Annotated in this window: 191 protein-coding genes, 3 tRNA genes, 1 pseudogene and 1 riboswitch (2 of these 196 running past the window's edge); of the genes and pseudogenes, 79 read left to right on the top strand and 116 right to left on the bottom strand. The window is 58.4% G+C overall.

All coding sequences use genetic code 11. The features are described from left to right. The 6 genes from flgC to RBB75_RS17470 form a co-directional block, all read right to left on the bottom strand. A protein-coding gene (gene flgC, locus RBB75_RS17495) for a flagellar basal body rod protein FlgC (RefSeq protein ID WP_353068802.1) crosses the window boundary here: on the bottom strand, window positions 1-424 show its 5' portion. It extends 104 nt beyond the left edge of the window; the window shows 424 of its 528 coding nt (coding positions 1-424); it begins with the start codon at window positions 422-424; its stop codon lies beyond the left edge, outside the window. Between the two features lie 3 nt (window positions 425-427). Next, window positions 428-796 carry a flagellar basal body rod protein FlgB gene (flgB, locus tag RBB75_RS17490; RefSeq protein ID WP_353068800.1) on the bottom strand — a complete coding sequence of 123 codons (369 nt, stop codon included), beginning with the start codon at window positions 794-796 and terminating at the stop codon, window positions 428-430. Window positions 797-1,321: 525 nt separating this feature from the next. Then, window positions 1,322-2,707: a sigma-54 dependent transcriptional regulator gene (locus RBB75_RS17485; RefSeq protein ID WP_353068799.1), complete on the bottom strand. Its 1,386-nt coding sequence runs from the start codon at window positions 2,705-2,707 to the stop codon at window positions 1,322-1,324. Window positions 2,708-2,736: 29 nt separating this feature from the next. Continuing rightward, a complete protein-coding gene (locus tag RBB75_RS17480; RefSeq protein WP_353068798.1) occupies window positions 2,737-3,000 on the bottom strand; it encodes a hypothetical protein in 264 nt (87 codons plus the stop codon). Then, window positions 2,987-3,730 (bottom strand): response regulator transcription factor, encoded by a 744-nt coding sequence (locus tag RBB75_RS17475; protein WP_353068797.1) that lies wholly within the window; start codon window positions 3,728-3,730, stop codon window positions 2,987-2,989. Before RBB75_RS17475 ends, RBB75_RS17480 begins: the two co-directional genes overlap by 14 nt. A gap of 161 nt (window positions 3,731-3,891) precedes the next feature. Beyond that, window positions 3,892-4,938, bottom strand: a complete 1,047-nt coding sequence (locus tag RBB75_RS17470; RefSeq protein ID WP_353068796.1) for an alpha/beta fold hydrolase — start codon at window positions 4,936-4,938, stop codon at window positions 3,892-3,894. Window positions 4,939-5,078: 140 nt separating this feature from the next. Between RBB75_RS17470 and lexA the strand changes: the two genes are divergently transcribed. From lexA to RBB75_RS17455, 3 genes are all read left to right on the top strand, one after another. Beyond that, window positions 5,079-5,684 carry a transcriptional repressor LexA gene (gene lexA, locus RBB75_RS17465; RefSeq protein WP_179637937.1) on the top strand — a complete coding sequence of 202 codons (606 nt, stop codon included), beginning with the start codon at window positions 5,079-5,081 and terminating at the stop codon, window positions 5,682-5,684. A gap of 181 nt (window positions 5,685-5,865) precedes the next feature. Next, window positions 5,866-7,074, top strand: a complete 1,209-nt coding sequence (locus tag RBB75_RS17460) for an efflux RND transporter periplasmic adaptor subunit (RefSeq protein WP_179637936.1) — start codon at window positions 5,866-5,868, stop codon at window positions 7,072-7,074. 118 nt (window positions 7,075-7,192) lie between these two features. Next, entirely contained in the window at window positions 7,193-8,053 is an 861-nt protein-coding gene (locus tag RBB75_RS17455) for a DUF4097 family beta strand repeat-containing protein (protein WP_179637935.1), read from the top strand. A gap of 75 nt (window positions 8,054-8,128) precedes the next feature. Here the strand turns inward: RBB75_RS17455 and RBB75_RS17450 are convergent, their stop codons facing one another. Then, complete coding sequence (locus RBB75_RS17450) at window positions 8,129-8,806, bottom strand: carbonic anhydrase (RefSeq protein WP_179637934.1); 678 nt, start codon at window positions 8,804-8,806, stop codon at window positions 8,129-8,131. 59 nt (window positions 8,807-8,865) lie between these two features. On the opposite strand from RBB75_RS17450, the gene RBB75_RS17445 reads away from it, so the two are divergent. Both RBB75_RS17445 and RBB75_RS17440 read left to right on the top strand, forming a co-directional pair. Beyond that, window positions 8,866-9,579, top strand: a complete 714-nt coding sequence (locus RBB75_RS17445) for an HAD family hydrolase (RefSeq protein ID WP_179637933.1) — start codon at window positions 8,866-8,868, stop codon at window positions 9,577-9,579. A gap of 36 nt (window positions 9,580-9,615) precedes the next feature. Beyond that, a complete protein-coding gene (locus tag RBB75_RS17440; protein WP_353068795.1) occupies window positions 9,616-10,833 on the top strand; it encodes an FAD-dependent oxidoreductase in 1,218 nt (405 codons plus the stop codon). Between the two features lie 3 nt (window positions 10,834-10,836). Here the strand turns inward: RBB75_RS17440 and RBB75_RS17435 are convergent, their stop codons facing one another. Next, complete coding sequence (locus RBB75_RS17435) at window positions 10,837-11,424, bottom strand: histidine phosphatase family protein (RefSeq protein ID WP_179637931.1); 588 nt, start codon at window positions 11,422-11,424, stop codon at window positions 10,837-10,839. A 35-nt stretch (window positions 11,425-11,459) separates the two neighbouring features. Between RBB75_RS17435 and uvrB the strand changes: the two genes are divergently transcribed. Continuing rightward, on the top strand, window positions 11,460-13,448 hold the full coding sequence (uvrB, locus tag RBB75_RS17430; RefSeq protein WP_353068794.1) for an excinuclease ABC subunit UvrB: 1,989 nt from the start codon (window positions 11,460-11,462) through the stop codon (window positions 13,446-13,448). Between the two features lie 25 nt (window positions 13,449-13,473). Here uvrB and RBB75_RS17425 read toward each other — a convergent pair whose 3' ends face one another. Together RBB75_RS17425 and RBB75_RS17420 are read right to left on the bottom strand one after the other, a co-directional pair. After that, entirely contained in the window at window positions 13,474-14,235 is a 762-nt protein-coding gene (locus RBB75_RS17425; RefSeq protein WP_353068793.1) for a hypothetical protein, read from the bottom strand. Next, window positions 14,210-14,431 carry a helix-turn-helix domain-containing protein gene (locus RBB75_RS17420; RefSeq protein WP_353068792.1) on the bottom strand — a complete coding sequence of 74 codons (222 nt, stop codon included), beginning with the start codon at window positions 14,429-14,431 and terminating at the stop codon, window positions 14,210-14,212. Before RBB75_RS17420 ends, RBB75_RS17425 begins: the two co-directional genes overlap by 26 nt. 77 nt (window positions 14,432-14,508) lie before the next feature. On the opposite strand from RBB75_RS17420, the gene RBB75_RS17415 reads away from it, so the two are divergent. After that, a complete protein-coding gene (locus tag RBB75_RS17415) occupies window positions 14,509-15,519 on the top strand; it encodes a DNA-methyltransferase (RefSeq protein WP_353068791.1) in 1,011 nt (336 codons plus the stop codon). Window positions 15,520-15,572: 53 nt separating this feature from the next. Then, window positions 15,573-16,279: pseudogene (locus tag RBB75_RS17410) on the top strand (DNA-3-methyladenine glycosylase). A 92-nt stretch (window positions 16,280-16,371) separates the two neighbouring features. On the opposite strand, the gene RBB75_RS17405 reads toward RBB75_RS17410, so the two are convergent. Beyond that, window positions 16,372-17,004 carry an FMN-binding negative transcriptional regulator gene (locus RBB75_RS17405; RefSeq protein WP_353068790.1) on the bottom strand — a complete coding sequence of 211 codons (633 nt, stop codon included), beginning with the start codon at window positions 17,002-17,004 and terminating at the stop codon, window positions 16,372-16,374. Between the two features lie 109 nt (window positions 17,005-17,113). On the opposite strand from RBB75_RS17405, the gene RBB75_RS17400 reads away from it, so the two are divergent. Beyond that, window positions 17,114-17,878 (top strand): dienelactone hydrolase family protein, encoded by a 765-nt coding sequence (locus RBB75_RS17400; protein ID WP_353068789.1) that lies wholly within the window; start codon window positions 17,114-17,116, stop codon window positions 17,876-17,878. Between the two features lie 138 nt (window positions 17,879-18,016). Here RBB75_RS17400 and cobF read toward each other — a convergent pair whose 3' ends face one another. The 9 genes from cobF to RBB75_RS17355 all read right to left on the bottom strand — a co-directional run bounded on the left by cobF (window position 18,017) and on the right by RBB75_RS17355 (window position 26,045). Continuing rightward, window positions 18,017-18,793, bottom strand: a complete 777-nt coding sequence (gene cobF / locus RBB75_RS17395; protein ID WP_353068788.1) for a precorrin-6A synthase (deacetylating) — start codon at window positions 18,791-18,793, stop codon at window positions 18,017-18,019. A gap of 61 nt (window positions 18,794-18,854) precedes the next feature. Beyond that, entirely contained in the window at window positions 18,855-19,670 is an 816-nt protein-coding gene (locus RBB75_RS17390; RefSeq protein WP_353068787.1) for a cobalt-precorrin-6A reductase, read from the bottom strand. 30 nt (window positions 19,671-19,700) lie between these two features. Further along, complete coding sequence (gene cobM / locus RBB75_RS17385) at window positions 19,701-20,489, bottom strand: precorrin-4 C(11)-methyltransferase (protein ID WP_353068786.1); 789 nt, start codon at window positions 20,487-20,489, stop codon at window positions 19,701-19,703. Beyond that, window positions 20,486-20,851: a cobalamin biosynthesis protein gene (locus RBB75_RS17380; RefSeq protein ID WP_257031066.1), complete on the bottom strand. Its 366-nt coding sequence runs from the start codon at window positions 20,849-20,851 to the stop codon at window positions 20,486-20,488. Before RBB75_RS17380 ends, cobM begins: the two co-directional genes overlap by 4 nt. After that, the gene (cbiE, locus tag RBB75_RS17375; protein ID WP_353068785.1) at window positions 20,848-22,098 is read right to left on the bottom strand and encodes a precorrin-6y C5,15-methyltransferase (decarboxylating) subunit CbiE; all 1,251 of its coding nucleotides are present in this window, start codon (window positions 22,096-22,098) and stop codon (window positions 20,848-20,850) included. Before cbiE ends, RBB75_RS17380 begins: the two co-directional genes overlap by 4 nt. 2 nt (window positions 22,099-22,100) lie before the next feature. Further along, window positions 22,101-23,612: a precorrin-2 C(20)-methyltransferase gene (locus RBB75_RS17370; RefSeq protein WP_353068784.1), complete on the bottom strand. Its 1,512-nt coding sequence runs from the start codon at window positions 23,610-23,612 to the stop codon at window positions 22,101-22,103. Beyond that, window positions 23,609-24,232, bottom strand: a complete 624-nt coding sequence (locus tag RBB75_RS17365; RefSeq protein WP_353070408.1) for a precorrin-8X methylmutase — start codon at window positions 24,230-24,232, stop codon at window positions 23,609-23,611. Before RBB75_RS17365 ends, RBB75_RS17370 begins: the two co-directional genes overlap by 4 nt. Window positions 24,233-24,234: 2 nt before the next feature. Beyond that, window positions 24,235-25,518, bottom strand: coding sequence for a precorrin-3B synthase (gene cobG / locus RBB75_RS17360; protein ID WP_353070406.1), 1,284 nt, complete (start codon window positions 25,516-25,518; stop codon window positions 24,235-24,237). A 109-nt stretch (window positions 25,519-25,627) separates the two neighbouring features. Continuing rightward, window positions 25,628-25,821, bottom strand: a riboswitch (cobalamin riboswitch). A 147-nt stretch (window positions 25,822-25,968) separates the two neighbouring features. Beyond that, a tRNA-Arg gene (locus RBB75_RS17355) sits at window positions 25,969-26,045 on the bottom strand. 65 nt (window positions 26,046-26,110) lie between these two features. On the opposite strand from RBB75_RS17355, the gene ispG reads away from it, so the two are divergent. Then, the gene (ispG, locus tag RBB75_RS17350; RefSeq protein ID WP_179637919.1) at window positions 26,111-27,343 is read left to right on the top strand and encodes a flavodoxin-dependent (E)-4-hydroxy-3-methylbut-2-enyl-diphosphate synthase; all 1,233 of its coding nucleotides are present in this window, start codon (window positions 26,111-26,113) and stop codon (window positions 27,341-27,343) included. A gap of 396 nt (window positions 27,344-27,739) precedes the next feature. Here the strand turns inward: ispG and RBB75_RS17345 are convergent, their stop codons facing one another. The 5 genes from RBB75_RS17345 to RBB75_RS17325 all read right to left on the bottom strand — a co-directional run bounded on the left by RBB75_RS17345 (window position 27,740) and on the right by RBB75_RS17325 (window position 33,342). Beyond that, window positions 27,740-28,291, bottom strand: a complete 552-nt coding sequence (locus RBB75_RS17345) for a PEP-CTERM sorting domain-containing protein (RefSeq protein ID WP_179637918.1) — start codon at window positions 28,289-28,291, stop codon at window positions 27,740-27,742. A 368-nt stretch (window positions 28,292-28,659) separates the two neighbouring features. Continuing rightward, a complete protein-coding gene (locus RBB75_RS17340; protein WP_179638868.1) occupies window positions 28,660-29,847 on the bottom strand; it encodes a glycosyltransferase in 1,188 nt (395 codons plus the stop codon). 692 nt (window positions 29,848-30,539) lie between these two features. Next, window positions 30,540-31,847 (bottom strand): spinster family MFS transporter, encoded by a 1,308-nt coding sequence (locus RBB75_RS17335; protein ID WP_179637917.1) that lies wholly within the window; start codon window positions 31,845-31,847, stop codon window positions 30,540-30,542. 196 nt (window positions 31,848-32,043) lie between these two features. Continuing rightward, complete coding sequence (gene queF, locus RBB75_RS17330; protein ID WP_353068783.1) at window positions 32,044-32,475, bottom strand: preQ(1) synthase; 432 nt, start codon at window positions 32,473-32,475, stop codon at window positions 32,044-32,046. Window positions 32,476-32,736: 261 nt separating this feature from the next. Continuing rightward, window positions 32,737-33,342 carry a histidine phosphatase family protein gene (locus RBB75_RS17325; protein ID WP_179637915.1) on the bottom strand — a complete coding sequence of 202 codons (606 nt, stop codon included), beginning with the start codon at window positions 33,340-33,342 and terminating at the stop codon, window positions 32,737-32,739. A gap of 232 nt (window positions 33,343-33,574) precedes the next feature. Between RBB75_RS17325 and RBB75_RS17320 the strand changes: the two genes are divergently transcribed. From RBB75_RS17320 to RBB75_RS17305, 4 genes are all read left to right on the top strand, one after another. Next, complete coding sequence (locus RBB75_RS17320) at window positions 33,575-33,802, top strand: CbtB domain-containing protein (protein WP_179637914.1); 228 nt, start codon at window positions 33,575-33,577, stop codon at window positions 33,800-33,802. Between the two features lie 242 nt (window positions 33,803-34,044). Beyond that, window positions 34,045-34,755, top strand: a complete 711-nt coding sequence (locus RBB75_RS17315; RefSeq protein WP_179637913.1) for a CbtA family protein — start codon at window positions 34,045-34,047, stop codon at window positions 34,753-34,755. A gap of 206 nt (window positions 34,756-34,961) precedes the next feature. Then, a complete protein-coding gene (locus RBB75_RS17310) occupies window positions 34,962-36,098 on the top strand; it encodes a type IV pilus twitching motility protein PilT (RefSeq protein ID WP_179637912.1) in 1,137 nt (378 codons plus the stop codon). A 127-nt stretch (window positions 36,099-36,225) separates the two neighbouring features. Further along, window positions 36,226-37,203, top strand: a complete 978-nt coding sequence (locus RBB75_RS17305; protein WP_179637911.1) for an NAD(P)-dependent alcohol dehydrogenase — start codon at window positions 36,226-36,228, stop codon at window positions 37,201-37,203. 20 nt (window positions 37,204-37,223) lie between these two features. Here RBB75_RS17305 and RBB75_RS17300 read toward each other — a convergent pair whose 3' ends face one another. The 8 genes from RBB75_RS17300 to RBB75_RS17265 all read right to left on the bottom strand — a co-directional run bounded on the left by RBB75_RS17300 (window position 37,224) and on the right by RBB75_RS17265 (window position 45,148). Continuing rightward, complete coding sequence (locus RBB75_RS17300) at window positions 37,224-38,132, bottom strand: hypothetical protein (RefSeq protein ID WP_353068782.1); 909 nt, start codon at window positions 38,130-38,132, stop codon at window positions 37,224-37,226. A 55-nt stretch (window positions 38,133-38,187) separates the two neighbouring features. Beyond that, window positions 38,188-38,748 carry a carbonic anhydrase gene (locus tag RBB75_RS17295; RefSeq protein WP_179637909.1) on the bottom strand — a complete coding sequence of 187 codons (561 nt, stop codon included), beginning with the start codon at window positions 38,746-38,748 and terminating at the stop codon, window positions 38,188-38,190. A 200-nt stretch (window positions 38,749-38,948) separates the two neighbouring features. After that, window positions 38,949-40,193 (bottom strand): M48 family metallopeptidase, encoded by a 1,245-nt coding sequence (locus RBB75_RS17290; RefSeq protein ID WP_353068781.1) that lies wholly within the window; start codon window positions 40,191-40,193, stop codon window positions 38,949-38,951. 128 nt (window positions 40,194-40,321) lie between these two features. Then, window positions 40,322-40,660: an ArsR/SmtB family transcription factor gene (locus tag RBB75_RS17285; protein ID WP_179637907.1), complete on the bottom strand. Its 339-nt coding sequence runs from the start codon at window positions 40,658-40,660 to the stop codon at window positions 40,322-40,324. Continuing rightward, a complete protein-coding gene (locus RBB75_RS17280; RefSeq protein ID WP_179637906.1) occupies window positions 40,641-41,096 on the bottom strand; it encodes an SRPBCC family protein in 456 nt (151 codons plus the stop codon). The genes RBB75_RS17285 and RBB75_RS17280 overlap by 20 nt, the downstream gene beginning before the upstream one ends. 236 nt (window positions 41,097-41,332) lie before the next feature. Then, window positions 41,333-41,941, bottom strand: coding sequence for a type II secretion system protein (locus RBB75_RS17275; RefSeq protein WP_353068780.1), 609 nt, complete (start codon window positions 41,939-41,941; stop codon window positions 41,333-41,335). Further along, a complete protein-coding gene (locus RBB75_RS17270) occupies window positions 41,935-42,411 on the bottom strand; it encodes a type II secretion system protein (RefSeq protein WP_353070405.1) in 477 nt (158 codons plus the stop codon). Before RBB75_RS17270 ends, RBB75_RS17275 begins: the two co-directional genes overlap by 7 nt. A gap of 112 nt (window positions 42,412-42,523) precedes the next feature. Next, a complete protein-coding gene (locus RBB75_RS17265) occupies window positions 42,524-45,148 on the bottom strand; it encodes a cohesin domain-containing protein (RefSeq protein ID WP_353068779.1) in 2,625 nt (874 codons plus the stop codon). Between the two features lie 210 nt (window positions 45,149-45,358). Between RBB75_RS17265 and smpB the strand changes: the two genes are divergently transcribed. Both smpB and RBB75_RS17255 read left to right on the top strand, forming a co-directional pair. After that, window positions 45,359-45,898 carry an SsrA-binding protein SmpB gene (gene smpB / locus RBB75_RS17260; RefSeq protein WP_179637903.1) on the top strand — a complete coding sequence of 180 codons (540 nt, stop codon included), beginning with the start codon at window positions 45,359-45,361 and terminating at the stop codon, window positions 45,896-45,898. Window positions 45,899-45,960: 62 nt separating this feature from the next. Continuing rightward, a complete protein-coding gene (locus RBB75_RS17255) occupies window positions 45,961-47,517 on the top strand; it encodes a leucyl aminopeptidase (RefSeq protein WP_353068778.1) in 1,557 nt (518 codons plus the stop codon). Between the two features lie 470 nt (window positions 47,518-47,987). Here RBB75_RS17255 and RBB75_RS17250 read toward each other — a convergent pair whose 3' ends face one another. The 3 genes from RBB75_RS17250 to RBB75_RS17240 all read right to left on the bottom strand — a co-directional run bounded on the left by RBB75_RS17250 (window position 47,988) and on the right by RBB75_RS17240 (window position 51,686). Then, window positions 47,988-50,039, bottom strand: coding sequence for an arginine--tRNA ligase (locus tag RBB75_RS17250; protein ID WP_353068777.1), 2,052 nt, complete (start codon window positions 50,037-50,039; stop codon window positions 47,988-47,990). Between the two features lie 229 nt (window positions 50,040-50,268). Further along, on the bottom strand, window positions 50,269-51,288 hold the full coding sequence (locus tag RBB75_RS17245) for a lysylphosphatidylglycerol synthase transmembrane domain-containing protein (RefSeq protein ID WP_353068776.1): 1,020 nt from the start codon (window positions 51,286-51,288) through the stop codon (window positions 50,269-50,271). A 152-nt stretch (window positions 51,289-51,440) separates the two neighbouring features. Continuing rightward, window positions 51,441-51,686 carry a hypothetical protein gene (locus RBB75_RS17240; RefSeq protein WP_179637899.1) on the bottom strand — a complete coding sequence of 82 codons (246 nt, stop codon included), beginning with the start codon at window positions 51,684-51,686 and terminating at the stop codon, window positions 51,441-51,443. 353 nt (window positions 51,687-52,039) lie between these two features. Between RBB75_RS17240 and RBB75_RS17235 the strand changes: the two genes are divergently transcribed. Further along, on the top strand, window positions 52,040-53,647 hold the full coding sequence (locus RBB75_RS17235) for a DUF6798 domain-containing protein (protein WP_353068775.1): 1,608 nt from the start codon (window positions 52,040-52,042) through the stop codon (window positions 53,645-53,647). Between the two features lie 21 nt (window positions 53,648-53,668). Here the strand turns inward: RBB75_RS17235 and RBB75_RS17230 are convergent, their stop codons facing one another. The 4 genes from RBB75_RS17230 to RBB75_RS17215 form a co-directional block, all read right to left on the bottom strand. Then, window positions 53,669-55,702 carry a DUF3857 domain-containing protein gene (locus RBB75_RS17230; protein ID WP_353068774.1) on the bottom strand — a complete coding sequence of 678 codons (2,034 nt, stop codon included), beginning with the start codon at window positions 55,700-55,702 and terminating at the stop codon, window positions 53,669-53,671. Window positions 55,703-55,785: 83 nt separating this feature from the next. Then, window positions 55,786-57,792, bottom strand: coding sequence for a DUF3857 domain-containing transglutaminase family protein (locus RBB75_RS17225; RefSeq protein WP_353068773.1), 2,007 nt, complete (start codon window positions 57,790-57,792; stop codon window positions 55,786-55,788). A gap of 365 nt (window positions 57,793-58,157) precedes the next feature. Continuing rightward, on the bottom strand, window positions 58,158-62,846 hold the full coding sequence (bcsA, locus tag RBB75_RS17220) for a UDP-forming cellulose synthase catalytic subunit (RefSeq protein ID WP_353068772.1): 4,689 nt from the start codon (window positions 62,844-62,846) through the stop codon (window positions 58,158-58,160). Continuing rightward, window positions 62,843-65,179, bottom strand: a complete 2,337-nt coding sequence (locus RBB75_RS17215) for a cellulose synthase operon protein YhjQ/BcsQ (RefSeq protein ID WP_179637894.1) — start codon at window positions 65,177-65,179, stop codon at window positions 62,843-62,845. Before RBB75_RS17215 ends, bcsA begins: the two co-directional genes overlap by 4 nt. 437 nt (window positions 65,180-65,616) lie before the next feature. Between RBB75_RS17215 and RBB75_RS17210 the strand changes: the two genes are divergently transcribed. Together RBB75_RS17210 and RBB75_RS17205 are read left to right on the top strand one after the other, a co-directional pair. After that, window positions 65,617-65,692, top strand: a tRNA-Lys gene (locus RBB75_RS17210). A gap of 208 nt (window positions 65,693-65,900) precedes the next feature. Further along, window positions 65,901-67,478 carry a sulfatase-like hydrolase/transferase gene (locus RBB75_RS17205; RefSeq protein ID WP_179637893.1) on the top strand — a complete coding sequence of 526 codons (1,578 nt, stop codon included), beginning with the start codon at window positions 65,901-65,903 and terminating at the stop codon, window positions 67,476-67,478. A gap of 77 nt (window positions 67,479-67,555) precedes the next feature. Here RBB75_RS17205 and RBB75_RS17200 read toward each other — a convergent pair whose 3' ends face one another. The 4 genes from RBB75_RS17200 to RBB75_RS17185 all read right to left on the bottom strand — a co-directional run bounded on the left by RBB75_RS17200 (window position 67,556) and on the right by RBB75_RS17185 (window position 72,475). Further along, a complete protein-coding gene (locus RBB75_RS17200) occupies window positions 67,556-68,767 on the bottom strand; it encodes an ATP-grasp domain-containing protein (RefSeq protein ID WP_353068771.1) in 1,212 nt (403 codons plus the stop codon). 92 nt (window positions 68,768-68,859) lie between these two features. After that, a complete protein-coding gene (rfaD, locus tag RBB75_RS17195; RefSeq protein ID WP_179637892.1) occupies window positions 68,860-69,840 on the bottom strand; it encodes an ADP-glyceromanno-heptose 6-epimerase in 981 nt (326 codons plus the stop codon). Next, the gene (gene hldE / locus RBB75_RS17190) at window positions 69,837-71,345 is read right to left on the bottom strand and encodes a bifunctional D-glycero-beta-D-manno-heptose-7-phosphate kinase/D-glycero-beta-D-manno-heptose 1-phosphate adenylyltransferase HldE (protein WP_353068770.1); all 1,509 of its coding nucleotides are present in this window, start codon (window positions 71,343-71,345) and stop codon (window positions 69,837-69,839) included. The genes rfaD and hldE overlap by 4 nt, the downstream gene beginning before the upstream one ends. Before the next feature lie 62 nt (window positions 71,346-71,407). Next, a complete protein-coding gene (locus RBB75_RS17185; RefSeq protein WP_353068769.1) occupies window positions 71,408-72,475 on the bottom strand; it encodes a glycosyltransferase family 9 protein in 1,068 nt (355 codons plus the stop codon). A gap of 90 nt (window positions 72,476-72,565) precedes the next feature. Between RBB75_RS17185 and RBB75_RS17180 the strand changes: the two genes are divergently transcribed. From RBB75_RS17180 to RBB75_RS17165, 4 genes are all read left to right on the top strand, one after another. Continuing rightward, on the top strand, window positions 72,566-73,858 hold the full coding sequence (locus RBB75_RS17180) for a GlcNAc-transferase family protein (protein WP_353068768.1): 1,293 nt from the start codon (window positions 72,566-72,568) through the stop codon (window positions 73,856-73,858). An 87-nt stretch (window positions 73,859-73,945) separates the two neighbouring features. After that, entirely contained in the window at window positions 73,946-74,533 is a 588-nt protein-coding gene (locus tag RBB75_RS17175) for a DUF4254 domain-containing protein (protein ID WP_353068767.1), read from the top strand. A 173-nt stretch (window positions 74,534-74,706) separates the two neighbouring features. Then, the gene (locus RBB75_RS17170; RefSeq protein WP_179637888.1) at window positions 74,707-75,270 is read left to right on the top strand and encodes a tetratricopeptide repeat protein; all 564 of its coding nucleotides are present in this window, start codon (window positions 74,707-74,709) and stop codon (window positions 75,268-75,270) included. A gap of 60 nt (window positions 75,271-75,330) precedes the next feature. Further along, entirely contained in the window at window positions 75,331-76,458 is a 1,128-nt protein-coding gene (locus tag RBB75_RS17165; protein WP_353068766.1) for a gluconeogenesis factor YvcK family protein, read from the top strand. A gap of 217 nt (window positions 76,459-76,675) precedes the next feature. Here the strand turns inward: RBB75_RS17165 and rlmN are convergent, their stop codons facing one another. After that, on the bottom strand, window positions 76,676-77,848 hold the full coding sequence (gene rlmN / locus RBB75_RS17160) for a 23S rRNA (adenine(2503)-C(2))-methyltransferase RlmN (RefSeq protein WP_353068765.1): 1,173 nt from the start codon (window positions 77,846-77,848) through the stop codon (window positions 76,676-76,678). A 146-nt stretch (window positions 77,849-77,994) separates the two neighbouring features. On the opposite strand from rlmN, the gene RBB75_RS17155 reads away from it, so the two are divergent. The 5 genes from RBB75_RS17155 (at window position 77,995) to RBB75_RS17135 (ending at window position 81,975) form a co-directional block, all read left to right on the top strand. Further along, window positions 77,995-79,311 (top strand): M16 family metallopeptidase, encoded by a 1,317-nt coding sequence (locus RBB75_RS17155; RefSeq protein ID WP_353068764.1) that lies wholly within the window; start codon window positions 77,995-77,997, stop codon window positions 79,309-79,311. A gap of 64 nt (window positions 79,312-79,375) precedes the next feature. Further along, window positions 79,376-79,903 (top strand): prepilin-type N-terminal cleavage/methylation domain-containing protein, encoded by a 528-nt coding sequence (locus RBB75_RS17150; RefSeq protein ID WP_179637884.1) that lies wholly within the window; start codon window positions 79,376-79,378, stop codon window positions 79,901-79,903. Between the two features lie 74 nt (window positions 79,904-79,977). Then, window positions 79,978-80,538, top strand: coding sequence for a LolA family protein (locus RBB75_RS17145; protein ID WP_353068763.1), 561 nt, complete (start codon window positions 79,978-79,980; stop codon window positions 80,536-80,538). Between the two features lie 188 nt (window positions 80,539-80,726). Next, the gene (locus tag RBB75_RS17140; RefSeq protein ID WP_179637882.1) at window positions 80,727-81,449 is read left to right on the top strand and encodes an HAD family hydrolase; all 723 of its coding nucleotides are present in this window, start codon (window positions 80,727-80,729) and stop codon (window positions 81,447-81,449) included. Between the two features lie 52 nt (window positions 81,450-81,501). After that, window positions 81,502-81,975, top strand: a complete 474-nt coding sequence (locus tag RBB75_RS17135; protein WP_179637881.1) for a (deoxy)nucleoside triphosphate pyrophosphohydrolase — start codon at window positions 81,502-81,504, stop codon at window positions 81,973-81,975. A 157-nt stretch (window positions 81,976-82,132) separates the two neighbouring features. Here the strand turns inward: RBB75_RS17135 and RBB75_RS17130 are convergent, their stop codons facing one another. From RBB75_RS17130 to RBB75_RS17105, 6 genes are all read right to left on the bottom strand, one after another. Beyond that, entirely contained in the window at window positions 82,133-83,383 is a 1,251-nt protein-coding gene (locus RBB75_RS17130; protein WP_179637880.1) for an Nramp family divalent metal transporter, read from the bottom strand. Between the two features lie 175 nt (window positions 83,384-83,558). Continuing rightward, a complete protein-coding gene (locus RBB75_RS17125; RefSeq protein WP_353068762.1) occupies window positions 83,559-84,584 on the bottom strand; it encodes an aldo/keto reductase in 1,026 nt (341 codons plus the stop codon). A gap of 83 nt (window positions 84,585-84,667) precedes the next feature. Beyond that, window positions 84,668-86,221, bottom strand: a complete 1,554-nt coding sequence (locus RBB75_RS17120; RefSeq protein ID WP_353068761.1) for a VWA domain-containing protein — start codon at window positions 86,219-86,221, stop codon at window positions 84,668-84,670. A gap of 65 nt (window positions 86,222-86,286) precedes the next feature. After that, on the bottom strand, window positions 86,287-87,840 hold the full coding sequence (locus RBB75_RS17115; protein ID WP_353068760.1) for a GMC oxidoreductase: 1,554 nt from the start codon (window positions 87,838-87,840) through the stop codon (window positions 86,287-86,289). Then, on the bottom strand, window positions 87,837-88,913 hold the full coding sequence (locus RBB75_RS17110; protein ID WP_353068759.1) for a CgeB family protein: 1,077 nt from the start codon (window positions 88,911-88,913) through the stop codon (window positions 87,837-87,839). Before RBB75_RS17110 ends, RBB75_RS17115 begins: the two co-directional genes overlap by 4 nt. Before the next feature lie 34 nt (window positions 88,914-88,947). Continuing rightward, window positions 88,948-90,225 (bottom strand): magnesium transporter MgtE N-terminal domain-containing protein, encoded by a 1,278-nt coding sequence (locus RBB75_RS17105; RefSeq protein WP_353068758.1) that lies wholly within the window; start codon window positions 90,223-90,225, stop codon window positions 88,948-88,950. A gap of 226 nt (window positions 90,226-90,451) precedes the next feature. Here RBB75_RS17105 and RBB75_RS17100 point away from each other — a divergent pair, with 226 nt between their 5' ends. Together RBB75_RS17100 and RBB75_RS17095 are read left to right on the top strand one after the other, a co-directional pair. Further along, a complete protein-coding gene (locus RBB75_RS17100) occupies window positions 90,452-90,892 on the top strand; it encodes an ATP-binding protein (protein ID WP_353068757.1) in 441 nt (146 codons plus the stop codon). A 14-nt stretch (window positions 90,893-90,906) separates the two neighbouring features. Then, window positions 90,907-91,254, top strand: coding sequence for an STAS domain-containing protein (locus RBB75_RS17095; protein WP_179637874.1), 348 nt, complete (start codon window positions 90,907-90,909; stop codon window positions 91,252-91,254). A 73-nt stretch (window positions 91,255-91,327) separates the two neighbouring features. On the opposite strand, the gene RBB75_RS17090 is transcribed toward RBB75_RS17095, so the two are convergent. The 3 genes from RBB75_RS17090 to RBB75_RS17080 form a co-directional block, all read right to left on the bottom strand. Further along, window positions 91,328-91,912 (bottom strand): LemA family protein, encoded by a 585-nt coding sequence (locus RBB75_RS17090; protein WP_179637873.1) that lies wholly within the window; start codon window positions 91,910-91,912, stop codon window positions 91,328-91,330. Between the two features lie 123 nt (window positions 91,913-92,035). Beyond that, the gene (locus tag RBB75_RS17085; RefSeq protein WP_353068756.1) at window positions 92,036-92,827 is read right to left on the bottom strand and encodes a TPM domain-containing protein; all 792 of its coding nucleotides are present in this window, start codon (window positions 92,825-92,827) and stop codon (window positions 92,036-92,038) included. Between the two features lie 123 nt (window positions 92,828-92,950). Further along, window positions 92,951-93,628, bottom strand: coding sequence for a DUF4142 domain-containing protein (locus tag RBB75_RS17080; RefSeq protein WP_353068755.1), 678 nt, complete (start codon window positions 93,626-93,628; stop codon window positions 92,951-92,953). A gap of 135 nt (window positions 93,629-93,763) precedes the next feature. Here RBB75_RS17080 and RBB75_RS17075 point away from each other — a divergent pair, with 135 nt between their 5' ends. Further along, on the top strand, window positions 93,764-95,848 hold the full coding sequence (locus RBB75_RS17075) for a S9 family peptidase (protein WP_353068754.1): 2,085 nt from the start codon (window positions 93,764-93,766) through the stop codon (window positions 95,846-95,848). Here the strand turns inward: RBB75_RS17075 and RBB75_RS17070 are convergent. Beyond that, the gene (locus RBB75_RS17070; RefSeq protein WP_353068753.1) at window positions 95,845-96,495 is read right to left on the bottom strand and encodes a class I SAM-dependent methyltransferase; all 651 of its coding nucleotides are present in this window, start codon (window positions 96,493-96,495) and stop codon (window positions 95,845-95,847) included. The two genes, RBB75_RS17075 and RBB75_RS17070, sit on opposite strands and share 4 nt — an antisense overlap. Window positions 96,496-96,679: 184 nt before the next feature. Here RBB75_RS17070 and RBB75_RS17065 point away from each other — a divergent pair, with 184 nt between their 5' ends. Further along, window positions 96,680-97,354 carry a hypothetical protein gene (locus tag RBB75_RS17065; RefSeq protein ID WP_353068752.1) on the top strand — a complete coding sequence of 225 codons (675 nt, stop codon included), beginning with the start codon at window positions 96,680-96,682 and terminating at the stop codon, window positions 97,352-97,354. Here RBB75_RS17065 and RBB75_RS17060 read toward each other — a convergent pair. Further along, window positions 97,351-99,222, bottom strand: coding sequence for an ABC transporter ATP-binding protein (locus RBB75_RS17060; RefSeq protein ID WP_373563133.1), 1,872 nt, complete (start codon window positions 99,220-99,222; stop codon window positions 97,351-97,353). The genes RBB75_RS17065 and RBB75_RS17060 overlap by 4 nt on opposite strands. Before the next feature lie 69 nt (window positions 99,223-99,291). Further along, a complete protein-coding gene (locus RBB75_RS17055) occupies window positions 99,292-99,669 on the bottom strand; it encodes a hypothetical protein (protein WP_353068751.1) in 378 nt (125 codons plus the stop codon). 262 nt (window positions 99,670-99,931) lie between these two features. Between RBB75_RS17055 and RBB75_RS17050 the strand changes: the two genes are divergently transcribed. Beyond that, a complete protein-coding gene (locus tag RBB75_RS17050; RefSeq protein ID WP_179637866.1) occupies window positions 99,932-100,084 on the top strand; it encodes a hypothetical protein in 153 nt (50 codons plus the stop codon). A gap of 167 nt (window positions 100,085-100,251) precedes the next feature. Here the strand turns inward: RBB75_RS17050 and RBB75_RS17045 are convergent, their stop codons facing one another. Further along, on the bottom strand, window positions 100,252-101,142 hold the full coding sequence (locus RBB75_RS17045) for an SCO family protein (RefSeq protein WP_179637865.1): 891 nt from the start codon (window positions 101,140-101,142) through the stop codon (window positions 100,252-100,254). Between the two features lie 61 nt (window positions 101,143-101,203). Here RBB75_RS17045 and RBB75_RS17040 point away from each other — a divergent pair, with 61 nt between their 5' ends. The 3 genes from RBB75_RS17040 to RBB75_RS17030 are packed head-to-tail and all read left to right on the top strand — an operon-like array spanning window position 101,204 to window position 108,761. Next, window positions 101,204-102,361, top strand: a complete 1,158-nt coding sequence (locus RBB75_RS17040) for an MFS transporter (RefSeq protein WP_353068750.1) — start codon at window positions 101,204-101,206, stop codon at window positions 102,359-102,361. A 45-nt stretch (window positions 102,362-102,406) separates the two neighbouring features. After that, entirely contained in the window at window positions 102,407-105,145 is a 2,739-nt protein-coding gene (locus RBB75_RS17035; protein ID WP_353068749.1) for a PD-(D/E)XK nuclease family protein, read from the top strand. After that, window positions 105,138-108,761 (top strand): UvrD-helicase domain-containing protein, encoded by a 3,624-nt coding sequence (locus RBB75_RS17030; RefSeq protein ID WP_353068748.1) that lies wholly within the window; start codon window positions 105,138-105,140, stop codon window positions 108,759-108,761. Before RBB75_RS17035 ends, RBB75_RS17030 begins: the two co-directional genes overlap by 8 nt. A 42-nt stretch (window positions 108,762-108,803) precedes the next feature. Here RBB75_RS17030 and phoU read toward each other — a convergent pair whose 3' ends face one another. The 7 genes from phoU to RBB75_RS16995 form a co-directional block, all read right to left on the bottom strand. Next, on the bottom strand, window positions 108,804-109,466 hold the full coding sequence (gene phoU / locus RBB75_RS17025) for a phosphate signaling complex protein PhoU (RefSeq protein ID WP_179637862.1): 663 nt from the start codon (window positions 109,464-109,466) through the stop codon (window positions 108,804-108,806). Then, window positions 109,466-110,224 carry a phosphate ABC transporter ATP-binding protein PstB gene (gene pstB / locus RBB75_RS17020; protein ID WP_179637861.1) on the bottom strand — a complete coding sequence of 253 codons (759 nt, stop codon included), beginning with the start codon at window positions 110,222-110,224 and terminating at the stop codon, window positions 109,466-109,468. The genes phoU and pstB overlap by 1 nt, the downstream gene beginning before the upstream one ends. Continuing rightward, window positions 110,224-111,135 carry a phosphate ABC transporter permease PstA gene (pstA, locus tag RBB75_RS17015; protein WP_353068747.1) on the bottom strand — a complete coding sequence of 304 codons (912 nt, stop codon included), beginning with the start codon at window positions 111,133-111,135 and terminating at the stop codon, window positions 110,224-110,226. The genes pstB and pstA overlap by 1 nt, the downstream gene beginning before the upstream one ends. A gap of 1 nt (window position 111,136) precedes the next feature. Continuing rightward, the gene (gene pstC, locus RBB75_RS17010; protein ID WP_434557141.1) at window positions 111,137-112,216 is read right to left on the bottom strand and encodes a phosphate ABC transporter permease subunit PstC; all 1,080 of its coding nucleotides are present in this window, start codon (window positions 112,214-112,216) and stop codon (window positions 111,137-111,139) included. Between the two features lie 117 nt (window positions 112,217-112,333). Next, entirely contained in the window at window positions 112,334-113,341 is a 1,008-nt protein-coding gene (pstS, locus tag RBB75_RS17005) for a phosphate ABC transporter substrate-binding protein PstS (RefSeq protein ID WP_179637860.1), read from the bottom strand. Between the two features lie 110 nt (window positions 113,342-113,451). Then, window positions 113,452-114,822 carry a sensor histidine kinase gene (locus tag RBB75_RS17000; RefSeq protein ID WP_353068746.1) on the bottom strand — a complete coding sequence of 457 codons (1,371 nt, stop codon included), beginning with the start codon at window positions 114,820-114,822 and terminating at the stop codon, window positions 113,452-113,454. A gap of 15 nt (window positions 114,823-114,837) precedes the next feature. Next, window positions 114,838-115,542 carry a winged helix-turn-helix domain-containing protein gene (locus RBB75_RS16995; protein WP_179584361.1) on the bottom strand — a complete coding sequence of 235 codons (705 nt, stop codon included), beginning with the start codon at window positions 115,540-115,542 and terminating at the stop codon, window positions 114,838-114,840. Between the two features lie 159 nt (window positions 115,543-115,701). Between RBB75_RS16995 and RBB75_RS16990 the strand changes: the two genes are divergently transcribed. Together RBB75_RS16990 and RBB75_RS16985 are read left to right on the top strand one after the other, a co-directional pair. Then, window positions 115,702-116,070, top strand: coding sequence for a response regulator (locus RBB75_RS16990; RefSeq protein WP_179637858.1), 369 nt, complete (start codon window positions 115,702-115,704; stop codon window positions 116,068-116,070). A gap of 73 nt (window positions 116,071-116,143) precedes the next feature. After that, window positions 116,144-117,907: an ATP-binding protein gene (locus tag RBB75_RS16985; protein ID WP_353068745.1), complete on the top strand. Its 1,764-nt coding sequence runs from the start codon at window positions 116,144-116,146 to the stop codon at window positions 117,905-117,907. A 27-nt stretch (window positions 117,908-117,934) separates the two neighbouring features. On the opposite strand, the gene RBB75_RS16980 is transcribed toward RBB75_RS16985, so the two are convergent. Together RBB75_RS16980 and hemW are read right to left on the bottom strand one after the other, a co-directional pair. Then, the gene (locus RBB75_RS16980) at window positions 117,935-118,981 is read right to left on the bottom strand and encodes a threonine aldolase family protein (protein WP_353068744.1); all 1,047 of its coding nucleotides are present in this window, start codon (window positions 118,979-118,981) and stop codon (window positions 117,935-117,937) included. A gap of 34 nt (window positions 118,982-119,015) precedes the next feature. Further along, complete coding sequence (gene hemW / locus RBB75_RS16975; protein WP_353068743.1) at window positions 119,016-120,242, bottom strand: radical SAM family heme chaperone HemW; 1,227 nt, start codon at window positions 120,240-120,242, stop codon at window positions 119,016-119,018. 99 nt (window positions 120,243-120,341) lie between these two features. Here hemW and RBB75_RS16970 point away from each other — a divergent pair, with 99 nt between their 5' ends. Both RBB75_RS16970 and RBB75_RS16965 read left to right on the top strand, forming a co-directional pair. Continuing rightward, window positions 120,342-121,124 (top strand): DUF1223 domain-containing protein, encoded by a 783-nt coding sequence (locus RBB75_RS16970; protein WP_353068742.1) that lies wholly within the window; start codon window positions 120,342-120,344, stop codon window positions 121,122-121,124. Between the two features lie 57 nt (window positions 121,125-121,181). Further along, complete coding sequence (locus RBB75_RS16965) at window positions 121,182-123,218, top strand: ABC transporter ATP-binding protein (protein WP_353068741.1); 2,037 nt, start codon at window positions 121,182-121,184, stop codon at window positions 123,216-123,218. On the opposite strand, the gene RBB75_RS16960 is transcribed toward RBB75_RS16965, so the two are convergent. Both RBB75_RS16960 and RBB75_RS16955 read right to left on the bottom strand, forming a co-directional pair. Further along, a complete protein-coding gene (locus RBB75_RS16960; RefSeq protein ID WP_353068740.1) occupies window positions 123,205-124,023 on the bottom strand; it encodes an alpha/beta hydrolase in 819 nt (272 codons plus the stop codon). The two genes, RBB75_RS16965 and RBB75_RS16960, sit on opposite strands and share 14 nt — an antisense overlap. Next, window positions 124,020-124,688: a YdeI/OmpD-associated family protein gene (locus tag RBB75_RS16955; protein ID WP_353068739.1), complete on the bottom strand. Its 669-nt coding sequence runs from the start codon at window positions 124,686-124,688 to the stop codon at window positions 124,020-124,022. Before RBB75_RS16955 ends, RBB75_RS16960 begins: the two co-directional genes overlap by 4 nt. A gap of 34 nt (window positions 124,689-124,722) precedes the next feature. On the opposite strand from RBB75_RS16955, the gene lpxB reads away from it, so the two are divergent. Both lpxB and RBB75_RS16945 read left to right on the top strand, forming a co-directional pair. Continuing rightward, complete coding sequence (gene lpxB / locus RBB75_RS16950) at window positions 124,723-125,991, top strand: lipid-A-disaccharide synthase (protein WP_353068738.1); 1,269 nt, start codon at window positions 124,723-124,725, stop codon at window positions 125,989-125,991. A 45-nt stretch (window positions 125,992-126,036) separates the two neighbouring features. Further along, window positions 126,037-128,019, top strand: coding sequence for a M1 family aminopeptidase (locus tag RBB75_RS16945; RefSeq protein WP_353068737.1), 1,983 nt, complete (start codon window positions 126,037-126,039; stop codon window positions 128,017-128,019). A 6-nt stretch (window positions 128,020-128,025) separates the two neighbouring features. Here the strand turns inward: RBB75_RS16945 and RBB75_RS16940 are convergent, their stop codons facing one another. The 7 genes from RBB75_RS16940 to RBB75_RS16910 all read right to left on the bottom strand — a co-directional run bounded on the left by RBB75_RS16940 (window position 128,026) and on the right by RBB75_RS16910 (window position 136,167). After that, window positions 128,026-128,586 carry a pentapeptide repeat-containing protein gene (locus tag RBB75_RS16940; protein WP_353068736.1) on the bottom strand — a complete coding sequence of 187 codons (561 nt, stop codon included), beginning with the start codon at window positions 128,584-128,586 and terminating at the stop codon, window positions 128,026-128,028. A gap of 256 nt (window positions 128,587-128,842) precedes the next feature. Then, window positions 128,843-130,084 (bottom strand): ABC transporter permease, encoded by a 1,242-nt coding sequence (locus RBB75_RS16935; protein WP_179637847.1) that lies wholly within the window; start codon window positions 130,082-130,084, stop codon window positions 128,843-128,845. A gap of 4 nt (window positions 130,085-130,088) precedes the next feature. Beyond that, complete coding sequence (locus tag RBB75_RS16930) at window positions 130,089-131,345, bottom strand: ABC transporter permease (RefSeq protein ID WP_353068735.1); 1,257 nt, start codon at window positions 131,343-131,345, stop codon at window positions 130,089-130,091. Between the two features lie 129 nt (window positions 131,346-131,474). After that, window positions 131,475-132,071, bottom strand: coding sequence for a 3-hydroxyacyl-CoA dehydrogenase NAD-binding domain-containing protein (locus RBB75_RS16925; protein WP_179637845.1), 597 nt, complete (start codon window positions 132,069-132,071; stop codon window positions 131,475-131,477). Further along, window positions 132,071-132,256, bottom strand: coding sequence for a hypothetical protein (locus tag RBB75_RS16920; protein WP_179637844.1), 186 nt, complete (start codon window positions 132,254-132,256; stop codon window positions 132,071-132,073). Before RBB75_RS16920 ends, RBB75_RS16925 begins: the two co-directional genes overlap by 1 nt. Before the next feature lie 39 nt (window positions 132,257-132,295). Then, entirely contained in the window at window positions 132,296-133,891 is a 1,596-nt protein-coding gene (gene malQ / locus RBB75_RS16915; protein WP_179637843.1) for a 4-alpha-glucanotransferase, read from the bottom strand. 302 nt (window positions 133,892-134,193) lie between these two features. Beyond that, window positions 134,194-136,167, bottom strand: a complete 1,974-nt coding sequence (locus RBB75_RS16910) for a peptidylprolyl isomerase (protein ID WP_179637842.1) — start codon at window positions 136,165-136,167, stop codon at window positions 134,194-134,196. Window positions 136,168-136,517: 350 nt separating this feature from the next. On the opposite strand from RBB75_RS16910, the gene RBB75_RS16905 reads away from it, so the two are divergent. Beyond that, window positions 136,518-139,013 (top strand): ABC transporter permease, encoded by a 2,496-nt coding sequence (locus RBB75_RS16905; protein WP_179637841.1) that lies wholly within the window; start codon window positions 136,518-136,520, stop codon window positions 139,011-139,013. A gap of 105 nt (window positions 139,014-139,118) precedes the next feature. Here the strand turns inward: RBB75_RS16905 and RBB75_RS16900 are convergent, their stop codons facing one another. After that, complete coding sequence (locus tag RBB75_RS16900) at window positions 139,119-139,508, bottom strand: FtsB family cell division protein (protein ID WP_257030907.1); 390 nt, start codon at window positions 139,506-139,508, stop codon at window positions 139,119-139,121. 265 nt (window positions 139,509-139,773) lie between these two features. On the opposite strand from RBB75_RS16900, the gene RBB75_RS16895 reads away from it, so the two are divergent. From RBB75_RS16895 to RBB75_RS16885, 3 genes are all read left to right on the top strand, one after another. Beyond that, the gene (locus tag RBB75_RS16895; protein ID WP_179637840.1) at window positions 139,774-140,370 is read left to right on the top strand and encodes a biotin transporter BioY; all 597 of its coding nucleotides are present in this window, start codon (window positions 139,774-139,776) and stop codon (window positions 140,368-140,370) included. Window positions 140,371-140,462: 92 nt separating this feature from the next. Continuing rightward, the gene (locus RBB75_RS16890; protein ID WP_179637839.1) at window positions 140,463-141,317 is read left to right on the top strand and encodes a menaquinone biosynthesis family protein; all 855 of its coding nucleotides are present in this window, start codon (window positions 140,463-140,465) and stop codon (window positions 141,315-141,317) included. A 186-nt stretch (window positions 141,318-141,503) separates the two neighbouring features. Next, window positions 141,504-141,579, top strand: a tRNA-Lys gene (locus RBB75_RS16885). A 311-nt stretch (window positions 141,580-141,890) separates the two neighbouring features. Here RBB75_RS16885 and RBB75_RS16880 read toward each other — a convergent pair. From RBB75_RS16880 to RBB75_RS16870, 3 genes are all read right to left on the bottom strand, one after another. Continuing rightward, window positions 141,891-142,979 carry an oxidoreductase gene (locus tag RBB75_RS16880; protein ID WP_179637838.1) on the bottom strand — a complete coding sequence of 363 codons (1,089 nt, stop codon included), beginning with the start codon at window positions 142,977-142,979 and terminating at the stop codon, window positions 141,891-141,893. A gap of 96 nt (window positions 142,980-143,075) precedes the next feature. Continuing rightward, the gene (glgA, locus tag RBB75_RS16875) at window positions 143,076-144,290 is read right to left on the bottom strand and encodes a glycogen synthase (protein WP_353068734.1); all 1,215 of its coding nucleotides are present in this window, start codon (window positions 144,288-144,290) and stop codon (window positions 143,076-143,078) included. Window positions 144,291-144,410: 120 nt separating this feature from the next. Then, the gene (locus RBB75_RS16870) at window positions 144,411-145,721 is read right to left on the bottom strand and encodes a winged helix-turn-helix domain-containing protein (RefSeq protein WP_257031061.1); all 1,311 of its coding nucleotides are present in this window, start codon (window positions 145,719-145,721) and stop codon (window positions 144,411-144,413) included. A gap of 41 nt (window positions 145,722-145,762) precedes the next feature. Here RBB75_RS16870 and RBB75_RS16865 point away from each other — a divergent pair, with 41 nt between their 5' ends. Beyond that, window positions 145,763-146,965, top strand: a complete 1,203-nt coding sequence (locus RBB75_RS16865) for a DUF1579 family protein (RefSeq protein WP_179637836.1) — start codon at window positions 145,763-145,765, stop codon at window positions 146,963-146,965. Window positions 146,966-147,180: 215 nt separating this feature from the next. On the opposite strand, the gene RBB75_RS16860 is transcribed toward RBB75_RS16865, so the two are convergent. Together RBB75_RS16860 and RBB75_RS16855 are read right to left on the bottom strand one after the other, a co-directional pair. Beyond that, a complete protein-coding gene (locus tag RBB75_RS16860; RefSeq protein ID WP_353068733.1) occupies window positions 147,181-148,905 on the bottom strand; it encodes a carboxypeptidase-like regulatory domain-containing protein in 1,725 nt (574 codons plus the stop codon). Window positions 148,906-149,042: 137 nt separating this feature from the next. Further along, a complete protein-coding gene (locus tag RBB75_RS16855; protein ID WP_179637834.1) occupies window positions 149,043-150,782 on the bottom strand; it encodes a GWxTD domain-containing protein in 1,740 nt (579 codons plus the stop codon). A gap of 287 nt (window positions 150,783-151,069) precedes the next feature. Between RBB75_RS16855 and RBB75_RS16850 the strand changes: the two genes are divergently transcribed. The 3 genes from RBB75_RS16850 to RBB75_RS16840 all read left to right on the top strand — a co-directional run bounded on the left by RBB75_RS16850 (window position 151,070) and on the right by RBB75_RS16840 (window position 156,060). Further along, window positions 151,070-152,470, top strand: a complete 1,401-nt coding sequence (locus tag RBB75_RS16850) for an efflux RND transporter periplasmic adaptor subunit (RefSeq protein ID WP_179637833.1) — start codon at window positions 151,070-151,072, stop codon at window positions 152,468-152,470. Window positions 152,471-152,599: 129 nt separating this feature from the next. Then, window positions 152,600-153,358, top strand: a complete 759-nt coding sequence (locus RBB75_RS16845; RefSeq protein WP_306459670.1) for an ABC transporter ATP-binding protein — start codon at window positions 152,600-152,602, stop codon at window positions 153,356-153,358. A gap of 62 nt (window positions 153,359-153,420) precedes the next feature. Beyond that, on the top strand, window positions 153,421-156,060 hold the full coding sequence (locus RBB75_RS16840) for a hypothetical protein (protein WP_373563175.1): 2,640 nt from the start codon (window positions 153,421-153,423) through the stop codon (window positions 156,058-156,060). A gap of 82 nt (window positions 156,061-156,142) precedes the next feature. Here the strand turns inward: RBB75_RS16840 and RBB75_RS16835 are convergent, their stop codons facing one another. From RBB75_RS16835 to RBB75_RS16810, 6 genes are all read right to left on the bottom strand, one after another. Beyond that, a complete protein-coding gene (locus RBB75_RS16835; protein WP_353068732.1) occupies window positions 156,143-157,753 on the bottom strand; it encodes an amino acid permease in 1,611 nt (536 codons plus the stop codon). A gap of 24 nt (window positions 157,754-157,777) precedes the next feature. Continuing rightward, on the bottom strand, window positions 157,778-159,268 hold the full coding sequence (locus tag RBB75_RS16830) for an APC family permease (RefSeq protein ID WP_353070403.1): 1,491 nt from the start codon (window positions 159,266-159,268) through the stop codon (window positions 157,778-157,780). A gap of 128 nt (window positions 159,269-159,396) precedes the next feature. Next, entirely contained in the window at window positions 159,397-160,029 is a 633-nt protein-coding gene (gene thiE / locus RBB75_RS16825) for a thiamine phosphate synthase (protein ID WP_353068731.1), read from the bottom strand. After that, on the bottom strand, window positions 160,030-161,385 hold the full coding sequence (accC, locus tag RBB75_RS16820; RefSeq protein WP_353068730.1) for an acetyl-CoA carboxylase biotin carboxylase subunit: 1,356 nt from the start codon (window positions 161,383-161,385) through the stop codon (window positions 160,030-160,032). Window positions 161,386-161,462: 77 nt separating this feature from the next. After that, entirely contained in the window at window positions 161,463-161,960 is a 498-nt protein-coding gene (accB, locus tag RBB75_RS16815; RefSeq protein ID WP_179638854.1) for an acetyl-CoA carboxylase biotin carboxyl carrier protein, read from the bottom strand. A 39-nt stretch (window positions 161,961-161,999) separates the two neighbouring features. After that, window positions 162,000-163,073 (bottom strand): M24 family metallopeptidase, encoded by a 1,074-nt coding sequence (locus tag RBB75_RS16810; RefSeq protein ID WP_257030906.1) that lies wholly within the window; start codon window positions 163,071-163,073, stop codon window positions 162,000-162,002. An 88-nt stretch (window positions 163,074-163,161) separates the two neighbouring features. On the opposite strand from RBB75_RS16810, the gene RBB75_RS16805 reads away from it, so the two are divergent. Further along, window positions 163,162-164,037: a metallophosphoesterase gene (locus RBB75_RS16805; protein ID WP_179637828.1), complete on the top strand. Its 876-nt coding sequence runs from the start codon at window positions 163,162-163,164 to the stop codon at window positions 164,035-164,037. Window positions 164,038-164,090: 53 nt separating this feature from the next. Here RBB75_RS16805 and RBB75_RS16800 read toward each other — a convergent pair whose 3' ends face one another. The 3 genes from RBB75_RS16800 to RBB75_RS16790 form a co-directional block, all read right to left on the bottom strand. Further along, entirely contained in the window at window positions 164,091-164,297 is a 207-nt protein-coding gene (locus tag RBB75_RS16800) for a hypothetical protein (protein ID WP_179637827.1), read from the bottom strand. Between the two features lie 5 nt (window positions 164,298-164,302). Further along, a complete protein-coding gene (locus tag RBB75_RS16795) occupies window positions 164,303-164,557 on the bottom strand; it encodes a helix-turn-helix domain-containing protein (RefSeq protein ID WP_179637826.1) in 255 nt (84 codons plus the stop codon). Between the two features lie 116 nt (window positions 164,558-164,673). Next, window positions 164,674-165,714 carry a 6-phosphofructokinase gene (locus RBB75_RS16790; RefSeq protein WP_179637825.1) on the bottom strand — a complete coding sequence of 347 codons (1,041 nt, stop codon included), beginning with the start codon at window positions 165,712-165,714 and terminating at the stop codon, window positions 164,674-164,676. 180 nt (window positions 165,715-165,894) lie between these two features. On the opposite strand from RBB75_RS16790, the gene RBB75_RS16785 reads away from it, so the two are divergent. Continuing rightward, complete coding sequence (locus RBB75_RS16785) at window positions 165,895-167,622, top strand: energy transducer TonB (RefSeq protein WP_353068729.1); 1,728 nt, start codon at window positions 165,895-165,897, stop codon at window positions 167,620-167,622. Between the two features lie 7 nt (window positions 167,623-167,629). Here RBB75_RS16785 and RBB75_RS16780 read toward each other — a convergent pair whose 3' ends face one another. The 5 genes from RBB75_RS16780 to RBB75_RS16760 all read right to left on the bottom strand — a co-directional run bounded on the left by RBB75_RS16780 (window position 167,630) and on the right by RBB75_RS16760 (window position 176,855). Next, on the bottom strand, window positions 167,630-168,661 hold the full coding sequence (locus tag RBB75_RS16780; RefSeq protein ID WP_257030905.1) for an MBL fold metallo-hydrolase: 1,032 nt from the start codon (window positions 168,659-168,661) through the stop codon (window positions 167,630-167,632). Between the two features lie 20 nt (window positions 168,662-168,681). Then, window positions 168,682-169,539, bottom strand: coding sequence for an HAD family acid phosphatase (locus RBB75_RS16775; RefSeq protein ID WP_257030904.1), 858 nt, complete (start codon window positions 169,537-169,539; stop codon window positions 168,682-168,684). Then, complete coding sequence (locus RBB75_RS16770) at window positions 169,508-171,298, bottom strand: AMP-dependent synthetase/ligase (RefSeq protein ID WP_353068728.1); 1,791 nt, start codon at window positions 171,296-171,298, stop codon at window positions 169,508-169,510. The genes RBB75_RS16775 and RBB75_RS16770 overlap by 32 nt, the downstream gene beginning before the upstream one ends. Before the next feature lie 146 nt (window positions 171,299-171,444). Then, entirely contained in the window at window positions 171,445-172,098 is a 654-nt protein-coding gene (locus tag RBB75_RS16765; protein WP_179637822.1) for a TetR/AcrR family transcriptional regulator, read from the bottom strand. 212 nt (window positions 172,099-172,310) lie between these two features. Continuing rightward, window positions 172,311-176,855 (bottom strand): glutamate synthase-related protein, encoded by a 4,545-nt coding sequence (locus tag RBB75_RS16760; RefSeq protein WP_353068727.1) that lies wholly within the window; start codon window positions 176,853-176,855, stop codon window positions 172,311-172,313. A gap of 223 nt (window positions 176,856-177,078) precedes the next feature. On the opposite strand from RBB75_RS16760, the gene RBB75_RS16755 reads away from it, so the two are divergent. The 10 genes from RBB75_RS16755 to RBB75_RS16710 all read left to right on the top strand — a co-directional run bounded on the left by RBB75_RS16755 (window position 177,079) and on the right by RBB75_RS16710 (window position 186,608). Further along, window positions 177,079-177,519 carry an arginine repressor gene (locus tag RBB75_RS16755; RefSeq protein ID WP_179637820.1) on the top strand — a complete coding sequence of 147 codons (441 nt, stop codon included), beginning with the start codon at window positions 177,079-177,081 and terminating at the stop codon, window positions 177,517-177,519. Beyond that, window positions 177,512-178,630 carry an N-acetyl-gamma-glutamyl-phosphate reductase gene (argC, locus tag RBB75_RS16750; protein ID WP_353068726.1) on the top strand — a complete coding sequence of 373 codons (1,119 nt, stop codon included), beginning with the start codon at window positions 177,512-177,514 and terminating at the stop codon, window positions 178,628-178,630. The genes RBB75_RS16755 and argC overlap by 8 nt, the downstream gene beginning before the upstream one ends. Continuing rightward, window positions 178,627-179,409, top strand: coding sequence for an acetylglutamate kinase (argB, locus tag RBB75_RS16745; protein WP_179637819.1), 783 nt, complete (start codon window positions 178,627-178,629; stop codon window positions 179,407-179,409). Before argC ends, argB begins: the two co-directional genes overlap by 4 nt. Then, window positions 179,406-180,686, top strand: a complete 1,281-nt coding sequence (locus RBB75_RS16740; RefSeq protein WP_353068725.1) for an aspartate aminotransferase family protein — start codon at window positions 179,406-179,408, stop codon at window positions 180,684-180,686. The genes argB and RBB75_RS16740 overlap by 4 nt, the downstream gene beginning before the upstream one ends. Beyond that, window positions 180,679-181,767, top strand: coding sequence for an ornithine carbamoyltransferase (argF, locus tag RBB75_RS16735; RefSeq protein ID WP_353068724.1), 1,089 nt, complete (start codon window positions 180,679-180,681; stop codon window positions 181,765-181,767). Before RBB75_RS16740 ends, argF begins: the two co-directional genes overlap by 8 nt. Window positions 181,768-182,015: 248 nt before the next feature. Continuing rightward, window positions 182,016-183,356 (top strand): argininosuccinate synthase, encoded by a 1,341-nt coding sequence (gene argG / locus RBB75_RS16730; RefSeq protein WP_353068723.1) that lies wholly within the window; start codon window positions 182,016-182,018, stop codon window positions 183,354-183,356. Window positions 183,357-183,388: 32 nt separating this feature from the next. Continuing rightward, window positions 183,389-183,988, top strand: a complete 600-nt coding sequence (locus tag RBB75_RS16725; RefSeq protein WP_353068722.1) for a hypothetical protein — start codon at window positions 183,389-183,391, stop codon at window positions 183,986-183,988. A 353-nt stretch (window positions 183,989-184,341) separates the two neighbouring features. Beyond that, window positions 184,342-185,754, top strand: coding sequence for an argininosuccinate lyase (gene argH / locus RBB75_RS16720; RefSeq protein ID WP_353068721.1), 1,413 nt, complete (start codon window positions 184,342-184,344; stop codon window positions 185,752-185,754). 8 nt (window positions 185,755-185,762) lie between these two features. Further along, window positions 185,763-185,984: a hypothetical protein gene (locus RBB75_RS16715; RefSeq protein WP_179637813.1), complete on the top strand. Its 222-nt coding sequence runs from the start codon at window positions 185,763-185,765 to the stop codon at window positions 185,982-185,984. Between the two features lie 18 nt (window positions 185,985-186,002). Further along, window positions 186,003-186,608, top strand: coding sequence for a GNAT family N-acetyltransferase (locus tag RBB75_RS16710; protein WP_179638849.1), 606 nt, complete (start codon window positions 186,003-186,005; stop codon window positions 186,606-186,608). A 117-nt stretch (window positions 186,609-186,725) separates the two neighbouring features. Here the strand turns inward: RBB75_RS16710 and RBB75_RS16705 are convergent, their stop codons facing one another. Beyond that, window positions 186,726-187,517, bottom strand: a complete 792-nt coding sequence (locus tag RBB75_RS16705; protein ID WP_353068720.1) for an ABC transporter ATP-binding protein — start codon at window positions 187,515-187,517, stop codon at window positions 186,726-186,728. Between the two features lie 149 nt (window positions 187,518-187,666). Between RBB75_RS16705 and RBB75_RS16700 the strand changes: the two genes are divergently transcribed. Further along, complete coding sequence (locus RBB75_RS16700; RefSeq protein WP_353068719.1) at window positions 187,667-188,089, top strand: DoxX family membrane protein; 423 nt, start codon at window positions 187,667-187,669, stop codon at window positions 188,087-188,089. Here RBB75_RS16700 and RBB75_RS16695 read toward each other — a convergent pair. Further along, the gene (locus tag RBB75_RS16695; protein WP_353068718.1) at window positions 188,086-189,480 is read right to left on the bottom strand and encodes a cytochrome P450; all 1,395 of its coding nucleotides are present in this window, start codon (window positions 189,478-189,480) and stop codon (window positions 188,086-188,088) included. The genes RBB75_RS16700 and RBB75_RS16695 overlap by 4 nt on opposite strands. Before the next feature lie 261 nt (window positions 189,481-189,741). Between RBB75_RS16695 and RBB75_RS16690 the strand changes: the two genes are divergently transcribed. Beyond that, entirely contained in the window at window positions 189,742-190,059 is a 318-nt protein-coding gene (locus RBB75_RS16690) for a hypothetical protein (RefSeq protein WP_179637809.1), read from the top strand. A gap of 80 nt (window positions 190,060-190,139) precedes the next feature. Here the strand turns inward: RBB75_RS16690 and RBB75_RS16685 are convergent, their stop codons facing one another. From RBB75_RS16685 to tdh, 3 genes are all read right to left on the bottom strand, one after another. Beyond that, a complete protein-coding gene (locus RBB75_RS16685; RefSeq protein WP_179637808.1) occupies window positions 190,140-190,895 on the bottom strand; it encodes a TIGR00266 family protein in 756 nt (251 codons plus the stop codon). A 215-nt stretch (window positions 190,896-191,110) separates the two neighbouring features. After that, window positions 191,111-191,587: a GyrI-like domain-containing protein gene (locus tag RBB75_RS16680; RefSeq protein WP_179637807.1), complete on the bottom strand. Its 477-nt coding sequence runs from the start codon at window positions 191,585-191,587 to the stop codon at window positions 191,111-191,113. A 181-nt stretch (window positions 191,588-191,768) separates the two neighbouring features. Further along, window positions 191,769-192,803: an L-threonine 3-dehydrogenase gene (gene tdh, locus RBB75_RS16675; RefSeq protein ID WP_179637806.1), complete on the bottom strand. Its 1,035-nt coding sequence runs from the start codon at window positions 192,801-192,803 to the stop codon at window positions 191,769-191,771. Between the two features lie 198 nt (window positions 192,804-193,001). Here tdh and RBB75_RS16670 point away from each other — a divergent pair, with 198 nt between their 5' ends. Both RBB75_RS16670 and RBB75_RS16665 read left to right on the top strand, forming a co-directional pair. Next, window positions 193,002-194,069: a 3-deoxy-7-phosphoheptulonate synthase gene (locus RBB75_RS16670; protein ID WP_179637805.1), complete on the top strand. Its 1,068-nt coding sequence runs from the start codon at window positions 193,002-193,004 to the stop codon at window positions 194,067-194,069. A gap of 164 nt (window positions 194,070-194,233) precedes the next feature. Continuing rightward, a complete protein-coding gene (locus RBB75_RS16665) occupies window positions 194,234-195,022 on the top strand; it encodes a 3-keto-disaccharide hydrolase (RefSeq protein WP_353068717.1) in 789 nt (262 codons plus the stop codon). A 273-nt stretch (window positions 195,023-195,295) separates the two neighbouring features. Here RBB75_RS16665 and RBB75_RS16660 read toward each other — a convergent pair whose 3' ends face one another. Next, entirely contained in the window at window positions 195,296-196,204 is a 909-nt protein-coding gene (locus tag RBB75_RS16660) for a LysR family transcriptional regulator (protein ID WP_179637803.1), read from the bottom strand. A 275-nt stretch (window positions 196,205-196,479) separates the two neighbouring features. Here RBB75_RS16660 and RBB75_RS16655 point away from each other — a divergent pair, with 275 nt between their 5' ends. The 3 genes from RBB75_RS16655 (at window position 196,480) to gltX (ending at window position 199,698) form a co-directional block, all read left to right on the top strand. Beyond that, entirely contained in the window at window positions 196,480-197,220 is a 741-nt protein-coding gene (locus tag RBB75_RS16655) for an SDR family NAD(P)-dependent oxidoreductase (protein ID WP_179637802.1), read from the top strand. 135 nt (window positions 197,221-197,355) lie between these two features. Next, on the top strand, window positions 197,356-198,123 hold the full coding sequence (locus tag RBB75_RS16650; RefSeq protein ID WP_353068716.1) for an SDR family NAD(P)-dependent oxidoreductase: 768 nt from the start codon (window positions 197,356-197,358) through the stop codon (window positions 198,121-198,123). A gap of 45 nt (window positions 198,124-198,168) precedes the next feature. Then, a complete protein-coding gene (gltX, locus tag RBB75_RS16645; RefSeq protein WP_179637800.1) occupies window positions 198,169-199,698 on the top strand; it encodes a glutamate--tRNA ligase in 1,530 nt (509 codons plus the stop codon). 109 nt (window positions 199,699-199,807) lie between these two features. Here the strand turns inward: gltX and RBB75_RS16640 are convergent, their stop codons facing one another. Then, the gene (locus RBB75_RS16640; RefSeq protein ID WP_179637799.1) at window positions 199,808-200,260 is read right to left on the bottom strand and encodes a DUF1569 domain-containing protein; all 453 of its coding nucleotides are present in this window, start codon (window positions 200,258-200,260) and stop codon (window positions 199,808-199,810) included. A gap of 209 nt (window positions 200,261-200,469) precedes the next feature. Here RBB75_RS16640 and RBB75_RS16635 point away from each other — a divergent pair, with 209 nt between their 5' ends. Together RBB75_RS16635 and RBB75_RS16630 are read left to right on the top strand one after the other, a co-directional pair. Then, the gene (locus RBB75_RS16635; RefSeq protein WP_179637798.1) at window positions 200,470-203,334 is read left to right on the top strand and encodes a S53 family peptidase; all 2,865 of its coding nucleotides are present in this window, start codon (window positions 200,470-200,472) and stop codon (window positions 203,332-203,334) included. A 108-nt stretch (window positions 203,335-203,442) separates the two neighbouring features. Continuing rightward, a complete protein-coding gene (locus RBB75_RS16630) occupies window positions 203,443-203,859 on the top strand; it encodes a nuclear transport factor 2 family protein (protein WP_353068715.1) in 417 nt (138 codons plus the stop codon). A gap of 199 nt (window positions 203,860-204,058) precedes the next feature. On the opposite strand, the gene alaC is transcribed toward RBB75_RS16630, so the two are convergent. From alaC to RBB75_RS16610, 4 genes are all read right to left on the bottom strand, one after another. Continuing rightward, window positions 204,059-205,240 (bottom strand): alanine transaminase, encoded by a 1,182-nt coding sequence (gene alaC / locus RBB75_RS16625; protein ID WP_179637796.1) that lies wholly within the window; start codon window positions 205,238-205,240, stop codon window positions 204,059-204,061. A gap of 129 nt (window positions 205,241-205,369) precedes the next feature. Continuing rightward, window positions 205,370-205,861, bottom strand: a complete 492-nt coding sequence (locus tag RBB75_RS16620) for a protein-disulfide reductase DsbD N-terminal domain-containing protein (protein ID WP_257030902.1) — start codon at window positions 205,859-205,861, stop codon at window positions 205,370-205,372. Further along, window positions 205,861-206,511 (bottom strand): TlpA family protein disulfide reductase, encoded by a 651-nt coding sequence (locus RBB75_RS16615; protein ID WP_353068714.1) that lies wholly within the window; start codon window positions 206,509-206,511, stop codon window positions 205,861-205,863. Before RBB75_RS16615 ends, RBB75_RS16620 begins: the two co-directional genes overlap by 1 nt. A 45-nt stretch (window positions 206,512-206,556) precedes the next feature. Next, window positions 206,557-206,685: a hypothetical protein gene (locus RBB75_RS16610; RefSeq protein ID WP_257030901.1), complete on the bottom strand. Its 129-nt coding sequence runs from the start codon at window positions 206,683-206,685 to the stop codon at window positions 206,557-206,559. Between the two features lie 12 nt (window positions 206,686-206,697). On the opposite strand from RBB75_RS16610, the gene RBB75_RS16605 reads away from it, so the two are divergent. Beyond that, window positions 206,698-207,699, top strand: coding sequence for a KpsF/GutQ family sugar-phosphate isomerase (locus RBB75_RS16605; protein WP_179637794.1), 1,002 nt, complete (start codon window positions 206,698-206,700; stop codon window positions 207,697-207,699). Between the two features lie 16 nt (window positions 207,700-207,715). On the opposite strand, the gene RBB75_RS16600 is transcribed toward RBB75_RS16605, so the two are convergent. Beyond that, window positions 207,716-208,381, bottom strand: a complete 666-nt coding sequence (locus RBB75_RS16600) for a Crp/Fnr family transcriptional regulator (protein ID WP_353068713.1) — start codon at window positions 208,379-208,381, stop codon at window positions 207,716-207,718. 382 nt (window positions 208,382-208,763) lie between these two features. Here RBB75_RS16600 and RBB75_RS16595 point away from each other — a divergent pair, with 382 nt between their 5' ends. From RBB75_RS16595 to RBB75_RS16585, 3 genes are read left to right on the top strand one after another with little or no spacing between them, the layout of a single operon-like run. Beyond that, complete coding sequence (locus RBB75_RS16595; RefSeq protein WP_179638847.1) at window positions 208,764-210,563, top strand: proline--tRNA ligase; 1,800 nt, start codon at window positions 208,764-208,766, stop codon at window positions 210,561-210,563. Between the two features lie 11 nt (window positions 210,564-210,574). Continuing rightward, window positions 210,575-213,184, top strand: a complete 2,610-nt coding sequence (locus RBB75_RS16590) for a transglycosylase domain-containing protein (protein WP_353068712.1) — start codon at window positions 210,575-210,577, stop codon at window positions 213,182-213,184. Between the two features lie 19 nt (window positions 213,185-213,203). Beyond that, window positions 213,204-213,635, top strand: a complete 432-nt coding sequence (locus tag RBB75_RS16585) for a hypothetical protein (protein ID WP_179637791.1) — start codon at window positions 213,204-213,206, stop codon at window positions 213,633-213,635. On the opposite strand, the gene RBB75_RS16580 is transcribed toward RBB75_RS16585, so the two are convergent. The 7 genes from RBB75_RS16580 to RBB75_RS16550 form a co-directional block, all read right to left on the bottom strand. Then, entirely contained in the window at window positions 213,632-214,660 is a 1,029-nt protein-coding gene (locus RBB75_RS16580) for a DNA-formamidopyrimidine glycosylase family protein (protein ID WP_257030900.1), read from the bottom strand. The genes RBB75_RS16585 and RBB75_RS16580 overlap by 4 nt on opposite strands. Beyond that, the gene (locus tag RBB75_RS16575; protein WP_353068711.1) at window positions 214,653-219,554 is read right to left on the bottom strand and encodes an Lhr family helicase; all 4,902 of its coding nucleotides are present in this window, start codon (window positions 219,552-219,554) and stop codon (window positions 214,653-214,655) included. The genes RBB75_RS16580 and RBB75_RS16575 overlap by 8 nt, the downstream gene beginning before the upstream one ends. Before the next feature lie 96 nt (window positions 219,555-219,650). Continuing rightward, window positions 219,651-220,478, bottom strand: a complete 828-nt coding sequence (locus tag RBB75_RS16570) for a CheR family methyltransferase (RefSeq protein ID WP_353068710.1) — start codon at window positions 220,476-220,478, stop codon at window positions 219,651-219,653. Beyond that, window positions 220,465-221,694 carry a protein-glutamate methylesterase/protein-glutamine glutaminase gene (locus RBB75_RS16565; RefSeq protein WP_353068709.1) on the bottom strand — a complete coding sequence of 410 codons (1,230 nt, stop codon included), beginning with the start codon at window positions 221,692-221,694 and terminating at the stop codon, window positions 220,465-220,467. Before RBB75_RS16565 ends, RBB75_RS16570 begins: the two co-directional genes overlap by 14 nt. A 37-nt stretch (window positions 221,695-221,731) precedes the next feature. Further along, a complete protein-coding gene (locus RBB75_RS16560; protein WP_179584514.1) occupies window positions 221,732-222,103 on the bottom strand; it encodes a response regulator in 372 nt (123 codons plus the stop codon). After that, the gene (locus RBB75_RS16555) at window positions 222,084-222,617 is read right to left on the bottom strand and encodes a chemotaxis protein CheW (RefSeq protein ID WP_353068708.1); all 534 of its coding nucleotides are present in this window, start codon (window positions 222,615-222,617) and stop codon (window positions 222,084-222,086) included. Before RBB75_RS16555 ends, RBB75_RS16560 begins: the two co-directional genes overlap by 20 nt. Continuing rightward, window positions 222,614-224,818, bottom strand: a complete 2,205-nt coding sequence (locus RBB75_RS16550) for a chemotaxis protein CheA (RefSeq protein ID WP_353068707.1) — start codon at window positions 224,816-224,818, stop codon at window positions 222,614-222,616. Before RBB75_RS16550 ends, RBB75_RS16555 begins: the two co-directional genes overlap by 4 nt. A 46-nt stretch (window positions 224,819-224,864) precedes the next feature. Between RBB75_RS16550 and cdd the strand changes: the two genes are divergently transcribed. Both cdd and RBB75_RS16540 read left to right on the top strand, forming a co-directional pair. Then, window positions 224,865-225,338 carry a cytidine deaminase gene (gene cdd / locus RBB75_RS16545; RefSeq protein WP_434557140.1) on the top strand — a complete coding sequence of 158 codons (474 nt, stop codon included), beginning with the start codon at window positions 224,865-224,867 and terminating at the stop codon, window positions 225,336-225,338. A gap of 14 nt (window positions 225,339-225,352) precedes the next feature. Next, on the top strand, window positions 225,353-226,747 hold the full coding sequence (locus tag RBB75_RS16540) for a thymidine phosphorylase (RefSeq protein ID WP_353068706.1): 1,395 nt from the start codon (window positions 225,353-225,355) through the stop codon (window positions 226,745-226,747). A gap of 67 nt (window positions 226,748-226,814) precedes the next feature. Here RBB75_RS16540 and RBB75_RS16535 read toward each other — a convergent pair whose 3' ends face one another. Continuing rightward, window positions 226,815-227,243, bottom strand: a complete 429-nt coding sequence (locus RBB75_RS16535) for a hypothetical protein (protein WP_353068705.1) — start codon at window positions 227,241-227,243, stop codon at window positions 226,815-226,817. Window positions 227,244-227,578: 335 nt separating this feature from the next. Here RBB75_RS16535 and RBB75_RS16530 point away from each other — a divergent pair, with 335 nt between their 5' ends. Beyond that, window positions 227,579-229,468, top strand: coding sequence for a sigma 54-interacting transcriptional regulator (locus RBB75_RS16530; protein ID WP_353068704.1), 1,890 nt, complete (start codon window positions 227,579-227,581; stop codon window positions 229,466-229,468). A gap of 355 nt (window positions 229,469-229,823) precedes the next feature. Continuing rightward, window positions 229,824-230,686 carry the 5' portion of a NupC/NupG family nucleoside CNT transporter gene (locus RBB75_RS16525; protein WP_353068703.1) on the top strand. It continues 376 nt past the right edge of the window, so the window shows 863 of its 1,239 coding nt (coding positions 1-863); it begins with the start codon at window positions 229,824-229,826; its stop codon lies off the right edge, out of view.

Here is a 230,686-nt window from a genome sequence, read left to right as displayed (position 1 = left end):
CCGTCAGAGGATTGATATCGGGATACGCTACAAATCCATCCGGGCCCGCATCCGGATGCGAGGGGTCATAGCGCTGCAGCGGCTTACTTGCATCCGCGATCACGCCAGTCACTTCAACTCCGCCCGGTGTCGGATTGGCAGCCGTCAAGTCACCGCTCAAACCACCACTGATCCCACCGGTGTAGATATTTTTGAAGCCGTTCCCAGCACCAACGCTCGAGCCACCTCCCAACTGGTTCGCCATCGACTCCTGAAACGTCCCGCCATTCTGAGCTTCAAACACCACATGGTGCCGCTGATACGGCCCGCCATCAGGCGTCCGTGTCGTCTCGGCGTTGGCCATATTCGAAGCCACCACCTCAGCCCGTACCCGCTCGGCCTTCAAGGCCGAACCGCTCACATCCATTACTCCGAAGATATTCATGGCTTATTTCGAATCCATATGAATTGCACTCATCACCGTTGAAAACTCGCTCTTCAAAAGCTGCGTCCCCAGCTTGAACTGCATCTGCGCCTTGGCCAATTGCAGGCCCTCGCGATCCATGGACACGTTATTTCCATCCGGCCGCGCCACCAGGCCATCCACATCCTGCATCGGAGCCTGCATACCCTCAAGACCCGCCGCGCCCGCGCCATCGTTCAACTGCTGCGCAAACACCCCTTCGAAATCGAACCCCTGCGTCTTGAACCCAGGCGTATCCACATTCGCCATATTCCTGGCGGTCACCTGCATCTGCTGACTGGTCAGATCCAGATACCGTCCCAAAGCGTCGCCCATCGCTGTCGTCGTCTGCATAGGTCCTTCCCCTCCACGCCATGATCTATGCAGTCCTACGACCAAACAAAAGCGCCCTCAAATGAGAGCGCTCTTATCAACTTCCGATCCCGAACTGTCCATCACCCACAGATTGCCTGAAAATTCGGAATCATGATCGTTTAAAAAATCAGAGATCGGGGTTCGAAGTTTGGGGGATTGTATGAAGTTTTTTTCGTCTGGTATTTAGATGGATTTTGCAGGGGTTTTCCGAGAAAACATGGTTTTGGCTGTGGTGTTTTGGTGGTGAAGACGTGGTGAGATGTGTGGTGAAGGTGGTGTTTTAGCATCCACTCTTTGCCTGACTAAAAATACGCCACGATTTTCAACTATTTTTTAGGCGAGCTCGACTTCGTCTCATCTTAGATGATCTCAATCCGTGATTTTTAGACGAGCACGGCCAGCAGCCTCGACTTAAAGCCAGCCAACCTGGCTTCGGCCAACAGCCCTCGACTCCAAACGACATCCTGGCTCCAGTCCACCCTCCCTACTCCCAGGCCACTCGTCTTAACTCCGAGTGGCCCGCCGGAAACGAATCTCTTCCTCCCCAATCTCCATCTTCTCTGCTGCCAGAATTGCGCCACGCTCCAGCACGTGCATCAGCTCCCGCACATTGCCTGGCCAGCTGTGTTCGTAGAGCTTCGCCTCTGCCTTAACGGTCAATCGCTTGCGCGGCATCTCCTGCCCCATCTGCTCCAGGATGTGCTCCGCCAGCAGTCCAAGATCGTCCATCCGATCCCGCAACGCCGGCACCTCCACCGGAAAGACAGCTAGCCGGTGATAGAGATCCAACCGGAACGTCCTCTCCGCGCCAGTGCTCGTGGCCAGCTTCTCCAACGGTTGATGCGTCGCCGCGATTACCCGCACATCCACGCGCATCGTCTCGTTATCGCCTACCCGCTGCAACTCGCCGCACTCCAGAAACCGCAACATCTTCGCCTGCAACGCCATCGGCATCTCCCCAATCTCATCCAGGAAGAGCGTTCCCCCATGCGCGGCTTCGATCCGCCCGGTTCGTGACTGCACCGCGCCAGTAAAGGCTCCGCGCGTATGTCCAAACAGTTCAGCCTCCAGCAGAGCCTCAGGAATCGCCGCGCAGTTCAACACCGCAAACGGCTTCCCCGCCCGCTCACTCAAGCGATGCAAAGCTCGCGCCGCGACCTCTTTTCCGGTTCCCGTCTCCCCTTCGATCAGCACCGTCGTTGACCGAGGAGCCACCAGCCGGATCAACCGCGTCAGTTCGCGCATCGGCTCGCTCGTGCCAATCATCTCAGGCAACATCGCCTCGGTCTTTGCTGCAGGCCGCGTTGTCTCCTCCCGCCCCAGCAGAACCGCAAGCGCCTGCCGCGTCGACTCCAGCCGAACCTGCTCTTCTCTCTCCCGAGCCTCGCTCTGGTCCACATCTTTTCGTACTGGAGAAGGCATCCGAATCGGCCCCCTCGCTCCTGCAGCAGAAGCGGTGGTGGCCGCAGGCACTGGCACCGAAACCGGAGCCGCAGCCCACGCCGCGGTATCGTTCACCGGAGCGTGCACCGGAGTATTCTGGGCCTCGCGCAGCGCGTGCAGCAACTCATTACGCCGCGGACTTCGCGCTCCACCATCTGCGCCGCCATCCACCCGAAGCAGTTCCATGGCCGGATACATCATCCGGATCACGCTCGCAAACTCACCCACCTCAAGATCCGGCAGCCAGCTATCCACCAGCAGCGCCTCCGACCGTGCGTCCTCAAGCTGCGCCATCGCCTCCGCCCCACCACTGGCCTCGCGAACCTGCCACCGCAGCCCCGTAAGAGAGGCACGCAGACGCTGCCTCAACCCCGCATCCGCACTGGCCAATACCACCGTCCGCACAGCAGCCACCTCGGCTGCGTCCATGTTTGACACTGAGTTCATCACCGACTCCCGTCCCATGCCCATCTCCGTCACCCTATCCTCTCGTCGTTCGTATCTTCCTTTACCTGCTGCAACATCGTTCGCATCGTTCCAACCGTCTGGTTCAACCGCACACACTCTTTCAAAGCTTCTCGAATCGCCTCCAGCATTGCATCCGGCTCTCCGATCATCTCGCCCATCGCCAGCCTGCACTGCAACACCGTCAGCGGCTGACAAAGGTCGTGCAGCGCGACGTCAAGGCGCTCCACGAAATCTGCAGGACCTGCCTGTGGTGCCAGCTCACGCACCGGCATACGCCGCACTCGCCGGAAGCAGGTCAACCCGGCCCGCACTCTTACGCCCGCTGCTCATCCGGTAACCTTCTCCTCGCACTGTCTCGATGACCGAGTACCCCAGGTCGCCATCTATACTCGCCACCGCCAGCTTCCGTCGCAGATAGTTGATGTACACATCCACCACATTGGTCCCGGCATCGGGAGACATCTGCCACACATCTCGCAGCAACTCACTCCGGCTGGAGCACTGCCCGCCCCGCTTCAGCAAAAACTCCAGCAGGCTAAACTCCTTTACCGTCAGGTCCACCAGCTGACCGTTCCGCATTACCTTGCGCTCCATCCGGTTCAGCTCGACGTCGCCATGCCGGAGCACCGGGTCGGCGAACTGCTCCCGCCGCCGCAGTAATGCCCGGCAACGCGCAGTCAGTTCATGAAAACTGAAAGGTTTCAGCAGACAGTCATCCGCGCCCAGGTTCAAACATTTGATCCGCTCTTCCACCGAGCTGCGGCCAGTCAGCACAAGCACCGAGGTCTCATCGAAGCGCCCGCTCATCTCCGCCAGCACTTCGGTTCCATCTTTTCGCGGAAGACTCAGGTCCAGGACGATCAGGTCCGGACGATGTTCCTCCGCATGCCGCAACCCAGCCTCGCCATCGCACACCCAATCCACTTGGTGTCCCTCCAGCTTTAAACCCTTCTGGAGAAACAACCCTAAAGCTGCATCATCTTCCACAATCAGAACTCGCATTTCGTCTCCCAAGGCACAATCAAGTTGTTCAGGTCACACCGTCCAACCGAAATTGCGTTACCGTTTCGGTGGCGTGTTATTACCTTGGTGCATCCTGCTCATCCTGACAAGAGTTCTTCACAGTCTTTTTTGGGGACAATTTCAAAACGGGAATTTTCGCATTACCTCGCCAAAAACCGCTCCACGCGCGACGACACAGCTTCAGCGTCGCAGTTCATGATCAGATGCGCGCAGCTTCCCGCCGAAATGTACGTCTCTGCCCCCACAGCTTTCGCCCACTGCAGCGCAGGCTGCGGAGTCACCATGCGATCCTCCGCCGCCACAATTACCAGGAACTTCACAGGCACTTCCCGCGCAACCTCGCCGATCGTTCTTCCATGCAGCACATCGTGATGCATGATCGCCTTCGCCTGCCACACCCTGTCATTCGCGTCCTGTCGTTGCGGGGACTCGACCGTCTTCAACCATTGTGCAAACTGCGCTTTGGGAACCTCAGCATTCCGATACTGTGGCGCGCTCACAATCATCGTCCCGATCGCATTGGCAAGCTTCAACTGCGGCTCCGTCACATACCGCCCATCCTTGTAGTCGGGGTCCGACTCGATCGCATCGATCACGATCTGTTTCGACAGCAGATCAAAGCTCGTTACCTGTGGGGTCCCCACAATCGGCACCGCAAGATCGACGAACTTCGGATACAGGACCGCCCACGCAAACACCTGCTCTGCGCCCATCGACAGCCCTACCACCGCGTGCGCATGCCGCACATGCAGCACCTCGGTCAACACGCGATACTGCGCACGCACCATGTCCTCCATCGTGAACACCGGAAACTCCGGCCCATGCTGCTTTTTGCTATTCGATGGCGACGAAGAAACCCCATCCCCGAACGCATCGAAGGCCACCCCGAAGAACCGCGACGTATCCACCAGCCGGTGCCCGGTCTCGTCATTCCCGAAGAGAGGCACCAGATCCTCACTCCGTCCATTCAGCCAGGAAGGCATCACCACGACATTCGACCCATCCGCGTTTAAGGTGCCAAAGGTGCGATACCCAACCCTGCAATCCAACACCACGTTACCGTTTTCCAAAGTGCAGCTTCCCAACTCGGCAATCTTCTGTGCCTCCTCCGCCCACCCCGCGGGCACAAAGAGCACCAAGGCCATCACTAACCCGAAGAGGCGAACCAGCTTCTTAGAAGTTTTCATGGAATCAGCATATCCATATCCTCATCATCTCCATCTCCATCTCCGCTCTCTCTATCGCGAGTGCTCCTCGAATCCCCCTCGATAAAATTAACTCGAAAGATCTCCTTGCAATTCGCTTTTTATTCGCTACAATCATCCGCATGGCAATTACACGGCGACAAAAAGAGGTCATTGACTTTCTTTCCGGCTTCACCCAGAAGAATGGCTACTCGCCCTCCTACGAGGAGATCGCCAGCGGTCTGGGCCTCAGCTCCCTCGCCACCGTCCATAAACACATCACCAACCTCCAGAATAAGGGCCTCCTCCAGCGCGCGCACAATCGCAGCCGTTCGATCGACGTCCTTCCCGCGCGCAGCAGTAAAAAGGGCTCCGACCGCCTCCCGTTGCTGGGCCGCATCGCCGCTGGCAAGCCTGTAGAAGCGATCGAGAGCGCTGAGAGCATCTCCCTCTCAGACATCATCGGCAACCGCGAGGTCTTTGCTCTCGAAGTCCGAGGCGACTCCATGCGCGACGAACACATCGTCTCCGGCGACTACGTTCTGGTCGAGCGCACCCGTACCGCTCGCGAGGGCGAGATCATCGTCGCTCTGATCGACGGCTCCGACGCAACCCTCAAGCGCTTCTACCGCGAGGGCAGCATGATCCGCCTCCAACCCTCCAATACCGAGATGTCTCCCATCTACGCTCCAGCCGCCAATGTCAGCATCCAGGGCAAGGTCCTTGGGGTTCTTCGAAAGTACGCATAAATTCGCAGCCGTCCGCCTGTCCCACTGCTTCCTCCCTCCCAACTCCCTCGTCTAAACGTCGACTCTGCAACATCGGCACGCCGCCACGTAAACTTTTTCGTAGTCGACGGAACCGCGGAGCGCATTCCTGCGTAACCACACTCCGAAGACTCATATCACCAGCACCAACGGGAGCAAGCCATTGGCCACGCAGCGTAAAAACAAACGGAAGACATGGCTTTGGGTCGGCCTCAGCGTCCTGGTCTTAGCCGTCGTTCTCGGCGTGGTCGCAGCCGCCCGCGGCAACACCACAAAGTTTGAGCCCTCGCAGCTAGCCAAGGTAGAGCGTGGAGACATCGCCCGCTCCGTCGTCGCCACCGGCAAGGTTCAGCCCATCACTAAGGTAGAGGTCAAATCCAAAGCCTCAGGAATCGTCACTCGCCTCGACACCGACATCAATGCCCACGTCCATCAGGGCCAGGTTCTCGCCCAACTCGACCAGCAGGAGATCCTCGATCAGGTCGCCGCACAGAAGGCCCAACTCGCCGCAGCCGAATCAAACGCTCGCGCCGCCGAAGCCTCCATCCAGTACGACAAGGTTAACGCTGAAGCGCCCGATCTGCCGATGTACAAACACACGTACGATCGCAACCTCCAGATGTCCAAAGAGGGTGTGGTCTCCCAGCAGGCGCTCGACGACGCTCAGCAGAAGTACCTCTCTGCCGCCAACACCCGTGATAAGGCCGTCTCGCAAATCTCGGTCGACTCCTCGAAACTTCGCCAGGCAGAGGCCCAGGTAGCCCAGAACAAGGCGTCTCTGAAGCAACTCGAAGAGCAGCTCGGCTACACCACCGTCATCTCCCCTATGGACGGCACCATCCTCTCCCGCGACGTGGAGATCGGCGACGCTGTCAGCTCCATCCTCGTCCTCGGCTCAACAGCCACCCTCGTCATGACTATCGGCGATACCAACCAGGTCTACGTCCAGGGTAAGGTCGACGAGTCCGACATCGGCAAGGTCTACATGGGTCAGGCCGCCCGCATCAAAGTCGAGTCGTTCAAGGACAAGACCTTTCTCGGCAAAGTCACCAAGATCGCACCCCTCGGCGTAGAAAAGGATAACGTCACGACCTTCGAGGTCCGCGTCTCCATCGACAATCCAGGCGGCGAACTCAAAGCCAACATGACCGCCAACGCCGAGATCCTCCTCGAAGAGCACAAAAACGTCCTCACTGTACCCGAGCAGGCCGTTCTCTACGACAAAGACCGCAACGCCTCCGTCGAAGTCCCGGACCCCAAACAAAAGACCGGCCGCAAAAAGATCGACATTAAGGCCGGCATCTCCAACGGCACCAAAACCGAGATCCTTGCCGGCCTCAACCCCGGCGACACCGTCATCCTTCAGCAATAACCTGTAAGACCAGTGATATGAACCAAAGTCTGCCAGTTGAGCAGACACTGATCGCAATCTCCACCCGACGAGCTAACATCCAAATCGCAGTTACCCAGAGTCGAAAAAAGGAACGCCCATGAAGATGACAGTCTTCGCCTCCACCGCCGCAATGCTCACACTAGCTGCAGCCACAGCCTTCGCTGCCGACGGCAACTTTGAGCGCACCCTCAGCGCCGGCAGCTCCCCCAATGTCTCTGTCTCTACCGGCTCCGGCCAGATTCGTCTCCATCCCGGCTCCGTAGATCAGGTCCACATCGTCGCACACCTCCACTCCAGCCACGGTTGGATGAGTGGAGGCTCCGACACCGACAGCCGCATCCAGCAGATTATCAGCAATCCGCCCATCGTCCAGAGCGGCAATGACATCACCATCGGCGAACGCCACAACAACGACCTCTTCCGCAACATCTCCATCGACTACGACATTACCCTCCCACGCGCCTCCACCATCAACTCCACCACCGGTTCAGGCGACGTCGATATTCAGGACGTTGGAGCCTCTGTCAAAGCGCAGAGCGGCTCTGGCAACGTCCACGTTCGCGGCGTCCAGGGCATGACCACCCTTGGCACAGGCTCCGGCGATATCGAACTTCAGCAGACCGGTCCAGGCGATGTTAAGGCCGAAACGGGCTCTGGCAATATCCAGCTTCACGGCCTCAACGGAGCCCTCAAAGCCAGCACTGGCTCCGGCGACATCACTGCTGAAGGCCAGCCCGCCAGCGACTGGAAGCTCTCGACCGGCAGCGGCAACGTTCATCTCACGGTTGGCAGCGCCCACTTCAACCTCGACGCCGACACCGGTTCCGGAAACATCAGTGTCGCGCAGCCCATGACCATGCAGGGTAGCCTCAACCGTCACCACGTCAGCGCGGTCGTAGGCGGCGGCGGACCCACGCTCCGCATCGGCACTGGCTCCGGCGACATCTCCATCCAGTAGTCCTCCCCTAAACAAGAGAGACGGTGGCCGCGGGAACCAACCGCAGCCACCGTTTTTTATTTAAGTCATCCGATGCTAAGCGATGATGTTCACGCGCCCATTCTCCAGGTCATAAACTCCACCGGCCACCTTCACTCCGCTTTCTTTCATGGCTTTGGCAATCAAGGTAGAACTCTCCCGCACCAGTCTCGTCTGAAACACAACATTTGCCTTCACCGCCTGCACCACATCTCCATGCGCATCCTGCACTGCCGGCATCAGGTGCTGGTAGAGTACGCTGATCTGCCCCGGAACCTCTTTGCCCTGTACCGCTGCAGCGATCGCTCCGCAGTTCGTATGTCCAAGAATTAGAACCGCCTTCAACCCTAACACCCCCACGCCATACTCCAGGCTTGCCATCACCTCGGGTGTCACAATATTTCCTGCCACCCTTGTCACGAACACATGCCCGATGCTCTGATCAAACAATATCTCCACCGGCACGCGCGAGTCGGCGCACGAAAGTACCGCAGCAAAAGGCTCCTGCTTCAAAACCGTCTTTTCCTGCAAGATCTTTAGATCCTCAGGAAACGAAGTAATCTTTCCTGCAATGTATCGCTCATTTCCCGCCATCAGCTCTTTCATTGCCGTCTCGCCCGTCATTCCGGTCTGCGCCAGCGCTAATCGACCAAAACCCGCAACCTCCGCCGTGGCGCCAGCTGCTATCGTTCCCGCGACAAACCGCCTCCGTGTCCACTTTCCTTCAGCACTCATCGCATAGTCTCCCTTGTTGCCACAAAGCTTATACCAGCCCCGTCGTTTACCCTTAAACCATGCCTCTCGCCTCCCCACCCCGCCTCATCGTCTTCGATCTCGACGGCACCCTCATCGACTCCCGCGTCGATCTCTGCAACTCCGTCAACGCCACCTTGGCCCAGCTCGGCAAACCCACCCTCCCCGAGGCTGTCATCTCCGGCTACATCGGCGATGGAGCTTCCATGCTCGTTCGCCGCGCCATCGGCGACCCGGAAGGCGACATCACAGACGAGCAATATGTAACCCAAGCACTCACATTCTTCCTCGACTACTACCGTATTCACAAACTCGACTACACCTACGTCTACCCCGGCGTCCTCGAAGCCCTCCAAGCTATTCGCTATACACACCCCCAAACTCTCATGGCGGTACTCACCAACAAACCTGTCCATCCCTCCCGCGACATCTGCGATCACTTCGGCCTATCGCCCTTCTTCTTTCAGAACTACGGCGGCAACAGCTTTCACACCAAAAAACCCGACCCCCACGGTCTAGAAGCCCTGATCGCCGAAGCCTCCACCCTCGCTGGCCACGCCATCACTCCCGCCGAAACCATCATGGTAGGCGACACCGACATCGACGTTCTTACCGCCCGCAACTGCGGCGCCCACAGCATCGGCTGCACTTTCGGCCTCAAGCCCCACTCCCTCGAAGACGCTCCGCCTGACCACCTCGCCCACACCCCCGCCGACTGGCTTGCCTTCCTCGTCAATCCCCAACAAACCTTTTGACGCCTCCCTGACGTCCGACTATCCTCATCGGCAACTATGACTGCCACCTCAAACCCGCTCGCAACCACCTGCTGCGTAATTGGAGGTGGTCCGGCAGGCATCATGCTGGGCTTTCTCCTCGCCCGTGCCGGCGTAAAAGTTACAGTCCTCGAAAAGCACAAAGACTTCTTCCGCGACTTCCGCGGAGACACCATCCACCCCTCCACTCTTGACCTTCTCTATGAACTCGGCCTGCTCGAAAAGTTCCTCGAAGTCCCCCACTCCCAGGTTGCCGCGCTCTCCGCCATTGTTGGTGGTCATCGCTTTCCAATAGCCGACTTCTCGCACGTCCCCACCCACTGCAAGTTCATCGCCCTCATGCCCCAGTGGGACTTCCTTGACTTCCTCTCAAACGAAGCCAGCCGTTTGCCCGCCTTCACCTTGCGAATGGGCTGGGAGGCTACCGGCCTCATCCGTCAAAACGACGTCACCACCGGTGTCCGCGCTAATACACCAGAAGGTCCTGTCGAAATCCCAGCCACTCTCACCATTGGCTGCGACGGCCGCCACGCCATCTCCCGCGATGCGGGCCACCTACAACTGCAAGACGTCGGGGTTCCCGTCGATGTTCTCTGGCTCAAGATCGCCCGCCAGCCCTCCGATCCCGAAAACGCTCTCGGCTACATCAACTACGGCCGCCTCATCATCCTTATCAACCGCAACGACTACTTTCAGATCGGCTACATTATCGCCAAAGGCACCTTTCCCGCCATCCAGCAGGAAGGCATCCCCGCCTTTCAACAAAGTATCGAGCGCATCGTGCCCTTTCTCGCTGGCCGCACCTCCGAGATAGACTCCTGGGACAAGGTGAAGCTGCTCACCATCCAGGTCAACCGCCTCATCGAGTGGTCGTCGCCCGGCCTTCTCTGCATCGGCGATGCGGCCCACGCCATGTCGCCTGTCGGAGGCATCGGCATCAACATTGCGATTCAGGACGCCGTAGCCACCGCTAACATTCTCACCGAAGCGCTGCTCTCGAACACCCTCAGCCCGCACAATCTCGCTCAGGTACAGCACTACCGCGAAGGCGCCGTCCGCAACACCCAGCGCGTACAAGTCTTCGCCCATCGCATTCTCAATCGAGTCCTCCACAATCCCGGCCCCATCCACCCGCCCCTCGCACTACGCATCCTCACAAGCATCCCGGGGTTCCAGAACTTGCCCGCCCGCTTCGTAGGAGTAGGACTCCAGCCCCAGCACATCAAAGACTTCTAGCCTCTACTCAAACCCGCGATTCCAGCTCGAGATCACGCGCGTCTCCCGCTCCCACCCCATCACACTCACGCTTCCCGTCCCCAGCGCCAGCAAACTCCCGCCGGTCGCCGGCAAACCGATCCACCGCGCCGCCAGAATCCGCAAAATATGCGCATGCGCAAACAGCGCCACCTTCCCACCCTGCGGAGCAGCCGCCAGCGCTCGGGCGATCACTCCATCCGCGCGCTCCCCCACATGCTCCACCGTCTCGCCGCCGACAATCTCGTTCTTCCACACCGACCACCCCGGAATCTCCGCCTGGATCTCCTTAGTCGTCTTGCCTTCATACACGCCATAGTTCCACTCCTTCAACCCGTTCTCCACCACAGCCTGGTCGCCAAATCCCGCAATCGCGCAGGTCTCCCGCGCCCGCTGCATCGGACTCTCAAACACCGCATCGAACTTCGTCCCCTTCAAATAATCCCGCAACTCCTCCGCCCGCTTCCGTCCATGGTCGGTCAGCGGAATATCCGTCCGGCTCGTATGCGCTCCACTCAAACTCCACTCCGTCTCCCCATGCCGCACCAGCCACAACTCAGTTCCAACACTCATCGCATCCTCCGTTCTAAATAAACTATCCTATAGAGATGGACTTCCAGCTCTCGACCACCTACAAGCCTCAGGGCGATCAGCCTCGCGCCATCGCTGAGCTCATCTCCGGCATCCACGCCGGCGAAAAAGATCAAGTCCTCCTCGGCGTCACCGGCTCCGGAAAAACCTTCACCATGGCCAAGGTCATCGAAGAGCTGCAACGCCCCGCCCTCATCCTCGCGCACAACAAAACCCTCGCCGCCCAGCTCTACCACGAGTTCAAAACCTTCTTCCCCTCGAACGCCGTCGAGTACTTCGTCTCCTACTACGACTACTACCAACCCGAAGCCTACATCCCCGCCGGCGATCTCTTTATTGAAAAGGAGTCAACCATCAATGAAGAATTAGATAAACTCCGCCTCGCCGCCACCCGCAGCCTCTTCGAGCGGCGCGACGCCATCATCGTCTCCTCCGTCTCCTGCATCTACGGCCTCGGCTCGCCCGAAGCCTACTACGGCATGTTGATGCTCCTTGAAAAAGGTCAGAAGATCAAGCGCGAAGACATCACCCGCCGCCTCGTCGAGATCCTCTACGAGCGCAACGATGTAGACTTCCGCCGCGGCACCTTCCGCGTCCGCGGCGACATCATCGAGGTCTACCCCACCTACGACGAAAACGCCTACCGTATAGAGCTCTTCGGCGACGAGATCGACAGCCTGTCGCAAATAGACCCTCTCTTCGGCACCGTCAGGCAAAAATACTCCCGCCTCCCCATCTATCCCAAGTCCCACTACGTCGTCCAACCCGAACGCAAGACCACCGCCGTCAACTCTATCCTCGAAGAGATGGAGTGGTGGGAGAAAGAACTCGAAAACCAGGGCCGCTTAGTCGAGTCCCAACGCATCCACCAGCGCACCCGCTTCGACCTCGAGATGATCAAGTCCGTTGGCTTCTGCCACGGCATCGAAAACTACTCCCGCCACTTCTCCTCGCGTCTCCCCGGCGAACCGCCGCCCACGCTCCTCGACTACTTCCCCCAGGACTACCTCCTCTTCATCGACGAGTCCCACGTCACCGTCCCGCAACTCCACGGCATGTGGCACGGCGATCGCAGCCGCAAACAAAACCTCGTCGACTATGGCTTCCGACTCCCCTCCGCAATGGACAACCGCCCCCTCCGCTTTGAAGAGTTCGAGTCCCGCACCGGCCAGATCATCTACGTCTCCGCCACCCCCGGCGCCTACGAGCTGACAAAATCCGCAGGCGTAGTCGTTGAACAGATCATTCGTCCCACGGGCCTGATCGATCCTCAAGTCGAGATTCGCCCCATCAAAGGCCAGATCGACGACCTACTCGCCGAGATCCGCGACCGCACCGCGAAGAACCAACGCGTCCTCGTCACCACCCTCACCAAGCGCATGTCCGAAGACCTCGCCAGCTACTACACCGAAGTCGGCGTCCGCTGCCGCTACATGCACTCCGAGATCGAAACCCTCGAACGCATCAAGCTCCTCCGCGACCTCCGCAAAGGCGAGTACGACGTCCTCATCGGCATCAACCTACTCCGCGAAGGACTCGACCTACCGGAGGTCTCGTTGGTAGCAATCCTGGACGCCGACAAGGAAGGCTTCCTCCGCTCCCAGGGATCACTCATCCAGACCATCGGCCGCGCTGCCCGTCACGTCGAAGGCCGGGCAATTCTTTATGCGGATAAGATGACCGACTCCATGCAGCGCGCCATCAACGAGACCGACCGCCGCCGCGAAAAACAAGTCGCCTACAACGAAGAAAACGGCATCACTCCCGCTAGCATCATCCGCCCCATCGAGATGGGCCTAGCCGGCATCCTCAAAGCCGACTACGCCGACCTCACCGACGAAGCCGAAGGCATGCCCGACTTCTCCACCCAGCAGGAACTAGACGTCTACATCGGCAAACTAGAATCCGACATGCGCGAAGCCGCCAAAAAATTCGAATTCGAAAAAGCCGCCAAACTCCGCGACACGGTAAAAGAACTCCGCACCAAAGAATTCCTCTTCAGCTAACGCTTAGTTACTTAATCTTTGTAATCTACCTTGAAAGGTGGAGCAGATCAGTCAATACTCTATGTTTCTCACCGGACTCGAACCAGCCAAGACAGGTAGCAAGATCATCAGTCCAAACATCGTTTGGAACAGCGGCGACTGGTTGAAAGATTTCAATCAGGTTCTCATCTTTAAGGCGAGGCAGAAGCCAGGATGCGACGGTGTAGCGGAAGTTCTTCCAATCTCCAGATGATGGATGCATGTTCACAGCGAGAATATCGAAATCGCCGAACCGATAGGGCCGCGTTTGCAATGTAATCGAATCAGGGGTTTCAAGAGTCGTGTCGCTCCCTTGCAGGATCTGTTTTGTAGTCTTTTCACCGCTTCGCGTTTTCTGCACCTCAACTACGTAGAGCGAGCCTTCATCGTAGTGCCTCGGGTAGTAGAGTTTGGGCATGCCCTTCTCAAGCCGCTGGAGTTTGATTTGTATTCGAGCTGACGTAACGCCCTTTTTCAGCTGAGCATCATACGACAGATCACCTACGAGTACGGTTGGCCTCCATCCGTATTGCTCTACAGACGGACTAACAGAGTTTTCAAAAACGGCCTCCGCGATAATCCCTCGGACACCACGCTTGGTGAGGTCAGAAGATCGTCTGATCGCAGTGAGGATCGTCTCCGCGTCTATGCCCCATTCTTTTTCTAAGGGATGAGGAACGAGAGTACTAAGGCGTTGCTTCAAGACTTTTTGCTCATCAGTACTGCATTCAGCTATGAGCTTTTCAATCTCTTCTATCTGCTCGGTCATTCGGTCTCCTGCCTGCTGGCTCGGGTTCAAAGGTCTCAATCTCAACTCTGCGCACAAGTGTGCGTCCTCCGACCGGCCATACGTGGAGCCTTCCTTTCTTTACTAATCGAGCGATCGCTTGCCTAGACACTCCGCGTATGCGGGCTGCTTCGGCTTGAGAGACCCAATCATCCGGATTAAATAAATTGGTTGACAAAGTAAACCCATTCCATTACGTTCAACACTGAGGGGTCGCGTACTATGACTACATCAGTGTCTGTGAAGCTCCAATCCGTGCCAGTTGAAGATCGCAATTCGGTTGAACAACCGATTGGGGACTTGGCGATAGAGAATCCCGCCAAACTTATTGCGAAAGAACCTTATTTTTCGTCACGTTACGGGGCCGCATACCTCGGTGATTCTTTAGAAGTACTGCGTACACTACCAAGTGGTTGCGTAAATCTAGTGGTAACCTCTCCTCCTTATGCTCTTCACTTTAAAAAAGAATACGGCAACGAGACAAAAGAGCAATACGTTGAGTGGTTCCTGCCATTCGCGCGGGAGATTTTCCGAGTGTTGGCGCAAGACGGCAGTTTTGTACTTAATATTGGGGGAAGCTATAACAAGGGGACACCTACAAGATCCCTCTACCACTTTAGACTCTTGCTCGCTCTGGTCGACGAGATTGGTTTTTTCTTAGCGCAGGAATGCTTTTGGCATAATCCAGCCAAAATGCCCGTCCCTGCTGAATGGGTGACTGTGCGACGCATTCGCGTTCGTGACTCCGTGGAATATGTTTGGTGGTTCTCCAAGACACCCCATCCCAAAGCGTCGAATCTCAAGGTTCTCAGGGATTACAGCGCGGATATGATCCGGTTGAACAAACGAAACCTAAGAGAAACGACTCGGCCATCTGGTCATGTGATTCGCGAGTCTTTCACCAAACTTCACCCCGGTGGGGCTATACCTTCGAATGTTGTGGAGAGCGGTTGGGACCTTGAAAGTCCCGAGAGCATGATGAAAATGGGCAACAATTCAGCCAACGACCAATATACCCTTCGCTGCAAAGCGGAGGGCATAAAGATCCATCCTGCTCGGTTTCCTTCCGCGTTACCCAAATTCTTTATCAAGATGCTTACAGAGCCAAACGACCTGGTGTTCGATCCCTTTGGGGGCTCACTTACAACCGGGGCAGTCGCCGAAAAATTAGAGCGAAGGTGGATCGCCGGTGAAGCTGTCGAGGAATACCTGAAAGCGGGAACATTTCGATTTGAAATATCCGAAGAAAATCCAAAACTTTTCTGACCTATTTGGATGGGTGGACGCACGCGTACAAATCTTCCTCTTGCAACTCGGAAATGTATGAACGTACCGCGCATTTGCACACCCATGAGGGGATAGGCTGTAAGTACAAAAATTCACAAAAGAATATGAGCACACTCCGACAAAGTGGCCACACCGCGAAACTCCTCCCAAGGCGGTTCTACTCCCCCTCCCCCAACATCGTAGCCCGAGCGCTCCTCGGCAAGCTTCTCATCCGCGACCTGCAAGGCAAACGCCTCACCGCCCGCATCACCGAAGTCGAAGCCTACCTCGGCCTCATCGACCGGCATCTCACGCAGCCCGCGGACTCACTCCCAGCAACGCAATCCTCTTCGGCCCATCCGGACACGCCTACGTCTACTTCATCTACGGCATGTACTACTGTCTCAACGTCGCCTCGCATCTTCCCGGCGAAGCCGGAGGAGTCCTCATCCGAGCCCTCGATCCAATCGACGGCCTCGAAACCATGGCCGCTCTCCGCGGTCTTCCCCACAACGCCAAACCCAAGCTCCTCACCGGAGGCCCCGGCCGTCTCTGTCAGGCTCTCGACATCACCCGCAACAACTCCAACGGCCTCGACGTAACCTCACCCACCTCCGCAATCCAAATCGCCGACGACGGCCACCGTCCCACCGAAATCCAAACCACCCCACGCATCGGCATCAGCAAAGCCGCCGACCGCCCCCTCCGCTTCCTCGTCGGCGAAATCGCCAAAGCCAAGCACTCCGCATCTCCGTCCTGAGATCTGGTTTCTCCTGACACCCACGCAATCCACGAGAATCACGCGAAACCGCCTGGCATCCTCACCACTTCATCCAATCCCCCAGCCGACATTTACATAGCGTCTTCAACCAGCCTCTTCATCATCAGGCTCTCCGGCGTACCCTCTTTGCTTAGCCCCTCCAGCACTCCCTCTCGATCCCGCACCGTACGGTTTTGACTGACCTTCCACTTCCCCTCCAGGCGGCTGATCGGCAGCTCCAGCCCCACAATCCCTTTCATCATTGTGTCGATAAACTCCTCGGGTGCATCGCTCACCTTCCACGGCATCGCTGTCTCGGCTTCGTTCTCATTCGTCACTCTCTCAAGGTGTGCTCTCATCCAGCCCTTATCGTCCATCACCTTCAGCGATCCGTACGCATGAACCACAACATAATTCCACGTCGGAACCTCTCTCCCATGCTCCACCTTCCCCGGATACCAGGTCGGCGAGATGTAGTGCTGCGGGCCGGAGAAGATGGCCAGGGCTTCCACCGAAGCCTCCAGATCGCGCCACTGCGAATTCGCCCGCGAGACGTGGCCCCGCAGCACCCCCAGCGGCGAACCGTCCTCCTCAAGCACCATCGGAATATGAGAAGCCACCAGCCCCGACGAACTCAACGTCACCAACGCCGCCAGCGGCTCCGCCCTCATCAGCGAGTGCAGCACCGGCACCCGCCGCTCTTCATTCGCCCGTGGAATATACATCCCTCACCTCGTACCTGCAGCCTAAACCCCAAACCACTCTCAACCAGAATAAGATAGACACCGCGCGTTCCCGCAAGTGAGCCATCCACAATCTGAGATTCGAGGAAACATGATCATCATCAACGACGAGTACGTCACACTCGACACCCCCAAAGGCCCCATGCGGACCCACATCGTCCGCCCCGCCGCCCCCGGCCGCTACCCCGGCATCGTCTTCTACTCCGAGATCTTCCAGATCACCGCCCCCATCCGCCGCACCGCCGCCATGCTCGCCGGCCACGGCTACATCGTCGCCATGCCCGAGATCTACCACGAGTTTGAACCTGCCGGCACCGTCTTCGCCTACGACCAGGCCGGCTCCGACCGCGGCAACGTCCTCAAGACCACCAAAGAACTCAGCAGCTACGACGCCGACGCCCGAGCCGTCCTCGACCACCTTGCCACCCGCCCCGACTGCACCGGCCATCTAGGTGCGATGGGCATCTGCATCGGCGGCCACCTCGCCTTCCGCGCCGCCATGAACCCCGACGTCCTCGCCACCGCCTGCTTCTACGCCACCGACATCCACAAAGGCTCCCTCGTCAAAGGCGGAGACGACTCTCTCAAACGCGCAAAAAACATCCGGGGTGAGCTCCTGATGATCTGGGGACGCCAGGACCCGCACATCCCTCTCGAAGGCCGCATGGCCGTCCTCGCCCGGCTTAACGAACTCCAGAAGAAGTTCAGCTGGCACGAGGTCAACGGAGCCCACGCCTTCATGCGCGACGAGGGCATACGCTACGACCCCGAACTCGCCTACAACCTCTACGGCCTTGTCTTTGACTTCTTCCACCGCAAACTAGGCGAAGGAAATATTGATAGATCCAGAAACTAGTTGGCAAACTTTGATACTACCGTCCTAATTTCTCTTAAAAATTATAGACATCCACCGCTTCGAAAATGGTCGAAATGCAACATTAGTTTTTTGACGACGCCTACTTGACCCCTACAGTAGATCGCACATGTCACAGAGCTACTTGTCAAGACGGCGTGCAGATAGATTCCGAAGCAGATAAGTATCCATCACCCACCCATTTTTCTCCCGAGCCGCGCTTCGAGCCGCCTCGATACTCTCAAGCATTTCGGCAAGTGTTCCAGACAAGAGGATCTCTTTATCACTACCCACGTAAGCCCCCCAGTAGATCTCCACCTCTTTGTTTAGTACATCTTTGAATGAGCACGTTCCATCGAGCATGACGACAACATTCTCTGTGCTGGAAACTAGATCAGTCGATAGCTGACGACCCGTTGTGATGCAAATCGACTCCCCGATACCATTCAAGGTTATTTTGTGGCGTGCCGCGAGAGCTTGAATGCTGGTAATTCCAGGGATGACTTCGTAATCGAAATGAATTTGACCTCGACTAACAATCTGATCAATCACTCGCAGAGTGCTGTCATAAAGTGACGGATCTCCCCAGATGAGAAACGCGCCACACTCATCCTCCTGCAACTCGTTCTTAATCAGATCTTCGTAGATTAGTGCCCGCTGCTGGTGCCATGCCTCAACTCGAGAGGTATAAGAATCTATGGTCGGGTCGCGCCCTGGATCGATGATCTCGATAGTTCTGTAGGATGGCTCGTCGATGTATCGTTCACATATCTCTTTTCTAAACTGCGTGAGATCGCTTTTTGTTTCTCCTTTGTTAGTAACAAAGAACACGTCAACCTGGTTTATAGCCTTAATCGCTTGAATTGTGACTTGCTCTGGATTACCCGGACCGATTCCAATGATGTATAGCTTCCTCATATTGACATCCCTTTTAAATGATAGATAAAGCCATCAACACCTGCGCCCAGGTTGACAAGCGTTATCGTGTTGTTCGATTGAACTGGATCAAGCGATCAACTTCCATGAGTACTTCTTCGAGTGTTTCGACTGTTGAAGCCGTGTGTTTGACAGGCCGCTTCACCATGACTACCGGTATCTTGAGTAGCTGTGCGGCTTGAATTTTGGTATATGTTGCCGGCCCACCACTATTTTTGGAGACAACGTAATTGATTGAGTGATTCTCTAGTAACCGCAACTCTTCGCTAAGATCGAATGGGCCGCGTTGCAATAGAATTTGATGAAAACGCGGTAGCGGTCCGTTTGGTTCTTCTATGGCGCGGATCAGAAACCAGGCATTGTGACAAGCAGCGAACGAATTTAGCTCTTGTCTACCAATCGACAGGAGTACACGTCTTTTCTGAAAATCAACAAGACTGGCTGCTTCTTTAAAATCTTTGACTTCATGCCAAATATCCGCTTTTGTCTTAGTCCAGGGTGGCCTTATGAAAGCAATAAGTGACAATCCCAATCTGGCGCACGCAAGCTCTGCGTTATGACTGATTCGGACGGCAAAGGGATGGGTGACATCAACGACCATCCCGATGCGCTCTTTCACGAGGAAAGAGACTAGCCCGTCAACACCACCAAATCCTCCGACCCTGACGATGCCTTCGGGACGCTTAGGCTCGCTTACGCGACCAGCCAACGAAGAGATGATGTATAGGTCCGGTCTATGTGCAAGACGTAAAGCAAGCTCAGTCCCCTCTCCGGTCCCACCAAGAATCAGTATTCGTTGTGAGTTTTGAGGACCGCGTGCGCTTCTTATCTCACCCGATGTTGGATCGAGGTCGGCCAAGTTAACATCCTAGTTTTGAATTCCATACAATCAATCTGCGTCCGGGAATACTGGTTTAAAATCACCCTGTGCCTCCGGCTCGCGCTCTCTAGAAACAGAGTAGAGATAGCTCTCACCAAAATTGGAACGGCTAAGGGTTCGTCCAACCAAAATCAGAGCGTTCCTGTCTATCCCTGACTGAGCCACGATCTCTTGGATTGTCGATAGCGTCCCGCGCAAAATAATTTCGTCCGGCCAACTCGCACGGAACACGACGACTACAGGACAGTCTGCACCATAAAGTGGCAACAGCTGTGAAGCTACCATCTCAAGATTCATGATGGAGAGATGAATCGCCATTGTCGCGCCCGATTGACCTAGCGTTACGAGATCTTCACCTTCTGGCATTGCGGTTGACCGAGTGGAAGTTCTTGTCAGAATCAAGGTCTGGGCTACCTCAGGAAGAGTTAGTTCTTGACTAAGTGCTGCTGCGGCGGCGGCGAATGATGGGACACCGGGGGTTACGTCGTAAGGAATTCCGAGAGCGGTGAGCCGGCGGATCTGCTCTGCCATCGTGCTCCAGATTGAAAGATCCCCAGAATGGATTCGAGCTACGTCGAGTCCGTTCTCATGAGCTGACGAGATCTCTGCAATGATCTCATCAAGATTCATCTCGGCTGAATCAACGATACGAGCTCCCGACGGAGCATGTGCGATCACTTCTTTCGGTACTAATGAGCCTGCATACAGACACACGGGGGAGCGGCTAATCAGATCTCTTCCCCGCAGTGTGAGCAAGTCGGGAGCGCCAGGACCTGCGCCAATGAAATGAACAGTCATGGCAGCACCGCCACAGCACATGTGCAGAAACGTCCCGTCTGGCGCGGTAAAATAAGACGGGCCGCGGGTCCGAGGGAAGCCAAAGCCGATGCTTCGGCGACGCTGGGAGTTCCAAGCTTCGATGCAGCCAACAATGACTGAATTTTGATTCCGCTAACCTGCGCAAGAACACTGGCAGGAAACAGTACCAACTGCAGTCTGAGGGCGGTCGCGACTGCTTCCCCGATATTTGAGCACCGATCCAGCGTTGCGAGGAAGCCGCCGGGAGTGATTTCACTCATACACTTTTGAATAAGCTGAATAACATCCGAAGCTGTCGCACGAGAGGAGCAGCCAATGCCGATCGAACAAGGGGTACTCATGACTTCACCACCGACCATTGGGTTATTGGCATCAGATGCCGCCATCCAAGGACGCCGCCGACGGGCTCTGCACGAGCAACGAGGATTCGCACAAGTTCGCCACCGTACAATCTCTGCCAGGTTGCGACAGCTATCTCGCTTTCAATGGTAACTGCGTTCGCAACGATTCGACCACCTTTGGTAAGTTTGTTCCAGCAAGCTTGGAATAAGCCGTCCCCGCTAATTCCCCCTCCGATGAAAATTGCATCTGGCGGCTGCAACCCGTCGAGAGTCGACGGTACACTTCCCTTGATTACCTTTAGGGTTGGGACGCCAAGTCTCTTTGCGTTGACTAAAATTCTTGCGGCCCTATCTTCGCGTTCTTCAAAGGCAATGCACGAGCATGAAGGATGAGAACGCATCCATTCGATACCTACCGTTCCTGTACCCGCCCCAATATCCCATAACTGTTCGCCCGGCAACGGTGCTAAACGCGATAGAGTTGCGGCGCGAACTTCACGTTTTGTCAGTTGCCCGTCTGTTACATAGAAATCGTCCGGAAGTCCCGGAACAACCGACAAACGTTTCGCTTCAGGATCAGCAACGCATACAACCGCAATCAGATTCAAGTCTCCACATTGGTTTACCGACCAGATATTTGCCCGGTCGTCCCGGCGTCTCTCCGCAGAGCCACCTAGATATTCAAAAACGGTGAATTGACTCGATCCATACCCGCTGTCGGTTAGAAATTTCGCGACTGTCGCAGGAGTTGTGCCGTCTTCAGAGAAAAGTATCAGCTGCTGGCCTGGATGTAGATATCTCTGTATTTGCTCAATTGGGCGATTGACCAGTGATAACAGGACTGTCTCAGAAATTGCCCAACCGAGACGCGCACACGCGAGCGAGAATGCTGAGACCTGCGGTATAACAACAAATTCGGCGGGAGCCAACTCGCGAGTAAGCGTTGCACCAACGCCAAAAAGCATCGGATCACCGCTGGCTAAAACTGAAACTCTGCTCCGCCTTCGATGGTGCGTCAGAATCTCGTGCACCGCTATGGCCATGGGAGAGGGCCACGCTATCTGGACAGCACGCACCTTAGGGATATAGGCGAGATGGCGAACGCCACCGTAAATAAACTCAGCAGACTCTACAGCTTGTTTCGCTGCCGAACTAAGTCCCTCCCAGCCATCTTCGCCGATGCCTATGATCGACAACCAGCGTTCCTTAACATCCGATCTCGCTGCTCCAATTTCAGGAAACGGCATTGTTAAACTCCATAGGTTCGCGGAGTGTAAATCATCTCCCGATGATCCGACAGCAGAAGGCTGCGAGTGGTTGAAGACCCAACAAGAATGAGCGTCTGCATATCGGCCAATGAGGGATCGAATCGCGCAAGATCTGTGAGCACAATCTTTTCGTCTGATCTGCCGACAGCGCGAGCTAGTACTACCGGGGTATCGGGGGTTCGGTAACCTGCAAGAATCGCCTGTGCCTCCACGAGCTGCCACTTCCGCTCAGAAGAGATGGGGTTATAAATCGCGAGGGCGAAGTCAGCAGAAGCAACAGCGTGCAACCGCTTCACGATGACCTCCCATGGCTTTAGACGATCCGATAGCGAGAGAACACAAAAATCGTGCCCCAGAGGCGCACCTATTCTAGCTGCTACGGCCTGCATAGCCGATACCCCAGGAACAATCCGGATATCGAGAGAACGCCATGCTTCTGGCCCCTGATCAACCGACTCCAACACGGCGGAGGCCATTGCAAAAATACCAGGATCTCCAGATGAAACGACACATACGCGCCTTCCGGACTCCGCGAGAGAGAGAGCATGCCGTGCGCGTTCTGCCTCTACCTTGTTATCAGAACCAAAACGACGCTGACCGGATCGAAGTGGGACTCGATCCAGATATCGCTGATATCCAACCAGATCGGTCGCCTCAGCCAAGGCTTGCTGGGCCTCCGGCGTAATCCACTCGGCAGACCCTGGTCCCAGTCCGACAACTGTTATTTGTCCTGGACTACTGACGATATCGCCTTGCTGACTTTGCCTGGAATCGGGGACAAGTATGAGCGAGAAATAAGGAACGCTTGACGAATCCACTTCGCTTAGTGGAACTATCCGTTCCTGGCTCATAGTCGCACGCTCGATGTAGAGAGCCTTGTTCAAAACTCCGGCTCGCGACAATGCGTTTTTCACCTTCGTGAAGTTGCGACCAAGTTTTATAACCGCAAATGCATCACGAGGATTTAGCCGGGCCGTCAAGGCATCTTCCGACAGAGTTGCAGGAAGTATGGTTAGCTCTGAGTCCCTTCTGACGAGCGGGGTGCCGAGCCTTGCTGCCGCGGCCATCACAGATGGAATTCCAGGAACCACCGACGTGAAAAAACGGTGAGCCAGCCTGTCGTGAAGGTACATAAACGACCCGTAAAAAAAAGGGTCGCCCTCGCAAAGAACCGCAACGTCGAGACCTTCCAGGAGATATGCTGCGACTTGCTCCGCCATCTGATCATAAAACTGAGCAATGATCGCCTCGTACCCGCCGGGGTGATCTGTCGACTCTGTCGTGAGTGGGTAGATCATCGGCATCTCGATTTGTTCGCGTGTCAACTCTGAGCGCACAATGCAGCGCGCGTTACTCTGGCCGTGCTTGGCTGTCGGATAAGCAACAACGTGAGCCTGCTTGATGATACGCAAAGCCTTAAGAGTTATAAGCTCGGGATCGCCAGGTCCTAGCCCAACGCCGAAAAGTCTTCCTGGCATATTGCCTTCGATCATTCTTCCTCACTTGCGAGAGCGTTGACGGCAGCCGCGGCGATGGCACTTCCACCACGGCGCCCTCGAACGGTCAAATAAGGAAGATTAAGGTGGTTAGTCTCAAGAGCTACTTTTGACTCCGCGGCCCCGACGAAACCAACAGGAATGCCGATGATGAGGGCCGGAGCCGCTGCGCCTGTTTCGAGCATCTCGAGCAGGTGAAACAAAGCCGTCGGTGCGTTCCCGATCACAACAATAGAATCGCCAAGTCTATCGCGCCAAAGCTCCAGCGCCGCAGCACTGCGGGTCGTCTCGAACCTTCTCGCTAGTTCCGCGGTACGTGGATCACTCAGCGTGCAGATCACTTCGTTGTTCTTCGGAAGTCTGGACCGGGTGATCCCATTTGCCACCATATTTGCATCACAAAGTATGGGCATCCCAGCTAGAAGCGCCTGCTTGCCGACTTCAGTAGCGGTCGGTGATGCAGAAACATATTGCGGCAGATCTGTCATCCCGCAGGCATGAATCATCCGCACCACTACGCGCGCCAGGACAGGCGAGAACGAGGATAGATCTGATTCCGCCCTAATGATCTCAAAAGATTCGCGGTAAATATCCTGAGCGTCTTTCTTATAAATCATCTTCACAAATGAACCTCAAAGGGCTCCTCTGCCTGACATGCAGCCACCACCTTATCTATGGCAGAATCGAGCGAACAGTTTGACGCAATCAATTGTCCATTGATCCGCAAACCGTAACCCGAAGAACTTGCTATCAACTCTGCAGTCGCACCATTCCGCATCGCACATTGTTTTTCACATCCTGAAATGTTGACCGTCCAACCAGGCTTTGCATTGCGGCCGGCCACGCGACGTACCAACGAAGACGCATCGCGTCTCACATCAGCCAAAGAAGCATCGCAGCCGGAGCTTCCCGCACACGCGGCGATTCCGCGATACCCATCTTTAGCATCGAACGACAAACTCGCGGCCTCAAGGCGCTCAGTAATTTGACTAATCGAACGTTTAGGAACAGCTGCGAGCACGACACCCCGCCATGGGGCCAACCGAATATCTCCATCGCACTCTTTCGCGACTACGGCTATACGCTGCACTTGTTCCGCGGTTAGTCGTCCAAGAGGGACTAAGGGGACTAAGCTTGCGAAATCAGATTGGTGAGTTGCATAGACTCCTACCGGCATATGGGCAACGAGGGTTGAACTGTCGGGAGAAGGACAAGCCACAAGGAAACTCGACAACCCATCTAATAATCGATCCAGCGCCTGAGGTACTGACGCAATTTTCTTTCCTCTTGCCGGTATTTGGAATTCCTTTGAAATCTTGAGACATATCTTTGCGGCCTCGAGTACACAGTCCAAAGCCTCATCTATCCTCACGCAAAAGCCGGATAAGGTGTCTCCTATGACGAATTGAAACGAATGCGTTTTATCTAAACTCACTACTCGCAAAGTTAGATCATCGCTATCGCGAGCAAACCAGTCTCCACCTCCATCTATGGAAAAACTAAACTTGGGTGGTAGGGCCGCCAGTACCTGATCCGCGATGAGGCGGCGATCTAATTTCTGAACGAATGGCCGTGTATCTATAATCTCGCCCAAGCCTAAACCAGCGAATGGGCTTGTCACGATATTGCGTACGCGGTCGTGCTCCGGAGAAGGAAGAAAGCCGGCGAAGTCCAACCCTTGGATCACGGAATTCAGATCTTGCTGTTGAATGGCTCGCAGTTGCAAGTTGGAACGTGAAGTAATTTCGACTTGCCCGTCAGCGAACGAGGCTGAGAGTTCGGCTACAGCAACGAGTTGGCTGGGAGTGATCATCCCACCCGGCACTCTTACCCGCGTGAGTAGACCGTCTTTCGCCTGGACCGCGTGAAGGATGCCAGGGCAGAAACTCTCTCCAACTCTCATCATGCGACTTTCTCTCTTGACCTGTCACCGCAAGATGGTCGGGAACGCAGCGACGGAATAGGCTGCGGCCACCCGGCCTTCCCCTCGGAGGCGTGTGTCATTGTGTCCGCTATGGACACTGTTTGCGGCAGGTCTTCGGACTTACAGGCTACCTAATCGCTCCAGCTTCCCAGTCCACTAATAGACCAGTGCTCTTGTTGGAGCTTTCGTTCCTGATTACCGCTGCGGGGCAGTTCCGGACTCTCACCGGATTCCCTTTTGGTTGGCTTCTCTGAAGCAACCACCGGAAACAGTTTCGAGTATAGATCAGATAAATATTCCGGACAAACGAGATGAATTTCCGTGAGAAGCAGATGTCAACGCTTTGTCGGAGTTATGTTTGGATTTGGTTTGGAAGTAACGCCTGGGGCAGGAGTCCTGACGCGAAGCGCGATTCGGACATTTGTGGCGTGGTGGCCCGGGGCAGAGTCCAACTGCCGACCTTCGCGTTAGGAGTGCGCTGCTCTATGCAACTGAGCTACCGGGCCACGTCTCGGTAGTGTATCGCGTAGGTTGTTGGTGGTGCGGTGGTAAACTTGGGGGTGGAGAGTTTATGCCTGAGATACAGCGTCGACGTGCGGTAACGGTGAATATTGGTGGGGTTCGGGTTGGGTCGGATTCGCCGGTCGTGGTGCAGTCGATGACCAATACAGATACGGCTGATGTCGAGAGTTCGGTGCAGCAGATTGCGGCGCTGGCTCGCGCCGGCTCGGAGATGGTGCGGGTGACGGTCAACAACGACGAGTCGGCGAAGGCTGTGCCGGCGATTGTCGAGGAACTGGCGAAGAAGGGCTGGTCGACTCCGATCATCGGCGACTTTCACTACAACGGTCACCTGTTGCTGAAGAAGTATCCCGAGACGGCCAAAGCGCTGGCGAAGTACAGGATCAATCCGGGTAATGTGTCGATCGGTCGGAAGGATGATGACAACTTCCGGACGATGGTTGAGGTTGCGGTGGAGCATCAGAAGCCAGTTCGAATCGGCGTGAACTGGGGTTCGCTCGACCAGGCGCTGCTGACGAAGATGATGGACGAAAATTCGAAGTCAGCCAATCCCCTGCCCGCTCGCGACGTGATGATGGAGGCGATGGTTGTGTCGGCTCTGGATAACGCGACAGCTGCCGAGCGGTATGGGCTGCGGCGAGATCAGATTATTTTGAGTGCGAAGGTCTCGGGGGTGCGGGATCTGATTGATGTTTATACCGAGTTGGCGAAGCGTTGCGACTATGCGCTGCATCTTGGGCTGACCGAGGCCGGCATGGGGATGAAGGGCGTTGTGGCTTCGGCTGCCGGTCTGGCTCCTTTGCTGCTCTCTGGGATTGGGGATACGATCCGGGTTAGTTTGACTCCTACTCCCGGTGGGGACCGGTCGGAGGAGGTGCGTTGCGGACAGCAGATTCTGCAGTCGCTTGGGATTCGCAGCTTTATGCCGCAGGTGACCAGCTGCCCAGGTTGCGGTCGGACGACTTCGACCTACTTCCAGGAGCTGGCGGAGCGGATTCAGGGCTACCTTGTGGCGTCGATGCCGGAGTGGAAGAAGCGGTATCCGGGGGTCGAGGAGTTGAAGCTGGCGGTGATGGGCTGCATCGTCAACGGGCCCGGGGAATCGAAGCATGCCAACATCGGGATCTCGCTGCCGGGTACGTTTGAGGAGCCTAAGGCTCCGGTTTATGTTGATGGCAAGCTGTTCACCACGTTGAAGGGTGATCGGATCGTCGAGGAGTTTCAGGTGATTCTCGATGAATATGTCGAGAAGCGGTATGGCCGGGTGCTGGTGGAGGCTTAGACCCTCCCGACTCATGGCCTTGACCGATTCTTTTTGTGGCTTCTTTTCGCCAAGGTACCCCCCTCCCCCCTCCGGGGTATTTTGGACATAAGATGCTTATTTTCAATAACCTGCAGGTGGGTATTGTCCGCAAGCTATTCATTTCAATTGGGTTATTGCTAAAATACTTATTATCAATGAATCAGCCCCGGAGTGTCTCCGGGGCTGATGTTTTTCTAATCTTGTTACAAGTATAGCTGTTGGAGTGGAACTAATACGCCAGACGGAAGTGATTGCCGGGCAATAACTTGCGTCTATTCGACACTTGACACAGTTTTAGCCACCGTTGAATGGAATAGAAAAGCTGCGCATACAGAGCAGCTTTCCATAAAGTCAATCGGGATTCGACGATCAGTGTCAGGCGATGATTCTACGGCGGAGTCCACCGATCATTCCCAGAAGACCGGTGCCCAAAAGTGCGAACGTGGCTGGCTCCGGAACTGCAGAGACCAGCGGAGTGATGCTCACGTTCGCGGTTTGATCTTCGCTGACAAGACTGCCTGGAAATCCGAAGAGGCTTTGCTGATACTGCGAAGGAATGCCCAGGAAGAGATTGGCGTCAACGCCGTTCGCCAGTTGGTAGGAGACGCCCGCGTTGTCGAGCGAAGCGGAGGTGTTTCCGCTGGAGAAGAACAGAAGGTTGTCATTGAAGCCGAAGCTGCCCGGGGCAAGAATGCTGGAGATTGCTTCGCCGTCGGTCGTGCCGGTTACGCCGACGATCCTGTATGTGCCGGCGGTGGTTGTGGCCTTGGCGTCGAACTGGCCAGAGCCGGAGAAGGGTGTACCGGGAAGTCCGGTAACGCTACTGTTTCCTGTGAAGCTGAAGTTGAAGAACGTATCGGCGAATGCCGAGGCAGAGGATAGCATCGCGAGTGCGAGGCCACAGACGATCATCGCTGGCTTTTTCATGTTGCTCCTGGAAAGTTTATTTCTAGTGGTACATCACGCATACGTGCACCGATGTTGAGCAGATTCCCAATGACCGGGAATGTTTAGCTGTAATTCATAAAACAATTCAGGAGGATGCACTTCGTTGCAGAATTGTGGAATTCGATTTCCCGTTAGTGCGAAAGGCGGACGAGACAACGGTGAAACGTCCTGCCGGACGGGCCTCCTGCGCGGAGGGCGGTCACTTCGTGACGTGTCTACCGGTCTTGATGAGGGGACCGGCCTGGTCCTCCCGTTGGTCGGAAAGAGTTGACTGCTCGATACATTTGTTGAAATTAAGATACGGCTGGAACCGTGCCCCTGAGCAAAAGCAGAATTCCAATACGCACCTAGCGGGGCGATGATTTCTTGCGGAGTTCGGAGAGGGGGTAGAAGGTGCCACGCCAGGTGACGCCGCCTTGCTTGAGGGTGGTGAGCATGGAACGGAGGATGGAGGATACGATGAGCGCGGCGCTAACCGGAAAGAGAACGGCGTACCAGGGGGACACTCTGCTCTTGCGGCTGGATAGAACGTAGAGGAGTGCTACAGAGGCGAGAGTAATAATCGCCGCGATGCGGGTGTTTGGGAGGGCGACGAAGAAGACGGGAGCTATGCAGAAGACTGTGATCGAGAGGCAGGAGAGAAGGACGAGGGCGGGGTTGTAGTGGAAGATGGCGAAGAAGTTTTTTGTCATGCCGTTGAGGATGCCAGAGACGCCGCTGGCCCAGTGCACGTTGACTAATCCGGGGCCGGTGGCGATGCGCTGACGGAAGCCCTGGCGTTTGATTCGGGTGCCGAGGGCGAGGTCTTCGACGATCTCCATGCGGAGGGCTTCGAAGCCGCCTAGTTGCTGATAGACAGTAGTACGGAGGAGGTTGAAGGCTCCTACACCGACGGCGTCGCGGAGGGCTTTGGGGTCGGAGATGCGCCAGGTGCGAACGGCCCAGAGGCTCATGACCTGCAGGTAGCTGAGGAGCATGCCCTCGCCTGCGGATTTGATGGTAGCGGTGGGGAGGAGGACGAAGTGGTCCGCCTGAGTGGTGACGGTTTGGGCGAGCGCGAGGCGGAGGGTCTCGGGGCGGAAGAAGATGTCGGCGTCGGTGAAGAGGAGATAGTCGGGGTGGTGGAGGGAGATGGCGTGGCGGGCGGCGAAGGCCATGGCGTGGGTTTTGCCGAGCCAGCCGGTGGGGAGTTCGGTGATGCGGAGGGCGGTGAGCTTAGCTGGATGTTGGGTGGCAAGGGCGTTGATGATTGCGCCGGTGGAGTCGGTGGAGCGGTCGTCGACGGCGATGAGGTGGAGGGCGGCGTAGTCCTGCTGGAGAAGAGAGGTTAGGCATGCGGCGATGCTTTTTTCTTCGTTGCAGGCGGGGATGATGACGGCGATGGAGGGACGATCAGGTGGGGTTCGATTGTGAGCTGGTGTGGTGAGGTCGGGGACGCGGCGGAGGCCGACGGCGGAGGTGAGGGCCTTCCATATCCACAGGAGTGCGATGAACCAGGCGGAGAGTTTGAGAATTACATCGAGCCGACCATTCAACAATTTGACCCGATCTTTTCCAGCCAATTTTTCAACTCGTTATAACCCTCCAGAGGGAGAAGAACTGTTCCATCCTGAAGGTGAATGACTGGAACATTCTTCTTGCCTAGGTTCAAATAGACCCATAGACAACCGGAATTCCTTACGCTGTAAATGAGTCGTTCTTTCCGTACAGGACCAATACCCTCGATAGGCAAAAAGAGGTCGTCGTACTCGACGTTGCCACGAGCGTCTGTCACTACGCATCGATTATTTTGACTCTCAACACTGCATCCAACCCAGTTGCCCCGTCTAGTGAAATCGAATACTACCGTAGGAGGCCGTAACCAGACTGCGTTGGTTGGCAAGTTCTTGGGGTGTGACGGCGTGGATCGACCCCACCAGATGAGACATTGCAACCCGCCGCCCAGGACGGCGATCACAGTCAAGAATCCGAATATTGTTTTTGAGAAACGCTTCATGGAATCGTCCTGTTTCTTCTAGGCGATGGTACTAGTGTAGTGAGTCCAAAGTTCGCCGCCTAACAACGCAGGTCCTTCGACTGCATTTGGCGCAAAGAACGCGCCAAACTTCGCTCAGGATGACACTTCATTTACTAATGAACTTTGAACTGAACACACTAAAGCGAACTGAGAGTAGTTTCGGGTTTTGTCCCTTAACGAAAGGTTGTCATTGCGTCGCGTGCGTGTGACTTATGTCTTTGCAGCGGCGAGGATCTCGTCATGCAAAGGTGGGGCGTAGCGGGAGCCGAGGAAGAAGATGACCGAGGCGAGGAGCAGGGTGATGAGGGTGGAGCCGAGGCCGAGGTTGAGGGTGGAGCGGTCGCTGACGGCGCCGATGATGCGGGGGGAGATGGCGTCGCCCAAGGCGTGGATGATGAAGAGTTGGCCAGCCATGGCGGTGGCGCGGATCTCTGGACGGACAGCGTTGAGGGTGGCGGCGTTGACGGGGCCGGTGCCGAGGAAGATGAGGAAGATGGCTGCGCCGAGGCCGTAGAGCGTGAGGTTGTGGGGGCCGAAGAAGCAGAGGAGCGCGGGCGGGACGGCGATGGCGGCGCTGATAGCGGGGACGAGATAGAGGGCTTTGGGATTGGTGCGCGACCATTTTTGCGCGATGGTGCCGCCGGTGATGGTGCCGCCGAGGCCGGCGACTACGGTGATGGCTCCCATGATGTAAGCGGCGGAGGATTGGCTGCGGCCGTCGATGCGCTGGAGGAAGGAGGGCATCCACCAGGAGATGCCTCCGAGGGAGAAGGTGACGGCAGCGTAGCCGAGGATGGAGCAGAGGTAGGCGGGGTTTTTGATGAGGGAGAGGATGGCTCCCTTTTCGAGTTTCGCCTTGCCGTGTTCGCCGGCGGTTGCGTCTCCACTGGCGGCTGGATCTCCGCTGGCTCCGCGGGCTGGCTCCTTGAGGAAGATGGCGATGAGGATGGCGAGGATGGCGGCGGGAATGGCGGAGACGATGAAAGACATACGCCAGCCGTAGTGTTCGCCTACGGTGCCACCGACGAGGTAGCCGAGGGCTGCACCTACGGGGATGGCTACGTTGAAGATGGTGAGGACGCGGTTGCGCTGGTCGGGCTCGTAGTAGTCGGCGAGGAGAGAGGGGGCGAAGATGCCGAAGCTGGCTTCGCCTACGCCGAGGGCTGCGTGGCGGAGGTTGAGCGAGTCGTAGGAGTGGACGGTGGCGGTGAGGAAGTTGATCGCGGCCCAGAAGAGGGCGGCGGTGACGATCATGGGCTTGCGGGGGAAGCGGTCGCCTAGCCATCCGGTGATGGGCGAGGTGAACATGTAGGCGATCATGAACCAGAAGGTGAGGCGGCCGATGTGCTCGTCGGAGAGGTGGAACTCGTGCTTGACCTGCTCCTGTACGCCGGGGAGGATGTAGCGGTCGATGTAGTTGACGAAGTTTAGGGCGGTGAGGAGGACGAGGGCGGTGGTGGCTCCGGCGACGGAGGGTGCGTGTGTGGGTTTGGGCTTTTCTGTAGTCGAGGAGGCCATCTCGCTGGAAGGATAGCAGGTGTCTTGCGAGGATTTTTTTGGGGCGTGGGCGGAGGGTGGTTTTGTTCGGGGATATTGAGATTTAAGGTGTTTTGTTGTGGTGAATTGGTGGTGAGAACGTGGTGGTTTGTGTGGTGGATGTGGTGTTTTGGCTGGCGCTTTTTCGGAGACGAAAAGTGCGCCAGCTTTTTGAGATTTATTTTTGCGGGGGCGTTTCTGTGCGGGGGTAGGTGGCGGTGACTACGGTGGAGATGCCGCCGCGAGGGCGGAAGTCGCCTACGATTACGGCCCAGACGGGATTGCAGGCTTTGACGACGTCGTCGAGGATTTGGTTGACGATGTTTTCCTGGAAGATGCCGAGGTTGCGGTAGGTGAAGAGATATTCCTTGAGGGATTTCAGTTCGAGGCAGCTCTCGCGGGGCATGTAGCGGATGCTGATGCGTCCGAAGTCGGGGAGGCTGGTCTTGGGGCAGACGGAGGTGAACTCGGGGTCGTCGACGAGGATCTCGTAGGCCTTGAACTGGTTCTGCCAGGTTTCGATGGCGGGGAAGATGGCGTCGAGGCCGGACTTGGCGTGGTCGTCGGTGTAGCCAGTGGTGTGCGGGTTGGGAAGGATGGCGGTGCTCATGCTTCTATTTTAGCTTGTTTGGCGTGGGTTTTTGTTGGGTTTGGGTCTCGCAATGGCGGCCAATGGCTTGCCATTCACTAAGACGTTTTTGTTGCAGGCTGCAGCAGATCCCTTTGGAGATGACAACAAGTGAAACAAATGCAAGCGCAAAAGCAAAGATGCGGGGGTCTCTCCGCTGCGCTGTTCACGCTGAGGCTGTAAACAGCTTCGGTCGAGATGACGATTTATCGATGTGAGAAAGAAGCTAAAGCAAGATGACTGCTAATCCAGGATTGATTGGCTGTTGTCGCCGATGGTGATTAGTGGGATGGCGGCGGAGCGGAGGGTCCAGGTGCGGCCGTTGTGGCGGAGGTCGGTGAGGGTGAGGGGGGCTATGTCGATGCGCCAGAAGGATTGGGGTGGGGCGTCGAGGGTGTGGAGGATGGCGGCGCGGATGACTGCGGGGTGGGTGATGGCTATGGTGTGGCTCGTGTCTTCGCCGGTGAGTGTTGTGAGCCAGTCTCCGACTCGCGTGATGAGAGCGGTGATGGATTCGCCTTGGTGGGGGGCTGCGGTTGGGTCGGTGAGCCATTGGGTAATGGAGGCGGAGTCTTCGGCGTGTAGGTCGGCGAGGGTGCGGCCTTGCCAGATGCCGTAGTTCAGGTCTCGGAGTTCGTTGGCTGGTGTTGCGGTGAGGTTTAGGGCCCGGGCGGTTTGTTGGGTGCGGAGTTCGGGGGCGGTGAGGATGTGGTGGGCGCGAGGTGGTTGCCAGTTGATGGTGGTGAGTTTGGCGATAGAGGGTTCTTCGATGGGCTCGTCGGAGGGAAAGGCAGAGAGCCGCGTGGCGGAGGTGGGGGCGTGGCTTATGAGTGAAAGGCGGGCTGGCACGCGCTGGTCTCCGTGATGCTTCGCAAGGGGATGTGTAAAAGTGTTCGCGAGCTTGACTTTGATGATTGTGGCACATAGGGTTGAGATAGATTTTGATGAGGATGGAAGAAGCCGGTGAAAGTCCGGTGCGGTCGCGCCACTGTGATTGACCTGTAGTTCGGGTTGAGAGCCAGACGTTTCTTCCTCGTTCGAATGAGCAATGCGTGGGACGCACGATCCCTGGAGGTTACAAATGGCTCAATCCGTATTTGGTTCCGTTGCACAGCCGGTTTCCCTTCCCGCTCTACCCGTTGTTCCGCTGCGCGAGATTCTGCCGTATGCGGTGTTCGGTGGGCTGCTGTTGCTGCTGGCGATTTACTTTGTCGGCGCGGAGCAGGGCGCTACCTCGATGTTTCGCGGGACGATGGTGCATGAGTTTTTGCATGACGGTCGCCACCTTCTTGGCTTTCCCTGCCACTAGGGCGGGTTTTGCGTTGAAGTAAAGCGCAGGCAATCGCAGATACAAAGACGAAATTCGGGTATCTTGACGGATACCGCAGCATGAATCGGTTCGCGGCAACTGAGTGTTTTGGCCGCAATCGACTGTGTGGCTCACAAAGTGCCGTGAGCCACTTCGCTCAGGATGACGAGTCATAGGGGTTAGTCGATGTTCCAAATCCACACCTATAACTGCGAGCGACGCGCTCCGGGCAGAAGATTTTGATGACTCGAACTCTGCTCCTTCGCGGGATGCTGGTGGGCGTTGTTGCGGGCCTGCTCGTCTTTGCGTTTGCACGATGGATTGGCGAGCCGCAGGTTGAGCGCGCGATTGCGTTTGAGACGGCTGCGGATCAGGCCAAGGGCGAGGCTCCTGAGCCTGAGATGGTGAGCCGCCGTGTGCAGAAGAGTGCCGGGCTGCTTACCGGTGCGGTGGTTTATGGTGCGGCGGTGGGTGGGTTGTTTGGGCTGGTGTTCGCGTTTGCTTATGGGCGGATTGGGGGGCTGGGGCCGCGGGCGCTCGCGGCTGTGCTGGCTGGGCTTGGGTTTGTGGCGATTGTGCTGGTGCCTCAGTTGAAGTATCCGGCGAATCCTCCGGCGGTGGGGAGTGCGGAGACGATTGGGGTGAGAACCGGGGCTTACTTTTTGCTAATTGCTGTTTCGATATCGGCGATGGTGTTCTCGTTGCAGATGCGGAGGCGGCTGGCGCGGCGGTTTGGGGAGTGGAATGGTTCCCTGCTGGCGGCTGGTTTGTTTGTGGTGGTGGTGAGTGGAGTGGCGCACTTTTTGCCGGAGGTGGATGAGGTCCCGGCGGGGTTTCCGGTGACGCTGATGTGGAAGTTTCGCGTGGCGGCGGTGGAGATTCAGGCGGTGCTTTGGGGGGCGCTCGGTTTGGGATTTGGGTGGCTGACGGAGCGGGAGTTGCCGCGTCGGTAATGCTAAATGCTATGTCCTGCCGGACGAGCCCGCTGCGCGCGGCGCAGTCACTTCGTGACTTGTATACCTTGTTTGGTGAGGATTAACTGCTTGGGTCCTCCCTTTGGTCGGTGTGATGACTTGCTTCCAGATGCTAGCTGCGCGATAAAAAAATGTGATTTGTTTTTTGTTTGAACTACGTCTAAGTGCCATGAGGACAGCGCTGAATGGGTGAGTACGAGAACGAACTGTCGAAGCTGGTCGACCAACTAAACCGTTCAGCGATAAATCCGAGATCCAGTGAGAGACGAACCCTTGATCATTTTCTAACCAACGCTCTTCAGCGAAGTGCGTCCGATATGGTCTTCATAGCCGGGTCGCCGGTGATGCTGAGAGTGAACGGAGGTCTGACTCCGGACGTGGGGCTGCCCCTCTCCGGTGAGAATATTAGGGATATTTTGCTGCCACTGCTTACGTCCGCTCAATTGAACGAACTGCAGAAAGAGAAGTGCCTGGACTTCTGCTTTGTGCGTAGTTCGATTGGAAGATTCAGGGCCAATTTTCACTACCAACGGGGCACACTTGCGGCAGCGCTGCGTGTTTTGCCTGAGCAGATTCCTTCGCTTGAGTCGCTTCATCTGCCGGCCGCACTGGCGATGCTGGCGGAGCGGCGTCAGGGGCTGGTGCTTCTGACCGGACCGACTGGCTGCGGTAAGACCTCCACGCTTGCGGCGTTGGTTGATCGCATTAATGCGCAACGGCACGACCACATTATTACGATTGAAGATCCGATTGAGTATCAGCATGTGAATCGCAATTCTCTGGTGGAGCAGATTGAACTTGGTCACGACACGCTGAGCTTTGGCCAGGCTGTGCGTTCGGTGCTTCGACAGGATCCGGATGTGATTATGATCGGCGAGATGCGGGATAGCGAAACGATTGCTGCCGCCTTGACAGCCGCCGAAACGGGACACCTGGTGCTCTCGTCGCTGCATACCAATGATGCGGCGCAGACAGTTTCGCGCATTCTGGATACGTTTCCGACAGGTTACCAGTCGCAGATAAGACAACAACTGTCGCTGGCGCTGCTGGCGGTGATCTCACAACAACTGCTGTCGGCGGAGAATGGGGGCGGACGCTATCCGGCAGTGGAGATACTTGTGGCTACGGGAGCGACGCGGAATTTAATTCGACGTGGAGACGACCATCAACTGCGGGCCAGCATTGAGACTGGGCGCGCCGATGGGATGCTGACGATGGAACAGTCGCTGACGGAACTTGTGAGGGCTGGGCGTATCTCGAGAGAGACGGCGTTTGCACACTGCTATCACCCGGAGGATCTGCGGCGTCATCTGGTCGGCTGAGCGGGGTAAGTGCGCGCAGAGGGGGAGCTCGCTAGTTGGGACTTAACTTTGAGTTCGTCCTATACTTCCGGTCAACGGCTTGTCGCTTGTTGCGATCCATCTTGGCGGAAGCGATTGGAAGAGCGCGATGAAGGCTATCTTACGCACACAATACGGGCCACCAGACCTGTTGCAGTACGCGGAGGTCGCAACACCTGTGCCTGGGGATCGTGAGGTCCTGATCAAGCTTTGCGCGGCAGCGGTGAATCCGCTGGACCTGTACCTGATGAAAGGTGCGCCGTGGGATCGGTTGCCGGGACTGCGGAGGCGAAGACCGATGATCCTGGGTTGCGATGTGGCAGGCCGCGTGGAAGCGGTGGGCAAAGAGGTAAAAGGGTTTCAGGTTGGGGATGAGGTATTCGGGGTCACAGGTTTCAAAGGAGAAGGATTTGCCGAGTATGTATGTGTCGCCGAGGAGAATTTGGGGCCGAAGCCAGACAACCTGACGTTTGAAGAAGCGGCGGCGGTACCGGTGGCGGCTATTACTGCGCTGCAGGGTCTGCGCGATAAGGGGAGAGTTCGGCCAGGGTCTAAGGTTCTGGTGGAAGGGGCGTCTGGTGGTGTGGGCACCTTTGCGGTGCAGATCGCCAAAGCGTTTGGGGCTGACGTGACCGCGGTGTGCAGCACGAGAAATGTGGAGATAGCGCGTTCGATTGGCGCAGACCGTGTGATCGATTACAGCAAAGAGGATTTCACGCGGAACGCACAGCGGTACGATCTGATCCTGGGGGCGAATGCTCATCATTCGATCTTCGCCTACAGGAGGTTGCTGGCCGACGATGGAGTTTATGTCGCAGCGGGAGGCGGTCTGCCTCAGATCTTCGAGGCGTTTGTCCTGGCGCCGGTGCTATCGCGGATGGGGCGGAAGAAGATGGGTTTCTTTTTGACGAAGGTAACCCGGAAGGATCTGGATTTTATGAAGTATCTTCTGGAGAGCGGCAAAGTTGTGCCGGTTATTGACAGACGTTATCGGTTGAGCGAGGCGGCAGAAGCGCTTCGCTACCTGGCAGAAGGACATGCTCAGGGGAAGATTGTGTTGACTGTTTCGCACCGTCTCGATATCTGAGTGGGTCGATTCTTCGCACCTCAGTCGATGATGCTTTTCGCATACGAGGCACACTTCTCTACTTCTTTGGGCGAACGACCGGTTCCGGCATAGTCGCAATCTACGTAGGCTGTGATGGGAGCTTGCTTCTCCTTTAGGAACTGGAGGACTTCTTTCATGTGCGCTGCGCCTTCTCCAAATGGAACACTGGAACCTCCGGGCACCGCATCCTTGAGATCGAACGAGTACATGGACAGATAGTTGGTTTGGACGAACTGCAATGCATCGATCTTTGCTTTGGTCAGGTCGCCTATGTCGGGGTCCATGCGGAAGTACTGTGAGGCGGCGAGCTGTTTGTGTAGTTCGTTCAGATCGGAGAACTGAAGGCAGACGATCATTTGATGTTTTTCCGCTGCGGCCGCGACCGTATTTGTCAATGTTGCCGGGAGACGGTTAACGATTGAGTCTGCTCCGAGAGCTTTTGCCATCAGGAACAGGCGGTCGATCTCTGCCTCAGAGCTGCCGAATCTGAGCGAATAGGATTTTATTCTGAGGCCCTGTTTTTCAAAGGTGGACCGGATGTCTTCGAAGTAACTCATTGGAACTGAGAGTCGCCAGTTCGTCAGTGCGGCCTCGGTCGCCTTTTGTTGTTCTATCTGCTGGGGTGTTGGAGATGATTTTGGCGGATTGAAGACGCCGACAGGAAACACAGGGTTGAACTTTGCAGGCTCTACGTGGGTGAACAGGATCTGACAATCCTGCAGTCTCGCCTGCTTCATCGTTTGGATGATGATGGGAATCGCTTCCTGTTGGGAGAGAGCGCGCAGACTCCATGTGTTCAGTCCAAGGCGGAGTCTGTTTTCCGCAAAGCCGAGGCTCTGGCGCGAACAGACAGCTATGGCTGCAAGCGCACCTATTCGCTGGTTGAATTGCCTTCGTGAGAGGTTCATTGATTGCCTCGCCAATTCTAACTGGTCCCGACCAGGGATATTGGCGGGGATGGAGTTAACTTGTTCGAATCGGCGCAGGCGGTACGACGGTGTTGACCAGGCCGGTCGCTACGTCATAGACAAGGCCGGAGAGGAGCCATTTGGCGGGCAGTGCGGGAACTGCACGGAGTAGAGCTACGTCGGCAGCGACCGCGGCGTATGGGTCAGTGACGGCTTTTGCTTTGACTTCACTCTCGGGTATTTGAAAATAATGCGCGAGCTTGTCGGGGTCGCCTGCGAGGCGGGTGATGCCGCAGTCGGTGTGGTGAAGAACGATGAGGTGAAACTCTCCGCCTCCGGCGGGAGCTCCGCCGAGGACCTGGCCGATTCGTCCGAGTAGACCGAGTTCCTCGAGCAAGACTGGCGTGATTCGGCCACCGATGTTACGGATGACGAGGGCTTCCCCCAGTTTGATTCCCAGGATATGAGCCGGGTCGACGCGCATATCGGCGCAACCGATGATCGTGGCTTTCAGGTTTCCGCTTGCGGCAAGAAGGGAGGGCATCGTTGTGCCTTCGGCAGACTGTTGAGCAGCGATGGCTTTGTTGCGTTCTAACAAGGTATCTAGATTACTCATGTTAATTCTCCATGAGAGCGGTTGTGCGATCGCTTGGTCGATTGATTGCAGATGGTTCGAGCTAGGGCTTAGAGTCGCCGTCGAGCGCGGGGGATTCATGCTCTTTGTATAAGAGAAGGAGGAACCTGCCGGACGGGCCCGCTGCGCGCGAGGCGGCCACTTCGTGGCGGGTATACCCTTTTGCTCCCGTTGGTCGCGTTCTAGTTGCGGCGGCCCAGGGTTGGGCGGTCGTCGGTGCTGGTAGAGGGGTTGTTCGGGTTGTTGGGGTCGTTGTTGCCGTTGCCGCTGGCGGTGCGACGGAGCGTGGGCTTGTTGCCGCCCTTGCCGTCGTTGATCTTGCGTTTGTTCTCGAGACGGGCGAGGCGGCTCTTGACGTCGTCAAACTCCGAGGTGGTGACCATGTAGTCGGGACGCGCGGGGAGGATGGTGGCGATCTCTTCCTCAGAGTGCATGATGCGGTCGGGGGTCTGGGGGTGGTCGGCGAAGACCTTGGCGAGGGTGCCGGGTTTATGCTTCTCGAGGGCGTCGAGTTTCTCGAAGAACTGGACGAAGGCCTGGGGGTCGTAGCCGGACTTGTACATGTACTGGACGCCGAGCCAGTCGGCTTCGGCCTCGTCCATGCGTGAGAATTGCAGGAAACTTAGTGGGATGGCGAGTTGGGTGGCCTCATAGATGCCGTAGCCGGTCCAGCTGCCCTGGGTGAAGATGATGAGCGGGATGGAGCCGATCTGCGCGTAGTTCATCTTGGTCATCTGGCGGGCGGCGTGGTGGGCGCAGACGTGGGCGATCTCGTGGGCCATGACACCGCCGAGTTCGGCTTCTTCGTCGGCGGCGAGGATGAGGCCGGAGTTGACGTAGAAGAAGCCGCCGGGAAGAGCCATGGCGTTGATCTCGTCGGAGTCGATGACCTTGATGGTGAAGGGGACTTTGCAGTCGGAGTTTTTGACGATGTTCTGGCCGACGCGGTTGACGTACTCGACGATAACGGGGTCGTTGACCATGTGAGCGGACTTCTCGATCTCCATGGAGTATTGCTTGCCGGTGCGGATCTCCCAGTCAGTGGAGTACCAGTTGCCGATGCCGCGGCCGCCGATGTTGCGGGTGCCTACGGAGTTGACGTCATCTTCGCTACCGGCCTTGATGTTGGTCTTCATGTCCTCGCCGGGAGATGGGAGGCGGTCGGTTTTGTTCTCGGCTTTGACGGTTGCGGCGGCGTCCTTGCTCTCTTTAGGCGTGGCGGTGGGGTGGCCGGGGATGGGCTTCTCGGCGGGGACGTCGGATGGGATGGTGGCCGTGGGGGTGCTTGTCGGGGTTGGGGTGGGCGACTGTGCGGGTGGCGGGCTGCCGGCCGGGGCTTGGGATGGAGTCGGGATTTGAGTTTGGGACCACGCGGCGACGGATAGGGTGAGGAGGGCGGTCAAGCCAAGGTGCGTGACGGATCGCATGTGGGGTCTCCTGATGGGCCGCTTCCCTGCTGGCCGGACGCAGCTCGACGTGTCTTAGACCATAGTATGCGCCTTTTGGTGAGCGGAGGGATACTGCCTGGGTCTGCTCTGGTGGCTTTGCGAGCAGGCTACCTCTCGACGAAGGATTTTAGCCTGCCCAGCGCCTGATCCCACTGCTGGGAGACTTGGTCCAAATACCGCTTCATCTCTTCCAGAGGCTGGGGGTCGAACTCGAAGAGGCTTTCGCGGCCACTGCGGACGGCATGAACGATGCCGACGCTTTCGAGCACCCGCAGATGCTTGGTGATGGCCTGGCGGGTGAGGGGGGAGCCTTCGGTCAACTGGGCGATCGATTGCGGCGGGCCGGTGGAGAGTGTGATGACCAGCGACAGCCGCGTTCGATCTCCTAGGGCGGCGAAGACGGGGGCGTAGGATCTTTGGCGTCTGCTAGGGGTTCTGGGTGACATGGGCTTCGATATTGCCGAGCTGTTGCGCCCAGCCGTTGTCGTTCATGCGGAAGGCCTCGAGACGGCGGTGCTCGGGGATCTTGTCGAAGCCTGATTCGGTGACCTGGAGGAAGGTGCCGCCGGGGATACTCTTCAAACGAAATTCGACGAGGGTCGGAGGTTCGTTCGAGTAGTCGGCTTTGGGATCGACGGCGTAGGGGTGCCAGGTGTAGGAGAAGAGGTTCTCAGGCTCGATCTTCTGGGTGGTGACTTCCATGATGAGGTGCTCGTAGCCGGGATGAGTGATTTGGCCGCGGATGATGGAGCCGGGAAGGAAGGGGCCTTCGAGCTTGACGTGGAACCATTCGCCGAACTCGCGGTGGTCGGTGAGGGCTCGCCAGACGCGGGAGATGGGGGCTTTGAGTTCGATTGTTTTTTCGATGCGGTTGGTGGACATGGGCAACCTCTTGGTTGCATGTTAGAGGATGCGGGTGGAAAGTGCAACTTTTCGGTTGCTTTTACGTTTTTGATGTACTGGGTCTGCACAGGGTCTTGTGAGGGAGAGAAACAACAGCCGACTGCTGGGGGGTGAAAGCGACGAACGGTTGGGACTGGTAGGGTCCTTCGGGATCCTTCGCTGCGCTCAGGATGACAGCAAAAGCTGAGGGTGATATAGCTTCGCTTGGGCAGGTGTTACCAGGTGTTGTAAGAGGTGCCGTCGGAGGCGGTTTGCTGGGCTCCGCTGTGGACGTCGTCGATGCCGGTTTCGGTCTGGTCGAGGCTCATGTTGGTGTCCTCCTGGACGGGGAGCCAGGTGTCGGAGCGGTGGGTGAAGGGGTCGACGGGCATCGACTTGAGGTAGCCCGCCTGGACGAGGTCGTCGAGGGATTGGGGGGCCTTGGCTTTGTCGACGGTGTAGGAGTCGATGGCCTGGCGCATGGTGTGGAGATCTTCCTTAAGGACAGCCTCTTTGGCGTTGCGGATGTTGCTGGTGTAGGCGGGGATGGCGATGGCGGCAAGGAGGCCGATGACGACCATGACGATCATCAGCTCGAGGAGGGTAAAGCCTGAGGTGGGACAGGGTTCAGTGAAAAGGGGTTCAGGGAAACGGGGTGCAGGGTTTAGGGTGCAGGGCTCAGGGTTTGGGGCTGGTGTTGGGATGGCTGGGGTCTGTAAGAGTCGTGGCGCTCCGAACAAAATGCGGGGATCCTTCCCCTTCGACAGGCTCAGGGTCAGGATGACAGCGAAGTATTGGCGGATTACTGCGACGGTATCTTGCCGAATTGGGGGAGTGGCTACCATGTGGAGTACTTCGTTCCGTCGAGTGCGGTTCCGGTGCTCTTGCTGTGGACGTCAAAGACGTTTTGGCCGCCGAAGGAGTCGGAGTCCGTGTCGTCCTGGTTGGAGCGCATGCCCCAGTCGGTGTTGTTGGTCATGGGGTCGGTGGGGATGCGACGAAGAAATTTTACCTTTTTCCCCTGGGCTGCGGTGACCTCGACTCCATCGACGAGGGTTTGCAGGTCCGGGGGGTATCCGAGGGAGTCTGCTTTGATCTGGAAGGCTCCCTTGTCGGCGGCGTCTTTGTAGTGGTCGATGGCGTCGCGCATCTCCCAGAGGTCGCGGCGAAGCTCGCGCTCTTTGGTGCGTTTGACCTGGAAGCGGGCGATGGGAATGGCCGCGGAGGCGAGCAGGGCTACAATGGCGACGCAGATGATGAGTTCGACGAGGGTGAGACCTGATTGTGGGGTTAGGGTGAAGGGCTTAGGGTACAGGGCGGAGGGTTCAGGGCTGGGTGTGTGGCGTGCTCTACGCCCTGATCCCTGCACCCTACACCCTGCTTTAGTGCGTACTCGACGCCCTGATCCCTGCACCCTGATCCCTGCCTTACTTGACATGCACCGTGGCCTGCGAACCGACGGCCGGAAGATTGGCCTGCGCGCTGTTGAGAGCGCCGACTTTGACGAGAGTCAGGGTTGAATCTCCGGGAGCGACTGCCTTGAAGGTGAGGGTGCAGAGGCTGCCGGTTCCGCTGACTCCGGCCGTGTTGGGCGGACGGATGGAGGAGATGGCGACGAGGCCGTTGTCTTCGCGGTGGACGAGGGAGACGGCCTGGCCATCTTTGCCGAGGAAGTCTCCGGCGTCAACGTTAACGAGCTGGAGGAGCGCCGGGTTGAACTGGAGCTGGAGAGGCACGGAGAAGACGTCGTGTCCGTTGCCGAGCATGACGGCGACCTGGAAGGTGCTACCGACGGGCTGGTTGGAGTCTGGCGGGACGACGGTGAAGCTGACGGGTGGTCCGCCGACGGTTGGGGTCGCTGGTGCCTGGACTGCGGGGGTCTGGGTTGCCGGTTGAGGCGTGGCAGCGGGCTGGGTCGCGGGAGTTTGTGCTCCTGGAATGTAGTTGGCAGGTGGAGCGACTGGAGCGGCTTGCTGGCTTAGCTGCTGGACCATGGTGCTGGCAGCATTGGCTGCGCTGGTCGGTGAGGCAGGAGTGTGCGGTTTGTTGGGGTAGATGGGCTCGGAGTCGCTGTCGTTGGTGGACGCGTCGCGGCGTAGCTCGATCGACTGACCGGTGCCAGTGTCGATGGGGCGGACGTTGGCGCGGGTGAGAACAGACTCGCGGACGATGTGCGGTATGATGATGAAGACGATCTCTTGCTTGTCGTTGATCTTGTCGCGGGAGGTAAAGAAGTACTTGAAGAAGGGCAGCTCGCCGATGCCTGGGGTGCCGGCGATGTTCAGGGCGTCGTTCTTGGTGATGATGCCGGCGAGAAGACTGGGCTCGCCGTCCTTGAGGGTGATGACCTGCTCAGAGGTACGCTGACCGATGACGGGCTCGTTGACCCCGCTGATGTTGACGGTAGTGACCTGGGAGAGCACCTCGATCTTCATTTTGAGGGTGACTTCGCGGTCATAGTGGACGGTGGGGGTCATGTCGATGTTGACGCCGATATCGAGGTAGGTGAACTGGGTCTGGACGCCGATGCTGGCTACGCCGGTGGATACGCCTGCGTTGTAAGATCCGGTTGCTACGGGGATCTTCTCACCGATCTTCATGGTTGCGCGCTGACCATCGGTGGCGCGGATGCTGGGGTTCTGAAGGACGCGGGTGTCGGCGTCGGTGAGCAGCGCGTTAAGAGTGCCACCGGTGATGCCTACGGCGAAGTTGTTGGCGTTGAGGTGGGCGAGGGTGTTGAGGGTAAAGTTGGAGGTGGTTCCTGTGCCTGTGCCGGTACCGGTGCCGCTACTACTACTGCTACTGGATGAAGTGGTGTTGGGATTGGCCTGTGGGGTGAGGGTGATGGATTGCGGCAGCGTGATGCCGAGGTTGTGTTCGACGTTCTTGTTGACTTCGAGGACGGCGACATCTACGACCACTTCGGGGCGAGCACGATCAAGGTCGTTCAAAAGCTTTTGCGCGAGGAGGAGCTGGTCGGGCGTGGCGCGCATGACGATGGCGTTCTGGCTGGGAACGAGATAGATCTTTACGCTTGGATCGAGCAGGTTGCGAATGGCAATGACGACTTCGTTGGCGTCGTTCTGCTGGCTGGCGTTGGTGAGATAAAAGGTCTGGACGGCTTGCTCGTCGAGGTCGGTGCGCTTGGTGCGCGAGTTGGTGGCAATGAAGATGGTGTTGGGTGTGATGGCCTTGTAGAAGGTGCCGGAGATGGTGCCGACGATGCGGAGGGCGTCCGAGAGGGTGACGTTGGTGAGGTCGACAGGGATGCGCTTGGAGCTGTAGTCGGGGTCGAAGAGGACGTTGAGGCCAGCCGCCTTGCCGATGGCTTCGTAGATGACCTTTACGTCCTCGACCATGTGGAGGGTGATGGGATCGTTAGAGACGGGCTTGAGTTCGACCGGGCCGGCGATGGAGCCGAGCGTGCTAAGGGTCTCGTTCTGCCGCGACATCTGCTCCTTCGCCTGGGGAGTATTATCACGCTCTACCTGTTGCTCTCTCTGGATCTGATTGATCTCCTGCTCGGCGGCCTGGTTGCCGGAGTCGATCTGGAGGGCGCGATTGAACTGGGCCATGGCACCCTGGATGTCGCCGTTCTGGCGAAGGACGCGGCCGCGATCGACGTGGGCGACTGCGGCCTGATAGCGCATCTTCTGGAAGTGCTCCAAGAAGCGGAGGTCCTTCGGCTTTTTGAGGACGGCGTTGTGATAGTCCTCATAAGCTGCGTCGAAGTCCTGACGCGCTTCTGCGTCCTGGCCGTGCTTGTCCCACTTGGCGGCTGACTGGGCGTGTGCGGTTGTGGCGCAGAGGCTCGCGATGCCGCAGAGGAGCAAAGCAGGGAGCGCGCGGCCTTGATACACACGACGGGGAGAGATTGATAGACGGCTGATTGTTTTGTACACGCGACCCATGCTGCTTCCGTTTTCGTCCTTTACACCGTGAAGAGTATGGCGTTTGCCGGAGATAACGCCTGCCGGGAAGATCTTTCCGGCGTGGGCGCTGCCTGTGGGGTCCGTGCCTGCCAGGCTGCTGCGCTCGGGTGAGTATAGCATTCGCTCCAAAGTGACCTCGTCAAAAAGTGGGTAGGTGCTGGGGATGGTCCGCGGTCGTTGTGGGGCACGGCTCGCGGCTGGAGGATTGGGCAGATCTCATGACGTCAAGGTAGGACTGACGGACGAGATTGTGATTAGACGCGCGGGAGCCGCTCGGGTGAGGGCTGCGTGTGAATCGAAAGTTGCAGGCGTGTTAAAGTAAGAGATTGCATGGCACGTTCTATGTCCAACACGATAGCCGCCCACCAGCCCAAACCGGTGGTGAAGGAGAAGGACCGCGATCCGGTGGCGGCGGGCAAGCGGGATGCCGCGTTCAACCGGTCGGCTAGTTTTAACTATTTTTTGACAGACAAGTTCGAGGCCGGGGTGGCGCTGCGTGGGACCGAGGTGAAGTCGATCCGTGAGGGCAAGGCGAATCTGAAGGACGCTTATGGGCTGCTGAAGGACGGCGAGTGTTTTCTGCTGAATGCGCACATTGGACCGTTCTCTCATGGGAATGCGATGAATCATGATTCGCTGCGTACGAGGAAGCTGCTGCTGCATAAGAGCGAGGTGCGGAAGCTCGAGGGTATGACGAAGCAGAAGGGATTTACGCTGATCCCGACACGACTTTATTTTCGCAATGGGCGGGTGAAGTGCGAGATTGCTCTGGCGAAGGGCAAGCAGGAGTGGGACAAACGCGCCACGGAACGCAAGCGCGAGGCCGATAACGAGGCCAAGGCCGCGGTGGCCCGGAGTCAACGAGGGTAGTTCTACTTTCGTTGTAGTTTTACTTCAAAGATGATCGACAGGCTGTCGGGTTACGATAGGGCATGGACACGAAGTTACTCTTTCAGGATGCTGCCGGGTTTCAAACGCCGCTGCTGGCTGTATTTGCCGTGGATATCGCTGTGGGCAAAGATGCTGAGCCGCTGGTGGCTTTGTTGACGACGTCGGATTCGGTGGCGGATTCGGCGGCGAAGGTTCTGGCGTCGGGCGAGTTCAAAGCTACGGTGGGCGAGACGTTGTTGCTGCATGGTCCGAATGGGTTGAAGACGGAGCGGTTGCTGGTGGTGGGGCTGGGCAAGGCGAAGGGCCTGTCGGTGGATGAGGTTCGCAAGGGTGCGGGGACTGCGGTGCGTGCGGCCAAGCCGCTGGGAGTCCGGGAGATGGCGATTGCGTTTCCTGAGGACCATGCGCTGGACGATGAACACCTGGAGACGCTGCCCTGTGCGTTGCTGTCGCGCGTGCTGGTGGAAGGTGCGGAGGTTGCGGAGAAGGATTGGGATACGTATCGGAGTGAACGGAAGGACCGGTCGGTGCGGTCGCTTTCGGTGATTGCGAAGGAGGCAGAGAAGTCAACCCGGGCGGAGATCCAGGAAGGCTTTGACGCTGGAGTGATTGTGGCGTCGGCGCAGAACTTTGCGCGGTCACTGGTGAATGAGCCCGGCAATGTGCTGACGCCAACGGAGCTTGGTAAGCGTGCGGCGGCGATGTGCTCGGAGATGGGATTGAAGTGCGAGGTGCATTCGACGGTGAAGCTGCTGGAGTTGAAGATGGGGGCGTTTGCCGCAGTAGCGCAGGGTTCGGAGCAGCCGCCAGCGCTGATTGTGATGACGTATGAGCCGAAGCTCGGGAAGGGTGAGGCGCCGACGAAGGATGCTCCAGTGCTGGGGCTGGTGGGGAAAGGGATTACGTTCGACACGGGCGGGATCTCGATCAAGCCGGGCGATGGCATGGAGAAGATGAAGTACGACATGGCCGGGGCGGCGGCTATGATCGGCGCGATGCGTGCGATTGCGCAGTTGAAGCCGAGGGTGAAGGTGATTGGGATTGTGTGCTCGGCGGAGAATATGCCGGATGGGAAGGCTTATCGGCCGGGCGATGTCGTGACGGCGATGTCGGGCAAGACGATTGAGGTGATCAACACAGACGCGGAGGGACGGCTGGTGCTGGCGGATGGTTTGCACTATGCGAAGACGCTGGGTTGCACGCATTTGATCGATGCGGCGACGCTGACGGGGGCTTGCGTGGTGGCGTTGGGGATTGTGAATGTGGGTTTGTTCTCGAACGATGAGCCGACTTGGCAGAAGTTTACGGACGCGACGAAGATCTCAGGGGAAAAGTTCTGGCGGCTTCCCTGCACCGATGATTACAAGGATCAGATCAAGAGCCATATTGCGGATATGAGGAATACGGGGGCGAATCGGTGGGGTGGGGCTATTTCGGCGGCGATGTTCTTGAAGGAGTTTGTGGGGGAGACGCCCTGGTTGCATCTGGATATCGCTGGGTGTGCCTGGCACGATGAGAATAAGCCTTGGATTGCGAATGGGCCTAGTGGCGTGGCGGTGAGGTCGATTCTGGAGTGGGTGCGGGGGTACTCAGACTAGTAAGCGGTTCTGCCTTGCCGTACCACCCGAGAATGGTATGGTCCGCGCTCGAGCTACCAATGCACCCGAGAGGATATACATGATCTTAAAACCTATCTTTACGCTTGGGCATCGTGAGCCCGTGACCGTTCCTGCACCAATCCCAGAAAGCATTCAGTGCCTGATTTGTCTGCAAATGGTTCCCTCGAGGAACTGCACTCCTTCATCAGGCATGGCGTTTTTGAAGTTTGAGTTTGAAAAGACAAATGCGGGGGTCTTTCCACTGCGCTGGTCACGATAAAACCGTGAGCAGCTTAGGTCGAGATGACGATTTTTTGAGTTTGTGCGAATGAAACAGGCAAAGGCGAACGGGCGCCAACGTTGTTGAAGCAGGCGTTAGCGATGAAGCAGGCGGCGGCAAAATGCGGGGATTCTTCGCTCTGCTCAGAATGACGGACTCTTTATAAATCCTAAGTATGTGTCTTTTAGAGTTACATAACGGGTGGGGCTTCGATGCCTAGATAGGCAAGGGCGCGGGTCATCTCGCGTTGGGCTACTGCGGCGGTGGCTAGCAGGAGGGCTTTTCGGGTGGGGTCGGCTTCGTTGAGGACGTGGTGGCGGTGGTAGAAGTTGTTGAACTGCTGGGCTAGCTGGAAGGCGTACTTGGCGAGGTAGGCCGGCTCGGCGGTGGCTATGCATTGCTCGATCAACAGCGTTAGTTTTGAGGCGAGGAGCCATGTCTCCCAGAGGCTGCTTCCCTCTTCGGTGTCGAGGATATTCGACAGGTCAAGTGTTGCGATTGCGGCCAGGGATGCGGCTGCGGTGGTGTTGGCCTTGCGAAAGATGTTTGCGGCGCGGACGATGGCGTACTGGACATAGGGGCCGGTCTCGCCTTCGAAGCTGAGGGCGTCTTTGAAGTCGAAGGCGATGATGGTGTTGCGGGTGAAGCGGAGCATGAAGTAGCGGAGGGCTCCTACTGCGATTTGCGTAGCGATGGTGAGGCGCTGGGCGGATTCGATCTCGGGGTGGCGGGTGTCTACTTCGGATTTGGCGGCGGCGATGAGGCGATCGAGGAGGTCGTCGGCTTTGACGCCGAAGCCCTTGCGTCCGCTGACTTCGATGAAGGGCTTCTTCTGATCTTCTTCGCTGATGGTGTAGCCAAGTTCGACGGCGCAGCGCGGGGTGAGGGCGACCATCTCGTAGCTGAAGTGGGTGTAGCGGTCGGCGGCTTCGGTGTAGCCCATGCCGCGAAGGGCGGCGATGACGTTGTTCTGTGGGTCGTTCTGGCGGGAGTCGATGACGTTGTAGATGGCGTCGGCTTTGCCGAAGGTGGGGTGTGGGGTTTCTCCGTGGGTCGTGGAGATCCAGCAACAGTGCGAGGGGTACTCGTGAAATTTTGCGTAGCCGAAGTCCTTGCCGGGGAGGAGGCCGAACTTCCAGAGGTGGTAGGCGATGTCCTTGCCGACGTAGGTGACGGTGCCGTTGGAGCGGACTATGACCTTGGCGTCTTCGTCGGGCAGGCTGGAGTCTGCGGTTGCTATTTCTTCTGATGTGCCTGCGCGTTCCTCTAACGTGCCGGCGCGACGCATGACGTAGCAGCCTTTGTTCTTGCCTGCGGTCTCGAGGTAGAGGACACCTTTTTCGAGCATGAGTTCGCGGGCTGCGTCCCAGAAGTGCAGGCTTAAAATCTCGCTTTCGCGGGGGAGGAAGTCGTACTCGATGTTGAGGCGCTGCATGGTGTCGAGGTGGCGGCGCAGGACGGCGGTGGAGATGAGGTCGGCGATGTCTGCGGTGTCGTTGTGGCCGATCTCGAGGGCGTGAAGAGTGTCGAGGCGGATCTGTTTTCGGGCTGCGATGTGTTCAGAATCTGCGGTGTACCACTGGGAGACGCGGGCGTAGAGATCCCAGCAGTAGAAGTCAATGCGCTGGTTGGTCTCGAGGAGCTCGGTGAGGAGTTCGCGGGTGCTGGTGAGGGTCTTGCCTTCGAGGTAGACGAGGCCTACGACTACGTCTGCGACCTGGACGCCGGTGTTGTCGATGTAGTTTTGCACGCCTACTTCGTAGCCGGTTTTGAAGGTGTCGGGGCGGAGGAGGCGCTGGAAGGTGTCGCCGAGGATGGCGTTGCGGAGGTGGCCGATGTGGGCGGCCTTGTTGGGGTTGATGCTGGTGTGCTCGACGAGGGCGAAGCGGGGGCCGCCGATGTCGGCGTGCTGGTCGGCGGCGATGCGGCGGACGGCGGCGGCGCGGTCGAGGCGGATATTGAGGTAGCCTGCGCCCGCTACTTCTACGCTGGCGACGCCTTCTAGTGTGGGGAGGGCTGCGGTGAGTTCGGCTGCTAGTTCCGTTGCGATGGCACGGGGGGCTTTGCGGAGGCGCTTAGCCAGCTCGAAGGCGACGGGGAGGGCTAGTTCGCCGAGGGTAATGCTGGGGGGCTGCTCTATAACAAGTTGCGGGGCGCCCGGGTTCGTAAGGGTGACGTCGTACTTTGCGAGGAGGATGGCTTGGATGCGGGCCAATAGAGACTGCTGGATTGTGCGATACATGCTTTGGGCGTCACCACTTGGAAGATGGGTTCAGTTTACTAGAGGCTTGTCCTGCCGGACGGGCCCACTGCGCGTGGGGCGGGCGTTCGCACGCCTTTTTAGAGCTTCGCGTGGTCCTCCCGTTGATCGGAATGATCTCCCTAGCGACCAACGGGGAGCGCCAACCGAAGGGGTATATACACGAAGTGACCGCTCTCCGCGCAGGAGGCTCCTCCGGCAGGATCATTCTTTATGGCAGCGTGGCCGGCAGATCTTCAATTTCTTCGAGGAGGGGCTTGTGATTGTGGATGCGGATGCGATGAAGGAGGAAGATGATGCCACCTGCTCCGGTGACCGAGAGGAGCATCCAGACGTGAATCGCGAGGCCGAAGACCGCGGATTGCGACATCGACGCGCCGTGATTGACGAGGGAAGTTTTGACGGCGAGTTCGAAGGGGCCGATGGCTCCGGGGGAGCTGGGAATGAGATAGGAGAGGTTGGCGAAGGAGACGGCTAGCCAGGCAGCGATGCGGTCTACCGAAAGGCCGAGGAGACGGATGGCCGAGAGGAAGATCATGCCTTCGCAGGTCCAGATGACAACCGATTGAAAGAGCAGAAGAAGAGAACCGACGACGCCAAGGCGGCCGGTTGCGTCAAGGGCGAGGGTGATCCAGTGTTCGATTTTCTTCAGCAGTGGGGAGTCGGGAAGACGGGTGAAGAGCCGCTGCACGGGAGCCTGCAGGCTGCGCGCCGCTACGAGGAGGATGAGCAGGCCGATGGCTGAGACGGCGAGGGAGATGTTGGCGATGAGGCGGAGGCGCGGCGTGGCGATGCTGCCTACGGTCGAGACAAAGAGAAGGACGAGGACGAAGATGTCGAGGAGCTTTTCGAGGATGACGGTGCTGAGGATGACGGAGGGCGCGGTGCCGAGGTCGTCGGAATAGGTGAAGATACGCATGATGTCGCCGATGCGCAGGGGGAGGATGTTGTTGGCGGCGAGCGAGGTCATGAGGACGCGGGCGCAGACGGCGAAGTGGGCGCGGAGGGAGCGGCCGTTGCGCGGCATCATCTGGCTCCAGCGAACGCAACGCAGGGTGTAGCTGGCGGCAGTGAAGGCGAGGACGCCAAGGATCCACACGGGGTGCGCGAGGCGGAGGGAGCGAAACTCGTTGAGCGGGATGTTGTGAAAGGTGTACCAGAGAAAAAAGGCGCTGATGAGAAGGCCGGGGATGGTCTTCAGCAGGTTGCGGCTGTTGGCGACGGCGCTCATGCGAGCAGCCAGAAGAACGCCGTGCGATGGGTGGTTTCGCGGGGAACCGGAGGGGACAAAGGACAATCAAGCATGCAGCTCCGATTGTATCGTCTGTGTGTGACCGATCTTCTTACATTTTGGGTTGCGAGGCTATATGCGGCCCGGTGTGATTAGACGGAGAGGGAGAAGAAGACACTGCGGAAGGCCTCTTCGTCCTGTTGCGGATTCTTTCTGCGCTGGGGATCAGGTTCGGCGTGGGCCTCGACGCGGGAGATGAGGTCGCCATCCTCGCTGGCTGCAACGCTGCTGAGTCTTCGGCGCACGGTGGCGGCGGCTTTTCTGGCTTCCTGGGCCTGCAGAGTAGATTGGATAGAACCCAGTGCGAGCTGGCTGACGGGGTTGCTGTGAATGTGCACGATGTGGCTTCTCCTGATGTTCTTCCCTTCGTGTTATTGCCCTTGTGTTGTTCCTCTTCGTTCGGATTGATGAACTTGCTCCTTAGAGAGCAATTGGAGGGCCGCGTTGCGGGAGGAAGAGATGAGAGTTTTATAAGAAATAGTGAGTGGCGATTTTTTCGTTTTGATCTGGGAGAGACGTAAGCTGAATCGATGTTTTGACGTCTAAGGGTGAAAAGAGTTTGTCTTCATCTTCTTCGAGAAGATCGGGAGTTTAGCTTCGGGAGCAGTCGCATTGTTTTCGGTTAGCGATTTCGCAGAGCGTAAGCCGATGTCATGCGGTAGCAATAAGACCACGGCAGGAGCAGATTTATTTGGCTACATCGATCGCATCACAGCTCTCTTCGGTAGAGCTCGAACTGGAGCGGTACCGGCGGGAACGAAGTTTTGCCGCTTGGTTGGTGACTGTGCTGACGTTTTCTGCGTTGCTGATCCACGGCTATCACCCCTATGCCGAGGATGGGGGCATCTACCTGCCTGAGATTAAACGGCTGCTGGATCCGGAGCTTTATCCGTATGGTGCGGAGTTTGTGGTGGGGCATCTGCGGTACTCGGTGTTTGCGCCGCTGATGGCTGGGCTGGTGCGTGAGTCGCGCCTGAGCCTGGAGATGGTGTTGCTGGTGGTACATCTGGCGAGTGTCTGGATGACGTTGTTTGCGGTGTGGCTGCTGGCGGCTCGCTGCTATGGGTCGCGTGAGGCGAGGAGCGGAGCGGTAGCGCTGCTGGCGATGTGGCTGACGATTCCGATTGCGGGGACGTCGCTGATGCTGATGGATCCGTATGTGACGGCGCGAAGTCTTTCGACACCCTGTGCGTTGCTGGCACTGGTTGGCGCGCTGCAGTTTTTCTCGCCACAGTTTGAGATGGAAGGAGAGCGGCGGCGCGGGCTGGCGCTTTGTTGTGGGGCGCTGATGGGCGCGGCGATGATGCATCCGCTGATGGGGGCTTATGCGCTGGGATCGGTGCTGGTGCTGGGTGCTGAGATGTCGGCTAGCCGGCTGGTGCGGGTGTGGGGGACGGTGGGGTTATGTTTGACGGCGGTGATGGTGGCGGCGGGAGTGCAGTTGTCGGCGCCGGCGGAGAGCGCGGCTTACCAGAGGGTTATGCTGACGCGGGAGTACTGGTTTCTTAGCCAATGGCATTGGTATGAGTGGATTGGGCTGGCGGCTCCGCTGATTATTCTTGCGATCGTTGCCTTGAAGTGTGGCCGCGATGTGGAGGTGGTGCGGGTGGGTTTGGCGCGTGCTGCGATGGTGTCCGGTGGGACGGCGATTGCGGTTGCGTTACTGTTTGCGCGAGAGGGCGCAGCGGTGCATCAGGTGGCAAGACTGCAACCTCTGCGGGTCTTCCAACTGGTGTATGTGGTGATGATTCTGGTGGTGGGAGCGACGCTTGGGGGGCGGGTGTTGCGGCGACGGGTGTGGGGATGGGTTGCTGCGTTCTCTGTGCTGGCGGTGGTTATGTTGCGGGTCGGCTGTGAGATCTTCCCGGCTTCAAGGCACGTTGAACTTCCGAGCGCAATGGGATTGGTTGGCGGGGGTTTGGGAAATCGATGGGAGCAGGCGTTTGTCTGGATCAGAGAGAACACGCCGAAGGATGCGGTGTTTGCGTTGGATGCTCACTACACGGTGAGGGAGGGGGAGGATGCTCAGGGCTTTCGCGCGATTGCGGAGCGGAGTTCGCTGCCGGACTCCAAAGATGGTGGGACGGCCTCGAACAGGCCGGAGCTTACGGAGGAGTGGTCGCAGGGGATGGCGCTGCAGACTGGGCTTGGTGGAGGGTTTCGCGGGGACTCGGAACGTGGCCGGGTTGCTGCGCTGAAGGCGGTTGGCGCGACGTGGGTGATTCTGGAGCGAGACGCTCCGACGGGGTTTGGGTGTGCTTACGAGAATGATTCGGTGAAGGTGTGCCGCCTGCCGTGAGGGGAGCAGGCGGCAACGGCTTCAGTTCCCTGCCGGGGTTGGTTTGGCGGGAGCCGGTGTGGTGGTGAGGACGACCGTCTCCTGATCTTTGTTCTCGATCTTGGAGTAAAAGCTACGGAGGTCGGCGTACTCTTCGGTTTTGAAGAAGATCTCTGCCAGAAAGTAGTCTCTGCGGACGGTAAAGCTATTCGGGGTGGACTCTGAATTCAAGCTGTATAGAGCAAATTTCTGAAAGTTCTCCTTGTTGCTGGCGGGGAGAGATTCTACTTTAAAGGACGGCGGGAACTTGATGCGGACAGCGTCTTGATTGGTGCGGGAGTATGGGAAATATACGGGGATGTCTCGTTTCTCGTGGGGGAATGCAGGCTTTGCGTTGACCTCGAAGATGTCAGCGGGGATGAGGAGGCGTTTGCCGGTGGCGGAGCCGAGGTTTCCTTTGAAGGAGAGGTTGACGACGAGGGGTTGTTCGTAGTCTTCGAGCTTCTCGATGGTGGTGACCTCGATGTCGGCTCCAGCAGGCATGAGACGTTCGACGTTCGTGCGAAGTTCGCGTTTGAGGCTTTCGTCGTCGCCGGTGAGGGCACGCTGCCTCCAATGAAGAGCGGGAGATCCGGTGTAGGTCAGCTTCATGATGCCGGAGACTTCGCCGTGCTCGTCCATGGTCAGGTCGGCGATTCGTGTGGTCTTCGAGTAGAGATAAGTCTCACCCGGAGTTTCTACCGTTCCTGCGCCCCCATCCATCTGCCGGAGACCGCCCACCTGGGTGTGCTTCCACGCAAGATGCTGGTAGGGACAGTAGCGCGAGCCTGGATCGAAGAACTGGTCCTTGCCGTCGACGTTGACGATGGCTATGTCGTCATCGAGTTGCGACATGCTGAGATACGCGGGAAAGAAGAGGCTGCGATCACGGCTGGTGACCACGGCGAGATAGGCTTTCATGCCGGCGGCGCGCGCCATGGCTACGAAGAGTGCCGCGATCTGATCGTTGTTGCCGCGCTTCCGGGTCCAGATGTCGTCGGTGGTGTGAACTTCTTTGAGGCCCTGAGACTTTTCTTCAGCGCTGGAGTGCTCGCGGGTGTAGCTGGCGTTTTCGAGCTTCATGACGGCGGCGTAGATCTTGTGCAGCTTTTGATCCGGCGTGTCGGTTGGAAGGACGAGGTCGTGCACGGCTGCGGTGACGACGGGGCCGGGTCCGATGAACTTGTCACGACTCTTTGCCCAGTGCTTGCCTTCGTTCTTCCAGTACTCGTCGCCGTTGCGATAGGGAGAGTAGTAGAAGAGGACGCGATAGGTAAAGCTGGAGATGGGCGGCATGTAATCCTCCTCGGGAGCGGGAGGAACATCGTGAACGTTGAGATCGAAGATGTACTGGCCCGCGGCATAGGCGCTGCTGGGAAGCTGGGTTTGTTTTAGATCGGCGCCCGCAGGAAGGATTTTGGTCCAGGAGATTGTGTTGGTGAGTTGGCCGCCGTCTTCGCTCGAGAGGAGTTGTTTGTCGGTGGGCCGCCAGGAATAGTGGGCTTTGCGGGTGTAGAGAGCGGACTGGATGTACCACTGCGGCGCCCTGAACCAGTTATCGTCGAGCCGCAGCTTGTAACGGTATTCGATGATGCTGCCCACTTCGACGTCCGGCAGGGTAAAGACCTTGGCCATGAAGCGAATGCCCTGTGTCTTTTCGACGAGCTTCTCGTAGGGTTTGCCGGTGAAGGGGATGATGGTGCCATCGGGGTGAATGGTTCTGCCCTGAATGTCGTCTATGTCCGTGGAGCCGTTTTCGCTGGAGTGCGAGTATCCGAGCTCGACGTTGGCGTACTCCTTACCGCGCTCGGTGAGGACTTTGAGCCGGACGTAGGTGCTGAACATGTGGAGCTTGTCTTCGGTGGTCTCTTCGCGGAAGAGGTAGACGGCGGCGGCTCCGGGGACCTCGGGCTGTGAGGTCATGGAGAGTTCTTCCGCGGTGGGGACGGTCCACTGCGCGCGGGCGAAGGGTGCGGCGAGGAGAGTCAAGGCAGAGAGCAGAGTGAGGCAGAGGGTGCGGCGTGAGGTGTGGTTCATGTTGTCGTCCTTGTTCGCTTGTTTCGTTCGATTACTTCGTGATGCGGGGGCTGCTTCGTGATTGATTTTTTGTTTAAAGATTTTTACTGCTTTTTGAGGACGGCTTTACTTTGCTCGTCGGCCGCTATGACACCGGAGAGCTTTTGAACATCGGGATATCTGTCGGCGGGGAGAGTGACCTCGCGAACGGTGTAGGTGCGGGTGTAGTGAAGGGTATTGTCCTTGACGACACTCGAGCTCTCGTAGGAGGCGAAGTCGAGGTCGAGCTTGACGGGGTCGGGAATCTCGTCGACTGCGTAGCCGGAGGGTAGCTCGATGGTGTAGTCGTCCTGCACCTGCATGGTTTCGCTTAGATTGATCGGGATGTTGTGGCGCTCTTTGCGGTCGGCGTAGAGATCTTCGCTGCCGAGGACGCGGGGACGAACCATGAGCAGAGGGCCCATGGGCTTGCCGAAGTGGTCGGCGGTGAGGGAGTAGGAGGTGGTGAGGTCCTTGTTGAGAGCCTCGGCGTTCTGCACCTTGAAGTCAGAGACGGAGAAGGTGGTGAAGTCCTGGCCTAGAAGGCGATCGAGAAACTTGGTCTGCTCTTTGGCGTCGCCGCTGATGTAGAGATCGCGGCGGTGTTCGGAGAGGTCGCCAAAGCGCTTCTCGATGACGCTGCCTTTGAGGGAGCCGTCGGGTTGCAGTTGAAAGGTGGCGGTGCGATGGATGGTGTTGAGATCGGGAGAGAGTAGCGGAAATTGAATGATCTGGCTGTCGGAGCCTTCTACGAGGACGCCGTAGCCGCCCTGGAGGTTGTGCGCGAGCTGACCGAAGGCGGTCTTGTCCCAGGTGGGGTCGAAGATGAGATAGCGGCGACCGGACTTAGCGGTGACGACGCTGCGGAGCTTGGGGGAGTTGTAGCCTTTGGGGATTTCGATGGCTGCGATCATGTGGTCGCCGACGATCGAGGGTGCGTCGGGGTCTACGACTCCACGGCGATGGTCGACCATGACAAGAGCGCCGTGGACCCCTACGGTGGAGAGCATGGAGACGAGCAGGGTGGCTTTGTCTTTGCAGTCGCCGTAGCGGTTGTGGAAGATGTCGGCGGCGTAGTGAGGCTGGTAGCCGCCGATGCCCATCTCGATGACGAAGTAGCGGACCTGTTTTTGAACGAACTCGGCGATGGCTTCGGTCTTATCGTAGAAGTCGGTCTTGCCGCCGGCTAGTTCGCTGGCTTTGGCGGCGATCTCGGGTGTGGCGGCGAGGCGGTCCTTCGAGAGGGACTGGTACCACTGGCCGATGCTCTGCCAGGTGCCGTCGGTGGGCGCGGGGAGGGTGGGGCTAGCGTAGTGGACGGTCATGCGCCCCTCGAGGGAGAACTCGGACGGGCGGAGCTCAACCTGATCGAGGTCGATGGCAGGGACGTCCTTCATCTCCCAGCGCCAGCGCTGGTGCTCGAGGTCGATAGCGGGGAGTTCCCTGCTGTGCGCCCAGACGGTGCCGTGGGTGAATCCGGGCGGGAGCTCGAGGGTGAAGGTTTGGTTGAGGCGGGGAAGGCCGCTTTGGAAGAACCAGGTCTTCTCGGTGAGGTAGGGGTGGGTGTGCTGCTCGTACTCGTAGGCGACGACGCCGCCGGGGTCGCGGCCGGGAGCCTCTACGGCCTTGATCTTGAGATCCATGAAGAGGCTGCCCTGGCCGGGGTAGCCAAACTCTAGCTGCTCGTTGTCTTTGACGGCGTACTCGTGACCGTCGGGGCCGATACTCCAGACGTGCAGGGAGAGAATTTTGGTGTCCTTGTCGAAGGGAACGGCGATTCTGCCTTCGTCGCGGCCTTGGGGGCGAAGGATTTTAACGACGCTGCGGAAGTGTTCGGTGGCGCTGCCGTCGGGCGCAACGGTGTAGGTGGTGTCTTCGAGAAGGACTACGGCGTTGGTTTGAGGGGAGTATTGGGGAAGCTTCTGCTGCGCGGCGGTACGGACCCAGTCGGGAACGCTGTCGGGCCGAGAGGCCAGCGCTGGGATCGCGCTGAGGAGGATGAGACTAATTGTTGAGATAGATAGATGGAGGTTGCGCAAATGCTCTGCTCGCGGGTTCGTTCGTTGGGTCATTGGGTCTTCGATACACTGGCGGCCCCGCCGTCGATGACAAACGTCCGGCTGGGTGACAGGGTTGCGTACGTTTGAGAGTTATACGTGGGCCGCGGGCGCAGTTCAAGCAAATTCAGGCGGCGGAGGGTACGTCAAATGGGTAATCTTCCCGGCTTGGCGTTGGTTTTCCGACTCGGCCAGAGAGGAAGGATCAGCAGATTTGTCTCTTCGTTCAACTCCACTTGGGTGGGAATGACGCCAAAGGGCAAGAGCAAAGGCGAAATGCGGGGATTCTTCGCTCCGCTCAGAATGACAGCGTAGTCAGAACCACAGTGGCGACAAACAGGCAGATGCGAAACAAACAACTAAGTGCGGCGGTTGTTCCGTCAGGCTGGGTGGGTGTAGCTGTTTCCCTGGAGGCGGGCGCGGGCTCGGCGGCGCAGGGCAGAGCGCAGGATGACGGCGAGGAGGAAGCAGACGACCAGGGTGGATATGACCATGAGCCACTGGTAGTCGGCGAAGAGCATGTTGAGCTGGAGCCAAAGCGAGAGGGAGCCTACGCGGTAGACGTCGTTGCCGATGCGGTAGGAGATGAAGTGCGAGTCGCGCAGCACGCTTACGGATTGGGAGATGTCGGAGGACTGAGAGGTTTGAAGGAAGGCTGAGAGAAAGTTGGGGATGACGGTTTTGTCGCGCAGGGCGATGACGACTACGGACTGCTTCGATCCGCTGGGCCACTCGACGCCTTCAAGGAGCGCGTCGGGGATGCTGCCGGCGGTTTCAAGCTGCCCGGACTGGATGTGGTCGGAGCTGCGTACCTTCCACCAGGCGTGTTGGAGTTGGGCGAAGAAGTCCTGGGTGTCCTGAATGTGTAAGCCGCTGCCGTCGACGCTGACTGGGAGTGAGGGATTGAGGCGGCTGATGGCGGGCTGGTCGTCGACGGTGCCGAGGACAAGGTAGTCCTTGCGGGCGTCGGGGCGCATGCCTTCGGCGTTGGTGACGGTAACGTTTAGGACGGGGTAGCCGGTCTGGGCGCCGAAGTGAGCCATGAGGGTGAGATAGAGCTCAATCTCTTCGGGGCTGGGGTTGTCGGGCAGGACGACAGCGGTGTCGGATAGGTCGGCTTTGCGGGTGAAGGGGTAGCCGGCGTTGGCGAAGATCTCAAGATTCGGCAGGACGGCCAGGTGGGGAATGTCCTTGAGGTCGAGGTAGGAGTCTTTGAGGATGGAGCCCTGGAGGTTCGGGGAGGCTGGGTCGGGACAGTCAGGTTTTTTGGCGAGTTGGAAGAAGAAGCGCAGCAGGATGGAGTTCGAGAAGGGTCGCATATCCGAGACGGGGATTGGGACGATGCGCGCGGGGGAGGCTTTGTCGTTGTGCGATAGCGGGGTGGAGTTGATGTAGGCGTCGTTGAGATAGACCTGGAGAGAACTGTCGTCTGAGAGGGGGACGCCGTTGTAGCGATAGGCAAGATGGAATCCGAGATTCTGACGCGTGCCGTAGAAGAGATTGGGCGGGAGGCGCATGTTGATGGCGACCGGGTTGGTGCCGTCGGTCTGGAGGCTGTTGGTTTGGAGGAGGTCGCCTATCGGCGTGTTCTTTTGGGTGCTGAGCCAGCGGGGTGCGTCGTCGGCTTCGCGTGGCGCAGGCATTTTGATGGCGGGGATGCGAACACGGTCACCGCTCAGGAAGTCACGCTGGAGGGTTAGCGCAAGGGCCGCGCTGAGAAGGTCGGCATCGGTTTCGCCGGTGAGGATCAGGAGCTTTGAGTAGGGGTCTGAGGGGTTGGACCGCATGACGACGGTGGGGCCGGCGATGGAGTTGATCTGAAGGGCTGCAGGAAACGATGGGCCGTTCTGGCCGATGACGATTGCGTTGCCGGTGGGGATAGTTCCGACTGTGACCGGGAAGCGGATGGGGTGGGAGTCGGCGAGGAGTCCGAACCACGAGGCGATGATGCCTGCGGCTTGAAGGGCCTTCGGAGACGGCTGGCCGAGGAAGACGATGGGGATGACGGGACGAGGATTGACGAGAGGATCGTAGAAGGGCGCGGGGAGGAGCTTGAGGTCATCGTGAAGCTGGGTGAGGGTTCCGGTGAACTCGATGGTGGAGGTGCTGTCGATGTGCGCCCAGAGGGTGGAGTGGGTTGGGTCTTCGCATTGGGAGGCGTAGTGGCCTACGAACTCGAAGGTGAGCTGGTTGTCTCGCGTCAGGGTGTCGGCTGGAAGCGTGACGGTTGATTCGAGCAGGTCAGCGCTTTGGGTTGGAACCGAATTTGTAACTGTTTGGGTGGCTTGAGTCGAGCTGGCGGAGTGTGGGTCGATGACGGGAAGGGCCGCGAAGAGAGTTCCGTTGAGGCTCACCTTGATATGGCTGAGAGATGGAATGAGGCCGGGCGAGACGTGGTAGCGAAGATGCATTGTCGCGGTCTTGACGACCTGCGTCTGCGGCAGTGCGAAGTGGATCGTGTTGAAGGCGTCCAGGCCCTGCATGACGATGGTTCGCGGGACACCCAAGTCGGTAAGGCTGACGACTTTGTCGAAGGTATCGGGCGGCGCGGCGGCAGATTGTGCAGCGGCCAGTCGTGCGGCGTATGCCTTGTAGGAAAGGAATGGTTTGACCGCAGGCGAGTTTTGAGGTGGTTGCTGGGTTTCGGTCGAAGACGGGATCTGGGCTGCAGGGGCGCTGGGAGCTGGCGCAGCGGGGGCTGGTGGCTGAGTTTGGGCTGAAGGCGCGGTTTGAGCCGGCGGTGGGGTGCTGGAATTATTTTGTAGCAAAAAATGTGTGGAGTGAAGCGGTTGAACCTGAGCGGAGAGAGCGGAAGAGCTTAGCAGAAGAGCCAGGATGACGAGTGGCACGATGCTGGGAGCTAACTCTCCGTTGGATGATGCTTCTTTTGCTTTTGCCCCGCTGCGAAAGGTGCGGGCGAAGCCATGGCCGGCGAGTTGAACGATGCGGCGCAGGCTGGTGAGTGGCCGGTCGGCTTCGCGCGATTCTCCCCAGCCTAGCCATGTGTCGGCGCGAGAGTAGAGGACAAGGGTGAGTGCCTCTTCTTCGAGGAGGGTGAGCGGGTCGAACTGGGCGCGGAAGGTGTTGCCTTCGATTCCAACGACGGTGGCGGGCAGGGTGGCTCTGCCGTCCAGAACCGGCAAGGTGAGTTTGACGGCATCGCCGATGCGGGCGGTGAAGGCGCGCTCAATGCGGACCATGAGGCCGCCGCTGGACATATCGCTGGTGACTCCGCGGACGATGGTTCCATTGCCGAGTTGTACGTCGGCGGGGACGGACATGGGGAGGCGGACGGACTGGCGGCGCTGGCGGCTCTCCCAGGCGACGGAGGTGGCGACGCCGAGGATGACCATGTTGAAGCAGGCCCAGAGAAGATTCATCAGAATGGTTCCGGGGTGGCCTCCGTCGTACATGTCCGCGATGAAGTGGAGGGGCGAGGGTGTTCCGGTGCCGGGAAACTGAATGAACCTGGGGATGGCGCAGAGGATGCCGATAGCGTTCAGCGCTGAGAGGAAGAGAAAGGGCTGGGCGATACGCGAGTCGAAGAATCGGCGCGTGACGACGCCTCCTTTAGCGGTCACGTCGAAGTTGCCGAACCTAGGGTTGAGTAAGGCGAAGAGTGTGGGAAGAAAGATGTATGGTGCGAGGACGGTCTCGTAGATTTGATTCCAGAAGGAGTGGCGATGCTGGCCCTGGATGCGGGAGTTGGCGATGTTCGCAAGGACGAGGTGCGGGAGGGCGTAGGCGAAGATGAGCAGCCAGTAGCCGGGGAGATTAACGTGTCCAAAGATGAGATAGACAAGCGGTGCGGTGAGGAAGATGAGTCTCGGGAGAGCGTAGAGGAAGTGCGTCATCGCGTTGAAGTAGCAGAGCCGCTGGGCCAAGCTGAGGCCGCCGGCGAAGAGTGGGTTTTCTGTGCGGAGGATCTGGACCATACCGCGAGCCCAGCGGATGCGCTGGCGGATGTGGCCGCTGAGACGTTCGGTGGCAAGGCCTGCTGCCTGCGGGATGTTGATGTAGGCCGTGTTCCACCCGTTCCTCTGCATGCGGAGTGAGGTGTGGGCGTCCTCGGTAACGGTTTCGACGGCGATGCCGCCTATCTGATCGAGGGCGGAGCGACGAATGACCGCGCAGGAGCCGCAGAAGAAGGTTGCGTTCCAGAAGTCGTTGCCGTCCTGAACGATTCCGTTGAAGAGCTCCCCTTCGTTGGGGATGGTGCGGAACTGGTCTAGATTGCGCTCGAAGGGATCGGGCGAATAGAAGTGATGCGGGGTCTGGAGCATTCCCAGCTTCTGGTCGCGCAGGAACCAGCCCATGGTGATTTGCAGGAAGCTTCGCGTGGGGACGTGGTCGCAGTCGAAGATGACGACGTATGGAGAGTTGAGCTGGACGAGGGCGTGGTTGATGTTGCCGGCCTTCGCATGCTGGTTGTCGTCGCGCGTCATGTAGCCGATGCCAGCGTCTGCGGCGAACTGGCGGAACTCTTCGCGCTTGCCGTCGTCGAGGAGATAGACGTTGAGTCTGTCGGAGGGCCAGTCGATGTTAAGTGCGGCGAGGGCGGTGTACTTTACGACGTTGAGCGGCTCATTATAGGTGGGGATGAGGAGATCGACGGCAGGCCACTCGGTTATCTCGTCGGGCAAAGAGACGGGCGTGCGGCGTAGCGGCCAGAGCGTCTGGAAGAAGCCGAGAAAGAGGACGACGAAGGCATAGATTTCAGCGAAGAGGAGTAGGCAGATGAAGAAGCCGTCGAGGATGCTCCAGGTCGAGCCGGGGTCGCGGAAAAATTTGAGGGTGGTGGAGACTCTCCAGAAGCCGTAGCGGAAGGTGGAGAACATCGAGGCCAGCATGAGCGTCAGGGTGACGAGGTAGGAGCCGGAGCTGCGATCCATCCAGATGACCAGGGCTACGGTGAGGATACCGAGGACGATCTGCTGGGGCCAGGTGAGTTCGAGAATGCCGGTGAATGCTAGAAGAAATACTCCGCTGAGAAGGATGAGAAGGCGTATGGCTTTGTAGAAGAGAGCGTCACCTGATTGAATTTGATCAAAGAGAGGACCCTCCCTCATCGTTCGCTCCAACGAACGTTGCGGAAGCCCGCGGTTGCCGGTGCGGCAACTGTGCGGAGCCAGGTGGCGAGGTTCAGATAGTCTTCGGCGACGGGTGCATCGGGGGCGTAGTCGACTACGGTCATGCCCTCGGCTAGAGCTTCGCTGACAGACTGGGCACGGCGGATGACGAAGGGGAGGAGGCGATCTCCTAACTGCCGACGCATCACCTCACGGACGTCGAGGTGCAGCGGCAGCGAGGTGTCGAACTGATTGAGCACGTAGTAGGGCTGTAGGGGGCGGCCGTCGCCGTCGTTGACGCCGCTGAAGAACTTTTCGACGGTCTGGAGACTGATGACGGAGTTCATGTCGGGCGCGACGGGAACGAGAATGGTCGGGCTCATGCGGGACATGCGGCGGACGATCCAGCTGGAGCCTACGGTGAGGTCGAGGAGGATACGGTGGGCGCCGCGGCCGTTGCTGATGATCTCTTCGGCGAGAAGCTCCTGTGCCTCTTCGTTGGTCTGCTTTTGGTCTACGTCGTAGCTGACGAGATAGATGGGAGCGTCGGTGCTGCCGCTGGGTGGGGAGAAGGTGCGGACGGTTCCGTGGCGAAGCTCGCTGGCGCCGAAGTAGAACGGCAGCAGACCGTGCGAGGTGGTGTCGGTGAGCAGGACTTTCTCTCCCATGGAGGAGAGCGCGCGCCCAACGGTGGCGACGAGGCTGGTCTTGCCAACTCCTCCGGCGAGGGAGAAGACGGCAAGGACTGGTGTTCGGGTCTCCTTTTGGCGTACAGGTGCTGCTTCAGGCTGATCCTGACCGGGCTGCTCGAAGACTCCCTTGAGAGCGTACCAGCGCGCAGCGACGCGTTCCCTGGAGTGCTGGAGGGTGTCGGCTACGGAGGATTGAGAAGGAGGTTGCTGCGCGGCAAGTGGCTTGGGCGCGACGGGCTGCGCGGGCGAGGCATAGAGCCATGCCGGGCCGGCGGGATCTGACTGAAAGGCAGGCCGCGCGGAGGCTAGCGGCGCAGGCTCAGGGGATGGGTCTGCGGAGTTGCGACGCTGCGGTTCGGATGGATTGTGCGGCTGCTGATAGTCGAAGTCATCCTGGGCTCGGCGGCCGCGGGTGGAGTCAGAGGGGACGAGGGCCTGAGAGAACGGCGAGACGGGCCTTGGGGGTGTGGGGGAGATCGGCGGCGCAGACCGAAAGGCTCCCGATAGCCTGGGGCGAGTGGGTGTGGCGGGAGAGAGATTTGACGAAGAGTCTCGCGTGGAATCAAGCGGAGCATCGGCCGGTGTTCTTGAGTAATCCTTGACGGACGGAGACCTCTGATCCGGGATGGCTGCGGGTGACGCGATGGCTGGTTCGCTTTGAGATGCGGATTCGTCGGCGCGCGGCTGAGGATCGGTGCGACGTTGACCCGAAAGCGGGGCCGCGCCTTCGTTTGACGGCGATGGCGGCGGTGGAGCGGACTGTTCGGTGGTCGGCTTCATATCCTGGGATGAAAGAGGTGCAGGCACGGCTCGGTTTTGCGTAGGAATCAAATGTCTGATTGGATCAGGAGTAGTGTACTCGGCTTGAGAGTCGTCTGGGCCGCGATAAATCTGGCGGACACCGGAGGCTTCATCCGGGCGGTAACCCTGGGGGCGGCGTGGGGTCATATTCTGCTTAACATAGACACGCGGCTCCGGCTGGATTGGATCGCTGCTCAAGGGCGATTCCTGTGGAGAAATTTCCGGTTGGCGGAGTGGGGCTTCGGTAGCTGGGTGATGGTTTGGCTCCGGGTACGCCGGAGGTGGGGTTTGAGCATAGGGATCTGAGATTCGCCCGGGAAGCTCAGGGCCATCGTCGCCGGCTCTGCGGCGAATCTCCGAGTCGGCGTAGCGAGCAGCCTGCCGCTGGGCGGAGGCGTGGGCCTCTGCAATCTCGCGTTCTTCTCGGCGAGCGGCAGCTTCGGCGACAGCAGCAACTTCGGCCCGGCGAGCGGCTTCCAGGCGTTCTGCTGCGGCGGTACGAGCGGCTTCTTCGGCCTCGCGCAACGCACGCCGCCGGTGGGAGTCGGAGTCTTCTGAGTAGGGATCGAGTGCGACCTTCGAGGCGTTGCGTGCTGCGGCATCTGCGGTTGCTGCGGCGTCTTCGGCTTCGGCCTGAGCCAGTAGGGCCTGCTCCCGCACCTGCTCGGCGGCTCGATGTCTGAGCTGCGCACGATACTCTCGCCGCGATGCCGAGAAGTCGCGATACTTGGCTCCGTGAAGATTTGCCCAAGAATAAAGTACAGCAACATCTTCAGGTGTTTCCGTTAATGCGAGATCTTCGACCTTGTCGGTGGTCTTGTCTGTGCCGCGCGAGTCCATAGCTCTTGGTCCTGTAGTTCGGTGAAGCGGTTTGTTCGATTTGAACTGCGCCGGTTCGCTGCCAGCTCAAATTGGTGGTTGCACCTGTTCCAATGCAATAGCCTGAGGCTACTGTGGGTAGTACCCCAAGTCAATGAATCCGTTGTGCGACTTAAGTGTGAGAATTCAATAGGGGCGCGGGTTTTCTGCGTCAATCCAGGCGGAATCGGGGGTTAAAATCAGTCTTCCCGAAATGGACCTTTTGGGGAAGACTCCGAAAAGATCGTGATGGAGTGGACGCAGTGGGCTTGATCAGGATTTGTGGCGGTCCAAGGCGTCGCCTTGACGGGAGTCTCCGATCTCCCTCGGGCGCAAGAGAGTGAGGATAAAAGCTTGCGATGGCGCTGGTTGGAGGCACGATCCACCTGCCTAAATGTGCTAACTTGGTAGTGTGGTTTGAGAGCGTAGCTCAGTTGGTAGAGCATCGCCCTTTTAAGGCGTTGGTCCTGGGTTCGAGCCCCAGCGCTCTCACCATAACTATCCCATAATCAGGCACCTATACCACTTTTACAATGGTCGAGATCAAGAAATCGTTTCGGCCTGGCAAGGGAGATCTTCTACGGGTGACGATCATGTCGCCTAGTCGCGGGATTGTACGTCGAACAGCAGGATATCCAGCAACAGAGGTCAAGGTGCAACAGCGGGCGATCTCGTCTCTTGACGATACAAGAGGCCACGTAAGTTGTTGAGACATCCGGCTATAACTGCGTTAGGCGCAAGCACAATCGTCCTGCTGGTCGTGCTTGTGTCTTTAGCCTCGCCTTTGCACAGCGAGTTTTACCATCTGATCGGGCCGGTTCGTGCGGTGGCCGTGCCTGTATTTCTGAACTTCGCGGCTGTGTGGCTGGTGTTATCTCTCCTGCTTGCCTGGGGACGGAGTCATCCGCGATTCAACTCCTGGTTGTGGAGCGGTCTAGGGGTTGGATTGAGTTGGAAGATCATAACGAACTGGTATGTGCTTCACGAATCTCCCGTGCCAGTTGTTGTCAAAACAATCTTTCTGGGTGTGGTTTGCCTGATCTTCTTTACCTGGGTGGCGTGGCGCTCCCGCATTCGACCGATTCTTTATCGTGCTCAGCAGTTGGCTGTGCCGATCCTTGGATTCGTTGCCCTGAGCGGAATGGCGATGATTGTTCAGTCAGTCTTCTTTACGTGGCAGGCTAGGCACCTGAATGCGCCGCGTCCGCTGCATCAGCGAAGAGGAGACAGCGCTTCCTCTCCTCGTCGCGGGCGAATCATCTGGATTCTCTTTGATGAACTCTCTTACCGGCAAGTCTACGAGCATCGTTATCAGGGGCTTGAGTTGCCGGCTTTTACGCAGTTGGCTCGAACGGCAACGGTGTTCACCCATACCGTTCCGAGCGGCGTGTACACAGAACAGGTTCTTCCTTCCCTAATGACGGGAGATCGATACGATGGCGTGCGTCCTGCTGCTGCCGGGTGGCCTCTTGAGGTGCACAACCGGTCTGCGGGAATGTGGGAGACTTTCAATCCTCGCAAAACGGTCTTTCAAGATGCGCTTGATGCAGGCTATAGCACTGCGATCGCGGGGTGGTACAACCCGTATTGCCGCATTCTGCCTGAGGTTCTCGACCGATGTTTCTGGACGAATCACACCGTCGTGCCGGGTGACATGTATCCAGAGCAGAGCATCCTCTGGAACAGTGAGCAGCCGGTCATAGGTCACCTTGTAAACCTGGCGCGGTCGTTCCATCTGTTTCCACGACAGAATGGTCCTTCTAATCCGATCAGATTTCATCAACAGGATTACCGAGAACTTGCTGGAGCAGGAGACGAGCTTCTCAGAGACCCCTCGGCCGACTTCATTCTTCTCCATATGCCGATCCCGCATCCAGGAGGAATCTACAACCGACGTACGGGTAATTTCGAGGTATCTCACCCCAACTACATTGACAACCTTGCGCTGTGCGACGTTTACCTGGCGCATGTTCGCCATGAACTGGAAGAAAATGGAACTTGGGATAACTCCACGCTGGTAATTATGGGCGATCACTCGTGGCGAGTGAAACTGTTCTGGGCGAAGAGTCCGGACTGGACAGAAGAGGAGCGGATTGCTTCGAACAATGTCACATTTGACGACAGGCCTGGCTACATTGTGAAGCTTCCCGGTCAGACAACGCCTTCACAAATCGACGAGCCGTTTGAATCGATGAGGACGCGGGAGCTCTTCGACAAGCTGCTGAAGGGGCAGATCAAAACACCGGAGCAGCTACGCACGTGGGTTACGCAGAGGCCATGATTACGGGCTGTTCAGGAGTGCATCCTGTTTCGAACCCTCCTTTTTTGCGGAGACGTTCCGAATGGGATTCGCCAGACTTATGCCGTCGGCTTGTCTGGTGGGGGCACGACGGCGCAGAAGTCTTCGAGAAAGCGACTGGTGTATTGGCCGATCAGTTCTTCGACGCGTTCGGCAGAGTCGGCGCGGAGGATGAGACCGGCGTGATGATGACGATTGAGACGGTGAACGATCTCGGGTGCATCGTAGCTGCTGGTGTCGGGATGATCCTGCCGTGCGAGGCAGATGACGCTGCCAGCATATTGGTGATTTAGATTCGGCAAGGTGTAGTCCATGTTGAGGAGCGTGGCTACTTCGATTCTTGCCCACTCGACCCAAGGGTTGATGCCTGAGGCGAACTCGACGACGTCTGCGATGTGGGCGCCCCCGACGCGGGCTGCGGTTTCGAGGAAGTAGAAGCTGCCGTCAGCTTGTGATTTGATGAACTCGGTGTGGGTGACGCCGGAGACGAGGCCGAGGGATTCGATCACCTGTTTGTGGATTGTGCCGAGGGCGATGGCGTCGCTCGATTCCCTGTCGATGGCTCGTGTGCTGAAGATGCCTCCCTGGTGCATCGTCTGCATTGGCGGCTTGCCGTACTTGTAGGGGGCGCCGAAGAGTACCTTGCCGTTCCAGGTGACGCCTTCCATGTGAAAGATCTCGCCGGGGACGAAGCGCTCGAGGACGTAGTGTGACTGCAGATCGCCTAGCTCGTCGAGGATGGGCCATAGGGCGTCCGGCGACTCGATCTTGCGGATGCCTATAGCGGAGGCGTTGGTGCGGGGTTTTAGCAACCATGGTCCAGGGACGTTGTGGAGAAAGGTGCGGAGATCATCGTGGTGGAAGACTCCGGTGAACTCTGGGACGGGGATGCCTTTTTGTTTGGCGCTGACGCGCATGGCGAGCTTGTCGCGAAAGTTTCGGGTGAGAGATTCGCCCATTCCGGGGAGGCGCATGTGTTCGCGGAGGAGGGCGGCTACTTCGAGGTCAAACTCATCCAGAGCGACGATGCGGTCGATGGGGTTGGTGCGTGCGAGAAAGGTAACTGTGTTTAAGACCTGCTCGGGGGTTAGCTTCTCCGGCATGGTGATGAGCTTGGTGAGGGACTCGCGGGGCCAGTCGGCGTGTTCGAGTTTTTCAACGGTGAGCAGGAGAACGCTGGCGCCGAGACGTGCGGCCTCTTTCAGAAAAGGCTGACCCTTCTCGTAGGTGCTGATGCAGAGAATCGTGGGCATTCGTTGCGTATCAGTCACACTGGCTCCTGTGGTTGGCTGGCACAGATTGATTGCCTGTCGAGAATCTCAGGCTCGGTTAGAGTATCTGTTTTTGCGAAGGAGCAGAACTGCTAGGACGCGGGCTCCTCTGCGAAGGTTTGCTTTACGCCATCCTCGAGGGTGGTGAAGGGCGCGGTATATCCGGCGGCGCGGAGACCTGAGATATCGGCCTGGGTGTAGTGCTGGTAACGGTTTTTGAGGTCGCCGGGGAATGGAATGTATTCGATGTTGCCCTGGCCGTGTACCTGCATGAGCGATTCGGCTACGGCTTTGAAGGTGCGGGCTTCGCCGGTGCCTGCGTTGACGACGGCGTGGATGGGCTTTTTAGGGCTTTCGGGTAGGAGGCCGGCGAAGAACATGTTGATGCGGGCGAGGTCTTTGACGAAGACGAAGTCGCGACGCTGTTCGCCGTCGGCGTAGCCGCCTGAGCCCTCGAACATGCGGATGGCGCCGGTGTCTTTGAGCTGACGGGTGAAGTGGTGTATGACGCTGGCCATGCGGCCTTTGTGCTGCTCGCGTGGGCCGTAGACGTTGAAGTAGCGGAGGCCGACGACGGTGCACTTCATATCGTGAAGATGGCGGCGGACATAGTTGTCGAAGACAAGCTTCGAGTAGCCGTAGACGTTGAGAGGACGCTCGTTGGCGGGGAGTTCGGTGAAGCTCGTGCTGGCTCCGTAGACGGCGGCGGTGGAGGCGTAGACGAGGGGAACCTTACGTTCAAGGGCGAAGTGCAACAACTCTTTGGAGTAGGTGAAGTTGTTGTCCATCATGTATCGGCCGTCGTCTTCGAGGGTGTTGGAACAGGCGCCCTGATGGAGGATGGCTCGGATTCGCGTGTTCTCGAAGTCACCGGCTTTGAGTGCGGCGCGGAACTCGCGCTTGTCCATGTAGTCGGCGTATTCGGCTCCGGCGAGATTGAGGAACTTGGGGCCGGTGAGGTTGGGGGCGGGAGCGAGGTTGTCCACCAGCAGGATGTTGCGTTCGCCTGCGCGGTTGAGCTGCTGGATGAGGTTGCTGCCGATGAAGCCTGCTCCGCCGGTGACGATGATCACTTCTTAATCTCCTCGCTCGGGGTTGGATTTGCCGTTAGCTTTTTTACGATGTTGGTGGTCGAGAAGCCTTCTACGGTGGGGACGATCTCGACTCGTCCTCCGTAGGCGAGAACATCTTCATGGCCGACCACAGTTTCGACGGTGTAGTCGCCGCCTTTGACGAGGACGTTGGGCCGTAACGCGCGGATGAGTTCGAGGGGGGTGTCCTCTTCAAAGAGGACCACGGCGTCTACCGCGGCCAGGGCGGCCATTACGCGGGCGCGTTCCCGTTCGGAGACGATGGGGCGGGTTGGGCCTTTGAGACGGCAGACGGAGGCGTCTGCGTTGAGGCCCAGAACGAGCTTTGAACCGAAGCGGCGGCAGTCTTCGAGCAGGGTGATGTGGCCGACGTGGAGGAGATCGAAGCAGCCGTTGGTAAAGACGATGGTCTCGCCGGAGGAGCGCCACTCGGCTACGCGGAGTTTGAGACGGTCGAGGTCAAGGATCTTTTCTCCGGCGGTGAGTCCGGAGCTGGGAGTGAGGGCTGCTACCAACTCATGCGCTGCGATGGGAACGGTGCCTACTTTGCTAACTACGATTCCGGCGGCGAGGTTGGCGAGTTCGACTGCGGTTTCGATCTGCAGCCCACCCGCGACGCCGGCGGCGAGGGTGGCGATGACAGTGTCGCCTGCTCCTGAGACATCGAAGACCTCACGGGCGCGGGCGGGTGAGTGGTAGATACCTGGGTTGCCTGTCGACGGTGGCCTAAGGACTGTGATTCCCTTCTCGCTCATAGTGACGGTGAGGAATTTGAAGTCATGTTCGGTGGCTAAGGCCTGGGCTGCGGCGAGGAGTTCGTCGGTGTGGTGAGAGGGTACGCCGGTAGCTGCTGAGAGTTCGCCGAGATTGGGACAGACGGTGGTGGCGCCGGAGTATTTGCTGAAGTCGGGGGTCTTGGGGTCTGCGAAGACAGGGATGCCTGCGGTGCGTGCGGCGCGGATGACGGCTTCGCTGAGGGAGCGGGTCAGGGCACCTTTGGCGTAGTCGGAGAGGACTACTGCGTGAACCTTTGCGATGAGTTCGACGGCGCGCTCCTGAAGGTGCTGGCCTTCGACTGCGGGGACGGGATCGCGGCTTTCGATGTCGAGGCGCAGGAGTTGCTGCATGCGGCCGACGATGCGGGTCTTGGAGATGGTGGGGAGGGAGCTTGAGACGACTCCGGCGGTGTTGATGCCGGCGCGATCAAGGATGGCGGCTAGTTCGGCCTGCTCGGAGTCCGCTCCCCAGAGGCCGGCGAGGAAGGTCTGACAGCCGAGGCCGGCGAGGTTCATGGCTACGTTGGCAGCTCCGCCGGCGCGCTCGTATCGCTGGGCGTGGCGGATGACTGGGACGGGGGCCTCGGGGGAGATGCGCTCGACCTCGCCGTGGATGTAGCGGTCGAGCATGATGTCGCCGATGACGAGCACTTTGAGTTGGCTGAAGCCGCCCTCAAGCAGATTCAGGATCGAATGAAGTTCGGGCAGCATGTACGAAAAAGATCTCCTGCCGATCATCATCGCATCTTTGAGTAAAGGTGCGTTTCTCTCCGCTAGCCGAGGATGGCGCGAACCTCGGTAATCACCTCGTCGACGGTGATTGAGGTGAGGCACTTCTTTTTTTCGACGATGCAGGTTTCGAGGCCGCAGCCCCAGCAGTCGGTTTGGTGATAGACGACGCGATGTTGCTTGCCGTAAGGAAACCAGACGCGAGGCTTGTTGCGGGCGGCGAAGATGGCGACGCAGGGGGTTTGGACGGCTGCGGCGAGGTGCATAGGGCCGCTGTCGTGGCCGATGAAGATTTGGGACTGAGCGAAGACTGCGGCGCTCTCGCGCGGAGTGAGGACGCCGCAGAGATTGATGACGCGCTTCGTGGAGTTTTGCTTCCAACCTTCCGCAGCGAAGTTGCTGGCTTCGGCCTCTTCGGAGGCTCCGCATAGGGCTAACGCGTGGTTGGGATAGAGGGCGGCGATGTGTTCGAGGAGTGTGCGCCAGTTTTCCCGGCCCCAGTCTTTCGACTGGACTTTGGTTCCTACGCTAACTGCAATGACAGGCAGGCCGGCGGCTGGGGTGAGAGCTTCTTGGGCGCGGGTGTGCTCGGCGGAAGTGAGGCGGAGATCCCAGCTTGCAGGGTCGTCGAGTTGCGCGTCTCCCAATTCGGCGAGATTGCGGGTAAGGCGCGCTCCTTCTGGTTCGAGAGCCTGGGTCAGCTGCTCCAAGCGGTTCTGCTGCATGTCTTCGGTGAGGGGGACGCCGATGAGTCGCTTTATTCCACAAAGACGGAAGAATTTCTCGTCGCGGCGTGCCGACTCCACTCCTCGCGCAGACCCCATGTAGACCAGGACCTCTGGGCGCCAGCGCAGGAGCTGCCACCAGAGGGAGATTAGTTCTCGTGGGCTGCGCATGCCGACGACGTAGCGGAAGTAGCCTTGGACGAGGCCGCTGTTTTCGAGGATGGCGTCAGCGGGCGGGGCTTTGACGTTGACGGGAAAGTTGGTGAGGATGCGGCGTTCGGCCTGTGGGAAGGCACGGGCTACGAGGTGGAGGGCGGGAAGTGCGATGAGGGTGTCGCCGAGGCTGCCCAGGCGGTAGATCAGGACCCGTTTTGGGGAGGTTGCCATTGTCTCTGTCTAGTCTGCTTGGTTCCGGGAGTTAGGGCAAATAGGACGAAAGGGGTAGGAGGAGCCTGTTAGCCTGATCGGGCGAGGACCGTGGCTTTGAATGAAGCGAATCATCTGATCTTTGTCTCGATCGCAGCGTATCGCGATCCGCAGCTGGTTCCTACGATTGAGGACTGCATCGTAAAGGCTCGCTATCCCGAACGGCTGCGCTTTGGGATCTGCTGGCAACACGATCCGAAGGAAGATACGCTTCCCTTTCGCAATGACGACTGCTTCAGAGTACTTGCCGTTGACTGGCGGGAGAGTAAAGGAGCCTGCTGGGCGCGGTCCGAGGTGATGAAGCTGTGGCGGGGCGAGGACTGGTTTTTGCAGGTGGACTCGCACTGCCGGTTTGCCTGGGATTGGGATGTGAAGCTGCTCGACGAGATAGGGCAGACAGGAAGCGCAAAGCCTATCTTGAGCACATATGCTTCGCCTTTTACTCCGGGTGGCAACGAGGTGTTGCTGGATGGACCGTTGCAGATGGCCTTTCAGGGATTCACCGAGGACGGTATTCCGCATATGAAGCCGCTGGCGATTGCGGACTGGCAGAACCTGACGAAGCCACGACGGGCACGGTTTCTTTCGGCGGGATTTTTGTTTGCTCCGGGGAAGTTTGTTGATGAGATTGGATACGATCCCGACTTGTATTTTCTGGGGGAGGAGACGGCGATGACGCTGCGCGCCTTCACCAGTGGATATGACCTGTTTCATCCGCAGGAGACGATTGTCTGGCACGACTACGGCAGGCCGAGTGCGCCTAAGCATTGGGGCGATCACACCGAAGATAACGCGGACAAGGCTGGCCGTGTGTGGCATGAATTGGACTCGCGCAGTAAGGAGAAGGTTCGACGGCTGCTTGCAGGACACCCGGTGGAGAGCTATGGATTGGGGTCGACGCGAAGCCTTGAGGAGTATGAGGCTTATGCGGGACTTTCGTTCAAGCTGCGAAAGGCTCAGGATTACACCGTGCGGGGTGGGGAACCGCCTAACCCTCAGGCTGCTGAGGACTGGACGGGGCAGATCTTTCGCTGGATGGTGCGGATCACATTTGATCGCTCTGCACTGCCTGCTGCGGCTTTTGACGATGCCGAGTTCTGGTACGTCGGGGTTAAAGATGAGAGCGGCGCTGAGATCTATCGTCAGGACATTCCGCAGTCGCAGCTGGTTGCGCTTCCGAGTGGCGAATTGAAGATCGTACTGATTTGCGAGTTCGAGTCGGGGGCGATTCCGGCAGCCTGGGCGGTGTGGCCGGTGAGCCGTTCGCTGGGATGGCTGAGCAAGATTGAAGGAACTCTTGGCGATGAGGATTATGCAATCGTGCTTGACGACGACACTGAATAAACTTCTGACTTAACTTTCACGATTGCCTTCGAGTGGTTACAACAATGCTCTCTGCAACTGGTAAAGTCTTTGGTTGTGAGGAGGCCTATGCTCGATGCACTTTTGATAACCCGGATGCAGGACGAGATGACGGCGGCCCTGCATGAGACAGAGAACGAAGTTGCGTTCGAGACGGGGGCTGATGGATTGATGGCGCTGGCGATGGCGCAGCACCGGGCTAACTTCGAGCTCTGGCATGAGGAGGATAAGGCGCGGGTTCCCGGAGTGCCGGATGCGGAGATCGTGCGGGTGAAGCATGCGATCGACACATTGAATCAACAACGAAACGATCTGGTCGAGAAGATGGATCTGTGGCTGACAGAGCGGCTGGAGCAGGATCCGGTGGCTCCCCTGCACTCGGAGACGCCTGGGCTCATGATCGATAGACTCTCCATTCTGGCGTTGAAGATTTACCACACGCGGGTGGAGGCGCAGCGGGCGAGTGCGTCCGAGGAGCATCGCTCGCGCAATGTGGGGCGTCTGGCTCTGCTGGTGGAGCAGCGGGACGATCTGGCGGGGTGCCTAGATGTGCTGTGGAGCGAGGTGCTTGGAGGCAGGCGACGGTTTAAGCTGTATCGACAGATGAAGATGTATAACGACCCTGAGTTGAACCCGGCGGTCTACGGGCGGGTGTAGCCGTTCGGGGCGTGAGAGACTTTGAGCGATAGCGAGGGTTTTGGTTGCGCTACACCGGAGTGGGGTTGACCTTACGGCCAGGTCTGCGTATAAAACCGACACGAGAACAAACCAAATTGAGTACCCGTTAGAATGGGGATGCTCAGAAACCGCCTCAGGCGACAGGAATGACGATGGCTCAGACAAAGACTGCAACTGTACCTGCAACAAAGCGTGCTCCACGTACCCTCGCTGGAACCATTCCTCAGACGAACGACACCGCACGTGCGCAAGTGGTGGCTCACTACGAAGCTGCGCTGCGACTGATGCAGGATGGAAAGTACGACAAAGCCCATGCCGCGTTCGACAAGATGCTGGCTGCAGGCGCAGGCGAACTGAGCGACCGGGTCCGCATGTACTCGACGGCGTGTGCGCAGCAGATGACCAAGGGAAAGAATGCCTTCTCCAACTGCGAAGAACAATATGACTACGCCATCTCTCTGCTGAACGATGGACAGTACGAAGATGCCCGGGAGCACTTCAACCTGATCCTGAAGGAGAATGACAAGGCGGACTATGCCTTCTATGGTCTGGCGGTGCTGGCGAGTATGACGGGTGATTCGCATCACTGTTTGGAGCATCTGACCGAGGCGATCCGGCAGAATCCACGGAACAGAATCCAGGCGCGGGCAGACTCGGACTTCCAGGATATGGCAGACGATCCGCGCTTTACCGAGTTGCTGTATCCCGAAGCATAGCTACGACTGCAATCCAATCCAACGAGCGCTTCGTTTAGGCTGGTGTGGGAGAGTCTGCGCATGTCGTTGCGGAAGCTGACCGAATCGAAAGAGAAAGACCTGCGCGTGGTTGCCATTGGCGGCGGCACAGGATTGTCGACGCTGCTGCGGGGGCTGAAGCGGTACGTGGTGACTCCGGACCGGAGGAGAGGGATTCGTCTGGGAGAGTCTGCGCGGGTCGAGCGGGCTCCTACGCCACCCTGCCCTGAAGAGCACTGCATCATTAGGGAGCTTTCGGCGGTGGTGACGGTGACCGACGATGGAGGCTCGTCCGGGCGGCTGCGCGAGGACTTCAAGATGCTTCCGCCGGGGGACATCCGGAATTGCATGGTCGCGCTTTCGGAGGATGAGCACCTGCTGTCGAAGCTGTTTCAGTATCGCTTCGAGCATGGCGAGCTGGAGGGGCATAGCTTCGGCAATCTCTTTGTGGCTGCGCTTTCGCACATCACGGGGGACTTCGCCCAGGCGGTGCAGATGTCCTCGCAGATCCTCGCCGCGCGGGGGAAGATCTTCCCTTCTACAAATACCAATGTGACCCTGGCGGCGGATATGGACGATGGCTCGCTGGTGCGTGGGGAGACCAACATTACGGCGAGTAAACGCAGCATCGTGGAACTGCGACTGGAGCCTGAGACTGCTGACCCTCTGCCTGAGACGCTGGAGGCGATTGCGAACGCCGACCTGATCACGCTGGGGCCGGGGTCGCTTTATACTTCGCTGATTACGAACATGCTGGTCCGTGGCATTCCGGAGGCGCTGGCTGAGTCGCGCGCTACCAAGGTGTTTGTGTGCAACCTGATGACGCAGGCCAACGAATCGCTGGGGCTAACGGCCTCTCAGCATATCGAGAAGATCAGGCAGCATGCGGGTGGGGTTAAGATTCCTATCTTCGACTATGCGCTGATCAATACGGGGCATATCTCGGCGGGGCAGCTGGAGCAGTATGCGCGTGAGGGGCAGCAGCCGATCGTGGCGGACGTGGAGAGAGTGCGAGCGCTGGGGGTGGAGCCGGTGACGGGCAACTTTGTCCATGAGGGCGATGTGCTGCGGCATGACTATGACCTTCTGGCGGAGCGGCTGCTGGAGCTGGGGATGGGGCGTTCGTTGACGGTTACGGGTGTGGGGCAGGTACCCTCTCCCCGTACTTAGTATGCAAAGTCTTCGAAGATAAGGGTTTTTTCTAAAGGCTATGTCCTGCCGGACGGGCCAACTGCGCGTGGGGCGGTCACTTCGTGACCTGTATACCGCTTTCGCCGGGCGCTCCCGATGGTCGTGAATCACCATCATTCAGGACTACGCGAAGCTCTAAAAAGGCGTGCGAACGTCTGTCCTCCGCGCAGGAGGCCTGTTCGGCAGGACAGCTTTTTTAGAGGGTGGCGATCTCGACGAGGGGTGGCTGCTCGAGGGTGCGTTTTAGCTGGCCGCAGGCGGCGTAAATGTCGCGGCCGCGGGGCTTACGGATGAAGGCAGGGATGCCTGCGTCGCGGAGTCGCCTTTGAAAGATGCCCACATCTTGCGGGGTGGGTTCGTGGAAGGGCATATCGGGGCCCGAATTCCAGACGATGAGGTTGATTTTGGCTCTAAGATTTTTCAGGAGGGCGATGAGTTCGTCGGCGTGCTCGCGCCGGTCGTTGATGCCTCCCAGGAGGACATACTCGAAGGTGACGCGCTCGCGGGGTCGTAGTGGAACGGCGGAGATGGCCTCGAGGAGGGCGGCGATGTTCCATTTGCGGGTAATGGGCATGATGGACTCGCGGACGACGTCGTTGGAGGCGTTGAGGCTGACGGCCAGCTTGGGACGGATGGTCTCGCCGGCGAACTGTTCTATGCCGGGGAGGATGCCGGAGGTGCTGACAGTCATGCGGGATTCGGGGATGCTCATGGGGCCGGCGAGGAGGCGGACGGCGTCCATAAAGCTGGAGTAGTTGAGGAAGGGTTCGCCCATGCCCATGAAGACCAGATTGATGCGGTCGCGGCCGACTTCAACCTTGTGGCGGTTGAGGACGGCGGCTACCTGACCGGCTATCTCGCCTGGGGTGAGGTTGCGACGGATGCCCAGCTTGGCGGTGAGGCAGAACTGGCAGTTGACGGCGCAGCCTACCTGGCTGGAGATACAGATGGTGGCGCGCTTGTAGTCCTCGTCATCGTGGGTGGGGTGCTCCTCCTCCTCGGCAGCCTGGGTTCCGTCGCCGCGCTCGCCTCCGTCGCCTCCTGGCATCCAGACGGTCTCGACGGTCTCGCCATCGGCCATACAGACGAGGTAGCGCTCGGTGCCGTCGATAGAGCGTGCGGTCTGGAGAAGCTCTGGCAGGCCGACGATGTAGCCTGCGGTATGGAGCGTGGCTCGGAGGGTGGTGGGGAGGGTGGTGATCTGGTCGAGCGAGGAGGTGCGCTGGCCATACAGAGCGTCGTAGAGCTGACGCGCCCGGTAGGCGGGCTGAGCGAGGTTTTCCATCAGACCGGTCAGTTCCTGGAAAGAGGCGCCGAAGAGCGGTTTTGCATCAACCCTCGGATCAAAAAAAACTTTTAAATCATTCATTTATAGGCACTTGTATGTTTTGTGCTTTTCCGCCCACAGCCGTCTAGAAGCGTGGTGACAGGCCCGAGCATCATATAAGTCTACTCCGATAGATACAAAAGATGGCGCAGGTGGCGCTGTGAAACAATGGAGTCTGAAGGAGTCTCATGTCTGTAACGCTAGTAGATGACGCCGCAATTACGAAGAGTGCCACTCGCAACATCAGGAAGACGGTGTTGTCGAATGGTCTATTGGTGCTGACCGAGAGCATGCCGCATGTAAGAAGTGTCTCGATGGGGGCCTGGGTGGGCTCTGGCTCGCGGGACGAAACGAAGGAGGTCAACGGGATCTCGCACTTCGTGGAGCATATGGTGTTCAAGGGTACGACCTCGCGGTCGGCGCAGCAGATTGCCCGGGAGGTGGATACGATCGGGGGAAATCTGGACGCGTTTACGGGGAAGGAGACGGTCTGCTTCAACATCAAGGTGCTGGATGAGAATGTGGCTCCTGCGCTGGATGTGCTGTCGGACCTGGTGCTGCACCCGACGTTTGCGCCTGAGGATGTGGAGCGCGAGAAGGGCGTAATTCTGGAAGAGATCAAGATGGACGAAGATAACCCCGACTATCTGGTGCACGAGGTGTGGACGCAGAACTTCTGGAAGGGCGATGCGCTGGGAAGGCCGATTCTGGGGACAGCGAAGACGGTCTCAGGCTTTGATCAACAGACGCTGCTGAACTTTTATGCGGGGCAGTTTGCGCCGCGCAATATGGTCTTTTCGGCTGCGGGAAACCTGGAGCATGATGCGTTTGTGGCCCAGGTGGAACGGGAGTTCGGCTCGCTGGCGGCTAGTGGGGCCGGCGTTCCGGAGAAAGTGGCGGCACCGAGGGCTACGCCGCACATTACGCTGAAGCGGAAGAAGTCGCTGGAGCAGGTGCAGCTTTGTTTGGGGATGCCGGCGCCTCCCGTGAACGATTCGCGGCGGTACGTGGTGTATCTGATGAATACGATGCTGGGCGGCGGGATGAGCTCGCGGCTGTTCCAAACGATTCGCGAGGACCGGGGGTTGGCTTACTCGATCTACTCGGAGATGAACCCGTTCCGGGATACGGGCTCGCTGTGCGTATACGCGGGGACCTCGGTGGACAAGACGCAGGAGGTGTTGCGGCTTACCCTGCAGGAGTTGCGGCGTCTCAAGGAAGAGACGGTCAGCGAGGTGGAGTTGAAGCGGGCCAAGGATCAGCTGAAGAGCAATATGGTGATTGGGCTGGAGAGCTCGGGCAGCAGGATGGCGAATCTGGCGCGGCAGCAGATGTACTTTGGACGATTTTCCGGCGTGGATGAGATTATGCACGAGATCGAAGCGGTATCGACGGCCGATGTGCAGGAGCTGGCGCAGGAGTTGTTCAAGCCGGAGACGATGGCGTTGACGCTGCTTGGAAATCTTGGCGGGATGAAGATTGAGCGGGAAGATTTGGCCTGCTAGGTCCTTCTGCTGATAGAGTTTGTTCGGTGGTAGAGATACAGAATTGCCGAGGATTGATAAGACAATGAATGTACGGGACCGGTTGCGCGCAGGGCTGCAGGTACGACCAAACGAAGATGGATTTACGCTGATCGAACTGTTGATCGTAATGTCGGTGATGTTGATTTTGATGACGCTTGCAGTGCCGCAGCTGTTGAAGCTGAGGAAGCAGGCGCAGGAGACGTCGGCAGTGCAGTCTTTGAGGACGATCGGGCAAGCAGAACTGCAGTACAACTCGGCTTATCCGGCGAATGGATTTTCGTGTTCGCTGCCGACGCTGGGTGGTGATCCGAAGTCGGGTGCGCCGACCGCGCAGGCGGCACAGCTGATTACTCCGGATCTGGCGAGTGGACAGAAGGCCGGGTATACATTCGCCATCACCAACTGCACTAAAGTGACGGTGAACAATCAGGATATGTATACCTCGTTTGAGATCACGGCGGTTCCGAACTCGATTGGAAAGACCGGGGACCGCGGCTTTTGCACGGATGAGAACAATACGATCCGCTATGACCCGGCGGGTGGAACCAACTGCACACAGCCCATTCAGTAATGCTGGTTAAGGCTTTGCTGTTCGCGTCGTTTTGCTGCGCTCCGCTGCTGGTTGCGCAGGAGAACGACGCGTTGGTGCGTAAGGTAGATGACCACTACAACCATCTCAGTTCCCTGCGCGCTCATTACACGGAGAGCTACGCGGGGATGGGGATGAATCGCACGGAAGAGGGCACGCTGCTGCTGAAGAAGCCAGGGCGGATGCTGTGGAGCTACGCTGCGCCGGTGGGCAAGGTGTTTGTGCTGGATGGGAAGTTTGCGTGGTTCTACACACCGGGCGATGCGCAGGCTACGCGGGTGCCGGCGAGGCAGTTGGATGATCTGCGGTCGCCGCTGCGGTTTCTGCTGGGGCATACGCAGTTGAAGAAAGAACTCGATAGCTTAACCGTGGTTGCGGACGGGAGTGGGTTCCGGATTTCGGGTGTGCCGAAGGGAATGGCGCAGAGGGTGAAGCTGCTGTCTCTGTGGGTGACTGCGACGGGGGCGATTGAGCGGATGAAGCTGGAAGAGGTGGACGGGGCGGTAACGGAGTTCGCATTCACCGGGATGCAGGAGAATGTTCCAGTCAAGGATGCGGACTTTGCGTTTGTTCCACCCGATGGAGTGAGTGTGGTGGAGGGGTTGCCTCCGATCTAGCAAAAAAAGCTGCGGATCAATACTCGATTAATTTTTGAGGGACCGGGTATGGGAAGGCTGTCTTGGCGGGATTTGACGGGTGTTTGCGGAGTCGTTGGCGGAAAACCGGTAGTAAAATCATGACAATCTTCAAGTCGAATTTGTCGTTGAACGCGCATGCGAGATGCGCAGAAAAGTAGAGATAGATTGTGAGCCATGTTGTTTCAGTGAGTCGCCTGAGTACCTCGGAGTTTCATTCGGCTGTTGCTTCGCTCTCCCCTGCGGTTGCGGTCTTTGATTGCGACGGGACCCTGTGGTCGGGGGATGCCGGGTCTTCGTTTATGAAGTGGACGATCGAGACGGGGCTGGTCTCGCGTGAGATGACCGACTGGATCGACTCGCGATACCGCGGATACCTGAAGGGTGAGGTGTCTGAGGTGGCCATCTGCGGGGAGATGGTGCAGATGTACCAGCGCCTGCGCGAGGACGAAATGCAGCGTGCGGCGAAGAACTTCTTTGCCAGTCAGATTGAGACGAATATCTTTCCTGAGATGAAGGAGCTGGTTGGTGAACTTTGTGCGAAGGGTGTGGAGATCTGGGCGGTCAGTTCGACCAATAACTGGGTGATTGAAGAGGGGGTCAAGCGGTTCGGGATTCCGGCGGAACGGGTGCTGGCGGCGCGGGTACAGGTTAAGGACGGCGTGGTAACCGACGTGATTCTCGATGTCCCCACGGATGAGGGGAAGGTTGCGTCGCTGAAGCGGGCCGGGGTAACGGTGCCGGATGCTGTGTTTGGGAACTCGGTCCATGACGCGGCGATGCTGGCGATTGCGAAGCGGGCATTTCCGGTGAATCCGAGTGCGGCTTTGGTGGAGCGGAGCGCGCAGGAGAGCTGGCCGGTTTACTATCCGGCGACGGTTCGACCGGCCTAAGTAAGGTGAATAGAAGCTTTTAAGCTGCGGATATCGTCTAATCTGTAGTCAGGTGAGAGAGCCGATTCGCAAACTCGAGGAGCATGTTGAGGCCGCAGTGCAAAAACCACTCCGCTTGGTGGTGGCGGCGTTGATTTTACGAGGGGATGCGGGTGAAGGTGGGCGAGGGCTGGAGGTGCTGATCTGCCAACGCAAGCCGGACCAGCCGATGAGTTTGAAGTGGGAGTTTCCCGGAGGGAAGATCGAAGCCGGTGAGACGTCGGAGGACGCCTTGGCTCGAGAGTTGAATGAGGAGTTGGGGATTACGGCTATCATTGGCCGGCGGGTGGCGCGGGTGAGGCATAAGTATCGCAATGGCGGAGCGATCGACCTTCAATTCTTTGTGGTGCGGGAGTTTGATGGCGCACTGGAGAATCGAATCTTCAATGACATGCGCTGGACGCCTTTGACGGAGCTGCCGGGATATGACTTTCTGGCCGCTGACCTTGGGTTGATTCGAGATCTGTCTGAGGGGAAGTTGTTATAGGTGGTCAGTTCTCAATTGGTGTCCAACGCGGAAGAGATACTACGAGAACAAGCAACACCAGAGCCAAGAGCAAAAGCAAAATGCGGGGCGGCAAAGCGCCGCCTCCAGTCGAGATGATGTAGTTTCAGGGCTGGATAAGAAAAACAAAACCAGCGTCCTAGCCGTGGAGGGTATTCCACACGAGAATGAGTGAGAGCGAGGTGACGATGATGACGGTCGTCCACGCGATGATGTTGAACCAGCGCTTGTTGGTGTATTTGCCCATGAGGTCGTGCTTGTTGATGAGATTGAGCATGAAGACTAGAACGAGGGGCAAGAGAACGCCGTTGAGCACCTGGGAGAGGATGCTGAATTTGACCAGCGGGAAGTTTGGGATCAGGACGATGGCGGCGCCAGCGAAGAGCAGCACGCTGTAGAGCCAGTAGAAGAACTTCGCTTCAGTGAAGCTCTTGTCCAGACCACTCTCGAAGCCGAGACCTTCGCAGACGGTGTAGGCGGTCGAGAGGGGCAGGATGGAGGCAGCGAAGAGGGACGCATTGAAGAGGCCGGCTGCGAAGAGGATGAACGCGTACTGACCGGCTAGGGGTTTCATGGCTCCGGCGGCGTCTGAGGGGTCGGCGATGTGGCGGATGCCGTGGGTGTAGAGGGTTGCGGCGCAGGCGACGACGATGAACCAGGCGACGATGTCGGTGAAGATGGAGCCTACGATGACGTCCAGCCGTGAGGTTTTGTACTGGCGAACGCTGACCCCTTTTTCGACGATAGAGGATTGCAGGTAGAACTGCATCCAGGGGGTGATGGTGGTGCCGATGACGGCGACGGTAGTGTAGACGTAGTCTTTATCAGACCAGACGTTGCGCGGGGGCAGCTTGACGGTTTCGACGAGGGCCAGGTGCCAGTCCGGGCCGCTGAGGACTCCGGTGATGATGTAGGCGATGTAGAAGACACTGGCGATGAGGAAGATTTTTTCGACGCTCTTGTAGTCGCCTTTGACGACCAGGATCCAGACGATAAAGGCGCAGACGGGGACGCTGGCGTATTTGGAGATGTGGAAGAGCTGCATGCTGCCGGCGATGCCGGAGAACTCGGTGATGACGTTGGTGAAGTTCACCACGATGAGCAGGATCATGATGACGAAGGTGATGCGGAGGCCGAACTCTTCGCGGATGAGGTCGCTGAGGCCTTTGCCGGTGACGACTCCCATGCGGGCGCACATCTCCTGCACGACGATGAGGGCGAGGGTGATGGGGATCATCGTCCAGAGAAGCGTATAGCCGAACTGCGCGCCTGCTGCGGAGTAGGTGAGGATGCCGCCGGCGTCGTTGTCTACGTTGGCTGTGATAAAGCCGGGGCCGAGCACGGCAAAGATGAGAATGAGTCGGGTTCTCCAGGTGCGCCAGGGGCTCATTACTGATCCTTGTGTGGACTAGTGTGGTGGAAGTTTGTGCTGTTTTGAGGAACCTATAGGCTCGCCTTTATCAGGCTAACTCATCTTGATGCCTGGGGGTTGGGGGGAGGGGCGATCCTTTTTGAAGCGGCATCCAGCTTGCACCTGCTGGGCCTGTTTGTCCTGCAGATGGTGGCTATAGCCGGTTGCGTTCGGTTTGTGCGAGGCGATGGAGTTCTCTTGCGGGGGCTTCGAGGGTGCGGTCTTCGGCTGTCTTCGCGTTGGCTTGAATGTGGAGGGGATTTTTTGAGGAGAAGAGGATGATGCTCCTGGGATTCATGACGAGGGCGGCTTTGAGCATGAGGTGGGCGAGATGTTCGGGGTTGCTGAGGTCGATGTTCGTGGATGCGGACCAACGCTGGCAGAGCTGTTTATCTACGGACAGAGTGCGATGCAGAGAGCGGAAGTTTTCCGTGAGGGCGCGGTGATGGATGCGGAAGGGTGACGGCGGGAGGACAGCGGGTTTCTCCTCTACGCTGCGCTCCGGTCGAAATAGCGGGTTTGCTGCAGGGTCTGCTTCTGGGTCGAGGACGGACCACTCGTACTGGAGGGCGCGGCAGTAGGCGGGATGCTGGACGAGGAGGGAAGGGATTTTATCGGCGCTGCTGCCTATGCCGAAGGAGCCTATGGTTCCTTGCTGCACCTCTTCTTCGAGAAGGCTTAGGAGGGCTTCATCGCGCAGGTCGGCGGCTGTTGCCTCGTGAAGCAGCCATAGGTCTATGCGGTCGGTGCGAAGGGCGGCGAGGCTGCATTCGAGCGAGGCTTTGGCTTGCTGCGGCGTGAAGGTGGCCTTCTCGGTGGTTCGCATGGCTGCATTTGCGGCTTGGGCGAGACGGTGCTTCGCGCTTGGGACGGCTTTTAAGATGGGTCCGGCTACGCGGCGGGCGAGCGAGATCAGCGGCCTTTTTTTTGCAGGGGGTATTCCGTATTTTGTGGTGACGGTGACCTGGTCCCGATGGCGCTGGAGGAATTCGCCAAGGCAGCCCTCGGCTTCGCCGTAGCCGTACATGGGAGCGACGTCAAAGTGGCGAATGCCTGCGTCGAAGGCGGATTCGAGGATGGCGAGGGAGGCGCGGCGGCCAAGGGCGCCCATGAGGCTGGAGCTACCGAAGCCGAGGCGGGTGGTGGTGCGTCCAGTATCGGCTAGTTCGATGAGTTGCATTCCAGATGATTTTGGCTCAGACGGACGGAGATGGGAAGTGCTTGTTGTGGTGGCGGGTCAGGGTTGGGATTGGGTTGGGCACTTTAATTGTGTGGAGGTTCCATTCGTTTTGCGACGCTCACAGGAACCTGAATGGTGCCGAGGCGGCCGGTGGCGGTGTCCCATACAGCGACGATGAGGTAGTCGTCTCCCTTTGGAAGATTGAACTGCTGGTCGAAGGTGAGGCTGGCGTTCGGAGTTTTGCTCAGTTTGTCGCCTTTGAAGCTGAGTGTGAACTTCTGACCGAGGCGGCTGATGGAGCGGCCATATTGATTGAAGGCGAAGACGCCGGCTCCAATCTCGACACGCTGGCCGCCGGGGATGTTCTGCTGGACGAAGTCTGCCGCGGGCACGGTGTAGTGGATGGTGTAGACCGTCTGGTTTTTCTTCTCGGGGAGGGTTGGGGCGTCTCCTGAGACGGCTGTTGATGATGAGGGCCGCACGTCTGCGTAAAAGATGATCGGTTCGCTGTGATTCTCGGGAAGCTGGATCTTCTCGCCATTAGAGGTAAGTACGGTTCTCATGGTCTTTGAGTCTGACGGAGAGTTTCTCGGGTCGGAGATATTGGCGCCGTCGCCGTAGTAGCCGGTACGGTAGCTGAGGGTGTAGGGTCCGCCGTCGATGGTTACTTTAACGTTGTGCCACTTATTGTCTTGCTGGAAGTTGCGGGGGGAGTAGGAGAAGGAGTAGAAGTCGGCGTCGGTGGCGATGATCTTCGAGGAGATCTCGGCGAGTCCGTTGTTGTCGTAGAAGGCGCGTCCGCCGGTGGCTTTGGCTTCGTCGTCCATCTGCATGTGTTCCCAGACCGGGGGAGGGTCTATTGTGAGACCGCGAGCGTCGATGGGATAGAGTGCGATGCGGCTGGCCTCGAGTTCATCGTAGATGACGCGGAGGGCGTGATAGTCGATGGAAGGCGGAATATTGGATGCGTCTGACCTAAGAAGCAGGTTGGAGCCTGCGCTGAACCAGAGCACGTTTTTGCGTCCAGGAAGCTGGCCGAGATAGATGGCGATCTGCTGCATGGCCTGGAGGGAGTTGTAGCTCCACGCTCCTGGTAAGGGGAGGACGGGAACAGCTTTGCGGATGGCGGTGTGCAGGAGAGCGTGGTCCGTGGTGAAGTCCTGAAGCAATAGTGTGTACTCGCCGTTGTGAGCGAAGATGGCAAGCGAGTTTTGCGGAGGTAGAGCGTCGATGAAGTCGGTTAGCTGTTTGTAGAGGTACATCTGATCGACGATGTTGATGGTGACGGTGTCGAGGACGATGACGTTGAAGACCGGGGGCGGGTGGAGGAGGAAGGCGTTGCTGAAGGTGTGCGGGGCGGAGGGTGCCGCGGTCGGGGTGACTGCGGGCTGCGCGCCGGTGTGCTCCTCGAAGGAAGCGATCTCCTGCGGCTTCTTGTTGTCGAAGATGTGGAAGGCGGAGCGGCTCAGGTTATGAACTGGGTTGCCGTTCGCGTCGGTTACGGTGACGTCGGTGAGGACGACGCGGGCCTGGGTGTGCAGGGTGAAGCCGGATGGATCGGGAGACTGGGCTTGTATAGAGACTGCCATTGCCGAGAGTAAAACAGCCAACGCAGCGTGAGCGAAGCGAATGGACATGGCCTGTCTCTACTGAAGAACGCCTTCCCAGCGGTTTGACGGTGGAGAATGAGCGAAAGTTGCACTCAGGCGTTGTGCGTGCCTGAGAGATGGTCGCTGAGGCGCAGGGCCAGGGCGAGGACGGTGTGGGTGGGGTTGGAGAAGCCGGAGCTGGGGAACACGGCAGAGCTGCAGATGTAGGTGTTGGTGAGGCCGTAGAGGCGAAGGTCGGTGTCGACGATGCCGGTGGCGTCGGAGGTGGACATGCGCATACCGCCCATGTGGTGGTTGCTGTCGTCGCAGCGGGCGAGGAAGTTTGGACTGCCGGAGAGGAGGTCTTCGTTGGGGAGGATGCGGGCTACGCCGGCGAGGGCTCGCTGGGCGATGCGGACATACTGGCGGATGGTGTCCAGTTCCCTTTCGGAGATCTGCCAGTCGAAGCGGATTCGCAGAAGGCCGAGGGGGTCGCGCTGATCGGTGAGGGTGATACTGCTGTGGGAGGTTGGCTCCTGCTCGCAGTGGACGCGGAGGAAGATGCGGACCTCGGGTGGGCTGTAGGCGCGGCGTTTTACTTTATACCGCCAGCCCTGGTGGACGAGCATGGGGAGATGATTTGCTGTATGTCGCAGGTTGTCGCGGGTTACCTCACTGAAACGGCCGCGCATGAGGTTGCGGATGGTTGATTTGGCCTGACCGCGAGCTTTGCCGGTGTCCTCGAAGGACATGGTGGAGCCGATGTTGAGGGTGCCGTGGGCGGCCTGTGCTTGCGGTATGAGGCGTAGCTTGGGGAGGTATTTGAAGCCGTGGGCGAAGATGGGATCGAAGGTATCGTGGAAGCGCTTTGGGTCGAGCGGCTCGACGGCGGCGGCGTTGCAGTCGATGTGATCCTGGAAGTGCTGGCCAAGGAGGCCGGAGCGGTTCCAGGGCAGACCGCTGGGGCGAGGCTGGAGGAAGAAGCGCGAGTTTTCGATTCCGCCGAGGGCGAAGATGTAGTTGGGCGCACGGAAGATGGCTTCCTTGCCGGTGAGGGTACGTGCGCGAAGGCCGGTGGCGGCGGTGCCCTCGGTCATCAACTCGATCGCGCTGGCGTGAAGCCAGAGGTGGAGGTTGGGGTGCTCCCTAAGCGTCTTGTGATGGAGGCGGGCGAAGTTTGGCTCAGGACACCAGCGCGAGAGATAGGCTTCGAGATCTTCGAACTGGGTGAAGGGCAGGTTGAGGTCTTTCCAGACCTCCGCGTCGTTACGTTCGACTTTGGCCAGCCCCTCGAGGACGAGGGCGCGCTCGTAGAAGGAGGTCAACTTGGACTTTGGAAATGGCCAGCCGCTTTCTGGGACGCCTTGACGGGGGGTGAAGTCGAGGGCGTCGAGTTCGAGGATCTGGCCTCCCCAGCGGACCGTGGTTCCACCTTTCACACGTATGCGGCCGGTGTGGATGCCACGGTGCGGAAGGCCAGCGATCTCGCTGTCGTAGAGGGCCTGGGAAGAGTCTTCGCGGGTTGCGCCGCCGCCTTCGAGGAGGAGGATTTTCTTGCCCCTAAGCGCAGACTCTACGGCGAGGGTGATGCCTGCGGCTCCGGCGCCGACGATGCAGAGGTCCGCGTCGAGGACGGCAGGCTTCTCGTGGAGGAGATCGTAAATCACCGACTGCCCGCGTGCGTTGTTTTGGCAGAAGGCTTCAATCTTTCGATTATTGATTGGGCGCGCTCGACGATTAGTTCGACCTGTCGGTCGTTGTAGTAGCCGTCGCGTGCGGCGCGGATGCAGCCGGCTGCTGCGATGCGGTTCCGCGCTTCCTCGTCGGGCAGGTAGCGGCTGATCTTTGCGGCTAACTCTTCGAAGCCGGTGAAGAAGACCGCCTCTTCATCTTCTTTGAAGCGCTGCATGTGGCCATCGGAGCGCTCGGCGAGCAGGAAGCCTCCGCATCCGGCGATCTCGAAGCTCTTGTGCACGAACTCGTCGCAGTTGGAGTGGGTGATGAAGCTTAGGTTTATTTTTGATTTCCAAATGCCTTCGCGGTACTCATCGCGGAACAGCTCGCCTCCGTTAAAGAGGGCTTTGTAGGCGCTTACCTCCATGGCGCGGCCCCACTGGTGGGGGTTGCCGGAGATGACGACGGGAAAGCCGCAGTCGCGCCAGAGTCGCGTGAGGGTTTGGGCACGGTCGTCGTAGGGCGTCCCTATGAAGGAGACCTCGCGGTTTCGATCGGCGTCGGACCAGCCCTCCGGCGGCGGGAATTGTAGCGTGGGTTCGTAGGCGGTTTGAATCTTGATGACATCGCGCGCGCCACGCGATTTGTAGTCGAGGATGTTCTTGTCGCGCTGGACGACGTGGAGGTCGTAGTGGGGGATGTCCTTCATGTACATTCGCCAGCCTGGATCCTGGCGGGTTCCGAAGGGGTTGTCGATCATGTAGCTGACCGTTGCGATGTTCAAGGCGCGCATTCGGTCCAGCGTTCGAGGCCGGATGTAGAGGAGCTTGTCTGTCCAGAGGATGTCGGGTTTTTCGGCTTCTGCGATTTTGATCAGATCCGAGTTGAGCCGGGTTACGGAAGGTCCCAGGACGAGGCGCTGGTTTACCTTGCGCAGAACGGGATTTCTGGATTCGTAGTCGAAGACGTTGAAGGGAATGACCTGATGTCCGAGGCGCTCCAATGCCCAGAGGCGATAGAGGGAGGTGTCGTTGGGTGAGAGCCCGGTAGCGTACAGAATCTTCATGCGATGCTGCGTTTCCTTTTACACGATGTCTGTTTTAGCGGCTCGCCCGCAAGAGGGCAATCACCTGTTCGGCGTGAATGACGCCGGTGAGATGCTTTTCGTTATCGATTACCGGAAGTGAGCGCAGGTTGTACTTGTCGAACAGCTCGGCTACCTTGCGGCCGTTGGCATCTACGTTGCACGTGACGAGATGACTGTGCGGCATATTGGTCAGGGGCGTGCCGGGCGCCGCGAGCAAGAGCTGGACCAGCGGAACCAGTGCGATGATCTTCTCGTCTTCGTCGAGCAGATAGATGTCGGTGATCATGTCGATATCGCCTTCGTAGTCGCGCAGTGCGCCGATTGCGTGATCGACGAGTGCTGCGGAGGGCAAGGCAATGTACTCGGTCGTCATTCGGCCAGCAGCGGAGTTGCCGGCGAACTCGAGGAGGTCTTCGACCTCCTGGCGCTCCTCTGGGTCCATCTCCTCGAGGATGGCTTCGGAGCGCTCGTCGGTGAGCTCGGAGAGAAGGTCGGCGGCGGCGCCGGGGTCCATCTCTTCGACGATTCCTGCGATTTGCTCCGAGTCGAGCGACTCTATCAACGCCTGCTGCATCTTGGGCTTGACCTCCTCGAGGGCCTCGGCTGCAACCTCCTCGTCGAGGGAGACAAAGAGAGCGTGGCGCTCGGCGGGGGCCAGCTCTTCTAGGATGTCCGCGATGTCAGACGGATGCATCTTCGAGAGGCGATCCTGCTCGATCTTGAGGCGGACGCGGCGGGCGGGGTCGCGGTCGATGAGGTCGACGAAGTCCCATGGGATGACGCTGGCGCCAAAGCGGGAGGAGATGCGGTCGACCGAGGTTGAAGGCAGACCTTTGAGGAGGCGCCGGACGGCTCCGCGCATGCCGACTTCGACCTCGGCGATACGCAGCGAGAGGTCGGGAAGGTCTTCCTGGCAGTTCTCCCACACCAGATCGACGTCGTTGACGCGGACGACCTTGTGGCCATGCACGTCGATGATCTGCTGATCGAGCAGATCGCGCTCGAGGAGGAGAAAGCTCTCATCTTCAGGCAGTGGAGTGGGTTGCGCGGACTCGCGGAGCTGCATGGTGCCATCGGGGCTGAGTTCGAGTTGGGAGATCAGGACCAGGGAGGGCTTATCGGTTCGCTTGGAGGAGGCCAATTTGAGGACGACCCCGTGGATATGAGCCGCATCGACCGAAGGCGCCACGGCCAGCTCTCGCACGTGGCCCAAGGTGGCTCCCTGGGCGTCGGCGACGGCCGATCCCATGAGGGCTGAGACGCTGGTCCTTTGATTGGCGTGCCTGGTCATAACGGGTCTGCGTTCTCCAACATAACCTGTAATCGCATGTTAGCCCACCTTGAGCACGACAAGTTGCAGGAAAGAGCCGGTCTGGTCAACCCCTGGGGCCAAAAAAGAGTCTGAAATTGCAGAAGAAGGACGGGTAACCTTGACATTCAAGAAATCCACAAGCAAACTGCCATCATCGCTGTTGTCTGACGTTGACGACTGGCATACCAGCACTGCAAGGACTGCTTTGGCCGATTCAACGACTATGCGCGCCAGCTACACATTGGACTCGTCTCTCGACAGCGTTAATAAGATCGAGCAGATCGGAGAGCAGTTCGCCGAAAAGGCGGGGTTCGATGAAGACACGGTTCCCCACATCGCCATGGCGGTGCGCGAGGCCGCAGTGAATGCGGTGCTGCACGGGAACTCGTACGACACCAACAAACACGTGGTTGCTTCGTTCGAGACGACGTCCGACTCGCTGATTATCAGGATTTCTGACCAGGGCCCTGGGCTTGATCCAGACAAGATTCCCGACCCGCTGGCGCCGGAAAATATCCTCCGCGGCTCTGGTCGCGGTATCTTTCTCATCAAGGCTTTCATGGATGAGGTAAACTTTCGGCAGTTACATCCGGGCACGGAACTGACACTTATCAAGCATCGAACACCCGCGCAGTCGGGGACCTAAGGAGAACACTAGACATGAGCATGAAAGTAAAAACTCGCCAGGTGGATGGAATCACCATTCTGGATCTTAGCGGCCGCATCACTCTTGGCGAAGGCAGTGTGACGATCCGCGACGCCGTGCGCGATGTTCTGGCGAAGGGTTCCAATAAGATTCTGCTCAACCTTGGCGACATCAGCTACATCGATAGCTCGGGCATCGGCGAGCTGGTCAGCGCCTTTACCACCGTCAAGAACAGTGGTGGCGAGCTGAAGCTGCTGAACCTGACGAAGAAGGTTCACGATCTGCTGCAGATCACCAAGCTTTACACCGTCTTCGACGTCAAGGACGATGAGGCGACCGCGATCTCTTCGTTCATCAAATAAAAAAAACAGGGCAATAAAAAAGCCGCCGCTAAATGCGACGGCTTTTTTATTGGGCCAGGTCAGTTCGCTTCGTCTACTTTGAGAAGTCGACCTTCGGCGCCACACCGTTCTCTGGGTTGCCCTTGAAGTACTCGTCGCGGTAATGAAAGCCAGCGATGTTGGCCCAGATGCTTTGAGGAAACTGCCGGACGTAAACATTGTAATCCTCAAGGGTCTTGTTGTACCGCTGACGTTCGACGGCGATACGATTCTCCGTTCCAGACAGTTCGTCAGTGAGTCGGGTGAACTGCTCGTTCCCCTTGAGGTTGGGATACTGCTCCTGCAGACGGAAGAACGGGCCAAGGGCCACGTCCAGCTTGGCGTTGGCGTTAATGTTGGCGGAGTGGTCGCTGCCTGCTGCGAGGACACCGGCGCGGGCGTTGGCAATGTTGGTCAAAATTGTTGATTCTTCGGCGACATACCCCTTCACCGAGGCGACTAGATTAGGAATAAGGTCAAGACGTCGCTGCTGTACGACGTTGACCTGTGAGAACGCCTGGTTGACGGATTCATTCTTCTGCACCAGCGTGTTCTTGGCGCCGATGTAGCTGCCTCCTACAAAAAGGAGAACGACGATGAGAAGAGCTACAACACCCAGCACAACCCATAAAGATTTCATGTTTCCTCAATTCCCTTCGTCTGAAGTTTCGATGTCCCGACAGGTGGTGTCTCCGGCTGTACTGTATCACTGTAACCGTATTTCTTTGTTTACCTTTGCAGCAACCTGATGATTTTCAGGTCTTCAAAAGTCTCCGCTGGCACCGCCGCCTCCTGAACTTCCGCCTCCGAAGCCGCCAAAACCGCCTCCACGGTCGTCATCGCGCCCACGTCCGCCCCCGCCGAAACCACCTCCCCCGCCTCCCATCAGATTTCCCAGGAGAAAAAAGATAAGGCCGGTGTTCCCAGTTTTGACAAGGAAGAAGAGGATCAGCAGGATCACTCCTCCACCGATCACGACCTCTGTGAGGCTCAGTTGAACGGGCTCCTGCTGGCGGTGGTATTGATGAACCGGCTGGTCGAGGTTGAGGGTGACTCCTGCATCGGTCGCGATGATTCGGGCGATCTGCGTTACGCCGAGTGGGATGGCTGTATTAAAGTCGCCCTGACTGGCCGCGGGAACCATCGAACGGCCAATGTCGCCCACTTTGGCGTCGTTGAGAATGCCCTCCAAACCGTAGCCGACCTCTATGCGGTAGCGCCTTGGGGTGTTGGTTGAGAAGAGCACCAGGACACCCCGGTCAGTTCCCTTTGCGCCAACCTTCCATTTATCTTCAAGCGACGTGGCAAACTCTTCGATCGACTGGTCGCCGTCGAGGGTTTTGACGGTAACGACCGCGATCTGCGCATGGGCCTGGCGGTCAACCTGGGTGCAGAGGTTTTCGAGGCTGGATTTGGTCGAGGGAGAGAGGACGCCGGCGAAGTCGCTGACATAGCCGGTGGGCGCCGGGAGCGTAGCCACCGACTCCGCTGTCACCACAAGCGAGGGCGCGAAGATCAGGAGGACGACGGCCAGCCATCGCGAAAGATAGTTCATCGATGGCCATTCTACCCCCTGATGGTTTCTGCCGTTGATGAGTGTGGAATAACAATTGAGTTACTTGCGCGAAAAAAGAGGGTGCACATGGCACCCTCGACCACCAGAACCGAAGAACAGACGTTACATGGTAGGACTAGCTGATTTGGCGCCGTGTTGCGGCATGGTAACGCCTTTGTCGCGAGCGAGCTTATCGACCATCATGCTGTGTTCATGAATAACCTTCGTTGCGTTGTTGACCGCGGTCTGAAGGGTCGGATCGGTTGTGCTGGCTGCCTCCTGGCGGAACTCGTGCAGGTCCTTGTGATGGTCCTTCACCATAAAGGACAAGTACTCCGTATTGAAGTCGTTGCCTGAGAGTCCGTTGAGTTTGTCGTACTCGGCCTGATCTTCCTTGTTGAGATTTGTTGGCAGGCGCACGCCCATGGAGTCCGCGATTGGGGCCATGTCGTTGTTGAGTTTGGTGTGGTCGTCGACCATCTTCTGGCCAAAGGCTTTGACCTCGTCGCTGCTTCCCTTTTGAGCCGCGAGTTGGCCAAGTTTCACTTCAGCCATGCCTCCTTGCGCGGCTTTACGAAGGAACATTTTATCTTTCATGTTCTGAGCGGTGTCTCCGGAGTTGGCGGCGGAATCCTGCATGGAGGTGGCAGAGGCGGGGACTTGCTGCGCTCGATTGGGCTGCGTCTGCGAGGCTGGGGGAGACATAGGGTCAGACTGAGCCAGAACAGATGCGGGGACGAGAATTGCTGTACAGAGGATCAGGATTTGAGGGATTTGGCTGCAAGCTGAACTTAGTTTCATGATTATGCTCCAGTTGCGGACGACTTGTTTCGGTCATGCCGCAGATGACCATGCTTGTTGGGTGTATTCGGCCAACTTATGGTTGCCTCTCGAAGCGCGAAGGACGCTGTATCCTGTGCAGGGAGCTTCAAACTAATGACGCAAAGCATCATCCTGCCACCCCAGGCTCGCCAGGAACCTACGCCCACAACGCTGCATGGACAGACACTTGAAGATAACTACCGGTGGATGAGGGATAAGTCTTCGCCCGAGGTGCTGGCTCATCTTAAGGCGGAGAACGCTTATACACTCTCCGTGATGGCGGGAACCGAGGGTCTGCAGAAGAAGCTGTACGACGAGATGCTGTCGCATATCAAAGAGACGGATGTTTCCGTTCCCTATCGAAATCGGGGCTGGTTCTACTATGTCCGTACTGTGGAGGGGAAACAGTACCCGATTCACTGCCGACGACTGGCTGTGGGAGCAGCGTATGACGAGTCGCAGCCGGAAGAGATTCTGCTGGATGTGAACCAACTTGCAGAGGGCCAGTCGTTTATGGCATTGGGCGCGCTGTCAGTAAGCATCGACGATACGAAACTTGCCTACTCCACCGATAACACGGGCTTTCGACAGTACACGCTGCATGTACGCGATCTGAAGACCGGCCTGGACTTACCGGACAGTGCAGAACGGGTGGGCTCGATCGCGTGGGCCGCAGACTCGCACACACTCTTCTACACGACTGAGGATGAGGTGACGAAGCGGCATGATCATCTCTTTCGGCATCGTCTGGGCGACTCCTCAGAGAGCGATGTTTTGATCTACGAAGAGAAAGATGAACGCTTCAACGTGGGAGTGGGCAAGACTCGTGACAACGAGTACCTGCTGATGGAGGCGGGGAGCCATACAACTAGCGAGTGCCGTTTTCTCTCTGCGAAGACTCCTGAAGGCGAGTTTCAGATGATTGCGCCACGCGTCGATGAGCAGGAGTACGCGGTCGATCATCGCAAGGGCTTGTTCTACATTCGAACGAACGATGTGGGTAAAAGCTTTCGTGTGGTGACGACCAGAGTGGAGACGCCAGAACGAGATTTCTGGGAGGAGTTGATTCCGTTACAAGCAGACGCGCCGCTTGAAGACTTCGATGTCTTCGATTCGTTTTGCGTTTGTTCGCGGCGCAGACTTGGTCTTCCTACCCTTACGGTCATCGAATTCGGCATGGCAAAGGGAGTCGGCCTATCGCGAGAGATCGCATTTCCAGAGCCGGTTTATGCTGCCGCGACGAATATGAATCCGGAGTTTGCAACAGAGAAGCTTCGGTATAGCTATACATCGCTGGTGTCGCCTGCTTCAATTTACGAGTATGACCTGCGGTTGGGGACGTCGCAGCTTTTGAAGCAGCAGGAGGTTCCGGGCGGCTTCGATTCGTCTCGTTATGCTTCGGAGCGAGTCTGGGTTGAGACTTCTGACGGGGTGAAGATTCCGGTTTCTGTTGTTTATCGACGTGATTCTTTTACGCGAAACTCTACTAACCCTGTTTATGTTTATGGGTATGGCTCATATGGATATCCGCTTCCCATCGGGTTCAGCTCGTCGCGGTTGTCGCTGCTGGATCGAGGTGTGGTGATCGCTTATGCGCACATTCGTGGTGGTGGCGAGATGGGAGATTTGTGGCACGATGCCGGCAAGATGATGGTGAAACGCAATACGTTCAGCGACTTCATCGCGGTGACTGAGCAGTTGGTCGCGAAGGGGTACGGGGCCAGGGATCGGGTTGCAATTGAGGGTGGGAGTGCGGGTGGGTTGTTGATGGGTGCGGTGGTCAATGAGCGGCCAGAGTTGTTTCGGGTGGTTCTGTCGCACGTTCCGTTTGTGGATGTGCTGAACACGATGCTTGACGCGAGTTTGCCACTGACTGTGGCGGAGTATGAGGAGTGGGGGAATCCGAACGAGGCGGAGGCTTTTGAGTACATGCGGTCTTACTCGCCGTATGACAACCTCAAGGCCGGAGAGTATCCGGCCTTGCTGGTGAAGACGAGCCTGAACGACTCCCAGGTGATGTACTGGGAGCCGGCGAAGTATGTGGCTAAACTGCGCACGCTGAAGACGAACGATGCTCCACTACTGCTGCACATCAATATGGATGCCGGACATGGTGGTGCTTCGGGGCGGTACGACTATCTGAAAGAGATTGCGTTCGACTATGCGTTTTTGCTGACCGAACTTGGAGCGGCGGACTAGGGTCCGCCTCTTCCGTCAGACCGATTGGAACGCTTGCGCAGCACCCAGGTTGTCATGCATCGATAGTCCTGCACGATTGTTGTCTTCAGCTGGTCCACCATGACGGCATCCAACTGCTGGGTCAACTGCATCAGCATGGCCTCGTCGACCAGGAACCACTCCGATCCGTCGTTGATGCGATAGATGTTGGGTCGCACCTGTTCGAAGTCCATGCCGATGCGCGAACCCAGACGGCAGAAGAGCATACCTCCTGGGCGCAGAACTCGCCATAGCTCTTCGAGCATTGCGAGGAAATGAGATTCGTCGTGCGCGAAGTGCAGCACTGAGCTGCAGATCACCACGTCTGCAAAGTTATGTGGCAGGTTTATTTGTTCGAGGTTTCCCACTTGAAAGTTGGTTGACGGCAGGGTTGGGGCTAGTTCTGCTGCAAGCGCTCGGACGTGCGCTACTCCTTCTGTGTTTGCGTCTATCGCGAAGATCTCGCAACCCTCTCGTAGAAGGTGCACGAGATTTCTGCCGTAGCCACAGCCGGCGTCAAGGACGCGCATATCGGGAGTGATGTTCCCTCGCAGAATCTGGTCGAAGACGTAGATATCAATCTGGCCGAACTGCTCCTGCACGTTCATTGCTGTTTCAGCAATCGACATCGATACTCCAATGTTTCCAATTTGGCTATTCGCGTTCGATCGCGATTTGCAATGTGCACCATCTCATCAGTGTACAGATCGCGTTCGCATGGAACGTGAGCGATGACTATTTGAAGAACATTGGAATTGCAATCTGCTTCTTGACTAGCGAACATGAGGTAACTTATTTTAGCCGTTAAAAATAATGGACAAACGTATAAACATCCATTTAAATCGTCGGATGCAAACACTTGGGCTTTCGTCTCAACCACAACCAACGGACAATCTCTTTAAGCGTCTTTTCTGGCCTGCGATCGAGAGCCAATACGATGTTGATTTGATTGGACAACAGGGATTTTGGGTCTGCACTGTAGTTGCGGTGTTATCGCTTGGCATGATGACCCTTCTTCACATGCCTCTTACCGGCCTGTTTACTGCAGTTGTGTTTTTTCTAGGCGGATGCGGTGTTCGACAACAAAGTGTTGCCGCTGCTGGTCTGGTTTTCGCTCTTTATTTAACCAACCTAGTCGGAGGCCTGGTGCTTGGCAGTTTCGGTAATCCGCTGATCCAGCTTATTGTTTTGATGCTTTTGTTCGCCAATGTTCGGGCTACTGTTCTATCGCGGCGCTGGATGGCTCAACCAGTCGATACCATCGACCAGGAGCTTCCAGAGAGATCCATGGAAACCGTAACAGACAAATTTGCAAATGGCTTGCCAGCATTGCTTTGGGCTAAGAGCCGATACGCTTTCTTTCCGCTCGCCGGCGTGCTTCTGCTGCTTTCAATTGCTGGCGTCGTTCTGATGAAGAAGCAAGCCCTAATCAGAACTGCGACGCCAGTAGGTGCCACTACAACTTTAGATGTCGGCCCATCGAACTAAACCTTAACAGTCGCCGAGTCTTCGATCTTGTCGCCTTCTCCTGGCGCAAGAAAGAGATTTGTTTCGAGGCCGTGCTGGCGGGTGTAGAGGTCGTAGTAGCGGCCTTGCAGTTTATAGAGCGAGTCGTGGGTACCGCGTTCGACGATCCTTCCCTGCTCGATGACGAGAATCTGGTCGGCGCGGCGGATGGTGGAGAGGCGGTGCGCGATGACGAAGGTGGTGCGGCCCTGCATAAGGAAGTTGAGGCCACTCTGGATGAGAGCTTCGGACTCTGAGTCGAGCGAACTGGTGGCTTCGTCGAGGATGAGGATGCGCGGATCGGCGAGGATGGCGCGGGCGATGGAGATACGCTGGCGCTGGCCGCCGGAGAGCTTGACGCCGCGTTCGCCGACGATGGTGTCGTACTGCTCGGGAAAGCGTTCGGCGAACTCGTCAACCCGGGCTATGCGGCTGGCCTCCATCAGTTGCTCTTCGGTGGCCTGCGGGCGGCTGAAGAGAATGTTCTCGCGGATGGTGCCGTCGAAGAGGAAGGTCTCTTGCAGGACGACTCCGAGTTGCTGGCGGTAGCTGCTGAGCCGGATGGTCGCGAGATCGATGCCGTCGATGAGTACGTGGCCGCCGACGGCGTTGTGGAAGCCGCAGATGAGGGAGATGATGGTGGACTTGCCGGAGCCTGAAGAACCTACAAGTGCGGTGACGGTGCCGGGTTTGGATTCGAAGCTGATGCCGTGGAGGACTGGCTTGTCGGTCTCGTAGGCGAAGGTTACGTCTTGAAAGGCTACGTCGCCGTGGATGGGATTGATGGCGACAGTGCGATTGGGCTCGCTGTCTTCTTCGCGTTCGTTCAGAATCTCGGTGGTACGGTCGAGGCCTGCGAGGGCTTCGGTAAGCTGGGTCCCGATGGAGACAAGTTGCACGATAGGGGCCACCATGAAGGCGAGCAGCATGGTGTACTCCACATAACCGCCTACATCGAGGCGGTGGGCTGCGATCTCTTTCGCGCCGAGATACATGATGAGACCACCGACAACTCCGAGCACCATCGTGGAGGAGAGGGTCATCAGCGACTGGGCGGTGATGGAGCTAATTACGTTTTTGAGGAGCCGCTCTACGCCGCGGGCAAAGACACGGGCTTCACTCTCTTCGGCGTGATAGCCCTTGACGACGCGGACACCGCCGAGCGATTCAGTGAGACGGCCAGTGACCTCGGCGTTGATTTTGGAGCGTTCGCGGAAGATGGGACGGATGGTTTTGAAGGCCTTCTGCAAGATGAGGCCAAAGACGAGCAGGATGCAGACGGTGAGCAGAGTCATGCGGCCGCTGATGCGAATCAGAATGCAGAAGGCGATGATTGCGGTGATAATTCCGCCGACGAACTCGAGCAACCCTGTGCCGACCAGATTGCGGACGCCTTCGACGTCGGTCATGATGCGGGCGACCAGGGTGCCGGTTCGATTCTCGTCATAGAAGGCTACAGGCAAGCGGCCGATGTGTTGTTGAACGCGGGTGCGAAGCTCGGAGATGAGCCGCTGGCCAGCGGTGGAGAGGAGCTGGGTGAGGGTGTAAGAGGTGACTCCCTGCAGGAAGGTGGCGGTGGCGACGGTTCCGATGATCCACGGCAGCAGGTTTAACTGATGCTTGTACATCACATTGTTGATGAGGTAGCGCGAGGAGACCGGCAGAGCGAAGCTGCAGAGACGGTTGATGATCATCAGCAGGAAACTGCCGCCGAGCAGCCACCGGCGGGGCTTGACGAGCTTCCATACCTCCGGCATGACCTTGGTGAGTTTGGGCTTGGGGCGTGAGGCAGTGAGGTCGGCCGCTGTGGCTCTGCCGGTGCCGCGAGAGGGACGGTCTGCGGCTTTCATACCGCCGCCAAAACTGGATGGACCGAAGGAAGAGGACATGGCTAAGTTGAGTTTACGCTGGAGCCGAAGCTAGGCGAGTCGAGCGCGGCGGGCAGAGATGAAAGAACGGACGCAAAACAGCACATAGATCAAGCAGAATAAGCAGAGCGCGCCCTTCTCTTCGACGGCGATGGGGTGAGGAAATATGGCGCCGCGGGCGAGCTTGAGCGTGTCGATGGCCGAGGGAATCATTCCTAGAAAGACCAGCAAGGCTACGGTGACGGAGATGTGCATCCAGAGCATGCGTTTTTTGGAATCATCGGTATTCGCCATGACGCCAAAGAGGACGAAGAAGATGCCGATTCCGCTAGGGATGAGGGCAGTAGGGTGAGAGCTACCCGTCGTGACGTATCCGGTGATGCCAAGCAAGATGAGCAGAATGCCAAAGGCGATGGTGAGCTTTGCCATAAGGGTGGAACTCCTTGATAGAACCACAATCAGGATACTTGAATGGCTTGGGCGTCCGCCTGCAGAGGGCAGGAAAGGGGCATAATCGCAAAAATACCCAGTCCGAAAGCTGGGTATTATCGCGAAGAGACATTGTCCTTTTTTATCCTAAAAATCGGCTCACGAATTATCTTGGACCGCTCGACATGTGCGACATTGCAGTCTCATAGCCGCGACGGAAACCCTCGCGATAGTCACCTCGCGCACTGGAGGGTACGTGGGGATGACGGTACTCATCGCGGTTATTTACGTCGGGGCGACGGTGATTGTCAAAGTCCTTGCGCGCTCCCTCGATGCCGTCATGAAAGCCCTGACGTTGAATATCGCGGAACTCCTGCGGTGGAGCGTCCCAGCCACCTGGTCCCTGTCCGTATGACTGAGGTGATGGAGCGTATGGCTGAGCTAACACAATACCTGGCGTTACAAGGGCAATAGCGAGTGCTGGAATAGCAAGTCGATTCATTTTCATTTTGATCGTAACCTCCGTGCGTGTTCTGCACAGGTGATCAGATGACAGATTCTGCTTCTTCCGTTGTCTGAAGGTTAGGCGGCGCTCTTTTTGATTGCGGCTAATACATCTTCTGGCTTCCACTCGTTGGTGGGATACCAGTCGACGATCTTGCCGTCTTTATTGATGAGGACTGTAGAAAGAGAGTGGGTAAGGGATTTGCTGTCGCCTGGGGTGACACCTACGTTGAAAAATTGTGTCATTGCAGGCAACTCTTTCTCTGGAGGTGCGGCGAAGTCCCAGTGAAGAAACTTTTCGTTAGTGTAGTTGCCGGTGTAGGCGCCGCCGTAGCTCCGAAGAACCTTTGGCGTGTCGTAGGTGGGGTCGAAGCTGACGCTGATGAGGTGGGTTTGTTTGTAGAGGGCTGGGTTGGCTGCAAGAGCTTTGTCGATGCTGGCGAAGTTGTGGCTCATGCGGGGGCAGAAATCTGCGAGCTGACAACGAGTGTAGATGAAGGTCATCAACACGACCTTACCCTTGAACTGGTCGAGGTGAATTGTTTGGCCGCTCTGGTTGAGGAGTTTGAAGTTGGGTACGAGATCGCCTGTGGTGGGAACGTGATAGGAGACGGGAGGCTTGTAGTCAGGGCGGGCCTGCGCGATGACGACGATGTCTTTGAGGCGAACATTTTCGAAGCTGTCGCCCTGCTTGTCGGCGAGGACCTTGGCGGTGATGCGGTCGCCGGGGTGGAGCTCGCTTACCACACTTGGGTCAGCGAGTTTATAGTCCATGGTCATCGCCTCCATGAAGCCGGGAACCTGTTCGCCGTCGAGGGTGATGCGCGTGGTATCGGTGGAGACGACCTGGCCGCGAATTGTGAATGTATTTGCGGCTGAGGCTGACCTGGATGGGATTGGTGATGCGTTTTGGTGACAGCCAGCGAGAAGAACAAAAGAGGCGAGGAGAAATAAAGGCTTGCGGGGCACGGGCAGACTCCTGAGTCAATGATAATGGCTGAACGGTGAGATTACGCAAGGGGGGCCATTGATGGAGCGAAGTAAGAACGGGGTGCCTTCTCTGGGGCTGATGCATTTTGGGCTGATGCTTACCGGGCTTGGAACCGCACTGCTGGGGCCGATTCTTCCTTTGCTGGCCAAGCAGTGGGAGATGGTGGACTCGCAGAGCGGTCTTTTGATGATGGCGACGTTTTGTGGCGCTTTTCTTGGTGGAGTGACGGTGTCACCGAGGCTGAGATGGAGTCTGCTGGTGGGACTGGCAGCCGGCGCGGTGGGGTTCGGAGGCTTTGCGCTGTCTCCGTCGATGGCATTGGGTTGCGTAGGTTTGTTTGTGGGCGGATTTGGGCTTGGACAGATCATTACTTCGATCAACATCCTGGCTGGCCGCAGGTTTACGGCGCATCGCGGCTCTGCTCTGTCACTGTTGAATTTTTCGTTCAGCCTAGGAGCCATGCTGTCTGCGCTGCTGGCGGCGTGGTTGTTACCGCACTTTGCTTTGAAGAGAGTGCTTGAAGGATTCGCTGGACTGTTTGTGATTGGGCTGTTGGTGCTGTGGAGGCAGATGGGCGGAGAGGTCCCGGATGTTGACCGCTTCGACGCTGCACGGGTAGAAGCTGGTTTGCAGGTTGGTTTGAGGGGGCGAGTCTATCTGTACTTCGCTGGGTTGCTTGTGCTTTACGGTGGACTGGAGACGTGCTTAAGCGGATGGCTGACGACGTTTGCGCTGCGTTATGGGGATAAGACGCTGGCGGTGAGCGAGTATACGACGCTGCTGTTTTGGATGGCGTTGACCTTTGGGCGGCTGGGCGCTTCGGCGATACTGATGCATGTGGGAGAGAAGACTATGCAGCGATGGAGCCTGACACTGGCTGCTGGATTCACAGCGGCCCTGGCGATGGCACATTCCGCGGGGACGATTGCGATCTTTGCTGTGCTTCTCGGGTTTAGTCTTGCGCCATTCTTTCCAGCTACCTTCGCACTGCTGATGGCAGAGCGGCCTAAGGCGCGGCAAGCGGGGATTGTGGTTGCAGTTTCGGGGCTGGGGGCAGCGGCACTGCCGTGGATGATGGGAGTAGTTTCTACGAGGAATGGATCGCTGCAACTGGCGCTTGCATTGCCCTTTGCGGCCGCGCTGGGACTGCTCGCGATGAGTTTGTTTACACCTCGGAGGCTGCTGGTCGGGGACTGAATTCGGAGTCTGCTTTTCCTGCGGCGTTGGGCGTATAACCAAAGGATGGATGGTCGCGGGCTGCTGCCGGGTGGGATTGCTGAGGCGTTGAAGCAGGGTTCAGTTGTCGTAACAAGCAATCAACGGGCAGCGCGGGCCATTCGACTGGAGTGGGATCGGCGCAACCGGGCGTTGGGTCTGGCGAGCTGGTCACCCGCAGCCGTGATGTCGTGGGATACGTGGCTTGCCGACATGTGGCAGCGGCTGTTGGTGGAGGGCCGCGTCACTGCGATGAGGTTGAATCGGTCGCAGGAACTGGTGGTTTGGCGAACCATTCTCGAAGCTGACGAGGAACTCGCAAGTTTGCGGACTGTGGATGCGCTGGCGGCTATGGCGGCGGACGCTTGGCGACTGATATGCAGTTACGATGGGCGATTGAGCCTGCAAGCGGCGATCGGCAACTCAGATACACGATCGTTCCAACGATGGTCACGCACGTTTGAACGGCTTTGTTTGGCTGAGGAATTTATAACAGGGGCCCAGTTGGAAGACGCGCTCCGGGTACAAGTCGAACGGGGGGGTACGAGAAGCGTATTCTTGGGGCTCGTAGCGGACAGGATCGCGCTGGTGGGATTCGATCAGATGACTCCATCGCAAAGCCGATTGGTGGAGGCTTTCCGTTCGACGGGAGTACAAGTGGAGGAACTGCGGCTGAAGCTCCCCGCACAGAGACGTCTGCTGGTGGAAGCGGTGGATGGTCAGGAGGAGCTGTTTCTCGCGGCGCGCTGGGTGCGGAGGTTTCTCGAAGAGAACACAGGAACAACCGTTGCTGTGATTGTGCCGGCACTTGAGAGTGAGCGCAGAGAGATTGACCGCGTATTTCGTGAGGTGCTGGCACCAGAGCTTGAAGACATTCGTGCGGACGATCACGTCGGACCTTATGAGTTTTCCCTTGGTTCTACGTTGGGGGAGGCGCCCCTGGTTGCTGCAGCGTTTGATCTGCTGCGATGGTCAAGCGAGCCGTTGCCGCTGGAGAGAGTGAGTGCGTTGCTGCTGTCGCCTTACTTCGCGATGAGCCGAGGAGAGCGGAATGCACGTGCGGAGTTCGATGCCTTTGAGCTGCGTAAGGCCCGGATGCTGCGGCCGGAGATCTCGCTGCGTGAATTGGTCGAGATGATGGATCGATCAAAGCGGAGGGTGAAGTTTCCGCAAGTGCTCGCCACATTGCGCGCGATGCAGCGGGTTGCGGGTCGATTGCAAGGGCTCGATGAACGCTCTCATGCAGAGTGGGCGGAGAAGATGCGGGAGCTTCTGGAAACGGCGGCGTGGGGCTCAGAGCGCGGGGAGTCCAGCGTCGAATTTCAGATGAGGCTCAAGTGGGAGAGTGCTCTGGATGAACTAGCGACGCTGGACTTTGACGGCGTGCCCGTGGACTATGCACAGGCACTAGAGGCTCTCGAAGGGGTTGCGCGGCTGACGTTGTTTGCCCCGGAGTCACGAGGGGCGCCGGTACAGGTGATGGCCCCGCTGGAGGCTGCGGGAAGCACGGTTGATGCAGTATGGTTCTTGCGCGCGGGCGATCTCGACTGGCCGATGCGGGCGGTTGGCAGTTCCCTGCTGCCCTGGCATCTGCAGCGTGAATTGAAGATGCCAGGAACTGATCCTGCGCTCGACAGTGAACGCGCACAGAGGATCACGGAACGGATCGCGGCAAGTGCCGGTAGTGTTGTTTTCAGCTATGCCAAGGAATCTCCTGACGGAGAGCAGAGGCCATCCCCACTGTTGACAGGACTCAATCTGGAGGCGGCTAGGGCTGATGAGCTTGTGGGGGAGGAATCACAGCGGACCATCGTTGAGTTAGCAGATTTTGCGGACGCTGCTCAAGTTCAGGCTCCGCCAGACAGGGTGATTCGCGGTGGCGCCAAGGTTTTAGAGCTGCAGGCGGCGTGTAGCTTTCGTGCATTTGCGGAGAAGCGTCTGTGGTCGGCAGAGATTGAGTCGATTGAACCAGGCATGGACGCGAGAGAGAGCGGCACAGCACTACACAAGGCGCTCGAGCTTTTTTGGGACGGGGTAAAGACACAGGATAATCTGCGTTCGATGACGATGGAGGAACGTGAGGAGGCGCTGGCGTGGTGTGTCATCCAGGCGTTGAGGAAGGCAACAGAGTCGAGTGCGACCGGTTGGGACAAGACTTATGTAGAGGTGCAGAACGAGAGGTTGCGCAGACTTCTATCCGGTTGGCTTGAGCTGGAGCTGGAGCGAGGACTGCCGTTTGAGGTGAAGCTCAGCGAGAAGGAGTTCGAGGATGTTCGCGTCGGGCCGCTGCGTCTGAGTGTGCGTATGGACCGGGTTGACGTCGTGGAAGGCGGCGAGGTACTGATCGACTACAAGACAGGCTCTGCTTCGCCGAATGATTGGCTGACGCAGAGGCCTAACGCTCCACAGCTTCCGCTCTATGCGATTCTTTCTCAGGCGGATCAGCTGCAAGGTGTCGCATTTGGTCTCGTCAAGGCTGGTAAAGACCGTGGCCTGCAGGGGTACGCAGCGAGTGACGGAGTGCTACCCAAGCCAACCAGGCTAAAAGAAGCTGCAACACTTGAAGCTCAGGTGGAGCGATGGAGAGAGGTGCTGGCGGAGCTGGCTGAGGAGTTTCACTCAGGTGAGGCGCGCGTGAGTCCGAAGACGTTTCCGGGGACCTGCGCACACTGCGGACAGAGGATCTTGTGCAGGCTTAACGTTTCGCTGCTGGAGGAGGAGGAAGAGCAGGAGGACGGCTTTGCTGCAGAGGTGGGTCGTGGCTGATCTTTTTATTGTGCCACAGAGCGACACCCCTCCACTAGATACGTCCGGTACACGGCCGCCGGACTGGCAGGAGCGTGAACGAGCGCTTGATATTCGACGGTCGTGGATCGTCGAGGCGCCTGCGGGGTCTGGCAAGACCGGGCTGCTAATTCAACGCTATCTAAAGCTGCTGGCTGACGAGAGTGTCGAAGATCCCAGCCAGGTCCTGGCCATTACGTTCACAGTAAAGGCCACGGCGGAGATGCGGGAGCGCGTGATTGGTCAGCTGGAGAACGCTGCCCGAGGCGAGCCTCTGAAGAGTAACTCGGACTTTGATCGTGAGACTCGTGCTTTGGCGGAGAGCGTGCTCCGGCGCGATGGCATTTTGGGATGGGAGTTGCTGCAACATCCACGAAGATTGAATATTCGCACGATCGATTCGGTTTGCGGTGAAGTGGCGCGATTGTTGCCGGTTCTCTCAGGCGCTGGAGGCCGACAGACACCGGTTGAAGATGGGATGTTGATGTATCGCGAAGCGGCGAGAGAGACTTTGATGCAACTTGGTGGAGACGATGTGGAGCTGGATGCTGCGCTGCGCATCGTGTTGTTGCATCGAGATGGTAGCCTTCGCGACTGCGAGCGGCTGTTGATGGAGATGCTGCCGTTGCGCAATCAGTGGGGCGAACTTGTTCCGCTGGGGACGCAACAACTGGATGACACTTTTCTGGATGAAACGGTGTTGCCTAAGCTTGAGCTAGCGCTGGAGCAGGCTGTCTGTGAAGGGCTGACGCGACTGTCTCTTAGCGTTCCGGCGGATATTTTGCAGGAACTAGCCTCCCTTGCGAGCGAGATGGGGCATGCGGAAGGTTATCGAGGAAGTCCATCACCGATTGCTATGTGCGCCGGTCTGCACAATACGCCGCAGGAGATCGCTGAAGACCTTGAACACTGGCGAGCTTTGATTCATCTCCTCACGACTCAGGAGTCGAAGTGGAGGGCGACGGCGGCTCGTAATCATCTCGGCTTCAAGATTGAAAGGCATCATGCTGAGCGGTTGAGGCTTCTGGTGGAACAGCTGCGGGATCGCGACGATGTGTTGGAGGCAATCAAGAGAGTGAGGAGTTTGCCGCCTATTGAGTACCCGCAGGAGCAGTGGGTCGTGGCCAAGGCGTTGTTTCGAGTTTTGAACAGGGCGCTGGCTGAGTTGCAGCTGGTGTTTGCGCGACGCGAAGAGTGCGATTTTGCCGAGCTTGGACTGCTGGCGCGGGTCGCATTACAGCGGGAGGGCGCAGTCGCGGATTTGAACAGGGCATTGGGAATGAGCCTTCAGCATCTGCTAGTTGATGAGATGCAGGACACGTCTACGGGCCAATACGAACTGATTCAACTGCTCACCCAGAGATGGGACGGACATGGCCAGACGGTATTTCTCGTCGGCGATCCGAAGCAGTCGATCTACCTGTTCCGGCAGGCGCGAGTGGAGCGGTTTGTGAAGACGATGCAGACGGAGTTTCTGGGGGATCTTCCCGTTGGCAGACTACAGTTGACGGCAAACTTCCGTTCGCAGAAGACTCTAGTTGACGCGTTCAACGATGATTTTTCTCTTCTGTTTCCTCGGACGATCAGCGCAACGAACCCTGAGGACGTGCCGTATGTTGAGGCTCAGGCTGTACGTGGCTCTTCGCGTAGTGGCTCACTGAATCTTATGTGGCATGCCCGAGTGCTGCCTTGGCAGACTTCGACTGAAGCGATGAAACGAGCGAAATGTCGGCAAGCCAAATTGGAGGCGGAGCAGGTGCGGGCTATCGTTGAACATTGGCGTCGCAGGCCGCTGCCTCCAGGACGAAGCGAGCCGTGGAAGCTGGCAGTGTTGGTGCGGAGCCGCAACTTGCTAACGGATATCGTTGCGGAGCTGAAGAACAAATCGAAGGGGGCGATTCCGTTTCGCGCGGTGGATATAGAGGCACTGGGTGAGAGGCAGGAGGTTCTCGATCTCTTTGCGCTGACCAGAGCTTTGATGCACCCGGCAGATCGTGTGGCTTGGCTCGCAGTGTTGCGTGCTCCGTGGTGCGGCCTGGGTCGTGCCGATCTTCACGTGCTCACTGGAGCGGATGATCCCGACTGGGCAGAACGATGCATGGGAGATGTGATTGCAGAGAGGCTGGAACTGCTGGAGGAAGAGAGTCGCGCAATAGTGCTGCGCGTGTGGCCAGTGCTGCAGGCGGCAGAAGAGAAACGGTCGGGTTTAAGCGCGGCCCAGTGGGTAGAGAGGACGTGGCGATCGTTGGGCGGGGATGCGTCTTTAACGCCGGAGGAGTTGGGCAATGCACGAAGGTATCTGCAGCTTCTAGATGAGATGGAAGGAGACAGCGGCACGATCGATATGAGTCTGCTGAAACGTCGACTCGATAAATTGTTTGCTCAGCCGGCGAGCGGAGGTTGGGCTGTTGATTTGATGACTATCCATAAGTCAAAGGGCCTGGAATGGGATGTTGTGATGGTACCGGGGCTTCAGAAGAAGGATCCTGCAGATCGCGAAAGGTTGCTGACGTGGAGCGAAATCGATTTCACCGATGCGGAAGCGGCACATATTATGCTCGCGCCGATCGCGGGTCGCGGCGAAGGTTCAAGGGCGCTGAATCTCTGGTTGAGGGGTATTGATAGAGCGAAGAAGGCTGCGGAGAGAAAGCGCGTCTTCTATGTTGCGTGCACGCGAGCGCGGGAGGAGCTGCATCTGTTCGCATCTCCTGAAGCAACGGCGAGGGGAGAGGTTATGCGGCCATATGGGAGTCTGCTAGCTACGGCATGGCCCGCAGTGGGGCGGCACTTTACGGCTGGTGTTCCGGCTTCGCAGAGGCTCATTCAATTGCCCATGATGTTTCCCAAGTCTGAAGAAGAGAGCTTTGTCGGCGAGATCGCGGCGGGCGCCGACGAAGCGACACGCCCCACGATGCTTAAGCGCCTTCCGATGGAATTCAGGCCGGAGTCGCGATTTTCGATGAAGCGACAGCTCTCCCAAGGAGAGGATGCGATTGCAGCAGGAGCTAAACTCTTTAAAAGACCTGAGGGTTCCTTCGAGGCTCGTGCCATTGGCAATGCCGTCCATGCTTTCCTCGAGGTTCTAGCCAAAAGGCTGGCAGAGGGAGTGGGGGTTGCAGCCGTACTGTACGAAGTGGCGGGATGGACTCCTAGAATTGCGTCGGTGCTGCGGGGAGATGGGCTATCTCTGGTCGTGGTCGAGCGGCTGGTCCCACGAGTGACGACTGCGCTGACCAACATGCTGCAGGACGAAGAAGGACGATGGGTGCTGAGCCAGCATAAACAAGCGTCGAACGAACTCTCTCTGAGCGCGTGGCATGATGTGCGCAGCAGTGTGCGGCTGGATCGAGTGTTTTATAGCGGGCCACAACCGATGCAGGCAGGAGCCAGTTATCTTTGGATCATCGACTACAAAACTGCAACCCACGGACGTGAAGGACTGGAGGGGTTTCTTGCTGAAGAGCGAACGAAGTACGGGGAGCAGATGGAAGCTTATGCTCAGATGATGAGGGACCGCGTTGAGAACGGAAGGCTGCGGGTTGGCTTGTACTACCCGATGTTGCCAAAACTCGTCTGGTGGGAACCTGGGACGGACTGATGGTATAGAAGTTTATGAAACTTGGTGTCCCTTCACTGAAACCTACGGTGCGGTGCTGTTATGACGAACATCCGCACCTCGAACCCAGAAGATGACATCTTCTGCGATATTTGTGGCGTGATCTCCGACGCGTTCCAGGTTGCGGGAGATGATCAGAGCGTTGAGCGATTGCGGTGTAAGTTCGGGCTTCTCCTTGATGAGTGAGCTGAGCGCGTAAAAGGCCGCATCATTCATCTCGTCGACCTGATCGTCGAGTCGCAGAACTGATTCGGCCAGTTCGGCGTCGCCTTCGATAAAGGCCTGGAGGGACTTGCGAACCATCGCAGAAGAGAGCGAGGCAAGCTTAGGAATATCTACAGGGAGATCGATGTTGGCGAAGGCTCCCATCTCTCGTACGCGCACGGCGATGTTGACCGCCTGGTCGCCTACGCGCTCGAGATCGGCGTTGATCCTGATCACGGAGAGGATGAAGCGAAGGTCGATGGCCATTGGCTGTTCCATAGCCAGCAGATCGAGCGCCATCTGATCGATCTCACGTTCGAGGCGATTGATGGAGGGTTCGGCCCGGAAGACCAGTTCGCAGATCGAAAGGTCGCGCGTGCGGTAGGCTTCGATAGAGCGCTGAATTGCCTGCTCCGCCATGCCCGCCATGACAAGCAGCTTTTCTTTCAAGTCGTCGAGACTCTGATGAAATTTGACGCGCATCAGCCGAATCTCCCGGTGATGTAATCTTCCGTTCGCTTGTCGCGCGGATTGGTGAAGATCTTATGGGTGGAATCGAACTCGACCATCTTGCCATTGAGGAAGAAGCCGGTGTTCTCCGCAACTCGGGCGGCTTGCTGCATGTTGTGCGTCACGATGACGATGGTGTACTGGCTCTTAAGCTGGAAGATGAGATCTTCGATCTTGGAGGTAGAGACGGGGTCCAGCGCGGAGGCGGGCTCGTCCATTAGCAGAACCTCGGGATCGACGGCGAGCGCACGGGCGATACACATGCGCTGTTGCTGACCTCCGGAGAGCGAAGCTCCTGATTTCTTCTTGAGGTCATCCTTGACCTCTTCCCAGAGCGCGGCCTGTTTGAGTGAACGCTCGACCGTCTCGTCAAGGATGCGGCGGTTGCGGAAACCGTTGAGCTTGAGTCCGCTGACGACATTGTCGTAGATGGACATGGTCGGGAAGGGGTTGGGGCGCTGAAAGACCATTCCCACGCGGCGGCGGATCTCTACCGGCGAGGCATCGTTGTAGATGTCGATGTCGCCCATTTTGACGATGCCGGTGGCGCGGGCGATGGGGTTAGTCTCGTGCATGCGGTTGAGGCAGCGAACGAAGGTGGATTTGCCACAGCCCGAAGGGCCGATGAGCGCGGTGGCGTGGTTCGCCGGGATGTGCAGGTTGATGTCCTGCAGGGTGTGGGTTGTTCCATACCACGCGTTCAAATCCTCAACTAAAATGCCGACTCCCACTAGCTTCCTCCCTTGAGTACGCCGCGGTTGGCAAAGATGCGGACGAGCGTGACTGAGACCATAATTAAGATGATGAGAACGAGCGAGCCGGCCCAGGCCAGACGATGCCACTCGTCATACGGCGAGATGGCGTATACGTAAATCTGCAGCGGCAGGGCGGCGATGGGCTCGCTAAGCTTGAAGTTCCAGAACTGATTTCCGAAGGCGGTGAAGAGCAGCGGAGCGGTCTCTCCGGCAACGCGGGCGAATGCCAGCATACAGCCGGTGATGATGCCGGGCGAAGCCGTGCGCAGGCTGACCGAGATCGCTGTCCTCCATTTGGGGACACCGAGACCAAGAGCTGCTTCGCGAATAGCGTGCGGCACCGTGGCCAGCATCTCTTCGGTGGTGCGTGTGATGGTTGGGACCATCATGATCGCGAGAGCTACTCCGCCAGCCAGAGCGGAGAAGTGTTTTTGCTGGACGACGATCAACGAATAGATCGAGATGCCCATGACGATCGATGGAACGCCATTGAGCACGTCGGCGGTGAAGCGAACCGCAGTGGCGAGGGTTTTGCCGCGACCAAACTCCGCCAGGTAGACACCGGCGGCGATGCCGATCGGGATACCCATCAGACTGGCAAGCAGGAGGACGATGCCTGAACCGACGATGGAGTTCGCCATACCTCCGCCCGCCTCACCCACCGGGGCGGGAATATGGGTAAAGAACGCGAGATTCAGCGAGCTGGCGCCCTTGTAGATGAGGTAGAAGAGGATTGCGATCAGGGGGAGGATTACCAGAACGGTCGCGAGGATGCAAAGACCACTGACGAAGTAGTTGGTGGCGGTGCGCCGTGTCGTATTCCTGCGCATGGACGGCGATTCGAAGTCCATGGGGCGTGGCTGGTTGCTCAGGGGTTGACTACTCATGTCAGTTCACCCGCGCCGGTGCGTTGCGTGTGACTGCCCAAACCATCAGGCGTGCGATGGCGTTAACGACGATGGTAACCAGGAAGAGGGCGAGACCAATCTCGATGAGCGCGCTTAGGTAGAGGTCGCCGGTGGCCTCCGAGAACTCATTCGCGATGACACTGGCCAGCGTGTAGCCGGGAGCGAAGAGGGACTTGCTGATATCGGGATGATTGCCGATGACCATCGTGACGGCCATCGTCTCTCCGAGTGCGCGCCCGAGGCCCAGCATGATTGCTCCGACGATGCCGATGCGGGAGTTGCGCAGCACGCCGATGCGAATCATCTCCCACCGAGTGGCTCCCAGCGCAAGGACAGCTTCGCGCTGGCTATTGGGGACTGCGTTCATGATGTCGCGGGTTAGTGAGGAGATGATCGGAAGGATCATGATGGCGAGGATCATGCTGGCGGTTAGGAGACCAACGCCGAAGTTAGTGCCTTCGAAGAAGCCTGTCCAGCCCAGAATCTTATAGAGAAAGGGGCCGATGAGGTCGCGCATGAGCGGGACAAGTACAAAGACTGCCCAAAGACCGTAGACGACGCTGGGGATGGCCGCCAGTAGCTCGGTCAGGAAGGAGATCGGAGCGCGAAGCACGCGCGGGCACAGTTCTGTAAGAAAGATTGCTACGCCAAGCGCCAGAGGGACCGCCATGCACAGAGCCAGCAGCGAAGTGGCGAGTGTGCCATAGATGAAGGGCAGCGCGCCGAAGTCGCCCGAGACCGGATCCCATGCCTGACGCGTGAAGAACTTCCAGCCGAACTGGATGAGACTCAAGCGGGAGTGAACTACAAGTATGACGAAGATGAAGAGGACAATCGCGAAGATGCTGCAGGCGCATAGAAGCATGACCGCAGCGAAGCTGTTATCAGCAAAGGTGCCGCTTCCCCGCTTACTGAGGAAATCTCGAATTGGAGACGGAGCAACACCAACCGGAGCCGGCGTCGCGTTCGGAGCAGATGCCACAGGAGGCTGTGGCAGAGGCGATGGCACAGGCAACGGAGAACTGGATTCTCGTTCGGGAGTCATACGGGTAGAAGACACAATCCTATTTTCCTGACGGTTGACTCTACGGATCGATTGTATCGAGCTTACTGCCCTGGAGCTGCGAAGAAAAAGATGCCGCACGGACTTCAATGTGAAACCCGTGCGGCAGAGTAGCTACTTTACGTTCGCGATGCTCTTGCGAACCATATCCTGCACTTGCTTGGGCAACGGAGCATAGGTCAGCGCAGCGGCTTCGGTTTCGCCATGATCCAGCATCCAGCCTAAAAAGTCAGCCAGCGCCTTTGCCTTGTTCGGATCGGTGGAGTGAGTCGGGATCAACAGCCAGGTAAAGCTGGAGATCGGGTAGGCGTCCGCTCCAGGTGCGTTGGTGATGGAGACGCGGTAGTCTGCGGGCATCGTCTTAGCGGCACCGGCGGCGGCAGCGGTGACTCCGCCGGTGGAGGCCTTAAGGAACTTGCCCGAGGCATTCCGTACCGCACCGAAGCTCATCTTGTTCGTCTCGGCGTAGATCAGCTCGACATATCCGAAGGAGAACGGCGACTGACGAACCATGCCGGCGACGCCTTCGTTGCCCTTTTGCCCGATTCCCGTAGGCCACTTGATCGAGGCTCCCTTTCCAGGACCGGAGTTCCAGCCAGACGAAACTTTAGAGAGGTAGTCGGTAAAGATGAAGGTCGTTCCGCTTCCGTCCGAACGGTAAACGGGAAGGATGGCCTTATCCGGCAGGTTGGCGCCAGGGTTGTCTTTCGCGATGCGGGAATCGTTCCACTTCGTGATCTTGCCGAGGTAGATATCGGCAATTACATCACCTGAGAAGTTCAGATCCTTGTTGATGCCTGGAATGTTGTACACCGGAACAACGGCCCCCAGAACGGTAGGAATGTGCATGACCTTGACCTTGGCCGCGCTAAGCTGATCGTTGGTCATAGGGCTATCGCTGGCGCCGAAGTCCACTGTGCCTTCGGAGACCTGGCGGATACCGCCACCGGAGCCGATGGACTGGTAGTTGATCTTCACTTCCGGGTGCAGCGCGCTGTACTCGCTAAACCACTTGGAGTAGATCGGATAGGGGAAGGTCGCCCCGGCTCCGTTGATGTTCTGTGCGTTGGCTCCGGCAGTTACAAGCGCCAATACGGCTGCTGCGATGACTTTCAGTTTCACTCGTCCCCCTAGGATTAAATGCATCGATCCAAATCAATCAGTCAATACATCTCAATATTGAGTGTGAGGCGGAATTGTTACGGAGAGGTTACATCGTAGTGAAAACGGCATTATTCCACCAAGTTCTGAGCCTTGGGGAGTGTGAAGATAAAGTTGCTGCCGGCGTTTAGCTCGCTTTCTGCACGAATCGATCCGCCGTGCGTCTGCACCATATGTCGTGCGATCGCGAGTCCCAGCCCGGTGCCTCCCGACTCCCGTGAGCGCGCTTTATCGACCCGGTAGAAGCGCTCGAAGATGCGGCCGAGATGTTCTGAAGCAATTCCGGGGCCAAAATCGCGAACACTGAACTCGACGGCTTCAATCGGATCCCACACATCCCGGGACGAGACGACCACCTTGGAGACGGGCGCGTTCCTGGCCTGCCCGTACTTGATGCCATTCTCAATGAGATTGCTGAGCACCTGGAGGATGGCGTCAGTGTCAGCGAAGACCTCGGCAGTGGAAATGTCACCGATTTCGAGGATGGATTCGGTGTCCTGTACGAGGCCGCTCATCGCCTGCACGGCGTCGCGTACCAGAATGTCGGCTGGGATGGGAGCCGGGTGCAACTCCTGTTCGGACGATTCGACTCGCGCCATGACCAGGAGATCTTCGGTCAGGCGGTTCATGCGAGTTGCGTTCTTCAGGATGATACTCAGAAATTCTCGCGCAGATTGACTGAGCGATGCCTCATGGTCGAGCAGAGTTTCAACGTAACCGGTGATCGAGGTAAGCGGAGTACGCAGCTCATGCGAGACGTTGGCTACGAAGTCGCGCTGGGTTCGTTCAACTTGTTCGATGCGTGTGATGTCGTGGAGAACGGCCACGGCTCCGCCACCGGGCATCGGAGAGACGTTGACTTCAAAGATACGCCCAGGCAGAAGTGAGGTCGATCGGCCATCGCTCACGACTCTCTGTTCGAGTGCGGTCCGAACACAGTCCAGAATCTCCGGGTCTCGGATAGTCTGGACTAGCGCATGGCCGACGCGGATGGCACTACTGAACGAGGCGCCTGGAATCAGCTTCTGCATCCGCTGATTGGTCCACTGAATGCGGCCTGCGGGATCGACGGCCACAACGGCATCTTGCATACTGTCGATCATCGCTTCAAGCTCGTGGCGACTCTCCGAGGCGTCGCTCAGCGAGCGGTTGACGTGATCGGAGGCTACGGAGATGGCACGTGCCAGTCCATCGAAGTCGGTGAAGGTGGGATTGATCTCCCCGACCTGGCGCTCAGGAACGGCCGCGGCCGAGTTTTGCAGAAGTGTGACGTCCTGCCGAACTAAACGCGCGAGAAAGAACGCGCTGATGCCGGCCCATGCGATGACGAGCAGGCCAGCGATGATCCATCGGTACGGGAGCGAGGAGAGCCCGACCAGCGCACAGAGTACCGATGCGATCGCGATGCGGAAGAATACCGAAAGAAAGAAGCTGCGCCTCACGAGTTGCCCCCTCGCCTAGGCCTGTGCCGCCTTCGGAATCTCGAACCGATAGCCTGCACCGCGCATGGTCTTAAGATAGCGCGGCGTCTCGGCGTCAGCCTCGATCTTTTCGCGAATACGCCGGACATACACGTCGACGGAGCGCGGCGTGACAAAGCGGGCATCGCCCCAAACTGCATCCAAGAGATGATCGCGGCTGAAGACGCGTCCAGGATGCCGGGCAAGATAGTCCAGAAGCCGGAACTCTGTCGCCGTCGTCGTGACAAGTTCGCCGTTCACGCGAAGCTGCATGGCGCTGGCGTCAATCTCTACGTTCTCGAACTTCAGCACCGAGGGCGAGCTTGGCCGCTCGAAGCGCCTTAGTACTGCCTTAACTCTGGCTACGAGCTCACGGGTGGCGAAGGGCTTGGTGATGTAGTCATCGGCACCCATCTCCAAGCCGTGGACGCGGTCGTTCTCAGCTGCACGGGCGGTGAGGAAGATGATCGGAACCACGCTGAGGGTAGGATTCTGACGAAGCCGCCGGCACAGGTCGAGGCCGTCGCCGCCAGGCACCATAATATCCAGGAGGAAAAGCGCGGGCGGCTGCCGTTCAGCATCGGCAAGTATCTGATTGATAGCGAGATATGGGCGAACTGTAAAACCTGCGCTCTCCAGGTGGTACTGCACCAAGCGGGAGATATCCGCATCGTCTTCCAAAACAAAAATCGTCTGACTCACTTCGTAAACCCCTGTCAAATCGCGACTTGATTAACGTCAGGTTAGCGCACCCCGGACGGGGGATTGCTAACGTACGATGAATCATCCACAGTAAACCGTATGAAGAGTACGTTCGTATACTCTAGAGTAACTCTACAAGTTGTAGATGATCTGAACTCCATGAAACGGAACTCCAATCTCGTCCTTTGCGTGGATGACGAACGAATCGGGCTCGAGGTTCGGAAGATTTTGCTGGAACGGGCTGGATATCGAGTGCTGACCGCCTCTGATGGACCGACTGGGCTCGCTATCTTCTCTGCTGAGCCAGTGGAGGCGGTTGTGCTGGACTATTCGATGCCGGGCATGCACGGGGGCGAGATCGCTCTCCAAATGCGTCGGGTCAAGCCCCAGGTCCCTATCCTTCTGCTCTCGGCTTATATTGGGCTGGCTCCCGAGGTGACTGCTGTTGTTGATCTGTATATGACCAAGGGAGAGGGCGCGCCGGTTCTTCTGGAAAAACTAGGCAGCCTGCTGCAACCAGTCAGTTGACCCACCACTCAAAGCAAAGTACGAGATTGAGAGGACAGTGAATCTAAGTCAGTTCAATAACATTTTAAGGCAGGTGTTCGTATTGCCTGTGGTGGCGTTGCTGTTGGTCGCCGGTGCGCTCTACGTTCAGATCAGGGGATCGAATGTCACCGTGAATTTGATCCAGGAATCTGATGCCAGAATCTCCCAGGCCACCCTTCTCTCGAAGCTGGTTGTCGATGAGGAATCGGGTCTGCGCGGATATGAAACTACCGGCGACACAAGATTTTTGCAGCCGTTTTACGAGGCTGAGTCCCACCTGCAGACCGAGATTCAGACCCTCGACAACATGGCAGGCGCGGACGCGGACCAGAAGCACGACATTGCGGATCTCCGAGACGAACACCAGACGTGGCAGGATGCGTTTGCCCTTCCCGTTATTGCGACCGTTCGCGGAGGGGGACAGACGAACGACGTGGATCTGAACCTTCACGGCAAGGTGTTGATGGATAACGTTCGCCACGACCTGACCGATATTATCGAGAAGGCTGAGGCCAGCCGCGCCCGGCGCATCGCCCTCTGGCATCGCCAGGTTCATAGCCTGCTGCTAGTGTTGCTCGCGCTGGCCCTTGGCATGGGGGTGTTTATTGGCCTGTTTACGCGAAGCCGTCTCCATGCCGTCTCCGCGGCCTATCGAGGGTCGCTCGATATTCTTAGCCGCCGCGCGGAAGAGCTCTACCAATCGGAGCAACAACTTCGGACAACGCTCGAATCGATCGGCGATGGCGTCATCACGTGCGACGCCGGAGGCCGCATCCAGATGATGAATCCCGTGGCCAGGGAGTTGACGGGCTGGAGCCAGTCTGAAGCCAATGGACGACAACTTGAAGAGATCTTCCGCATCGTCGACGAGACTACGCGTGAACCGGTGGAGACGCCAGTCGCAAAGGTGAGGCGGCTGGACAAGATCGTGGGCATGGCAAACCATCACACTATTCTTCTGCGCAAGGATGGCACTGAACTCGATATCTCCGACAGCGGCGCGCCGATCCACGATAAGGTCGGAAACACGATCGGTATCGTTCTTGTCTTTCGCGACATCACGAAGGAACGCAAGACACAAGAGGCTTTGATCGCGAATGAGAAGTTGGCGGTTGCAGGTCGTCTTGCTGCCACTATCGCGCACGAAATTCATAATCCGCTAGATTCTGTGTCGAATCTGCTTTACCTAATGCGCAATGGAGCGTCTCCGGAAGAGTCTGTCCACTTCATGGACATGGCCGAACAGGAGTTAACGCGAGTCACGCAGATCAGCCGCGCCATGCTTGGGCTGTATCGCGAATCGAAGGCTCCCGTGATCGTCGATCTCAAAGAGATGCTCGAGGAGATTCTTCTCCTGATGGAAAGGCGGCTGAGTGATCTCGGTGTCACGACTACAACCGAGATGCCTGAACCGATCAAAGTCTGTGCCTTTCCTGCAGAACTGCGCCAAGTCTTCACGAACCTCATCACCAATGCAGCCGAAGCAGCGGGCGTTGGCGGTAAGGTGAAGGTCAGCGTCGCGCCACGGAGCGCAAGCGTCGAAGCAAACGGCCAGAAGCAGCAGGCAGGAGCAACGGTAACGATCGCCGATAATGGCGAGGGCATTCCAGACGATGTGCAGCCACACCTGTTTCAACCCTTTTTCACGACCAAAGGAGAGCATGGCACTGGCCTCGGCCTTTGGGTGAGCCGTGGAATCATCAATAAACACGGGGGGATTATTTCGGTTACCAGCGACACAAGCGATGCATCGCACGGCACCCAGGTGAGCGTCTTCCTCGCGACCAATCCCACCATCAATGCCGGCGGAGACTAAAGCTGCGAAGCAAAGCCGGGTTCGCCGCTAGAGCGCCCGCAACTCCTCAGAGATAATCACTGCGGCGTTGGTGCAGGCGGCGCGATCAACATCGTAGTGCGTCACGAATCGTACAGAGTGCGGACCAATGGCGCTGGCCAACACTCCTTTCTGCTTTAAGGCCGCAACGAAGCCTACGGCATCCCCACCGTTTGCGTGGTCTTTGCCGCGCAGCTTGAAGATCACAATGTTGGTCTGCACGCTATCCAGGTCGGTCTCTGCCTTACTGGGCTCCGCTGCAACCGCGTCTGCCAAAAGACGAGCGTTTGAGTGATCTTCCTGCAACCGCTTTGGCATGTCATGCAAGGCGATGAGCCCTGCAGCAGCGAGGACCCCCGCCTGTCGCATCCCTCCGCCCAAAGCTTTACGATAAACTCGCGCAGATTCAATCGCTTTTTTGCTGCCGAGCAGCATGGAGCCGACGGGAGCGCCCAAACCCTTTGACAGACAGAACATCACGGTGTCGAATCCGCTCGTCAACTTCGCAACGCTGAGTCCCAGCGCAGTTGCAGCGTTGAATACTCTCGCTCCATCTAGATGTACTGGTAAGCCAATTTCGCGTGCGCCTGCCCATACCTCTTCGAGAATTTTCAACGGGGTCACTGTACCGCCGGCCATGTTGTGTGTGTTCTCGAGAGTGATAAGGCCAGTCTGTGCCCTGTAGTAGATCTTCGCTCCGATCGCAGGCTTGATGTGGTCCCACGTAAGAATGCCTCGCTCTGCCGCGACCGTCCGCGCCTGGCAGCCGGAGAATGCGGACATCATCGCCATCTCCCAGTCCAGCACATGCGATCGCGCCTCACAAATGACTTCCTGCCCGTGTTGCGTGTGCAGTCGAATTGCAATCTGATTTCCCATCGTCCCCGTTGGCACGAAGATGGAGGCCTCGCGACCGAAGACCTCTGCGGCCTCCTTCTCCAAGCGGTTGACGGTCGGGTCTTCACTGTAGACATCGTCACCTACCTCCGCGGAGGCCATCGCTTCGCGCATGGCTGCAGTGGGACGGGTCACGGTGTCGCTGCGCAGATCGATCATGGGCTTCGTTCTCTCCTGTGGCAGTTGTTCTTTGTTATGCGGCGGTAGGAATCAACAGACGGCTGAAGACTTCGTTCGACGCTAATCGCCCCTGTGGGGTCAACCGAATATTGTCGGAATAGAGTTCGAGGAGACCTGCATCGCGGACCTCCATCAGTGCAGGCATCGTTTCTTCCAGTAAGTCCTCGCCAAACTGTCTCCGCAACTGGTCGAGATCGACCCCTTCATTCAAACGCAAGCCGAGAAAGAGTGACTCCTCAAAGGCCTGGCCGCGCCCGACAGCATTTGCCTCGGCATGCGTCGTGTGGTCTCCCGAGCCAAATATCTGAAACGAATTTGGTTCGGATATTTGTCCAAGATATTGATCAAGATCGCTCGTGTTGGCAAATCTCACCGCATCCCGACCAGCACGGAGCATCGAGTGAGCATCGAGTCCAAAGCCGATGTAGGGCTGACGCTGCCAATACTTCAGATTGTGACGGGAGTGGTGTCCTGGTCGCGCGAAGTTCGAGATCTCATACTGCTGCACACCTGCCTCGTGCAGCATGTCGCACGCCTGCTGATACCACTCCGCAGCCTGATCCTCACTAGGTACAGCCGCCGCACTGTAGCGGCTTCCCTGCTTCAGCATCTCTCGCCCCAACCGCGAGTCGTCATCCACTTCAAGTAGATACACGCTGATATGTGGCGCACCACTTGCAACCGCTCTCTCTACCGAATACTGCCAACTCTGCGCTGTCTGGTGCGGCAGCCCGACGATTAGGTCAACGTTGATCTCGCGAACGCCAGCCGCTGTCACCCTCGCAATCTCTTTGTCGCACTGCTGACGGGTATGCAGCCTCCCCACGGCCGTCGTCTCCTGGTCAACAAACGACTGAACTCCAAAGCTGATCCGGTTCATTCCCTGCTGCAGCAGTTCGTCCAAGGTTTCATCCGCGAGCTGGCCGGGAGCGCACTCCAGAGTGATCTCCGCATCGGGGTTAAGGTCGAACTCGCTGCGCAGATGCTGAAATATCTTCTTAAACTGTTGAGCCGAAAGCAGGCTAGGCGTCCCTCCGCCGAAGTAGATCGTGTCCACGGCCCTGGGGAGCGAGCCTTCGATTCTTTCTGCAGCCGTGTGCGCTCCGCGAATCTCCCTACACAGGCGATTGATATAGTGCTGCATTCGTTCTGCGCCGAATACATCGGAAGCAAAGTTGCAGAAGGTGCACTTCGCCTTGCAGAACGGAACCGAGATGTAGACACCGACAGGTCCAGCCATTCGTCCAAAATACCCCTCCCTCAATTGTTTCACGCCCTGTCGTTTCTCGACGTAACTAAACCAACTACGGCGACTCTAACAAAAAAGAGGTTCCGTCCTATGTTGCAGATTCGTTCCTTCTTCACTTATTTCCTTTCGCTCTTCTTCCTTGCCCTGCCGATCTCCGCACTCTCGCAATCTGCTTCGTCTAACCGCACGCCGGTGCTGGTGGAACTCTTCACTTCGGAGGGTTGCTCCAGTTGCCCTCCCGCAGATGCGCTGCTGGCCAAGCTTGACCAGGATCAGCCCATTCAGAACGTAGAGATCATCGTTCTCGGGGAGCACGTCGACTACTGGGATAACCTCGGCTGGCACGACCGGTTCTCCTCGCACCAGTACACGGAGCGACAAAACCAGTACAGTGCCCGCCTCGGCGTCGATGGCGTCTACACACCGCAGATGATCGTCGACGGAGCCGACCAGTTCGTGGGCAACGACTCCACCCACGCACGCCGGTCGATCACGAGCGCTGCGCAGAAGGCCAAGCTGAACCTGTCGCTGTCCCGTCCCGCGGTGGACGCCCGAAAGATTTCAGCTTCTGTCTCGTTGCCAGCGTCTTCGGCGTCTTTGTCGCACGGCGAACTCTACGCTGCTCTTGTCGACCCGGCCGACTTCACCGACGTTCGCAACGGTGAAAATGGCGGCCGCCGGCTAAAGCACGTCGGTGTTGTGCGGAATCTGCAACGCATCGGCTCATTGAAAGACCTGAGCGCCGGCCCACTTAATTTCAGCCTCAACGCGCCAGAAGATGCGAATCTGGTCAACATCCGCGTGGTAGTCTTCGCCCAGCAGAATAACCAGGGCAACGTTCTGGGCGCGGTGGTAACCGACGTAAAACATTAGTGGAACTGCACTTCCGAATCTCCGGCCAGCCTTAAGCATCTAGAATAAAGACTGCAAATGGCCGACGACCAGAAACCGAAGGATCCGAAGGAACAGCCCTCGAAAAAACCGTCGCAGGACGATGAGGTCGCGGGCAAAGCCTACGATGCGCGCCTCATGCGCCGCCTTCTAACTTATCTGAGGCCCTACAAGCTGCAGACTGGCCTGTCCGCACTCACCATCTTCTTCAAAGCTTCGACAGATGTCATGGGGCCGTATCTGGTCAAGGTCGCGGTCGACACCTACATGACCGACACGCCGCCGGCAAAGCTCTCTTGGCTTGCGCGTCATCTCAGCTCGCGGCCCATGACCGGCATCACTCAGATCGGTTGTCTCTATCTCGGTGCGCTGCTTCTCACTTATGTGCTGGAGTTTGCGCAGACTTACATGATGCAGTGGACTGGCCAAAAGATCATGTTCGACCTTCGCAGTCAGATCTTCCGTCACTTGCAACGCATGCAGCCCTCCTTCTTCGATCACAACCCTGTCGGCAAGCTTGTCACCCGCGTGACTTCGGATGTAGATGCGCTCAACGAGATGTTTACCTCCGGCGTGCTCGCCATCTTCGAGGACATCTTCGTACTTCTCTTCATCGTTCTCATTATGCTGCGGATGAGCTGGCCTCTGGCTCTCCTGGCGCTTTCGGTCATCCCGGCGATTCTTTACGTCACCAAGATCTTTCGGCGCCACGTTCGCGACAGCTACAGGCGTCAGCGCGCCGCTACCGCGCGTATCAACTCCTTCACGCAGGAGTATGTCTCGGGCATGTCTATCGTGCAGCTCTTCAACCGCGAGCGCCGCGCCTTTAACGACTACTCCTCAGTTAATGCCGAGAATAAGCAAGCTTGGACCGACGCCATCTTCGCCTACGCTGTTTACTACCCAGTCGTTGAGTTCCTCAGCGCTACGGCGATCGCGCTTGTGATCTGGCGCGGCGGCATTTCGGCGCTTCATTATCTTCAGGCGATGCAACTGCACGAACTCCAGCCGCTTTTACATGCTCTGCCGAAAGCCGGCAACGTCGTGACCGTTGGCATTCTCATCGCTTTCATCCAGTATGCGCAGCGCTTCTTTCGGCCCATTCAGGATCTCAGCGAGAAGTACAACATTCTGCAAGCTGCCATGGCCGCCAGCGAACGAGTGTTCAACCTGCTGGATACGCAGCCGACCATCGTCTCGCCAGCCGCTCCGATCGCTGATGATAACTCTGGACGCGTCGAATTCCACAACGTCTGGTTTACCTATCAGAAGCTCGATGACGCACAACACGTGCGTATAGCCTCGGCAACCGAAGAAGAACTCAACACCTTTGCGGATATCGAATGGATTCTTCGCGGCGTCAGCTTCACCGTCGAACCCGACGAAACTGCCGCAATCGTCGGCCACACCGGCGCCGGGAAGACTACCATCACCGGCCTGATGATGCGCTTTTATGACATCCAGCGCGGCAGCATTCTGGTCGACGGCATCGATGTCCGCGAGCAGGATCTAAAGAAATTGCGCCAGCGCTTCGGCGTTGTTCTACAGGACCCCTTCCTCTTCACCGGCACCATCGCCGACAACATTCGCCTTGGCTCCAAATGGATCACCGACAAACGGCTCCAACTAGCAGCTGACGAGGTCAACGTTGGGGACTTCATCCGTTCGCTTCCGCTGCAATTTGCTGAACCAGTCCGCGAACGTGGTGCTACGCTCTCCACCGGTCAGAAACAGCTCATCAGCTTCGCCCGCGCGCTCGCCCACGATCCCGGTATTCTGATCCTTGATGAAGCCACCTCCTCGGTCGACACCGACACCGAGCTTCGCGTCCGCCTCGCACTCTCCCGCATGATCACCGGACGCACCTCGATCCTTATCGCTCACCGTCTCTCGACGATTCAACGCGCCGACACCATCCTCGTGATGCACAAAGGTCAGTTGCGCGAACGCGGTACCCACCAGCAGCTTCTCACCGAACGCGGGCTCTACTGGAAGCTTTACCAACTCCAGTACCGCGATCAGGAACTCAGCGCGGGGAGCGATTCTGTCCCGCTGGAGCCTCTCAACGCCGACTGATCTCCGTCGGCAACTGCTCCGCAACCACCCTGGAAGACATTCGCGCAGCCCACTCAACAATCGGACGCCAGTATACCTCTGCCGGAAAGTAGACTGGCCCGTCGTGAGCAAATCCAGAGACGATGATTAGCTCCCCTCTCGACCCAGAAGCCTCGTGGACGCGCTTCGCCATTGCTACAGGGAATAGTTGATCCCCATCACTATGTACGACTAGAACCGGAGTTGTTATTTCATTCAGCCGACGAAGGTTGTGCCAGACATCAGGCATAGCATGGGTCATCCAACGTCGAAACCCCATTGCAAGCGCCGCTTCGCGAAGTGTGGAATACCCCTGGCAAAGAATCACACCTTCAACCTCGATTGTCGGTGTGACAGCTAAGACCACCCCTGAGCCAAGAGAAAAGCCGAGCAGAAAAATGTGCCGGTGCCCGTGATCCTTCAACAACCGATAGGCCGCAATCGCATCTTCTTCGCAATGGGGTACGCTCACTCTTCCGGAACTCGCGCCATATCCTGAGTAGTTGAATACGAGCGATGAAACGCCCATTGCCTTCAAAAGCTCCTGAACGCCACTCCAATATTCAACCTGCTCACCGATCCCATGGCAGATTAGAAACACAGGCGCATCATCGCTCGCTCGAACGTATACCGCAGATAGTTTCCTGTCACCGCTGTGAATAATCAGACGCTGCTGGGCGAAGGCGAACGCATCGAGCAGACGTTTCATCGAGCCATTCAGGCGGTCTCTTCGAAGAAACACCCGGCCGACGATATCCAGCCCAAAAGAAAGAATTTGGTCTCTCATCTTTTCGCCGCCTTCAGGCAATCCTCCACCAACTTCTTCACCCGCTTCTCCCGTGCTTCAGGGCTTTGATAATAAAAGATCGCGAGCAGGCTGCTCCTCCTCTGCGTCACCGTCAATTGCTTCCAGCCTCTCCGAGCCGCCGGCGCCCTATTAAACGCGACCTCAAGCACCGGGGGCAGCACCCTCTCTCCTTCCATGGTTAGCAACATCCGTTCGGCCATCTGCTCCGCCCGTCTCTGCCGCGCCTGAGGACCTTCCACCGCGGCCAGCCACTTCCCTACCTCGCGCTGCATCGACCCGCTTTGCTCTCCGTACCACCTGGCGAGCTTCTTCTCCCGTTTAAGGAGCCTTTCAAACTCGAGCGTCACGACCGCCTCGCGTTCGGCAAGGTCAGGCTCAATCCGGAGGTCGACTACTGTCCCGACTTTCGCCGCGGCTGCTCGCTGCATCTTCTTGTTCACCAGAACGAAGTGGCCGCCCCGTACTGCATCGCCAAACAGCGAAGTGCGGAAGACCTCGCCCCCGATTTCAACCTTCACCCGCAGACGAACCATCTTCTTCCAGGCCTCCTCCACCTCGAACGGAAGCCGTACGATGACCCAACCCAGCCCGTTATTGGCCGGCTCGAGTACTGCGCGAACCTTTTTAGCTGCACTTAAATCCATGCAATCTCCACGATAAAAATCTACACTGGATCCATTGCCAACTAGTCCCAATCCGCGCATCTTCCTCTCGGCAGGCGAAGCCAGCGGCGACCACTACGGCGCCCAGGTCCTCTCTGAACTTCGCAGCCGCCGGGCAGGCCTCACCAGCTTCGGGCTGGGAGGGAGGGAGTCGGAAGAGGCCGGCCTTGAGCGCATCGTCCGCGCCGAGGATGTCGCCCACATGGGCATCACCGAGGTCATCCGGCACATTCCTTATATCTATGGGGAGTACCGCCGCCTCGTGGCCGCCATCAAAGAGCGGCGCCCCGACGTCGCAATCCTAATCGACTTTCCCGACGTCAACCTCCGCCTTGCGCGCGAACTGAAGAAACTGGGCATCCCGGTCATCTACTTCGTAAGTCCGCAACTCTGGGCCTGGAAGCGACGCCGCCTCCGTTGGGTCCAGCAGCGCGTCGATCGCATGATGGTGATATTTCCGTTTGAAGAGAAGTTCTACAGTGCCAGAGGAGTCGACGCCGCATTTGTCGGCCATCCGCTGGCTGAACTTCCCATCCCGACGATCTCTCGCGAAGATTACGCCGCGGCCCATGGCCTTGATCCGGCCAGGCAGTGGATAGCACTTCTGCCCGGCAGTCGCTGGAAAGAAGTCACCGCCAACGTAGACACAATGATCGAGTTGACTTACCAACTCTCCTCCGGGTTCGAGTTTCTATTGCCCGTAGCTGCCACTATCGATCGTCAAAAGCTAGCGGCCTATATCGCTGGCCCTGACGAGTGGTGGCCGGCAAAGCCCGAGTCCGACCTGAAGCGCCTGCATCTTCATCTTGTGCCCGACGCCCGCGAGGCTCTCCACCATGCCCGGGCCAGCGTCGTCGCCAGCGGCACAGCCACGGTCCAGGCGGCGGTGCTTGGAAACCCCTTTGTCGTTGTCTACCGCGTCTCCTCCGTCACCTTTCGGCTGGCAAAACGTCTTATCCGCTACCCACCCGAGATCTGGCCGACCGGCCAAACCGACGCCGACGGCAACCTGCCCATCGCCATGGTAAATCTCATCGCCGGGCGCCGGATCGTGCCGGAGCTCCTGCAGGACCGCTTTACTGCCAAAGACGTGGCGACCGCTCTGGCTCCCCTGCTGGCTGACAGCCCCGAACGCGAGCAGATGATCGACGACCTCGCAGAAGTCCGCCATATTCTCCGTCCGCAGTTCGATTCAAGCTCTATACAGCGGGTTTGCGATGGGATCGAAGAGCTGCTGTCTCGAAGTACTCCCGCAGGTGGCCGAAACATAACGGCAAGCGTCTAATCAATCGACCGCTGTACCATGATGTTTTGAGGAATCTTAGCTCGCATGGCCGCTCTCTTCCGCATCCTTCGAACCACACCCACGAGAGTGCTCTCACTCTGCCTAATCACAGCGACGGTCTGGGCTGCACCCGCCAAACCTCAGCTGCAAATCACCAGCTACGTTATCAGCGCCGACCTTGACCCCTCGGTCAACCGCCTCAGCGCCACCGCTGATGTTACCTTCACCGCCCTTGAAGAGCTTTCAACCCCTACCTTCGAGCTGAACAACGGCCTTCAAATCACGAAGGTCACCGACGCCCAGGGCCATCCTCTCGAGTCCGAACGCCTTACCAACAACAGTACCGTCCGCTTCACCCTGGCCACGCCGCTGCCAAAGGGGGCAAGCACTACCTATCACTTCGAGTACTCTGGCACCCTGAAAGGCGCTGAGACCAGTCCGGTCGAAGGCATCAAGCTCGCCTCCGTCGAAGACCCTATCAGCATCCTCCTCTATGCCGGGCGCTGGTTTCCCATGACCGCGCTCTTCACCAATCGCTTCACCGCCGAGATGCACATCCGGGTGCCTTCGGACGAGCGCGTTGTAGGCTCGGGCAGTGGAGTCGCCGCAGCAAAGAGCCTTCCGGGGAACCGCACCGAGCATATCTTTAAGTGGGCCAAACCCGGTTTTCCCGGCACCATCATCGCGGGAAAGTTCATTGAGCCTATCACCGCCGGGAACATGCGCGTCTATGTCACCGAAAAGCACAAGGACCACGCCCACGACTTCGCCAGCCTGGGCGAGCGCGAATATCTCTTCCTGTCCGGCACCTTCGGTCAGCCCGAATCCACCCGCATGAACCTGGTCGAGCTGCCTGACGACGCTGTCTCCGCGGCGTGGGCCCCGGAGATCGCCGCCATCGCAGGCAATCGAATTGCAGCTCGCAACGAACAACGGTTGCTCTCCAACACACTTGCCCACCAGTGGTGGGGCAGCCAGGTATCGCCCGCAACGATGAACGATGCATGGATCACCAACGGTATGTCCCGCTACGCCGAGCTGATGTATCTGGAAGATTCTTCTGGCAAAAACGCCTTCCAGTCCGCCATCACCGACGTCTCCGCCGGCGCCCTTGCCTACGACACCGAACCCCTGACAACCATCGGCCGCCTTGATCCCTTCTCCCCGCAGTTCCAGTCCATGACCCTCGAAAAAGGCGCAATGGTCTTCCATATGCTTCGCTGGGAGATGGGCGACGACGTCTTCATCAAGTTTCTCCGCGCCATTCTCTCGCAGTACGCTGACAAGTCTGTCCACACCTCTAACGTCCAGACCATAGCGGAAAAGGAGTCAAGCCTGCAGCTTGAACCGTTCTTTGCCCAGTGGCTCGACGGCACGGGAGCGCCCGCGTTTGCCGATAAGTACTCCGTATTCCGTCTAGGTAACAACAAGGGATTTCGCACGATTGGAGCTATCACCCAGGATCTTGATCTCTTTCGGATGCCGATTGAGCTCCGCATCGAAACCGACGGTAAGACCGAGATTCGCCGCGTCGATGTCTCCGGATCCGACTCGCAGTACTCCATCGAAACCTTCGGGCGTCCCCGCCGCATCAGCATCGACCCTGAGAACTGGCTGCTGAAGAGTACGCCCGACCTGGCTGTTCGCGTCGCTGTCCTCCGTGGTCAGGAGCAGGTGGCTCAGGGGGATCTCACAGCTGCTCTCATTGAGTATCAAAAGGCTCTTGATGCCAACAAGAACAGTTCGCTCGCTGCGTATCGCATAGGCGAAATTTTTTTCATGCAACGCAACTACCAGTCCGCCGCTAACAGCTTCCGTGACGCTCTTCGCGGCGACGGCGACCCCAAGTGGGTCGAGGTCTGGAGCCACATCGAATTGGGCCGGATCTTTGACGTGACCGGTCAGCGCGACCGCGCCGTCAACGAGTATCGCCTCGCCGTCCAGACCAATGACAACACCCAGGGTGCTGTCAATGAAGCCCGCGCCTCTATGCAAAAGCCGTACAAGCGTGAGCAGACGGAAAATTAGTACACATCAGACAATTCGTATCCCCAGGAGCGGTGCAAATTGCAGTGCCTGCGATGCATCGACCAATGCGCCCTTGATGTCCTCCGCATTCAACTGCACTCCATCCACCACCGATCCTCGCAGATCCGCATCGACAAGCTTGCTCTTGCTCATCTCCGCGTTCCGAAGATTACACCTGCGGAATCGAGTGCCCGTGAGATCCGCTCCATAGAAGTCCGCCTCTTCAAAGTTGCAAGAATCGAACTCCGAAGATTTGAAGTGAGAGAAGCGGAATTGCGAGTATCGCTGGTCCCCCTGCGAGATCAAGACGTCCTGGCAATCCAACTTACTCGCGCGAAAACCGGTCATTCGGCAGTTGACGAACTCAACTCTCACCAAGGACATCGCCTTGGCCTCCAGATTTGCCAGATCGCAGTTCACCAGGCGCACATCGGCGAGCTTGATCGAACTGAATTTGCTGTTCGACAGATTGACCCGTTCGAGAATCGAAGTTTCCATGAGGAGAGAGTCTACGATTTGCTCTTCCAGTACGATCGCCTCGATTAATCCGTCCGAGATCGAGATCACATCGCGCTCAAAGAGAGCTTCTGCATTAGCTAGAGCCTCGGGCTCGCTCCTAAACTCGGGCTCACGGCGATGGAATATGAATTCTTTAGGAGTTTTAACCTGCTTCACTTCGCCTCGCGAATGTATTTAGACCAGCAAATTATTGCCCTGCTCAAGGCGATCAATACTCCATGTTAGCCAGTTTTTGGTGGTTCGCAGTTGTAACGAAGACTTTTTGGACGAAAAAGACGTGACCTATTTGTGAAAAATCTCGCTCCTACTCGTACCGGAGTGCCTCGATGGGGTCCAGGCTTGCGGCCTTCATCGCCGGAATCATCCCGCTGATTGTTCCTACAATAATGAGAATTACCGTTGCCACCAGAACGGTGTTCGGCGAGATGAGCAGATGAATATCCCCGGCCTCCGCGTTCGAGGCCAGTGCGCTGTAGAAAGTAATTCTCCCTACTCCCTTTGCCACAGCGTACGCCAAGGCGATTCCGCCAACGCCGCCGACCCCCGAGATTACCAGTGCTTCAGCCAGAAACTGCAGCAGGATGTGGCGCTTCCTCGCTCCCAGCGCCTTCTCCACCCCGATCTCGCGCGTTCTCTGCTGCACGCTCACGAGCATAATATTCATCAGACCGATGCCAGCAATTCCCAAGGTCAGAGCGCCTATAAACGACAACAACACCTGCAACCCCAGTGAAATAATCCGAAACTGCGTCAACTGCTCCATGATGTTCGCCACAAATACAGCACGGCGATCGCTCGGCCTGTAACCATGCGCTATCGCGAGGGTCTTGCGCAGCGCCAGTTCGACCATCTTCGGATCGCCCTTGTAATCCAGCCAAATACCGTCGAGGTACTTTGTGTCCTTGATATCGCTCATCGTGGTGAGCGGCACATTCACCTGGCGGTTGATGTCGTTATCATCCCCCTCTTGCATCTTCGGCGTCATCACCCCCACCACCTCGAAGCTTACTCCATTCAGCCGAATCTTCTCTCCGATCGGGTACAGGCCTGAAAACAGCTTCGTCTTCGCCTCTGATCCGATTACCGTCACGTGCGCCCTCTGCTGCACGTCCGCCTCGGTGATTGGCCGGCCCTCGGCGAGGTCCAGTCTCTGGATTGACTGCAGATTCGGCGTAATCCCTGTGACATCCCAGCTATAACTGTGCAGATCGTTCTGAACCGGAACGGTTTTATCCACTGTTGGGGCCACGCGCATCACACCCGGCACCGTCTCCTGAATCCGTTCCACATCCTCCTGAGTCAGTCGGACCTGCACACCCGCCTTCGATCCTCCTGCCTGCTCGCTGGTCCTACCCGGAAAGACGCCGATCATGTTTGTCCCAAACTGCGCGAAGATGTTCTCGAACGCCTGCCCGAACCCCGCGCCATAGGCCAGCAGCAGCACTACCGTCGCGATGCCCCACGCCATGCCTACGATCGTAATCATCGTCCGTCGACGGTTATGTTTCATCGCCTCAATAGCCTGCCCCAGGATGTCACTCAGCATGGTCTTATTCCTTTCGCAGTGCTTCCACAGGAGCGAGCATCGCGGCCTGCCTCGCCGGATAGAGCCCGGCCACAATTCCGCACAATGTCAGCGTCCCCATCGCCATCGCAGCCGACCACGGTACAAGGCGCGGGGGATCAAATCCCATGTCGTTATTTCCAACTACCGAACCGAGCGCCGCCATCAGAGCCGCAGCGCCGATAATTCCGATCAGCCCACTCAACGCCGTCAGCGTCAGCCCCTCAAGAAAGAACTGGAAGAGAATGCTCCGATTTGTCGCACCCAGTGCTTTGCGAAGACCAATCTCCTTCGTTCGCTCTGTCACCGTCACCAACATAATGTTGATAATTCCCACAGCACCTAGCGCCAGCGTTACGATTCCGACGCCCCCAAGGAACACGTCCATCGCGGTAAAGATCAACCCCACCATCCGGTTCGACTTGATCGTATCCCACTCTTCGAATCCCTCTTTCCGAGCTGGATCGAAGCCGTGGCGTGTCGCGATGACTTTGTGTACTTCAGCCTTCGCGGTTTCGTTCAACTCTTCTGTCAGCGGCTGGTACTGGATTTGAGAGATCGAATCCTGCGGGATGTTGTCGCCAGTCAGAGGAAAGAACTCCTGCATTGTGGTCAACGGAATGTAGATTCTCTGATTAGGCCCGTCATTGTTACCACGCCCTACCTTCTTCGCTACCCCGATCACTTGAAACCGGTAGCCATTCAATGTGATGACTGCACCAAGAGGGGGCCGACCCGGAAATAAAAGCCCGACCATCCTCTGTCCCAGCACCACTACCTGCCGTCGCTCGGTCAGATCCTGCTGGTCTAAGTAGCGGCCTTGTGCGATCGGAAGATTCGAAATCTCCGGATAGTTGAGTTCAACTCCCAAGACCTGACCGCCCGCACTTGAAAAATCGCTCACCTGCTTCAAATCGCTGCGGTTGATGACCGAGGTGACGTTACGAACGTCTGGGGCCTGCTCACGAATCGCCGCCGCATCGCTCATCGTCAACTTGTACGGACGCATTCCCACATGCTGCTCGGGCAGTACGGGTATCGTTCCACCCCACATCATGATCACATCGGTGCCAAGCTCGGCGAGCCCCCTACGCTGTCCCGAACGGAACCCTTCTCCCAGTCCAATCAACAACAAAAGCGAGGCGACACCCCAGGCAATGCCGAACATCGTCAGGAACGAACGCAGCTTATTGGCGCCGATCGACCGGAATACCTGAGCGAAGATATTGATAAGAGCGCGCATAGCTATGGTTGGACGAAAGCTTCCCGAAGTTGTCTACGCAAAGTTGCGCAAACCAGTTCCCTTCCAGCGATGAATTAACATCGGCAGTCTTCGCTGACACAGATAGGGATAACTGCAACAGGAAAGCAACTAGTGTGTCGCCCGGGAGACGTTCTTGATCAGCGCAGGCTCCTCCGTGTCCGCCTCCGCCTGTACCGCAAGTCCAAGTGTAGAGAGAAACCGGCTGACAGTCTCGACAATCGGCTTCAAGGTAGCCGCCGGATATAACACCTGTACCACCGGCGCTACGGCTGCATCACCCCGCACAAGTTCGCCCCGCACAGCAACGCACCGATCCGGCCTGTAGACACAGGACGCCAGATCCGTAATGCTCAGCGCATAACTTGGTGTACACAGAATTGTTTTGGGCGGGGCCATCCGGTCGATCATGCTGAAGATTTCAAGCTTCGACTCGAGCTCATCCGGCACAAAGTCGACGGCAATATCAGCCGTGCGAACGGCATCTTCAACCGTCGCGGCCAACTCCAGGCTTCCCGCCGCAACGCGCTTGCTCAGGTCCGAGTATTCCGCCTCGGCCCGCCACAGATTGGCCGGCATCACGTCTTCGAGCACCACGTCAAAGCCCGCCGCGGCACAAGCTAAAGCGAAGCTGCGGCCAGCCACTCCCGCTCCGATAATCGCAACCCTGCGAATCTCGGGAAGCAGCTGGCGCGCAACCTCCTGCATCACTTTTTGCTCGCGACCGCAGCGATTACGGAGTCGTAGCTCGGTTCTGCGCCCTTGATATGCTCGGACACGCGCTGGCGCTCCTCCTCTGTCAGCGACGGCAGCACTGCTAGAATGCGGCGTAGCGTTACCGAGATGTCATCAACGTAGTTCATAGTGCGGATTGCTTCGCCAGAGAGAGGCATGCTTTGGTGCTCCTAAGAGATTAAAGATACTTATTCAGTCTAAACGTTCGCGCCCAGCTCTGCCCGTTTCGACGCCTCTTCTACCGGCTTGCCTGCTTCGACCCCCTCCGATGGCTTCTCCCATCCATCACGATCGGTCATCGCCATCAGGTCGGCCAGCTGAGCTGCAAAGTCCGGATGCACGGCGTTCAGCCCGTACCGCCAGCACCAGTTCCCCGCTCCAGCCGACGGCGTATTCATTCTCGCTTCGCTGCCCAGATGCAACACATCCTGCATCGGAAAGACGCAGAGATTCGCCACAGACCGAGCCGCCGCACGAATCATCGCCCAGACGATATCTTCGTCGTGATCGATCTTCTGCAGATAGGTTTGCACATTCGTACGCTCGACATCGCTCACATCATCCCGCCACCAACCCAGCGTCGTGTTGTTGTCGTGCGTGCCCGTGTACACCACCGTATTCGGAACGTACCGATGGGGGAGATAGAGATGTGCGCCACGATCCGAGAACCCGAACTGCAGAATACGCATACCTGGCATGCCAAAGTGCTCCCGCAGCTCGTCCACCTCGGGGGTGATCAGCCCAAGATCCTCCGCGACAAATGGCAGATCTCCAAAGACCTCCTTCAAACGCTGAAACAGCTCATGCCCTGGAGCCTTCACCCACTGCCCATTGATCGCCGTCTCCTCCTCAGCGGGAATCGACCAGAACGCCTCAAACCCGCGGAAGTGGTCCAGCCGGATCACGTCATACAGGGTCAACGACCGCCGAATCCGCGCCACCCACCAGTCGAATCCTCGCTCTTTCAACAGACCCCACTTGTAGAGTGGATTTCCCCAACGCTGTCCGGTCGCGGAAAAGTAATCCGGCGGCACACCCGACACACGAACCGGTCTTAGGTCTTCGTCCAGCTCAAACATCTCGGGATGCGTCCATACATCGGCGCTGTCGTAGTTTACGAAGATGGCAACATCTCCCATGATGCGAATCTTCCGCTCGGCACAGTATCCCCGCAGCGCGCACCACTGCTCATTGAAAAAAAACTGGACTACCTGCTCAATCGCAAGCTCGCGTCCACGATCGTTCAAAAGCTTGCCCAGTGCATCGCCTTCACGCCGTGCATACCCCGGTGGCCACTCATGCCAGCTGCCATACTCGTGCATACGACGAAGCACGTTGAACATCGCATAGTCCTGCAGCCATGAGCTGTTGTGTTCGCAAAATCTCTGGAAGCTCGCCCGCCAGTTATCCGGCGCATGGTCGAGGAAGTTCCCAGCTGCTTCTTCGATCAGCGGCAGTTTCAGCCGAAACGCCGCCTCAAAGTCCGCGGACCCGTCATGCCCCGGCAGCCCTGCAATCCGCTCTCCTGCAATCCACCCGTCATGGACCAGAGCTTCGAGGCTGATCAAAAGCGGATTCCCCGCAAACGCCGAAAGCGCGGAGTAGGGAGAACTCCCATAACCGGTCGGACTCAGAGGCAGCACCTGCCACATTCTCTGCTTCGCTGCTGCCAGAAAATCTACAAACTCATACGCGGCAGGTCCAAAGTCCCCTATTCCACCATACGAAGGCAGCGAGGTCACATGCAGCAAGACTCCCGAAAGACGTTCCTGATTGCTCACTTCCCCACTCATCCAGCCCCCCTATATAGCCTCAACGTATGATGCCAAAAATCGATCTTCGCACCGCAAAATGATAGGCCCTTGGGCGCACCCGGCCATTCGCCTACAATTAAGTCATCGGCGCCACCATCCATCCTAACCGTCAGGCTTAGATTATTTGCCTTAGTGAGGTACTCTCCCAGGTACGATCAGTATCCCTGGAGGCGCCGCCATTCAGCCCGGCGAGATCGACGGCAGTGTGCTTCGATGCAAAACGCAAAGATGCCCCAGGTCTTGATTCTCCTGGGGCATCTTTTACAGCATGGAGCGAACGGCTAGTTGCCGGCTGGCAAACCGGGCTCAGCCTGCTTCTTCGAGAACCTGACCGCGCCACCCTTCTCGTACTTCTGGGTCAACTCGCCGATGTAGACACGGAAGATCTCTTCCCGTTGCTCGTTGAGCAGTTTGTCTTTCGTTGCGTTGAAGTTCTTCGCGATGTCGTCGGCCGTGGGCTCCTGCTTGTCGATCACGCTGAGCACAACTCCAACTCGCCCGGCATTGATCGGCCCTGAGATCGCGCCCTTGGGCAACGAGAACGCCACCGAACCTGCACCGCTCATCGCACCGAGATCCGGCACCTGGCCATCCTTGCCGACCAGATCGCTGGTCTTCAATGGAACGTTCATCTCCGCCGCAGCCTTCTTCAGATCGTTCAGCACCTTCGCCCGCTCGTCCAGCTTGTTCAACTGGGCGCTCAGCAACTGAGGCACCTGCTGCTCGCGGTAGTCCTCGAGAATGTGAGACTTGTAATCCGCAAACTCCGGAGCGTGAGCCGGCTTTACGTCGGTCACCTGGAAGACGGCAAATCCATCGCCGGTAGCGACCGGAGCCGGGTCTGCACCCTTCACCACCGAAAACGCCTGCGTCAACAATCCCGAACCATCTGCCAACCCAGCGATCACGCCGTCCTTTGAAACATAGTCGGTCGTCACCGCGTGCAGCCCCTTCGAAACAGCAGCTTTGTCCAGACCGTTCTTCTTCGCATCCGTAGCCAGTGACGAAGCGAACGTCTGCTCCGCCGCGCCTGCCCTCTGCTGCTCGAGCACCGGCACAATCTCCGGCTTCACCTCAGCCAGTGGGCGAAGATGCGCCGTCTTCTTCTCCTCGACCTGCAGGATGTGATATCCGAACTGTGTCTTGACCAGCTCCGAGGTCTGTCCCCGTGCAAGGGTGAACGCCGCCTTATCAAACTCAGGTACTGTCTTGCCGCGATCCAGCCAGCCCAATTCTCCGCCCTGCGTCTTGCTGCCTGGGTCGTCCGAATTCTTGCTCGCTAGGTCCGCAAAGTTTCCGCCACTCTTGATCTGCTTCAGGATATCCTCAGCCTTCGCTTTTGCCGCGGAATCGGTCTTAGCATCGGCACCAGCAGGAACTGCGATCAGGATGTGACGAACCTTCACCTGCTCTTTGACCTGATACTGATCCTGATGGGCGTTGTAGTAGGCCAACACATCCGCATCCGAGATCTGCGGCTTGCCGCCTGGCAGATTTGACGTATCGAACGAAACATACTCAATCTTCCGCTGCTCAGGAACAGCATTCGCATACCGCGCCGCGTTTGTCTTGAAGAACGCCTGCAACTCCGAATCCGACGGGTTGATTGTCTTGCGGACATCATCGGCCGAGATCACCGCGTAGTCGAACTTCACTTTGGTACCATCGACCTTGTAGGACTCACGCACTGCGTTATCAGATACCGACACGCCACCCGTGATCAGCGCCTGCAGGCGGTTGAGCTCCATATCGCTCTTCACCTGCGACTCAAAGTCCCCGCGAGTTGTCTGAAACGCGCTTTGCACAAAATTGATATACGCATCGTCGCCGATATATTGGCCATTGGGAAACAGATACTGCGCAAATGGGCCGGTCTGCAGCTCGCGGCGCAGATCTTCATCGCTCACCTGCAGATTCATTCTGTCTGCTTCATGCTTAAGGATCGCCCGCTGCACCAGAATCTGCCCGGCGCGCGGCAGAAAGTAAGGCAGCAGCGCATCTGGAAAGTGCTGCTGCTGCAGCTGCCGACTGGCCAGCTGATTAACTTCAACCGTCTTGATGGGCGTGCTCTCTCCAAAGACGCGCCCGAAGGCTCCGGGCTGCTTCACTGTGGCATAAACCGACGCATCGTTCGTCGTAGCGTTGTCAAAGATGCCGGGCACCAGCGTAATCACCATCGTGATCACGGCAAATCCAATAATGACGGCGAAGATAATCTTCGTGATGCGGTTGTCCTGCTGCAGAATACGAATCATGCTTGACTAAAACCTTCACTTCGCGCAAAAGCCTCTCCCGTGCCGGGATTGGCTGCGTGCCCGGGATTTTGCGTGACCTTGCGGGGAGGTCTCTCGACCAACGCCACGCCGGTTGCAGGGCAAGCGACAAGTATAAATCATCAGCCTATGGAAATTCACCCGCCTCCGGCGCTCCAAAGACTCCACCGTCTACTCGTGTCCGTTCGCGGACAACCATTCCGATCTTGGACACCGACCGCTTCCTCAAAACATCCATGACCAAAGAAAACCCCGGAAAATGAGCTTTCGTCCGTGTTCTCTCTGGCACGGCAATTGCTAACTCCCTCATAATCATCTCTTCGAGGACCCGCATGCGCTCTTTCTTTCAAGATCTGAAGATTGCAGTTCGACATCTATCCAAGTCGCCCGGATTCGCCGCAACGGCCATTCTGATGCTGGCCTTAGCTATCGGTGCTACCACGGCAATCTTCTCTCTTGTTGAAGGCGTCCTGTTGCGGCCGCTGCCCTTTCCTGAACCGAGCCGCCTCGTTGTTCTCTCAGATATCCTCAAAGGTTTGGACACCGGCAGTGGTAATAATGAAGCCGGCGTCACCGCTCCCGACATCCGCAACTACAGCCGCGACACGCATAGTTTCACCAGCCTCGGCGGCTACCATTCCACCAGCTATGAGCTCTCCGGCGCAGGCGAGGCCGCCAACGTCAACGCAACACGCATGAGCAGTGGCGTATTCCCTGCCCTCGCTGTCCAGCCCCTTCTTGGTCGCTTCTTCACGAAGCAGGAGGACGATCAGCACCAGCAGGTCCTGGTCCTCAGCTACTCCACTTGGCAGACCCGCTTTCAGGGCGACCCTAACATCCTCGGCCGCAAGGTCCTGCTCGATCGCAAGCCCTACCTCATCATCGGCGTGATGCCCCGCAACTTCGAGTTCCCTCTCGTCCCTGGCCACCTTAACCGCAGTGAGTTCTGGGTTCCGGTCAGCTTCGAACCGGAGGAGCTCGGCACCGGCGCAGCCTCGTGGAACTTTCAGATGGTAGGCCGCCTCAAGCCGGGTGTAACCATCTCTCAGGCCATCGAGGACGCAAACCTTGTCGCCAAAGAGACTGTAAGGAACTACCCCGCCTTCATGGCAGAATTCAGCATCACCTCGATTATCCGGCCGCTGGATGAAGAGACCGTGGAAGAGGCGCGGCCTCTGATCCGTACCCTTTTTCTCGCTGTTGCCGTCGTTCTTTTGATCGCGTGTGCCAACCTTGCCGGTCTTCTTCTGGTGCGCTCCATCCGTCGCCGCCGCGAGATCGCCGTCCGTCTCGCGCTCGGGGCCACCGCCTCCACCCTGCTCTGGCAGGCGATCCTAGAAAGCCTCGTCCTGAGCGTATCGGGAGGAGTCCTGGGGCTAATTCTCGCCGCCATTGCACTTCGTGTGGGCATTCAAGCACTTCCTGAAACGCTGCCGCGCATCAATGAGATCGGCCTCGACTGGCCGGTCGTCGCCTTCGCCCTCGGACTTGCAGTGGTCACAGGCGTCATCTGCGGTCTCGCCCCCGCGTTTGCGGCCATTCGCACCAGCGTCAACGACACCCTGAAAGAAGGCGGCCGAACCGGTACCTCAGGCGGCGGCCACGCCAGGCTTCGCTCCGCACTCGTCATCTCCGAGATCGCCGTAGCACTCGTTCTGCTGGCGGCCTCCGGACTTTTGCTTCGCAGCTTTGAAAAGATGCGCCAGGTCGATCTCGGCTTTCAACCGGATCACACCCTCGTCGCCAGCTATAGTCTCCCCAAAAAACAATATGAAAACCAGACTGCCGTCAATGAGTTCGGCCACGAGCTTTTGGCACGTCTGCAAGCCCTTCCCGGTGTCAAAGCCGTCGGCTTTACTACCTTCCTCCCAGCGAGCGGAAACAACTCCAGCAGCGCCTTTGTCGCAGAAGGACACTCCCTGCCGGCGACTGCGGGGGGGCTCGATCTAGGAACCTCAATCGGTGTGCGAGGTGATTACTTCCGGGCAATGGGGATTCCACTCCTCCAAGGCAGGTTTTTCACACCCGATGACAACGCCAACCAGCCACCCGTAATCATCGTCAACCACATGCTGGCCCAGCAATCCTGGCCCAATCAAAACCCAATTGGCAAGAGGTTTCGTATCGGCACGGAGACGATGAAGACACCGTGGGCGACGGTAGTCGGCGAAGTCGCAGACGTGAAGGAGAACTCCCCCGACCTTCCCTTGAAGCAGCAGTACTACATACCGGACGAGCAGGAAGCAGAGATGGCGGGATCACTCGGATCTCCCACCGACATCGCAGACAACGGCGGGTACATTGTGTTGCGAACAGCAATGGCACCCGAGCAGATGGAAAATCTCTTGCGTTCCACAGTGCACTCAATCGACCCGCAGCTCCCTCTCACCCAGGTCCAAAGCATGGAGCACGCCATCTCGGACACCGAGGCACCCCGCCGTTTCAACACCGCACTGATCTCCTCCTTCGCCTTCATCGCAGTCTTGTTGGCCGTACTCGGAATCTATAGCGTCATAGCATTCTCAGTCGCGCTGCGTGTGCAGGAGATGGCAATTCGAATGGCTCTCGGATCTCAGCGCGCGGGTATCGTTCGTCTGGTGGTTATCTCAGGCGCCAAACTCGCACTCATCGGGTGTGCGATAGGTTTGGCAGGGGCCATCGCCGCCTCCCGTCTGCTGAAGACCTTACTCTTCGGGGTGAGTGCCTTTGATCCCCTGGTTCTCACTCTCGCGACACTGTCGCTCCTGCTGCTAGCCTTGGCCGCCTCTCTGCTGCCAGCCAATCGCGCAGCCTCGGTTGACCTCACCCAGGCACTCCGGTCCGAGTAGCACAAGAGCTCCGCCGCCCTCAAGTAAGCAAAGAAGAAGACAGCTCCAAAGGATGGGATAGGAAAGTGTCTGGAAGGCACTGCAAGGCTAAGCAGCCAGATTCATTTACTGCTTTGCGACACCTGTAGGACTTGATCCTGCGGGAGCGGGCATATACACGATCACCTCACCGGGCCGCGTGTAGTGCAATTCCTCGCGTGCCTGATGCTCAATCGCATTCGGATCGCTCTGTAATCTGCCGACATGCCCTTTCAACAGATCGTTCTCGCGCTGCAGACTGTGCAGCTGAATGTCGAGGCTTTGCGCGTCGTTGCGCTTCTGCTGATAAACCGTCAGCCCATTCTGCCCAAAGATAACGTGGTAACCCATCGCGACCGCGAGCACCGCTGCGGCACCAGTAGCGATCTTTCGCCACCCTACCCGGCCATGTTCATAGAGACGTGCGATGGCACCGGATCGCATCGCCACTACGCCTGCTGTCTTTAAACGTGTCATCCCAATTTCAGTACAAACTTCGCTCCTCGCACCGTCAAGTGGAAATCCCCAATTCCCCCAGGCACGTACCTACTTCATACCGGCTTCTGCTAAAAGGCTGAAAACTGAAGTCCACATCTTCCGTATCCATGCTGATGACCGAATAATCTGCACGAACCCAACCACCTTGTTATCCTTCTTGTGTGGAACGTGCAGTCTGGCCCCAACCCCAACACTTCAACCGCAGCACAAAACACTAAAGCAATAGCAGCGAAAGGATCTCCGCATGCAATCCGCCACCTCCTCTCAACTCGGTCTCACCCACCGCACCGGATCGCTTCAGGAATCTCTCTCCGGCAAAGTCATCCTCACCATCGCAGCGAGTGCCTTCGTAGCCATCTGCGCTCACATCTCTCTCCCACTTCCCTTCACGCCCGTGCCCCTCACCCTGCAGAACTTCGCCGTCATCCTCGTCGGCATGCTGCTCGGTCCCGTAGCTGGCTTCTCCGCAATGGTCCTCTATCTAGCCGAAGGCGCGATGGGCCTCCCCGTCTTCACGCCCCACAGCATCGGTGGCATCGCTCACCTGCTCGGGCCCAACGCAGGCTACCTCTTCTCCTACCCCTTGGCCGCGGCAACCGCCGGCTGGGCTGTCAGAGCCATGCAGCGCATCACCACCCCTTTCCGTGCAGGCCTTGTAGCCGCAACCCTCGCCAGCGCACCTATCTTCATCTTCGGAGCAGGCTGGCTAGCCCATCTCCTCCACACCAGCGCCGCCGCCACCTGGACCATGGCCATCGCCCCATTCCTTCCCGGCGAGATCGTCAAGATCACCGCGGCCGCCGGTATCTTCAGCTCAATCAAACGATGGCGCAAGTCCTAACGCGACCCATCAGCCGCAAGCAACCCAAACTTGACGCAGAGCCACTCACCACTGCGCATCACACACGCATAACGAACACCGAAGGAAGCATCATGACCACCGCAACCACCGCAATCCAGGAAATCAGCATCGCCCACAGCCCCGACTCCGACGACGCCTTTATGTTCTATGGCCTCGCCACCAATAAGGTTCGAGTCCCCGGCTACAAATTCACCCACACCCTCACCGACATCGAGACCCTTAATCACCGCGCCATCAACGAGGCCTTCTACGACGTCACCGCCATCTCCTTCCACGCCTACCCCTACCTGCAGGACAACTACACCCTCATGTCCTGCGGCGGCAGTGTCGGCGAAGGCTACGGCCCCATGATCGTCGCCCCCCGCAAGCTCTCGCTCGACGAAGTCAAGAAGACGCGTATCGCGGTCCCCGGCACCCTCACTACCGCCTATCTCACGCTCAAGCTCTTCGCGCCCGAGATCGAAACCGTCACCGTCCCCTTCGACAAGATCATCCCCGCCGTCGTCGCAGGCGAGTTCGCCGCTGGCCTCATCATCCACGAAGGCCAACTCACCTACGCTAACGATGGCCTCATCAAGCTCCTCGACCTCGGCCAGTGGTGGCGCGACCAGACTGGCCTACCCCTCCCTCTCGGCGGCAATGCCATCCGCCGCTCCCTCGGCGCCGAGGCTCTCCTCACCACCACCAACGCCTTGCGCGACAGCATCCAGCACGCACTCGACAACCGCGAAGAGGCCTTAGCCTACGCCATGCAGTTCGCCCGCGACCTCGACCCCACCCTCGCCAATCGCTTCGTCGGCATGTACGTCAACGAGCGCACCCTGAACTACGGCGAAGACGGCAAGGACGCCATTCGCAAACTTCTCGCCATGGGCTACGACCGCGGCATCATTCCCCACCGCGCCAGCGTAGACTTCGTCGGCTAGACCGGCCAGTTCACAAGCACTCAGCGCCAGCGCGCTGCGCAGATACTTTCATCCAACTCACAGCTTGCAGGCCTGTTTTACGCTGCAAGCTGTGTTATCTTTAATAAGTCGCCTGATTGAGTCCTGTCTACAACACCCCATGCAAAGACTCTCACCGATCTCCTTCTCCAGGAGTAAAAAACTAAAGGACGCGTAGCTCAGTTGGTAGAGCATTCGACTCTTAATCGACTGGTCGTAGGTTCGATCCCTACCGCGTCCACCACCTTTAACTACCATGCAAGTCAACAACTCACAGAGTGCAGGGAGCGAATTGCACTACTTTTGCACTAGATATAATCCCGGTGCATGATCAACAGCTCAGAGTCGGCCCCAGCACTCCGGAAGATCCGTCGCCATGACAGCAGAGCGCGATACTCTCCTCGTTGTAAGTGATACGCTCAACAGCGTGCTGTGCTTTACAGCAGACCTGTCTACGGACATCTCCACGCCCCCACATTGGCAGCAGAGGTCCCCAAGCCACTCAGTATCACTACACTTTTCGAACCCGTTTAATTCAACGTCAGATTCGCGTCGCTAAAGGGTAGGATGAGCTCCACGCCACTGAGCAATCTCGCCTAGGCTCATCGGGAGCAGCAGCACTCTTCCCTGCTCGGCCGAGCGAAATGTTGTCTCCAGCACAGCCATCACCGCAACCGCATCGATCGCCGGAATCGAAGCTTGTTGCCCTCCAAGCATCGCGTCCCTGATCTGCATGTAGTACATCTGCTGGTTGCCCGGCGGTGCGGGAATCTCTGTGCGCATGCCCATCTCGCCATCGTACAGAAGGCCCGGGTCAGGGTCGTAGCCGAAGCCGGGACTGCCAGGCACCATGCCTTCCTTCAACTGTGTCTCCTGCACATCTGCACCGTACTTCATCCAGCTCCCTCTTGTCCCATGCACAATCGACCTTGGACCGCCTTTCGAGACCAGCAAGGACGCATGAAGTATCGTACGCATGCTCTCATAGTTCAGCTGAACATGAGCCCAGTCGTCTGTCTTTCCGCCTTCGCGCAGAGTGGCAAAGCTCGCGCTAATAGATTGTGGGAGGCCGAAGAGATAAAGCGCCTGATCGATTAGATGTGGCCCCAGATCAAACCACAACCCCGCACCTGGACCCATATCCTCGCGCCAGCGCTGACGAACGTGAGGCCGATAGCGGTCCATGTGGCACTCATAGTGTGAGACCACACCAAGCAGGCCCGACTGCAGCACCGCACGTGTGGCCTGAATCTCGCTCTCCCATCGGCGATTGTGAAACACCGAAATCATTCTTCCCTGCTCCTCTGCAATTTGCAGCAGAGAGCGCGCTTCGGCGAGTGTCACCGTGAACGGCTTGTCGACCACCACATCCTTACCCGCGCGCAACGCAGCCGAAGCAAGCGGATAATGGCTGTCGTTAGGGCTCGCGATCACCACCAGATCGACATTGGGATGTATCGCCACCTCCGCGGGAGAACAAACCGTGATCTCACCCAGGTCCTTCCGCACAATCTCAGGCCTGCTTGAGCCCACCATTCTCAACGCAAGCCCCGGAACCGCACGAATTAGCGGTGCGTGAAAGGTCTTTCCTGCATAACCATAGCCGACCAGGCCAACATTAATTCTTCTGGAATCTCCGCTCATCCCACCTTCAGAGTCGCCAACCAAATATCAGCTCGGCAGTTTCGTGTTCTAGATTGTTATGTAACAAGGATCAACGAAATTACTTCGATGAATTGCCTAGCTGCGTTCGCGGATAAGCTTTCGGTAAAGATCGATCGTCTGCTCTGCGATCGCCGACCAGGCAAAGGTCTCTTCTACACGTCTGCGGCCAGCCTCCCCAAACCTCTTAGCCTTCTCAGGATCAGCGAGCAAGTCGGATATCTTCTCTGCCAGATCACGCGAAAACTTCTCTGGATTCGAGGGAAACGTAGTCACCGGATCTTGCTCGAACGACACCAGAGAACCCGTTACCCCGTCTATCACGACCTCAAGAATCCCCCCGGTCGCACTCGCCACTACCGGAGCGTGGCAGGCCATCGCCTCCAGATTGATAATGCCAAATGGTTCGTAGACAGAAGGGCAACAAAAAACAGCCGCGTTACTGTAAAGCTGGATCGCCTCCGGCTTGGTCACCATCTTCTCGATCCATACTACGTGCGGATTTATCTTACTGACTGCCTCAACCTTTTCGCGCATCTCGGCCGCAATCTCCGGTGTGTCCGGCGCGCCTGCGCAAAGCACAACCTGTGTTCCCTTCGGCAGATGAGGGATCGCCTCGACGAGATGCGTAACACCCTTCTGCCGAGTAATTCGCCCGACGAACAAAACGTAAGGCACCATCGGATCAACTCCATACTTGATGAGCGCCGACGTGTCCGAAGTCTTCTGATACTCCTTCAGATCAATCCCGTTATAGATAACGTGAATGCGTTCCGGGTTGATCTCAGGATAAGAACGAAGGATATCTTCTTTTGTTCCCTTCGACACAGCGATCACCGCATCGGCATCCAAGATCGCGGTACGTTCCATCCAAGAGCTCATCGCATACCCACTGCCCAGCTGCTCCGCCTTCCATCCACGCAAAGGTTCCAGGCTGTGCGTGGTCAGGACGAACGGAACGTTGAAGAGCTTCTTGGCAAAAAATCCTGCCATCGATACGTACCACGTGTGCGTATGCACCACATCGATCGCCGCCAGCGACTTCACCTGTGCGAGATTGAGACTCAACGCCTCAAGGGCCGTCTTGTACTTTCCCTCTGTGCCATTTGTGATCTCCGACCATGGTTCTGCACCATGAACATGCAAGTTCCCTTCATCGACCGATTGATTTCCCCAGCAATAGACCTCGATGTCGATCGTCCTGGCCAACTCGCGGCTGAGATATTCCACATGAACTCCGGCCCCGCCGTAAACATTTGGGGGATACTCCCGTGTCATCAGAGCAACTCGCAAACCAAGCCTCCTCCTGTTCGGTATCAACCTTTCAGCGTCGAAACGAACAGAGACACATCATACGCAAATACACTCAAAAATTCTGCGGCAGATGCGCGGATCTTCCGATCTGACAGAGCGTCAAGACAGCCAGCTCTTAGAAAACGCCGCGAGGCTCGATCGCGATTCTTCAACGAAAGTCTCCGCATTGTGCAGCAGGGAGTTAAACTCTGGATGTTTTCGCACTGCACTCAACCATGGGTCGGAACTCAGAGTGGCGGTTGCGCAAACAAACCCTGACTGCGCCGCCTGCTTTATAGCTTCTACAGCTAGGTCCGTCATCTTGAGCCGGCCATAGTGTCGCGCAAAATAAACGAGAATTTCGGGTTCGCGAGTTGTATCCGCAGTCTCCATCAGCTGGACAGCTTCACTCGTCCTGCCTTCGAGAACAGCCAACAGCGAGCTCATAAGAGCAACCATTAATTTCGATAACGCCATTCCGTTCAGTCGATCGCGCAAGAGACTAATCGCCCGTCTTCGATTTCCCAGAGCCGCCCAGGCTGCCGCGTCGAGATAGTAGGCAGCCCTTCCGCTGTAATGCTCAATGGCAGAGGCATATTCGCCGGAAAGAAACAGCGTATGAGCCACGCTCGTCACAAGCGCCGGGTCCAGCTCGACTCCTCGGTGGTGTGCTTTAACCGACTGCTGGAGCAGTCCTCGAAATCGGAATACTTGGACCAAACTGGTAAACGATTCCGGTTCTCCAGGATGGCGCCGCAACCGTTCCAGCAGCCGATCCAATGCTTCATTCGCATGTCCAGTGTCTACCTGAATCAAGGTATAGAACTGGTGCGCGCAGGCTAGGTCCGGATCAAGAGCGAACGCCCGCTGAAATGCGGCATGCGCCAGCTCCAGATTTACTGAAGAGCTGCTGCTGAATTTATCAAGGAACCAGCAGCATCGACCCAGCCACGCCCACGCAGGCGCAAAGCTGGGATCCACCGCAAGACAGGTCCAGTACAGGTCGCGCGCAAGCTGCATCGACTCCAAAGATCGTTGAATGGTCAGCTCTTTTGCGCGAGTGAACCTCTCATACGTCGCTTGCGCTACACCCGGTTCCCCCGTAACAGCCAGCTCAAATCGATAGCCATGCTTCGAAACGGTGCGAATCGTATCGCGACCAATAATCTTTCTCAGGTTTACGATCGTGTTGGTAAGGTTTGATTCACTCACATGCACGGATGGCCAGAGCGTCTCAATCAGCTCTTGTTTGCTAACCAGGCGTCCGGCCCTCCGTATTAGACAGAGGAGCGCGTCAAAGGCTTTAGGTTGAAGCGGAACCGGAACGCGAGCTTTCTTTAGGAGACGCTCGTCCGGATGCAGTTCGAAATCGCCGAACCGGTACGCATACTCCACTGAGCTTTGATTTTTCTTTGAAAATCCGTGTGTCATAAGTGGAATGCTCAACGTGGAAACAAGCCTACACTGCTCGCATGAACGAGACCAGAACACCAATCATTCGTCCTCTTATCGTCCCGGCTAAGATACTCGGAACGGCGAAACGGCAGCTTCCCACAAACACACGGGGCATCAAGCTTCGCATCGCTGCCATCTGTCTTCTGATCTGTGGTTTTGACTGGCGGCCGGATCTAGCGTCTTTCCTGATGGCCCAGGTAGCCGACCCTACGCCCCAGACTAGTTCGTTGCGAGACGGACAACACGACTTCGATTTCAACTTCGGAGTATGGCATACCCATATCAGGAGAGTCCTCGATCCTTTCTCAGGCTCGTCCAAGTCAGTCGAACTCAACGGAACAGTCACAGTAAGAAAAGTCTGGGACGGTCGCGCGCAACTGGAGGAGATCGAGGCCGACGGTCCCAACGGACATTGGGAGGGACTAACCCTGTTTCTTTATAATCCCCACTCTCATCAATGGAGCCAGACCTTCATCGACAGCAAGATGGGCGTTTTGAATACGCCGACGATCGGTTCGTTCAAAGACGGACGCGGCGAGCTCTTCTCCCAGGACACATTCCACGACAAATCAATCCTGGTTCGTGGAGTGTGGTCTAACATCAAGCCGGGTTCTCATCGTTACGAAGAATCCTACTCGAACGATGGTGGCGCGACTTGGGCAGCAGCTTTCACGGCAGACCTGACGCAGGAAACGCAATCGACTGCCCCCGACATTCCCATCGCTGATGCGAACAAGGATGCGAAGACCACGTCCGTAGAGGACGGACAACACGACTTCGACTTTGACTTCGGCACTTGGAAGACCCACTCCTCTCGCCTTCTGCATCCCCTCACGGGATCGACGACGTGGGCCGACATGGACGGAGGATCTGTGATCAAGAAGGTTTGGAATGGCCGCGCCAATCTAGCGGAGTACAAAGCGGACGGTCCTGCAGGTCACATCGAACTCCTATCCCTGCGTTGGTTCAACCCAGCCACGCGCGAGTGGAACCTCGACTTCGCAACCCCAAACGTTGGCACGCTTGGTATTCCAGGTGTCGGCGAGTACAAAAACGGGCATGGCGACTTCTATGACTACGAGCTCATCAACGGCAGATCCGTGCTTGTACGGTTTTCCATCTGGAAGATCACCCCAGACACCGCACAATCCGAACAGGCATTCTCTGACGATGGCGGAAAGACCTGGGAGGTCAACTGGGTCAATAAGTACGAACGGTAAGCTGAAATGAGTCGGTATTCTGCCCCTCCTGCGTCATCTTACGAACGCACTTCTCTACATCGGGCACTTGAGAGGAGATGCTGGAGAGGTTCCAACTCATACGATCCCGCCTGGAGCCAAAGAGATTTCGGCACCAGGCAAGGATTCGACCCCGGAGTACGTTGTTCGGTTCATGCTATCTGGATCGAAATAAAGGAATGAGAACGAAGCGCGGCTTAAAACGTGAACGCAAGCCCCGCCTGAACTGTCCGAGGCGATTGAGCAAGGAACAAGGTCTGTCCATCCGCCGACAGGAACGGTCGATACCCCTGCGCCAGGAGATTCGTGACATCAACAGTAGCATCGAGCCCCGGCGGTAAGAGATGCCCCAGTCGCAAAGCCTGCCGCAGATAGCAGCTGAAATATGCCTGGTCACTGAACGGCGCGTAGGGATCAACCGCAGTTACCAATCGCGTCGGCTGCCAGCGATAGGCTGCTCGAATCGCCGTTCCACTACGCAGCACTCGGCCCTTCAAAGCGACCGTTGCAGTCCGGGCACTCACAGGCGCCAGATCAGATCCAGTCCCAGGCAGGCCGACGGAAGCCCCATCTTTCGCGCCAAGCCCGGCCCCAGTACCGTACTCTACCGCGACCCAAAGGTTCGTCGTCAGTGGCTCAGTCAACATTACATTCAGGCCCCTTGCGTTGTAGCCCGCATTCAAAAACCGGAAGTTCCCCGTCGTCGAGTCGGCGATAATCCCACTCGCGCCGTTCTGCCCTGTCTGAGCAACGTCACCCGCAGTCAACGCACCGCCACCTGAGACCGCCACCCGGTTCAAAGAGTCACTGTAAAACGCAACTTGTACCATTCCGCGGCCTGTCTTCCGGCCAACCGTAAACTCCTGGTGTAGCCCACCCTCGGTCTGTACCTTCCCTTGATAGATCACCGCAACTGGCAGCTCGCGTTTCACCGTATCGAGCCCTGCAAACGACTGCAGGTCCTGCGACGTGGCCATCCGATAGCCAACGCTCCAATTCTCGGTAGGGTGAGCCGTTACCTTCAGGAACGGCCGTGATCCGGAGGTATATCCGGAGGTCCGAGCGACATACACGGTGCCCCCCGCTTCCACGTCAACCAGATCTCCAAGCTGCATCTTCTGTCCGCTGGCCAACTGCACGACTTGCAGACCAGAGGATCCATCCGGCCCCAGAACTTCGGGATGCGCTTGATAGCTCAATACCGTCCGCGCCGCGCCGCCCATCCCAAGCTGCATTCCATAGCCCGTCGCAACCTCAGTGGATTGCCCGGCTGAGGGTGCCCCAGGCTGCGTCCCAATATCCGCCCGCAAGGTCAACCCAGCCCCGTCGTCGAGCACCCGGTCGAACGCAAAAACATTATGAACTCCGCTGCTCCCAAAGCCGCCATCGCCGGCCATAACCTCGGCACGCACTCTTTCAGCACGCTTAGGTGTCTCACGAACGCTTGACGAGACCATGATCACGTCCCCATCTTCAGCCAGCCGAAGGATAGGGCGATTGGCGACTGACCGCAAAGTCCACTTCCAATCGTCATCCGGCTCGTCCGCCTTCCGACGCTCGGCTGGAAGCCATGCAGTCGATTCGAAGAGGGTGCTCAGAGTGAGATTGACAATCGCCTGTGCTCCCGACTGAAGCTGCAGGTTGCCCCGCATCGCCGGAACAAACAGCGCCGCGCTCGCACGGACCTCATATTGGCCCGGAAGCAGATGCGCAATGAAATAGCGGCCGTGGAGGTCGGTAAAAGCAGTCCCAGCCATGGCAGAATCTGCCGCTATGACTTGAACCAGGGCACCCAGTTGTGCCACTCCCTGTGCGTCGCGAACCACCCCTGAGACAGCCGCACCTTGGCCCATAGCAACGCTGGTAGCTGCAAGGAGCAGCATCAGCGGCAGAAGCGCGATCTTCACCTGGGGTCGTTGCACAGTAAAACCGTCCTGCGCGTCGAATGGCTGTCCAACAATTCCGCACCCAGAAAATTAGGGGACGGCGTTACAGAGTGCGAGGTGACTGGTTATCGCGAATTGGCATCTGCATAACCATGTTCTAAAACTGCACCTGTCTAATCTACGATAAACGGCGCAGATTCTGCGATCTGCTGCTTCGTTATTCCATCATTTACTTTGATGTTGACCTGATACTTACCGGGCTGAAGACTCGCCAGCGGCAAACTCTTTTCAATCGTAACCTGATCCGCGTTGGGGTTGGTCTTCGTGGTCAACTCCTGCGTCTCAAGAATGGCTTTATTCGTAGCCACATCTAAGATCTGATACTCGATCGTCGCACCATTCTGCTTACTCTTCTCGTCAATTCCGAGGTTATAAACCTGCATCCAGAAGTTAAGATTCTGCGCTCGATGAAACGTAACCGGAACTCCGATTCCAGTAGGTACACGTGGAGTAATGTGGGTGTCGCCAATGATGAAGTTCCCCGCACCGATATCCTTTGACGGAACCCTCTCCATCGAAGAAGCCAGAATCAAGGAAGACGAAGCAAGGCGGTCGTCGTCGTAGGCTGGCACGTTCAAACTGCGCTGCCACCTGCCAATGTGGTCGGGATTATTGACATCCTTGATGACAATATCGATCTTGTAAAGCCCAGGACGCAGTGGCAGCGACTTCCAATAGACCGACTGATCAGCCCGCTTGCGCCCGAGCAGCTCGCTCGGCACCTGCACACTGACCGTATCTTCAAAGGTCTGTATCGCCTTGTGATTCAAATTTGAAACGCGTCCTAGAATGTTCACCGTGCCCATCGCGACGCCGTCTTTATTGGTGAAGGTAATGTCACCGTTTTTAATCTGCAAGGTTACAGGAACCAGAATCGTATCGTTAGTCACCTTGACGTAGTCGGTCCGAACATCAAATAGAAACGGCGGCCCAGTCAAAATCTTCGAAGTCGTCATAAACGACTCGAGGTCTTTGAACTTGATCTCAGGGGGAGCCATCAGCTTGGCGAATCGGTCCAGTCGATCAAACTGTTTGCTTTGGTTCTGGGACGATAACGGCCCGGCTCCAAGCTGCTCGAGTCCGCCGCCTGAAAAACGGTCTGCCTGTTTCGACTGCCCCGTCTGCTCATACATCGTCTGACCGGCGCCCGGAACATGCTTCAACGCATCTTTCTCAGAGCGGTCGATCGTCATGTGATAGTCGCCGCACATGCAGGTGTCGACAAACTCGATATCGATATTGTCCCCGATACCCTCCAGATACCTGTAGTGCCAGATCTCAAACGGGAACGTAGAGGTGTTTCCGCCGCCTTCTTCAATCGGACGCTCGTAACTGCCGCCGCTGGGGTGCGAGTCGATGCTGTCCGCCTTACCGTAGGCGATGTAGATATGACCGCGATCTGTTCTCCAACCAGGTTTGCCGGCGGCGAAGTGGTCGTTCGCATAGGCGATGCGCGCGTAGTGCTCCTCGCGAAACTCGTTCTCTGGTGAGTCAGGATTCGGATTGCGACGCAGCCAGAAGTTCTCTATAAACTGGTCGCGCTCCTCATCGTTGCTCAAGCTCTTGAACGCCTGCAGCTCCTGATCTGTGATGATCCAGCGAACATCCTCATCCACCCACTTCTTGTAAACACCCTTTAACTCAGCCTTCAGAGCCTTCTGCTGGTCACGCCTCTCTTTATCGCTTAGAGGACGCTTCAGCGGATCCGGCTTCTCCACCGTCACCGGCCCTCTCGTCACACCGTCAGTCTGGGCGGAATCGCTGGGTGTTTCCTGGGCAGTCAAAAGACGCCCCCCCATTAGGACCAACAAAAATAGGGTCGTGCCGGATACCAAGCGCCGAGAAGTCGTCATAGAGAAGGGGTGCACTCCTGTTACCAACCAACATTGTAGAGCGGTTACACCTTCGTTACAAGAGGAGACTCTAGGCCGCCCCTGATATCATCGCTCCTGATCCCGGGCAAGTCCATAGGTCTCTATCCCGGATAGTTGCAGGCTTTTGCGTACTCTCTCGTAAAGTGATCTGATTCAGGTTTTGGAAAGGATTGCGGAACGCAACCTCGTCCACTTCCGTACTGTCTTAGCAAGCACCGACTCCCAACCACCTCTGCCTGACCGCGGAGGTGCGATAGAAAGCGGCAATGAGCATAAAGAAAATCCTCTTGATCGTCGTTGCGGTCCTGATCCTTGCAGGCATCGTGGTTGGCACCATCCTTCACGGTCAGGCTAACGTTACGAAAGTCTCCACCACCAAGGCCGCTCATCAGGATCTGGTCTCCGTCGTCAACGGCACCGGCCAGATCAAGCCGAAGACCTATGTCAACATCGGCGCCACAGCCTTCGGACGCATCACCCACCTCTACGTGAAAGAAGGCGATCATGTGAAGGCGGGTACGACCCTCGCCACGGTTGAGAGCGTTCAGCCTCAAGCCACCGTCGCTGCCCAACAAGCAACGATCGCCTCCTCCCGCACCGATATCACCAGCTACATCGCCGCGGAAAAGACCGCTGATGCAAACATCGCCCAGGGCAAAGCCGATCTCGAACAGAAGAAACTCGACTTCGGCCGCGCCGAGTCTTTATACAACGAAAAGCTGATCGCGAAACAGGACTACGACGCCAAGAAAGCCGCATACGACATGGCTGTCGCTACCCTCGCCCAGCGTCAGGCCGCTCTCGCACAAGCCACCGCGCAGACCGAGTCACAACGCGGCCACATGAATCAGGCAGTCGCCAGCCAGCGCGCCAACTACGACGCCCTCGACAAGACGGTTAGCCGCGCACCCTTTGACGGCCTTGTCACCAACGTTCCCGTCCGCGAAGGCGAGACCGTCGTTCTCGGTATTCAGAATGCCGAAGGTTCCACCCTGATGACCCTCGCCGATATGTCCGTCATCACCGCCGAAGTCAAGGTCGACGAGACAGACATCGTCAATGTCGCCATGAACCAGCCAGCCGACATCACCGTCGATGCCCTCCCCGGCCGCGTCTTCAAGGGCCACGTCACCGAGGTGGGTGACCAGGCGCTCCTCCGCACCACCGGCGTCGCCACCAGCCAGAGCACCACCGGCACAGAAGAAGCAAAGGACTTCAAGGTCGTCGTAACCCTGGATCAGACCACCAACGAGCTTCGCCCGGGCCTCTCCGCTACAGCAAAGATCACCACCGCCCACAAACCGAATGCCCTAACCATCCCCATCCAGGCGCTTGTCCAGCGTGACCCGGCCGTCGAAACCGCACTCGAAAAGAATGCGGGCAAAGGAAGCGTCGTTGCCGTCTCCGCGTCCAGCACTCCTAGCCGAAAACCGCAACCGATACAGGGGGTTTACGTCCTCCAGTCAGACCACAAAAAGCGGCGCGCGATCTTCGTTCCAGTCACCACCGGAGTCACGGGAGCCACAGACATAGAAGTCCTTAGCGGTTTGAAGGACGGCGATGAGATCGTCACCGGCCGCTATCGAATCCTGCGAACACTAAAGAGCGGGACCGCCGTCAAAGTAGACAACAGCGTCGAAGCCTCAAGTGACTCTGACAAGTCATGAGAAAAAAATCTGAAATATCGGCGAAAGTCCTAAAATTGTTGTTCTCGGAGTGACTCAATCAATACCGCGGGAACCATCCCACCACCCCAAACGTACTATCCTGAAACACGTAGGAGCACGGAGAACCGGATGGCCATCGAAACTGCAGTCGAATCCAACCTCAGCACCAGCAACGCCTCCGGGCCTACCCCAGGAGACGTCATCGTCACCGACAATCTCTGGAAGACCTACGAGATGGGCGACCAGCAGGTGCACGCCCTTCGCGGCGTCAACCTCCGCATTCGCCACAACGAGTACGTTGCCATCATGGGCCCATCCGGCTCCGGCAAATCAACCCTGATGAACCTCATCGGCTGCCTGGACTCCCCCTCACAAGGCCGATACTGGCTCAATGGCCACGATGTCTCCGAGCTGAACGACGATGAGCTCGCCCGCATTCGAAATAAAGAAATTGGCTTCGTCTTCCAAACTTTCAACCTGCTCGCCCGCGCCACCTCGCTCCACAACGTCGAGCTGCCTCTCATCTACAACGGCACACCAGCCGCTGCACGTACCGAGCGTGCAAAGAGTGTCCTCGAGTCGGTAGGCCTCGGCACCCGCATGATGCACAAGCCCAATGAGCTCTCCGGCGGCCAACGTCAGCGCGTCGCCATCGCCCGCGCCCTGGTCAACAAACCCTCGATCATCCTCGCCGACGAACCCACCGGCAACCTCGACTCCAAGACCGGTGACGAGATCATGGCCCTCTTCGACGAGCTCCACTCAAATGGCAACACCATCGTTCTCGTCACGCACGAACCCGACATCGCCGAGTACGCCCACCGAATCATCACCATCCGCGACGGTGTCGTCGCAGGCGACCATCTCTCTTCGCGCATTCGCAACTAGCAGCAAACATTCATCTTCTAAGTGACATCCGTATCCTTCTCATTCCCGTCTAAAATGGAATGATGGCAAAAGTGTTTCGCCGTTTGCGCCTCGCTGGAACTCTCGCTGCCGCCCTCCTGGGCTCTCCCCTGCTCCACGCCGCTGACCCCGCGCGCTTCGACCTCGCTGGCCCCAAGGTAGATGTTCACGTTACACGCGCAGGCAAAACCCTGCCCATCGCCCAGGTTCCCAATCTCCAGCCAGGCGACAAGATCTGGCTTCGCGCCGACTTGCCCCCCACGCAATCGGTCCACTACCTCCTCGTTGCCGCCTTCCTGCGCGGAACCACAAACCCTCCGCCAGACAACTGGTTTCATGAGATCCAGACGTGGAATAAAAAGGTTCGCGAAGAGGGCGTCACCATCACCGTCCCCGCCGAGGCTCAGCAGGTCATCCTCTTCCTCGCGCCTGAGACCGGCGGAGACTTCAGCACCCTACGCTCTGCGGTTCGCGGCCGCCCTGGCATCTTCGTCCGCGCGTCTCAAGACCTCATCGAATCCGGCTTCGAGCAAGCCCGCATCGAAACTTATCTCGCCGCCATCCGTCGCGTCCCGCCCGATGACGCCAAAGGACTAGCCGAGCACTCCGACCTCCTCGCCCGCACCCTCAACCTCAAACCCAACGGAGACTGCTTCAAGCGCCCCGTCGACACCCAATCCACCTGCCTCACTCAGGCCGGAAATCAGTCCCTCCTCGACGACGGCCACGGGCAGTCGGTCGCCGACGCGCTCAACGACGGATCCAACTCCGACCTCATCAACCAGGCCAGCTACACCAGGCTCGCTGGTGGCGGAAACTACAGCCCATACGTCGGCGCCATCGTCGACCTCATCCGCATTACCAGCACCCTCCACACCGCCAAATATCAGTACATCCCCGCCATTGCCTTCCCGGACGGTGACGCCCTCAACCTCCGCCTCAACACCCCACCTTCCTTCAACAACCCCAAATCTGTCATCGTCATCGGTCTTCCTGCAATTCAGGCTGCAGTCCCCCCGCCTCTGCGCTCGCCCAACCCTGAGGCCATCTCCTGCCTGCTGAAACCCGAAGTGGCCCTTCCCGTTGAAGGCGCACCTCTGGTCTACGCTACAGCTCTGGCGCATGATCTCGTCCTCCACCTCGACGGCCCCAACGGCGGTACCGACATTCCCGTCACTCCAGACGCCTTTCGAGGCGGTCTCGTCCTCGCTCACCTTCCCGCCCGTAAGCCGTTACCTATCGATTCGAGCCTCACGTCAGACACCGACTCCAGGCCAACCGCAAGCCCCGCCGCAGCCGAATCCCATCCGGCAGAAACAGCCTCTAAGCCAGCCCTGCATCCAGGCACAAACACCATCACCGGCACCATCACCGGCTTCTGGGGCTTCGACGCCTTCAAGGGTCCAACCCTCAAACTCCAGGATTCCCCGGGCAAAGACTGGAAGCTCGCCGAGGATGACGTCCTTATTGCCGGTCGCGAAAACCACCTCATGTTGAGCTCCACCGGCACCGCTTGTGTCGACATCATCTCTCTCGATACCAGCACGGGCAAACTAATCGAAACGAAGTGGAAGCCTACCGACAAGCCCTCTGCGGTCGATGTCACCGTCTCCCTCAAATCCATCGACCCAGGCTCCCTCCATCTCGCCATCAAGCAATTCGGCGACGAGAAAGCCGACACCGTCGCAGCCAGGACGTACTCTGAACCCGCGCGCCTCGCCTCCCTCGAGTTCCACGCCGGTGACACCACGGCGGACCTTACCGGCTCCAGCCTCGATCAGGTCCAGCAGCTCACCATCAACAGCCTCGTCTTCACGCCAGCTCCGCCAAGCACCCCGTCCAATCAGGACACCGCGACCCCAATGCCAGCACCTTCAAACTCCGACACCCAACTCCGTCTTACCCTTCCGCCAAACAGCCAGGCGCCTAAGTTCCGTGTCGGCGAGCATCTCAACGCGAGCTTCTCCCTCAAAGATGGCCGCACCCTCACCCTTCCGGTCACGGTCTCCCCAGCACGTCCCTCTGTCACTCTCCTCAGCAAAAACATCGGCCAATCGACGACGACATCCATTCACCTGGCCGATCAGGACGACCTGCCCGCCGACCAGCAACTCACCTTCTCCCTCAAATCGATAGTCCCCTTCCCCCGCACCGGAAAGATCGAAGTGGCGAACGCCGACGATAGCCTCCACACCACCCTGAGTGTCGCCTCCGGCAATCTGGTGCTTCAGAACCCACACACCATCCTGGCCACACTAGATCCCATCAAAGACTTTGGCGCCTCCGCCTTTGGTCCGCTCCGCCTTCGTCCAGTCTCTCCTGACGGAACCACCGGCGACTGGCTCCCATTGGTCACTCTTGTCCGCCTACCGACCCTCAAAGACCTTCACTGCCCAGCGGACACCGCTCAACCCTGCACCGTCACCGGCTCCAGCCTCTATCTCGTAGACTCTATCGCCACCGACTCCGCCTTCACCTCTCCCACCACGGTTCCGGAGGGCTTCGTCGGTACCTCACTCACCTTACCCCGCCCCGCAAAAACTGGCTTCTTTTTGCGCCTGCGCGACGACCCCACGGCCGCAAACACCGTAACCCTTCCAATCCTGCCTCAGCCGGCATCGATCGCCGCACCCAACTCTCCAACCGCGTCTGCCAGCCCCAGGGGTCCCGCGAGAGCTCAGTAACCACAAAGCCATCACAAGCCATATCCTCAAATAGAGAAGGCGCCCTGCCGAAGCTGGACGCCGTCTATCTTCCAACGATCTTCTATTTAATCTCTACCGATTCCTTCGCTTCAAGGCTCTGCTGCAGCGTGCTGTGCTTTCTGCTGTAGGTAAAGTAGACAACTAGCCCGATAATCAGCCAGACAACCAAGCGAACCCAGTTCCAGATCCCTAGCTTGTACATCATGTATCCGTTGAAGAGAATCCCAAGAGCCGGCACGACCGGCACCCACGGCGTCCTGAACGGTCTTGCTCGGTCGGGATCAGTCCTCCGCAGCACAATCACGGCAATACACACGATCACGAACGCAAGCAATGTCCCGATATTCACCATCTTGCCGATATCGTCGATGGGAGTAATGCTTCCCACGATCGCCGCCAGAAGACCCGCAAGAATCGTCCCCTTCCACGGCGTCCGGAACTTGTGATGGATGTCACCGAAAAACTTCTTTGGCAGCAGACCGTCATGCGCCATCGAATAGAGCACCCGGCTTTGCCCCAGCAACATCACCAGCATCACGCTGGTCAGCCCCGCCAGCGCGCCAATCGTCACAATGTTTGAGGCCCAGGCAAGGTTGTGATCCAGAAAGGCCCGCGAGATCGGTGCTTCAATGTTCACCTCGCGCCACGGCACCATCCCAGTCAAAACAGCTGCCACGCCGATATATAACAGCGTGCAGATCGACAGCGACACAATGATCCCAATCGGCAGATCGCGCTGAGGATTCTTAGCCTCCTGCGCCGTCGTCGACACCGCATCAAAGCCAATGTACGAAAAGAAGACCAGGCCGGCAGCCAGCCCGATTCCACCAACGCCAAACGGTGCAAAGCTATGCCAATCCGTTCCCCAGTTTGATTTCGTGATGTAGTGCGACCCCAAACCAAGCACAAACAACACGATCCCAACTTTGATTGCCACGATGGTCGCGTTGAACTTCGCGCTCTCTTTAATTCCCACCACCAGCACCGCTGTAATCACCAGCGCAATCAGGAACGCCGGAACGTTGATCCCTATCTCTACTCCAAAGAGGTGCGGCGCATTCAACAACGCGTGTGCCTGTGTCACCAGCTCAGGCGGGTGCGCCGCCTTCAGAGCGTCCATCGCGTCGCTGAACGCCGGCGTACCCGGAACCATCCCCGGATGAGAGCTCAACACCATGCCTCTCGCCACCATATCGGTCGCCTGCCTTAGGCCCGTCCAATGATCATAGGCCAGCCACAGGGGAAACTTAAGGTGGAAGATGTTCAACATCTCCACAAAATTATTCGACCAGCCCGAGCTCACCGTACTCGCGCCCATCGCGTACTCAAGCGTCAGATCCCACCCGATAATCCAAGCGATCAACTCACCCAGGGTCGCGTACGCATAGGTGTAGGCGCTGCCAGCCAGCGGAATCATCGCCGCAAACTCCGCATAGCACAGTCCCGCAAAGGCGCATCCCAATCCGCTCAGCACAAACGCCAGCATTAGGCTAGGCCCAGCGGTTCGCGCTCCCAATCCACTCAACACAAAGATACCTGCGCCGATGACCGCGCCGATGCCCAGCGCAGTCAACTGCACCGGCCCCAGCACACGCTCTAGTGTATCGACGCCGTGTTCATTGGCCTCGGCCATCATCTTGTTCATTGACTTCTTGGCAAACAGATTTCCCATGCGCGTTCTAATCTCCCAACTTCCCTAAACAGCTTCCGCAACAGCTTGTCGCTTCCACACCAGATACACCGGTATGCCTAGCAGAACAATTATCAGGCCCGGCCACGTGTATTGAGGTTTGTAACGCAATAGTACTGCACAAATCCACACAGCCATCACGATATAAAGTGCCGGCAACACCGGGTATCCAAACGCCTTATAAGGCCGCGCCGCCGTCGGCCGAGTCCGTCGAAGCACAAACAGCCCCGCAATCGTCAGAATATAAAAGACGAGCACGGCGAAGATCACATAATCCAGCAGCTGCCCGTAACTCCCAGACAGACACAACAGACACGTCCAGGCCCACTGCACCCAAAGCGAGTTCACCGGAGTCTTCGACCGCTCACTCAGCCTGCCCACCGCTTTAAAAAACAGCCCATCCCTGCTCATCGCGTAGTACACTCGCGCACCCGCCAACAGCATTCCGTTCACACATCCAAACGTCGAGATCAAAATCGCACCAGCCATCAGCTTCGCGCCGTAGCCCGCAAAAGCCTGCTCCATCACCGCCGTCGCAACCCTGTCCTCTGACGCAAACTGAATCCCTCGGCCCACAATCGTCGTCGCGGCCGGATCCCCCGCCAACGGCAGCACACTCAGATAAACGAAGTTGCACAGCACGTACAGCAGCAACACCACGCCCGTACCAATGGCCAGCGATAGTGGGAGATTCCTCTTCGGATTCCTAATCTCCCCAGCCGTGAATGTAACGTTGTTCCACGCATCCGAGCTAAACAGCGACCCCACCTGCACCACCGCAACAATGGTCAGCACTCCAACATAAGCCGTTGGCCCACCTACACCGACCTGCACCGCATGGGTCGTATGCCATCCAGCTCTCGCCCAGAAGTTCTGCCATCCCGTACCGAAGTTCGCGGCCACCGCAGCCGAGTTCTTCGCGACCACCCCAATCAACACCACCGCCATCAGAGCCAGCACCTTCGCAGAAGTGAAGACATTCTGCACAGCCGCGCCCATCTTCACCCCAAACGTGTTCAGCAGCGTCAGCAGCGTAATCACCACAATCGCCGACAGGTTCGCCGTATTCAACCCAATATCCATGTTGCCCAGCACCATCGGCCCCACATGCCACGGCGGAACATGCCCGATATGCCAGATCCAGTTCTGCGCGCTCACTCTCGGAAAGAAGACCCCAAGAAACTTCCCGAACGCCACTCCCACCGCAGCAATCGTTCCCGTCTGGATCACCAGGAACAGCGTCCACCCATAAAGAAAACCCCACAACGGCCCCAACGCCTCGCGCAGATAAACATACTGCCCACCCGCCTTAGGCATCATCGCCGCCAGCTCTCCATAACTCAGCGCACCAATAATCGTCATCAGCGCAGTCACCAGCCACGCCGCAATCAGCAACGCCGGCGACCCCAATCCACGGGACATATCCGCCGACACAATGAAGATGCCCGATCCAATCATCGAACCCATTACAATCGCGGTCGCAGAAAACAACCCCATCCCCTGCACAAACTGAGGAGCAGAAGACACCGGCTCGCCATCTTCCGCAACGCATCTTTGTTTGTCATCCCGCAGCGAAGGGGAGAGGTCGGCTGTTATTTTTTTCACAAGATTCACGTTCGTCTGTTCTACCGTAAAACATCGAGAAAGTCTCTCGCCACTTTCTCCACCGACTCCCCCTCAGCAATCAAGGCGCTGATCACCGCAACCGAATCCGCCCCAGCATCGATCACGCTTCGCGCATTCGCCCGCGTAACTCCGCCAATCCCCACAATCGGCTTCGTCGTCAACGTCCGCGCCCGTCTCACACCCGCCAACCCAATCACCGGCTCCGCGTCCAGCTTCGTCCCCGTAGCAAACACCGGCCCCACCGCAACATAATCCGCACAACTCAACTCCGCCAGTCGAACCTGCTCCTCCGTATGCGTAGAAACCCCAACCCAGCTCTCCGCCCCCACTACCCGGCGCGCATCATCTGGCGACAGATCCTCCTGCCCCACATGAACTCCATCCCACCCGGCAATCACCGCAAGGTCCGCTCGATCATTCAGAATCAACCGGCACCCGCTGTCGCCCATCGCATCGCGAATCAGGGCGGCAACCCGCAAAATCGCCTGAGGACCGCCCGCCTTGTTGCGATACTGAAGCAGTCCGACCCCAGCCGCTTTTAGTTCCTTCGCAAATCGCTCAACTGCCATTCCGCGACTCGCCAGAAAACCATCGTCCACAATCGGATACAAACGCGGTAGCAGGATTCCCACCTAGCTTTCCTTCTGCCGCTCGAAGAACCGCTCCATAAACTTCGTATCGAACTGCCCCGAACGAAACTCTTTATCCGCAAAGATCTTCTCGTGCAGCGGAATCGTCGTATGAATTCCCTGCACCACAAACTGGCTCAGCGCCCGCTGCATCTTGTTCATCGCCTCTTCGCGATCCGCTCCATGACAGATCAGCTTCGCAATCAAAGAGTCGTAGTAAGGCGGCACAAACCCCTCAGCGTATTGGGCAGTATCCACCCGCACCCCATTACCTCCCGGCAGATTGAAGGCCGTAATTTTTCCGGCGCTTGGCGTGAACTTCTCTGGATGCTCCGCATTAATACGGCACTCGATCGCATGCCCGCGAATCTCCACCGGACGCGTAATAATCGAGGTCAGCTTCTCGCCCGCAGCAATCCGCAGCTGCGCCTTCACTAGATCAATTCCTGTAACCATCTCGGTTACACAATGCTCCACCTGGATCCTAGTATTCATCTCGATGAAGTAGATCTTGCCATCCTCATCCATCAAAAACTCAATCGTCCCGGCATTCCAATAGCCAATATTCTCCAGCGCCCGCTTGATCGTCTTACCCAGTTCTTCACGAAGCTTGGGAGTGATCATCAGACTGGGAGCCTCTTCAATCAACTTCTGGTGCCGTCGCTGGATCGAGCACTCACGCTCCCCCAGGCTCATCACATTGCCATGCTCATCGGCCAGCACCTGGAACTCAATGTGCCGGGGCCGCTCGATGAACTTCTCCATGTACATATCGCCATTCCCGAATGCATTCGCCGCCTCGGTCGAAGCCTGCTGGTACATCCCCGGCAACTCTTCTTTGTTACGACAGATGCGCATCCCACGACCGCCACCACCCGCGACCGCCTTCAGAATCACCGGGTACCCAACATCCTTGGCCCACTCCAGCGCCTCATTCTCGTCCGCGATAATCCCATCGGACCCCGGCAGAATCGGCACCTTTGCCTTCTTCATCGTCTGCCGCGCCGTGGACTTCTCGCCCATCATCCGTGTTACCTCGGGCGGAGGCCCGATGAACTTGATGTTCGACGCGCGGCACACCTCGGCGAAGTTCGCATTCTCGCTCAGCAGCCCATACCCAGGATGAATCGCGTCTACATCCGCAATCTCAGCCGCCGAGATTACGGCAGGTACATTCAGATAGCTATCCGCCGAACGCGGAGGTCCGATACAGATCGCCTCATCGGCAAACCGCACATGCAGCGAATTCCGATCAGCCTCGCTGTACACCGCAACCGTGCGGATACCCATCTCCTTACAGGCGCTGATCACGCGCAGTGCAATCTCCCCACGATTGGCAATCAATACCTTACGAAACATAAATACAGGTGCCTTCCATTGATCTTTGCGGACTGATCTTTGCTGACGAATCTTTCACTGACGAATCGCTACCGTCTTTACCGCGCCTTGATAGCAAACAGTGGCTGTCCATACTCCACCGGCTGACCGCTCGCTGCGATTCGTTTCACAACTTCGCCGGCCACATCGGACTCAATCTCATTCATCAGCTTCATGGCCTCGACGATGCAGAGCACCTGCCCCACCTCCACCTGATCGCCCACCTTCACAAACGCAGGCGCGCCTGGCGACGGCGACTCATAGAACGTCCCCACAATCGGCGACTTCACCTCATGCAGCTTCTCCTCAACCTCAGCAGCCGGAACAGGAGCGCTCGCCGCGGCAGCGACAGCCGGAACCGCTGCAGCAGGCGCCGATGCCATCAATCGACTCAAATGCGCCATATCAAATCCGCCAGCAGGAGCAGCGACAGCAGGCTCACCCGCGAACTTAATCCGCACCTTCAGGTCGTCCTGTTCCATATCGAACTCGGCGATCTCGTTCGCCTTCAAAAACTCGACCAGTTCGCGCAGCTCATTCAACTTATTTCCGTCCATCATGTCTCTTCCCGTGCCTCTTCCGGCACCATGTCTTTTTTAGAGCTCTATCCAGGCCTTCACACTGGGCGTCAAAACCTCGCCGCCATTAGCCGTCACTAAAACCATATCTTCGATGCGCAACCCAAACCTTCCGGGCATATACACACCAGGTTCGATTGTAATCACCATTCCCTGCTCTAACACCTGCGTCTGCTTCGCCGCAAGCCGTGGTCCTTCATGAATCTCCAACCCAACACCGTGCCCGGTAGAGTGGCTGAAGTACTTATCCAGCTTCACCCTCCGCAAAACGCTCCTGGCCGCCTCGTCCACCTCTCCGGCAGTCACCCCCGGCGCAACAGCGGCGACCGCGGCCTCCTGAGCTTCCAGCACAGAATCATACACGTCCCGCTCACTAGGCAACGCCTTGCCTATGTGTACGGTACGAGTCATGTCGCTGCAATATCCGTCGAGAATAACACCGAAGTCCAGGGTCACGAACCCCTGCTTTGGCAGCTTAGCCCCTGTTGCACGCCCATGCGGCAGCGCCGATCGCTCCCCGCTCGCAACGATCGTGTCGAACGACATCCCCTCCGCCCCCGCCAGCCTCGCCGCGTACTCCAACGTCGCCGCTACCTCCGTCTCGGTCAGCCCCGCCTCCAGATACGTCAGCATGCCCTCAAACAGATCGCACCCCACCAGCGCAGCGGCACGTATCAACTTCACCTCGTCGACGTCTTTCACCTCGCGCATCCGCGCCACTAACGGCCCCACCGCCACAAACATTCCTCGCCGCACCTTAGCCGAGAGAGCCTTCCGCATCATCTCCAGGCCCGCCACCGTCGTATGCGCCGCGTCAAATCCGCAGCGCCTTACCCCGGCAGTCTCAAGCCACTCACAAGCCGCCACCACCGCAGGCTTCTTCGCAATCATCACCCTGGTCCTGGCCGCCTCCACGCGCGCTTGCACCGTATACCGTCCGTCAGTAAACAGAGTCGCGCGTCCCCCCGCGAACGCAAGCACCGCATTCGAGCCCGTAAACCCGCACAAATAGCGAACATCCGGCAGATGCGCGATCAACATCCCATCAACGCCAGCTGCCTTCGCGGCCGCAGTAGCTCTTTTCTTCCTCAAGCTAAAATTCATCACCTCTGATTCTACCCAACCCCATCGTCCCTAACCTGTCTTTCGCCCATAGCGTTGCAACCGGTATTATGGAAGTATGCCCGGCTCTCAACCCGATCAGCCGTCGCGCTTTACCCGACGCAAATTCCTCATAGGCTCAGGGACCGCAGCAGCAGCTCTGGCTCTCTACTCCGGAGAGATCGCTCGCCACGAAGTCGACGTCGTCCAACGCCCCATCGCCATCGCGAATCTCCCAACCGCCTTCCACGGCTATCGCATCGTTCAACTCAGCGACATACACCTAGACGAGTACACTGAACCCTTCTTCTTCGAACGCGTCATCCACAAAGTCAACACGCTCGCCCCGGACCTCGTCCTCCTCACCGGCGACTTCATCACCCACGGCTCTGTCACGTTCATCGCCGGCAAACACGCTGCTCACCGTTGTGCGGAGATCATCGCTACCCTCACCGCCCCTCTGCGCTACGGCATCCTCGGCAATCACGACGTAGCCGTCAACGCCCCCATGGTCATTCAGGCTCTCTCCAGCCGCGGCACACCCGTCCTGGTCAACCGTTATCTTCCCATCGAACGCAGCGGCTCCCGTCTCTGGCTCTGCGGCGTCGACGACCCCGGCACCAGCGCTCCCAACCTCGACCTCGCCATCCCCACTAGGCCCGACGGTCCAGTCATCCTCATGGCCCACGAGCCCGACTACGCCGACGACGTCGTCGCCCATCCCAGGGGCCCCCTCGTCGACCTCATGCTCTCCGGCCACGCCCACGGCGGCCAGGTCCGTCTGCCCTTCCTTGGCCCGCTCATCCTGCCTCCACTAGGCGAAAAATATCCAGAAGGTCACTACCAGTTCAATCGAATGCAGCTATACGTGAATCGCGGCATCGGCACCGTTGGCCTGCCCTTCCGCCTCAACTGCCCCCCGGAGATCACAGTCATCACCCTTCAGCCAGCCTGAACCGTAACGCCAGACACCCAGTTGCGCGCATCTCCAAACCATCGAGAAAACCTTCAGTCCGACCCGAAGGCGGTAAAAAAGATCATCACCACTCCCAGCGCAAGCAGCGCCACAGCCCCCGCCAGTCGTCCCACCACGCCATACCAGGGTTTGCCTGCAGCCGACCAGCAAAGCTGAATCGCAAACCAGAACGCTGCCACCGCGACAGCCCCAAACAGGACGACATACCCGTCAATGTGAAACGCCAGAAGTCTGATCAATCCGTCTACCGCGCCCTCGCAACCGGTTTCTTTTGTTTTGGCATCACGGCAATCGGCGTAGGCGGCTTCACGCCCGACTTCTCATCCATCCACGCATCCAGCAGCGTCTTCTTGAACCGCCACCGATTCCCCAGCTTGAACGCAGGAATAAACCCCTCCGACGCGTACCGGTACAACGTATCCCCGCTGATCCCCAGATACTCCGACGCCTGCCGGATATCCATCACCTCACGCACCGTTGTCTGTACCGACACAGCCATCACAAGTCTCCGTTCGACCCAAAAAGCAGCGCTGCAAAATGAATGCCGGACGCGGAAGCACCCAGCACCCTCTTTGTACCCCCTTTTGTCTACCGGCACAACAAAAATCTCCTTTGTTAACTGGAAGCTAACGGCTGCAACCCCTTCATTACCGCCAGTAAGTCCTCCCCCACCGTTCTCGTCTTCGCAATCGCGTCCGCAAGGGGAATATCCGTAATCGCAGTGCCCTTCAGCACCACCAGCCGGCCAAACTTGCCCGCATGCACTAGGTCGATCGCCGCCACGCCGTACCGAGTAGCCAGCATCCGGTCATAAGCCGAAGGCGTCCCGCCCCGCTGTGTATGCCCCAGGTTCACGCTGCGTGTCTCATACCCTGTCCGCTTCTCAATCTCCTCCGCCAGCGCCTGCCCAATCCCGCTCAGTCGCGCATGTCCAAACGAATCAACAGCCGTCCCATGAGTCGCCTGCCCCGTCTCCGGAAACTGCGCACCTTCGGCCGCGACCACAATCGAAAACTTCTTCCCATGCTCGCGCCGGTACTTCACCAACCGGCACACCTCATCAATATCGATCGGAACCTCTGGCACAAGAATCACATCGGCGCCACCCGCAATCCCCGCCGTAATCGCGATCCACCCGGCATCGCGTCCCATCACCTCGCACACCATCACGCGGTTATGCGCCTCGGCAGTCGAGTGCAACCGATCGACCGCCTCCGTAGCGATCCCCACAGCCGTATCGAACCCAAAGCAGGCATCGGTCCCATTCAAATCGTTATCGATGGTCTTCGGCACGCCAACGCACTTCACGCCCTTCTCACTCAGAGCCAGACTGATCGACTGCGTATCGTCCCCGCCCAGCGCAATCAGAGCATCCAGCTTATGCTTCCCCAGCACCTCAACGCACTTGTCAAACCCACCCGGAATCTTCTTCACATTCGTCCGTGAAGACCGCAGAATCGTACCGCCCCGATGCAGAATTCCAGACGTCGTCTCAAGCGTAAGCGGCATCGTCACATCATCCAGCACGCCGCGCCACCCCTCCATAAACCCAACAAACTCATCCCCATGGTGCAGGATTCCCTTACGCACCGCCGCCCGAATCACCGCATTCAGCCCAGGACAATCTCCGCCCCCCGTCAACATCCCAATCCGCATCGCAAGCTCCTTTATTTTTAACGTCAGCGAAATAATACCGCGAAATAACACCTTAGTCCGCCACAAGCCTCAGCCTGCCACCGGCCTTGCGGATCGACAAAAGCCGCCCCCGCTAAAGTTCATCCTTTACTCCCGTCAGGATGGACCCCCCAGGCACAATCCGCATCCAAATCAAAAGTTATGGCCTTTTTTTCAGACTCACAGGAAACAATCTCCCACTTCGGCGGCTCCATCAATGAGCTGCAGGATTTTTTTCGAATCAGTACAGTTCCTTACGGCGAGCCGGACGACTTCTTCGCATTTGCCCGGAAGCTCCGGAAGGACATCCAGCTTCGCACCAATCTCTCCGTTCTGGCCAAATCCATCATGGAAAGGGAGAGCGAAATCTCCCTCCGTATCTTCCTCACGATCCTCGCCATAGCCAGCGGCGGCCCGGACATCGCCACCTCTGAACGCGAGATCAGCTCACCGGTCAACCTCATCATCGACTTCCTCATCAGCATAGGAAGCTGCAGTCAGATCAGCGCCGAGCACCCTGACAGCCCCTGCTCCACGTCTACAACCGACCCTGCCGCAATCGACCATGCCGGAGATTTTGAAGCGCTCGAGCGCGTCTACGTCCATCCATCCCTCGAAGCGCAGTCCAACACCTTTGCGCCTACTGCCATCTACGACGAAGAACCCAGCGAAGAATTAATCCCTCACTCAAGCTTCGATTCCCCACTCGATCCGAGACACGTCGCCTCCCATGACGTCAACATGCTCACCGAATCGCTCAGCCGACTCGAGCTCAACAGTCTGCAGGTCAAGTTCTACCTCGACTCGATCGATCAACGCATCAGCCGGATGGAGCCGCGACTCGAAAACATTCCTTCGCTTGTCTTGCCCGCTGCGCCCCAACCCTCCGGCGAGCGCGTCGGCTCCCGCCTCAGAGACCAGAGCGACGCAAAGTTCTCCGCCACCGTTCCACCAACCCAACAGCTCAGCGATCCACAAACAGATCAGTACCCCGGCGAATCAGCCCAACAAGTGGAAGCCACCAAAGAAACCGACATAAACCAGGCAACCGTCGCAAAGGAAGAGATCCAGCTAAAGATCCCGCAGGCAAAAGAAAATCCCGAGGTGGTTACCAAGCCCTGGATGAGGTTCATACATCCGCTCCCCTCCGGGAAACAATATATCTTTCAGATCTTCCTTCTCGGTGCGGCACTGCTCCTTGCGAACCTGGTCTACTGGCGCCTTGTACGTGATACGACCTTCGCAAAATCGGCTCCAGCCAGTGAGGCTCTTCCTGTCGCCGAAGCTCTTTCACCCAGCTCCGCCTCGTCGCCGGACTCGCCTGATCAGACGCAAAAGCCCTCTGTAACCCTCCCCACCGACGCACCAGGCGTTAACTCGCAGCCCACCGCTCAGATCGATCCGTCGCTAAACCCAAAACTCCCCATCATCACGAAGCCATTCGACACCAATCAGCCGACTCACTCCAACACCTCCGCATCTTTGATCTCCACCCCCACCAAAAGCCCTGACGAGGTAGCCACCGACACCGCCTCTCGCGCAGGTGGCCCTCCGTCTGCCCCTCGCGCAACCACGCGATGGAGTCCCATAACGATCTCCGGTCGCCGCGTCAACGTCACGTCCGGCGTCATGGCAGCAAATCTCCTCTCCGCCCCAAAGCCTGTATACCCGAAGCTCGCCAGTCTCACCCACACGCAGGGCAACGTCGTCATGCAGGCCATCATCTCGAAGAGAGGTACCGTCGAGAACCTGCGCGTTATCAAAGGACATCATTTACTACGAGGCGCCGCAACCGACGCCGTGCGCACGTGGCGCTTCCGTCCCTACATCGTCGATGGAGTTCCAGTTGAGGTTGCAACTATCGTCAGTGTCGACTTCGTCCGGCACTAGACCTCACTCACCGCCACCAATCCGACCGCACCTCGACCCCCGCTACCACCTCGCTAGGCCGCCCCGGCTCAGGAGCCCACAACAGAATCTCCCGCTCCCCCGCAATCTCCAGCATCCGCGTGATCGGTTGCCGCCACGCATGCAGCGCCAGATCGAACAGCCCCCAGTGAATCGGCATCATCAGCCCCTTGCCGCCAAGCGCTTCAAATGCTCTCGCCGCGCCATCGGGCCCAAGATGAATTCCATCCCACAACGCATCGAACGCGCCAATCTCGAGCATCGTAAGATCGAACGGCCCATATACAGAGCCAATCTCTGCAAACCCTTCCCACCATCCCGAATCTGCGCCAAAGTAGACTTTATGTTTCGGCCCGCGAAACACAAACGCAGACCACAGCGTCTCGAATCGATTGAATAGACTCCTCCCGGAAAAATGCCTCGACGGAACAGCTGTGATCTCCACCTCACCCACCGAGACACTCTGCGTCCAATCCAGCTCCGTGATCCTCCCGGCATCGACTCCAAACCCCTGCAGCAGCTCTCCCACTCCCAACGAAGTCAGCCACTTCGCCTCGCCCATCGAATCGAGCCGCGCCAATCCACAAATCGTCGCCTCTCCCAAGTGGTCGAAGTGGTCGTGCGACAGCAGCACCACATCCACAGGCGGCAGATCCTCCAGCTTCATCGGTGCAGCAAAAAATCTCTTCGGCCCCATCCATCGCGTTGGGGAAGCGCGCTCATCCCACATCGGGTCGATCAGCACTCGCAACCCATCAATCTCCATCAACAAAGACGAGTGCCCCATCCAGGTCACCCGAAGACCGCTCACCGGAACCCCAGCATACACGGAGACATCGGTGTGGAACGGCCCCAGCGTCTTCGTCGGCACCGTCTCCGCCTTGTTGAACAAGTAACGGGGCAGCACCTTGAAGATCGTGCTCAACCCGCCGATCACCGTAGGCACCGGATTCAAAAACCTCCGCCCTACCTTGTTCGCCCGCCGCAGCATCGTCGTATCGCCGGATACTAAAGTCCCCAAATCAAGCCCCCTGCAAACCCCTAAGGCAAATAGTAAAAGGGATTCGGTAGTTTTACGCTGATTTCCGCTCTTGGCTCCCCATTCAGGTCACTCCACTGATCCCCCACGCTCATCACAATGCGATACCCTGCATCCACAATCCTCTTCCGCTCCTCGCTCTTGTAGGCAACCGTAGCCATCGTCTTCTCAGGCCCCTCGCGCAACGCAAGCCCCTTCCATCCCCGATACCCCGCGGCCTCCAGGTTCTTCGCCGTGGCCGCCTTTTGCTCCCCAGGCCGACCCGTAATAAAAAAGACCTCCAGCCCCGCAGCCCGAGCTTCGTTGAACAACCGAAGTGTCCCCGGTATCGCCATATCCGCTTCGGCGGAGACCGCCCACTCATTGAAAGGCACCGAGATAAATCCGTAGTCCTCCCGCTTCATCTCGCAGTAGTTCGTCAGCGCAGTCTCATCGATATCCAGCACCAGCGCCAACTTCTCGCCAGTCTTCTCCGCAGCGATCAGCCGCTTCAACTCTGCCTCGGCCCTCTTCGCTTGAGCGTCCAGATCCGCCCAGTAACACCCACCCGTCCCCACGCAATCGGCGTAGTCCTCCAGCCGATACCGCGCCACACCGAAGTTCTCCATCGGCTCCGCCGCCACCACCATCGTCGGATCAGCCGCCGCCGTCTCCGCCGTAGCCACTGCGACTTCCACCGTAGGCCTCGGCCCCACCCGAGGCCGCAAACTAGCCGCCTGCTTCCCCGACGGCACAGCACAAACCGGCGGCCCAACCTGCGCCAGACAAACTCCACCAGCCAGCGCCACCACACCCACCAAACGCAACCCGCCGCCTAAAGCACTTAGCTCACCGCTTCGATGCAGTCGCCTCATCCGCATAGAAATCTCCAATCTCCTTCGCGTACTTCTGCTCCACCACACGCCGTTTCAGCTTCATACTAGGAGTCAGCGTTCCATCCTCCACGCTCCACTCGTCAGCAACCAAACTCATCCGCTTCATACTCTCGAAGTTCGCCAGACCCATATTCACCTTATCCACGATCTCCTGGTAAGCCTTCACCACCTTCGCATCCTTCACCAGAGCCGCACGATCCCCCGCAGCAACTCCCTGCCCCTTCGCCCATCCCTCAAGCGCCGCAAAGTTCGGCGAAATCAGCACACACGCAAACTTGTGTTTATCTCCCACCAGAGCCGCCTGCCCCACTAGAACATTCGCCTTCAGCTTATTCTCAATTGGCTGCGGAGCAATCAGCTTCCCGCCACTGGTCTTCAACAGCTCCTTCTTCCTGTCCGTAATCGACAAGTACCCGTCCGTATCGATATTCCCAATATCACCAGTCTTGAACCACCCATCCGCAGTAAACGCCTCCTTCGTCGCTTCCTCCTTCTTCCAATACCCCACAAACACCGAAGGGCCTCTCACCTCCAGTTCTCCATCTTCCGCAAACCGGCACTCCACATTCTTCAGCGCCTGCCCAACCGTCCCAATCCGGTGCGCCTCCGGATAGTTCACCGCAATCACCGGCGAGGTCTCCGTCAACCCATACCCTTCAAAGATCCGAATCCCTACATCCGCAAACCATCCCGCCGAATCCATCCCCAGCGGCGCGCCGCCCGAGATAAACACCTCCGCGCGCCCCCCAAACGCCTCGCGAATCTTCGAGTACACCAGCTTGTTCGCAACCTTCCAGCTCAGCGAACCAGGAGTCTTTCCCCCCAATATCTCCGCCCGATGCTTCTTCCCCACGCCCAGAGCCCAGCGCAGTATCTTCAACTTCGCCGGTGACGCAGCCGACTTCCCCTCCACCGCCTGCCGAATCTTTTCATACACCCGAGGCACCGCAAGAAACACCGTCGGCTTCACCGCCTGCATCGCCGGCGCCAGCTGGTCGAACTTTGGGCAGTAAGCCAGCTTCACCCCATAACTCAGGAACGCATAGTCCGTATGTCGAGCCGTTACGTGCGACAGCGGCAAAAACGAGATGCAGCTGTCCTTCTCCGTAAAACCCATCTCCCCCGTCGAGAAGTTCACGTTGCTGGTCAGATTTCCATGCGTCAACATCACACCCTTCGGTTCACCGGTCGTGCCGGACGTGTAGATAATCGTCGCCAGATCCTCCGGCTTCACCCTCTTCAACATTCCATCGAACTCCACATCTCTCTGCTGCCTCGCCTTCGCGCCATCCATCAACGTGCCAAAGCTCTCAGCATTCGGAAACTCTCCCGCATCCATCACCACCACATGCTTTAACTCCGGCAGATCCCCCGCAGCCGACAGCTTGTCATACTGCTCCCGCGACGACAGCACCGCCACCTTCGAGCCCGAGTCCCGCAACATATATCCAATCTGATCCGGCGTCAGCGTCGGATACAGCGGCACATCCACCGCTCCAATCGACAGCGTCGCAAAGTCCGTCACCGCCCACTCCCACCGGTTCTCCGAAAGAATCGCCACGCGATCGCCCTGGGCCACACCCCAGCCGCGAAGCACATCCGCCAGCGCCCGCACTTGCCCATAAAGCTCATCAGAAGTAATCGGCTTCCACGCCCCATCCGCGCCCTGCCCCATCATCACTGCCCGGCTGCCCCGTCCCGTAACCTGCTCCAGAACATCATTCAAAGTCGAAAAATCAAACATCGTCTCTCCCCAAAAATCTAATGCTGCTGTTGTAACTGTGCGTTTTCTATTCTTTCAAATCTGGAAGTTGGTCATCTGGAGTCATGCGGGAAACCGCTGGCGTAATCATTTGCGGTTGCTTTTCTTCTAACATCACATTGCAGCCGTCACTTCGTCTGAATCCCGCTCAGCAGCACATCCATCACCTGAGCAGCCGTCGCCTTCGAATCATAGACCCGCCCTGTAAACACAGCAGAACTCAGCAGCTCATCGATCGCCCCGAACATGCAGTGAGCCACCACGCCATCGGAAACATCCCGCCGGAAGATCCCCTCCTGCTGCCCCCGCCGCACCACCTCGCGCACCACCTGGATGTACTTCACCAGATGATGATGCGAAAACTCCGCGATAAACTTCGCGCTCTGCCGCACCTCGGTCTGCATCAACACCGCCATGCTGCGATTCACCGCATGACTCTCCAGGTGAACCTGCGCGATGTACTCCAACTGCGCCCGCGGATCATGCAGAGTCCTGAACTCCTCCTCCACCTGCCGATGAAACTTATCGAAGGTCGAGTCGATCGCCGTCCGCAGCACGTCATCCTTACTCTTGAAGTAGAGATAGATCGTCCCATCCGCCACCCCGGCGCGCTTCGCAATCGCACTCACTGGCGAGCTGAAATAGCCATGCTCGGCGATCACCTCCACCGCCGCATCCAGAATGCGTTGATATTTTTCGCTTCCGGGTCCCGTTGCCGGCACCTCTGCCCTAATCGAATCAGGCCTCGTCTTCTTCGCTAATCGTTTCAGTCCAGGCCTCAAACCGGAAATCTCCGGTGCCGCCACTCTAATGAATCCACACAACTTTGCCAAGAATGAATTAGGATTCATTGCCCCAAAATGAATCTTTATGCAACTCGCATTTGACGAACCGTGTCCAACGATGCGGAGTCGTAGGCTAGCTAGTCGCCCTCCCACACCGTGGAGGCGCGTTCATACCAGGCCACACGCAACGCAGCAGCCTGATCAAACGCCTAAGCTTGGGGACGCGGAGTCAACCGAATGAACCCCACCGCCCGCGCAGGCCAATCCGCCAGCATCGTCTGCCCAAGCCCACTCCCCGACTCCCTGACATGCTCTGCAATCAAAGCCCGCAGACTCTCCTGCGCCTCCGCCCCAACAGCATCAAATGCTTCAGCATCAATGAACTCCGAATGATACCTCAACCCCGACACAAAGGACCCATCGGCATCAAAAACCCACGCCAGACCGCCCGTCATCCCAGCGCCAAAGTTGATCCCCACCCTGCCAAGAATCGCCACCACTCCCCCAGTCATGTACTCGCACCCGTGGTCGCCAACTCCCTCGACGACAGCAATCGCACCGGAGTTTCGAACCGCAAACCGTTCTCCCGCCCGCCCCGCCGCGAACAACCTTCCAGACGTCGCCCCATAAAGAGCAACATTCCCCAGAATCACATGCTTCCCGCTGTCCTTCGCCGCCAATCCACGCGCCCGAATCACAAGCTCGCCACCCGACAGCCCCTTCCCAACGAAATCATTCGCCTGTCCCTCGAGCACCAGCTTCATTCCATCCACCGTGAACGCGCCAAACGACTGCCCAGCCGTCCCCGTCAGGTTGAACGTAACATCCGCCACAAGCTCTCCCTGCGCTCGACGCAGCGCCAGCTCTCCCGCCAACCGCGAACCAACCGCGCGATCGCTGTTAGCAATCTTTGAGTCCACCACAAACGGCTCTCCAGCATCCGTCGCCGCCATCGCCGGCCCAACCCAGGCCTCATCCAGCGGCGGCCCCGCCACAGGCTGCGTATTCCGCACGCCCATAAACCGGCTTGGCCCATCCGATACCTTCGCCAGCATTGGCTGCAGATCAAGATTCCCATCGAACCGCACCTGCTCCAGCAGATCCGCCCGCCCAATCGCCGCCTCAATCGAAGGCAGCCCATAGCGAGCCAGCAGATGTTGCAGATCCCCCGAGAGCTGCTCAAAAAACCGAACCACATGCTCCGGCTTCCCCCGAAACTTCGCCCGCAGCTCCGGCTTCTGCGTCGCAATCCCGGTCGGACAGGTATTCAAGTGACACTGCCGCGCCATATCGCAACCCAGAACCACCAGCACCGCCGTCCCAAACGCATACTCATCCGCACCCAGCAGCGCCGCAATCAAGATATCCCGCGCCGTAGCCAGCCCGCCATCGGTACGCAGTCTTACGCGTCCGCGCATGCCGTTCTGCATCAGCACCTGCTGCGCCTCAGCTAGCCCCAGCTCCCAGGGATTCCCCGCATACTTGATGCTCGAAAGCGCAGCCGCACCAGTCCCGCCTGTGTTCCCAGCGATCACGATGTAATCCGCATAAGCCTTCGCCACACCAGCCGCAACCGTACCCACACCACAACCCGACACCAACTTCACGCCAATCGCAGCCTTCGGATTAACTCGCTTTAGGTCATAGATCAGCTGCGCCAGATCCTCGATCGAGTAAATATCATGATGCGGCGGTGGTGAGATGAGCGACACCCCCGGCTGAGCATGACGCAACCGCGCAATCAATCCACTCACCTTATGCCCCGGCAGTTGTCCACCTTCACCAGGCTTCGCTCCCTGCGCCACTTTGATCTCAATCTCCTCAGCGTGCACGAGATACTCAGCCGTAACACCAAACCGCCCCGACGCAATCTGCTTGATCTTGTTGTTCAGGTTCATGTTTGAGGACACATGCACCGCAGGCGCTTCTACCGCAGCCTCGGCCACCGCCGCGCCTCCGCCCGACCGAGCAGCCAAACTCATCCCTCCGCCCGAATCTACCCGCTCCGCCCCTTCAGGATGCAGCCGGTAGACCGCCGAATCCTCGCCACCCTCACCCGTATTCGACCGCCCGCCCAGCATATTCATCGCAGCCGTAATCGTCTGGTGAGCCTCCGGGCTCAAAGACCCAAGCGACATCGCACTCGCCACAAACCGCTTACACAAACTCGCAGGCGTCTCCACATCACTCAACGACAGCTCAGGCCCCGCCGGACGAATCTCCAGCAGATCCCGCAACACCGCAGGATCACGCGCAATCACATCCCGCGTATAGATCGCGAACGCACCCGCAGGGTCCGCAGGCTGCGGCACATTCCGCGCACTCCCCACTACCGACTGCAACGCCTTCACCGTCGGCGGCTGCCACGCATGCGGCTCCGAGACATCCGCCTTCCTAAACCGCACCCAGCCATAATCCGGCAACTCCGCCGAAGCCGCAGCAGCAGCCTCACCCGGCGTCCACGTTTGACGCAACTGCCGCTCCACCTCGGCAAATCCAACACCAGACAATGGAGCCGGCGTTCCAAAGAAACATCGCGCCACCACACTCGAGTGCAAGCCGAGGATGTCGAACAGATGCGCCCCGCGGTAGCTGTCCACCACCGAGATCCCCATCTTCGACATCACCTTCGCGAGCCCTCCGTCAAGCGACTTCATCATCTTCCGCTCAGCATCCGCCGCATCCGTACCCGCAGGCGCAAGACTCCTGCCCGTCTCCAGCGCAAGCCACGGACAAACCGCACCCGCTCCATAACCAATCAGCACCGCAGCATGATGAATATCCCTGCAATCCCCAGCCTCAACCGCAAGCCCAGCCAACGTCCGCAGACCAGCATCCACCAGCGAATGATGCACCGCTCCGGTAGCCATCGCCATCGGAATCGGCAACCTCTCCACACTCGCACTGCGATCAGACAGCAACAGAATCCGAGCTCCCTCGCGCACCAGCTTGATCGCTTGCATGCACAGCTCATCAATCCCCTGCGTCAGCGTCTTCTCCGCACCAAACACCGCCTGCAACTCCGCCAGCTTCAGCTCTTCCTTGTGCGGATACTCCCCCTTCCGCAACGCCTCCACCTGCCCCAGCGTCAAAAAGGGAGAAGGCAGCGACACTCCAGGCAGCGGCGCATTCTTATCCAGCATGTGAGGCCAAGGCCCAAGCCGCGTATGCAGCGACACCACGCAGGACTCGCGCAACGAGTCGATCGGCGGATTGGTCACCTGCGCAAACCTCTGTCGAAAGTACGCATAGATCGGACGCGGCGACCGAGCCAGAAACGCCAGCGGCGTATCATCGCCCATCGAATACACAGCGTCCTTCCCCTCCAGCGCCATCGGCTGCAGAATCATCTTCACGTCTTCACGCGTATACCCAAACCCACGCTGGACCGCAGCCAGCGCAGCCGAATCCACCGCCCCCGCCTCAGCCGCAATCAGCGGTGTGTCTTCCATCAACTTCGCGTAAGTCGCCCCCGCATCAAACAGCTCCAGCAACTCCTCATCCTCATAAACCTTGTGGTGCTCCAGATCCACCAGCAGCATCTGCCCGGGCCCCAACCGTCCGCTATGCGTCACCTCTTCCGGATCGAGATCCACCAGCCCCGCCTCCGACCCCGCAACCACAAGCCCCCCACTAGTAATTGCAAATCGACAAGGCCGCAGTCCATTCCGATCCAGCGCTGCACCTACAACGCGTCCATCGCTGAACGCAAGCGCAGCCGGACCATCCCAAGGCTCTGCGCAATCCGTGTGGTACCTCAAAAAAGAAGACTCATGATGCCCTTCCGTCGCGGGCGGCAGCAGCATCCGAACCGCCTCAGCCAGCGTCCTCCCGTTCTGCGACAGCAGTTCCACCGCCTCATCCAGACTCGTAGAGTCCGTCCCATCCTTCGTCAGCACCGGCTTGCACTCCACCGGCAGCGTCGAGTCGCGAGCATCCATCCGCGCCCTATTTCCCCACACCGTATTGATCTCGCCGTTATGCCCCAGCTTCCGCCCCGGCTGAGCGCGATGCCAAGTAGGGGACGTATTCGTCGCATAACGCTGATGAAACACCGCGAACGGCGTAACGTAATCCTCTGAAGCCAGATCAGGATAAAAGTCACGCAGAAAAACGCCCGTGCACATCGCCTTATAGACAATCGTCTGCGACGACATCGAGCACACATACCCCGTTACATCGCCCTGCTCATGCGCCCGCTCAAATTGCTTCCGCGCAAGATACAGCCGCCGCTCCATCGTCTCCGGCTCTGCATCCGTCGCATCGACGATCAGCACCTGACGAATCTTCGGCATCGTCTCCAGCGCCGTCTGCCCTAGGTATTCCGTCTTCACAGGCACATCGCGCCAACACAAAATCTCAAAGTCATGAGACTGCAGACACCGATCCACAATCTCTTCAGCACGCGTCTCCGCCATCGGAATTAGCAGCATCCCAACGCCCAGCACTTGTTTTTCATCAATCGAAAGATTCGCAGCTTTAACCAGCAGAGACCGCGGAACCGCAGTCATCACGCCAACCCCGTCGCTGCTCTTCCCATCAGCCGCCGTCGCACCGCGATGCGCCAGCCGTCCCAGCGCGGTCAGGGCCTGCTCCAGAATCACATGCGAAGCCGCAGCATCCACCGAAGCAACAAAACCTACACCACAAGAGTCATGATCGAAACGCTCGTCAATTAGCGACGGCGAAACCGCGGAAGACACACCCACATCACGGCGAGTTGGGGACAAACTAGCTGCCAGGGACCGTTCCATGCTTCACTATACGTCGCACCCGGCAGCAAAATCCCGGGCGCGACCCTTCCTTTTGTGTGGAGCGCTCGTCAACCGAGAAAAAAGACGAGACAGCATTATGTATAAATATACATAAAATAATGTATATTTATACACATCAACCTCATCTACCTAATTGAGTTCATCTACTAAATTGAGCCGCTGTTGACGACTTAGCTACGCAAACACAGGTACAACAAATCCAATGAAACAACAGCGTCACGCCGTAATTCGAGAGTTACTGGTAAAGTCTGCGGTCACCAGCCAGGATGAGTTACGCCGAAAACTAGCCGGACGCGGATTTCACGTCACTCAAGCAACATTATCGCGCGATATTCATGAGCTTAGATTAAATAAAGGACCAAACGGCTACTCTCTTCCCAACGGCAACGACTCCGACGAGGACGCGCTCCCCGGGATCCGAGAAGTACTTGAAAGCTTCGGCCTCGAAGTCCGTCAGGCCATCAACCTCCTCGTCCTCGTCACCACCACCGGAAGCGCTCAACCCATCGCCGCTGGCATTGACTACGAGGACTGGCCCGAGGTGATAGGCACTATCGCCGGCGACGACACTGTCCTCATCATCTGTCCGGACGAGAAACAAGCAAACCTGTTGAAGACACGAATCGAAGACTACCTTGGCTAACTCAACCATCTCAATGACAAACGTACTTGAACAACCCGCCGCACGCACCACCGCGCCCCGCACTGCCATCGCCGGCATCGGCGGCTACGCCGGTGGCGAACTCGCCCGCCTGCTCCTGCATCATCCCCGACTCCGCGGAAACGCGCCAACACTCCTTGGCCGAGCCGGAGAACCAGAGTCCACCAGCCTGCACTACCTCGAAGACATTCATCCCCAGCTTGCCGTCGCAGGCGATCAACACGCCCATCCGATCCTTCCCTTCTCCTGGAACCGCATCACCGACACCGGAACCGAAGTCCTATTCCTCGCCACACCGCACGAGCAATCCCGCGAGTGGGTTCCTCAGGCCATCGAACGCGGCATCAAGGTCATCGACCTCAGCGGCGCATGGCGGCTCCAGCACCACACCAACCGCGCCGTCTACAAGCTCAAAGACGCCAACGCCGACCACGCCGCCCAGCTTCAACAAGAAGCCGTCTACGGCTGCCCCGAGCTTCACCGCGACGAGATCCGCAACGCCCGCCTCGTCGCCAACCCCGGCTGCTACGCCACCTCCATCCTCCTCGCCCTAGCCCCGCTCCTCCAGGCCGAGCTAGTTGATCTGGAACACGGCATCATCTGCGACGCAAAATCCGGCGTAAGCGGAGCAGGCAAAGCCCCCACCGCCAAGACCCACTTCATGCATGCGGCCGACAACCTCTCCGCGTACGCAGTCTTCGGCCACCGCCACACCGGCGAACTCCTCGAGCAGCTTCACATCACCTCGGACCAGATCCAGTTCACCCCGCATCTACTCCCCATACCGCGCGGAATCCTGTCCACCATCTACCTCCGCCTCAAAACCAAAACCGAAGCCGCCGCAATCACCACCGTGCTGCAAAACTTCTACCAACACAGTCCGCTGGTCCGGCTCCGCAACACGCCGCACCTGCCGGAGATCCAGCACATCGTTCGCACCAACTTCTGCGATCTCGGCTTTGCACTCGCCGCCGACGGAAACCGTCTGATCCTGGTCTCCTGCCTCGACAATCTTTTAAAAGGAGCCTCCGGTCAGGCGGTTCAAAACCTCAACCTGATGTGCGGATGGAACGAAGAGGAGGGCTTGCTGTGAGATTTGTCGTCAAGCTAGGCGGTGCCGCTCTCGAAGATAAAAAGATCCTCCACGCTTGCGGAAAAGCCATCGCCGATCTCGTCACCGATGGAAATCAGGTCGCCGTCGTCCACGGGGGCGGCGTGCAGCTCACCCGCACCCTCGCCCAGATGGGCAAGAAGAGCGAGTTCATCTCCGGCCTCCGCATCACCGATGCCGAGACCCGCGACGCCGCCCTCATGGTCCTCGCTGGCCGCGTCAACAAGTCCCTCGTCGCGTCCATCGGCACCCACGGCCAGTCCGCCGTCGGCCTCTCCGGCGGTGACGGCCACGTCTTCCGAGCACGCAAGAAAAAAACCACCCCCGACCTCGGCTTCGTCGGCGAGATCGCCGCCATGGACCCCAAGTGGCTCGAAGCCATCTGGGCCATGGGCGCCGTCCCCGTCATCTCCTCCATCGCCCTCGGCTTCGACGGCGAGTACTACAACATCAACGCCGACGAGATGGCCGCCGCCTGCGCCATCGGCGCCAAGGCCGACACTCTCGTCTTCCTCACCGACGTCCCCGGCGTCAAAGGCGCCGACGGCAACGTCATGCGTTGGCTCACCCTCGCCCAGATCCCCGCCATGGAGCAGGCTCAGGTCGTCTCCGGCGGCATGCTCCCTAAACTCAACGCCTGCCGCGACGCCCTCACTCACGGCGTCAAGCGTGTACGCATTCTTCCCGCAGAAGCGGCATCTCTACTACCTGACCTCGTCTCCACACGGGTCAACGACGGAACGGAGGTCATGGTCGCATGAACGAAGCATCCACTCAGAAGCCGAACTTGCAATCCAGCTTGCAATCCATTCAGGCAGCCGAAAAAAAGCTGCTCCTCAACACCTACGAGCGCAACCCCATCCTCTTTGTCAGCGGTGAAGGCGTTCACCTGCGCGACGAAAACGGCAATGACTATCTCGACCTCCTCAGCGGCATCGGCGTCTGCGGCCTCGGTTACAACCACCCCGCAGTAGAAGAGGCCATTGCGCATCAGTCAAAGCGCCTCATCCACACCTCCAACCTGTTCTTCCACGAGCACACCGCCGAACTCGCCCTTCGCCTCACCGAGATCACCGGCCTCGACCGCGTCTTCTTCACCAACAGCGGCACCGAAGCCTGGGAGGCCGCACTCAAGCTGGCCCGCGCCCACGCCGGACTTCTCCGCTCCAAAGGCCGCACCATCGGCACAAAGTTCCTCGCCCTTGACCACAGCTTCCACGGCCGCACCATGGGTTCAGTCGCCACCACAGCGAAAGAAAAATACCGCGAACCCTTCATGCCCGTCATGCCCGGCGTCGACTTCGTCCGCTTCAACAACGTAGCCGACCTTCGCGCAAAGTTCTCATCCGAAGTCTGTGCCATCTGCATCGAGCCCATCCAGGGCGAAGGCGGCATCCACCCAGTCACGCAGAAGTTCTTCGCAGCAGCGCGCGAGCTATGCGACTCCACCGGCGCCCTCCTCATCGCCGACGAGATCCAATCCGGCATGGGCCGCACCGGCAAGTGGTTCGCCTACCAGCACTACAACATCCTCCCCGACGTCACGACGGTAGCCAAGCCCATCGCCAACGGCGTCCCCATGGGCGCGATGCTCTGCACCAACGCCGCCGCCGAAGCAATCACCCCCGGCATGCACGGCACCACCTTCGGCGGCAACCCACTCGCCTGCGCCGTAGCCATCGCCGTCATCGACACCATCAAGCGCGACAACCTCCTCGCCCACATCAACGAGACAGGCGCCTACTTCCACGACCAGCTCACGCAACTGGCCCAGCGCCACGACTGCATCACCGAAGTCCGCGGCAAAGGCCTCATGCTCGGCATTGAGATCAACTCCGCCGACCTTGCCCAGCGCGTCACCGCTCAAATGATGGAGAAGAAAATCATCATCAACCGCACCAGCGAGACCGTCCTCCGTCTCCTTCCACCCTTCATCCTCGAGCGTCAACACGTCGACACCGCCATCAAGGCCTTCGACGAGATCTTCACTGCAGCACTGGCCGGAGCAGCACCGGCAGGAGAAAAATCTCATGGGTAGCAAAACCGTCATTATGAACTCAAAACCCGACACCGAAGACCTCATCCCCCACCGCGCCCCCCTCGGCATCCAGTCCGACACCGCCTTCAGCGAAGCCTCCAAGCGCCTCCACGGCCGCGACCTCTGCTCCATCGCCGACCTCACCGTCGAAGAGATGGCCGCCCTCATGGAGCTCGCCCACGCCGTCAAAGCCAACCCCGAAGACTTTCGCCACGCCCTCGACGCCCGCCAGATGGTCATGTTCTTCGAGAAGGCCTCCCTCCGCACCCGCCTCACCTTTGAGACCGCCATCAACACCCTCGGCGGCAACGCCATCTTCGTCGACCAGACCCAGTCCCCCCTCGGCGAACGCGAGTCCCTCGCCGATATGGCCCACAACATCGAGCGCTGGATGTCCATCATGGTCCTCCGCACCTACGCCCACGACACCATCACCGAGATCGCCGCCTGCTCCAAAATCCCCGTCATCAACGCCCTCTCCGACCTCGAACATCCCTGCCAGGCCATCGCCGACTTCTTCACCCTTGAAGAGCGCTTCGGCTCCGCAGAGGGCCTTCACTTCACCTACGTCGGCGACGGCAACAACGTCTGCCACTCCCTCATGCTCACCGCCGCGCAACTCGGCGCGCACTGCACCGTAGCCACCCCCAAAGGCTTCGCGCCCAAACTCGAAATCATCCACAAAGCGATCGAGATCGCCGAGACCACCGGCGGCAGCATCACCCTCATGCACGACCCCGTCAAAGCCGTCACCGGAGCCGACGCCGTCTACACCGACGTCTGCACCTCCATGGGCTTCGAGCACGAGGCCACCAAGCGCGCCCCCATCTTCAAGCCCTACCAGGTCAACGAAGCCCTCATGGCCCACGCCCAGGCCGACGCCGTCTTCATGCACTGCCTCCCCGCCCACCGTAACGCCGAAGTCACCGACGCCGTCCTCGACGGCCCCCAGTCCCTAGTCTTCGACCAAGCCGAAAATCGCATGCACGCCCAAAAAGCCATCCTGCTCATGCTCCTCGGCGGAGCCAAGCGCACCTCCAACAGCCGCAGCCGAGGCATCCAACCCCGCAAACGCTCCTAAAATGGAAGCTCAATCAACCAATCACTTCGCACAATATTTAGGAGCGGCTATTGGCGGTGTCATTTTTATGGTCTATAGCGCCCTTGGATCGCTTCTAATTTATGGGACTGAACTCACACCTTCAAAGAAGCGTTTCATTCGAATCTGTTATGCAGTGCTGGGTGCGGGTATGCTCACCTGGGGTCTATGGCACCTAGTACTACGTTAGCCGCGCGACACATGCGCCACCATCAGCAATGAGGAATCAAATGTCCGTAATTCTAGAAACCCTCCCCCTCGGCCAAAAAGTCGGCATAGCCTTCTCCGGCGGCCTCGACACCAGCGCCGCGCTCCACTGGATGAAGCAGAAGGGCGCCCTCCCCTACGCCTACACCGCGAACCTCGGCCAGCCCGACGAAGCCGATTACGACGAGATCCCCCGCAAAGCCCTCGAGTACGGCGCAGAAAAAGCCCGCCTCATCGACTGCCGCGGCCCCCTCGTCCGCGAAGGCATCGCCGCCCTCCAATCCGGCGCCTTCCACATCACCACCGCCGGCGTCACGTACTTCAACACCACCCCCATCGGCCGGGCTGTAACTGGGACAATGTTAGTCACGGCGATGAAGGAAGACGACGTCAACATCTGGGGCGACGGCTCCACCTTCAAAGGCAACGACATCGAGCGCTTCTACCGCTACGGCCTCCTCGTCAACCCCGACCTCAAGGTCTACAAGCCCTGGCTCGACGCCGCCTTCATCGACGAGCTCGGCGGCCGCGCCGAAATGTCCGCCTTCATGACCAAGGCCGGCTTCGGCTACAAGATGTCCGCCGAAAAAGCCTACTCCACCGACTCCAACATCCTCGGCGCAACCCACGAAGCCAAGGACCTCGAGCTCCTCACCACCAGCATGAAGATCGTCGTCCCGATCATGGGCACCGCCTTCTGGCGCGACGACGTCACAATTAAACCTGAAGCCATCACCATCCGCTTTGAAGAAGGCTTCCCCGTTGCCCTCAACGGCAAAGAGCTCTCCGACCCCGTAGCCCTCATGCTCGAAGCCAACGCCATCGGCGGCCGCCACGGCCTCGGCATGAGCGACCAAATCGAAAACCGCATCATCGAAGCCAAGTCCCGCGGCATCTACGAGTCACCCGGCCTCGCCCTCCTCTTCATCGCCTACGAGCGCCTCATCACCGGCATCCACAACGAGGACACCATCGAGCAGTACCGCGACAACGGCCGCAAGCTAGGCCGCCTCCTCTACCAGGGCCGCTGGTTCGACCCTCAGGCCATCATGCTCCGCGAAGCCGCCCAGCGCTGGGTCGCCAAACCTGTAACCGGCGAGGTTACAATCGAACTCCGCCGCGGCAACGACTACTCCATCCTCAACACCGCCTCGACCAACCTGACCTTCCACCCCGAGCGCCTCACCATGGAAAAGGGCGAGTCCACCTTCTCCCCCCGCGACCGCATCGGCCAACTCACCATGCGCAACCTAGACATCACCGACACCCGCGCCAAGCTAATCACCTACGCCCAAACCGGCCTGATCACCCTCAGCAAAGGCTCCGAGATGCCCCAACTCAACAGCAGCAACGACAAGAAGTAACCACATACGTAAGCGAGAGGAAACAAGTGTTGATGGACTGCGATACCTTACAGGCCGCTCGAATCGGTGCCGGGGCCGCGATCGTTGGTGGTATTGTTGCCGGAATTTTGTCTGGTGCTTATCAGCACTTTCGCGATTGGTATACGCGACCCAGACTAAAACTTGAATTCGATGCTAACGCAGACAAATTCGAGGCGGCCTGGACCAGCGGAGGCCCTTTCAATGGCGTCCTAATTAGAGTGAGTCTCCGTAATCAAGGAAAAACTGCAGCTCAGAATTGCCGGGTTTTCGTTACGTCTCTCACCAGTCAACATGCTTCCGGAAGTACTCCAACCACGTTCACGGGTTCGCGGCAAATTTCGTGGGCTGGTTGGGACTTTGAACCTAGATCCGTTCAAAAGGGAATTGTTTTCTATCTCGATCTTGCCCGATTCAGCAAGGAACCTCCGTCAGGGTGGCAATTCACATTCAGAGAGACGCGGACAAAGGACGAGGAACTGAAGAAATATACAGGAATCTATCGATTTAGACTGGCTGCTGTCGCTGATAACTGCCCGCCAAACTACTTTGACGTGGATGTTGACTACAACGGCAATTGGAATAATTTGCGCGCATGGACACCATCCAAATGATCGGGTTCTTTTCGACGGCTGCCACAATTGAAGGTCGATCTGCAGAACTGCAATTGCATGGAACCAAACAAAAGGTGAGGCAAATAAACACATGAAAAATGATCTGCCAGCAAACGAACGCCTAGGGGCTTCTGATCCTATGGGTGTTTCTTTCACGGTCGGGGAGTTGCTAGCGTGCCTTAGCCGGTTACGTCCTGACTTGCCAATTTTTCGGGAAGAAACAATGAACGAGGGATTGCAATACATCACCACGCCTTCGTCGATCCGTCAGACGATTACGTGTCTTTTACTCACCTGAACACTCTATTAGTGCCTGACTCGCATTAGACCGTAAGCGGAAAGAAATGATAGATATGTCCAATGAAACAAACCCGAACAAGATGTGGTCCGGCCGCTTTCGCGAACCACTCGACGCCACCTTCGAATCCTGGCAGCGTTCCTTCCCCTTCGACTGGCACCTCGTACCCTACGAAGTAGAAGCCAGCATAGCGCACGCCCGAGCCATTGAAGCCGCAGGCATCCTCACCAGTGAAGAGCTCCTCCAAATGGAAGAAGGCCTCCGCGCCGTAGCCAAACAGCAAGCCGACCAAGGCGAAGCCATCGTCACCGCCAACCCCCAGGCCGAAGACGTCCACCACTACGTCGAACTCGAACTCACCAAACAAATCGGCGACCTAGCCCTCAAGCTCCACACCGGCCGCAGCCGCAACGAGCAGATCGCCACCGACATGCGCCTCTTCGTCCGCGAAGCCATCGACAACACACTCGCGGGCCTCAAAGCATGGCGCAAATCCCTCATCGATCTCGCCGAATCCGCAGGCGAAGCCACCATGCCCTCCTACACCCACCTCCAGCGCGCCGAACCCGTCTTAATCGCCCATTGGCTCTTAGCCTATGTAACGATGATCGAGCGCGACGCCTCCCGCCTCACCGACGCCCGCAAGCGCATGAACCTCTGCCCCCTCGGCTCCGGGGCAGTAGCAGGCGCAACCCTCGCCCTCGACCGCACCATCGCCGCGCGCGTCCTCAACTTCGACGCCCCCACGCCCAACAGCATGGACGCAACCAGCGACCGCGACTTCGCCCTAGAGTTCACCCAAGCCATCGCCACCCTCGGCATCCACATCTCCCGCTTCGCCGAAGAACTCACCCTCTACTCCACCGCCGAATTCGGCTTCCTCGACCTCCCCGAGCGCTTCTCCACCGGCTCCTCCGCCATGCCGCAAAAGAAAAACCCTGATCTCACCGAACTCATCCGCGGCAAATCCGGCCGCTTACTGGGAGCCGCTACGACCCTCGCGACCCTGATAAAGGGCCTCCCCCTCGCCTACAACAAAGACCTGCAGGAAGGCCAGGAACCAGTCTTCGACGCTGCCGACACCATCGCCGGCATCCTCAGCGTCCTCCCCGCCTTCACCTCCTCCCTCAAGTTCCGCTACGACACCATGAAGACCGCCGCCCACTCCGGCTACCTCAACGCCATGGCCGCCGCAACCTACCTCACCGACAAGGGCATCCCCTTCCGCAAAGCCCACGAGCACATCGGCAACGCCGTCCGGCTAGCAATGGGAGAGGGGACCCCCAAAACCCAACGCGAACTCCAGCAACTCACCCTCGAAGAACTCCGCACCATCTGCCCCCAATTCGGCGAAGACTTCTTCCCCGCCATCACCCTCGAAGCCACCCTCGACTGCCACGACGTCATCGGCGGCACCGCCCGCCCCCGCGTCAAAACCGCACTCTCCGAAGCAAAGTCCCGTCTCTAGGAACACGCGTGACGTTTGTTTTTGCCGTCATCCTGAACGCAGTGAAGGACCCCGAAGAACTCAACCAGCCTCTACCGCCCGAACCTTTCTGCCTCAAAGTTCAACCCGGAAGTTTGAGCTTCATCACAAGCGCGGTTCCCCGCACGCGAACCGCATTCCTCAACCCCGCACCAAACCCGGTCCTCAAATCATCCAATACTCTGCGAAAATATAAAGAGGAGCCAAAGTAATTGCCCATCACCCCCCTGATGACTGTGAGTGAATCCACCTCCTCATCGCGCCCACGCGTAGGCGGAGCAACCGTGCGCAAGGCCAAGCTCCCCGACGCCGTCGACATCTTCGACCTCGTCAACTCCCTGTCCGGCGACGGCACCCTCCTCCGCCGCAACTACGCCGAGATCTGCGAGAACATCCGCGACTTCGCCGTAGCCGAATCCCCCATCGACGGCGACTCAGGCGGCGTCTTCCTCGGCTGCGGCGCTCTCCACCTCTACGGTCCCCACCTCGCCGAGGTCCGCTCCATCGTCGTCAAGCCCGAAGCCAAAGGCCAGGGCGCCGGCGGCCGTCTCCTCCGCGCCCTCCTCGAAGAAGCAGAAGAGCAAAAGGTCACCGCCGTCTGCCTCTTCACCCGCATCCCCGACTTCTTCTTTCACTTCGGCTTTCGCGCCGTCGACCGCACCACCCTGCCCGACAAGATCTACAAGGACTGCCAGACCTGCCCCCGCCTCTACGCCTGCGACGAGGTAGCCATGGTCCGCGGCCCCCTGCCAAAGATCGCCGTCCTTGGCCCATCCCGCATCGCACAAACTGAACTAGTCAAACTCCAGACCGGCGTAATCCCCCAGGCAGAATAGAGCGGTTCTCCTCCTTCCGACCAACGGGAGGACCAGCAATCCCAATCGTGCCAGGAAAAGGTATACAAGTCACGAAGTGACCGCCCCACGCGCAGTGGGCCCGTCCGGCAGGACACATCACCAAGCGTGATAAAAGCCATCCCTCTCCGAAAGCTGAACCTCCGTATTAAACAACTCACTCAGCCTCTCCGCGGTCAGCAGCTCCCCCTTCGACCCATCCCCCACAATCTGCCCCTCCCGCATCATCAAAATCCGCTCGATCTCCGGCGGGATATCCGCAATATGGTGCGTGATCAGCATGATCCCAGTCCCCTGCTGCGCCAGCCTCCGCAACAACCCGCGTAGCTCCGCCTGCGCCGCCAGATCCAGCGCATTGGAAGGCTCATCCAGCAGCAACATCCCTGCCGACCCCACCAGCGCCCGCCCAATCATAATGCTCCTCTGCTGCCCCGCCGACATCTCCCCCACCAGCTTCTCCGCAAACCCCACCGCATCAATCTGCTGCAGCACCTCCTCCGCGTGAGCCCGCATAGCCTCCGTCACCACAAGATTCGACCACAGCGTACTACTCGAAAAAAAGCCAGTAATCACGGCATCGCGGCCGCTGGTCTGCAGCGTCTGCTTCCCCGGCAACTCAGCCGAAACCACGCCCAGCCGCTTCTTCAACTCCGTCAGATCCCACCGCTCCCGCCCAAAAATCCTCACCTGCGTCTCCGGCTGCACCAGCGGATAACACTCGCAGGTAATCGTCTTGATCAGCGTCGACTTCCCGCACCCATTCGGACCAAGAATGGCAATATGCTCCCCTGCATTCACCGTCAGATTGATATCGTGAAGAACAACATTCTCTCCGCGGGCTACATTAACATGGGCAAGATGAAGAAACGGCTCGGTTGAGTTTCCTGACATGGCTCCAGAATATAGAGAGACCCGCACAACTTATGTCTCTCTCAACCATTTCTTATCCTCCACGGCAAGATTCGTAATCCTGTATCAGTTTTGGCATCTGATGAAAGAGCGAATCTCGAATTCAACAAACACAAACAAGCGGAGAACCGATGGCAGAAGAATTGAAGCTTTCCGATGAGCGAACAGCATACGTCTTGCTCCGTATCGCAGTCGGCGTAAACCTTCTGATGCACGGCGTAAGCCGCATGATCGCAGGCCCGGGAGAGTTCGCCGCGAAACTCGTCATGCAGTTCAGCCACGCACCACTTCCCGCCTGGAGCGTATGGATCTTCGGCTTAATCCTGCCCTCAATAGAAGCTCTCTTAGGTCTCCTGATCATGATCGGCCTGAGAACGCGAGCAGCTCTCATCGCCGCAAGTCTCCTCATCACACTCCTGACATTTGGGTCGGCGCTCCTGCAGGACTGGGCCGCCGCAGGAACGCAGCTAACCTATGCCTTGGTCTACTCCACGCTCATCTTTCTCCATCGACACAACGGATACTCGATTGACTCCTGGATTAGCCGACGCTAGCCCCTCCGTTCTACCAGCAAAGGAACTCCATGCTTCGGCCGCAGGCTGATAGCGGGGTTCAGTGCTATCTCAGTCGCTGATCCCTCGGGCAGACTAAGCCGCCAGTCGCGAACGATCGTAGCAAGAGACAGCACTCCCTCCATCCAGGCCAACCCTTCACCGATGCACTGCCGGCTACCCGCCGCGAACGGAAAGAAGGCAAACCGTGGCCGCGATCTCGCTCCCTCCTTCTTATCTACCGCAAAACGCTCAGGATCAAAGCGTAGCGGATCAGGATAAAAACGCGGATCCCGATGAACAACGAACTGCGGCGCGATAAGAACAGTCCCTTTGGCAATTGGATAACCGGCGATCTCGTACGGATCTACACAAGTGCGCGCTATCACCCACACCGGAGGATAAAGCCGCATAGTCTCCGAAAAGACTTGAGTAGCATAAGTCAGACGCGCGTAGTCGTCCGCCGTCGGCGCTCGGTCGCCAAGAATCGTGCATGCCTCCTGCCACAGACGTGTCTGCACATCTGGGTGTTTCGCAATCAGCCATAACGCGAAGCTCAGCGCGTTAGCAGTGGTCTCATGGCCCGCCAGCATAATCGTCAGACACTCATCATGCAACTGCTGATCCGACATACGGCCACTTGAGTCTTCGACATCCACCGCTTCAAGCAACATCGAAAGAAGGTCGCCCCGATCACCCGGCAACCGGCGGCGCTCCCGAATCATTCCATAGATAATCGCGTCGAGGTCAGCCTGTCCTTTGCGAATTCGCCTCATGGCAGGCAGAGGCAGTCGTTGAATCTGTTCGGAAAAAGGCAGAATAGCCAGCGGAAGAAATCCCATGAATGCATCGACCGCCGTCGAAACCTTCTTCACCTCTTCGTGAGACTGAACATCCAGGTCGAACAGGCATTTGCCAACGATCCGCAACGCCAGCTCCAGCATATCTTCATGCACATCACGCACCGCCCCAGGCTTCCAGCTCTCCGAGATTCCCGCAGCGTTTTGCCCAATCACCTCGCCATACGCCGCGATTCTTTGACGCAGGAATGCCGGCTGCGCAAGCCTTCGCTGACGCATATGCAGCGGCTCCTCACTAGTCAGCAAACCCTCACCTAGCACAGTCTTCGCCCTCTGCATCACAATGCCGCGGTGATGCCTGCCCGCATCCTTGAGAAGAAGATCCTCTACAAGTTCAGGGTGATTCAACTGATAGATATGTCGCCCAAAGACGGTGTAATGAACCAGGTCGCCATAACGCCGGGCAGACTCCGTCATAGACTCCACCGCCGTCTGTCGAAACATGCGGCCAGAGACAAGCCGTGGAAGAAAAGAAGGACCAGCAGGATATCTCTTCGAGCGTCCTGGATGAACATCGAGTTTAGCTGCGGACATTCGGGCCTCTGTTTGATTCTAGCCCGCAGGAAAACCAGGGATCTCTCAGGGATCGTTGAAAGGTGAGGCTGGCAGGAAGGTCTTCGCAAACATGTGCGGCGGACTGCAACAACCGATCTGCTCTTTCTGTGTCGTCAATCTTCACTCTTCTTCACAATCCGAATACACCTGCTCCAGGCATCCCATCGCTGTATTAGGGGTTCGCGCACGTTGTCGATCTCTACTCTCAGGCGATCTTCAACCATTTAGAGGAGCCAAGCAATGTCAACGACACGTTTCGAAACGACGATCAACGCATTGAAACAGGGAGCTAAATCCCTCACGGTCGACAAAGCCACAAGCAACATCGAAGGCTGGGAAGAATATCTCTCCAAGCATGAGCACGCAGGCGTGAAGAAAGTCGTTAAGGATCTCGGCCAATTGAAGAAACTCCTGCATGACCCGAACCTCGACGGCACAGCCATCAAAAACCTGCTACACACGTTAGGCAAGGAGACCATATCGGTTGCCGGCGACCAGGACACCGCAACCGCGACTCACATCAAACAACTCGGGGAAGCTCTGGCAACGGCTAGCTGATTGCAAAATCAACACCCATACAGAAAGGAGCCAAACAGTCGCACTGACGCCAAAAAGTCGGTGGCTTGAAAGGCATAGCGTCACATTCCTTTTAGGATCGAGCCAACAATGCCACCGACTACCCCACCCTCAGCAGCCTGCTGCGCGCGCTCCTTCGGCAGGTACTCCTGAATCTGATGGGCAAGCCGCGAGATAGGCAGCGTCTGCAACCACACCCGACCGGGACCTGTCAGCGCCGCAAGAAACACACCATCGCCACCAAAGATCATGTTCTTGATGCCAGGAACGCGCTGAATCTGAAACGCAACGGTAGACTGAAACGCGCCCACATGGCCCGGATGAACCCGCAGTGTCTCACCGGGAGCAAGATCCTTGATCACAAGTTCCCCAGACAGCTCAAGCCACGCAATCCCCTGCCCGCTGATCTTCTGCAATAAAAATCCATCTCCACCGAAGATCCCAGCACCAAGCGACTGCTGGAAGCCAACCCCCAGCTCGATGGCTGCGGTAGCGCAGAGAAAGCCATGCCGATGAACCATGTACTCATGCCCCGGCCCAACCTCCACAGGCACGATGTGTCCTGGCACTCGCGTCGCAAACGCAACCTCGCCAGGGCCGCCAATCGCGCGATACTCCGTCATAAACAACGATCCGCCTCCGGCCACTCTCGCAATAGCACCGAAGAAGCCGCCGCCGCCCGCATGCTGAGTGTGGGTTGTCATCTGGACCGAAGCAGTCATCCACGAGAGTTCTCCCGCCTCCGAGATGACCGCATCATTCGGGCCGAGAGCAAACTCAAGAACAGGCATAGTGGTACCGAGAATGCGGCTTTGCATAAGGTCTCCTGATACCGCGACGCAACAAGTATACGTGGGCGGCAAACTTCTCTTATCTACAGGAGGGCCATCACTGATCGTAGCTGCAAGAAAGAGGTAAACCCGTAAGGAACTGACCGTTCCAACCGGGACCCCGCAAACAGATCATCGCTTGCAGGGTGGCCAAGCGCAGTGGGCCCGACCGGTAAAACAGTTGCAGTGCATGACAAATGCGTTCAACGAAGGCCGACATAAACTTCAATCTGGGCCTTCTCCGGATCGGCCGAACGCTGATCGTAAATCTCGTAGTCCGCTCGGAAGGATCGCGTCCCCCCTAGCTCCCCGGGCGACATCGACCAGATCCGATGCCACGTCTCAGGAACAACCTTCGTCACCGGTCCTCTGTTCGACGTAACCACAGCATAGCGGCCATCAGGAACGTGTTTCGCGACGAAGTTCTTAGGTATGTTCTGGATCGAAGAGACAGGCAAACCCAGAAGGTACGTGTACTGGCCCTTATGGTCCGACTCATAGTCGGTATATACCGCAATCAGATCGATGCCAAGCTTGTTCGGAATCTTCGCAGCAAGATTATCGCGCAACAGCCTATGCCAGATCTCCCCGATCTTTCCGTTGCCGTTCTTCTCAGCCGCATTATCTGTGCGAGCCGCTACGCCTACCACGTAGAACCCGGCGTGTTGCTGGATATTCATCGCATCCTCTCTGTCTTTTCGCAGGTGCGATTATAAGGCGTCGTCACTCGCATGAGCGATCCTCAAAGCTCTAGCGAAGCCTGCAATGGACACAGGCCTGCACCACAGCCCGCTCGGTGCAACCAGAGCGAGCCGAGTGGAAAGTGAGGTTTTATCTAGCGTAGAGCAATACTCGTGGCACCTAACCAACGTCGCTCCAGTCGAGAATCACCTTCCCCGAGTTCCCCGACCGCATCGCCGCAAAGCCGTCCTCATAGTCACGCCAGTTCATCCGGTGCGTAATCACGCCCGAGATATCCAGCCCGCTCTCAAGCATCACGGTCATCTTGTACCAGGTCTCGTACATCTCCCGTCCGTAGATGCCGCGAATCGTAAGCTGATTGAACACCACCTGATTCCAATTAATCGAAATATCCTCCGAAGGAATCCCTAGCATCGCAATCTTCGCGCCGTGGCTCATATTCGCGAGCATATCCCGAAACGCATTCGGATTCCCCGACATCTCAAGCCCCACATCGAAGCCCTCCTGCATATGCAGCTTCTGCTGAATCTCCTTCAGCGGAGTCGCCCGAGGATCAACCGCCAGCGTCACCCCCACCTTCTCCGCTAGAGCCCTGCGGTACTCATTCGGATCCGAGATCACCACGTGCCGAGCACCCGCATGTCGAGCCACAGCCGCAGCCATAATCCCGATCGGCCCAGCCCCCGTAACCAGCACATCCTCGCCCAGCACGGGAAACGCCAGCGCAGTATGCACCGCATTGCCCAGCGGATCGAAGATCGCCGCAATCTCATGCGGCACCCCTGCACTGTGAATCCAGATATTCGACATCGGCAGCACAACGTACTCCGCAAACGCCCCGTTGCGATTCACCCCAACGCCCAGCGTGAACGCGCAAAGATGGCGCCGCCCCGCAAGGCAGTTACGGCAGCGCCCGCAAACCACATGCCCCTCGCCGCTCACCAGCTGCCCAATCGGAATATCGTTTACATTCGACCCAACCGCCACCACCTCGCCGACAAACTCATGTCCAATCGTCAGCCCCTGCTTGATCGTCGAGCGAGCCCACGCGTCCCACTCATAGATGTGAAGGTCGGTCCCGCAGATGCCGGTAGCCAGAACACGAATCTTAACGTCATTGATGCCCATCTCTGGCTCAGGAACATCTTCGAGCCACAGGCCGCGCTCTTCGCGGCTCTTCACTAATGCCTTCACTGGGGGAACCTTTCCTGTTGCGTCTAGCAGCTGAACTACGGCTCGACAACCTCAACCCGCAGTCACCATTCTAGTCTGCACCGCAGCACCGCAAGCAGCTCTACAATCACACCACAGGCTATAAGATAAACAGACGTGATAATTTCACAAGACTCACAGCGGAACGCCGCTCCATCTGATCAGACTCTAGCGAGACCCATGCTCTTTCCCACCGATGACCTTCGCATCACCTGGACCAAAGTCGTCCTCCCGCCCGTCGCCCTCGAAGAAGAGCTCCCCATCACCGAAGCCGCCTCCGCGACCGTCTACAAAGCCCGCACCGAGATCATCAAAATCCTCCACGGCGAAGACCATCGTCTCCTCGTAGTCGTCGGCCCCTGCTCCATCCACGACACCGACGCCGCCCGCGAGTACGCCGAGCTACTCAAATCCGCCATCGCCGAGCACTCCCGCGACCTCTGCATCATCATGCGCGTCTACTTCGAGAAGCCCCGCACCACCCTCGGCTGGAAGGGCCTCATCAACGACCCCTACCTCGACGAGTCCTTCAAGATCAACGACGGCCTCCGCAAAGCCCGCCACCTCCTCCTCGACCTCGCCGAGATGGGCGTCCCCGCCGGCACCGAGTTCCTCGACATGATCTCCCCGCAGTACGTCTCCTCCCTCGTAAGCTGGGGAGCCATCGGCGCCCGCACCACCGAAAGTCAGGTCCACCGCGAGCTCGTCTCCGGCCTCTCCTGCCCCGTCGGTTTCAAAAACGGCACCTCCGGCAACGTGCAGATCGCCATTGAAGCCATCCTCTCCGCCAATCAGGCTCACAACTTCCTCGGCCACACCAAGCACGGCCAGACCGCCATCTTCGTCACCAAAGGCAACCAGGACTGCCACATCATCCTGCGCGGCGGCCGCAACACCACCAACTACGACGCCACCGCCGTAGAAGACACCTGCAAGCAGATGGAAAAAGCCGGCATCCGCCCTCAGGTCATGATCGACTGCAGCCACGCCAACAGCCACAAAGACCACACCCAGCAATCCGCCGTAGCCCGCAACGTAGCCGCCCAGATTACCGCCGCAACTCCAGCGAACGACACCCGCATCATGGGCGTCATGCTCGAAAGCAACCTCGTCGCTGGCGCGCAAAAGCTAGTCCCCGGTAAACCCCTCGTCTACGGCCAATCCATCACCGACGCCTGCATCGACTGGCCCGAAACCAAAGCCGCCCTAGCCGAATTAGCCGCCGCCGTCCGCGCCGCCCGCAGCTAGCGCACTCTTCCAACCAATACAAAGGCGTCGAATTTAGAAAGTCGTCATCCTGAGCGGAGCGAAGGATCCCCGTATTTTTACTCATGGCTCCATCCGTTCCACCCGTCGCAACATGACGACACACCCAAACTGCGCACAATTGGGTATATCCTCATCTAGAAATCATGCACATCCACTCTTCGCTCCTAGCCTTCGCAACCCTGACCGTCGTCACCGTCTCCCTCTCCGCGCAACAGCCCGCTGCGCCAAAGCATGAGGACACCGAAGTCTACGAGCCGGTCCCCCCGATCGTCACACCCGGAGCCACCGACTCCGCGCCACCCTCCGACGCCATCGTCCTCTTCGACGGCAAAAACCTCGACCAGTGGGTCTCCACCAAAGACAAATCCCCCGCTCAATGGACCGTAGCCGACGGCATCCTCACCGTCAGCAAAGCCCCAGGCTCCGGCAACATCAAAACCAAACACAGCTTCAAAAACTACCAGCTCCACATCGAGTGGCGAATCCCCACAAACATCACCGGCACCGACCAGGCCCGCGGCAACAGCGGCGTCTTCCTCGCCTCCACCGGCACCGGCGACGCCGGCTACGAGCTCCAGATCCTCGACTCCTACAACAACAAAACCTACGTCAACGGCCAGGCCGGCAGCATCTATAAGCAGGCCATCCCACTCGCCAACCCCAACCGCAAACCCGGCGAGTGGCAGACCTACAACGTCATCTGGACCGCACCCACCTTCAACGAAGACGGCACCCTTAAAACCCCCGCCTACGCCACCGTCTTCTTCAACGGCATCCTCGTCCAAAATCACTTCGAGCTAAAAGGCGAGACCCGCTACATCGGCCAGCCCTTCTACAAAAAGTACGACACCGCCCCAATCAAGCTGCAAGCCCATGGCGACCACAGCGAACCCATCAGCTTCCGCAACATATGGGTCCGCGAACTCAAGTAGCGCAACTCTGAATCAGCCTTCCATCACAAAATTAGGCGGCCTGTTGCTGTCATCCTGCCCCTGAGCGAAGCCGATGGGGGAAGGATCCCTCCGAACTCCGTATTAGCTGGCGCACTAAGCCTCTGCTGTCATCCTGAGCACAGCGAAGGATCCCGACGAACTCCGTCCTGCCCAAACCGCCCGTCCCTTTCCACCCAACCTCTTCACGCCGTTGTCTGTTCTTTATCGCCCCATTGCAAGCTACTGCAATTTTGTGACCGTTTAGATCACATATTATCCAGTTCGCGGATTGAACTGCGAACACAGCGCAAACGTCTTCTCCAAATGTTCAATAAACACCCGCACTTTGGTCGACATCCTGCGACTCGCAGGCCTCACCGCAAGGATCGGCACCATTCGCTCAAAGGGCCTCATCAGACGTAGAACTGTACCTTCTCTCAGCTCTGCGGCGAAGAGCCACGCTGGGGCCTGCGCAATCCCCAGATGTTCTAGGACACCCATCCTCATCTGCTCAATATCGCTGGTGCGAAACACTCCAGTCGGAATAACTCGCTTAACGTCTTTTCCCGATCCGAACTTCCAAGGCTGCACCGCCCCTCGCTCCATAAAAACAACCGATCGGAATCGGCTAAGCTCGTCCGGCGAACCAGGAGCTCCATACCGCGACAGATACTGCGGAGTAGCCACCAGAATAATCATCGTCTGCGCGAACCTGCGCCCAACCAGACTCGAGTCCGGCAGATCGCCCGAGTGAATCGCCAGATCGAACCCATCCTCGATGATCGTCGTCGGACTCTCCGACGCAGCCATCTCGATCGCAATATCAGGGTAGGCAGCGAAAAATGCAGACAGCTTTGACACCATGTGCAGCCGGGCGAACGTAGGAGCAACGGTCACGCGAATCAGCCCCTTCGGGGCCGTCTGTCCTCGACCGATGCGTGAAGTCGCGCTCTCAAAGTCATCAAGAATCCGTGAAGCAGACTCATAGAAATCATGACCCGCCTCCGTCAGCACAATCGAGCGGGACGTCCGATGAATCAGTTCAGTTCCCAGTTCATCTTCCAGCGCAGAGATCTGTTTGCTGATAGCAGGCTGGCCAACTCCACGTTCTTTCGCGACAGCGGAGAAACTCCCTTTCTCTATCAGCCGGACGAACACCTGCATCGCATCCAATTTATCCACGCCAACTCTCCGCTCTACAAAATGGATTGTATTTCCTCAAGCAGCAGCGCATATACCTCTTTCTGCGCGGCGATCAGCAACCCTAATGAGGGGGCTGTCTCACTCTCCGATGCTTACCTCACGTTCTGGATCTATTCCTCAATGGAATGGCTGTTATTCCTGAAAATGGCAAATCCAATCGCGACGACACCACATCAGATAGGAGCTTCACACCTTCGAAGACCATGACGGTCGGCCGACTCATGAATCATTCACAGGAACATTAAAGGAGAATCATGTCTAACCTCACGAAAAAAGTAGCACTCGTTACGGGCGGCTCCCGCGGTATCGGCGCAGCGATCGCCAAACGTCTCGCCTCCGACGGCGCCAGCGTCGCCATCACCTACGCCAAAGACGCAACCTCGGCCTCTGCCGTAGTCAAAGCGATTGAAGCCGAGGGCGGAAAAGCCCTCGCCATTCAAGCCGACGCCGCCGACCCCCAGGCAGTCAAAGCCGCGGTCGAAAAGACCGTCGCAACCTTCGGCGGACTCGACATTCTCGTAAACAACGCCGGCACCGCCATCCCCAAGCCATTCGAAGAGACCCCCTTGGACGAGATCGACCAGGTCATCAACATCAACATCCGCGGTGTACTGGCCGCAACCCAGGCCGCTCTCAAGCACTTGAAGACTGGCGGTCGCATCATCATGATCGGCTCCTGCGTCGGCGAGCGGGTCGTCGCTCCCGGTCTCGTCGCATACTCCGCCACCAAGGGCGCCGTCAAGATGTTCACGCAGGGGCTGGCCAGAGAAATTGGTGGCCGCGGCATCACCGTCAACAACGTCCAGCCAGGCCCAATCGACACCGATCTGAATCCCGCCTCCGGCGACTGGGCTGTTCCTCAAAAGGCTGCCACATCGCTCGGCCGCTACGGCACGGTCGATGAGGTTGCAGCTCTGGTCTCATTCGTCGCCAGTCCAGAAGCCTCCTACATCACAGGAACCAATCTCACAGTAGATGGCGGAACCAACGCCTGAGCCAACCTGCACTCGGCACAAAAAAGTGTCACCTTTGCAAACACAATTGAGAGCCGGCCCAAGGATGAGTCGGCTCTCAACCTGTGGCATACATCGAGTCGCCGCAACCCGTGCACTCACAAACGAGGAGAAAGAATGATCACGCTTCACAATAAAACCGCGCTCGTTACCGGAGCCTCCCGAGGAATCGGCCGCGCTACAGCCCTGGCTCTCGCCGAAGCCGGAGCCCACGTTCTGGTTCACTACGGCCGCTCCGCGCAGGAGGCCCAATCTCTCGTCGCCGCCATTCAATCCAAAGGCGGACGCGCAGACGCAATCTCCGTAGATCTCGCAACCCCGAACGGCGCTGCCCTGCTTGCCGAAAAGGTCCGCTCCATCGTCGGCGATCGACTCGACATCCTCGTATCCAACGCAGGAGTCAGCAAGTCTGCCCGCATCGCCGATCACACCGTAGAAGACTTCGACAATCTTTTCGCCACCAACGTCCGAAGCCCCTTCTTCCTCGTGCAGCAACTCCTGCCCATTCTCGGCGAAGGCTCCAACATCATCATGATCACCTCCGTCGTAGCCCACGCTGTCATCGGTAAACCCGGCATCGAGAACCCTTCCGTCCTCGCCTACGCCTCCACCAAAGGTGCACTCGAAACTCTCGTCAGGAACTGGGCCGCCATCCTCGGACCAAGCGGTATCCGCGTCAACGCCGTCGCACCAGGCGTCATCGACACCGACATGTCGAACTTCACCAAAACCGAAGCCGGACGCGAAACCGCTTTAGAAATGCAAGCTCTCAAGCGACTCGGCAAGCCCGAAGACGTCGCCGACGTAGTCGCCTTTCTCGCCTCCGATAAAGCGCGCTGGATCACCGGAGCCAGCATCCCGGTCGACGGTGGCTCGAAGCTCTAATCCCATAGAGGCCAAGCCCTCTGCTAGCATTAACTCTTGGCCTCTATGACGAATAGCATCAGCACCTCCGACTCCCCCATCCGCGTCCGCATCGCTCCCTCCCCCACAGGCGACCCTCACGTAGGCACCGCTTACATCGGCCTCATTAACTACCTCTACGCCCGCCAGCGCGACGGAAAATTCGTCCTCCGCATCGAAGACACCGACCGCACCCGCTTCGTCGCCACCTCCGAGCAGGAGATCTTCAACTCCCTCCGCTGGCTCGGCCTCACCTGGGACGAAGGCCCCGACCTCGGTGGCCCCTACGGCCCCTATCGCCAGTCCGAGCGCACCGAAATCTACCGCGAGCATGTCGAACTCCTCCTCGCCAACGGCACCGCCTACCGCGCCTTTGAGACCCCCGAAGAACTGGAGTCTCTCAGACAGCGCCAGATCGCCGCCAAACTCCCCCCTCGCTACGACGGAGGCCACCGCGAACTCTCGCAGTTACAAATAGACGCCTACCTCGCCGAAGGACGCCCCTTTGTCGTCCGCATGAAGGTCCCCGCCGGCCAGACCACATTTCGTGACGAGCTGCGCGGCGACATCACCTTCGACCACTCCAACGTCGACGACCAGGTCCTCATGAAGTCCGACGGCTTCCCCACCTATCACCTCGCCAACGTCGTCGACGACCACCTCATGCGCATCACCGACGTCATCCGCGCCGAAGAGTGGATCTCCTCCACCCCCAAGCACGTCCTCCTCTATAAAGCCTTAGGCTGGCAGATCCCCCGCTTCTGGCACATGCCTCTCCTGCGCAATCTGGACAAGTCCAAAATCTCCAAACGCAAAAATCCTGTCTCCCTCATCTACTTCCGCCAGGCCGGCATCCTCCCCGAAGCCATGATCAACTTCCTAGGTCTCATGGGCGGCGGCATGCCCGCACCCAGCGCAGACGCAGCCACGCCAGCACCATCCCCACAAACCAAAGCCACCACCAAACCAAGCGAGACCGACATCTTCACCCTTCCCGACATGGTCGCCCGCTTCGACGTCAAAAATATCCGCCTCGGCGGCCCCGTCTTCGACCTCACCAAACTAAAGTGGCTCAACGGCGAATACCTCCGCGCCCTCACCCCTGAAGCCTTCTACAAGGCCCTACGCGAAACCATCCTCAGCGACGCCTACCTGCAACAAATAGCCCCACTCATCCAGACCCGCATCGAAACCCTCGGCGAGTTTGGCAACCTCACCCACTTCCTCTTCGCCGACGACATCATGCCCACCGCAGAAGTCTTCGTCCCAAAAAAGCGCACGCCCGAAGAGACCCTCACCTTCGCCGCCGAGCAACTCACCGTCCTTGAAGCTACCGACTGGACCCACGAAGCCCTTGAGCCCGCCCTCAAGCAACTAGGCGAAGCCCAGCAGTGGTCGGTCAAAGAAAACTTCATGCTCCTCCGCGCCATCCTCACCGGCAGCACCATGTCTCCACCGCTGCTCGAGAGCATGATCGTCTTCGGCAAATCCCGCACCCTCGACCGCGTCCGCCGCTTCCTCGAAACCCAGAAGAAACTCGCAAACACAAAAAAATAGAGACGCCCTCGAGCAACGTAGCAGCGGCATGGAGTCTGGCATGCTTTTTTGTTTGTCATTCCCGAAGGGAATCTGAGGTTGCCATCTCCCTATCAACCGCAAATCCGCACTAAGCCCCAAACTGCCGCAGGTGATGGTCCAGGTGCTTGTACATCCAAGCCGACCACTCCTGCGGCGTCAATCTCCCGAAGAAGCTATGCGGATGTGTAGTGCAACCCGCCTGTCCGGCCGCAGCAAAGCGGTCGATCAGCCCGCACAACCGCTCCCGTTCCGTCTCCAGATCCCGTTCCTCCTCCACTACCAGCCCCGGCACCGTAGGCGAGTTCTTGCGCATCGGCTCCCCATCTCGAAACGCCATCGGCTTTATCACCGGCCCCAAAATCCTCCCAATCAACATCCGCGGCGGGCGCCGATCTCCTAACGCCAACTCCATCCCCCTCGCACAATGCTCCACCGCCTGCGCTGCATTCATCCTGCCCCACTGCGCCGCGCTATCCGGTCGCAACTGCGCCATCCGCCCCTTCACCTCGTCCACTGCCGACGCTTCAAAGAGATTTTTCATGCGGAAAGTTTACCCCAGAAAAACCTCACCCCGTCTAGTCCCAAACCAACTCTCGAAGCCTTCGCCGCCGACCATCTCACGATCGAGCCACGTTACCGCCGAACTCTTTCCCCAAAGAAATTTATAGAGTTCCCGCAACCTCCTCTGCTAGTCTCTTGTCTGGTCTCACCCCAACGCGTTCAGGCCCAAGAAAAGAGTGTCAGCTCCATATGAAGCACCTTCGTCGAGTACTCCTGCCACTCCTTACCGTGGCCCTGCTGGTTTCCTCTCTGCCCTCGTTCTCCCAAACCCCAGCCTCCCAAACCTCTTTCGCGCAAACGCCGGAACCCCGAATCAAAGGCGCCATCACCGGCTCATCCCGCGCAGTCCTTGCAAACTCACGCACCCCAAGAGTGCGCGACGCTGAGGACCGCGGCGCCGTCGCCTCCAACACCCCCATCCCAGGCATCACTCTGGTCTTCAAACGCTCGCCCACGCAGGAAGCCAACCTGCAAGAGCTTCTCGCCGCCCAGCAGAACACGGCCTCACCGCTCTACCACCAGTGGCTCACCCCGGAGACCTTCGCCACCCGCTTCGGCGTCGCAGCGGAGGACATTGCAGCCACTCAAAGCTGGCTCACCTCACGCGGCTTTCACATCGACAGCGTATCCCGCAGCCGCGACCGCATCACCTTCTCCGGCACCGCCGCGCAAGTCCAGGCAGCCTTCAGCACCGAGCTCCACCACTACCGCACCACTGAAGGCGAGCAACACTTCGCCCCCGCCGCCGATCTCACCCTCCCCGCCGAACTCGTCCCCGTCACCGCAGCCGTACTCCACCTCTCCGACTTCCGCCCCAAACCAAACGTAAAAATCCGCCCCCATCCGGACTACACCGCCGCCCCAACTCAGATTCACTATCTCGGCCCGCAGGACATCACGGTGATGTACGACCTAAACCCTCTCTACCAAATATCCTCCGGTACAGGTCAGGGGTTAGCTGTCGTTGGCCAGTCCTATGTGAATCTCTCCGAAGGAGTCAGCTATTTTCGGGGCAACCTCGCCCCGGGAACGGTCAACATCAGTACGGTTCTGGTTCCAAACTCCGGTGTCGAAGCCACCTCACCCGGCGATGAAGGGGAATCGGAGATCGATCTCGAGTACTCCTCCGGCATAGCAACAAATGCGAACATATTTCTTGTCTATGTCGGTAGCAACCAGAACTTCGACGTCTTCGATGCGCTTTCCTTCGCCATCACAGAAAACATCGCTCCAGTGGTAAGCATCAGCTACGGCATCTGTGAACAGCTTCTAAGCGCAAGTGAACTCAGTCAGAACAATGCGTTGTTCGAAGAGGCGGCATCGCAGGGCCAGACTCTGGTGGCTTCCTCAGGAGATAGCGGCTCGACTGCTTGTGCCTCGTTTCCCTCTTCGGAGGCCACCACGGCACAGCAGCAAGCTCTGGCAGTCAGCTTTCCGGCAAGCAGCCCCTACGTCACAGCAGTGGGCGGCACTCAAATGGCGCCCGGCACCTTTACTTCTGGGGCGAACTCCTATTGGGATGGCGCCACCAGCTCTGATGTCATCAGTTCGTTGCTGTCCTACGTTCCAGAGGTGGCTTGGAACGAAGACTCCGCCTCGAATGGCATTGCTGCAGGCGGAGGAGGCGCCAGCACAGTGTTTCCCCGGCCCACATGGCAGAGCGCCTTTCCTGGCATCCCCGCAGGCTCCTTCCGTCTCCTCCCCGACATTGCGCTTCAGTCCTCCATCGATAATCCGGGCTTTCTCTTTTGCACCACTGACCCCTCCCTCGCCGATCTGCAGGGTCTGACTAACAGTTGCGCTAACGGACTTCTAGGGAGCAACAACAAATACACTGTCGCCGGAGGAACCAGCTTTGCCGCTCCCATCTTCGCAGGCTACATCGCCCTTCTGAACGGAGCCAAAAACGCCACCGGGCAAGGCAACGTCAACACCATGCTGTACACCCTGGCCAGCACACCAACCACATATGCGACCGCTTTTCACGACATCACCTCCGGCACCAACGCATGCCTGCCCGTGGCCGCTGTCTGTTCCACACCTGGCCAGTCGAACTACGCTGCCGCCACAGGTTATGACCAGGCGACAGGCCTTGGCAGCATCGATTTCAATGCGTTGACGAAGGTCTGGCCCGCCAGCAGCGCAGCCAATCTCCTCCCCACAGTCGTGAACCTCACCGTATCGCCGACAGCAGCTGCCGTGGCCGAACCCGTATCGATCCAGATAGGCATCGGCCCCCTGTACGCACAGACCGCAATCAACGTGCCCACCGGCAGCGTCTCAGTGTCGGTCGATGGCGTCGTGGCTCAGGCCTCTTTGGCTCTCTCAGCCAATTCAACCGCCACTTACAGCCTTATCGCACCGTCAACTCCTGGCTATCACCTGATAGTCGTCACCTACTCAGGCGACGCGACCCACTCCACCTCCACCTCCACCTATTCCTTGCTGGCAGGAAGCGTAACCGCCACCGGCAGCTTCAGCGTGTCAGCCGCCAATCTCACCGTTGCAAACGGCAGCCAGGGAAGCATCCCAATCAGCGCAACGCCCGCTGCGGGCTACAGTGGCCGGGTCGCCTGGTCTCTCGCTGCCTCCACGACGAATGGCACAGCGGAAGTGTGTTACACCATCCGTCCATCAACCACCAGCAACCTGAACGCGGCAACGCTCACCATCTTCGTAGGTTCGGCATGCAACTCCCCATCCCCCGCAGTGCGCTCGAACCTTCGCCCCATCCACCCTGGCGTTGCCGCGAAGCGGGAAGCTCCATACCCCTGGCGCAAGACGCAGATCGCGCTCTACGCCGGGCTGATACTCTGCGGCTTTCTCGCACGACACCGGCGTAAGATCCCCCTGTCGCTGCTTCTAGCTCTGGCATCTCTCACCTGCATCGCCACCACCCTCACCGGCTGCGGCGGAGGCAGCGGCGGAAACAACCCCGGCACGCCACCTGCAGTATCGTCCAACGCAACCACCTACACCCTCACCCTCACAGGAAAAGACTCCGTCAACACGTCCATCACCGCCTCCACCACCTTCACCCTCACGGTGAACTAAAGCAGTTCCACAGTTGGTGAGACCCTTTCGCTTTTTTGTTTGTCATTCCCGAAAGGAATCTGCGTTTGTTGTTACTGGCGCTATCACCCATCTCAGCAAACCGCAGAAATGGCCTACATGCAAATCGCCGACCACCTGAAGTCCCTCGAAGAACGGCTCCTCGACCCAAACATCCGCCGCGACTCGAACGCCGTCGCCTCCCAACTGACCGACGACTTCGTCGAGTTCGGCAGCTCAGGCCGAGTCTTCGACAAAGCCACCATCCTCGAAGACCTGAAAGCCGAACCTCCCCACCCAGCCTCCCTCCTCTCCGACTTCAAAACCCGGGAACTAGCCCCCAACGTCGTCCTCGCCACCTACAAAGCCACCCGCCGCAATGCCGCCGGAGAACTCATCGGCCAATCCTGGCGCAGCTCCATCTGGACCCTCATCAACGGCCAATGGCAGATTACCTTCCACCAAGGAACTCCAATTCCAGCCGCACCCATCCCCACCACCCCAAATCCACCTGCACCCCAAAAATAAATCTCAAAACCGTGGCGTATTTTTCGGGCCCCAAAAACTACGCGGCGAAACACCACGCTCTCACCACCAGCCACCACATTCTTAACCACAAAAAACCACCACCAAACACCACGTTTTTTCCAAACACCCCTCAAAAACACCAGCAAAACAACAAAAAAACGGCTCTCACGAGGGTCATATTTTTTCCTAAATTAAACCATCAACCCGCCTTGAACATCTGCTTGATCCCCCGCAGCGCCTGCCGCGTCCGCTCCTCATTTTCAATCAGCGAAAACCGCACATGCCCATCCCCATGCTCGCCAAAACCCACCCCAGGGCTCACCGCGACCTTCGCCTCCAGCAGCAGCTTCTTCGAAAACTCAATAGATCCAAGCCCTTTGTACTGCTCCGGAATCTTAGCCCAAGCAAACATGGTCGCCTTCGGCAACTCCACCGGCCATCCCAGCTTATTCAGCCCCGGCACTAGAACATCCCGCCGTTCCCTGTAAATATCGCGAATCTCCGCTACACACTCCTGCGGCCCATCCAGCGCACAGATCGCCGCCACCTGAATCGGCGTAAACGTCCCATAGTCGAAGTAGCTCTTGATGCGCCCCAAGGCCGCGACCAGCTTGGAGTTTCCCACCATGAAGCCTACTCGCCACCCAGGCATATTGTAACTTTTTGAGAGCGTAAAGAACTCAACCGCAATCTCCTTAGCCCCAGGCACTTCTAAAATACTTGGCGCACGATATCCATCAAACACAATGTCCGCATAGGCCAGATCGTGAATGATATAAATCCCCAACTCCCTGCACAGCGCCACGATCCGCTCAAAGAACGAAAGCTCCACACATTGCGCCGTAGGGTTCGAGGGAAAGTTCAGAATCAGCAGCTTCGGCCGCGGCTCCATGCGTGGCAGATCATGCTCCAACTCCTCCAGCAGCGCCTCCGCAGTACCGCCCCGCATAGGAATGCTCTGCACCTTCGAGCCCGCAATCACCGGCCCAAAGATATGAATAGGATAGCTGGGATTCGGCACAGCGACGGTATCTTCGTCATCCAGCACCGCCAGGCAAAGGTGCGCGATCCCCTCCTTCGAGCCGATCGTAACGATCGCTTCGGTCTCCGGATCCAGATCCACATCGTAGCGCCGCTTGTACCAGTTACAAATCGCCCGACGCAGTCGAGGAACGCCACGCGACAACGAGTACCGGTGCGTAGCCGTCCGTTGCGCCGCTTCAATCAGCTTGTCTACAATATGTTTCGGCGTCGCGCCATCGGGATTCCCCATCCCGAAATCAATAATGTCCTCACCACGCTTGCGCGCCGCAGCCTTCAGCTCACTTGTGATGTTGAAGACATACGCCGGCAGCCGTGTCAGCCTTCGAAATTCTTCCATTCCCGTCCGCCCGCTCCTGTCTGTCCTGTTCTTCCATGATGCCACCACTACATCAGAAAAACCTCCAGACGTATCGAGCCTACCAACAGAAGTTTTCCCGATCGCTCCACAACGAGCTACTACCACTGGTTACTTCGCCGTGAAGATCACCTGAACCGGCAGACTCTTCGGCGGATAGCACGCCGCATGATCGCACGCCTGGTACCGCAACGTTGCATCCACCGTATGCGTCCCCGCCTCCGCCACCACCGGCAACTTCACAGTAAACGCACCCGTATATACATCCAGCTTCTCCGTCGGGTCGAAGCTAAAGCTGTACGAAGTACCAACCGGGTACTCAACCGCCTCAGTCTTCACTCCAGCCGCCGGCTGCAGTTCAATCCTGGTCGGAATCAACAGCTCCGACTTCGGCGTATGCGAATTTACGTGATAGCCATCCAGCACGCGAAAGTGCAGCTCCAGCACGCTGCGCTTCCCTGCCGCAACACTCTGCGGCTCCGCCCCATACACAACATACGACTTCGGCTTTACAACAGGAGCATCAAGATTCCCGACCTGCTGCGCCGTCAACACAACCGGCAACCCAATCAGCAATCCCGCGAAGGACCTCATCAATCCCATCACTGTCCACCCGCCGCCGTCGCTTCCGAAGCAACGATCTTCTTGATGTGCGCCTCGATCTCATCCTTGCTGCCAAGTCCAGCCGTCTCTTCGACGATCACGCCATTTTTATCGACATAAAACGACATCGGCAGGTAGTCCATCCCATCCGGTCCGCCATAAGCCTTCTGAATCTTCCCATCGGTCAGCAAAATGGGATAGGTCACGCCAGTCTTCTGTGCCACCTTAGCGATCGCGTCTTTACCAGCATCAACATCGTCAGCAAGTCCGAGGATCTCAAAGCCCTGCGCCGCATACTGTTTGCGAAACTCTTCAAACCACGGCATCTCCACCTTGCAGGGCCCACACCAAGTCGCCCAGAAGTTCACCAGCACCGGCCGGCCCTTATAATCGCTCAGCGAAACCTTCTTGCCATCCAAAGTCGCAAGCGTAAACGCAGGTGCAACCTTGCCGCGCATCTGCATCGCCTCCGCTTCAGGAGACTGCGAATCCTGCGCCGCCGATCCCGCCTTCTCCGGCACAAGAACCACGTGGTTTTCCTGAGCCTGTTGCATCGCAAGCCTTCGCTCGCGCAGATTGTGCCACCCTGCCCACAACAGCAGCGCAATCCCAACCACCATCACACCAAAGACCAATCCGCTCCGCTTCACGTGAAAAATCCTTTCGGCATAAACCTTCGCGCCACACTAGCCCTTTTAGTTTAGACGCAAAGCCCCCATAAACGATGCAACGACAGCATCCTCCAGAAGTTGCTGCTCCCCCGGCAAGACCGTGCTGAAGCCCACACCGCCGCGCCCCGCGCATCGCTCTGCTAGCATCGACATGGTTCAGCCATTATGTCCAGCAAAGCCACCACCGCATCCGACACACCGCGTCCCTCCGAGTTCGTCCGCATCGAGGCAGCCGCTCTCAACGAGCTCGCCCTCCGCCTCGACACCACGATGCTCGCCCCGTTCACCCAGGCCATCGATCGTCTCCTTCAAGCCGCTACGAATCAGAGCCGCGTCACCCTCAGCGGCATTGGCAAGAGCGGCATCATCGCCCGCAAGATCGCCGCCACTTTTCGCTCCACAGGCACGCCGGCGCACTTCCTCCACGCTGCCGAAGCGATTCACGGCGACCTCGGCATGCTCGCGCCCGGCGACATCGTGATAGCCCTCTCCTATAGCGGCGAAACCGAAGAGTTGCTCCGCCTCCTCCCCACCCTCAAACGCCTCAACGCCACACTGATCGCCATCAGCGGCTGCGCCAGCTCTACCCTCGCCCAAGCCAGTAACATCTTTCTCGACTCCCGCGTCTCCACCGAAGCCTGCACCCTCAACCTCGCACCCACCGCCTCCACCACCGTTATGCTCGCTCTTGGCGACGCCCTCGCCCTCGAAGTAAGCCGCCTCCGTAAGTGGACACCGGAAGACTTCGCCGACCTCCACCCCGGCGGCCGCCTCGGCAGACGCCTTGCCCGCGTCCGCGAGCTGATGCACACCGGCGATGCGCTCCCTCAGGTCGGCGAAGCTACACCCATGCCGCAGGTCATCTACGAGATGTCGCGAAAGAAACTCGGCATGACCACCGTGCTCAAAGATGGCCACCTTGCCGGCATGATCTCCGACGGCGACCTCCGCAGGCTCCTCGAGCGCGACGGCTCCCACGCCCTCGAACACACCGCAGCCGAGATCATGAACTCACAGCCTCACACCATCGCAGAGAACACCCTGGCCTCCTCAGCCCTGGCCATCATGGAGGAAAAGAAGATCACCTCACTCATCGTCGTAGCTTCAGGCGGCCGGGTAGAAGGTGTCGTCCACCTCCACGACCTGTGGACCTTGCAACTCACCTGATCCCGAAGCCGCTTTCCTAATCGACATAGCTCAACTCTTCAGCCGATGTCTTGCTGATAATTCGATTGTAGGAAGAAGTAACGATGCTGTAGCACTCGCAAGCTTTTTTGATCAGCGCCGGGCGATCCAGAATGTTGATCTTTCCCCGGCTGTAGCCAATAACTCCGGCCCGCTGCAGATCTCCTGCCGCCACCGTCACCGTCGACCGCTGCACCCCCAGCATCCGCGCCAGAAACTCCTGGGTCAGGTTCAAAGACTCCGACTCCATCCGGTCAGCGGATGTCAGCAGCCATCGCGCCAGCCTCGCATCCACCTCATGCATCCGGTTGCACAACACTGACTGAGCAGTCTGCACAAGCTGCAGGTAGGCAAACGAATGGACCAGCCGTCGTAACATTCCACCCTTCAAAAACTGATCGCGCACGATAGAAGAACGGATTCGCAGCCCCTCGCCTTGTCCCTGCATCAACACCGAATGCGACATCTGCGGTTGATCCAACAGCGCCGGCAAACCGGAGAACCCCTCACGCCCGATCACTCCAACCTCCACCGATTCGCCCTTCTCCGTTATCGCATCCGTCGAGATCAAGCCACTATTCAAAAAATAAATAAACTCGATAGCCTCATTAGGCTCCGAGAGACGCGTCTCCAGAGGCAGCTCGATAGGCACAAGAAATCTCACCAACGCCTCATACTCGGCATCCGGCAATTGGGCCAATATGAGATTTCTTGGTCGCGGAAGTATCTCAGGCATCGTGTGGTTCTTTCGCACCTCTAGCGTCCTTTGCACGAGAGTCACCCTCTCTAGCCGCAAAGACGAGTTGCCCACGAATTGCAGGGCGGGTAGATGCGATTACTTGGACTGTACGCTTTATCAACTTCGAAAGTCTGTCACATGAACGACATAGCGGTCACAATCCAGACCTAACCCCATTCCATGCCCCATCAACCCAAACAAACCTCGTCCAGAAATAAATCTCAAACAACCCGGTTAGAATGAAGGCTCATCCTAAAACGCCCACCCGAGCCTCGGCGCGATGGGCCGGAAAGCGCCTTTTTTGACAATGCATCGCTGGTCGCAACTCTTCATCCCCACCCTCCGCGAAGCACCCGCAGACGCCGAAGTCGCCAGCCACAAACTCCTCCTACGCGCAGGCTACATCCGCCAGCTAGGCGCTGGCATCTACAGCTACCTCTTCCTCGGAAACCGCTCCGTCAATAAGATCGTCGCCATCGTGCGCGAGGAGATGGACCGCATCGGCCAGGAGTTCTTTCTCCCCGCTCTTAACCCGAAAGAGTTATGGGAGTCCAGCGGCCGCTGGTCCGGCATGGGCGAAAACATGTTCCGCCTCAAAGACCGCAAGGGTGCCGAGCTCTGCCTTGCCATGACCCACGAAGAGGTCATGACCTCCATCGCTCGCAACGAGCTCCGCAGCTACAAGCAGCTCCCCCAGATCTGGTACCAGATCCAGACTAAATTCCGCGATGAACCCCGCCCCAAATCCGGGCTTCTTCGCGTCCGCCAGTTCCTTATGAAGGACGCCTACTCCTTCGACATTGATGAGGCCGGCCTCGACGTCTCCTACAACAAGCACGACGTAGCCTACCGCCGCATCTTTACCCGCTGCGGTCTGCAGTTCGTCGCCGTCGACGCAGACTCCGGGGCCATGGGCGGCTCTGCCTCGCAGGAGTTCATGGTTTATACCGACGCCGGCGAAGACCTCATCGCCAGCAGCCCATCCGGCTACGCCGCCAATATCGAAAAAGCCACCTCGCAGCTGGCCCCCGTCGAAAGCCTCGCCCCCACTGGCGACGGACTCCCCGAGCTCGTCCACACCCCCGGCCAGCGCACCATCGACGAGGTCGGCGCCTTCCTCAACCTCGCGCCAGTCCACCAGATCAAAACCATGGCCTATATGGTCGAACTACCCGAAGCCGACCACGCCAAACTCGGCAAACTCCGCCCTGTCGTAGTCTTCCTCCGCGGCGACCACTCCCTCAACGAAGCCAAGCTCCTCGCCATCGCCGGCGGCGAGCTCAGGCCCATGGTCGCCGAAGAGATCGAAGCCACCTTCAGGGCCCCCGCAGGCTACCTCGGCCCCATCGGCCTCGAAGCCGCGCCACATCCCAAAAAACCCGGCACCCTTATCATCCTCGATAAGGCGCTCGAAGGCCGCACCAACCTCGTCGCCGGAGCCAACAAGGAGGAGTATCACCTCCGCAACGTCACCCCCACTCGCGACTTCAAGCCCACCCTCGTCGCCGACGTCCGCAACATCGTCGAAGGCGAGCTCGACCCCATCGGCGGCCAGCCCATGCGCCTCGGCAAAGCCGTCGAAGTCGGCCACATCTTCAAACTAGGCGATAAGTACACCAAAAGCATGGGAGCCTCCGTCCTCAACCGTGACGGCAAAGAGGTCACTCCGATCATGGGCTGCTACGGCATCGGCATCGAACGCATCCTCACCGCCGCGATTGAAAACTCAGCCGCAGCCAACCAGGGCACGGCCTACGCCCTTCACCCTGCCATCGCCCCCTTCCAGGTCGTCGTCACCATCACCAATATCGGCGACGAGGCCCTTCTCGCTGCGGGAGAAAAGATCGCGGCAGACCTCGAAGCCGCAGGCGTAGACGTTCTCCTCGACGACCGCGACGAACGCGCAGGAGTCAAGTTCAAAGACGCCGATCTCGTCGGTATCCCGTATCGAATCAATATCGGTCGCGGAGTCGCCGAGGGCAAGGTAGAATTTGTCGACCGCCTGCGAAGCGTCACCGAAGACGTCGCCCTCAACGAAGTCACCACGAAGGTATCCGGCCAGATAACCTCCACGCTGAACAACTCGCTCTCCCCAGCTGGCCTCTAACCGTCCAACGAATGAGCCTCTTGCCAGTCAAACTCAAATACGGCAGCAACGTCCGAAACAAACTGAAAGCCTCCGGTCTGGAGTCGCACATTCTGCGTGTGGCTCTCATCGCTCTGCTCGCCATCCTGGTCGTCGGCTGCAGTGTCTTCGCCTACTTCTATTACCACTACCAGCGCGTCGTCGACGACCGCATCGCCTCCGGCCCCATCTTCGCCAGCGTCTCGCAGATCTACGCCGCGCCACGCGAGGTTCGTGCCGGACAGAAGCTCTCCGCCGCCGCCATCGCCGCAGACCTGCGCCAGGCAGGCTACAACGCCAACTCCCAGCTTGGCACCTACCAGCTCAACGCAGACAACATCTTCATCAAACCCGGCCCCGAAAGCTACCACAACACCGACGGCGCCACCATCAACACCAGTGGCGGCATCGTGCAAAGCATCACCGCTGAAAACGGTGTCACCCTCAGCGCCTACGAGCTCGAGCCCCAGCTCATCACCGCCCTCTCCGAAGACAAGAACCGCACCAAGCGCCGCCTCGTCTCTTACGACGAGATCCCTCCCCGCATGGTCCAGGCCGTCACCGCCATTGAGGACCGCGACTTCTTCAATCACGGCGGCATCAACTACCTCCGCATCGCCAAGTGCGCCTTCTCCGACCTCGTCACCCATCACCGCACCTGCGGCGGCTCTACGCTAACCCAGCAGCTTGCAAAAAACCTCTTCCTGTCGCCCGAGAAGCGCATCAAGCGCAAGATGATCGAGATCCTCATCACCTTCCAGCTCGAAGCCCGCTTCAATAAAAAGCAGATCTTCGAGATGTACGCTAACGAGATCAACCTCGGCCAGCGAGGCAGCTACGCCATCAACGGATTCGGCGAGGCCGCCCAGACCTTCTTCGGCAAAAATCTCCAGCAGCTCGACCTTGCGGAGTGCGCTCTCCTCGCCGGCACCATCCAGTCGCCCACTCGCCTCAATCCCTACCGTCATCCCGAGCGCGCCATGGCGCGGCGCAACGTTGTCCTGGACTCCATGGTAGAAACCGGTTCCATCACCGCCAGCCAGGCACAAGCTGCAAAGGCCGACCCCTTACGCCTCGCACCACCCAACATTGACGCCAGCGAAGCCCCGTACTTCGTCGACCTCGTCCACGACCAGCTCGTCAAACACATCGGCGACCAGGACATCGCTCACCAGAGCCTCCGAATCTACACCTCGCTCGACCCCGAACTTCAGCGCGCCGCCTCCGAGGCCATCGAGATCGGAATGAAGAACGTCGACGAGCTTGTCCGCAAACGGCATAAGACTTCCAAAGACGAGGATTCCGGTCCCATCACCTATCCCCAGGTCTCGCTCGTAGCGATCAACCCGCACACAGGGCAGATCCTTGCCCTCGTCGGCGGTCGCAACTACGGCGCCTCCCAGCTCAATCACGCCGTCTCCCAGCGCCCAACCGGGTCCATCTTCAAACCCTTCGTCTACGCCGCGGCCTACAACAGCTCCCTCAACGGTCTCTCGCTCAGCAGCGGCGAAGAAGGAGCAGGAAGCGGAGTCTTCACCGCGCTCACCCAACTCAACGACGAAGAGACCACCTTCACCTACGACAACGGCCGCCAGACCTACACGCCAAAGAATAAGATCAGCGGTTATAAAGGCGACGTGACCGCAGCCTACGCCCTCGCTCACTCACTCAACGCGGCTACAGTTCAGCTGGGCCAGATGGTAGGTTTCGACAATGTCGCCGCACTCGCCCGGTCTGCCGGAATTACCAACGCGCGCGGCACTCCGTCGGTAGCCATCGGCACCTACAACGCCACACCTATCGACATGGCCGGGGCCTACACGGTCTTCGCTAACAACGGCGTCCACCTCACCCCCTGGATGCTCGCCTCCGTCCGCAACGCGAATGGAGACGTCGTCTCCGACTTCTCACCCGAAGCCAAGCAGGTCATGGACCCTCGCGCCGCCTACCTCACTCAATCTCTCCTCGAAGGAGTGATGAACTACGGCACCGCCGCCGCCGTCCGAGGCCACGGCTTCACCGCCCCCGCCGCTGGCAAGACCGGCACCAGCCACGACGCGTGGTTCGCAGGCTATACCTCCAACCTGATCTGCATCATCTGGGTCGGCAACGACGACTACACCGACATCAAGCTGGAGGGCGCGCACGCCGCCGAACCCATCTGGACCGAGTTCATGAAGCGCGCCATCCTCCTGCCTCAGTACTCTGACGTCAAAGCCTTCATCCCGCCCGTAGGCATCACGACAGCTCGCATCGACAAGACATCCAACCTCCTCGCCGACCCCAGCTGCCCTGGCAACATCCTCTATGCTGCCTTCCTCGACGGCACCGCACCGGTCAACACCTGCAGTCAGATGAGCGAGAGTCCGCAGAACTTCATCCAGAAGATGCTGGGCCTGGGCGGCAAATCCACTCCTGACACCACGATGCCACCCAGCCCCGCGCCCATCGTCCGCGTCAACCCGAACACACCACCCGACGGCAACGCCCCCGACACCACCCAGCAGCCAGCCCAGCCCAAGAAGAAAAACTTCCTTCAGAAGATCTTCGGCGGCGGCAAAGACAAAGACAAACAGCAACAGCAGCCCACTCCACCACAATAGAGGTCAGTTTGAGTTGGGAATGCGACACGTCAAAACAGAAGATAAGGCATGGGCAGCGTCACAGATAAGAAAGATTAGTCAGCGCAACCGCCCTCGCTGGATTGTCTTGGGATTACTCTTTGCCGGTGGAGCTATCTATATTGATTTTTTTCTAGAGGCGGGGAAACGTGCAGCTGGACAAGAAATTCTCTGGTCCATCTGCACGCTTGGCTCCTTATTAATTGCGATCCGGAAGTTTCTAAACTATCCGCGGCTCCTGCTCCCAATCGTACTCACTCTGATCGCTCATGGGCTCATCATTGTGTTAGCAGGGCGCCTTTTACCTCTAGACAATTCGCTGACCCTGCTCTTCTTCTGGCTGCCGGAACTCTTACTACTCTTTTTAGTCTTAGCCGTCTTTGCCAGACTTCTAGATCCGAACGGCGCACGACCTGATCCGGAGGAACTTTAACATCCGATCTTCCCGCGTCGCACCGCGACTGCCCGCCCCACCGGAGCAGCCGTCTCCCCCATCCCAACCCAGGGCTGGCACTCCGGACACCAATACGTAGACCGAGCCTGCACCCCCTGCTTCCGCATCATCACCGCCGCCCCACACCGCCGGCACTCCTGCCCCTGCCGTCCATACACCCAAAGTCTCTCCTCGCGATTCGACGAATGCGTCGTCCGCCGATTCCCCGAGTAAGTCACAATACCATCCCCCGCCCCGTCCACCACATTCGCTTTCATATACCTCTGCGATACCTCCACCATCACCTCCATCTCTCGCTGCGTAATCGTCCTCATTGCGCGAAACGGATTCACCCCCGCCGCAAACGCCACCTCGCTCTTGTAAACATTCCCAAGCCCAGCCAGCACGCGCTGATTCAGCAGCACCACAGCAATCTCCGCCTCAGGATTTTCTACCGCATAAGCACCCAGCCGAGCCATCCCACCCTCCACGGTAAACTCATCCGACAAAATATCCGGCCCCAGCTTCGGCACCTGGCTACTCCGCTCCAGCGACCGCGCCGTATGGAACTCCGCAACGGGAATGTTGAACCCAACAGCCTCCCACCCCACATCAACCGGGTGCCCCATCCTTTGCGGCTTCATCGCAAAGGGTGGGGTATCGTTTGCGGAAACAAACGACCGCTCTTCCTCCATCTCAGATTGCATCGAAGAAGAAGATTCAGGCCCCACCCGAATCACCACCCGCATCCTATCCCTTCCCATCCACCACTTTTCTCCGGTGCGATACAGATGCCAGCTTCCGCTCATCAACATATGCGTCACAAGAATCAAATCACCCGAGAAAAAAATCAGGCACCACTTCCCGCGTGACTCTACCTTCTCGACGGTCCTGCCTATCAGTGGAGCATCATCGTTCACTCGAGCCAGCTTGGCCAACCCAGTGTCGAACCCAGTCACCACCTTGCCCCCAATCGCCCTCTGCAGCGCTCGAGCAGCGCGATAAATCGTATCCCCTTCAGGCATTCGCTCTCACCTCACCGCGAGCGCCCGGCAGCGGCGGCAATCCCCTGCGCACATTGAACCCCATAGCCCCCGCCGCAAATCCCGCATCGAGCAAAAACTTTGCCATCCAATGCTCCGCCACTGCCACTCCATTGACACTCGCAATCAACATCCCACCCCTGCCCTGTGCATCCTCCTGGGCCTGCACCCGCGACACCAGAAACTCCGCCAAACTCCGCGCAACCTGCGATCTCTGCGGCTCTTCCTCCGGCAGAAACACCTGCAAATTAGGATTCCCCCGCCGCAGATAAGTCACAAGCGCCCCATCGCAAAGAATCACACGAGCCCCAACGCTCCGCGTCAAGGAAGACCCCTCCTCCGGTGCGGCAGGCCACCGCATCAAGGCTCCATAGGGATTCGCCGGATCAGTCGCCGCCAGCTGCAGCATCTCCGTCTTGTCCGCCTGGTTCGCAGACCGCAACGACCGCAGCAGGTCCACCGCAGCCGGCAGCGCAAACTGCGTCGCCCCCAGATCCGCCGCAAAGTACCCTCGCCGAATCTTTCCGCTCTCCTCCAGCGCCTTCATCACGTCGTAGATCGCCGAAAACCCACCCGGCAGATTCTCCGCATGCGCTGTCTCACGAAACACCACCCCATACCGCGTCAGCAACTGTTGCGCAATCGCATGACTCCACTCAGTCGCCGATCTCTCCATCGCAAACGCCGCCGCATTCAACCCCCACCGCCCCTGCGCCGTCGGCGGAGTCGTCCTCCTCGACCGAAATCCAATCTGTTGATGCACCCTCCGAGCCGGCTTCCCAGATCTACCAGCCCCACTCGCCGCCGACCTCTCGCAGTAAGCACGCAGCGCGGCGAAGCCATCATTAGTAAGCATCCCTCGCCACACCAAACTCCAAAGCGCCTCCAACGTCTCCCCCGGATACCCGCCCCCGACCCCATCATGCAGATCCTGAAAGAACGAAGCCCCATGCCCTTTCAAATACTCCACAATCTCCGTCTCTTTACTCACTGCAATCGCCGCAGCAGGAATCACCTTCCCATCCTGATCCCGCATCACTCGCTCCGCCGGCAGCGTCGGGGCAATAGGCCAAAGAGCAGACAGCTTCTCCGCCAGATAAAGCCCAATCCGCCCATCTCTCTCCCCAATCGGATCGAACCCCACCCAAATTACCTCACCCGCCGCAATCAAAGTATCCAAATCCGAGCTCTTATATCCCACAAGCCGCGCGGGCAGAATCTCCGTCTCAAGAATCGAAGCCGGCAGCGGCGCCCCCTGCAAATTCTCGATCACATCCAGCAGCGCATCCAGCCCCCGCCGAGGCTGCACCACACCCTGCCACCGCGTAAACAGCCGCGCCAGCGTCCTCTGCTCCACCGGCTCGACCTCCTTCCGCAACCTCGCCAGCGACCTGCGCCGAATCGAACGCAGCACCTCGTTGTCGCACCACTCCCGATGAATTCCCCCCGGTCTAAACCCACCCTCTACCACCTTCCCACTCTGAATCAGCCGCTGCAGCACCGCCTCCACGCTCTCCACCGGCAGATCAAATCGCCCAGCAGCCTCAGGCGTCGTAAAGGGGCCATGCGTCCGCGCAAACCTCCTCATCAGATCCAGCAGCGCATCCGGCATCTCCTCAAGAAACGCGCCCGGCAGCCCCGGCGGCAGTGGCACTCCCAGTGCATCCCGATACCGCGCCGCATCTTCCACCGCAATCACCCGCTTCTCTCCTGCGACCTGCACCTCCAGCGCCCGCCGAGCCCGCATCAGCTTCCCGACTGATTCTGCAACCTCATCCGTTACACATCGACGTAGCAGCTCCTCCCGCGTCAGATCCCCAAGCCGCAGCAGCAGATCATGCACCCCGTCCATATTCCGCGCACGATAACTTTCAGCCAAACACTGTAGTTGCTCCTCGGTCTCCTCAATCGCATTGATATCGAGCAGCTCCCGAAGATCCGCATCGCCCATCAGCTCCCGTAGCTGATCCTGATCGATCGAAAGCGCCTGCGCCCGCCTCTCTGCCAGCGGTGCATCTCCGTCATAGATATAGTTCGCCACATAACTGAACAGCAGCGCCGAAGCAAACGGCGAAGGCGTCCGCGAGTCCACCGTATGCACCCGCAGACTTCTGTTCTGCACCGCACGCAGCGTCTCCATCAGCGCTGGCATATCGAACACATCCCGCAGGCACTCCCGGTAAGCCTCAAGCACAATCGGAAACGAAGCATACCGGCTCGCAACACTCAACAAGTCATACGCCCTCTTCCTCTGCTGCCACAGCGGCGTCCGTCCATCCGCCCTCCTCCTAGGCAGCAACAAAGCCCGCGCCGCGCTCTCGCGAAACTTCGCCGCAAACAGTGCCGTCGACCCCAGCTGCCGCAGCACCAGCTCCGCAGCCTCCTCAGCCTCCAGCAGAATCGGTTCAATCGCAGGAGCCTCCTCGGTCTCAGGAAAGCGCAGCACAAAGCCATCCTCCGACCACATCGTCTCCACCTCCTGCCCGTTCCCCGCGCGAAGCTTCGCCGTTACCGCCATCGCCCACGGCGCATGTACCCGGCTGCCAAACGGAGTCAGCACACAAACCCGCCAATCCCCCAGCTCATCCCTCACCCGCTCCACCACAATGTTCTGATCATCCGGAACATTGACCGTAGCCAACTCCTGATCCGCCAGATACCGCAGCACATTCTCCGCCGCCCCTGGCTCCAGATCATGCTCCGCCGTCAGCCGTGCCATCGCCACGCTGCGCGGAGCATCGCGCAACTCCCTCACCAGCGCCCCAATTCTTCGCCCAAACTCCAGCGGCCGTCCCGCCTGATCTCCATGCCAGAACGGCATCTTCCCCGCCTCACCCGGAGCCGGTGTCACCAGCACCCGGTCATGCGTGATCTCATCGATCCGCCAAGTCGAAGCCCCAAGGATAAACGTATCTCCCGTCCGGCTCTCGAAGACCATCTCCTCGTCCAGCTCCCCCACCCGCACAGGCTTCGAGCGTTGCCCCGCCAGAAACACCCCATACGTCCCGCGATCAGGAATCGTCCCCCCGTTCAGAATCGCAATCCGTTTCACCCCGGCACGCGGTGTAATCCAGTTCCTCGTCCTGTCCCAGGTAATCCGCGGCCGCAACTCGGCAAACTCATCCGACGGATACCGCCCCGCCAGCATATCCAGCACTCCATCGAAGACACTCTGGCTCAACCCCGCAAACGGAGCCGCACTCCGAACCAACCCGAACAGCGCCGCATAACTAATTCCTGGACTCTCCTCTTCTTCCGTCTTATGCTTCGATCGCCGCTCCGCATCGGCAACGTTCAGTGGAGGATGAGCAATCACCGCCACCATCTGCTGCGCCAGCACATCCAGCGGGTTCCGCAGAAACCGCGTCGACTCCACGTGCCCCTCATGCATCGCCCGCGTCACCGCCGCACACGCAATCAGATCCGCTCGATACTTCGGAAAGATAATCCCATTGGACGGAGCGCCCACCTGGTGCCCCGCTCTTCCAATCCGCTGCATCCCACTAGCCACAGAGGGCGGAGCCTCAATCTGAATCACCAGGTCGATCGCCCCCATATCGATCCCCAATTCAAGCGACGAAGTCGCCACCAGCGCCTTGATCTTTCCCGCCTTCAGCAGCTCCTCGATCTCCGTCCTCTGCGTTGACGCAAGCGAACCATGATGCGCCCGCGCAATCTGCTCTCCCGCAAGCTCATTCAACGCCCCAGCCAGCCGCTCCGCCACCCTTCGAGCATTCACGAAGATCAGCGTAGACGTCCGCCCTTGAATAATCTCCAGCAGTCTCGGATGAATCGACTGCCAGATCGAAGTTCTCTTCGGCCCCTGCGAAGCCGGCCCACTGGGCTGCTCCTGAATCTCCCCCAGCCGGGCCATATCCTCCACCGGAACCTCAACCTTCAGCTCCAGCACCTTCCGCGCTCCGGCGTTCACCACCGTCACTGGCCGATACAGTGGAGCATCCGCGCCAACATCCGGCCTCACCCCATCGTCACTGGCCGTACTCATCAACACACGACTCACATCAAGCGCCGGCTCAACCACGCTCAACTCACCAGCCGCTTCGCTGATCCGCTGACTCGCTGACTCGCTGACCTGCTGTCCCGCTGACTCGCCGACTCGCTGAGCCGCTGCCTCCGCCCCACCAAGAAATCGCGCCACCTCCTCCAGCGGCCGTTGCGTAGCCGACAAACCAATCCGCTGCAGCCTCCTCCCCGTCAACGCCTCCAGCCGCTCCAGCGACAACGCCATATGTGCCCCGCGTTTGCTCGGCACCAGTGCATGAATCTCATCCACAATCACCGTCTCCACCGACCGCAGCGCCTCCCCCGCCTCCGAGGTCAGCATCAGGTACAGACTCTCCGGCGTAGTAATCAGAATGTCGCCAGGGTGCCTCCGAAACCGCGCGCGCTCCTTCTGCGGTGTGTCCCCCGTGCGCACGCTGATCTCCGGCATCCGCACCATGACGCCCTCACGCTTCGCCATGTTGGCAATCCCTACAAGAGGAGACCTGAGATTGCGCTCCACATCCGCCGCCAGCGCCTTCAGCGGCGAAAGATACACCACCCTGCACCCGCTCGCAGCCTCGGGAGCCGTCCGCATCATCAATCTGTCGAGACACCACAGAAACGCCGTCAGCGTCTTGCCCGTGCCCGTCGGCGCAAGGATCAGCGTCGACTCACCACGAGCGATCGCCGGCCAGCCCTCCACTTGTGGAGCCGTCGGCGCTTCAAACACAGCCCGAAACCACTTCGCAGTAATCGGATGAAACAGCCCAAGCGCGGTCTCACCCGCGAGCTTCTCAGGCAGCAGTGGCTCCGTCTTCTCCGGTACTATCTTCTTGTCAGGCTTCGAAGGCTTAGAAGTCTTTGGCGGCATAGTCAAAGTGTGCGCTCTTTGCAGCATAACTGCCGCACACTATATTGGATGCGCGCCCAAGCTCTCAGGTCCAGCCGCGACCTGTCCTCAATCCCCTCAACTCTCACTCACCGGACTGTAGAAGTAGCAGTCCGCCCCAAACTCCACCTCAAAAAGATTCGTAGAATCCTCCGCCTGCTCCGCATTCCCCAGCACCAAATACCCGGCAGGAGACAGCTTCCGGTGAATCTCCCTGAAGAGCGTCCTTCGGTCCTGCTGAGAAAAATAAAGCAGCACATTTCTCAACAACACCAAATCGAATGTCGGCAGCAAAGGCAACGGAGTACATAGATTGGCATAATGAAACTCGCACATCGACCGAATCTGCGGGCTGACCTCCCACTCCTCGCCGTGTCGGGTCATATACTTCAACAGCATCCGCGCCGGCAGTCCGCGATTGACCTCCAGCCGCCGATACCGCCCCTTCTGCGCATAATCGACCACGTGCCGCGAGATGTCGGTGCCGATGATCTTCACATCCCAGCTCGCAATCTCCGGAAAGTGCTCCGCAATCATCATCGCCAAACTGTAAGCCTCCTGCCCGGTCGAACTCGCCGCACTCCAGATCCGCAGCCGCTGCTGCTCCCCTCGACGTTCCAACAGTCGCGGAATCAGAATCTGCCGCAGCATCTCAAACGGCCTCATATCGCGGAAGAAACTCGTCTCATTGATCGTCATCGCCTCAGCAACCGCGCGATGCAGATGAGCCGGCCGCCCCGCCTTCAACATATTCACAAAATCCTGAAGACTATCCGCGCCCGATAACCGTGCGATCGGTGTCAGCCTCGTGTCAAACAGAGCATTGCGCGACGGATCAATCAGGTTCGCCGACTGCTCCAGTACAAGCTCACGAAGATAAGCGTAGTCCGTATCAGAGCAGGCCATCGTTGATCTCCCGTCGCGGCGCCATCGCCGAGATTGCAAGGCGTGCCGTCTCCATCTTCGTCAGTCTTCCCGCGTTGACCCTCTGATTCAGCGCACCCGCAATCTCCCCCAGCGGAAGCGTTGCGCTTGCAATTCCAGCCTCGGTCACCTTGGCTGGCATACCCCAGACTGCAGAGCTCGCCTCGTCCTGCGCCAGCACCACGCCCCCGCGTTCATGGACGGCCCGCGCTCCATCCAGCCCATCGGCGCCCATGCCCGTCATCACCAGCGCCAGCGCCGATGCGCCATACATCCGTGCCGCAGAAAAGAACAGATAGTCCACGGCAGGCCTGCAGTGATTCAAAGGCTCCCGCTGATGCAGCCGAACCCTGCTGCTCCGCCCAGCCAACCCCGCGTCCTGCCTGTCCGTCAACCCGTTGCCTGGGCCTACCTCCATGTGCGCATCCCCCGGAGCCAGCCAGATCGTGCCCGGTCGAATCATCGCGTTCTCATAGGCTTCTTTCACCCGCAGCGAACAGCATTTATCCAGCCGCTCCGCCAGCGCACCGGTAAACAGCTTCGGCATATGCTGAACGATCAACACCGGAACAGGAAAATCTGCGGGCAATCGCGGCAACAACTGCTCCAGTGCCGATGGCCCACCGGTAGACAATCCGATCACCACCAGCTCAATCGGAGCGGGCGACTTCGGCAACGTCGTACCAGCCGGAGCCCTGCCCGCGTTGCTCGAGCCATCCCGCGTGACCACGCTCTCCTGCTTCCGCTTCGCTCCTCTGGCTAGCGCAGCAATCCGCGGCAGCAGTTGCTGCGAAAGCGAAAGCATCGCTGTCGCAAAATCCCGTTGCTCCGCCGGCTTGGTCACATAGTCTGCCGCGCCACACGCCAGCGCCTCCAGCGTGGATCTCGCCCCACGCTCTGTATGAGCACTGCACATGATCACCGGCAGCCCCGGATACTCCACCTGCAGGCGACGCAAAACCTCCAGCCCGTTCAACCTCGGCATCTCAAGATCCAGCACCAGAACATCCGGCGATAGCCGCTTTACCGACTCCAGACAATCCACCCCATCGAGCGCCACTCCGCACAACACCATGCGAGGCAGTTCGCTCGATCGATCCTTCGCGTGACTCTGAAACAGCTTCCACATCACCCCGCGCATCACCGCCGAGTCGTCCGCTGCAAGAATGCGGAGCGGCCGCTCCGCCATGGATCCCATATCTGCTGTCCTCAGACTTTCTCTCTCGCCCACAACGTCAAGCTGCGATGACGCCAAGCAGAAGCATCTTCTCCCGAAGGCTCTCCGGAGTAAACGGCTTCATCAGAAACTCATCTGCGCCATTGTCCAGCGCCGTCGTGATAAACGAGTGATCGGCCTCGGTCGTCACCATCATCACCTTCATCTCTGGCCCAAGCTTAGCCTCGCGCAACTTCTTCACGCACTCCAGCCCGTTCATCACCGGCATGTTCACATCCAGCAGCATCAGGTCGAATGACTCCTCCGCCCGAAGTACAGCCAGCGCGTCGCTCCCATCCTTCGCCTCTTCACACACCACATCCATCCGGCCCAGCAGGTGCCGCAGATACTCTCTGATAAAACTTGAATCATCAACGATCAGGGCTCGCATCTATGCCTCCATTCGAACTGCTCTTGAACAATCCCACCTCCGACAGGCGCGACGGCGACAGCTTCCGCGGATCCAGCTGCACCATCAAGCCCGCGTCCATCTTGTAGGCTCCATCGAACAACCATTTGCCCCTCGCCTCCAAGGTGCAGGGATTGTCTTCTAACGCGCGGCGGCTCACCGTCACCACTCCGCCCACCGCATCCACCACCAGCCCAAACCGCTCCGCAGCCTCGTCCTCCGCCATCACCAGCACGCAGCATCTGCCGGAGTGCGCCTCCATCCCCAACAGCGCCCGAAGATTCACCGTCGTCAGCACCTCGCCGCGATAAGGGACAACGCCCGCGATAAACGCAGGCGACATCGGCACCCGCTGCAGATCCCTCTCCCCCAGCACCTCGCGTATCTTCCTTGTATCGATGCCGAACATCTCACTGCCCGCGTAAAACGAACAAAGCGAGACTGCATCACTCTCATCCTGAATCGCGTCCGCCTTCTCCCGACCGGCTATCTTCACGCAACCTCCTGCCAGGCGGCCTTCGCCTTCACACCAAACTCACGATGAACCTGCGTCAGCTTCTCCTTCACCAGGGCAAGCTCCATCCCCGTCTCATGGCTCGCCTCACCCTGATCGATCAAGGTTCCCGTCGAAACATCTAGAACCTGCCGCACCACAATTCCTCCACGCTGCGCTCCTCCCACGCTGGCATCGCCGCAGATCAGCACCGTCACCATCGTCTCTTCGCCCACCTGCCGGACAGACTCCAACTCCATCAGCACACCACCTTCATCCCTCAGCGGCAGCAGTTCGCCGCGATACTGCAGCAACGGACGCCCCCCCGCATACTCAATCTGTCCCAGCGGCACGCTCTCAATTCGCTCCACCACATCCAGCGGCAGCGCCGTTCGCTCTCTCACCCGATCCTCAAAGATCAGGAACGAGATTCCCGCATCCTCCAGCACCGCAGCCTCGCCAGCGCCGATTCCAGAGACCTCCTCTTCGATCGGCTTCACTCCAGCTCGCGCCGCAGTTGCACCGATATCCAGAATCAAAGCCAGCGTTCCATTGCCCAGCACCGTCGCGCCAGAAAACAAGCCGATCTCCCGCAGCACCGGCGACAGCGGCTTCACCACAATCTCCTCGGGAGACATCAGGTCATCGACCACCAGCCCGTACCTGCAGCCCTCCGCCTCCAGCACCGCCAGGTAGTGTCCCTTCGACTGGTCCGGATTATCCGCCTCCAACCCCAGCAACCGATCAAGCCAAACCATCGGCAACAAACGTTCTCGCAGCCGATACAACTCCGACGAACCGATCCGCTGCACCACCTGCGCAAACTCACGCTCCGGAATATCCACCAGCTCCACCAGCGTGCTCTGCGGCAGCGCAAACGCCTGTCCCCCGCTCTTCACCACCAGCGAAGGAACGATCGCCAGCGTCAGCGGCACCCGCAGGCGCAACGTAGTCCCTATTCCCCTGCGAGACTCGACCTCAACGCTCCCGCCAACCTTTTCCACGTTGGCCCGCACCACATCCATGCCGACACCGCGCCCGGAGACCGTAGTCACCGCAGCGGCCGTCGAAAATCCCGGCAGAAAAATAAGCTGCAACGCCTCCCGCTCCGACATCCCCGCAGCATCTTCCGCCGTTACCAGATTGCGTTCAATCGCCTTCTGCAGTACTCGCTCAATCGGAATCCCGGCGCCATCGTCTTCAATCTCAATCACCACCGATCCGCTCTGGTGGAACGCCTTCAGCCTCAGACAACCCTCAGCCGACTTCCCCGCCAGCACACGGTCTGCAGGCGACTCGATCCCATGATCGACGGCATTTCTCACAGCATGGGTCAGCGGATCTTTAATCGCCTCGAGCAGGCTCTTATCCAGCCCCGTCTCCTGCCCGCTAAACTCAACCCGCACCTCGCGTCCGCACGTCCTCGCAAGATCCCGCACCATCCGCGGAAACTTCCCAAACAGATTCCCCACCGGCTGCATCCGAGCCTGCATCACCGTCTCGCGCAGATCCGCCGTAACGCTATCCAGCCGCCGCGCCAGCTCAGGAAAGTTCGCCGCCTCCATCCCACTCTGCAGCATCTGGTTGCGCGTCAACACCAGCTCGCCCACCAGGTTCATCATGCGGTTCAGCACATCCACATCGATCCGCAGCGTCTTGTCCGCGCTCGCCTTCTCAGTCACGACAGTCGGCTGCAACGCAGGCGGCTGCAAGGTCGAAGATGCTCCGCTATTCGAAGCGACCGGCGCAACACCCTCACTCTTCGTCGTCTCCACCAGGGCAATCTGTGGAGCCTCGATCTCCGGCAGCTCTGCAGGCACCTGCCCATTCAACCTCGCCAGCTCAGCGATCAGCTCTCCATCCTCATCGCCCGCCCGAGTCCCCTCGCTCCCGGTCTCCTCGATCAGCACCAGAATCGCCCGCAGTCCATCCATCAGACGAAGCAATCCGCTGATCAGATCCGAGTTCACCTCCAGCCTGCCATCCCGCAGCGACCCCAGCAGATGCTCTCCAGCATGCGCCAGCTTCTCAAGCCGATCGAATCCCAGAAATCCCGTCGTCCCCTTGATCGTATGGACGGCGCGGAAGATCTCCCCCAGCAATCCAGCATCGTCAGGCCGCATCTCCAGCTCGGTCAGGCACCGCTCCATCCGGTCCAGACCCTCCTGGCTCTCCGCAATAAATTCTTTGGTTAGCTCGTCCACACAACCTATATCGGGCGTGGAACGGTAACCATGAGGCGCCCGCCACTTGCTATCGCCCTCCGCACCCGATAGCCTCACTCACATCATGTCCTCCGAACTCTCCGCCGCCTCACCCAGCGCCCTCACGCCAGCACAAATCGCCGCCCTCCAGCAGCAAGCCGCCGCCGTCGCGCACCACGCCTACGCACCCTACAGCAACTTCCGCGTCGGCGCCGCCCTCCTCCTCACCGACGGTACCATCGTAACCGGCTGCAACGTCGAAAACGCCTCCTACCGCCTCACCACCTGCGCCGAGCAGACCGCCATCACCTCCGCCGTCGCCCTCCGAGGCCCCGGCATCCGCATCCGCGCCATCGCCGTCGCCAACCTCAACGACACCGCGAGTCAGCCCTGCGGAGCCTGCCGCCAGACCATCCACGAGTTCAGCACCCCCGACACCATCGTCTTCTACCCAGCCGAAGCCGGCGCCACCGCCCAGGCCACCATCGCCGAGCTCCTACCCGCCGCCTTCGTCCTCTAAAAGCTGATCCCAAAATGACCCAGACCATCCATCCCATCGACATCGTCCTCCACAAGCGCGACGGCCGCGCCCTCAGCGACGCAGAGATCCAGGCCTTCATCCACGCCCTCGTTCAACGCACGCCACAAAAACAACTCGTCACCGACGCCCAGATCGCCGCCTTCCTCATGGCCGTCTTCCACCACGGCCTCAACCCACAAGAGCTCGCCACCCTCACCACCGCCATGCGCTACTCCGGGGAGACCTTCGACGCCGCCCCCCTCCACAGCTTCACCATCGACAAGCACTCCACCGGCGGCGTCGGCGACAAGACCTCCCTCCTCATCGCCCCCATCCTCGCTGCCGCAGGCCTAACCTCGCCCAACGCCAACGGTATCCCTGGCATCTGCGTGCCCATGATCTCCGGCCGCAGCCTCGGCCACACCGGTGGCACCCTCGACAAGCTCGAAACCATCCCCGGCTTCAACACCCAGCTCACCCTCGACCAACTCCTCCTCACGCTCGAAAAGTGCGGCGCAGCCCTCGTCGGACAAACCCCGCATCTCGTCCCCGCCGACCGTATCCTCTACGCCCTCCGCGACCACACCGGCACCGTCGAATCTCCCTACCTCATCTGCGCCAGCATCATGAGCAAAAAACTAGCCGAAGACCTCAACGCCCTCGTCCTCGACGTAAAAACCGGCAGCGGCGCCTTCATGCCCACCTACGACCAGTCCAAGCTCCTCGCTGAACTCATGGTCCAGACCGGCGAAGCCTCCGGTACCCGCACCGTCGCCCTCCTCACCAGTCACGACGAGCCCCTCGGCCGCTTCTCCGGCAACTGGATCGAAGTCTGGGAGTGCGTCGACATCCTGCGAGCTACCAGCATCGAAGATCGCCACCCCCTCTCCGCCGACCTCATCCAACTCTCCAACCTCCTCGCCGGCTGGATGCTTCATCTCGCAGGTAAAGCCCCCACTCCCGAAGCAGGAGCTAAGCTCTCCGACGAGATCCTCCTCAGCGGCGCAGCCTTCAAAGCATGGATCAGAGTCGTAGCCACCCAGTGCGGCGACGTCTCCCTCTTCCACGACCCCGCCGCCCACCACCTCTACACCGCCTCGCGCACCCTCACCGCCACCCACTCCGGATACCTCGCCTCCATGGACTGCAAACAAGTAGGCTGGGCCGTTCAGCGTCTCGGTGCAGGCCGAGCCAAACCCGGCGATCCCGTCAGCGCCCACGCTGGCATCGAGATGCACGCCAAGCTCGGCGACCCGATCAAAGCCGGTCAACCTCTAGTCACACTCTTCAGCGAAGACCTCTCGCTCCTCGACGAACCCGAGAGCATGCTCCGCGACACCCTCCACATCGCCCCCAACCCGCCCCAACTCCAGCCGCTCCTCCGCGAAGTCATCACGAAGAGCACCTAACTCCCAGCCCCCAAAAAAGTGGACCCGGAGATTTTCATCGCCGGGTCCTACTCACGCAAAGCACAAACTATTTGAGAGCAATCAGAACATCGCTATTGACGCGTACGGACGCTTCTTCCTGCGCCTGAGTCCTGGCCCGCTTCTCCTGCTTCGAAGTCGTCAGGTGGCAGCTCATTGATCCATTCGCTGTGCGAATCTCACTCAGGAAGTACTGGTTCCCGTAGTGATGAAAGACCAGCTTGTTGTCTGCTGAGGAACTGTTATCAGGAACCGTGATCGCCATCAAGGCAACACCCTTCTGACGGTCCGCAATAGTCAGCATCCGCGGCGAGTTGCTGTCGTTACCGATCGTGTAGTTCCCGGCAGGCAGCGTGCGGCCATTCACCGTGAAGTTGAAAGGAACACTTGCCGTGACCTTATGATCCTGGGCCATGGCGCTACCAGCGGTGGCGATACCGGCGGCGACGAAGAGTGCGATTGCAGTAAGGTTTTTCATGACGATCTCCTTTGTGAGATTTCTCTCTCAGGTCCCGATTGGTCTCTGGATTTCGTTCTCTCCGGAGCTTGTTGTTACGCCCGAATAGAATGCAACCGCATGGCCAAACCGCGCCAAACTCCGGACAATCCGCAGCTCATTTTTATTTGCAACAAGATGGGATCGCAAACCCGGCTCGCAAGCCGGCGACGCTCGCCCAACAATCACTCTTCTGGTATCCGAATGGTTCCCCGCGGTATCCAATCGGCTCCCGTGCCCCGAATCGTGTCCCGGCTCGTGCCCGGAATCGCGGTCACCCGGCCAATTCAGCTACACTCACCTTCAACGGAGGCCCGATGAAACCGCGGCTCCTTGCCATCTCCGGCTCGCTGACCGGAACCGTTCGTGAGCTGAGCGACAGCCCCATCTCGGTTGGCCGACTCGAAGTAAACCAGCTATGCCTCGCCGACCCGGCGGTCTCTCGAAAACACTGCACCATCCAACCTGTCGAATGGCAGAACAGCCTGAGCCAAAACAGTCAGGGCCAAAATAGCCAATATGAGCTCGTCGACCTCGACAGCAGATGCGGCACCTTCGTCAATGGGATGCCCGTCCTGCGCCGATCCCTGGATCACGGCGACACCATCCGCATCGGCAGCGCCAGCTTCCTCTATCTCACACACGAAGACGAACCCGCTACTCCCAGAAGACGCTCAACCGACTTCTCTTCAAGCCCATCGTCCGAAACAAAAAAAGTCGCGCCTCCCGCAGGGCTCCCGCAACTGGGAGTTGGAGTCGGACGCATGGCTCGCGACCTCACTGCCCTCTTCGGAATCAGTAACGTCATCAACTCCATCCGCGACGCTCAGCTTCTCCAGCGCGAACTGCTGCAACTCATCTTTGAAGTCGTACCTGCAGACGAAGGAGCCGTAGTTCTGCTCACCGACTTCGAAGAAGAATCGCTTGAAATCTGCACCTGGAACCGCCTTACCGGTGCGACCTCAAATCTGGAAATCAAAAAAGACATCGTTCATCGCGCATTCTGGGAGCGTACAGCCGTCCAGACCGACGCAAATCCAGACGAAGGCGAAACCCAGAACATCCTCTGCCTGCCGCTGGTCGCCATAGAACGAACCATCGGCGTCCTCTATCTCACCTCTCTCCCGCCCGCCCCGCCCTTCGCTGAAGACCACCTCTACTTCCTCGACTCCGCGTCCCGAATCGCAGCCGTAACCCTCGAAAACATCCTCGCCCTCGATTCCCTGCGCTCAGAAAACTCAAAGCTGAAACGGCAGCTCAACACCGCCACCAACCTCGTCGGCGAAAGCCGCCAGATCCGCCAGGTCAGCGACTTCATCTCCCGCGTCGCACAGAGCGACGCCACCGTCCTCATTCGCGGCGAGAGCGGCACCGGCAAAGAGGTCATCGCACGCTCCATCCACCAGAGCAGCCCAAGAAGCGAACTTCCCTTCATCGCCATCAACTGCGCCGCCATCCCCGAGACGCTGCTCGAAAGCGAGCTCTTCGGCCACGAGAAGGGCGCCTACACCGGAGCACTCGGCATGCGCAAGGGCAAACTCGAATCCGCCGAAGACGGAACCCTCTTCCTCGACGAGATCGGCGAACTCGCTCCTCCCATGCAGGCCAAGCTTCTCCGCGTCCTCCAGCAAAGAGAGTTCGAGCGCGTCGGCGGAACCCACTCCGTCCCCTTCAAAGCCCGCGTCCTCGCTGCAACCAACAAGGATCTCGAGCTGGCCATCAAGTCCAAAGAGTTTCGCCAGGACCTCTACTACCGTCTCAACGTAGTCTCCGTCTCCGTCCCCCCGCTGCGCGAACACAGCGAAGACATCCCCCTGCTCGCCCTTTACTTCGCCTCAAAGTACGCACAGAAAAACAAGCGCCCCTTCAAAGGCATCTCCTCCGAAGCACGCTCCCTGCTGCTCGGCTACAGCTGGCCCGGCAACGTCCGCGAACTCGAGAACGCCATCGAGCACGCCATCGTCCTCGGCCTCACCGAAGAGATCCTCGCCGAAGACCTTCCCACTATCATCCTCGAGCAGCAGTCCGCAAAACTCGCAGGAGCCAAGTACCACGACGTCCTGAACGAATCAAAAAAGGAGATGATCCTCAACGCCCTTCAAGACGCCAAAGGAAGCTACCCTGAAGCCGCACGCACCCTCGGCATCCACCCCAAGTACCTCCACCGCCTCGCACGAAACTTCAACCTGAAATCCGATCCTCCCTGACTCCGCTGGAGATTATGCGGGCGAAGCCCGATACCAAACTAAGAGGCCCATATCAAGCCTTCGCTGGGAAAAGCCCGTATCAAGCCTTCGCTGGGAGAGACCCGTATCAAGTCTTTGCTGGGAGAAACCCGCGTAATAAGTCGTTGCTGTCATCCTGAGCGCAGCGAAGGATCCCGACGAACTTCGCCCTGCCCAAACCGCTCGCCCTTTTCAAACCACACGCCGTTGTCTGTTCTCTACCGCTCACCCAGCCATCGAACCACCCGGAAAAGGAGATCCCTCGAGGCACTTCGTCTCCGGTACACTCAACCAAAGTATTCAAACTGCGTTCATCTCCGCAGCAGGAGCGAAGCCTTTGTCCCGATTCACCGGTCTGCTCGGCCTCATCACCTTCCTCGGCCTCGCCTATGCCTTCTCCACCAACCGCCGCGCCATCCGCTGGCGCACCGTGGCCTGGGGACTCGGCCTGCAGATCCTCTTCGCCTTCCTCGTCATCAAATGGAACGCCGGCCAGGCCATCCTCCGCAACATCTCGAACGTCATCACCTCACTCCTCGCACACTCCGTCGACGGCTCCTCCCTCGTCTTCGGTCCTCTCGGCATCCCCGGCCGCCCCTTCGCCGTCCTCGCCTTCGCCGTCCTCCCCACCATCATCTTCGTCAGCGCCTTCTTCGCCATCATGTACCACGTCGGCCTCATGCAGTACATCATCCGCGTCGTCGCATGGATCATGCAGCGGACGATGGGTACCTCTGGCGCCGAATCCACCAACGTCGCCGCCAGCATCTTCATGGGACAGACCGAAGCCCCCCTCACCATCCGTCCCTTCCTCGCCGGCGCCACCCGCTCCGAACTCATGGTCATCATGACCTCCGGCATGGCCCATGTCTCCGGCGGCATCATGGCCGCTTACATCAGCTTCGGCATTAACGCCCAAGATCTCCTCTCCGCTGTCATCATGACCGCACCCGGCACCATCCTCGTCGCCAAGATGCTCGTCCCCGAAACCGAAGTCCCCGCCACCATCGGCACCGTCCACATGCCGCCCAACGAAGAACACAAAAACGAAAACTTCATCGCCGCCGTCGCCCGCGGCACCATCGACGGCGGCCGCCTCGCCTTCAACGTCGCCATCATGCTCATCAGCTTCGTCGCTCTCGTCGGCCTCTTCAACGCCATCATGCTGGGCATCTCCAACTTTCTTTGGGCCCACGGCCA

The sequence above is a fragment of the Tunturibacter empetritectus genome (assembly GCF_040358985.1).
Lineage (GTDB): Bacteria > Acidobacteriota > Terriglobia > Terriglobales > Acidobacteriaceae > Edaphobacter > Edaphobacter empetritectus.
This window is presented reverse-complemented; position numbering and strand designations above follow the sequence as displayed.

What these genes read in the sequence shown, in the direction of transcription:
- flgB (WP_353068800.1), bottom strand. Translation starts at nt 796, where the DNA reads ATGCAGACGACGACAGCGATGGGCGACGCTTTGGGACGGTATCTGGAT.
- RBB75_RS17485 (WP_353068799.1), bottom strand. Translation starts at nt 2,707, where the DNA reads ATGAACTCAGTGTCAAACATGGACGCAGCCGAGGTGGCTGCTGTGCGG.
- RBB75_RS17480 (WP_353068798.1), bottom strand. Translation starts at nt 3,000, where the DNA reads ATGCCGGTGCGTGAGCTGGCACCACAGGCAGGTCCTGCAGATTTCGTG.
- RBB75_RS17475 (WP_353068797.1), bottom strand. Translation starts at nt 3,730, where the DNA reads ATGCGAGTTCTGATTGTGGAAGATGATGCAGCTTTAGGGTTGTTTCTC.
- RBB75_RS17470 (WP_353068796.1), bottom strand. Translation starts at nt 4,938, where the DNA reads ATGAAAACTTCTAAGAAGCTGGTTCGCCTCTTCGGGTTAGTGATGGCC.
- lexA (WP_179637937.1), top strand. Translation starts at nt 5,079, where the DNA reads ATGGCAATTACACGGCGACAAAAAGAGGTCATTGACTTTCTTTCCGGC.
- RBB75_RS17455 (WP_179637935.1), top strand. Translation starts at nt 7,193, where the DNA reads ATGAAGATGACAGTCTTCGCCTCCACCGCCGCAATGCTCACACTAGCT.
- RBB75_RS17450 (WP_179637934.1), bottom strand. Translation starts at nt 8,806, where the DNA reads ATGAGTGCTGAAGGAAAGTGGACACGGAGGCGGTTTGTCGCGGGAACG.
- RBB75_RS17445 (WP_179637933.1), top strand. Translation starts at nt 8,866, where the DNA reads ATGCCTCTCGCCTCCCCACCCCGCCTCATCGTCTTCGATCTCGACGGC.
- RBB75_RS17440 (WP_353068795.1), top strand. Translation starts at nt 9,616, where the DNA reads ATGACTGCCACCTCAAACCCGCTCGCAACCACCTGCTGCGTAATTGGA.
- RBB75_RS17435 (WP_179637931.1), bottom strand. Translation starts at nt 11,424, where the DNA reads ATGAGTGTTGGAACTGAGTTGTGGCTGGTGCGGCATGGGGAGACGGAG.
- uvrB (WP_353068794.1), top strand. Translation starts at nt 11,460, where the DNA reads ATGGACTTCCAGCTCTCGACCACCTACAAGCCTCAGGGCGATCAGCCT.
- RBB75_RS17425 (WP_353068793.1), bottom strand. Translation starts at nt 14,235, where the DNA reads ATGACCGAGCAGATAGAAGAGATTGAAAAGCTCATAGCTGAATGCAGT.
- RBB75_RS17405 (WP_353068790.1), bottom strand. Translation starts at nt 17,004, where the DNA reads ATGTATATTCCACGGGCGAATGAAGAGCGGCGGGTGCCGGTGCTGCAC.
- RBB75_RS17400 (WP_353068789.1), top strand. Translation starts at nt 17,114, where the DNA reads ATGATCATCATCAACGACGAGTACGTCACACTCGACACCCCCAAAGGC.
- cobF (WP_353068788.1), bottom strand. Translation starts at nt 18,793, where the DNA reads ATGAGGAAGCTATACATCATTGGAATCGGTCCGGGTAATCCAGAGCAA.
- cobM (WP_353068786.1), bottom strand. Translation starts at nt 20,489, where the DNA reads ATGACTGTTCATTTCATTGGCGCAGGTCCTGGCGCTCCCGACTTGCTC.
- RBB75_RS17380 (WP_257031066.1), bottom strand. Translation starts at nt 20,851, where the DNA reads ATGAGTACCCCTTGTTCGATCGGCATTGGCTGCTCCTCTCGTGCGACA.
- cbiE (WP_353068785.1), bottom strand. Translation starts at nt 22,098, where the DNA reads ATGCCGTTTCCTGAAATTGGAGCAGCGAGATCGGATGTTAAGGAACGC.
- RBB75_RS17370 (WP_353068784.1), bottom strand. Translation starts at nt 23,612, where the DNA reads ATGATCGAAGGCAATATGCCAGGAAGACTTTTCGGCGTTGGGCTAGGA.
- RBB75_RS17365 (WP_353070408.1), bottom strand. Translation starts at nt 24,232, where the DNA reads ATGATTTATAAGAAAGACGCTCAGGATATTTACCGCGAATCTTTTGAG.
- cobG (WP_353070406.1), bottom strand. Translation starts at nt 25,518, where the DNA reads ATGAGAGTTGGAGAGAGTTTCTGCCCTGGCATCCTTCACGCGGTCCAG.
- ispG (WP_179637919.1), top strand. Translation starts at nt 26,111, where the DNA reads ATGCCTGAGATACAGCGTCGACGTGCGGTAACGGTGAATATTGGTGGG.
- RBB75_RS17345 (WP_179637918.1), bottom strand. Translation starts at nt 28,291, where the DNA reads ATGAAAAAGCCAGCGATGATCGTCTGTGGCCTCGCACTCGCGATGCTA.
- RBB75_RS17335 (WP_179637917.1), bottom strand. Translation starts at nt 31,847, where the DNA reads ATGGCCTCCTCGACTACAGAAAAGCCCAAACCCACACACGCACCCTCC.
- queF (WP_353068783.1), bottom strand. Translation starts at nt 32,475, where the DNA reads ATGAGCACCGCCATCCTTCCCAACCCGCACACCACTGGCTACACCGAC.
- RBB75_RS17320 (WP_179637914.1), top strand. Translation starts at nt 33,575, where the DNA reads ATGGCTCAATCCGTATTTGGTTCCGTTGCACAGCCGGTTTCCCTTCCC.
- RBB75_RS17315 (WP_179637913.1), top strand. Translation starts at nt 34,045, where the DNA reads ATGACTCGAACTCTGCTCCTTCGCGGGATGCTGGTGGGCGTTGTTGCG.
- RBB75_RS17310 (WP_179637912.1), top strand. Translation starts at nt 34,962, where the DNA reads ATGGGTGAGTACGAGAACGAACTGTCGAAGCTGGTCGACCAACTAAAC.
- RBB75_RS17305 (WP_179637911.1), top strand. Translation starts at nt 36,226, where the DNA reads ATGAAGGCTATCTTACGCACACAATACGGGCCACCAGACCTGTTGCAG.
- RBB75_RS17300 (WP_353068782.1), bottom strand. Translation starts at nt 38,132, where the DNA reads ATGAACCTCTCACGAAGGCAATTCAACCAGCGAATAGGTGCGCTTGCA.
- RBB75_RS17295 (WP_179637909.1), bottom strand. Translation starts at nt 38,748, where the DNA reads ATGAGTAATCTAGATACCTTGTTAGAACGCAACAAAGCCATCGCTGCT.
- RBB75_RS17290 (WP_353068781.1), bottom strand. Translation starts at nt 40,193, where the DNA reads ATGCGATCCGTCACGCACCTTGGCTTGACCGCCCTCCTCACCCTATCC.
- RBB75_RS17285 (WP_179637907.1), bottom strand. Translation starts at nt 40,660, where the DNA reads ATGTCACCCAGAACCCCTAGCAGACGCCAAAGATCCTACGCCCCCGTC.
- RBB75_RS17280 (WP_179637906.1), bottom strand. Translation starts at nt 41,096, where the DNA reads ATGTCCACCAACCGCATCGAAAAAACAATCGAACTCAAAGCCCCCATC.
- RBB75_RS17275 (WP_353068780.1), bottom strand. Translation starts at nt 41,941, where the DNA reads ATGGTAGCCACTCCCCCAATTCGGCAAGATACCGTCGCAGTAATCCGC.
- RBB75_RS17265 (WP_353068779.1), bottom strand. Translation starts at nt 45,148, where the DNA reads ATGCTATACTCACCCGAGCGCAGCAGCCTGGCAGGCACGGACCCCACA.
- smpB (WP_179637903.1), top strand. Translation starts at nt 45,359, where the DNA reads ATGGCACGTTCTATGTCCAACACGATAGCCGCCCACCAGCCCAAACCG.
- RBB75_RS17255 (WP_353068778.1), top strand. Translation starts at nt 45,961, where the DNA reads ATGGACACGAAGTTACTCTTTCAGGATGCTGCCGGGTTTCAAACGCCG.
- RBB75_RS17250 (WP_353068777.1), bottom strand. Translation starts at nt 50,039, where the DNA reads ATGTATCGCACAATCCAGCAGTCTCTATTGGCCCGCATCCAAGCCATC.
- RBB75_RS17245 (WP_353068776.1), bottom strand. Translation starts at nt 51,288, where the DNA reads ATGAGCGCCGTCGCCAACAGCCGCAACCTGCTGAAGACCATCCCCGGC.
- RBB75_RS17230 (WP_353068774.1), bottom strand. Translation starts at nt 55,702, where the DNA reads ATGAACCACACCTCACGCCGCACCCTCTGCCTCACTCTGCTCTCTGCC.
- RBB75_RS17225 (WP_353068773.1), bottom strand. Translation starts at nt 57,792, where the DNA reads ATGACCCAACGAACGAACCCGCGAGCAGAGCATTTGCGCAACCTCCAT.
- bcsA (WP_353068772.1), bottom strand. Translation starts at nt 62,846, where the DNA reads ATGAGGGAGGGTCCTCTCTTTGATCAAATTCAATCAGGTGACGCTCTC.
- RBB75_RS17215 (WP_179637894.1), bottom strand. Translation starts at nt 65,179, where the DNA reads ATGGACTCGCGCGGCACAGACAAGACCACCGACAAGGTCGAAGATCTC.
- hldE (WP_353068770.1), bottom strand. Translation starts at nt 71,345, where the DNA reads ATGCTGCCCGAACTTCATTCGATCCTGAATCTGCTTGAGGGCGGCTTC.
- RBB75_RS17185 (WP_353068769.1), bottom strand. Translation starts at nt 72,475, where the DNA reads ATGGCAACCTCCCCAAAACGGGTCCTGATCTACCGCCTGGGCAGCCTC.
- RBB75_RS17175 (WP_353068767.1), top strand. Translation starts at nt 73,946, where the DNA reads ATGCTCGATGCACTTTTGATAACCCGGATGCAGGACGAGATGACGGCG.
- RBB75_RS17170 (WP_179637888.1), top strand. Translation starts at nt 74,707, where the DNA reads ATGGCTCAGACAAAGACTGCAACTGTACCTGCAACAAAGCGTGCTCCA.
- RBB75_RS17165 (WP_353068766.1), top strand. Translation starts at nt 75,331, where the DNA reads ATGTCGTTGCGGAAGCTGACCGAATCGAAAGAGAAAGACCTGCGCGTG.
- rlmN (WP_353068765.1), bottom strand. Translation starts at nt 77,848, where the DNA reads ATGAATGATTTAAAAGTTTTTTTTGATCCGAGGGTTGATGCAAAACCG.
- RBB75_RS17155 (WP_353068764.1), top strand. Translation starts at nt 77,995, where the DNA reads ATGTCTGTAACGCTAGTAGATGACGCCGCAATTACGAAGAGTGCCACT.
- RBB75_RS17150 (WP_179637884.1), top strand. Translation starts at nt 79,376, where the DNA reads ATGAATGTACGGGACCGGTTGCGCGCAGGGCTGCAGGTACGACCAAAC.
- RBB75_RS17130 (WP_179637880.1), bottom strand. Translation starts at nt 83,383, where the DNA reads ATGAGCCCCTGGCGCACCTGGAGAACCCGACTCATTCTCATCTTTGCC.
- RBB75_RS17125 (WP_353068762.1), bottom strand. Translation starts at nt 84,584, where the DNA reads ATGCAACTCATCGAACTAGCCGATACTGGACGCACCACCACCCGCCTC.
- RBB75_RS17120 (WP_353068761.1), bottom strand. Translation starts at nt 86,221, where the DNA reads ATGTCCATTCGCTTCGCTCACGCTGCGTTGGCTGTTTTACTCTCGGCA.
- RBB75_RS17110 (WP_353068759.1), bottom strand. Translation starts at nt 88,913, where the DNA reads ATGAAGATTCTGTACGCTACCGGGCTCTCACCCAACGACACCTCCCTC.
- RBB75_RS17105 (WP_353068758.1), bottom strand. Translation starts at nt 90,225, where the DNA reads ATGACCAGGCACGCCAATCAAAGGACCAGCGTCTCAGCCCTCATGGGA.
- RBB75_RS17095 (WP_179637874.1), top strand. Translation starts at nt 90,907, where the DNA reads ATGAGCATGAAAGTAAAAACTCGCCAGGTGGATGGAATCACCATTCTG.
- RBB75_RS17090 (WP_179637873.1), bottom strand. Translation starts at nt 91,912, where the DNA reads ATGAAATCTTTATGGGTTGTGCTGGGTGTTGTAGCTCTTCTCATCGTC.
- RBB75_RS17085 (WP_353068756.1), bottom strand. Translation starts at nt 92,827, where the DNA reads ATGAACTATCTTTCGCGATGGCTGGCCGTCGTCCTCCTGATCTTCGCG.
- RBB75_RS17080 (WP_353068755.1), bottom strand. Translation starts at nt 93,628, where the DNA reads ATGAAACTAAGTTCAGCTTGCAGCCAAATCCCTCAAATCCTGATCCTC.
- RBB75_RS17075 (WP_353068754.1), top strand. Translation starts at nt 93,764, where the DNA reads ATGACGCAAAGCATCATCCTGCCACCCCAGGCTCGCCAGGAACCTACG.
- RBB75_RS17070 (WP_353068753.1), bottom strand. Translation starts at nt 96,495, where the DNA reads ATGTCGATTGCTGAAACAGCAATGAACGTGCAGGAGCAGTTCGGCCAG.
- RBB75_RS17065 (WP_353068752.1), top strand. Translation starts at nt 96,680, where the DNA reads ATGGACAAACGTATAAACATCCATTTAAATCGTCGGATGCAAACACTT.
- RBB75_RS17060 (WP_373563133.1), bottom strand. Translation starts at nt 99,222, where the DNA reads ATGAAAGCCGCAGACCGTCCCTCTCGCGGCACCGGCAGAGCCACAGCG.
- RBB75_RS17055 (WP_353068751.1), bottom strand. Translation starts at nt 99,669, where the DNA reads ATGGCAAAGCTCACCATCGCCTTTGGCATTCTGCTCATCTTGCTTGGC.
- RBB75_RS17050 (WP_179637866.1), top strand. Translation starts at nt 99,932, where the DNA reads ATGACGGTACTCATCGCGGTTATTTACGTCGGGGCGACGGTGATTGTC.
- RBB75_RS17040 (WP_353068750.1), top strand. Translation starts at nt 101,204, where the DNA reads ATGGAGCGAAGTAAGAACGGGGTGCCTTCTCTGGGGCTGATGCATTTT.
- RBB75_RS17035 (WP_353068749.1), top strand. Translation starts at nt 102,407, where the DNA reads ATGGATGGTCGCGGGCTGCTGCCGGGTGGGATTGCTGAGGCGTTGAAG.
- phoU (WP_179637862.1), bottom strand. Translation starts at nt 109,466, where the DNA reads ATGCGCGTCAAATTTCATCAGAGTCTCGACGACTTGAAAGAAAAGCTG.
- pstA (WP_353068747.1), bottom strand. Translation starts at nt 111,135, where the DNA reads ATGAGTAGTCAACCCCTGAGCAACCAGCCACGCCCCATGGACTTCGAA.
- RBB75_RS16990 (WP_179637858.1), top strand. Translation starts at nt 115,702, where the DNA reads ATGAAACGGAACTCCAATCTCGTCCTTTGCGTGGATGACGAACGAATC.
- RBB75_RS16980 (WP_353068744.1), bottom strand. Translation starts at nt 118,981, where the DNA reads ATGATCGATCTGCGCAGCGACACCGTGACCCGTCCCACTGCAGCCATG.
- hemW (WP_353068743.1), bottom strand. Translation starts at nt 120,242, where the DNA reads ATGGCTGGACCTGTCGGTGTCTACATCTCGGTTCCGTTCTGCAAGGCG.
- RBB75_RS16970 (WP_353068742.1), top strand. Translation starts at nt 120,342, where the DNA reads ATGTTGCAGATTCGTTCCTTCTTCACTTATTTCCTTTCGCTCTTCTTC.
- RBB75_RS16965 (WP_353068741.1), top strand. Translation starts at nt 121,182, where the DNA reads ATGGCCGACGACCAGAAACCGAAGGATCCGAAGGAACAGCCCTCGAAA.
- RBB75_RS16960 (WP_353068740.1), bottom strand. Translation starts at nt 124,023, where the DNA reads ATGAGAGACCAAATTCTTTCTTTTGGGCTGGATATCGTCGGCCGGGTG.
- RBB75_RS16955 (WP_353068739.1), bottom strand. Translation starts at nt 124,688, where the DNA reads ATGGATTTAAGTGCAGCTAAAAAGGTTCGCGCAGTACTCGAGCCGGCC.
- RBB75_RS16945 (WP_353068737.1), top strand. Translation starts at nt 126,037, where the DNA reads ATGGCCGCTCTCTTCCGCATCCTTCGAACCACACCCACGAGAGTGCTC.
- RBB75_RS16935 (WP_179637847.1), bottom strand. Translation starts at nt 130,084, where the DNA reads ATGCTGAGTGACATCCTGGGGCAGGCTATTGAGGCGATGAAACATAAC.
- RBB75_RS16930 (WP_353068735.1), bottom strand. Translation starts at nt 131,345, where the DNA reads ATGCGCGCTCTTATCAATATCTTCGCTCAGGTATTCCGGTCGATCGGC.
- RBB75_RS16925 (WP_179637845.1), bottom strand. Translation starts at nt 132,071, where the DNA reads ATGCAGGAGGTTGCGCGCCAGCTGCTTCCCGAGATTCGCAGGGTTGCG.
- RBB75_RS16920 (WP_179637844.1), bottom strand. Translation starts at nt 132,256, where the DNA reads ATGCCTCTCTCTGGCGAAGCAATCCGCACTATGAACTACGTTGATGAC.
- malQ (WP_179637843.1), bottom strand. Translation starts at nt 133,891, where the DNA reads ATGAGTGGGGAAGTGAGCAATCAGGAACGTCTTTCGGGAGTCTTGCTG.
- RBB75_RS16910 (WP_179637842.1), bottom strand. Translation starts at nt 136,167, where the DNA reads ATGATTCGTATTCTGCAGCAGGACAACCGCATCACGAAGATTATCTTC.
- RBB75_RS16905 (WP_179637841.1), top strand. Translation starts at nt 136,518, where the DNA reads ATGCGCTCTTTCTTTCAAGATCTGAAGATTGCAGTTCGACATCTATCC.
- RBB75_RS16900 (WP_257030907.1), bottom strand. Translation starts at nt 139,508, where the DNA reads ATGACACGTTTAAAGACAGCAGGCGTAGTGGCGATGCGATCCGGTGCC.
- RBB75_RS16895 (WP_179637840.1), top strand. Translation starts at nt 139,774, where the DNA reads ATGCAATCCGCCACCTCCTCTCAACTCGGTCTCACCCACCGCACCGGA.
- RBB75_RS16890 (WP_179637839.1), top strand. Translation starts at nt 140,463, where the DNA reads ATGACCACCGCAACCACCGCAATCCAGGAAATCAGCATCGCCCACAGC.
- RBB75_RS16880 (WP_179637838.1), bottom strand. Translation starts at nt 142,979, where the DNA reads ATGAGCGGAGATTCCAGAAGAATTAATGTTGGCCTGGTCGGCTATGGT.
- RBB75_RS16870 (WP_257031061.1), bottom strand. Translation starts at nt 145,721, where the DNA reads ATGACACACGGATTTTCAAAGAAAAATCAAAGCTCAGTGGAGTATGCG.
- RBB75_RS16865 (WP_179637836.1), top strand. Translation starts at nt 145,763, where the DNA reads ATGAACGAGACCAGAACACCAATCATTCGTCCTCTTATCGTCCCGGCT.
- RBB75_RS16855 (WP_179637834.1), bottom strand. Translation starts at nt 150,782, where the DNA reads ATGACGACTTCTCGGCGCTTGGTATCCGGCACGACCCTATTTTTGTTG.
- RBB75_RS16850 (WP_179637833.1), top strand. Translation starts at nt 151,070, where the DNA reads ATGAGCATAAAGAAAATCCTCTTGATCGTCGTTGCGGTCCTGATCCTT.
- RBB75_RS16845 (WP_306459670.1), top strand. Translation starts at nt 152,600, where the DNA reads ATGGCCATCGAAACTGCAGTCGAATCCAACCTCAGCACCAGCAACGCC.
- RBB75_RS16840 (WP_373563175.1), top strand. Translation starts at nt 153,421, where the DNA reads ATGGCAAAAGTGTTTCGCCGTTTGCGCCTCGCTGGAACTCTCGCTGCC.
- RBB75_RS16835 (WP_353068732.1), bottom strand. Translation starts at nt 157,753, where the DNA reads ATGGGAAATCTGTTTGCCAAGAAGTCAATGAACAAGATGATGGCCGAG.
- RBB75_RS16830 (WP_353070403.1), bottom strand. Translation starts at nt 159,268, where the DNA reads ATGGGGTTGTTTTCTGCGACCGCGATTGTAATGGGTTCGATGATTGGA.
- accC (WP_353068730.1), bottom strand. Translation starts at nt 161,385, where the DNA reads ATGTTTCGTAAGGTATTGATTGCCAATCGTGGGGAGATTGCACTGCGC.
- accB (WP_179638854.1), bottom strand. Translation starts at nt 161,960, where the DNA reads ATGGACGGAAATAAGTTGAATGAGCTGCGCGAACTGGTCGAGTTTTTG.
- RBB75_RS16805 (WP_179637828.1), top strand. Translation starts at nt 163,162, where the DNA reads ATGCCCGGCTCTCAACCCGATCAGCCGTCGCGCTTTACCCGACGCAAA.
- RBB75_RS16795 (WP_179637826.1), bottom strand. Translation starts at nt 164,557, where the DNA reads ATGGCTGTGTCGGTACAGACAACGGTGCGTGAGGTGATGGATATCCGG.
- RBB75_RS16790 (WP_179637825.1), bottom strand. Translation starts at nt 165,714, where the DNA reads ATGCGGATTGGGATGTTGACGGGGGGCGGAGATTGTCCTGGGCTGAAT.
- RBB75_RS16785 (WP_353068729.1), top strand. Translation starts at nt 165,895, where the DNA reads ATGGCCTTTTTTTCAGACTCACAGGAAACAATCTCCCACTTCGGCGGC.
- RBB75_RS16775 (WP_257030904.1), bottom strand. Translation starts at nt 169,539, where the DNA reads ATGCGGATGAGGCGACTGCATCGAAGCGGTGAGCTAAGTGCTTTAGGC.
- RBB75_RS16770 (WP_353068728.1), bottom strand. Translation starts at nt 171,298, where the DNA reads ATGTTTGATTTTTCGACTTTGAATGATGTTCTGGAGCAGGTTACGGGA.
- RBB75_RS16760 (WP_353068727.1), bottom strand. Translation starts at nt 176,855, where the DNA reads ATGGAACGGTCCCTGGCAGCTAGTTTGTCCCCAACTCGCCGTGATGTG.
- RBB75_RS16755 (WP_179637820.1), top strand. Translation starts at nt 177,079, where the DNA reads ATGAAACAACAGCGTCACGCCGTAATTCGAGAGTTACTGGTAAAGTCT.
- RBB75_RS16740 (WP_353068725.1), top strand. Translation starts at nt 179,406, where the DNA reads ATGAACGAAGCATCCACTCAGAAGCCGAACTTGCAATCCAGCTTGCAA.
- argF (WP_353068724.1), top strand. Translation starts at nt 180,679, where the DNA reads ATGGGTAGCAAAACCGTCATTATGAACTCAAAACCCGACACCGAAGAC.
- argG (WP_353068723.1), top strand. Translation starts at nt 182,016, where the DNA reads ATGTCCGTAATTCTAGAAACCCTCCCCCTCGGCCAAAAAGTCGGCATA.
- RBB75_RS16725 (WP_353068722.1), top strand. Translation starts at nt 183,389, where the DNA reads ATGGACTGCGATACCTTACAGGCCGCTCGAATCGGTGCCGGGGCCGCG.
- argH (WP_353068721.1), top strand. Translation starts at nt 184,342, where the DNA reads ATGTCCAATGAAACAAACCCGAACAAGATGTGGTCCGGCCGCTTTCGC.
- RBB75_RS16710 (WP_179638849.1), top strand. Translation starts at nt 186,003, where the DNA reads ATGACTGTGAGTGAATCCACCTCCTCATCGCGCCCACGCGTAGGCGGA.
- RBB75_RS16705 (WP_353068720.1), bottom strand. Translation starts at nt 187,517, where the DNA reads ATGTCAGGAAACTCAACCGAGCCGTTTCTTCATCTTGCCCATGTTAAT.
- RBB75_RS16700 (WP_353068719.1), top strand. Translation starts at nt 187,667, where the DNA reads ATGGCAGAAGAATTGAAGCTTTCCGATGAGCGAACAGCATACGTCTTG.
- RBB75_RS16695 (WP_353068718.1), bottom strand. Translation starts at nt 189,480, where the DNA reads ATGTCCGCAGCTAAACTCGATGTTCATCCAGGACGCTCGAAGAGATAT.
- RBB75_RS16690 (WP_179637809.1), top strand. Translation starts at nt 189,742, where the DNA reads ATGTCAACGACACGTTTCGAAACGACGATCAACGCATTGAAACAGGGA.
- RBB75_RS16685 (WP_179637808.1), bottom strand. Translation starts at nt 190,895, where the DNA reads ATGCAAAGCCGCATTCTCGGTACCACTATGCCTGTTCTTGAGTTTGCT.
- RBB75_RS16680 (WP_179637807.1), bottom strand. Translation starts at nt 191,587, where the DNA reads ATGAATATCCAGCAACACGCCGGGTTCTACGTGGTAGGCGTAGCGGCT.
- RBB75_RS16670 (WP_179637805.1), top strand. Translation starts at nt 193,002, where the DNA reads ATGCTCTTTCCCACCGATGACCTTCGCATCACCTGGACCAAAGTCGTC.
- RBB75_RS16665 (WP_353068717.1), top strand. Translation starts at nt 194,234, where the DNA reads ATGCACATCCACTCTTCGCTCCTAGCCTTCGCAACCCTGACCGTCGTC.
- RBB75_RS16655 (WP_179637802.1), top strand. Translation starts at nt 196,480, where the DNA reads ATGTCTAACCTCACGAAAAAAGTAGCACTCGTTACGGGCGGCTCCCGC.
- RBB75_RS16650 (WP_353068716.1), top strand. Translation starts at nt 197,356, where the DNA reads ATGATCACGCTTCACAATAAAACCGCGCTCGTTACCGGAGCCTCCCGA.
- gltX (WP_179637800.1), top strand. Translation starts at nt 198,169, where the DNA reads ATGACGAATAGCATCAGCACCTCCGACTCCCCCATCCGCGTCCGCATC.
- RBB75_RS16640 (WP_179637799.1), bottom strand. Translation starts at nt 200,260, where the DNA reads ATGAAAAATCTCTTTGAAGCGTCGGCAGTGGACGAGGTGAAGGGGCGG.
- RBB75_RS16635 (WP_179637798.1), top strand. Translation starts at nt 200,470, where the DNA reads ATGAAGCACCTTCGTCGAGTACTCCTGCCACTCCTTACCGTGGCCCTG.
- RBB75_RS16630 (WP_353068715.1), top strand. Translation starts at nt 203,443, where the DNA reads ATGGCCTACATGCAAATCGCCGACCACCTGAAGTCCCTCGAAGAACGG.
- alaC (WP_179637796.1), bottom strand. Translation starts at nt 205,240, where the DNA reads ATGGAAGAATTTCGAAGGCTGACACGGCTGCCGGCGTATGTCTTCAAC.
- RBB75_RS16620 (WP_257030902.1), bottom strand. Translation starts at nt 205,861, where the DNA reads ATGGGATTGATGAGGTCCTTCGCGGGATTGCTGATTGGGTTGCCGGTT.
- RBB75_RS16610 (WP_257030901.1), bottom strand. Translation starts at nt 206,685, where the DNA reads ATGTCGATGCTAGCAGAGCGATGCGCGGGGCGCGGCGGTGTGGGCTTC.
- RBB75_RS16605 (WP_179637794.1), top strand. Translation starts at nt 206,698, where the DNA reads ATGTCCAGCAAAGCCACCACCGCATCCGACACACCGCGTCCCTCCGAG.
- RBB75_RS16595 (WP_179638847.1), top strand. Translation starts at nt 208,764, where the DNA reads ATGCATCGCTGGTCGCAACTCTTCATCCCCACCCTCCGCGAAGCACCC.
- RBB75_RS16590 (WP_353068712.1), top strand. Translation starts at nt 210,575, where the DNA reads ATGAGCCTCTTGCCAGTCAAACTCAAATACGGCAGCAACGTCCGAAAC.
- RBB75_RS16585 (WP_179637791.1), top strand. Translation starts at nt 213,204, where the DNA reads ATGCGACACGTCAAAACAGAAGATAAGGCATGGGCAGCGTCACAGATA.
- RBB75_RS16580 (WP_257030900.1), bottom strand. Translation starts at nt 214,660, where the DNA reads ATGCCTGAAGGGGATACGATTTATCGCGCTGCTCGAGCGCTGCAGAGG.
- RBB75_RS16575 (WP_353068711.1), bottom strand. Translation starts at nt 219,554, where the DNA reads ATGCCGCCAAAGACTTCTAAGCCTTCGAAGCCTGACAAGAAGATAGTA.
- RBB75_RS16570 (WP_353068710.1), bottom strand. Translation starts at nt 220,478, where the DNA reads ATGGCCTGCTCTGATACGGACTACGCTTATCTTCGTGAGCTTGTACTG.
- RBB75_RS16565 (WP_353068709.1), bottom strand. Translation starts at nt 221,694, where the DNA reads ATGGGATCCATGGCGGAGCGGCCGCTCCGCATTCTTGCAGCGGACGAC.
- RBB75_RS16560 (WP_179584514.1), bottom strand. Translation starts at nt 222,103, where the DNA reads ATGCGAGCCCTGATCGTTGATGATTCAAGTTTTATCAGAGAGTATCTG.
- RBB75_RS16540 (WP_353068706.1), top strand. Translation starts at nt 225,353, where the DNA reads ATGACCCAGACCATCCATCCCATCGACATCGTCCTCCACAAGCGCGAC.
- RBB75_RS16535 (WP_353068705.1), bottom strand. Translation starts at nt 227,243, where the DNA reads ATGAAAAACCTTACTGCAATCGCACTCTTCGTCGCCGCCGGTATCGCC.
- RBB75_RS16530 (WP_353068704.1), top strand. Translation starts at nt 227,579, where the DNA reads ATGAAACCGCGGCTCCTTGCCATCTCCGGCTCGCTGACCGGAACCGTT.